A 228,145-nucleotide genomic window follows, 5' to 3' on the forward strand; every position below is an offset into this window, starting at 1 on the left:
CACCCGCAGCTCGGGATTGTCTTCCCGCCACTGCGCCACCCGGCGTTCGAACGCGCCGTCGGCATGCTCGGTGAGCTCCTCGGGGCGGCCGCCGAGCACCAGCAAGGGCGCTCGACGCAGCTTCGCCTCCGCGGCAGCATAATTCACGACGGTGTCGTTGCCGGGGGCGTCCGTCATCCGGACCACGATCCAATTGACATCCGGCGGTGGCTGGTCGGAGCCGGTCCGCACGACCGCGACCGGGCAATGCGCCTTCTCGGCGAGTTCCGTCGCCGTCGAACCCACGATGGAGCGTGCGTAGCGGCCGATGCCGACGCACCCGACGCAGATCATGTCGGCCGCCGTGGAGGCTTCCACCAGCAGCGACCCGGCGGGGCCCCGCGGCATGTCCGTTTCTACCGCGACCGACTTGCCCGTGGCCTCGACCGCGAGCCTTGCCTCGCGGAGCGACTTCTCGGCGTGCGCGACGTCGCGCTCGTAGTCTTCCGGGGACTCATGCGTCGGCTTGACAACGGAGACGAGACGCAACGGCACACCACGGGTGATCGCCTCGTCGACGCCCCACAGCGCGGCCGCGATCGCCGCCGACGAACCGTCGATTCCCACGAGGATGGATTTCATCGTCCGACCCGCCCCGTCACCTTGTCCCGGCGGACGAGCCGACCGGCCGTGTCAGGTCGAGGCGCTCCGCACCGCGCTTGACCGCGAGCAGAAGCGCACGCGTCCCCAGAGCTATCGCCGGCCTGGCCAATTCCAGGACGAACACCTCGCCCGGATAGCGCAAGCCGATTCGGGCGCGCGCGAGCAGTCGCACCCGGTCCTGCCAGTGCGGCTGCAGGTGAAAGGACAAGACCGCATTCCAGCGTGGGTCGGGCCGCGAGGCGTTGAGCACGACGTACTTTTCCGGCACGATCTCCGCGACACGTAACGTCACCCCGTCGGGCAACCCCAGCCATCCTTCGGGGGCCAGGCGCACCGCGTCCCCCACTCGGAGCCCCTCGGCACCTTGTCGCACAGGGCTTCTCAGCCCGTCGACGTCGTCGCGTTCGCTCCTGTCCTGGGCCATCTGCAGCAACCGGGACCAGACCGCGGGGGCGGACGCGTCGACGTCGGTCGCCTCGGTGGTCTGAATCGCCGGATCGCTCACCAGCGCGTCACCCGGAAATCGCATCTGCGACTCCGCCTTGGTCGCACCCCAGTTGCGGTAGTACCTGCGCGCACCGTACAGCACGGCGAGCAGTGCGGTGGTCTGGACGATCCGCTTCGTCATGTTGGCCATGACGCCAGTCTGCGCGGAACGCCGCCACACCTGCGAGGGTCCTTGGTCCCCGGTGAGCGCGCCGATGTGCTCTGCACACCGCGGCCCGTGCACCTAGCCCGCCGGGGTGATCAGGCCGTAATGCCCGTCGTAGCGCAGGTACAACACGCTGGCGCAGCCGTAGGCGGCGTGGATGAAAAACAGGAACGGCAGGCCGAGCACGGCCAGCCGGTCAGCCGCTCCTTCCTCGGTGAGACACGGCAGGGGTTGTCGGCTGATGGTCACGGGAAGCGCATGCTCACTCACCTGGCCGGCCAGGTCAGGCGCCGCCAGCGCCAGGCGGTAGCCCGTGGGTCCGGCGCGATACAGCACACCGGCAATGCCCGTGCCTTTCTCCGTGAACAAGTGGAAGTCGTAGTCGAGCAGGTCCATTTCGTACGCGGCATCGTCGAGGGTGCAGGGCGCCATCGTGAATGACTTGCGCCGGATGACGCGGCGCTGACCCGCCGGCCGGGGGAAATAGCTTGGCCGGTGCGCCGGCTGGGATTCGTGGCGCCATTCGCCGGGACCCGCCGGTCGCTCGCCACGGCGGGCCTCCCAGTGCGCGGCGGCGTGTTCGAGGCGGCGCCGCAACCGCGCCGCCAGGAGATCGACCGCTTCCCGCACCGTATCGGCCTGGACCTGGGCGCGCACCGGCCGGCCGTCGAGGTCGAGGTTGGCCTGCGCGACGACGGGGCGCTGCACCGCCGGATCGCGATGCCGGGTGAGCCTCACGCGGGCGTGCCGCACCGGCCGGCTCGCGTAGCGGGTGAGTTCACCGACCTTGCTGCGGGCGTATTCGGCTTCTGTGGGAAGCACGTCGCCGGTGGCGACCTGGACGTCGACATCGGGTGTTGGTATGCCGTGGCGCATAACTCAAGTGCTACGCCACTAAACCGGTTGCGGGACAGGGTCAAAGGTCACCGGAGCGCACCGGCAGGTCCACGTGGTCAGGCAATTGGGCCGCTTTCAGCCGCAGCGCCGGTTTCTCGATGACGAACCAGCTGGCCGCCGCGAGCGGCAGCGTGGCCGTGGTCGCCACCACCGCGAAGATGAGCGGATTGAGGTGTCGCAGACCGCTGATGACGAGAAGCTGCTGGGTGGGCCATGCGTAGATGTACACGCCGTACGAAAGATCGTTGTGGAGATGAAAATTGTGCAACATGATGCCGGATGCGATGATCCCGTAGGCCAGGGGCAGCGCGGCGATGATCCGGTAGTCGGGCAGCAGCAGGCCGGACACCGCGACGATCGCCAAACTCGCTGCGACCCAAGACCATCGAGCCGGTATCACATCGCGGAGCTGATAGAGCACCGCGCCGGCGGCGAACATGATCGTAAAGCGGGCAACACATTGCGGAATCGTCCACGACCATGGGTCGGCCATGGGTCCCAACAGCAACGCCGCGGTGACACCGCCGGCCAACATGGCCGAGGACATCCAGCGGTAGCGTGCCAGACCGGCAGCGCCGATGGCGAGTACCGCCAGGTAGCAAATCACCTCGTACACCAACGTCCACAGCGACGCATTCCACGTCCGGGGATGGGGGACGCCTTGTGGTGTGCCGCCCACGTCGAGTTTGAGCTGCGCGATCGCGCTGTTGAACAGAACGAACTTCACGGGTCCGCTGGTACGCAACAGGCCCAGCGCAGAACCACCTTGCAGCGCGACGCCGATCGGCGCGCAGACGAAGGCGGTGACGATCAAACAGGTGTAGAAGCCCGGGAGGATGCGCAGCGCCCGCGCTCGCAGATACTGCCTCGGTTGCGGTGTGTGCAACCAGCTCGCGGTGACCAGGAAACCGGACACCGCGAAAAAGCCGTCCACACCCACAGAGAACAAGAGTCGTTCCGCGACCGGTGACGAGACATGATGGCCCGTCACCGGAAACGAATGCCATACGATCACCTCGACGGCCAGGATCAGCCGCCACAGGTTGAGGGCGTTGTGGTGCCGGTCGAATGCCTGCCCAATCACAATTCCTCCCCTCCGCGGCGATCAGTGCAGGGCGGCCGCCCGCAGCGGGCTGTTTTCGGGTTGGTCGCCGCTGCTGGCCGCGCCGGTCTCACGCGCCAGGAAGGCGGTGAGTTCTCCGATCGCGGTCATCAGCGGAGCGGGGAACACGATGGTGGTGTTCTTCTCGACCCCCAGTTCGAGCAACGTCTGCAGGTTGCGCAACTGCAGGGCCAGCGGGTGCCTCATCATGGTGTCCGAGGCGTCACCGAGCGCGGCGGCCGCGCGCGCCTCCCCCTCGGCTGCAATGATTTTGGCCCGCTTCTCGCGCTCGGCCTCGGCCTCGCGGGCCATGGCGCGCTTCATGCTGTCCGGTAGCTGAATGTCCTTGAGTTCGACCAGGGTGACCTCCACACCCCATTCCACCGTGGTGGCGTCCAGGATCTGGCGGATGCTGCCGTTGATCTTCTCGGTCTGGGCCAGCACCTCGTCGAGGGAATGTTGTCCGACGACGTTGCGGAGGGTGGTCTGCGCGATCTGGTCGATGGCCGCGTTGACGTTTTCGATGACGACGACGGACTTGCGGGCGTCGACGACGCGGAAGTAGGCGACCGCGGCGATGTCGACGCTCACGTTGTCGCGGGTGATGATGCCCTGCGACTGGATGGGCATGGTCACGATGCGCATCGAAATCCGCCACAGGCGGTCGATGACCGGAACGATGAGCCGAAGACCGGGTTCGCGGACGCCGATCACCCGGCCGAGCCGGAAATGCACACCGCGCTGGTATTCCTGCACCACCCTGATCGACGCCAGGGCCAGCACCACCGCCACGACCACCGCGGAGATCACCACAGTGGCAGCAATATCGGTCATCAAGACCACCTCAACTCATTCGTTCGTCAGGAAGCGGCCTGAGCGCCCGCGGCGCGTTTGCGGACGCGGGCGGCGAACGCGGCGGCCCGATCGAGGTCATGCTCGTTGGGCCGCCCCCTGTTGATGCCACCGATGAATCCGAACGGCCCGACCGTGTCGAACCCCCGGCAGGAGAACGATCCGATCACGTCGAAGCCCTTCTGCTCGAGGGTCTCCCGGATCGGCCGGTGATAGCCCAACAGCGGAACCTCGCGCGCGCCGCTGGTGAAGAACGTGAACGCCGCGGTGTGGTGTTCGGCGGCGGGCAGCCGGCGGATCAGTTTCCGCAGCCGCGCATCCATCATCATGTAGTAGATCCCCGAACCAAAACCGACCAAATCGTAGTCGCCGACGGTCCCGGGATCGACGGACTCGGGCGTGACGACCTCGGCATCCAGCACCCCGGCCATCCGATCGGCGACCAGGCGGGTGTTGCCGTGGGACCTTGAAGCGCACACGATCAGCGACTTCATAGCCAACTCCTTTGCGACGGGCGGCTCGGACACTCCATGCTGGCGCAGATTGGGTCGCGGGGTAAGGGCGCAAAGGCACCACGGCCCGGGGCCTTGGTCACTTTGCGGAATCACCCCTGGTAAAGCCCGCGAACGGGGACGAACGGAGGTCCTTCGCGGTCGGGACTTCGGTCCCTATCCACTCGTCCGGCGAAGGGCTGGAATAGGGGTTGTGACTGTGACAGCTCCCGCAGCGGAGCGAACCACCGTGGCGTCGGCTACCGGCGCGCAAGTGATCATCCTCGAGTCGCACCCCGCCTGGATCTCGGCGCGACGACACGCCGCCGAGCTCGTCGCGGCGATGCACCGTCATCCGTCATCGGTGGGCCGCCCGGCCTGTGCGGCTCACGCCCCGCTGCTGCGGCCGCTGCCATGACCGGAGCAGTAGTGGGTGGGCCGGTCCGGAGGACGGTCGGACGGGCGCTGGCATTGTCGGCGGCCGCGCTCATGCTGTGGGCGGGTGCGCCGGGCATGGCCGCCGCCGACGGCGGCCGCCCCCAAGTCAAACCGGAGGAGCGGGCCGCGGCCCTGATCCGGCCGTCCATCATGTACCTCGCCGCCGAGGGCTACGGCCTGGTCCGGCTGCCCAACGGTGAGATCCTGTCCCAGTTCGGCCGGGGCTCCACCATGCCCTTCCTGGCCACCTGGAACTGCACGGCTTTCGTCGTCAACCCCGACGGCTGGGTCGCAACGGCGGGCCACTGCGTCGACCCGGCCAGCGCCAAGGAACTGATCTTCAAGCGCGCCGCCGAGGAATACCGGAGCGAGTTTCCCGACGCGCCCGAATCGAGCGATCCGGCAACCACTGTCGAGTGGCTGCAGAAGAACGCGAGGGTGGAAGGCGACACGCCCGGTCAGGGCCCCCACGTGGGCATCACGCTGATGTCCGGCACCGGAACGAAACTCCTCGACAAGGTGGTCGCCAACGTCGTCGATTTCCGGCCGCTCGGCAAGGGCGACGCCGCTCTACTCAAGGTGGCCAAGCGCAACCTCCCGTCGTCCGAACTCGACATCGACGCCGACGTCACCATCGGTACGCCCGTTCTCGCGGTGGGCTTTGCCGAGAGCACCCAAAACGTCACCGGCGCTTCGCTCGACCCGACCTACAAGAGCGGCAAGGTCAACAAGAAGACCATCGCGGGATCGAACCCCGCGTATGAGATCGACGCCGCGATGACCGAAGGCATGAGCGGCGGCCCGACGATCGGGCTGAACGGCAAGGTGATCGGCACGAACAGCTTCGCGCCCGCCGGCGAGACGCAGCCGTTCAACTTCGTCGCGCCGGCCGACGGCCTGGCGTCGATATTGGCGAGCAAGGGCGTCAAGCCGATGCTCGGACCCGCTGACCGGATCTATCGCAACGGGCTCGCCGACTTCTACGCGGGCCATTACACCGACGCGATCAATGAATTCGACCAGACGCTGGCCATGTCGCCCGGCTACCCCGGCCTTGACGACCTCAAGACCAACGCGGCCAACCTGCGCCAGCAGTACGGCGATTCCTCCTCGCTGAGCGGCCGGAATCTGTTGTGGTACATCGTCGTCAGCGTCGTGGCCGTGCTGGGACTCGGTGCCGGGCTGACCTACCTGGGACTCAAGACGCATCGCCGGATCCCCCCGGCACCCGACGTCCAACCCCTTCGCCTGATGCCCAGGCCCGAGCCGGCCGACGACGAACCCCACTTCTGCGCTCATTGTGGGGCCGAGCACCATCCGAACGAACGCTTCTGCCCGAACTGCGGCAAACACATCGACCTCCCCACGTCGGCGCGGGGAACCGGTCTCAGCTCTTGACCGACGCCCACATCGCGACGAACGCCGGATTGTCGACCAGACTGGCGGCCGGGTTCGACGACACGGTGGCACACACCCGGACCGCCCTGGCGCAGCACGGGTTCGGCGTACTGACCGAAGTCGACGTCAGGGCGGCGCTGCGCGATCAGCTCGGGGTGGAGATGGAGGACTACCGGATCCTCGGCGCGTGCAATGCGGCGGTGGCGCATCGAGCTATCAGCGTGGATCGGGAGATCGGGCTGCTGTTGCCGTGCAACGTGTTGGTGCGCGCCGACCCGCGGGCCGCGGGAACCGTGATCGTCGAGGCGATGGATCCCAGGCTCCTGGTCGAGGTCACCGGCGAGCCGGCCCTCATCACCCTCGCGGCCGAGCTCACCGTGCACCTGCGCGCTGCGATCGCCTCGTTGACCGAAAGCCGTTGATCTCGGCGGCCACCATGTCGACCAGTACCGGCACGGCCGCGGCGACTCGTGGGGTCAGCCCGGTGCCGGGGCCGGTGTCCGCCGCCTCGACGGCGAAGACCACAACCGCGTCGGGCACCCGTCCGAGCGCTCGAGCCAACGCGTGAGTGCGGCCGACGTCGACGCGGTGCGAGCTCAATCCCTCGGGCTGGTCGGGCACTTCGGTCAGGTCATAGCGATGGATGCGACCGGGGCTGGCCGGATCGGCGACCGCCGCGTCGATGACCACGGCCAGCGCCGCACCCGTCCACGCCTCGAGAAGACCGGTCGGCTCCGCGATGCCGGTCGTGACAACGACATTCGGCCAGGCCAGGCCGTCCAGCGCGGTGGCGGCGGCGACACCGACACCGTCGTCGCGCCGGAAGCAGTTGCCGAGTCCGATCACGGCAACCGGTCGGTCATCCTCGGTCACCGTCGCTGCACCGTCAGCGTCAGGAAGTGCGCCGAACAGGAGATGCAGGGATCGTAACTGCGAATCACCCGCTCGCACAGGGCCGTCAGCGCGGCATCATCCAGGGCGAGGTTGTCGGACACCACGCGGGCGAGGTCCGCTTCGATGGCGGCCTGGTTCTGCGACGTGGGCGGGATGATCGTCGCCGCGGAAACCAGCCCGCCGTGGTTGATGTCGTAGCGGTGATACAGCAGGCCGCGGGGCGCCTCGCTGACGCCGTGTCCGGTTGCGGGGCGCGCCGGGACGTCGACGAAGGGCCGCGGCGGCCGCTCGTATCCGTCGATGATGCGCAGCGCCTCCTCGATCGCGTAGACGACCTCGACGGCGCGAACGATGATGCTGCGAAAGGGGTTTCGGCATTGGCCCGAGAGCCCGGCCGCCGCGGCCGCCTGGGCCGCGACCGGTGAAAGCGCCGACGCGTTCAGGCTGTAGCGCGCCAAGGGGCCGGTGATGTAGAGGCCGCCGTCGAGCGTGGCGTGCAGGGCGGTGGAGTGGGGTACCTGCGACTCACGCACGTGCTCGGTGAAGTCGGCCACTGCGAACGCCTCCCCGGCGCTGCGCGCGATGGCGCCGTTCTCGATCGGATACTGGCCGTTCTGGGTCAGCGCCAGCATCTCATGGTCGAGCTCGAGGTCGGGGAAGTCGAAACCGGCCACCCACTCGACCGTCGCGACCGCGTCGTCCAGCGCGCGGCGCAGCTGCTCGGCCAGCGGCGCTAACGCCGACCGGGTGGGCACCGAGTAGAACCCGCCCAGGCGCACGTTGATCGGGTGGATCGAGCGCCCGCCGACGAAGTCCATCAGCGCGTTGCCCGCCTTCTTCAGGCGCAGCCCGCGTTCGACGATCTCGCGCTCGTCGCGGGCGAGCGCGATCGCGTCGGGGTAGCCGAGGAAGTCGGGTGCGTGCAGGAGATAGATGTGCAGCATGTGGCTGTGGATCCATTCGCCGCAGTACAGCAGCCGGCGCAGCGCGACGAGCTCTGGATCCACCTCGACGCCGCAGGCGGTTTCGATCGCGTTGCAGGCGCTCACCTGGTAGGCGACGGGGCAGATTCCGCATACCCGGGCGGTCAGATCCGGCGGCTCGGTGTGGGCGCGCCCCCGCAGGAATGCCTCGAAAAATCGTGGCGGCTCATAGATGTTCAGCTCGACGCTGTCCAGCGCGCCGTCCTTGAGCGTGACGTGCAGCGCCCCTTCACCTTCGACCCGTGTCAGCGTGCCGACGCTGAGCGTGCGGTTGTCGGGGTTCATTGCTTGCCCCGTTCGGCGGCGAACTTCGCGACGTTGAACGTCGAGAACACCCTGTCGACGTCACCGTCGGACATGCCGTCGCGGCGCAGCAGCGGAATCAGCGTCCCGATTTGCGGCGTCGCGGCCGGGCCGAAACAGCCGTAGCAGCCACGACGATGACTGGGGCACAACGCCCCACAGCCGGCGTGGGTGACCGGCCCCAGGCACGGGGTTCCGTCGGCGACCAGGACACACGTCACCCCGCGCATTTTGCATTCGGTGCACACCGTCTTGGCCGGCAGCCGCGGCTTGCGCCCGATCAGCAGCGCGGCAAGCGTGTCCAGCAGCTGGCCGCGGTCGATCGGGCAGCCCTGCACCTGGTAATCGACCTTGACGTGCGCGGCCGCCGGGGTGGACGTCGCCAGCGTGTCGATGTAGTCGGGCCGGGCGTAGACGACGGAGGCGAACTCGTCGACGTCGGCGAAGTTGCGCAAGGCCTGCACTCCCCCGGCCGTGGCGCACGCACCGATGGTGACCAAAACCTTGGACTGGTCCCGGATTTCGCGGATCCGTCGCTCGTCGTGGGGGGTGGTGATGGAGCCCTCGACGAGCGACACGTCGTAGGGCCCGCCCACCATCGAGCTGGACGCCTCGGCGAAGGTGGCGATCTGCACCTGGTCGGCGAGGGTCAGCAGCTCGTCCTCGCAGTCCAGCAGCGTCAGCTGGCAACCATCGCAGGACGCGAACTTCCACACGGCCAGGCTCGGACTCATCTACAGCTCCTTGACTGTCAGCAGCGGGCCCGCGACGTCGTAGCCGACGACCGGCCCGTCGCGGCACACCAGCAACGGGCCCAGCTGGCAGTGGCCGCACGTACCGATCCCGCATTGCATGTTGCGCTCCAGCGATACCCGGACATCAGGGGCGGCCACGCCTTTGGCCAACAACGCCTCGGCGGCGAACCGCAGCATCGGCTCCGGGCCGCACAGAAACGCGGTGGTGCGGTCGGGGTTCAGCGCGAGTCGCTTCAGCGGCTCGGTGACCAGGCCGACCTCGCCGTGCCAGCCGTGGACCGGGACGTCGACGGTCAGGTGCAGGTCGATCTGCGGGTCCTCGGCCCATTTCTCGAGTTGGGCGGCGAACACGAAGTCGTCGCGCGAGCGGGCGCCCGCGATCACCGTCAGCTTGCCGTACCGCGACCGCCCCGCCAGCGCGCCCAGCACCGCCGGGCGCAGCGGGCACAACCCGACGCCGCCGGCGACCATGACCAGATCCCGCCCGGCGGCTTCCTCGAGCCCCCAGGTGGTGCCGAAGGGTCCCCGCACCCCGATGACGGCGCCCGGCTGCGCGTCGTGCAGGGCGCGGCTCACCGCCCCGACCGCGCGGATGGTGTGCGTGATCGAGCCGTCGGTGACCGTGGGGTCGCCGCTGATCGAGATCGCCGCCTCGCCGACGCCGAAGGCGTAGAGCATCATGAACTCCCCGGGCTGCGGGGCGCGCAAGACTTCGCCGAGCGGTTCGAGGCACAGGGTAGCCGAATCGGGGCTTTCCACGTCGCGGCTGCGTACCCGGTAGGGGATGGGCGCCATCGACGACGGTGGTGTGCCCTCAGTCATCGCGGGCCATCTTGTTCATTTCTTCGGTGATGTCGATCCCGGTGGGGCACCAGGCGATGCAGCGCCCGCAGCCCACGCAGCCGGACATGTCGAACTGGTCGTGCCAGGTGCCCAGCTTGTGGCTGATCCAGTGCCGGTACCGCGATTCGGGCGACTGGCGCACGCTGCCGCCGCCGTGCACGTAGGTGAAATCGAACTCGTAGCAGGATGCCCAGTGCTGCCAGCGCTCGGCGTGCTCGCCGGTCAGGTCGCTGACGTCCTCGGTGCTGGTGCAGTAGCAGGTGGGGCACACCATCGTGCAGTTGCCGCACGTCAGGCAGCGGCTGGCGACCTCCTCCCACTGCGGGGATTCGCGGTGCTCGATCAGCAGGTTGCGCAGGTTGGCGTCGGGCATCGCGCGGCCCATCCGGTGCGACGCGGCCTCCACCGCGGCGTGCGCCGAACCGATCTCCGCATCGTCGGCAACCCGATGGGGAACGGCCGCAAGGACATCGGCACCCTCTTCGGTGCCCACCTCGACCACGTACGTCACGCCATCGCCGTCGGGCCGCTCCGTCAGGGACAGGTCGTAGCCCGGTCCAGCCGCGGGGCCGGTGCCCATCGAGGCGCAGAAGCACAGGCCGCCCGGCTCCGTGCAGTTCACCGCCACCACGAAGATCTGCCGATGCCGGCGGACGAAGGAGTTGTCGGGGAATTGGCCCCGGCCGAGGACCCGCTCGAGCGTCGCGATGGCGGCCAAGTCACACCCGCGCACCCCCAGGAAGGCGTACCGCGGAACCTCCTCGTCGGAATCGGCGGTGCTGGACCCGTTCCGGCTGCCGGACCACAACCGGCGCCGCGGCGGGTGCAGGAACTGCTTCCAGGACTGGGGCCCCGACGAATGCCCGAACGCCGCGCCGTCGTCGCGCGCGCGTACCCGGTAATGGCCCGGGGCCACGTCGACGCCCCACCCCCACGGCAGGTCCGCGGCGGAGTCCAGTTGGTCGAGGACGATGGCGTTGTCCCGCAACGTCGGGCCGACGACGCGGTATCCGCGCTCGATCAGGACCTCGACCAGGCGGTGCAACCCGACGGTGTCCAACGATGCGGCACCGGAATTGTCGCCGTCTCCGCTCATCGCCACATCATCCGCCAATTCGACTGTGCTGTGTAGGGGTTGACAACGGGGCGATCGGCTACCACGTCTCGGCGAACAACTCGAGTTCACGCTCCCAGAGGGCGTCACGAGTGCGATCCAGCCGCGACCGGACGACGGCGACGATCGTCGCCATCACCATGGTCGCCGCCAGCGCGGTCACCACCGCCACGCCGACCGCCTCGCCCGCGGCGAGCCAGGTCGGGGTGGGTGCGACTACCGGACTCCCGCCCCGGTCCACCCAGATTTCCACGGTTCCGCCGGCCTCGGCGCGCTGGGTGAGTTCCACTGTCCCGCTGCGCTCGCCACTCGGTCCGGGCCACTTCGCCTGCACGACGGTCAGACCGAAGTCCTCGACGCGGGCGTCGGTGACCCGTGCCGTCACGAGGTGGCGTTCGTGCGCCTCTCGGGTGTACACCCGATCCCGCGCCTCGTAGGTCACCGCGCCGACGACGCCGGCGACGGGGACGGCGATCAGGGTCACGATCAGCGCGACCAGGACGACCAGGGCTTCGATGCGGTCCGTGCGGCGCAGCAACGGGTTACGACCAACGAGGCGGGTGACCCGCCAGCGACGTGGGTCCAATGTGAACGTGTCCATGCTGTCCTTTGCGCCGCAACCGTTTTCAGTACGTTCGCCGTCTCAGTAGACGGGCTGGTGTTCGTGCTCGACGGCCCACTCGACGAAGTCCGAGAGCTCGCGCCGCGGTGTCGCCGGCAGGGGGTCGGCGTTGATGGGCGCCCAGCCCACCCGGAGCAGCATCTGCGGATAGTTGCTGTCGCCGAAGATGTCGGACTGGATCGCCGCACGGGTGCCCGGCGTCTCCAGCGGTTCGGTGACCGGGCAGCTGGCCAGCCCCAGCGACGTCGCGGTGAGGAGCACGACGCTGGTGGCCTCCCCGGCACGCAACTGGGCCAGGCGGTCGTCGTTGCGAGTGCCCAGCGCGAGGACGACGGCGTTGTCGTCGGCCGAGGAGGAGTCCGGGGGCATGGACAGCACCGGCCCGGCGAAGAACCGGCTCGGGATCTTCGCGGCGGGGTCCGGTGCGGGCGTATTGCGCGCGGGGACGCCGGCCAACGACGCGTAGCGGCCGCTCCAGGCCGTGAGTTCGGCGAGATAATCCTGGTTCAAGTGGTCTTGGACGGACTGCGCGACGATGTTGCGCAGGTTGTCCAAGTCCTCGACCTGGCACAGCGTCACCCCGCTGCGCGCCGCCCGCGCCGCCATCAGGGCGACATCGCCCACGGGCACCGGCCAGGAGCTGTAGTAGCGCCGGTCGGTTCTCCGCCGCGGTATCGCCGCGGCCAGCGCGATGTCGACGGTGTCGGCACGGTGCGGCGAAAGTTCGATCGCCGCAAGGTGGGTGGGGTCGGCGGGATTCGGCAGCCGCGTCACCTTGGACAGCCACCCGACCGCCGCGAGTGCGACGACGCAGTGGTGCAGCGCCGCACCACAACTCAACATGAGGTCCCGGCCGTCCGGGTCGGTGTTGGGCAGTTGCCGGCTCGAGTCCGAATAGAGATGCAGACTCGCCGCGTCCACGCGCCACCGCCACGGTTGGGTGTTGTGCACCGAAGGTGCCCGGGATGCCAAACTCAGGACCGTCCGGATCGTGCCGGCATCCGGAAAGCGCGTGTTCATGGCGGTCGTTCCCTTCGACATTTCTTCGTCTTCTTTACGATCGCCGATTGCCGCCTGTCCGACGAGAGCCTGACGGCTCTAGCTCGAAGGACTTTGGGCCAATCGCGCGATCACGCGGCCGCCGAAATCGCCACGTCCACCGACAGCTGGTCGCCGATGGCGTAGGCCATCGACCAGTCGCCCAGGCACGCCGCCCGGGCCAGCTCGTCGACCAGGGGGCTGTGGGCACCCAGCTCCGCCAGCCATGCGGACACGATGGATGCGATCTCGTGACCGGGCACCCGGACGGTGCGTCCGCCGTGCAGACGATCGGTAACGCGGAACATCGTTGCGGCCGGTATGTGTCGCAGGTGGTGGTGGCTTCGTGTGGTGAACCTCATCACGGCCTCCTCGATCGAGCTTGGAGTCCATCCGACCACTCCCCCGCTTCCGGCCACAGGGCCGAATGCAACGGGCGGCGAGTGCTTCAGTCGTGCTTTCGAGGATGCGGAGGTCCCGCGGCGGAAGGGCCTTTGGTCATTTGCTTGCGTGACGCGAGAGCCCCCGCAATCGAGGTGGCCGCGATGGTCAGCAAGGCGCCGAACATCAGGGCGGACGCTTCGCCGGCGACCAGCAGGTGTTCCTGGGTACCGATGGTGGCGGCGGCCACCGGCACGCCGAGCTGAGCCGCCGAGAGCACCGCCAGGGTGAACGGCTGGCCGAGCAGCCTGCCCGCGCAGTGCGCCAGCACGGCTCCCAGGCCCAGCCCGGCGCCGAGCAGGATGAGCTTCGGGTGCGAACCCAGCTCACGCACCTGCAGTGACGCGCCCAGCCAGACGAAGAACAGCGGGCTGAAAAACCCCTCGGTGATCCCGAACAGCTGGCGGGCCAGCCGTCGCGGTTCGCCGACCATGCCGACCACCAGGCCCACCGCGAAGCCGGCCAGCATGACCGACACGTGCGTGCTGACGGCGAGCGCCGCCAGGGCGAACAGCACGACGAGGTTGGTCCGCAACTCCAGCGCGAACCGGCGCCTCTCGGAGTAGACGTGCAGTCGGCGGCGCAGTCCCCTGGCGTCGGAGGCGCGCAGCAACACGAACAGCACCGTCGCGCAGCCGGCCACCGCCAGCGCGCCCAGTGCAGCCGTCGGCGCGCGTTTGAGGTCAATCACCAACGGCAGCAAAACGATAGAGGCCGCGTCGGCGACCGCGATCTGCGCCGTAACAGCGATCACCTGTGGGCCCTGCAATCGCAGTGAGTCGATCACCGGCAGTGCCAGCGCCGCCGACGACGAGGCCATGAGGACCGCGTACATCGCCGCATGGCCGGTTCCGAACACCGCCGCCAGTGCGGCACCGAGCGCCGCCGCGACGGCGCCGGCCAGCGCGGCCCGCGCCAGGGCCTGCGGTAGCGAGGAGCGCAGCGCGCCGGCGCCGACCGGAACATGGGTGCCCACCACGAACATGACCAGCGCGAAACCGACGTTGGCGAGCAGCTGCAGCGTCGGGTTGGTGACATCGAGGACACCCAGGCCGGTCCGGCCGACGACGAGGCCGGCGAGCAGTTCACCGATGATCACCGGTATCCGCAGGCCCGGCAGCGCGGCCAGCAGCGGACCGGCCAGGCCGATGGCCGTCAGCAGGGCCAGGGTGTGGAAGCCAAACCCCGCCACGTCAGCGGTCCCTGCGCGCCGGCACGAAGACATTCTGCATTCTCGGCGGCACCCTTCTAGGGATTGATCGTGTTATCCCCGACCTGTCGGCCCCAGACGTACTCGATCGCATACGGCGATCCGGTGTCGAGGTGGTTGTACGGCGCGATGCTGTTGCCGGTGTCCATCACCAATTCGGGTGCGGGCCACAGGTGACGGGTGATGGGCTGCCAGCAGCCCGGGGCGCCGCCCGGCCCGCCGTGCGCGTTCACCCGCGGCAGGTTCTCCGGGTAGGTGTACGGGTTCGGCGCGCCGCCGACGACCCCCGCCAGGCCACCGACCAGGCTGGCCAGGGTGGCCACCGCCGACACGGGGTTGGCCAGCAGGCCCAGCCCGGACAGCGCCTCGGTGTTCATGTTCAGCGAGTAGCCGTTGAAACCGCCTTCGGACGCTCCGGTGAGGGGCACGACGTCGTGGTAGTTGCGCAGCGTGCAATAGATGGCGGGGCTGTAGGCGTCCAGCAGCTGCGCGCTGGGCACCAGGTCTTGCGCGCCGCGCGCCAGGAACGGGCCACCGCGGTTGAAGATGTCGGCGCCGGTGTTGCCGAACCCGGCCGCCGACAACAGCGCCTGGTCCAGATCCTTCTGCTGGGCATTGACGGTGCGCGCGGTGATCACCGCGTTGTTCAGGAAGTCCAGCAGGTCGGGGGCGGCGTCGGCGTAGGTGTCACCCAGGCCCGCCAGCAGTTGAATGTCGCGACGCGCCTGCGGCATCTGCGGGTTGACGTCATCGAGGACCGCGTTGGCGTTGACCACCGACTGCCCGAATTTGTCGCCCAGCCCGGTCAGCGCCTGCGCGGCCGCGCTCAGCGTCAGGTTCAGCTTGACCGGATCCACCTTCTCCGCGATCGAGGTGACCGTCTGGAACAGCGTGTTGATCTCGGTGGTCACCGACCGCGCGTCGATCACGGTGTGCGGGTTGAGCCTCTGCGGGGAGGGGTGTTGCGGCGTCGTCAGGGACACGTACTTGCCGCCGAACACCGTGGTGGCCTTGATGTCGGCGTTCACGTTGGCCGGGATCAGCGACAGGTACCGCGGATAGACCTCCAGCGTGAACTTGGCGGCCGGCTTGCCGTCGCGCACGGTCTCGGAGATGTTGCCCACCCGGCCGATCTCCACCCCGTTGTAGGTGACCTTCGACCCCGGATCCATCACCAGCCCCGCCCGCGACGCCAGCATCGTCAGCTTGGTCTTCGGGGTGAAACCGCCGCGGAACTGCACGTAGACGAGCGTGAACACGATGGCCAGGGCCACCAGGACGGCGACGGCGATCCAGCGGTACGGGGGGACGCGCTGAGAGTTGACCTGTACCGGGGAAGACGTGGTCACCAGCGCCCCTCACCTCTGCGCCGCGTCCCGGTGCCGCGGCGGTGCCTTCCCCGTATCACGGGCTGTACACACACATGCAATAACGAAGCCCCCAGGAATGTACCTTGGCGGTCATTCACAGGCGAACCGCCGTTCGCACAAATCAATCCGGCCCGTCGCCCGAGCTTGCGTTAGCGTCATGAGCGTGACCCTCAAAGACATCGCCCTGACCACCCTCGACGGCCGGCCGACCACGCTGGCCGAATTGTCCGATGGCGCAACGCTGGTCGTGAACGTCGCCTCCAAATGCGGACTGACCCCGCAGTACACGGCGCTGGAGAAGCTGGCCGAGGACTATCGCGGTCGCGGCCTGACGGTCGTCGGCGTGCCCTGCAACCAGTTCATGGGCCAGGAACCGGGCACCGCCGAAGAGATCCGGGAGTTCTGCTCGACGACGTACGGGGTGACCTTCCCGCTGCTGGCGAAGACCGACGTCAACGGCGACGACCGCCACCCGCTCTACGCCGAGTTGACCAAGGCCGCCGACTCCGCCGGTGAGGCCGGAGACATCCAGTGGAACTTCGAGAAATTCCTCATCTCCCCCGCCGGTGAGGTGGTTCAGCGGTTTCGGCCCCGCACGGAGCCCGACGCCCCGGACGTCATCAGCGCCATCGAGGCCATGCTGCCGCGATAGGCGGCAGCAAACGGCTCGGCGGGCCGGAATCCACCCCGTTTCGCCCCCGCATATCGCGGCAGCGACGCTCACCATCAGGTTCAGCAACTGGCCCTACCGGCTTCGTCCATTTCCGGCGAGTGGCCGAAAGTCCTCCGGCGCGGAGTCCATCGCCACTTTTTGCCTCCGTCGCACCGGAGTTGAATGGTCACTGCCTGAGATCATCCGATATCGACCCTGGGAGGTCATCATGTCAGGAGGCACCGTCGCTCGCGTCACCGAGATCAGCGCGAGGTCCGACACCAGTTTCGAAGATGCTGTGAAGACTGGCCTCGCCCGGGCCGAGGAGACCTTGCGTGGTGTCAAGTCGGCCTGGATCAAGGAGCAGTCGGTGGATGTGAAGGACGGCGGGATCGTGGCCTACCGCGTCAACATGCTGGTCACATTCGTCCTCGACTAGAGCCGGAGGTAACCATGTCGACGAAAACCAAGGTCACGGCGCTCGATCACGCAATCGACTCCGCGCACACCTGGATCAACGATGTGGCCAGGGAGTTCGACACCGAGGATCGCGAGTTCGCCTACCGAGTCCTGAGGGCTTGGCTGCACACCCTGCGCGATCGGCTCACTGTCGAGGCGACCGCTCACTTCGCGGCCCAGCTTCCCGACCTGATCAGGGGCGTCTTCTACCAGGCATGGAATCCCACTGTCGTCCCCGACAAGTACGACGCCAAGGCCTACGCCGTCCGATTCGCGCGGGAGGCGAACATCGCGCTCGAAGACGTCGGCAAAGCCGCCGCCGCCACTACCGCGGCCGTCTCGCACCACCTGCCGGGTGCCCAGATCGACAAGGCGCTGGGTCAGCTCCCCATGGAAATTCGCAAGATGCTGCAGCCCCAGCAGTGAATCGATGCGCGTCACCTAATTCCTAGTCGCTTAACGAGAAAAGCAGGGGAACGACATGTCCGGGCACGAAACCCATCGTGGCATCTTGGTCGGCGTTGACGGATCAGCCTCGTCGCTGGCGGCGGTGGACTGGGCGGCGCGCGATGCGGCGATACGCAATGTTCCGCTGACGCTCATGCATGTCATCGCACCGGTCGTGCCGGCGGTTGCGCCGTGGCCGGCGATTCCGATTCCTGAAGACTATTTTGAGCGGCAGGACGACAAGGCACGGCGAATTCTCGAGGACGCGCGCAAGGTGGTCGCCGACAGCACCGGCGACCATGGCCCGCCGTTCGTGTACAGCGTGGTGGTACGTGGCCCGACCGTTTCCACGCTCGTCAACGAGTCCAAGATCGCGGACATCATGGTCGTGGGATGCCGGGGCGAAGGCGCGTTCAGCCGGGTCCCGTTCGGCTCGGCCAGCACCGGCCTGGTGAACTATGCGCATTGCCCGGTCGCGGTCGTCCATGATGAGGCCCCGCCGCGCCCGCAGGCACCGGTGCTGGTGGGAATCGATGGTTCGGCCGCATCAAAACAGGCGGCGGAGATCGCCTTTGACGAGGCCTCTCGCCGGGGCGTGGAGTTGGTGGCACTGCATGCGTGGTCGGACGTCAGCATGTCGGAAGTGCCAGGTCTGGATCTCGAGATGATGGAAGCGCAGGCGCAACAGGCGCTCGCCGAGTGGCTCGCCGGATTTCAGGAGCGGTACCCCGATGTCAGGGTGCGACCGGTGGTGGTGTGCGATCAGCCGGCTCGTCAACTCATCGAGCACTCGGAGTCCGCACAACTCGTCGTCGTCGGCAGTCACGGTCGCGGCGGATTCGCCGGCATGCTGCTGGGCTCGGTGAGCACAGCCGTCGCGCATGCGGCGCAATCGGTGGTGATCGTCTCTCGCGAGTCGTAGCGGCGAACGGGGGCACTTGCGCTGGGCTACCTCATCGCGATCGCCATGGCGGGAACCCAACTGTGGAAAACGGCCCCCGAAGAGATCTCCGGGGGCCGTTTCACTTGGTAGCGGGGACAGGATTCGAACCTGCGACCTCTGGGTTATGAGCCCAGCGAGCTACCGAGCTGCTCCACCCCGCGTTGGTGAATGACAGGTTACCGAACCGGAGCGAGCGCGACCAAATCGCGCGGTCACCGGGCCCGCGGCGGCGAGATTGCCGCCATGGTCGTGGGTTATGCGACGACCACAGCCATGACGGCAATCTCGGCGTAGAAGGCCGGGCCAGTCCGCTTATTCGGGCCAGCTGTTGTTGAGGATCGCGTCGACGAAGTCGACGCGCTCGAAGGCGGGATCGAAGTGGGCCAGCACGTCGGCGTTCATGGTGCCGGCGGTGGTCAGCGGGCGGTGCTTCATCCCGTCGTTGAAAGCCGCGAGGATCCGCTCCTTGAAATCGGGGCGCGGGTGGGCGGCCGTCACCGCCGCGAGGGCATCGGGGGCAAGGGACTCGCGGCAAACGCCGACCACGTCGACCTCGACACCGGCTTGCAGCAGAGCGACTTCGGGGCCGAGGAACTCCGGCACGCCGGGCGTCGTGTGCAACGCGATCCCGAGCCACACCTTGTCGGCGGCGGCTTTGTCGACACCGCGGGCGGTGAGGAAGTCGCGGGCCGCGTTTGCGCCGTCGACCTCGAAGCGGATCGTGGAGCTGCGGTAGCGCTCGGTGAGCCCGAGGTCGTGGAACATCGCGCCGACGTAGAGCAGTTCCAGGTCCGGCCGCAGCCCGCGGCGCATGCCCTGCAGCGCGCCGAACAGGAACACGCGCCGCGAATGGTTGAACAACAGGTCGTCCTCGACGTCGCGGATGAACTCGGTCGTCTCGCGCGCCAACGACGAGTCGGGGATGCGGACGCCGGCGATGGTGTCGATTGAGCTGGTGGTCATGGTGTTGTCTCCTTCGGGTCACCGTGACAGCCAGTGTGCGGCCGCGCACGCGAACCGACCGTGGGCGTTCGCGCCGTCCTGTCCACAGAAAGCGACAATGTCTTGCGTGGGTGAAGCGGCAGCGCGTTCGCGAACGGTGGTGATCGTCGTCTTCGACGACGTGACGCTGCTGGACGTCGCGGGGGCCGGCGAAGTGTTCGTCGAAGCCAACCGGTTCGGCGCCGACTACCGGCTCAAAATCGCGTCGGTGGATGGACGGGACGTGACGACATCGATCGGGACCCGACTGGGCGTCACCGACGACCTTTCGTCGATCCAGTCGGCCGATACGGTGCTGGTGGCCGGCAGTGACCACCTGCCCGCGCGGCCGATCGATCCCGCGCTCGTCGAGGCGGTCAGGTCGGTCGCGGCACGGTCGCGGCGGATGGGATCCATTTGCACGGGGTCGTTCATCCTCGCGCAGGCCGGGCTGCTCAGCGGCCGGCGGGCCACCACGCACTGGCACGACACCCGGGTGTTGTCCCGGGCCTTCCCTGACGTCACCGTCGAGCCCGACGCGATCTTCGTCCGCGACGGCGAGGTCTTCACCTCGGCCGGCATCTCGTCGGGCATCGACCTGGCGCTGGCGTTGGTCGAGATGGATTACGGGACCGAACTGGTTCGCAACGTAGCCCGCTGGCTGGTCGTCTACCTGAAACGCGCGGGGGGCCAGTCGCAATTCTCGGTGCTGGTCGAGGCCGACCCGCCGCCGCAGTCGCCGCTGCGGGCGGTCATCGATGCGGTCGCGGCCGACCCCGCCGCCAACCACAGCGTGAAATCCCTTGCCGCGCGGGCGTCGCTGAGCACCCGTCAGCTCACCCGGCTCTTCCAATCCGAGCTGGGGATGACCCCGGCCCGTTATGTCGAGCTGGTTCGGATCGACTTTGCCCGTGGCGCATTGGAATCCGGCCGGTCCGTCAGCGAGACCGCGGGCTTGGCCGGCTTCGGCAGCGGCGAAACGCTGAGACGGGTGTTCGTCAGCCACCTGGGCATCAGCCCGAAGGCGTACCGGGAGAGGTTCCGGACGGCCGGAATGGCCGGGGCCTGAGGGCTATTTGGTGTTGTTGTACTTGGTGATCGCGTCGTCCAACCGCTGCAGCGCGGCCCCGTAGGCGGCGAAGTCGCCCTTCTTCTGGGCGTCCTTGGCCGCCCCGAGCGCTGCCTGAATCTCTTGCAGCGCAGCGGATTTGGCCGGGGACAGTGCCACCGATCCGTCCGGTACCTGCGGCGCGGCGGCCGGCGGCGGCGCCCCCGGTGCCGCTCCCGGCGTACCGGCAGGCGGGAGTGGGCTCGCCGGCGGGGCCTGCGGGGCGCCGGCCTCGGTGGGCTGAATGCCCGTCGCGGCCGCGCCCGCGCCGGGACCGAACAGCCCGGTCAGGGCGTCGCGCACGGTGGGGCCGTAGCCGATCTTGTCGTTGTACATCATCGCCACCCGGATCAGCCGCGGGTACGACGAGGCGGCGTCGCTGGCCCCCGGGGAGGCGTACACCGGTTCGACGTACAGCAGACCGCCCTGGCCCACCGGCAGGGTGAGCAGGTTGCCCCAGCGGATGCGGTTCTGGTTGTCGCGCCCGATCACGCCGAGGTCCTGGGACACCGCCGGATCGGTGGTGATGGCGTTGTTGGCCAGCTTGGGCCCGTTGACCTGACCCGGGATGGTCAGCACGGTGATCTTGCCGTACGTCGCCGGGTCGGAGCTCGCGCTGATGTAGGCCGCCAGGTAGTCCCGCTTGAACCTGTTCATCGCGCTGGTCAGCTGATACGAAGACGAATTATCGTTCTTGGCAATGTTTTTCGCGACGATGTAATAGGGCGGCTGATAGCTGCTCGCGGTCGGGTTCGGGTCCAGCGGCACATCCCAGAAGTCCGAGGTGGAGAAGAACGTCACCGGATCGTTGACGTGATACTTGGCCAGCAGCATGCGCTGCACCTTGAACAGGTCTTCGGGGTAGCGCAGGTGCTCGGCGAGCTCGGGGGTGATGTCGCTCTTGGGCTTGACCGTGCCGGGGAAGACCCGCATCCATGCCTTGAGCACCGGGTCCTGCTCGTCCTGCTGATACAGCGTGACGGTGCCGTCATAGGCGTCCACCGTGGCCTTGACCGAGTTGCGGATGTAGGAGACCTGCTTGTCGGGGGCCAGCTTGTTGAACGCCACCTCGTTGGAGTCGGCGGTGGCCGATTCCAACGAGGTCAGTTCGGAGTACGGGTAGTTGTCCAACGTGGTGTAGCCGTCGATGATCCACACCAGTCGCTTGTTGACGATCGCCGGGTACACCGAGCTGTCGGTGGTCAGCCACGGCGCCACCGCCTCCACCCGCCGGGCCGGGTCGCGGTTGAACAGGATTCGACTGTTGGAGCCGATCACGTTGGAGAACAAGAAGTTTCGCTCCGCGAACTTGGCGGCGAACACGCTGCGCGACAGCCAGTCCCCGACGGGCACTCCCCCGAGCCCGGTGTAGGTGTAGTTCTTGGTGTCGGCGCTGGTCTCGTAGTCGTATTCGCGGTCGGCGCCGTTGCGGCCGACGATCGCGTAGTCGGCGGACGTGCTGGAGATGACCGGACCGTAGTAGATGCGCGGCTGGTCGAGCTGCGCCGGGCCGTCGGAGATCACGTTGCCGTTGGCGCCCACGACGTTGACCAGGAATTCGGGATAGCCACCGTTTTGGTTGGGGTCGTTGGCGATTCCGCGCACGGTGTTGGCCGGCGAGGCGATGAACCCATTGCCGTGGGTGTAGACGGTGTGCCGGTTGATCCAGTCCCGCTGGTTGTCGATCAACCGGTCGGGGTTGAGTTCGCGGGCGGCGACGACATAGTCGCGCAGCGAGCCGTTGCGGTCGACGTAGCGGTCGATGGACAGCTGGTCGGGGAAGTAGTAGAAGTTCTTGCCCTGCTGGAACTGGGTGAACGCCGGGCTGACGATCGTCGGGTCCAGCAGCCGGATGTTGGAGGTGGTCGCCCGGTCGTCGGCCACCTGCTGGGCGGTGGCCTGCGTGTCGCCGGCGTAGGTCCGATAGGTCACCACGTCCGAGGTCAGGCCGTACGCCTGCCGCGTCGCGGTGATGCTGCGGCCGATGTATTCGCTTTCCTTCTGGGCGGCATTGGGTTTGACGCTGATCTGCTCGACGATCAGCGGCCACCCGGCGCCCACGATCAACGACGACAGCAGCAACAACACCAGGCCGATCGCGGGGATCCGCAAGTCGCGCAGGACGATCGCGGAGAACACCGCGGCCGCGCAGATCAGCGCGATCGCCATCAGGATCAGCTTGGCCGGCAGCACCGCGTTGATGTCGGTGTACCCGGCGCCGGTGAAGGGCTTCCCGCCGCGGGTGTGTGACAGCAGCTCGTAGCGGTCCAGCCAGTAGGCGACGGCCTTGAGCACCACCAGCAGCCCGACCAGGCTGACCAGCTGGATCCGGGCCGAGCGGCTCAGCGCGCCGGTGCGGCCCGACAGCCGGATTCCGCCGAAGATGTAGTGCGTCAAGAGGTTGGCCACCAAGGCGAGGAACACCGCCACGAACAGGTAGCTGAGCAGCAGCCGGTAGAACGGCAGGTCGAACGCGTAGAAGCCGAGGTCCTTGCCGAACTGCGGATCCCGGATGCCGAAGTCCCCGCCGTGCATGAACAGCTGGATCCGCACCCAGTAGCTCTGCGCGATGATGCCGGCCAGCAGGCCGATCGCGACCGGGACCCCGATGCCCACCAGCCGTAACCGGGAGAGGACGACGGCGCGGTACCGGGCCACCGGATCGTTGTCGTTGCTGGGCACGAACACCGGGCGGGTGCGGTAGGCCACCGCGAGGCCGGCGAACACGATCCCGCCCACCAGCAGACCGGCGACCAGGAAGACCACGAACCGGGTGACCAGCACGGTCGTGAACACCGAGCGGTAGCCGAGCTCGCCGAACCACAGCCAGTCCACGTACGCGTCGATCAGCCGCGGACCGGCCAGCAGCAAAGCGATCACACCCAGTGCGATCAGAATCAGAATCCGGCTACGCCGAGTCAGCTTCGGCATCCGTGCGGTGGGCCGCATCCCCACTGGCTACGCTCCCTGCTCGATTGATCGACGGTGACAACTCTACGCATCGCGCGACCTGCGATCCCGGCCGTGCTTCAGCAGCTCGGCGGCTGGCCCCCGGACGTGATCGCGTGCAGCGCGTCGACCGCCTGGCTGAGGGTCTCGACCTTCACCAGGCGCAGGCCGGACGGATTGTCCGAGTTCGCCTCGTAGCAGTTTTTGGCCGGCACCAAGAACACCGTGGCGCCGGCGGCGTGGGCGGCGACCATCTTGTGCGTGATGCCGCCGATCTGGCCGACCTTCCCGTCGGCCGAGATGGTGCCGGTCCCGGCGATGAACTTGGAGCCGGCCAGGTCGCCGGTGGTCAGCTTGTCGACCACCGCCAGGCTGAACATCAAGCCGGCCGAGGGGCCGCCCACGTTGGCGAGGTTGAAGTTGACCACGAAGGGCGCCCAGGGCGCGGTGAGCACGGCGACACCGAGGAAGCCGTAGTCCCGATCCTTGTTCGCGCCCAGCGTAATTTGCGTGACGCCGGCCGGTTCGTTCTTGCGCCGGTAATCGATCGTCACCGTCTGACCGGGTTTGGTGCCCTTCAGCAGCCCCGTGAACTGGTCGACGTCGGCCACCGGGGTGCCGTTGACGGCGTCGATGGCGTCGCCGTCCTTGAGCTTGCCCGCCGAGGGACCCGGGTCGGTGACCCTCGCGACGGTCACCGCGGCCGGGTACTTGAGGTAGCCCAGGGCGGCGTACTCGGCGCTGTCCTCGGAATCCTTGAAGTCCGCGTTGTTGGCCTTGTCCACCTCGTCCCGCGACTTGCCCGGCGGGTAGATCAGATCGCGCGGTACCAGCTGCTCCTGGTCCGAAAGCCACAGCGTCAGCGCTTCGCCCAGGGTCAGCTCGTCGCGCTGAGACACCGTGGTCATGTTCAGGTGCCCGGTGGTCGGATGCGTCGCTGTGCCCTCGATCGCCACCACCTGCTTGCCGTCGACCTCGCCGAGCGTGTCGAAGGTGGGGCCGGGCCCCAGCGAGACGAACGGGACCGTCACCACCGCGAGCAACACGCCGAAGACCAGGATCGGGACCAGCGCGACCATCAGGGTCAGAATCCGCCTGTTCACGCCGATCACACTAGACGGCGCCCGCGGCGGCCGGTTCAGCCACAAGCTGACCCGAGAGCGCCCGCCCCGTTTCCGCGGTGAGTACCGTTGACGGTATGGCTGACCTGCCTTTCGGCTTCTCCCCCGGAGAAGACCCCGACAAACCCGGGAAGAAAGACCCCCACTCGGGCTCCGGCGGCTCCGATCCGTTCGGGGCGTTCGGGATGGGCGACCTGGGACAGATCTTCACCCAGCTCGGTCAGATGTTTTCCAGCGCCGGCACCGTGATGGCCGGCGGGGAAGCGTCGGGACCGGTCAACTACGAGTTGGCGCGCCGGGTGGCCACCAACTCGATCGGGTTCGTGGCGCCGATCCCGGCCACCACGCAGTCGGCGATCGCCGACGCGGTGCACCTCGCCGAAACCTGGCTGGACGGCGCCACCGCGTTGCCCGCCGGCACCAGCAAGGCCGCGGGCTGGACCCCGGCCGACTGGGTCGACAACAGCCTTCAGACGTGGAAGCGGTTGTGCGACCCGATGGCGGAGCAGATTTCGACGGTGTGGGCGTCGTCGCTGCCCGAGGAGGCCAAGAGCATGGCCGGCCCGCTGATGGCGGTGATGTCGCAAATGGGAGGCATGGCCTTCGGCTCCCAACTGGGGCAGGCGCTCGGCCGGTTGTCCCGCGAGGTGCTGACGTCGACCGACATCGGTCTGCCGTTGGGGCCCAAGGGTGTTGCCGCCATCCTGCCCGACGCCGTGGAGTCGTTCGCCGCCGGACTCGAGCAGCCCCGCAGCGAGATCTTGACGTTCCTGGCCGCGCGGGAGGCCGCCCACCACCGGCTGTTCAGCCACGTGCCCTGGTTGTCGAGCCAGCTGCTGGGCGCCGTCGAGGCCTACGCGCGTGGCATGCAGATCGACATGAGCGGGATCGAGGAGCTGGCCCGCGACTTCAACCCGGCGACGCTCTCCGACCCGGCTGCCATCGAAAACCTTTTGGGCCAAGGCGTTTTCGAGCCCAAGGCGACCCCGGCGCAGACACAGGCGCTGGAACGCCTCGAGACGCTGCTGGCGTTGATCGAGGGTTGGGTGCAGGTGGTCGTGACCGCGGCCCTGGGCGACCGGATTCCGGGGGCGGCCGCGCTCAGCGAGACGCTGCGCCGCCGCCGCGCCACCGGCGGTCCGGCCGAGCAGACGTTCGCGACGCTGGTGGGCCTGGAGCTGCGGCCCCGCAAGATGCGCGAAGCCGCCGCGCTGTGGGAGCGCCTCACCGAGGCCGCCGGCGTGGACGCCCGCGACGCCATCTGGCAGCACCCCGATCTGCTGCCCGACGCCGAGGACCTCGACGAGCCGGCCGGCTTCATCGACCGGGTGGTCGGCGGCGACACCAGCGGCATCGACGAGGCGATCGCCAAGCTCGAGGAGAACCCCGAGGATCCCGGCGCCGGTCCTGTGGACAACTGACCGGGGCGCCGGCCCGCGGCGTGGCACAGTGCACCGGTGTCACCGACCCCGCTTGCCACCTATGCCCTGGACCCGGCCATGCCGGTGCTGCTGCGGCCCGACGGCGCCGTCCAGGTCGGTTGGGATCCCCGCCGGGCCGTGCTGGTGCGCCCACCGGGTGACTTGGCCGCGGCCGAGCTGGCCGCGTTACTACGGTCCATGCGATCGCCGATGCCGCTCTCGGAGTTGCGCCGACGGGCCGCCGACCGCGGCCTGCCGGACGCCGAGGGGCTGAGCGACCTGGTCGCCCAGCTGGTGGGCGCGGGCGTCGCCACCGAATGCGCGAAGTCGCGCGGTCGCGCGCCGTCCATCCGGATCCACGGCCGCGGGCCGCTCTCGGAGCTGCTCGTCGAGGCGTTGCGCTGCTCGGGCGCGCGGATCGCCCACAGCAGGCAGCCGCACGCCGCCGTGTCGGTCTCCGCCGTCGACCTGGTGGTGCTGTCCGATTACCTGGTCGCCGACCCCCGGATGCTCCGCGAGCTGCACGCCCGGCGTGTCCCCCACCTGCCGGTCCGGGTCCGCGACGGTGTCGGGCTGGTCGGTCCGCTGGTCATCCCCGGTGCCACCAGCTGCCTGGGCTGCGCCGACCTGCATCGGCGCGACCGCGACGCGGCGTGGCCGGCGATCTCTGCGCAGCTGCGGGAAACCGTCGGCGTCGCCGACCGGGCCACGCTGCTGGCGACCGCGGCGCTGGCGTTGAGCCAGGTGAACCGGGTAATCGCGGCGGTCCGCAACCAAGAGGCCGTACCCGAGCCCCAGACGCTGAACGCCACACTGGAATTCGACCTCGACGCCGGCGCCATCGTCGTGCGGCAGTGGACCCGGCATCCGCTGTGCCCCTGCGGGAACTAACCCAGCCGCCCCTGCTCCGGGACGTTCGCCGACACCGACTCGTAGGCGGTCGCGAGCTGGTGCAGGATCTCCGCGGTCAGGGTGCGGTCGTTGCGGTGTTTGTCCAGTGTTTCGATGATCGCCCTGAACAGGGAGTCCGCGGCGTCGTGCTGCGATTGTTTGGCTGACATGGCCTGGCCGGTACCGCCTTTCGGATGAGCCCTTCGCGGGGCCGCCGGATGGGACCCGCAAGGACAACCTAGGGCCCGGAGCCGACGCCCGCGCGGGGACGAGTTGTTGTGAAGATCAAGCGCGAGCCACACCGGCCGTCGTGGATGATGGATACGTGGCAGACATCAAACGTGGCCGTGCGGCGCGGAACGCGAAGCTGGCCAGCATCCCGGTCGGCTTCGCCGGCCGGGCGGCGCTCGGCTTCGGCAAGCGGCTGACGGGCAAGTCGAGGGACGAAGTCCAGGCCGAGCTGATGGAGAAAGCCGCCAACCAGCTGTTCACCGTCCTGGGCGAGCTCAAGGGCGGAGCGATGAAGGTCGGTCAGGCCCTGTCGGTCATGGAGGCCGCGATCCCGGACGAGTACGGCGAGCCGTACCGCGAGGCGCTGACCAAGCTGCAGAAGGACGCCCCGCCGCTGCCGGCCAACAAGGTGCATCGGGTGCTCGACGGCCAGCTGGGCACCAAGTGGCGGGAGCGGTTCAGCTCGTTCGACGACAAGCCCGTCGCCTCGGCCAGCATCGGCCAGGTGCACAAGGCGGTGTGGGCCGACGGCCGCCCGGTGGCCGTCAAGATCCAGTACCCGGGCGCCGACGAGGCGCTGCGCGCCGACCTCAAGACCATGCAGCGGATGGTCGGCGTGGTGAAGCAGCTCGCCCCGGGCGCCGACGTCCAGGGCATCGTCGACGAGCTGGTCCAACGCACCGAGATGGAGCTCGACTACCGGCTGGAGGCCGACAACCAGCGCGCCTTCGCCAAGGCCTACGAGGGCCACCCGCACTTCGCGATCCCCCACGTCGTCGCGAGCGCGCCCAAGGTCGTGGTCCAGGAGTGGATCGACGGCCTGCCGCTGGCCGAGATCATCCGCAGCGGCACCCGCGAGCAGCGCGACCTCATCGGCACCCGGCTGCTCGAACTCACCTTCGACGCGCCGCGCCGGCTGGGGATGCTGCACGGCGACGCCCACCCGGGCAACTTCATGCTGCTTCCCGACGACCGGATGGGCGTCATCGACTTCGGCGCCGTCGCGCCGCTGCCCGGCGGCTACCCGATCGAGCTGGGGATGACGATCCGCCTGGCCCGCGACAAGAACTACGACCTGCTGTTGCCGACGATGGAGAAGGTCGGCTTCATCCAGAAGGGCCAGCAGGTGTCGGTCCGCGACATCGACGAGATGCTGCGCCAGTACGTCGAACCCATCGAGGTCGACGAATTCCACTACACGCGCAAGTGGCTGCAGCGCATGACCGTGGGCCAGATCGACCGGTCGGTGTCGCAGATCAAGACGGCCCGGCAGATGGACCTGCCGCCCAAGCTGGCCATCCCGATGCGCGTCATCGCGTCGGTGGCCGCGATCCTGTGCCAGCTGGACGCCCGGGTGCCGATCAAGGCGCTGTCCGAGGAGCTGATCCCCGGCTTCGCCGAGCCCGACAGCGCCGTCGTCTAGGCCGCGGCCTCGTCTTTGCGGGGCCGCCCGCGCGGTCGTTTGAAGCTCAGGATCGAGCCCCGGTCGAGAATCTCGCCGCCCCACACCCCCCAGGGCTCGGCCCGCTCCAGCGCCGATGTCAGGCACTGCCGCCGGATCGGGCAGCCCGCGCACAGGGCCTTGGCGCGCTCCAGGTCGGCCGGGGTCTCGGCGAACCAGAGGTCGGGGTCGCCGGCGTGACACGGCAACGCGGTTGACGGCTGTCCGGGGACTGTCAGTACCGCCATGTCCTGCTCACCTGCTTCCTGGTCGGGGCTTCCTTCTTCTTCCGAATCCGGGCCAGGTAGCGGGCTTGGAAACTGACGCCCTCAAAACTGTGGCCACGGATCCTATGACTTCGGGTCCGTGGCCATTTCGGTGAAAACCGGGCTGTCAGGCGGCCATTCGGCGGACCTCGAGTCGCGCGGACGCGTGCGGCGCGGCGGCGGCGCGATGCTTGAGCGCGGCCGCCGGCATAGCGGTGTGGGCGGCCTGGAGGGCGCGCGCGGACAGCGCCGCAGCGGCCACGCCGACACCGAACGCGTCGTTGATCATCGCGGCCACCCTCCTTTCCGTCAGCGCGCAGAACGCGGTTTCGAGGGTAGATGGTCGCCGGCGTTCCCCACAACCGATTTTCTGACCTGCGCCTTTAGCGGTCAGCGGCCGCGCACCAGCTCCAGCACGTCGGGCCCGTACTGTTCCAGCTTGCGCGCGCCGATGCCGGGGATGGCGATCAGCGCGTCCTCGTCGTCGGGTCGCAGCTCGGCGATCGCGATCAGGGTGTTGTCGGTGAAGACGACATACGCCGGCACCTTCTGCTCCTTGGCGATGTCCAGCCGCCACGCCTTGAGCCGCAGCAGCAGCTCCTCGTCGACGTCGGCCGCACACGTCTCGCAGCGCCGCAGCATGACCGCCGCCGGGGTGGTCAGGTCCTTGTTGCAGATACGGCAGCGCGCCGCGGCGCCCCGGTTGCGACGCGGTCGGCCCGGCGCGGTGTCCGCGCGCGCCTGCGGCGCGATGCCGTTGAGGAACCGCGACGGCTTGCGGCCCTGCCGCCCGCCGGGGCTGCGGGCCAGCGCCCAGCTGAGCGCCAGATGCGTTCGCGCCCTGGTGATCCCGACGTAGAGCAGCCGACGTTCCTCTTCGACGGCCTCGCTGTCGGGGCCGTGCGCCAGCGCGTGCGAGATGGGCATGGTGCCGTCGGCCAGCCCGACCAGGAACACCGCATCCCATTCCAGGCCCTTGGCGGCGTGCAGCGAGGCCAGCGTGACGCCCTGCACCACCGGTGGGTGCCGCGCGTCCGCGCGCAACCGGAGTTCGGCCAGCAGGCCGGTGAGCTCCAGCTGCGGCCGCTGGGCCACCTCGTCGTCGACCAACTCGGCCAGCGCGCTCAGCGCCTCCCAGCGCTCCCGGGCGCGGGTGCCGACCGGCGGCTCGGCCGTCAGCCCCAGGGGTTCCAGGACCGCCCGCACGACCTCGGGCAGCGGCCCCGCCAGACCATTCTCGGAGCCGCGCTCGGCGGCCCGCTGCAGCGCCAGCAGCGCCTGCTTGATCTCCTGGCGGGTGAAGAAGCCCTCGCCGCCGCGGACCTGATAGGGGATGCCCGCCTCGGTCAACGCCTCCTCGTAGGCCTCCGACTGCGCGTTGACGCGGTACAGCACGGCGATCTCCGACGGCGGGGTGCCCGATTCGATCAGCCGGGCGATCGCGGCCGCGACCGCGGCGGCCTCGGCCGGTTCGTCGGGATGCTGGTGAAACGACGGCGCCGGGCCCGGCGGGCGCTGCCCGACCAGGTGCAGCTTGCTGCCGGCGACCCGGCCGCGGGCCGCGGCGATCACCTGGTTGGCCAGCAACACCACCTGGGGGGTGGATCGGTAGTCACGTTCCAGGCGAACCACGGTGGCGTCGGGATACCGCCGCGAGAAGTCGAGCAGGAAGCGCGGTGAGGCCCCGGTGAACGAGTAGATGGTCTGGTTGGCGTCGCCGACGACGGTCAGGTCGTCCCGGTCACCGAGCCACGCCGTCAGCACCCGCTGCTGCAGGGGGGTGACGTCCTGGTATTCGTCGACGACGAAGCAGCGGTAGCGGCCCCGGAACTCGTCGGCCACGGCGGCGTCGTTTTCGATCGCGGCGGCGGTGTGCAGCAGCAGGTCGTCGAAGTCGAGCAGCGTGACCGATTCGTCGCGGACCTTCAGCGCCTCGTAGGCGGCGTACACCGTCGCGACCCGGGCGGCGTCCAAGGGGATGTCCCGTCCGGCCGCCGCCACCGCGGCCGGGTAGTCCTCAGGACCGATCAGCGACGCCTTGGCCCACTCGATCTCCCCCGCCAGGTCACGGACGTCCTCGGTGCTGGCGTTGATCCGGGAGCGGCTGGCCGCCCGGGCCACCACCGCGAACTTGGTGTCCAGCAGCTGCCAGCCGGTGTCACCGACCACCCGCGGCCAGAAGTACCGCAGCTGCCGGTGCGCCGCGGCGTGAAACGTCAGGGCCTGCACCCCGCCGACGCCGGTGTCCGTGCCCGCGGCGGCGTCCAGCGCGCGCAGCCGCGAACGCATCTCCCCCGCGGCCCGCTGGGTGAAGGTGACCGCCAGCACCTGCCCGGCGGCCACGTGACCCCCGGCCACCAGCTGGGCGATCCGGTGCGTGATGGTGCGGGTCTTGCCGGTTCCGGCGCCCGCGAGCACACAGACCGGGCCGCGCGGAGCCAGCACCGCCTCGCGCTGCTCGTCGTCCAGCCCGGCGGTCAGGGCATCGGCGACCGTCGGCATGGCGTCCATCTTGGCAGCGGCGGCCGACAAACCGTGGCGCCGCCCGGTGCGCGTCGGCGAGTTGTCCTGACACGCCGGGATGCGCGGGGCGGCCACCGTCCCCCAACTACCGGCGCCCGCGGCGCGGAACACAGTGCCGCCCGGCTACGTTATCGAGCTATGACCTCTGCCCCGATCACCGTCTACACGACCTCGTGGTGTGGCTACTGCCACCGCCTGATGACCGTGCTGAAGTCCAACGGAATCGCTTACCAGGCGGTCGACATCGAGCAGGACCCCGCGGCGGCCGAGTTCGTCGGTTCGGTCAACGGCGGCAACAGGACGGTTCCCACGGTGAAGTTCGCCGACGGGTCGACGCTGACCAACCCCAGCGCGGCCGAGGTCAAGGCCAAGCTCGCCGAAACCGGAGCCTGAGCGTCCCGGCGCGTCGACACGCGCCCGGCGTTGGTCAAGTACTCATCGGACTCGCTGCGGCGGCCCTAACATTGGTGACCATGCCGTCGAGTCCGCGGTCGAGCCGTTTTCTCCGGCGCCTGTCGGTGCTGGGCAGGGCGTCGGCCGTCGTCGCGTGCTGCGCCTTGGTCGTGTCGGCGTGCGCGCACGCGCCGAGCAAGACGGCGACGGCTCCCAAACCCAGCTACGCCGAATCATTGGTCATCAGCCTCGAAGAAGCGCGTCGCATCGCCAATTTCGAAGGGCTGCAACCATATTCGTACGCCGACCGGCACGATCCGCCGCGGGAGAACACCGGCAACCCGCCCGGCCCGTGCCGCGCGGTCGGGTCCACAGACCTCACGTTCGCGGAGGGCTGGAAGGAATATCGTTCGGTGGCCTACAGCGGCTCGACCGACGATTTGCGGCCCGGCGGCATCGCCCCGATCAACGAGATCACCAACACCGTCGCCGTCTACCCGGACGCGACCGCCGCGCGCGGGGCGCTCAACCAGCTGCACGCCACCCTGGACCAGTGCGTTTCGCTGCACCACTCGGCCTACGACTTCGTGCTGAACAAGCCGGACACGCAGACGCTCAAGCTCGGCTCCGACGGATGGATTCACCTGTACACGGTGAAGTCATCGGTGCTGGTGTCGGTCGGCGTGCTCGGGATCGAACCCACCGAGCAGGTCGCCAACACGGTCCTGCAGACGGTGACCGACCGCATCAAGTAGGGGTCAGCCGATCGCGGCCCAGGACTCGATGATCACACGCGCGATCGAGATCGACCCGGGCAGCAGAAATTTCGACTCCGCCGAACTGGACCAGTCGCCCGCGGCCAGCGCCGCGCGCACCTCGTCGCGGGTGAACCAGGCCGCCTCGACGATCTCGCCGTCGTTGAACGAGAAGTCCTCCGCCGGGTCGGCGACGGCGTGGAAGCCGACCATCAGTGAGCGCGGGAACGGCCACGGCTGGCTGCCCAGGTAACGCACGTCGCGGACGGACAGGCCGATCTCCTCGCGGATCTCGCGGGCGACGCAGACCTCGAACGATTCACCGGCCTCGACGAACCCGGCCAGCAGCGAGAACAGCCGCTCCGGCCACGCCGCCTGGCGGGCCAGCACCGCGCGGTCGCCGCCGTCGTGGACCAGGCAGATCACCGCCGGGTCGATGCGGGGGAACTCCTCGTGACCGGTGACCGGGTTGACCCGCGCCCAGCCCGCCCGCGCCGGCCTGGTCGGTGAGCCGTCCACCGAGCTGAACCGGGCGGAGTCATGCCAATTGAGCAGCGCGAGCGCCGACGACACCAGCTGACTGCTGGTGTCGTCGAGGATCGAGCCGAGTCCGCGCAGGTTCACCACCTCGGCGTGCACGTCGGGGTCCTCGGGCGCCTCCAGCGCGCCGCGGATCGCCCACACGTGGCGGCCGTTGTCGATGCGGCCCAGGAACACCGCTTCCGGTGGCGGCTTGTCGCCCAGCCTGGCCGCGGCGCCGAGCACCACCCGGCCGTCGGCGACCAGCACCTGGCTGCGCGAATCCACCCGCAGCAGCGCCGCGTCCGCCCACCCGGCGGCGGCCGCTTCGACGTCGGTGCGCAACTGGTCGGCGCGGTCGGCACCGACGCGCGACAGCAGCGGAACGTTGTGCAGCTGAAAGTCCGCAATACTCACGCGATCCGATTGATGGCGACCCGCTTCGCCCGGCTCCGCCGCGCTCGCGATCGCCATCAGTGCCCGGCCTGTCGGATGTAGAGCAGCCGGTCGTTGGCCTCGACGGCGTCCACCTCGGGGGCGCCGATGCGCAGCAGGTGGCCGTCGCGCACCACACCGAGCACGATGTCGCGCAGATGCCGCGGGGAGCCGCCGACCTCGGCCGGCTCGACCTCGCGTTCGGCGATCGCCAGCCCGACGTCGGGGGTCAGCAGGTCCTCGATCATCTGCACGACGCTGGGTGTGGTGGTGGCCAGGCCGAGCAGGCGACCGGCGGTGGCCGAGGACACCACCACCGAGTCCGCGCCCGATTGCTGCAGCAGGTGCTGGTTTTCGGCCTCCCGGATGGACGCCACGATCTTGGCGTTGGGCGCAATCTCCCGCGCGGTCAACGTCACCAGCACCGCGGTGTCGTCACGGCTGGTGGCGACGATGATCGAGGCCGCGTGCTGCGCCCCGGCCAGCCGCAGCACGTCGGCCTTGGTCGCGTCGCCGTGCACGGTGACCAGGCCGGCGCTGGCGGCGTGCTCGAGGGTGGTCCGATCCGTGTCGACGACGACAACGTCACCCTGGGCGGCCTCGTCACTGAGGATGGCGGCGACCGCCGTCTTGCCCTTGGTGCCGTAGCCGATCACGATCGTGTGGTTGCGCACTCTGCTCCTCCAACGCTGAATCTTCCACCCCTGCCGGGACCGCTCGGAGAGCACTTCGAGGGTCGTACCGACCAACACGGCCAGGAACGCGATCCGCAGCGCCGTGAAAATCAGCGTGTGCACCAGCCGCGCGGTTTCGGTGTAGGGGGTGATGTCGCCGTAGCCGGTCGTCGACAGTGACACCGCCGAGAAGTACACGCAGTCCAGGAAGGTCAGCGGCTGGCCCCGCACATCGCGGTACCCGTTGCGGTCCGCGTACACGATGACGGCAGCGGCGAACAACACCACCAACGCGATGGCCACCCGGCGGGTGATGACGCGGATGGGGCTGGCGTGCTCCTCGGGGATGCGCACCACGCCGACCAACTGGTGGCCGCGCTGGGCGGTCAGCGTTTCGTCCAGACCGCTCACTTGCCGGGACTTACCGTTGCGCACGGCGGCCCGTCATCGGCTCGACGCCAGCGCACAAGACACGCACGCCTCAATGAAACCATGATCGCGATCCCGCTGGTCGGGCAGCGCGGGTCACCCGGGACCGGCCAGCATCTCGGCCAGTTCGGCGGGCGCGGGCAGATCGTCGGGAGCGACCGTGGTGCGGGCGCGCACGTAGTAGAAGGCGGTCCGCACCGACGATTCCGCGACCCCCGACAGCGCGGCCCACGCCAACCGGTAGACGGCGAGCTGGACGGCGGCGTGCCGGATGGCCTCCGGACCGCGCGGCGGTTCGCCGGTCTTCCAGTCCACGACCGTGGCGCCGCCGTCGGGGTCGGCGAACACCGCGTCGATGCGGCCCCGCACCAGGGTGTCGCCGATCGGCATCTCGAACGGCACCTCGACGGCGATCGGGGTGCGCGCCGCCCACGGCGATTCGGCGAATGCGGCCTGCAGCGCGGCCAATTCCCGGGTATCGCCGACGCCGGAGTCCGCCGCACCCGGCAGGTCGGCGAGATCGAACAGGCACTCGGCGCCGTAGAACTGCTGGACCCAGGCGTGAAAAGCGTTGCCCAGCAAGGCATGCTGGTCCGGGCGGGTCGGCAGCCGATGCCTGAGGCGTTGCGCCGCGCCGTCGGGGTCTCGGGCCAGGTCCACCAGGCCGCTGACCGACAGCTGGCTGGGCAGTACCGCGGCGGGTGGCGCCGCCAACCGCGCGCGCTCGGCCAGCAACGCCTCGACGTCGGCGGCCCAGCCCTCGACGTCGGCGCCCTGCCCGCCAGCCTGCGCCGACATCGCGTGGGTGACCAACGCCGCACCGCGCTCGACGTCGACACGCCGGGCGGCCAGCGGATCGGCGGGCCAGACCGCTTCGATAGTGTTGTCGCGCAACGGGTTCCGGTCGCCTTCGGCCGGTGCGGGCGCCCACCGGTCCACCACCCCGCAGGGCTCGCCGGCCGCGGCCGAACGGTCGATGACCTCCTTGATCTCGCACAGGAAATCCGACGGTCCGCGCGGTTTGATCCCGGTGGCACCCCAGTGGTGGCCCGACACCAGCAGGGTGTCCTCGGCCCGGGTGATGGCGACATACAACAGCCGGCGCTCCTCGTCGACGCGCCGCTGGTCGAGTTGGCGACGATGCTCGGAGATCTTGTCGGACAGCTGCTTTCGATTGGTGACGTCCGAGACGTCCAGTACCGGGATGCCCAGTGCGCCCTCCGATGCGCGGTCGCCCCGCAGCAGCGGCGGCAGCTCGGCCGCGTCGGTCAGCCAGGAACTCCTGGATGCGCTCGACGGGAAGACGCCGCCCGACAGGTGCGCCACCGCCACCACCTGCCACTCCAGGCCCTTGGCGGAGTGCACCGTGAGCACCTGGACGCGGTCCCGCGCGGCCACCAACGGGGCCGGCGGCAATCCGTTCTCGACGGACTCCGCCACGTCGAGGAATGCCAGCAGCCCCGACACCGATGCGGTCGCGCAACGATCCGGTGCGCCGGCGGCGTCGGCCCGCTCGGCGTAGCCGGCGACGACGTCGGCGAACGCGTCGAGGTGTTCGGTGCCGGTCCAGCCCGCGTTCGCGCCCGCCGCCGCGCGCACCTCGCAGTCGACGCCCAGCGCGCGGCGCACCTCGGCGACCAGGTCTGGCAGTGAATGGCCCAGGTGGCCGCGCAGGGCGCGCAGCTCGGCGGCCAGCGCGGCGACGCGCTGGTATCCCGCGGCCGAATACGCTTCGGCCGGGCCGGGATCGGCGATGGCGTCCGCCAGGCACGGGGTGTCGGCGTCCGCGCCCGCGGCCTTCGCGATCGATTCCGGCGCGGCCGCCCCGCCCGCGGCGGGGCCGTCGGCGAGTTGGCGGGCGCGCCGCCAGAGCGCGGCGACGTCCCGGCCCCCGATGCGCCAGCGCGGCCCCGTGAGCACCCGCATCGCCGCCGCCCCCGCGGTCGGGTCCGCGACGAGCCGCAACATGGCCACGACGTCGGCGACCTCGGGGATGGACAGCAGTCCCGCCAATCCGACCACCTCGACCGGGACTCCCCGGGCGCGCAGGGCGTCGGCGATCGGGGCGGCGTCGGCGTTGCGGCGCACCAGGACCGCGGCGGTGGGCGGGCTCACGCCGTCGGCCCGGGCCGTCCGGTAGCGCGCGGCGACCTCGTCGGCGATCCACTCCCGTTCGGCCTGCACATCGGCGAGCAGGGCGCAGCGGACGGTGCCGGGCGGGGCGTCCGGGCGCGGGCGCAGCGCGTGCACGGCGACCGATCGGCGCCGCGCCTGCGCCGATATCGCGTTGGCCAGCCGCAGGGTCCGCGGCGGGTTACGCCAGCTGGTCCGCAGCTCCAGAACGGGCGCGGGAGTGCCGTCGGAGCGCGGGAAGTCGGTGCTGAAGCGCGGCAGGTTGGTGGCCGAGGCGCCGCGCCAGCCGTAGATCGACTGGATCGGGTCGCCGACGGCCGTCAGCGCCAGCCCGTCGTCGGCGCCGCCGCCGAACAACGCCGACAGCGCGACTCGCTGAGCGTGCCCGGTGTCCTGGTACTCGTCGAGCAGCACCACCCGGTAGCGGCCCCGCAGGTCCTCACCAACCTGCGGAAAGCTCGCCGCCAACCGGGCCGCGCAGGCCATCTGGACGCCGAAGTCCATGGTCTTCGCGGCGCGCATGCGCTCGTGCAGCGCGTCGAGCAGCGGTACCAGCTCGGCGCGCTGGGTCTGGGTGGACAACAGCCGCAGCAGCCACTGGCTGGGGCCGCGGTCCCGCTGATAGGGGCCGGCCGGCAGGGCGTGGATCAGCCGCTCGAGCTCCACATGGGTATCGCCGAGCTGCCGGGTGTCCACCAGGTGTTCGGCGAGCTGGCCCCACAACCGCAGCACCATCGACGTGACCGCCGCGGGTGTCTTGTCGGTGCGCAGCTCGCCGCGGTACCCGCTGACCACGTCGAAGGCCAGCTGCCACAGCTCGGTCTCGCCGAGCAGCCGGGTGTCGGGCTCGATGGGCAGCAACAGTCCGTAGTCGCGGATCAGCGAACCCGCGAACGCGTGGTAGGTGCTGACCGTCGGCACGCCCGCCGGCTCGGTGGCCGCCGCGCCGCCGGCACCCAAGCCGACGCCGGCCAACCGGGCCAGCCGCGACCGGACCCGGCGCAGCAGCTGGCCGGCGGCCTTGCGGGTGAACGTCAACCCCAGCACCTGGCCGGGCTCGGCGTAGCCGTTGGCGACCAGCCACACCACCCGCGCGGCCATGGTCTCGGTCTTTCCGGCGCCGGCGCCCGCGATGACGACCAGCGGCCCGGGCGGTGCCGCGATGACCGCGGCCTGCTCGTCGGTGGGCGGGAAAAGACCGAGGGCACAAGCCAATTCGGCGGGACTGTAGCGCGCGTTCACTGCGCCGCCCCGTCGGCGTGGGCCGGGCACGAGGGCCGTACCGGGCAGTGCGAGCACCCGTCGTTGCGCCGGGCGACGAACCGGGGCCCGGCGGTCGCCCCGGCCGCGCGCCGGACCAGCCGGCGCCATTCGTCGCGGGCGGCCGGCGTCAGCGGATCCTGCTCGCGTTCGGTGGCGCCCGAGGCTCCGGCCTTGCCGAGGTAGACCAGCCGCGCGCCACCCGGTTCGGAATCGGTCGGCTCCCCGGTCACCATTCCCTCGGCCACCGCCAGCTGATACATCGCCAGCTGGGCGTGTTGTTGGGCATCGTCCTTGCTGACCGGCGTCTTGCCGGTCTTGATGTCGACGATCACCAGCCGGCCGGCGGCATCGCGCTCCAGCCGATCGACCCGCCCGCGCAGCCGGACCTCGCCGCCGCCCTCCTCGGACGCGCCGAGGGTTCCGTCGATCTCGACTTCGACGCCGACCTCGGTCAGCTCGCCACGGGTCTGCGCCCGCCACTCGACGAAGGCCTCGATCATCGCGCGGTGCCGCGCCAACTCATTGGCCGAATGCCACTCGGCCTCGAACGGCAGGTGCCGCCACGCGCGGTCCAGCTCGGCCAGCAGCTCGGTAGCGCTCCGATGCGGCTCGGCGACCAGGGCGTGCAACACCGAACCGATGGTGGAGCGCAGATCACGCGGGCTGGTTCCACCATGCCGTTCGGCCAGCCAGCGCAGCGGGCAGTCGTCGAGCATCTGCAGGGTCGACGGGGTCAACGTGACGGCCTCGTCGTCGCCACGCAGCGGTTCGCTGGTGCTGACGGGGATCAGCCCGTGCCAGGAGGCCGGGTCGGCGCCCGGGACCCCGGCCCGGGCCAGTCGCGCCAGTTGCGTTGCCGCGCAAGCGCGCTCGGCGTCGTCGACAGCGCCGTCGGGTGCGCACACCACGCCGCGCAGCCGGCCCACCAGCGCGGGGGCCGACAGCACCCGGGGCGCCCAGACGGGTTGCGCGGCCGTGGCGTCGCCTCGGCCGTCGCTGGCCCACTGTGCGAGTTCGTCGCAGAAGGCGGACGGGAGCGCGGCCTCGCAGTCCGCTCCGCCCGTGTCGCTGTCCACGGCGGTCACCAGCACTCGGCGGCGGGCGCGGCCCAGGGCCGCGACCAGCAGCCGCCGTTCCTCGGCCAGCAGCGGCGCCCGCACCGACACGTCCCCGGAGACGCCGTCCAGCACGTCCAGCAACCGCTGGGTGCCCAGCACGCCGCCACGTGGAACGGTGTTGGGCCACAACCCCTCTTGCAGCCCGGCGATCACCACCAGGTCCCATTCGTGACCCAGGGCGGCGTGCGCGCTGAGCACCCGCACCTGATCCACGGCCGAGACCGGCTCCTCGTTCACGCCCGGCAGGTGCAGCGCGGAGACGTGCCCGACGAGGCCGCGCAGCGACGCGCCCGACGTCCGGGACACGTATTGGTCGGTGAGGTCGAACAACGCGGTCACCACCTCCAGGTCCCGGGTGGCCTGCGCGCCGGCGGGTCCGCCGCGGTCGGCCGCCGCCAGCCAGCGCCGCTGCAGGCCGGAGCGCTGCCAGGCGGCCCACAGGGTGTAGCGCGGGTCTTGGCCCGCACGATGGCAGCGCACGGCGGCGTCCAGCACGGCGCGGACGCGGTGCACCGGGCGAAACTGCGGGCCCGGCGGCGGCGCGTCACCGGTCAGCGCGTCGACCAGCAGGTCCGCGAGGTCGTCCGGTGCGCGATCGGGGTGGGCGCGCTGCAGTGTCCGGCGCAGCTGCCGCAGCGATACCGGGTCGACGCGACCGATGGGACCGGTCAACAGGGCGAGCGCGCGGTCGCCGTCGAGCCCGTCGGCGGTGGCCGACAGGACGGTGAGCAGCGCCCGGGCCGCGGGCTCGTCGGACAGCGGTCCGCTTGCCGCGGGCGCGGCCACCGGCACCCCGGCGGCGGCCAACGCGCGCGGCAATCGGGCGCCGGCCCGCGGCACCGACCGGACGATGACCGCCATCTGCGACCACGGCACGCCCTCGACAAGGTGCGCGCGCCGCAGCGCGTCGGCGATCATCGCCGCCTCCGCGTGCGCGGACGCGGCCAGGCGCACCGTGACCGAGCCCTCCTCGGCCCCGGTGCCCTCGATCCGTCGACCCGCACGTCCGCCGGGCAGCCGGCCCGCGACGCCGCTGACGGCCCGCGCCACCGCGGGCGCGCAGCGATGCGAGACCGTCAGCGTCACAGATGGTGAATCGCCCCCCAACAGCCCGGCGGATTCACCGCCGCGAAAGCCGAACACCGCCTGGTTGGGGTCGCCGGCGATCAGGGCCACGTCGGCGCCGGCCGCGAGCACCCCGACCAGCTGCGCCGCCTGCGGGTCGAGCTGCTGGGCGTCGTCGACCAACAGGACCCGCACCCGCGCCCGCTCGGCGGCCAGCAGGTCGGGATCGACGGCGAAGGCCTCCAACGCGGCGCCCACCAGCTCGGCGGCGCCCAGCGCGGGCGTCGTCGCCTGGGGGGCCGCCGTCCCCACCGCCGCCCGTAGCAGCATCACCTGCTCGTACTGCCGGGCGAACCGGCCGGCGGCCGTCCATTCCGGACGCCGGTGACGACGGCCCAGCCGCTCCAGCTCCTGCGGGTCGACGCCACGTTCGGCGCAGCGCGCCAACAGGTTTCGCAGTTCGGTGGCGAAGCCCGCGGTGGTCAGCGCGGGGTGCAGGTGGGCGGGCCACGCCGTGGCCCCGCGCGGGCCGTCCTCGAGGTCACCGGCCAGCAACTCCCTGATGATGGCGTCCTGTTCGGCGCTGGTGACCAGCCGCGGCGGCGCATCGCCGGCCCGCTCGGCGGCCCGCCGCAAAACCGCATACGCGTAGCCGTGCACCGTGCGTACCAACGGTTCCCGGACGGCGGTCCGGCAGGGGCCGGTGGCGCGGGGCCGCAGCAACGCCGTCGTCAACGTGCTGCGCGCCGTGGTCCCCAGCCGGCCGGAACCGGTAAGCAGCAGCACCGATTGCGGGTCCAGGCCGGCGTCGATGTGAGCGACCGCGGCATCGATCAGCAGGCTGCTCTTGCCGGTGCCGGGCCCGCCCAGCACCCGGACCGGCCCGCGTGCGCCGGGCAGCAGCAGAGCCCGCGCCTCGCTGTCCCAGGTGTACGACATGGCTGCATGCAATCACCAGGGTCTGACAAGTCGGCCCGACCCGAACCGGCGGCGACCCCTACGCTGGAGGCCGCGAACAGCCCGACCAACGGTGAGGAAGGTAGGTAGTCGTGACAGACGTCGAACGCGGCTTTCCCAGCGACGAAGCGCCCGAAGGCGACGCCGCCGAACAACTGCAGCCGGTCGACTTCGATGACGAGGCCGGCTTGGACACCGAATACGTGACCGCCGCGGACCGCGAGGCGAACGAGGCCGACGTGATCGAGCAGGCCTACGTCGTCCCCACCGACGACGAGTGGGAGGACGAACGCTGAGCCGCCCGCGAGCGGCCGTGGCGACGGTGCACCGGTGACCGCCGATCTCCACGTGCACCGCTACGGACCGCCCGGTCCGGTGCGGGTGCTGGCGCTGCACGGGTTGACCGGTCACGGGCAGCGCTGGCAGCTGCTGGCCGGGGTGTTGCCCGAAACCGCTTTCGCCGCACCGGATCTGATTGGCCACGGCAGGTCGTCGTGGGATGCGCCGTGGACCATCGACGCCAACGTCGCGGCGATGGCCGCGCTGCTCGACGACACGGCCGAGGCGCCGGTCCTGGTGGTGGGCCATTCCTTCGGCGGCGCCCTCGCCATGCAGCTGGCCGCGGCGCGGCCCGATCTGGTGGGGTCGCTGCTGCTCCTCGACCCGGCCGTCGGGCTGGACGGCGGGTGGATGCGCGAGATCGCCGACGCCATGCTGTCCGCGCCCGACTACCCCGACGCCGACGAGGCGCGGCTGGAAAAGCTGCACGGATCCTGGTCGGATGTCGACCCGGCCCTGCTCGACGCCGAGATCGACGAGCATCTGATCGGGCTGCCGGGCGGTCGGTACGGCTGGCGGGTCAGCCTGCCGGCGATGATGTCGTACTGGAGCGAGCTGGCCCGCGACATCGTGTACCCGCCGGCCGGGACGGCCACCGTGCTGGTGCGGGCCAAGCGGACTTCGCCGCCCTACGTCGGCGACCACTTGATCGCCGGGCTGCAGGACCGGTTGGGGTCGGACTTCCGGCTGCTGGATCTCGACTGCAACCACATGGTGCCCTACGCGGCGCCGGCGGACGTGGCGGAGCTGACGCGCGGGCTGCTGGGGGCCGGCTGATCGTGTCGCCGGTGACCGACGAGCAGGTCGAGCGGGTGCGCGCGCTGGTCGCGGCGATTCCCGCTGGCAGGGTCGCGACCTACGGCGACATCGCCGACGCCGCAGGGCTTTCCAGCCCGCGCATCGTCGGCTGGATCATGCGGACGGACTCCTCGGACTTGCCGTGGCACCGGGTGATCACCGCCTCAGGGCGGCCGGCGCGTCACCTGACCACCCGGCAGCTGGAGCTGCTGCGCGCCGAGGGGGTTCTGGCCACCGACGGCAGGGTCGCGTTGCGCGAGGTCCGTTACGGCTTTTCCCGCTAGAGCACCAGCCGGACCAGCGCCGCGGTGCGGGCCAGGCCGGGGAAGGCCTCGGCCGTCGACCGCGGGTGCAGCGCGTGGACCGCTAGCCGAAACATCAAGGCGCGCAACAACATCTGCGGCCACTCCGGTAATGCGTTCCAGCGTTCGATGAGTCCGTCGTCGGCCTCGCCCCAGGACAGGGCGTCGACGACGACCACACCGGCCGCCCACGACGCGGGCCGCCAGTACGGGGTGATGTCGGTGATGCCCGGGGCGGCGGTGCCCACGAAAAGCACTGTGCCGTAGAGGTCTCCGTGCACCACCTGGTTCGGGCTCTTGGTCGGTCGGCGCAAGGTGGCCAGCTGGTTGATCAGCTCCACCGACCGCTCGGCGTCGGCCGTCGGCGGAGCGGTCCGCGCACCCGGGGGCACCGAGGCCAGCGGCCGTTCCTCCCACGCGGCGCGGTCGGCGGCGATGAAGATGTCGACGTCGCCCCACGGCGCGGTGGGCCCCTGGGTCAGGAACCGGGGGCGTTCCAGTTTGCCGGTCGCCTCGTGCAGGCGCACCGCCGCCGAGACCACCTCGTCATGGCGGGGCTCGGGCGTTCCGGCGACGAAAGTGTCCGCCCGCCATCCCGAAACCACGTACCGACCGTCCGTCGAGCGGACCGGGCGGGCCAGCCGAACGCCGTCGACGAACAGCGTCTCCCGCACCCGGGCGGACCAGGCCGCCCGGGCGTGGTCAGCCACCAGCGACAGGACGACTTCGCCGCAGCGCCAGCCGCCCTCCCAGCTCGCGCCCAGATAGACGGGCTGCACACCCGTCAAGCCAAACGCCGCCAGCACATGCTCCGGCGGTGGCTCGACATTCACACGGGAAGCTTAAACGAGGCCAGCTGCGGCGATCGCGAGCGCGGCGAAGCCGGGCGCGGCGGGTCGCCGCGCACACACACGGCGATCGCGAGCGCGGCGAAGCCGGGCGCGGCGGGTCGCCGCGCACACACACGGCGATCGCGAGCGCGGCCAAGCCGGGCGCGGCGGGTCGGCTCAGTACATGACCATGTCGGGCTGCATCTGCTGCGCCCACGCCACGATGCCGCCCTGCAGGTGCACGGCGTCGGAGAATCCGGCCCTGCGCACCGCCACCAGCGCCGCGGCCGAACGCACGCCCGTCTTGCAATACAGCACCGGCATCCGGTCCTGCGGCAGCTTTGCCAGGCCCTCACCGGAGTCGATCGACGACTGCGGGATCAGCTGCGCCCCGTCGATGCGGTTGATCTCCCACTCGGCCGGCTCGCGAACGTCGATCAGCGCCAGCTTCCTGCCCGAGTCCAGCAGCTCCCGCAGCTCCCGCGGGGTGATCGTGGAGCCGGTGACGGCCGAGTCTGCGCCGTCGGCCGCCGCGCCGCAGTACTGGTCGTAGTCGATCAGCCCGGTGATCTTCGGCGACGCGGGATCCTTGCGGATCGCGATGGTGCGGTAGGACATTTCCAGCGCGTCGTAGAGCATCAACCGGCCCAGCAGGGACTCGCCGATGCCGGTGATGAGTTTGATCGCCTCGGTGCCCATTACCGACGCGATCGAGGCGCAGACGATGCCCAGCACGCCACCCTCGGCGCAGGACGGCACCGTGCCCGCGGGCGGGGGCTCCGGGTAGAGGTCGCGGTAGTTGAGGCCCCGCCCGCCGGGCGCGTCCTCCCAGAACACCGAGACCTGGCCCTCGAACCGGTAGATCGACCCCCACACGTACGGCTTGGCGGCCAGCACGGCGGCGTCGTTGACCAGATACCGGGTGGCGAAGTTGTCGGTGCCGTCCACGATCAGGTCGTACTGCTTGAACAGGTCGACGGCGTTGCTCGAGTCCAGCCGGGATTCGTGCAGGCGCACCCGGACCAGCGGGTTGATCGCGGCGATCGACTCGCGCGCGGACCGGGCCTTGGGCCGGCCGACGTCGGCGACGCCGTGGATGATCTGGCGTTGCAGGTTCGACTCGTCGACGACGTCGAAATCGACGATGCCGATCGTGCCGACGCCGGCCGCGGCCAGGTACAGCAGCGTCGGCGCGCCCAGCCCACCGGCGCCGATCACCAGCACCCGCGCGTTCTTGAGCCGCTTCTGCCCGTCCACGCCCAGGTCGGGAATGATCAGATGGCGGCTGTAGCGGGCCACCTCCTCGCGGGTCAGCTCCGTCGCCGGCTCCACGAGAGGCGGCAGCGCGGTCTGGGATGTCGACACGCCCGAACATCTCCTCGGTCTCGATTTGCGGTTCGTCGTACACCCATCACATCAGTCGCCGAACGGCACGGCAATGAATTCAACCGCGGGTCAGGCGATCGGGAACGGCCAGGGGTTGAATCGGCAGGTCTTCCCGTCGGCCTTGACGAAGTCCGGGTCGAACTGCGCGGCATCGTCATTCGACGTGGAGAACGTCTGCTGCATCATCACCGGCGCCAGAGCGCCCTGCTGCTCGCAGGGCTCATGGCGCACGTACCCGATGGCGTGGCCGACCTCGTGGTTGATCACGTACTGGCGATACGAACCGATGTCCCCCTCGAACGGGACGGCCCCGCGCACCCAGCGCGCCTCGTTGATGAAGACCCGCGGCTGCCGGTCCTTGCCGAACGACGGGTTGTAGCAGGACGTCTCGAGGCGAAACTCGTAGCCGCAGCCCTCGCGGACCGTCACCGGCGACACCAGGGAGATCCGGAAGTCGGGGCTTCCCCCAGTGGTTCCGTCGATCCGGATGAACGCGAACTGCGGGTTGTGGGTCCAGCCCTTCGGATTGGCCAGCGTCTGGTCCACCATCTGGGCGAAAGCGTCGTCGCCGCCGAACATCGTGGGGTCGATGCCGTTCTCCACCTCGACGGTGTACCGGAACACCTTGACGGTGCCCTGGCCGATCTGCGGCGTCGTGCCGGGCACCACATGCCAGGTCTTGTCGCCCGCCTCGGTGAACGGGCCGCCGTCGGGCAGCGTCCCGGCCGGCAGGTTGGCGTCGAACGCCGCCAGCCCGCGTGGCGGCGCGTCGATGATCGACGTGCCCACCGCGCCGATCGCCTGCGGGCTCTGGATGGGCTGATTGGCCGTCGCCTTTTTCGCGCTGGTGCCGGTCACCGTCTGGTAGATCACCATCACGGTGACCACCGCCAGAACGGGCAGCGCGTACGCGCGCCAGCCGTAGGTGGACACGAACCGCCCCAGCCAGGTCTGTTTGCGCCATTGCCGCGGCCGCTCCCGGTCGGCCCTGGCCCGTCCGGCGTCGCGGGCGATCGGGTCGCGCAGGGCGCGCAGCGGTTCCCGCCACTCGTCCCGCAGCACCGGAACGCGACCGGTGCCGCGCGAAGGCGGCTGGGACGTCATTTCCCCAGGATTACACAGGGACGCGGCGCGGTCGTCCTTGGCGCGCCCGAATGCCCCGCCCGGCACCGCTTTCTGCCTGCGACGACGGCGGCGACGACACCGGCGGGAATGGCACGGGTAGTAATGTCTGTCGCAACGATCCGCGCGCGGCCGGCCCAGTGGTGCCGGCGGCCGGTTGCCCACACATCAGATGAGGACTCGATGAGCGAACTCGCCAAACCCGCGGCGCGGCGTGCCGTCAAGTCGGCCGACCGCGGTCGGCCCGGGGACGGCATTGCGGCCTCGAACCGGCGCGGCAACCGGCTGCCCCGGGACGAGCGCCGCGGCCAGCTGCTCATCGTGGCCAGCGATGTGTTTGTCGATCGCGGCTACCACGCCGCCGGGATGGACGAGATCGCCGACCGCGCCGGGGTCAGCAAACCGGTTTTGTATCAACACTTTTCGAGCAAACTCGAGCTCTACCTGGCCGTGTTGGCCCGGCACGTCGAGAACCTCGTCTCGGGGGTGCAGCAGGCGCTGAGCACCACCACCGACAACCGCCGGCGGTTGCACGCGGCGGTCCAGGCGTTCTTCGACTTCATCGAGCACGACAGCCAGGGTTACCGGCTGATCTTCGAGAACGACTACGTCACCGAACCCGAGGTGGCCGCGCAGGTGCGGGTCGCCACCGAATCGTGCATCGACGCGGTGTTCGCGTTGATCAGCGCGGACTCGGGCCTGGACCCGCACCGCGCCCGGATGATCGCGGTGGGACTGGTCGGCATCAGCGTCGACTGTGCCCGCTACTGGCTGGACTCCGACCGCCCGATCTCCAAGGCGGACGCCGTCGAGGGCACCGTCCAGTTCGCCTGGGGCGGGCTGTCACACGTGCCGCTTACTCGCCTTTAGCGCCCTTCCCGGTGAGTTTGCCGACTTCGGCGCCGATACCGAAGCCGACCCGGCGCGCATCAGCGGGTCCGATCTCGACGTAGGCGATCTTGCTGGTGTGCACGAGGAAGCGGCGCCCCCGCTCGTCGTTCAGCCTCAGCAGCCCCGGTCCCTCGCTCAGCGCGGCGCTGACCAGCTCTTCGACTTCGGCCGGCGTCTGCGCGCTGGAGAGCATCAGTTCGCGCGGACTGTCCGTAATACCGATCTTGACCTCCACGGTCACCCCTTCCGTTGGTATTGAAGTCGACAGACCTGTCAGCAGCAGGCTAGTGGACGGGGGCGGGGCCGCACCCCCGACGGTCCCCGCCGCGCGGTTCGCGGCGAGCGAAACCCCGGTCGCGAGCGGATAACGATTCGCTTGCAGCTGTGTGCAGAGCGGGGTTCGACGACCGTTCTGTGCTTTCACATCGCTAACTTCGGCACCATGGGTACCACACTGGCCGATCTCGACAGGGTGCGGGACTACCCCGACGACGAGACCGATGAGCTCTACGAAGCCGACTCCTACCCCGAGGGCGACTACACCTGGACCGGCTGGCCGGCCGAGCTGCGCTGGCGCCCGGCCACGGCGATCCTGGGCGCCGTGGTGGCCGTCGGCGCGATCGCGACCGCGGTCATCATCAACAGCGGCGACAGCGCCTCGACCAAGGCCACCGTGGCGCCGGCACCCCAACCGGTGACGTCCGCACCGGCGACGACGAAGAGCTCGGCCGCGCCCAGCGCGCAGCCCGGCCCCTCGCGCACGGCCCAGCTGCCGGCCGAAACGTTCACCACGGTGACCCCGCCGCCCAGCGCATCGCCCACCCTGGCGCCCACGGGAACGCCGACCGCCGCTCCGCCGCTGACGCTGACGCCGCCGCCGTCGGCCGCGCTGAACCCGCGCACCGTCGTCTACAGCGTCACCGGCACCAAGCAGCTGCTGGACTTGGTCAACATCGTCTACACCGATGGGCAGGGCTACTCCCAGACCGAGTTCAACGTGTCGCTGCCGTGGACCAAGGCGGTGATCCTGAATCCCGGCGTGCAGAACCCCTCCGTGGTCGCGACCAGCTTCTACGGGCGGCTCAACTGCTCGATCGTCAACGCCTCCGGTCAACTGGTGGCCGCGTCGGCCAACAACTCGAGCCTGGCGACCTGCACGCGCTGAGGCCGATGGCCGTGACCCGTCCCCCAGCTCCGCGGGGGTGCCCCCAGCGCCCAGCTGCGCCGCGCTTGCGATCACGGCTGAGCCTCAGCTCAGGCCCAGTTCCCGCATCCGCCGGTCGTGCGTCTGCTGCAGCCGGTCGAAGAACGCGCTGAGCTGGCCCAGGCTGCCGGCGCCCGTCACCACCAGGTCGACCAGCTCGTCGTGGTCGGCCAGCAGGTACTGTGCCTGCGTGATCGCCTCGCCGAACAGGCGGCGCGACCACAGCGCCAGCCGGCTGCGCTGCTTGCCGCTGGCGGTCACCGCGGCGCGCACCTCGGCGACGACGAACTGCGAGTGCCCGGTCTCCGACAGCGCCGCGCGCACCACGCCGGCGATCTCGTCGGGCAGCCCGTCGGCGATCTCCAGGTACAGGTCGGCGGCCAGCGCGTCACCGACATAGGTCTTCACCAAGGCCTCCAGCCACGTGCTGGGCATCGTCAGCCGGTGGTAGTTCTCCAGCGCCGAGACGTACTTCGACATCGCCGACACCACGTCGACGCCGCGGGCCTCCAGGGCGTCGCGCAGCAGCTCGTAGTGCTGCATCTCGGCGGCCGCCATGCTCGCCATGGAGATCCGTCCGCGCAGGTCGGGGGCCATCCGGGCCTCGTCGGTGAGCCGATAGAACGCGGCGATCTCGCCGTATGCCAAGACCGCGAACAACTCGTTGACGCCCGGGTGGTCGGCGGGCAGACGAGGGCCGGGCGACCGGTCCCCCGGGTCGGCTTCCAGGTCGGCTTCAGAGGGCTGCCAAGAGGGCCGGGTCATGGCAACACTGTAGTCGGCGGGCCCGGCGCAAAATGGGGCCCAGCCGTCGACCGGCTATCATGTATGGAGATAGCTGCTGTCTTGCTCCAACTGATGCTGCTATCGGCGAAATGTGCGTGCACAGCTGGCCCGCTCAGAGCGGGGCCCGCGACTCGGCGACGTATTCGGAGTCGGAACTCGTGCGCGCGTGACCGCGACAGAGAAACACCGACACAAACCGATATGTCACCGAAAGGCTTACTACCCACGCATGAGCACACTGACCAGCACAACTGAATTGACCTTTGCCAGCCTGGGAGTCCGCGACGAGATCGTGCGCGCGCTCGCGGAGAAGGGCATCGAGAGCCCCTTCGCGATCCAGGAACTGACCCTGCCCATGGCGCTCGCCGGCGATGACCTGATCGGCCAGGCGCGCACCGGGATGGGCAAGACCTTCGCCTTCGGGGTTCCGCTGCTGCAGCGCATCACCGCCAGCACCGCCACCCGGCCGCTCAACGGCACGCCCCGCGCTCTGGTCGTGGTGCCCACCCGCGAGCTGTGTCTGCAGGTCACCGACGACCTGACGCTGGCGGCCAAGTATCTGATGGCCGACGGCGGCCGGCCCCTGTCGGTGGTCCCCATCTACGGCGGACGCCCCTACGAGCCGCAGATCGAGGCGCTGCGCGCCGGCGCCGACGTCGTGGTCGGCACACCGGGCCGGCTGCTCGACCTCAGCCAGCAGAACCACCTGCAGCTCGGCGGCCTGTCCGTGCTGGTGCTCGACGAGGCCGACGAGATGCTGGACCTGGGCTTCCTGCCCGACATCGAGCGCATCCTGCGGCAGATCCCGACCGACCGGCAGTCGATGCTGTTCTCGGCGACCATGCCGGACCCGATCATCACGCTGGCCCGCACGTTCATGAGCCAGCCCACCCACATCCGCGCGGAGGCACCGCACTCGGCGGCCACGCACGACACCACCGAGCAATTCGTCTACCGGGCCCACGCCCTGGACAAGGTGGAACTCGTGAGCCGGGTGCTGCAGGCGCAGGGCCGCGGCGCCACGATGATCTTCACCCGCACCAAGCGCACCGCGCAGAAGGTCGCCGACGAGCTGGCCGAGCGGGGCTTCAAGGTGGGCGCCGTGCACGGCGACCTGGGTCAGGTGGCCCGCGAGAAGGCGCTGAAGGCCTTCCGCTCCGGGGAGATCGACGTGCTGGTCGCCACCGACGTCGCCGCGCGCGGCATCGACATCGACGACGTCACCCACGTCATCAACTACCAGATCCCCGAGGACGAACAGGCCTACGTGCACCGCATCGGCCGCACCGGCCGCGCCGGCAAGACAGGTGTCGCGGTCACCCTGGTGGACTGGGACGAGCTGCCGCGCTGGTCGATGATCGACAAGGCCCTCGGTCTGAACTCCCCCGAGCCCGCCGAGACCTACTCGAGCTCGCCGCACCTGTACGAGGAACTGAGCATCCCCGCCGAGGCCGGCAGCACCGTCGGCACGCCGAAGAAGCCGCAGGGCCCACGCCGCACCACCGAGCGCGACGGCCAGAAGGCGGAACGGTCCGGGCGTGCGCGTTCCGGCGCGCCGCGGCGGCGCACCCGCGGCGGCCAGCCCGTCACCGGACATCCTGGCGGGAACGCCGCGGCCGGCGCCCCGGCCGGTGAAGCCGCCGCAGAGGCGTCCGGCAACACGGAGACCAGGCGGCGCCGGCGTCGGCGCCGCAAGCCCGCCGAAGCCGGCGCCCACACCAACTAGAGCCGCGCGCTCCACGGATGGTCAGACCGGAACGCCGCACCAAGGGCGACGTCTTGGCCGCCGCGGCGATCGCGGTCGTGGTCGCCGCCGTCGCCTCGCTGATCTGGTGGACTAGCGACGCCCGGGCCACCATCAGCCGCCCGGCCGCCGTTGCGGCGCCCAATCCCAACCCCGCCCGGCGGGTGCCGGCCACGCTGCGTGAGCTGTGGACCGCGCCCAGTCCGGCCACCACCGCACCGGTGGCGGTCGGCGGCACGGTCGTCACCGGCGACGGCCGCCGGGTCGACGGCCGCGACCCCGGCTCCGGGCAGTCCCGCTGGAGCTATCAGCGCGACAGCGACCTGTGCGGGGTCTCCTGGGTCTACCACTTCGCCGTCGCGGTCTACCGCGACGACCGCGGGTGCGGCCAGGTCAGCACGCTCGACGGGTCCACGGGCCGGCGCGGGCCCGCCCGCAGCGGCTACGCCGACCCGCGCGTGCGGCTGTCCTCCGACGGCACCACGGTGTTGGCGGCCGGCGACACCCGGGTGGAACTGTGGCGCTCGGACATGGTCCGGATGGTGGCCTACGGCGACACCGACGCACGCGTGAAGCCCTCGACTCGCGGGCTGCACTCCGGCTGCAGGCTGGTCTCGGCGGCGGCCAGCTCGTCGGCGGTGTCGGTGCTGGAGAGCTGCGTGAACCAGGCGGACCTCCGGCTGGTGTTGCTGCGGCCCGGCAAGGACGACGACGAACCCCAGCAACGCATGGTCGCCGAACCCGGGGTCAGGGCGGACTCGGGCGCCCGGGTGCTGGCGGTCTGGGAGAACAACACGGCGGTGTATCTGCCCGCTCCGCAGCCCCGGGTCGACGTCGTCGACGAGACGGGCACCACCGTGTCGAGCACCCTGCTGCCCGAGCGGCCGTCCGGCCCGGGGGCGGTTACGCACGCGGGCAGCCTGATCACCTGGTGGACCGGCGATTCGGTGATGGCTTTCGAGACGGGCAACCTGACGCTGCGCTACACCATCGCCGCCGGCCCGGCCACCGCGCCGTTGGGCCCGGGCGCGATGATGGCGGGCCGGCTGCTGGTCCCGGTCACCGGCGCGATCGGGGTCTACGACCCGATCAGCGGCGCCAACGAGCGCTACATCCCCGTGAACAGGGCGCCGGGCCCGCCCGGACGGGCGGTCGTCCCGGCCGTCGCGGGATCCCAGGTGTTCGAGCAGCGCGGCGACACCGTGGTGGCCCTGGGCTGATCCCGCGACCCGTGTGCGCTCAGGGCGTTACCTGTGCGCACGGGGCGGCGACGCGCCGATGCTCCGCAACCTGGGCACACACTCAAAGCCGTAGGCGCACAACCAAAGTCGCTACACCTCGACGGCGAACGTCGGCAGCGGCTTGCCGGTCTTCCAGTGTTTGAGCAACGCCTTCGCCAGATCGGCGTAGGCCGACGCGCCCTTGTTCTTGCGACCCGACATGACCGAGGAGCCCGAGGCGCTGGCCTCGGCGAAGCGCACCGTCCGCGGGATCGGCGGGGCCAGCACCGGCAGGTTGTAGCGGTCGGCGACGTCGAGCAACACATCGCGGGTGTGGGTGGTCCGCGAGTCGTACAGCGTCGGCAATGCGCCCAGCAGCCGCAGATCCGGGTTGGTGATCTGCTGGACGTCGGCGACCGTGCGCAGGAACTGGCCGACGCCGCGGTGCGCGAGCGTCTCGCACTGCAGCGGCACGATCACCTCGTCCGCGGCGGTCAGGCCGTTGAGGGTGAGCACGCCCAGCGACGGCGGGCAGTCGATGATGACGACGTCGAAGTCGTCGGCGAGCTTGGCCAGCGCCCGTTTGAGCGCGTATTCGCGGCCGGCGCGCATCAGCAGCATCGCCTCGGCGCCCGCCAGGTCGATGTTGGCCGGCAGCAGCGTCATTCCCTCCATCGTCGCGACCAGCGCGGCGTCGGGCTCGACCTCACCGAGCAGCACCTCGTGCACGGACACCGGGAGTTTGTCGGGATCCTGGCCGAGCGAGAACGTCAGGCAGCCCTGCGGATCGAGGTCGACCAGCAGCACCCGCTGACCCTCGTCGACCATCGCCGCGCCCAGCGAGGCAACCGTCGTCGTCTTGGCGACGCCGCCCTTCTGGTTGGCCACCGCCAACACCCGGGTCTTACTCACCAGCGCCCGCCCCTCTCGTCGCCTGGCACAAGCATCATTGCCGCCATGCGGTCAACAGTGCCCATCCTGGCACGTTCGCTCGCCGTGCGCTGCGACCAGTGACTCCAGCGGGGCCCCGGCATGTCGTCAGGCAGAATCGGTCGATATGGGCTTGCACAACCATCGACTGGTCCTGCTCCGCCACGGGGAGACCGAGTGGTCGAAATCGGGCCAGCACACGGGTCGGACCGACCTCGAGCTCACCGACACCGGCCGCGTCCAGGCCGAGCTCGCGGGCCGCGTCCTGCGCGAGCTGAACCTCACCGACCCGTTGGTGGTCAGCAGCCCGCGCATCCGCGCGCTGACCACCGCCAAGCTGGCCGGGCTGGCCGTCGACGAGGTCTCTCCGCTGCTCGCCGAATGGGATTACGGTTCCTACGAGGGCCTGACGACACCGCAGATCCACGAATCGGTCCCCGATTGGCTGGTCTGGACGCACGGGTGCCCCGGCGGGGAGAGCGTGGCGCAGGTCAGCGAACGCGCCGACCGGGCCGTCGCATTCGCGTTGGAGCACATGAGTTCGCGTGACGTGGTGTTCGTGGGGCACAGCCACTTCTCCCGTTCGGTCATCACGCGCTGGGTGGAGCTGCCGCTCGTCGAGGGGAGCCGCTTCTGGATGCTGGCCGGCTCGATCGCCGTGTGCGGCTTCGAGCACGGTGTGCGACAGCTCGCCGCGCTCGGCCTGACCGCCCAGCCGCAGGCGATCAAGCCCGGGTGAGCGCCGAAGACGGCGATGCGCGCCGCGCGGCCGCGCGAGGTGGGGGCACCCCCAGCCCCGCAGGGGCGAGGGGGCGAGTCGAGAATCTGAACCACGAACCGCCGTTCGCGCTGTGCGGACCGACGCAAACCCTCGTTGCCGACGGGGTGCGGCAGCGCTACCGCGACGTGGTGGCCGCGCAGGACGCGCTGCGCTCGGGGGCCGCACCGATCGTGTTGGGCGCGTTGCCGTTCGACGTGGATCGGCCCGCAGCGCTGCTGAGTCCCCACGCCGTGCACCGCACCGACGCCCCGCCGGACTGGCCGGACGGCCCGCTGCCGGCGGTGCGTGTCGCCGCCGCCGACCCGCCGCCGGCCGACTACCGCCGCCGCATCAGCCGCGCGCGTGACCGACTCACCGCACCCGGCAGCGAGCTCAGCAAGGTGGTGCTGTCCCGCGCGCTGCGACTGGTCGCCGACGCGCCCCTGGACGCCCGCGTCATCCTGCGCCGGCTCATCGCCGCCGACCCGGCCGCATACGGCTACCTCGCCGACCTGACCGGCGCCGGCGACGACTACGCGGGCGTGGCGCTGGTGGGGGCCAGCCCGGAGCTCCTGGTGGCGCGCTCCGGGGACCGCGTCACGTGCCGGCCGTTCGCCGGTTCCGCACCCCGCGCCGCCGATCCCGAAGCCGACGCCGCCCACGGCGCCGCGCTGGCCGGTTCGGCCAAGGACCGGCACGAGCACCAGCTGGTCATCGAGACCATCCGGGCCGCGTTGGAACCGCTGTGCGACGAGCTGACGATCGCCGCCGAGCCCGAGCTGAGCCGCACCGCGGCGGTATGGCACCTGTGCACACCGATCAGCGGGCGCCTCCGTCAAACATCTACCACGGCAATCGATTTGGCGCTGGCCCTGCACCCGACACCGGCCGTCGGCGGGGTGCCGACCAAGGCCGCGGTGGAACTCATCGCCGAGCTGGAGGGCGACCGCGGGTTCTACGCGGGGGCGGTGGGCTGGTGCGACGCGCGCGGCGACGGGCGCTGGGTGGTGTCCATCCGCTGCGCGCAGTTGTCCGCGGACCGCCGCACCGCAATCGCCCGCTCCGGTGGCGGCATCGTCGCCGAATCCGACCCCGACCAGGAAGTCGCGGAAACCACAACGAAATTCGCGACCATCCTCAACGCATTGGACGTCGAGCAATGACCATTCGCCGCGCCACGCCCGGCGACACCGGCGCGATCACCGCAATGATTCATGCGCTGGCCGAATTCGAAAACGCCGCGGATCATTGCACGGTGACCGAAAAGCAAATCGCGGCAGCGCTTTTCGGCGCCACCCCGGCGGTGCACGGGCACGTCGCGGAGGTCGACGGCGAGATCGCCGCGATGGCCCTGTGGTTTGTCAACTTCTCCACCTGGGACGGCGTGGCGGGCATCTACCTCGAAGACCTGTTCGTGCGGCCGGGGTTTCGCCGTCGCGGGCTGGCCCGCGCGCTGTTGGCCACCCTGGCGGCCGAATGCCTCGACAGGAGCTACACGCGGTTGTCCTGGGCGGTGCTGAACTGGAACGCCGATGCCATCACGCTGTACGACGGCGTGGGCGGCGAACCGCAGCGCGAGTGGACCACCTACCGGCTGTCGGGTCCGCGGTTGGCCGAGCTGGCCGAATCGCGCTGATCGCCGCCGGCGGCCCAGCGCAGGCCTCCCGGGCTGAAGAGCAGCCCCAACACGGCCAGCGCCACGACGCCCGCGGGAATCCCGACGGCGGGCCGGTGCGAGTCCACCGTCAGGTACCAGGCCACCGGCAGTAGCAGCAGCTGGGTGATCACGGCCAGCCCTCGGCCCCAGCGCTTCCCGAGCGTGAGCGCGCGACCGGCGGCCAGCACCACCGCCCCGACCACGACGAAAAACACGGCGGTGCCCAACCCGTTGACCACGTGCTGATCGGCCCCGGCGATGCCGCGCACCACCAGCACGACCGCCATGACCAGCGCGGCCACCCCCTGCACCGCCACCAGGAATCCCGCGGCGCGCACAGCGGACGGGGCGGCCCCCGGGTCGCGGCGCATACCTGTCACCCGCGTCAGCGTAGTCACCCCCGCCGGCGGCGGCGTTCCCCACAGCGTCGCCTTAAGGCGCCCGCATAAGCTCGTGCCTCATGCGCGCCGTGCTGATCGTCAACCCCACCGCCACGTCCACCACCCCGGCCGGGCGCGATCTGCTGGCGCACGCGCTCAAGAGCCGCCTGCAGCTCACCGTCGAACACACCAATCACCGCGGTCACGGCACCGAACTGGCCGAGAAGGCGGTCGCGGACGGGGTTGACCTGGTCGTGGTGCACGGCGGCGACGGCACCGTCAGCGGGGTGGTCAACGGCCTGCTCGGCCCTCCCGGGGCCGCTTCGGAACCGAGGGGCCCGGTGCCGGCCGTCGCGGTGGTGCCCGGCGGTTCGGCGAATGTGCTGGCGCGGTCGCTGGGCATCTCGCGGGATCCGGTGGCCGCCACCAACCAGCTCATCCAGCTGCTCGACGACTACTACCGCCACCACACCTGGCGCCGCATCGGGTTGATCGACTGCGGTGAGCGGTGGGCCGTGTTCAACACCGGGATGGGCGTCGACGCCGAAGTGGTCGCCGCGGTCGAGGCCGAACGCGACAAGGGCGGGAAGGTGACCCCCTGGCGCTACATCCGCGCGGCGATACCCGCCGTGTGGGCCTACACGCGCCGCGAACCGATGCTCACCCTCGAACTGCCCGGCCGCGAACCCATCACCGGGGTCAGCTTCGCGTTCGTGTCCAACTCCAGCCCCTGGACCTTCGCCAACGACCGGCCGGTCTGGACCAATCCCGGCTGCACCTTCGAGACGGGGCTGGGCGTGTTCGCACCGACCACCATGAAGACCTTCCCCACCCTGCGCATCGTGCGGCAGATGTTCGCCAAGCGGCCCAAGTTCGAGTTCGACCACCTCATCACCGCCGACGACGTCCCCTGCGTGCGCGTCACCTCGACCGGGGGGCCGGTCGCCTGCCAGTTCGACGGGGATTACCTCGGGGTGCGGGAGACCATGACGTACCGGGCGGTACCGGACGCGCTGGCGGTCGTCGCGCCGCCCCGGAAAAATCCGCTCTGAGCTGCGCCGACGAGGCGGCTGCGGGCGACGGGGCCAAACTTTTCCGCAAGAGTGGCCCGTCAGTGTAGTACAACTGTGTAAGGGCTCGGCTACGGAATGATCAAAGTGAGATAGCCCACGAGCTAACTCGGTGCTATTGACTTCTGTTGAGCCTGTGAAACGATCAAAAGGTTGCATGCAGAAATTTAGATAGGGGTACGGACCCTTTTCTTGTGCACGCATTAACAGCCGAAGAAAATTGGCCGTGCGCCTTGCTGCGCACTCAGTGAGGAGTAAGAACGTATGGATTGGCGCCACAAGGCGGTCTGTCGCGACGAGGACCCGGAGCTGTTCTTCCCGGTAGGGAACAGCGGCCCGGCGCTCGCGCAGATCGCTGACGCGAAACTGGTCTGCAATCGGTGCCCGGTGACCACGGATTGCCTGTCCTGGGCCCTGAACACCGGCCAGGACTCGGGCGTCTGGGGCGGCATGAGCGAAGACGAGCGGCGCGCACTCAAGCGTCGCAATGCCCGGACGAAGGCCCGTAGCGGAGTCTGACCCAGTCAGAGCAAACAGTGCGGCCTCGACGAAAGTCGGGGCCGCGCTGTTGTGCAGGGCCCGGCCATGACCGAAGGCGCGGGAGTGTCATGCCTACATCGCCAACCGGGTCCGCCGACCGATCGGCACCCGCAGCACCACGTCGGTGCCGCGGGACGGGGCTTGGCGCATGCCCAGCGTGCCGTCGAGTTCCGCCGACACCAACGTCCGCACGATCTGCAGGCCGAGGCTGTCGGACGTCTCCAGGCTGAAGCCCTCGGGCAGCCCGCGGCCGTCGTCGTGGACGACGACGTCGAGCCAGCGCGCCGACCGCTCGGCGCGGATGGTCACCGACCCCTCCTCGGCCGCCGGGTCGAATGCGTGCTCGATCGCGTTCTGCACCAGCTCGGTGATCACCATGATCAGGGCGGTCGCGCGGTCGGAGTCCAGCACGCCCAGGTCGCCGAGCCGATTGATCCGGATCGGCCGGTCCACCGACGCCACGTCGTTCATGATCGGCAGGATCCGGTCGATGACCTCGTCGAGGTTGACCTGCTCGTCGACCGACATCGACAGCGCGTCGTGCACCAAGGCGATCGACGAGACCCGGCGCACCGACTCCATCAGGGCTTCGCGCCCCTCGGCGTTGACCGTCCGGCGGGCCTGCAGCCGCAGCAGCGCCGCGACCGTTTGCAGGTTGTTCTTCACCCGGTGGTGGATTTCACGGATCGTGGCGTCCTTGGAGATCAGCGCCCGGTCGCGGCGCTTCACCTCGGTGACGTCCCGGATCAGCACCGCCGCCCCGGCGCCGGCGCCGTCGACCACCAACGGCAGCGTCCGTAGCAGCACCGTGGCGCCGCCGGCGTCGACCTCCATCCGCATGCTCTTCCCGCCGGCCAGCAGGTCGAGCACGTGCTCGGCGAGCTCCTGAGCCTCGAAGGGGTCGGAGATCAGCGGGCGCGTCACCTTGACCAGGTTGCGGCCCTCCAGCTCGGTCGTCAGGCCCATCCGGTGGTAGGCCGACACCGCGTTGGGGCTGGCGTAGGCGACGACGCCGTCGACGTCCAGCCGGATGAAGCCGTCCCCCGCCCGGGGGGTCGAGCGGGACATGACCACGTCCCCCACGTCGGGAAACGTGCCATCGGCGAGCATGTGCACGAGATCGCTCGCGCACTGCAGGTACGCGGTCTCCAGTTGGCCCGACGTCCGGTCGGCCGCGACCGCGGTCTGATGCCGGGTGAGCACGGCCACCACCCGGCCGCCGTACCGCACCGGGGAGGCCTCCACATGCGGGCCCGGCAGCAACGAATCCCCTTCGGCCGCACCGTAATCCCGTTGCGCGGTGCCGGATTCGAAGGCGTCGGCGACCAGCGGCAGCCGGTCGGCATCGACGACACTGCCCACCGAGTCGGTGAGCAGCACCGTGGGCGCGGTGTTCGGCCGGCACTGCGCCACACACACCAACGTGCCGTCGTCGCGGCGAACCCACATCAGGTAGTCGGCGAACGACAGGTCCGCCAGCAGCTGCCACTCCCCCACCACCGCGTGCAGGTGGTCCACCGCGCTACCCGGCAGCACGGTGTGTTCGGCGAGCAGATCACCGAGAGTCGACATCACTCACTCCCCGGGCATCCCCGGCAACGGACGGGTGCAAACTGATCCGGGGGCTAGCTGATCACGGCAATCAGGTCGCCGGCCTGGATGACATCGCCCACCGAGACGCTCACCTTGCTGATGGTGCCGTCGACCTCGGCGAGGACGGGGATCTCCATCTTCATGGACTCCAGCAACACCACGACGTCGCCTTTGCCGATCTGGTCACCCTCGCTCACCACGACTTCGAGCACGCTGGCCACGATCTCGGCGCGGACATCCTCGGCCATCTTCACCCCACTCGTTGCGGCCATTGCGCAGGCCGGCTGCTGGTCATCAAGCTTCCGTCAGGCTCGGGTATATCGAACCACAGGACCGCTTCCGGCCGCGGCGCCCGGGCCGTTATGGCCGCGGTCGACTTCCGTGAGAGACTGTGCGGCAGGCTCACGGGCGCCGCGCGCCCGGATCAAAGACCAATCAACGGAGGGTTCGACCAATGGCCAAACGGGGCCGTAAGAAGCGCGACCGCAAGCACAGCAAAGCCAACCACGGCAAGCGGCCCAACGCCTGAGGACCCGCTACTGCGTCTCGCGGATGATGGTGGTCCGCCGGATCTCCAGCCGCAGCCGCTCGCGCAGGCCTTCGGGGGCCTTGTCGCCGCTGCATTTGGTGCCGATCAACGCCTTGATCCGCTCCTCGAGGCCGTAATGCTTGAAGCAGCCGGGGCACGCTTCGAGGTGGCGACGCAGCTGGTCCCGCGATTCGGGCGTGCACTCCCCGTCGAGCAGGAGCCAGACCTGCCGGATCACCTCGGCACAGCCGACGGCGCCGTGCGCGTCATCGTTGGGGCACGTGTCGCTCGGGCTGGAGACGTCGCCCCATGCGCGCCGCTCTCCCCCGCTAGCGGGAGGTGCCCCCACAGCATCGCTTCGTTCTGCATCGTCGCCGGCGCGGCTCATGACGACACCTCCTCGTGTGCCTGGTGGCCGCGGTTGAAGCCCCGCTCCTTGGCCACGTCAGCCAGCAACCCACGCAGTTGACGGCGGCCGCGGTGCAGCCGTGACATTACCGTCCCGATGGGCGTGTCCATGATCTCGGCGATTTCCTTGTAGGGGAAGCCCTCGACGTCGGCGTAGTAGACGGCCATCCGGAACTCTTCCGGCAACGCCTGAAGCGCTTCCTTGATCTCGGTGTCGGGCAGCGCCTCGAGCGCCTCGACCTCGGCCGAGCGCAGCCCGGTGGACGAGTGCTCGGCGTTGGACGCCAGCTGCCAGTCGGTGATCTCCTCGGTCGGGTACTCGGCCGGCTGGCGCTGCCGTTTGCGGTAGCTGTTGATGTAGGTGTTGGTCAGGATCCGGTACAGCCACGCCTTGAGGTTGGTGCCGGCGCGGAACGAACGAAACCCCGCGTACGCCTTCACCATCGTCTCTTGTAGCAGGTCTTCCGCGTCGGCAGGATTACGCGTCATGCGCAGCGCGCCGCCGTAGAGCTGGTCCAAAAGGGGGATCGCGTCGCGCTCGAAACGCGCCAGCAGCTCCGCGTCCGTCTCCGGCGGGGCGGGATCGGGGATCTCGCGTGCTGTCGCGCCGTCAGTGTCGGCCATGTCGATAACCCCGGTCCCTTCTGCTGCGGTGTCGCCGGAGGGCGCCGAAAGCGCCACCGGGCTTGCAGGAAAGCAAGCCAACTGATCGGCACCCATTGGACGGTCCAACAGGCTCGTCGCCGCTGACACCAAACCGCTCCTCCCAATCTAGAGGCTGGCACCGACAGTGTCTGCCCGGGTGCGCTCCGCAACATCAGAGACCGCTTGCTTCAACAGCGGCGCCCGACGTGCTCATTCCCGCCGAAGCCGGCGCCGCCCGTCCCCCGGTCGGGGCGGGCGCGGCCGGACGTTAATGTGACGCCATGTCCCTGAATGGCAAGACCATGTTCATCTCCGGCGCCAGCCGCGGTATCGGCCTGGCGATCGCCAAACGCGCCGCACAAGACGGCGCCAACATCGCCTTGATCGCCAAGACCGCCGAGCCGCATCCCAAACTGCCGGGCACGGTGTACACCGCCGCCAAGGAGCTCGAGGAGGCGGGCGGACAGGCGCTGCCGATCGTCGGGGACGTCCGCGACCCGGAGTCCGTCGAATCCGCGGTGGCCAAGACCGTCGAGCAGTTCGGCGGCATCGACATCTGCGTCAACAATGCGTCGGCGATCAACCTGGGGTCCATCACCGAGGTGCCGATGAAGCGGTTCGACCTGATGAACGGCATCCAGGTGCGCGGCACTTACGCCGTGTCGCAGGCCTGCATCCCGCACCTCAAGGCCGCGCAGAACCCGCACATCCTGACGCTGTCCCCGCCCGTGCTGCTCGGCAAGGAATGGCTGAAGCCGACCGCGTACATGATGGCCAAGTTCGGCATGACGCTGTGCGCGCTGGGGATCGCCGAGGAGATGCGCGAGGCGGGCATCGCGTCCAACACGCTGTGGCCCCGCACCCTGGTGGCCACCGCCGCGGTGCAGAACCTGCTCGGCGGCGACGAGGCGATGGGACGCGCCCGCAAGCCCGAGGTGTACTCCGACGCGGCCTACGTCATCCTCAACAAGCCCGCCCGCGAGTACACCGGCAACACGTTGCTGTGCGAGGACGTGCTGGTGGAGTCCGGGGTCACCGACCTGTCGGTCTACAACTGCGTGCCGGGTGGCGAGCTCGGCGTCGACTTCTGGGTCGACGGCGTGAATCCGCCGGGATACACGGGTCCCTAGCGGGGCCTAGCGGTGGCCCGTGCCGCCACGCCGGCGCTGGCGGCGCTGACCAAAGCCGGTGTGCCACACCAGGTTGTCACCTTCGATCACGATCCGCGGCAACGGTCGTTCGGTGACGAGGCGGTGCACGCGCTGACCACGGAGCGCGGCATCGCGGCCGAGCAGATCTACAAGACCCTCGTCATCGCGATCCCCGGCGGCCTGGCGGTCGCGATCCTGCCGGTGCCGGCCCGGCTCTCGCTGAAGGCGGCCGCCGCGGCGCTGGGGGCGGCCAAGGCGAGCATGGCCGAGCCGGCCACCGCCGAGCGCGCGACCGGCTACGTGGTGGGCGCCGTGTCGCCGTTCGGGCAGCGCAGGACGCTGCCGACCGTCCTGGACGCGGGCGCGCTGGCCTGGGATCGGGTGTACTGCAGCGCCGGTCGCCGAGGCTGGGACGTGGGGGTGTCACCGCGGGACCTGGTCCGGTTGACCGGCGCGATCACCGCCGACATCCGCGCGTAGCGCGCGGGCGTAACGCCACGGTGAAAACCGGGCCGATTTCTCGCCATGGCGTTACGCTCGCGCCATGACGACGAAGCGATCCCGCGGCGCGACGATTGTCGCCGCCGGTGTGCTGGCTTTTTCCGGGTTGATCACCGCCGGTGTGGGCATCGCCAACGCCGACACGATTCAGACCGAGGGCAACTATCCGACCCGCCAGGCCTGCCAGGACGCCGGGCCGGGCGTGAAGGCCTCGACGCCGGGAAACTGGAACAACTTCTGGTGCGTTCCGGACCGCAACGTCAACGGCAACTGGAAGCTGGTCCTCAGCAACTAGAGCAACCTCGCCTGCTCGGGCTCCGGGCCGACCGGCTCGAGTAGCTGCGGCCCGTTGTTCCGGACGTTGTTGACCAGCGTCGAGATCTCGCGCATGCGGATGCCGCGCACGTCGGGCGGACGGCTGAGCAGCTCTTCGTCGGCTGCAGCGTCGGGGTCCAGCCAGCGGTCCCACTCCTTCTCGGGCACCACCAGCGGCATCCGGTCGTGGATCTCGGCCAGCTCCCCGGGCGCGTCGGTGGTGATGATGGTGCAACTCAGCAGCGGCGAACCCTCTTTGGCGAATTGCCCCTTTGGTTTCCATACCGACCACAGGCCCGCCATGAACAGCGGCTCGCCGTCCTCGCGGTACATGAAGAACGGCGTCTTGCGGGACTTCTTGCCGGCGGCGGCGTCATTGACCCGCCATTCGTAGTAGCCGTCCATCGGGATCAGGCACCGCTTCGACTTGGCGGCCGACCGGAACGCGGGCGAAGTCGTGACCTTGTCCGCGCGCGCGTTGATCAGCATCGGCCCCTTCGTGTCGGGCGCCCCGTCCGCGCCGGCCTTCGCCCACGGGGGTACCAGGCCCCAGCGCATCAGCCGCACCCGGCGGGTGGGCTCGTCGTCGGGGTCGGTGTGCCGGCTGACGACCGTCGCGATGGTCGAGGTGGGGGCGACGTTGTAGTTGGGCGCCCCGACGGTTTCGGAGGCCCCGGTGGCCTCGTCGATCGCCTTGATCTTCTGGGCCAACAGCGCCGGATCGGTGGTGACCGCGAACCGTCCGCACATACCTTCCATGGTGGCAGAGCCACCGACTCCCATTGGGGGCAGAGCCACCGACTCCCATTGGTGGCAGAGCCACGAACTCCCATTGGTGGCAGAGGACCCCGACACGCGATGATGGACCGGTGACTATGTGGACGGCCCCGACCGCGACCCAACCGGTGCACGCGACCGTGACCGTTCCGGGCTCGAAGTCGCAGACCAATCGGGCGCTGGTGCTGGCCGCCCTAGCCGCCGCGCAGGGAAACGGCGTCCCGACCCTCAGCGGGGCGCTGCGCAGCCGGGACACCGACCTGATGATCGGCGCCCTGCGCGCCCTGGGCCTGCGCGTCGAAGGCACCGGGTCCGAGCTGACCGTCAGTGGCCGCATCGCGCCCGGGCCCGACGCGCGCGTCGATTGCGGCCTGGCCGGCACGGTTCTGCGCTTCGTCCCGCCGCTGGCCGCGCTGGCCGAGGCGGTGGTGGAGTTCGACGGCGACGAGCAGGCCCGGGGGCGGCCCATCGCGCCGCTGCTCGACGCCCTGCGCGGCCTGGGCGTGCCGATCGAGGGCGCCGGCCTGCCCTTCCGGGTCCACGGCAGTGGATCGGTCACCGGGGGCACCGTGGCCATCGACGCCTCGGCCTCGTCGCAGTTCGTGTCGGGGCTGCTGTTGTGTGCGGCGTCGTTCGCCGAGGGGCTGACCGTGCGGCACACCGGCGCGACGCTGCCGTCGGCGCCGCACATCGCGATGACCGTGGTGATGCTGCGGCAGGCCGGGGTGGACGTCGACGACTCGGTGCCCAACCGCTGGCGGGTGCGGCCCGGCCCGGTGGCGGCCCGGCACTGGGAGGTCGAGCCCGATCTGACCAACGCCGTGCCGTTCCTGGCGGCGGCGGTGGTCAGCGGCGGGTCGGTGCGCATCACCGGCTGGCCGGCGGCCAGCGTGCAGCCCGCCGACCACATCCTGACCGTGCTGGGTAAGCTGAACGCCGTTGTCTCCCAGGGCGATTCGTTTCTCGAGGTGCAGGGCTCCACCGACTACGACGGCTTCGACGTCGACCTGCGCGCGGTCGGCGAACTGACCCCGACGGTGGCGGCGCTGGCCGCGCTGGCCAGGCCGGGATCGGTGTCGCGCCTCACCGGCATCGGCCACCTGCGCGGCCACGAGACCGACCGGCTCGCCGCGCTCCGCGCCGAGATCAACCGCCTGGGCGGGGACTGCACCGAAACGCCCGACGGCCTGGTGATCACCGCGACGCCGCTGCGGCCCGGCATGTGGCGCGCCTACGCCGACCACCGGATGGCGATGGCGGGCGCGATCGTCGGGCTGCGGGTATCCGGGGTCCAGGTGGACGACATCGGCTCCACCGCCAAGACGCTGCCGGAGTTCCCGCAGCTGTGGGCGCACATGTTGGAGTCCGATATTTGAGGCCCGGCGATTACGACGAGTCCGACGTCAAGGTCCGCTCCGGCAGGGGCTCGCGACCGCGCACCAAGACTCGTCCCGAGCACGCCGACGCCGAGGCCGCGATGGTGGTCAGCGTCGACCGCGGCCGCTGGGGATGCGTGCTCGGCGGTGACCCCGGCCGGCGGGTCACGGCCATGCGGGCCCGGGAACTGGGCCGGACCCCGATCGTGGTCGGCGACGACGTCGACGTCGTCGGCGACCTGTCCGGGCGGCTGGACACCCTGGCCCGCATCGTGCGGCGCGGGGAACGGCGAACGGTGTTGCGGCGCACGGCCGATGACACCGATCCCACCGAACGCGTGGTGGTCGCCAACGCCGACCAGTTGCTGATCGTGGTGGCGCTGGCCGACCCGCCGCCGCGCACCGGGCTGGTCGACCGGGCGCTGATCGCCGCCTACGCGGGCGGGCTGACGCCGATCCTGTGCCTGACCAAGACCGACCTCGCCCCGCCGGAACCGTTCGCCGCCCATTTTGTGGACCTGGACCTGACGGTGGTCGCCGCGGGCCGCGACGATCCGCTGCTCGCGGTCGCCGACCTGCTCGCGGGCAAGATCACCGTGCTGCTCGGGCATTCCGGCGTCGGGAAGTCCACGTTGGTGAATCGCCTTGTGCCCGAGGCGGAACGGGCCGTCGGCGAGGTCACCGACATCGGCAGGGGCAGGCACACCTCCACCCAATCGGTGGCCCTCCCCCTGGAAGGATCCGGCTGGGTCGTCGACACCCCGGGCATCCGCTCGTTCGGGCTGGCGCACATCGCGCCCGACGATGTGCTGATGGCCTTCTCGGATCTCGCCGGGGCGATCGAGGACTGCCCACGCGGCTGCGGACACATGGGTCCGCCGGCCGACCCCGAGTGCGCGCTCGACGCGCTGTCCGGCCCCGCCGCCCGCCGCGTGGCCGCCGCGCGCCGGCTGCTGGCCGCGCTCAATCAGACTTAGCCAGCCGCACACCCAGCTCGTCGGGTGGCACCAAATGTCCTTCGGTGCAGCGTATTTGGACCTCCGCGTCGGCACCGCAACCCAGATGGGTCAGGCGAAGGCGATGGCGGCCGGGCAAGTGGCGCCGGCCCCACTCGAACATCGCCCACACCACCGGCATGAACTCGATGCCGGCCTCGGTGAGCACGTATTCCTCGCGACGGCGCTGACCGGGCTCGTGGTACGGCTGGCGCTTCAACAACCCCAGCTCGACCAGCTCGGACAGCCGCGCGGACGTGGCGGCCTTGGTGATCCCCACCCGGCGGGCGAAGTCGTCGAAGCGCGTCGTGCCGTAGTAGGCCTCGCGCATGATCAGCATCGCGGACTTGGTGCCCACCACCGCCATGGTCTTCTCGATCGCGCATTCGCCCACGGCCGACCACGCGTCGCGGTCGGCCAGCGGACCCTGCAGCAGTGTCATAGATCACCTCCGCCTCTGGGTTGCTTTTAGTGTACCTAGGTGGTTACCTGGGTACAGCGGTCTATACCTAGATCCGTGGGACTCGAGGAGGAGCCATGAACCGCGACGCCGTCATCGTCGGAGCCGTCCGCACCCCCATCGGCAAGGGCAAACCCAGCGGCGCGCTGCATGACGTGTTGCCCGCCGACCTGCTCGCCCACAGCCTGCGCGAACTGCTCAGGCGCACCGGCGCGGACCCGGCGCAGGTCGACGACGTCATCGCCGGTGCGGTCGCGCAGGTCGGCGACCAGGCGGTCAACATCGCCCGCAATGCGTTGCTGGGCGCCGGATTCCCCGAGTCGGTCCCCGGTGTCACGATCGACCGGCAGTGCGGCAGCAGCCAGCAGGCCATCAGCTTCGCCGCCCAGGGCGTCATCTCCGGCGCCTACGACCTCGTCGTCGCCGCCGGCGTGGAGTCGATGGGCCGCGTCCCCATGGGCACCTCGGTGCTGCCGGGCAGCAACCCGTTCGGCGACGACATGACCCGGCGCTACCCCGAAGGCCTGGTGCCGCAGGGCATCAGCGCCGAGCTGATCGCGGCGAAGTGGGGATTCTCGCGCGCCCAGCTCGACGAGTTCTCCGCCACCAGCCACGACAAGGCCGCCCGCGCCACCAAGGACGGGCTCTTCGACAACGAGCTGATTCCGATCGCGGGGCTGGCCGCCGACGAATTCATCCGGCCCGGCACGACGGTCGAGACGCTGGCCGGGCTGCGGCCCGCCTTCTACAGCGAGGCGATGAGCGCCCGCTTCCCGCAGATCAATTGGGAGATCACCGCGGGCAACTCCTCGCCGCTGTCCGACGGCAGCGCCGCCGTCATGATCACCAGCAGCGAGGTCGCCGGCAGGCTGGGACTGCGCCCGCTGGCCCGCATCCACACCACCACGGTGGTCGGCTCCGATCCGCTCTACATGCTGACCGGGGTCATCCCGGCGACCGAAAGGGTGTTGCAGCGGGCCGGATTGACGCTGGCCGACATCGACCTGTTCGAGGTGAACGAGGCCTTCGCGCCCGTCGTGCTCGCCTGGGCGCACGACACCGGCGCCGATCTGGCCAAGACTAACGTCAACGGCGGTGCCATCGCGATCGGTCACCCGCTGGGCGCCAGCGGTGCCCGCATCATGACCACGCTCGTCAACGCGCTCGAGCAGCGCGGCGGCCGGTACGGGCTGCAGACGATGTGCGAGGGCGGCGGCATGGCCAACGCGACCATCATCGAGCGGTTGGGCTGACGACGATGGCGTCGCCCAGCATCTCGAAAGTCTTCGTCATCGGCGGCACGGGCGCCCAGGGCATGCCCATCGTCCGCGCCCTGGTCGCCGACAAGAAATACGCTGTTCGATTCCTCAGCCGCGACCCCGGCTCCCGGCGAGCGAAGGAACTGCTCGCCCTCGACAACGTGTCCGTATTGGAAGGCTCATTCGCCGACGAAGACGTCCTGCGGGAAGGGCTCCGCGGCTGCGACGGGGCGTACATCAACCTCGACGGGTTCAACGCCGGTGAGAAGACCGAGACCTATTGGGCCATCCGGTGCTACGAGATCGCCATCGAAGAAGGCATCCAATTCTTCGTCTACGGCAACCTGGACTATGGGCTGAAGAAATCGGGATACGACTCCCGATTCCGGACCGGCCACTACGACGGCAAGGGCCGGATGGGTGAGTGGATCCTGTCCCAGAATCAGGTGAATGGCGCTCGGATGGGGGCGGCGGTCTTCACGGCGGGTCCGTACATCGAGATGGTGATCTCACCCGGCACACCCATGACGCCTACCCTCGAGGACGGTGTCGTGACGTGGCGGGTCCCCCTCGGTGAGGGCGCGGTGCCGCATGTGGCTCTCGAGGACTGCGGGCATTACGTCCGCTGGCTCTTCGACCATCCCGAGCGCGCGAATGGCCTCGATCTCGGAGTCGCCGTCGACCACATCGGCTATGCGGATCTTGCCGCGGCGTTTGAGAAGGTGACCGGACACCCGGCGCGGTACGTCGACACCGATTTGGACACCTACTGGAGGGAGGGTCCGCTCAGCAGGATCGCAGATGCGCCCGCCGGGTACAACGCGGACCCAAATGACAAGAGCACCATGAACGTCCGCGACAACTTCACCGGATTCTGGAACCTCTGGAAATACGGAGTGATTGAACGTGATTACGGCCTGCTCGATGAGGTGCATCCGACCCGGATCAGGAGCGCCGAGGAGTGGTTCCGAAGAGAAGACGAGCGGGGAAGAGCGCTCGGAAAGGGCGGCCTTTGGGAGCGGGTCCAACCGGAGAACCGGACTCCGATCCTGAAGATCGGCGAGGATATGAGGACGGGGAAATTATGACCGAGATCCGCTTCACCGGCGTGCGGGTGCGCTACGACAGCACCAAGAGCTACGACGAGCTGTTGGCCGCCCTACTGGGCGACATCGGCGAGCAGCCTGTCCCCATCAACGACATCGCGACGAGCGCCGGCGACTGGGAGTCCTACCGGCAGCGGGTCGAACCCCACGTCGGGCCAAGCGGATTCATGCTTTTCGGTGTCGTCGACCACGGCGCGTGGATCACCAAGGCGGGCATCGACCGCAGGGCGGTCCGCGTCATCCTCGGCAACCCGTTGATCGCGATCACGATGCTGCGCCACGACGTGACCGCGGGCCTGTTCGCCCCCGTCGAGCTGCTGATTGCCGACGAGGGCGCCGGCAGCAGCCTGACCTACGTCAAGCCTTCGTCGCTGATGGTGGTCGCACCCAATCCCGAGTTGCTCGGCGCCGCAGAACAACTCGACGCCAAGCTGGCAACGCTGGCCGAGACGGTGACCGGCTAGAGCCAGCCGGTGCGGGCCGCGGCCACCGGCGCCGCGGGCATCGGGGCCAATGCCCCGTCGCGGACGCCGTCGAGCATCCGTTTGACCGCGGCGACGATCTCCGGGGCCGCGGCGGCGAGGCCGGCCTTGTCGGCCTCGCTGACCTCGTCGGGATCGACGCCCGCGCGGGCCAACACGGCGGCCGGGTCGGCCAGCTGCCCGGCCAGCCAGGACACGGGGTCGGCCGACAGCTCGGGGACGAAATGCCGGCGGCCGGGTTCCCAACCGTCGAACCGCGGATGGTGATGGGCCCGGTCGAGCGTGCCCGGCGGGCTCTCAGTGGACCCGAACAGGTCCACCCGCCACACCGGGCGGTTGAAGCAGATCGGAACCCCGGCGTAGATCGACCCCTGCGGCTCGTCCCGGTCGACGAGGCGCAGTTCCAGCCTGACTCCCCGCTCCGGGGTTTCCTGACCTTCGAGCGGGCGCGGGTCGACGAAGAACATGTCCCCGACGACGACACCCATGGTTTCGAATCCGAACGCTGCGAGCATGTTTTCGAGCGTAGTCCGGCCGTCGCGTCAGGCGCCGACCTTCTTGGCCGCGCGCTCGGGCACGACCACCTCGTAGTCCGCGAGCACCGCGGTCCGGGTGCGGCGCTGGTATTCGTGCACCAGGCCGGGCCAGTTGGTGGTAACGCGGCCGGAGGCCGTGCGGTACCAGGAGTCGCAGGTGGTCCACACGCCGGCATCCAGGCGGGACTGAACCTCCGCGTCGTAGGCCTGCTCCACCGCACGCCGGACCTCGAACGCGCGGGCCACACCCCCGCGGGCGAGCTCCTCGGTGAGCTGGCGGATGTAGCGGGCCTGCTGCTCCATCATCAGGATGATCGAGCTGCTGCCGAGGTTGGTGTTCGGGCCGTAGATCAAGAACATGTTCGGGAAACCGGGCACGGCCATGCCGAGGTGGGCGCGCGCCCCCTCGGCCCACTCGGCCTGCAGGTCACGCCCGGCGCGTCCGGTGATCGTCATGGGCGCAAGGAATTCGGTGGCCTTGAACCCGGTGCCGTAGATGATCACGTCGACGTCATGCAGCCGGCCGTCGCTGGTGCGCACACCGGTGGCGGTCACCTCGGCAATAGCGTCGGTCTCGACGTCGACGTTGTCGCTGGCCAGCGCCGGATACCAGTCGTTGCTGAACAGCACGCGCTTGCAGCCGACCGGGTAGTCGGGCGTGAGCTTGGCCCGCAGCACCGGATCCTTGATGTGGTGCTTGAGGTGCGCGGACGCGACGACGCCGATCAACCGGGCGAGCGGGGCCACCTTGGTCAGCGCGAGGCCGAAGAACTCCGAGATCTCCCAGATCAGCCCGCGCATCGCGGCGGCGAACCCCGGCACGCCGCGGAAGGCGGCGTGGTGCGCGCCGGTGTAGGCGCGGTCGGGCTTGGGGATGATGTAGGGGGCGGAGCGCTGGAAGACGGTGACGCGCGCGGCGGTTTCGCGGATCCGCGGGACGAACTGGATCGCCGATGCGCCGGTGCCGAGCACCGCGACGCGCTTGCCGGCCAGGTCGACGTCGTGGCGCCACTGCGCCGAGTGGAACGACGGTCCCTCGAACGCGTCGAGCCCCGGGATGTTCGGCAGCGCCGGCCGCGACAGCTGGCCGACCGCGGGCACCAGCACGTCGGCCTCGAACGCGTCGCCGGCCGACGTCTCCACTCGCCAGGTGGCGGTGCCGTCGTCATAGCGGGCCGAGGTCACCTCGACCCCGGTGCGCACCAGGTCGCGCAGGCCGAACCGGTCGGCGGTGTCGTGGATGTAGCGCAGGATGTCGGGCTGCTCGGCGTACCGGCGCCCCCAGTCGGTCTTAACGGAAAAGGAGTAGGAGTACAGGTTGGACGGGACGTCGCAGGCCGCCCCGGGGTAGGTGTTCTCCCGCCACACGCCGCCGATGTCGTCGGCCTTCTCCAGCACGGTCACATCGGCCAGGCCGTCCCGGGACAGCTCGTAGGCGGCGGCCAGGCCACCGAAGCCGGCGCCGATCACCAGCACGCGAGGCTTGCTCATGGTCGAAGTCATGAGGCCCACGTTAGGGGCGAACTGCACCCCGCCGGCAGCCGATTGCGGTCGGCAAATCCATCATTCCGGCCACGCCTCTCTCAGCCGGCGGCCAGCCGGGCCCGCGGCGCGACCGAACGCTGGTAGCGCGCCGGGGTGGTGCCCGTCCAGCGTTTGAACGCGGCGATGAAGCTCGTCGACTCGGCGTAGCCCAGCCGCAGCGCGACGTCCTCGACCGACAACGCGCCCGTCGCCAGCAGCTCCTCCGCGAGGACCCGGTGGACCTCCTCGGCCAGATCCCGGAACGTGGTGTTCTCCTCGGCCAGCCGCCGGCGCAGCGTCCGCTCGCTCATCGCCAACTGCCGCGCGACGGCCGCGATGGTGTGGGGTTCGCCGTCGATCGACGCCAGCCGCTCACGCACTCGGCGCGAGACACCGGTCCGCAGCCGGCGGCGCTCCAGCAGGGCGCGGCACTGCTGCTCGCACATGGCGACGCTGCTCGCGCTGGCCCGCGGGAGCGGGTTGTCGAGCAGCGCGGCCGGCCAGCGCGCCACGTTGGCCGGCGCGTCGTAATTCGGCATCACGCCGAATTCCTGGCAAGCCAGGGCATCCCCCGACGACGGCGCGGGGCCCGCGAACTCGATGGAGGTGAACGGGACGGGTCGGCCCAGCATCTCCGCCATGACCCGGGCGATCGCGACCAGGTCGCGCCGGACCAGGAATTGCGCGACCGGACCGGTCAGGTCGGGCAGGTCCAGCCGCATGGCCGCCACCGGCCCGTCGACCGTGACCGTGGGCAGGCCGAAGCCGTAGCTGAGTTCGTAGAACCGGGCCGCGAACCGGACGGCGTCGCCCAGCGTCGAACTGGTGAGGCAGGCGAAGCCGAAGATGCCCAACGAGCCGACGTGATAGCTGCCGCCCACCCGCACCCCGAGGTCGGCAGCGTCGCCCAGCAGGTTCACCAGGTTGGTCGCGGCGGCCAGCTCCTGGCGCCCGACGATCATCCGGTCGTGGTCGCGCAGGTCGGCCTCCGACAGCCCGGTCCCTGCGAGGACGTCCGCGAGGGCAAGCCCGTTGCGGGAACCGAAGTCGGCCATCAACGCGACGCTGGCCGTGCTCCGCGGGAAATCCCAGTGGGAAACCTGCGACCCGACGAAGACCTGCACGCATCCCAGTATGGCGAAGGACGGTGCGCCGGTTGGCGCGAAAACGCTAGGCCGCGAGGCCGTCGGCGCCGCCGGTGGCCCGGCGCGCATCGCGCTGCGCGCGCCTGGCCCGCCGCCACCCCCGCACGGTCTCGATGGCGGTCTTGAGCCCGCGCCGCCGGCCGGTCTCCGGGTCGGTGCCCAAGAAGCCGGGCTCCAACTCGGCGAACATGCGCTCGCTGCGCGTTTCCGGCGCATCGTCGGCGCTGTCGCGCAAATACCGGTTGGGCAGCGACAGCTTGGCCAGCGTGCGCCACGTCTTGGCGTACTGCACCAGGAACGAGCCCGTGGTGTAGGGCAGGTCGTACTTGTCGCACACCTCGCGCACCCGCACCGCGATCTCCTCGTACCGATTGCTGGGCAGATCCGGGAACAGGTGGTGCTCGATCTGGTGGGACAGGTTGCCGCTCATGAACCGCAGCACCGGCCCGGCCTCGAAGTTGGCGCTGCCCAGCATCTGGCGCAGGTACCACTGGCCCCTGGTCTCGCCGATCATGTCGGTCTTGGTGAATTTCTCCGCGCCGTCGGGGAAATGGCCGCAGAAGATGACGGCGTTGGCCCACACATTGCGGATCACGTTGGCCACCGCGTTGGCCTTCAGCGTCGAGGTGTACGTGGCCCCGGGTGACAACGCGGTCAGCGCCGGGAACGCGACGTAGTCCTTGAGCACCTGCCGGCCCGCCTTGGCCAGGAACTCGTCGACCCGCTGCCGGGCGTCGTCGTGGTCCATCCGCCTCTTGGCGATCTTGCCGAGTTCCACGTGCTGCAGGCCGACGCCCCACTCGAACAGGAGCATGAGCATGGTGTTGTAGACCAGGTTGAACAGGTTGAAGCGCTTCCAGCGCTGGTCCCGGGTGACGCGCAGCAGGCCGTAGCCGACGTCGTCGTCCATCCCGAGGATGTTCGTGTACTTGTGGTGCACGTAGTTGTGAGTGAAGCGCCAGTGCTTGGACGACCCGCTCATGTCCCATTCCCACGTCGAGGAGTGGATCTCGGGGTCGTTCATCCAGTCCCACTGGCCGTGCATGACGTTGTGGCCGATCTCCATGTTCTCGATGATCTTGGCCACGCCCAAGGTGACGGCCCCCGCCCACCACGCCGAGCGGCGGGAACTCGCGGTCAGCATCAGCCGACCCGATACCTCCAGCGCGCGCTGCGCTGCGATGGTGCGGCGAATGTAGCGGGCGTCCCGCTCGCCGCGAGAGTCTTCGATGTCCTGGCGGATGGCGTCCAGCTCAACGGCCAGGCTCTCGATGTCGGCGTCCGTCAGATGGGCGAATACGTCGACGTCGGTGATCGCCATCGTCTTCCTCCCTGCGGTCGATTTGTCGGTTCGAAAACCAGATCCAGACCTACGCTATCGTAACCTACGAATCCGTAGGTTACCTGTGAGTAGCAGTTAGATGTCGAGCACACAATCGCCCGAGGCGGCAGACACACAGGTCTGAATCCGCGTCCCCGGGTCGTGTTCCGCGCCGGTGCGCAGGTCACGAACGTGGCCCTCCACGAGGCCGACCACGCACGACTGACATATACCCATCCGGCAGCCGAAAGGCATCTGCACGCCGGCGCCCTCACCGGCGTCCATCAACGACGTCGCGGCGTCGGCGGCGACGGCGCGACCGCTCCGGGCGAAGGTGACCGTGCCGCCGGCGCCCGCGGGCGCGGCCTTGGACACGGCGAACCGTTCCAGGTGCAGCCGGTCGCCGATGCCCGCCGCCGACCAGAGCTTCTCCGCCTGGGCCAACATGCCCTCCGGCCCGCAGGCCCAGGTGTGGCGGTCGCGCCAGTCCGGCACCTCGCGGTCCAGCAGCGCAAGGTCGAGCCGGCCCTGCGAGCGGGTCTCCCGAATCCTCAGGCGATATCCCGGATGCTCGCCGGCCAGCGCCGCCAACTCCGCGCGGAACAGCACGTCGGACTCGGTGGGCGCGGAGTGCACGTGCGCGATGTCACCAATCTGGTTGCGGCGCACCAAGGTTCGCAGCATCGACATCACCGGCGTGATCCCCGATCCGGCGGTGAGGAACAGGATGGACGGCGGCGCCGGGTCGGGCAGCACGAAGTTGCCCTGCGGGGCGGCCAGCCGGACGATGGTTCCCCGCTCGACGCCCGCCACCAGGTGGGTGGACAGGAACCCCTCGGGCATCGCCTTCACGGTGATGGTCACCGTGCGCGCCGAGCCGGATCCGGACGTCTCGGCCGGGCTGGACGTGAGCGAATACGACCGCCAGCGCCAGCGTCCGTCGATCAGCAGGCCGATCCCGATGTACTGGCCGGGCTGGTAATCGAAGTTGAAGCCCCAGCCGGGCTTGATCACCAGGGTGGCGGAATCCTCTGTCTCGCGGCGCACCTCGAGGATGCGGCCCCGCAGCTCGCGCGCCGACCACAGCGGGTTGGCCAGATGCAGATAGTCGTCGGGCAGCAGCGGCGTGGTGATGCGTGCGACCAGCTTGCGCAGCGCGTGCCAGCCGGGGTGCCGCTCGGCGCCCGCGACCACCGGCCGCTTGGTGTCGACGACGTTGCCCGTGATCGATGGGTTACGTCTGCCCAGTGGAAGCTCCTGCTCACGATGCTGCGTCTTGCTTGCGCTCACCATTGTGGTCGACTCTGTGGGCTTCACGAAACCTACGGTACCGTAACCTACGGTTGCGTAGCCAGTGTTCGGTGGGCGCGATCACATGCCCCGCCGGCCGCGGCGTGCCCGATCACCGCGGTGCGCGCCGGCGCCTTGTGGGGACCGACCTAGCCGGCCGCACCGGCGGCGAGCGTCAACGCCCGGATCACGGCTTGGCGGGCGAGGTCGATCTTGAATGCGTTCTGGCTCAACGGTTGCGCACCGGACATGGCGGCCCGGGCGGCGGCCCGGAACGCCCGGGGACCGGGCGCCTTCCCGACCAGAGCGGCCTCCGATTCGACCAACCGCCACGGCTTGGGCGCCACCCCGCCGAGCGCCATGGCCGCCGACGCGATGACACCGTCGGACAGCACGACGCCGACCGCCACCGACACCAGCGCGAACGCATAACTGTGCCGGTCCCGCACCTTCAGGTACCAGGATTTCGCCGGGTACGGCGAGGGCGGGAGCTCGACGCCCACGATCAGTTCGGCGGGCTCGAGGGCATTGTCGATCTCCGGTGTCGCGCCGGGCAGGCGGAAGAACTCCCCGATCGGAATGCGGCGCGCGCCGCCGGGGCCCGCCACATGCACCACGGCATCGAGGATCGTCAAGGCCACCGCCATGTCGGAGGGATTCGTGGCCACGCACCCCTGCGCGGCGCCGAGAACGGCGTGCTCCCGGTTGAAGCCATTCAGTGCCGCACACCCCGAACCGGGTGCGCGTTTGTTGCACTGCACGAAGTCGGTGTCCATGAAGTACGGGCAACGGGTGCGCTGAAGCAAGTTGCCGCCCGCGGTCGCCATGTTGCGTATCTGGACGGTCGCGCCACTCAGAATGGCTTGGGACAGAACAGGATAGCGGGTTCGGATCAGCGTGTGGTTGGCCAGCGCACTGTTGGTGACGCCCGCCTCGATGTACACTCCACCCGCCTCGGTGGCCGTCACCGATGTCAGACCTAGCCGGCCGAGATCGATCAGCGCCGGCGGCTGGGCGACGCCGTACTTCATCAGGTCAACGAGATTGGTGCCGCCCGCGAGATAGGCGCCCCCTGTTTGGACCGCCGCGTCGATCGCGTCGCTCACCGAACTGGCGCGCCGATAGTCGAACGTCTTCACTGTGACCTCGCCTCCGCGACCGCCGCGATGGCGTCGACGATGTTGGCGTACGCCCCGCACCGGCAGATGTTTCCGGCGATGCGTTCCTTGATCTCGTTGTGCGTCAGCGGGATCGAGCCGTTCAATGCCGCCTGGCGGTCACCGTCGAAGGAGACCGCGGACAGGTCGCCGCGCGCGTGTTCGCGCAGCAGCGCGCGCGCCGACGAGATCTGGCCCGCGGTGCAGTAGCCGCATTGAAAACCGTCATGCTCGAGGAACGCCTCCTGAAGCGGATCCAGATCGTCGCCGTCGGCGATGCCCTCGATGGTCAGAACTTCCGCGCCGTCGATCGAGACGGCCAGCGTCAGGCAACTGAGCACCCGCTCCCCGCGCACGGTCACCGTGCACGCGCCACACAGCCCGTGATCGCAGCCCTTCTTGGTGCCGGTCAACCCCAGCCTCTCGCGCAGCAGGTCGAGCAGCGTGGTGCGGACGTCCACGAGGAGCCGGTGAGTCGTACCGTTGACGCACAGCGCGATCTCGCATTCGGCGGCTGCATCCGTCAACGGTTGCCCTCCGGCGCCTCGAACGGGGTCATGAGATGTTCGACGGTGATCGGCAGCTCGCGCAACCTGCGGCCGGTGGCGTGAAAGATGGCGTTGGCGATGGCCGCGGGCACACCGCAGACCCCGATCTCCCCGATCCCGCGAACGCCGAGCGGATCCAGCCCGAAATCCGGTGTGTCCACGAAGGAAATGTCGAAGTCGGGAAGGTCCGCGTGGGTGGGCACGTAGTACTCCCCGATCAACTGTGCGGTGGCGGCGTTGTAGGGGACCTGCTCCATCAGGGCCATGCCCAGGCCGAACGTGATGCCGCCCATCACCTGACTGCGCGCCAGTTTCGGGTTGAGGACGCGGCCGCAGTCCAGCACGGCGACCCAGCGTGTCACGGTCGCGCGGCCGATCTGCTCGTCGACTTCGACCTCACAGAAGTGCGCGCCGAAGGACTGCGAGATCGTGTCGCGTTGATCCCCCGCGCCGGAGGACATGTCGAAGCTCAGCTCCCTTCGGTACCGCTCGCCCCCGCGGTCGAGTAGCGCCGTGACCGGCATCCGGGGCGTGCCACCGGTGCCGACGACGTCGCCGTCGGCGACGTCGAGGCGGTCTGGCGCCACGCCGTGGAAAGGGGTCCCCTCGTCCCCGCTGACCAGCCCGAGCAGCCGTCGCTTCCATTCGGCCGCCGCCGCGAACACGGCCGAGCCGACCGTCGCGGTGGTCTGGGAGGCGCCGCTGTAGGGCGCATCGGGATAATCCGAGTCTCCTGATGCGAAGATCAACTGCGACAACGGTAGTCCGCATGCGTCGGCGGCAACCTGGCTCATCGCCGTGCGCACCCCGGTGCCGAGCTCGTGGGTCGCCGAGGCGAATCGCACCAGCCCGTCCGGTGTAGTGGCCACGCGGCAGGACGCCGGCATTCGCCGGCCAGGGTAGGTCGCGGTGGCCATTCCCCAACCGATCTGTATTCCCCGGTCCGACAACGAGCGGGGCGCCAATGGCCTTTTGTCCCAACCGAATCGTTCGGCGCCCAGGGTGTAGCAGTCCCGCAGGTGCTCACCGGACCAGCGCTTGCCGCTGGGCTGGTCGAAGCCCACGTGGTTGCGGATACGCAGCGACAGCGGGTCCACCCCCAGCTCGTAGGCCAGCTCGTCCATGGCCGACTCCAGGGCAAACAGGCCGGGCGCCTCGCCCGGTCCGCGCATGAAACACGGTGTGGGCGCGTTGATACGCGCGACTCGGTGCGAGACGACCAGGCGAGGCGAGTGATACAAGAACCTGCTCGACAGCCCCGTCGGCTCGCAGAAGTGGGCCACGGTGGAAGTCTCGGTGACGGTGTGATGTTCGGTGCTGCCCAGCAGTCCGCCGGCAGCGGCGGCGAGCGTCACGCGCTGCTCGGTGCGCGGCCGGTGCCCGGTCGAGGAGAACACCTGTTTGCGGGTCAGCACCAGCTTGACCGGTCTACCGACCGCGCGGGCTGCGACCGCGGCCAGCGCCACGTGCATCCACAGGAAGCTCTTCGACCCGAACGCCCCGCCGACCAGTGGGGCGATCACCCGGACATTCGCCTCGGGTATGCCGAGGTACCCGGCGAGCACGGACCGCTCCCCGGTGATCCACCGGGTGGTGTCGTGGACGGTGAGCCGGTCACCCTCCCAGGCGGCGATGGTCGACGACAATTCGATGGGATAGTGCGCATTGCGCGGGGTCGCGTAGTGGGAGTCGATCCGGTGCGGCAGGCGCGGCTCGTCGGGCTCACCGCGGCTGTCCTGCAGCTTCTCCTCCTCCAGCTTCACGAAGTGGTCGGGCAGGTAACTCCCGTAGCGAATCCGGCCGTCCTGTTCGTCGGGGGGCTGCGGCCCGGTCAGCGTCTCGGCGGCGCTCAGCGTCGCCGGACGCTGCTCGTATCGCAGATCGAAGAGCGACGCGGCGTATGTCGCGCGCTCCGGGGAGTCCGCGACCACGAGCGCGATGTGCTGCCCGACATGCTGGACCGTCAGATCCGACAGCGGTGGCCGCCGCTCGATGGGTAGGTCGAACGTGAGGTCGCTTGGAAGCGTTTGCAGTGCAGGGCAATTCAACGGCGTCAGCACGTGCAGGACGCCCGGTGCCGCCGCGGCGCGGTCGGCGCTCGCGAGCAGTGACTCGACGGTGACCGCCCCGCGGGGGATCTGCGACTGGACGAGGGCCGCATGCGCCACGGAATCGACGACCGTATCGGCGGTGTAGCGGGCACGGCCGGTGACCTTGGCACGACCCTCCACGCGGTCGACGGGCAGTCCGACCTGTCGCGCCGGCGGCCGGGTCATCGAGGCGATGCGGCGTCGGCGGGGCGGCCATCGTGTCGAATGCCCTGGCTCATTGCTGCATGTTAGGCCGAGAGCCGAGCCGCGGCCGTGCACACCTGTGGGCCCTACAGCAGCTCGAGCAGGAACGGCAGCTCCTGGTTGGCGTACCACGCCAGGTCGTGGTCCTGCGCGTCGCCGACGATCAACTCGGCATCCTCGTCGCCCAGATCGGCGGCGTCGATGGCCTCGATCGCCTTCGTCACCGCCGGCTCGGCGCCGGGGTTGTCGACGTACGCGGCGATCACGTCTGCGAGCGCGACCGGCCCGCCGAGCCGCACCACCGCGTCGTCGAGGTCGGGCCGGTAGCTGACGTCGCCGGCCTCGGCGGCCAGCACCGCGCGCCGCGGCGGCAGGGAGCCGGTGGCGCCGGCCCCTTCGGCTTCCGAGTCCGCCAACAGGCGCAGCGAGGCCAGCGCCGCCTCGCGCAGCGCGACCTCGGCGAGCTCGTCGTCGTCGCCCTCGGCGTACGCCTCGCGCAAGGTCGGGGTCACCGCGAACGCGGTGCCGTTGACGGGCCGCAACGAGCCGTCGGCGACCAGCCGCTCAAGCATGGCCAGCGTCGCCGGAATGTAGACGACCGTCATGTCACGAATTCCCGATCAGTGTGGCCGCGTAGTCGTCGACGTATTTGGACAGCTCGCGTGGCGGGCGCCGGTAGTTGCCGCTCACCACCGGGTTCTTGGGCAGTTTGACCCGAGGCCGTTCGACGTCGTGATACGGGATGGTCGACAGCAGGTGCGCCATCATGTTCAGCCGCGCGTGCTTTTTGATGTCCGATTCCACGACATACCACGGGCTGACCGGGGTATCGGTGTGCACCATCATCTCGTCCTTGGCGCGTGAGTAATCCTCCCGCTTGTACAGCGATTCGGTGTCCATCGGGCTCAGTTTCCATTGCCGCACAGGGTCGTTCAGCCGCGCCTTGAACCGGCGGAGCTGCTCGCCCTCCGAAACCGAAAACCAGTATTTGCGCAGCAGGATCCCGTCGTCGATGAGCATCTGCTCGAAGATCGGGGTCTGCCGCAAAAACAGCGCATGCTCCTGGGGCGTGCAGAATCCCATGACCTTCTCCACGCCGGCGCGGTTGTACCACGACCGGTCGAACAACACGATCTCCCCTTTGGCGGGCAGGTGGGCGATGTAGCGCTGGTAATACCACTGGCCCCGCTCCCGGTCGGTCGGCGAGGGCAGCGCCGCGATGCGGGCGACCCGCGGATTGAGGTATTCGGTGATCCGCTTGATGGTGCCGCCCTTGCCCGCCCCGTCGCGGCCTTCGAAAACGACCACCAGGCGCTGGCCGGTATGGCGCACCCATTCTTGCAGCCTCACCAATTCCGTTTGCAGCCGGAACAATTCAGCCTCGTATACCTCATCGGAAATCCTGGGCGCGTTTGCCGCAGTTGACTTCGCCTTGGCGCTCTTCGTCGCAGTGCTCACATCAACGCATGATAGAACCGGCCACCGATTTTCACCGTGACTAATTACCGGGAAGCTTCCAGCAATTCCTCGAGCGATTGGCTCAACAGGCCGGGCAGCAGCTCGACGTCGCTCATCGCTTCGCGGTCGGCGTTGATGCCGAAATACAGCATGCCGTTGTAGGACGTCACGCTGATGGCCAGCGCCTGGTTGTGCAGCAGGGGCGGGACGCCGTAGGTCTCCAGCAATTTGGTGCCGGCGATGTACATCTGCGACTGGGCCCCCGGCGCATTGGTGATCAGCAGGTTGAACGTCCGCCTGGAGAAGCTGGGGAAACTGGTGGCGACCCGGATGCCCATGGCGTGCAGCGTCGGCGGCGCGAATCCGGACAGGGTGACGATGGTCCTGGCGTCCACCAGGCGGGCGGCCGTCGGGTTCGACTCGCTGGCGTGCGCGATCTGCGACAGCCGCACCACCGCGTTCGGCTCCCCCACCGGCAGGTCGACCAGGAACGGCATCACCTGGCCGATGGCCTGGCCGGGGCCGGTCGCGTCGAGCTGGCTGTCGGCGTAAATGGACAGCGGCGCCATGGCGCGCACGGTCGCGGTCGGCGACACCGCCACCCCGCGTGACATCAGCCAGTTGCCCAGGGCGCCGGCGATCACCGCGAGCACGACATCGTTGACGTCGCAGTCGTAGCGCGCGCGCACGGTGCGGTAGTCGTCGAGGTTGCAGCTCGCGACCGTGAATCGCCGGTGTCGGGACACGTTGGCATTGAGCGGGCTGCTCGGCGCGGTGCCGCGCGCCACGGTCCGCGCGAAATCGACGACCCGGCGACCCGCGGCCAGGAGTTCGCCATGGTTGGTCACCAGGCCGCCGATCGTCGACCCGACGGCCTGCAGCTGGGTGGTCGGCCCCACGAACCAGTCGCCGATGGCCCCGAAGATCAGCCGCGCGTTGCCCGGGTCGCGTTCCGGGACCCAGATGTCCTCGACCAGGGCCGGCGGGCGCCTGGTGCGATCGGCGATGACGTGGTTGATCTCCAGTGCCGCCATGCCGTTGATCAGGGCTTGATGCGACTTGGTGTAGAGGGCGACCCGGTTCTTGGCCAGGCCCTCGACCAGATACATCTCCCATAGCGGCCGCGACTTGTCCAGCGGCCGGGCGGCCAGCCGGGCGATCAGCTCGTGCAGCTGTTCGTCGCTGCCCGGGGAGGGCAGCGCCGAGCGCCGCACGTGATAGGTGATGTCGAAGTCGGCGTCGTCGATCCACACAGGCCGGGCCGGGCCCACCCGCACCTCGCGCACCTTCTGCCGGTAGCGCGGGATTTGCGGCAACCGCCGTTCCACCGTGGACAGCAGCGTCTCGTAGCTCAATCCCGCGCGCGGACGGCGCAGGATCGACAGCGATCCGACGTACATCGGGGTGGCCGTGTTCTCCAGCCGGTAAAACGCCGCGTCCGATGGGGACAACCGGGTCACCATAGGGCGCTGTCCTCCTCGTCGAATCATCGCCGGCGTCGCTAAGGGAGATTTCCCGCCCACGGTAATCGCCGGGCCGGGGCCCGGCCGAGCGCGGGTACGCGCGGGCGCGAGTTGTGCCATGATGACCACTGCCTGCCACTCTCCAGCGGGCTCTGAGGTCCGGCCGTCGAGTTGGAGAGTGCGCGTTGAACACCAGTCCCGTCGTGCGTCCGCCCGACGCCTTCGCCGTCTCGCCCGTCGTCGACTACGAGCCTCCGGCGCAAGACGTACCGCGCAATGCCCCGGCCTGCCGGCGATCGCCCCGCGCGCCGTCGCTGCGGCGCAGCACCCACGCGCCGCGCCGGCCCCACCCGCCCGGAAGGCCGGCGGCCGAGGCCCGCGCCGCCGTGTCGGCGCCGATGCGGCAGGCCGCGGCGTTCGCCGACGCGGCGCTGCGCCGGGTCCTGGAAGTCATCGACCGCCGCCGGCCGGCCGCCCAGCTGCGGCCCCTGCTGGCGCCCAGCCTGGTGGATTCCGTGCTCGCGGCGGGCCATTCGGCCACCGGTCAGCGGGGCGCCGCGGTGCTGCGACGGATGCGGCTGCAGCCGGCCGGGCACCGGGACCCCGACTCCGCGGCGGAGGTCTGCGGCTCGTACAGCCGCGGGAACCGGATCCACGCCATCGCCTGCCGCGTCGAGCGGGTCCCCGCCGATTCCGGGACAAGGTGGCTCGTGGTGGCCCTGCACATCGGTTGACCCGTCGGGTCAGCGCACGGGACCGGCGCTGGGCGCCAGCGGGCCGCCCGTGTAGCGGGCCAGCACCGGCCCGGCGATCGCCATGACGAAGACGTACGACGTCGCCAGCGCGGCGACCGCGGGGATCGACGTGCCCGCCAACCCGATGATGATCAGCGAGAACTCGCCCCTGGCGATCAGCGCGGTGCCCGCGCGCAGCTGTCCGCGCCGCGCCACCCCGTCGCGCCGGGCGGCGAAGACCCCGGTGGCGACCTTGGTCGCCGCGGTCACCGCGGCCAGGATCAGCGCCGCCGGCAGCATCGGGATCAGCTCCTTGGGATCCACCGAAAAGCCGATCGCCAGAAAGAAGATGGCGGCGAACAGGTCCCGCAGCGGACCCAGCACCTGGCGCGCCCGGTTCGCCGTCTCCCCGGTGAGCGTCAGGCCCACCAGGAAGGCGCCCACCGCGGCCGACGCGTGCAGGGATTCCGCCACGGCCGCCACGATCAAGGTGATGCCCAGCACCCTCAGCAGGAGCTGTTCGGACTCGGGGTGTTCGACCAACCGGCCCACGTGGTGGCCCCAGCGGTAGGACGCGGCGAACGCCGCCAACAGCGCGGCCACCGCCGCCACCATGCCCACGACGGCGTGCGGCCAGCCGCCGCCCGAGGCCAGGACGGCGAACAGCGGCAGGTAGGCCGCCATCGCGAAGTCCTCGAGGACCAAAACGGAGAGCACGGCCGGGGTCTCCCGGTTACCGAGCCGGCGCAGGTCCTCCAGCAGGCGCGCGATGACGCCCGACGAGGAGATGTAGGTGACCCCGGCCAGGCACAGGATCGCCACCCCGTCCAGTCCCAGCAGCCAGCCGGCGATCGCGCCGGGCGTGGCATTGAGGACGACGTCGACGCCCGCGGAGGGTAGGTGGTGGCGCAGGCTGGCGGCGAATTCCGCCGCGGAGAACTCCAGGCCCAGGGTCAGCAGCAGCAGCACCACGCCGATGGGCGCGCTGGTCGTGATGAACTGGCCCCCGGCGTCGAGCGGAAGGATCCCGCCCTTTCCCAGCGACAGGCCCGCCAGCAGGTAGACCGGGATCGGGGACAACGCGAACCGGCGCGCGACGCCGCCCAAGACGGCCAGCGTGGCCAGGAGGGCGCCGAGCTCGAGCAGCAGCGCCCACGAAACCTGCACCGGCTCAGCCCTTGTCGATGATCTGTTCGACGCCGGCGATGCCGTCATGGGTGCCGATGACGATCAAAACGTCTCGGGCGTGCAGCGTTTCGGCCGGGCCGGGCGAGGCGAGCACCTCCTCGTTGCGCACGATCGCGACGATGGAGGCGCCGGTGCGGGTGCGGGCGCGGGTGTCGCCCAGGGGGTGGCCGACGAACGGGCTGCCGGCCAGGATGTGAACCTGACCCGTCTCGAGTCCGGGTATTTCGCGGGCCAGCTCGGTGAACCGCTCGGCGATCCGGGGCGCCCCCAGGATCTGGGCCACCGCCTCGGCCTCTTCGTCACTGAGTTGCAGGAGCGGCCGGGCCTCGTCCGGGTCCTCCCGGGCATAGACGACGACCTCGAAGTCGCCGCTTCGCCGCGCGATGATGCCGATGCGATCGCCCTTGTGGTCGGTGAATTCGTAGCGAAGGCCGACGCCCGGCAGCAGCACCTCCTTGACATCCATGCGGTCAATCCTGACAGGTCGGCCGGTGGCGCGGTCGCCGGATCGCGGGGCTCCTAGAGAACTGCTGTGAATCAGCCCTGCCGGGGCACGCCGGTGGGCTGCCGGCGCGGAATCGGCAGCAGCATCGACACCTCGCGGCGGTAGTCGCGGTACTGGGGACCGAGCGTCGCGACCAGGTCACGCTCCTCCAGCTGCGTGGCGACGAGGACGTAGATCGTCATGCCCGTCGAGAACAGCAGGTGCCCGGCCGTCATGACGGGCGCGGCCCAGAAGGCGATGACCATGCCGAGCATCAGGGGGTGGCGCACCACGCGGTAGAGCAGGCGGACGCGGAATTCGACGCTGGTATAGGGCTCTTGGCGCGAAGCCAGATACACCTGCCGGAGCCCGAACAGGTCGAAATGGTTGATCAGGAACGTCGAGAGCAGCGCTATGGCCCAGCCGAGCCAGAACAGCGCCCACAACACCGCGCGGACGGCCGGCTGCCGCACGTCCCAGATGACCGTCGGCATCGTTCGCCATTGCCAGTACAGCAGGGCCAGCACCGCGCTGGACAGCAGCACGTAGGTGCTGCGTTCGATCGGTGACGGCACGACGCGCACCCACCATCGCTTGAATGCGGGGCGGGCCATCACGCTGTGCTGCACCCCGAACGCGGCCAGCAACGCCGCGTTGATCAGTACGGCCGTGGCGAGGGGCGCGGCCAACCCATGATCGACGCTTCGTGGCACCGCGAAGTTTCCCAGGAAGCCGATGAGATACAAGAAGGCCGCGAGGAAGAGCAGGTACGCCGCGGCGCCGTAGCCAAGCGTCAGATATCGCTTCATGGGCTAAGTGTCCGCCGGGCGGGCGCGCTCGCCTATAGGTCGATTGCCTCATCTTCGCGAAGGCGGGCGCTAGGCAATTTTGACCAGTCCGAGCGTGAAGCTACCTTCACGCTCGGCGCCGAGTGTGAAGGTGGCTTCACGCTCGGCGGAAAGCCCTAGCGGCGCTTGACCGATTTGGGCGGCTTGGCGCCGCGGCCCTGCTGCCTGGCGGCGGCACGGCGCTCGCGCCGGGAACCTCCCCCCGCCACGCCGGCCGGCGTCTTCTGGCCGTCGCCGCCGTTGCGCTGCACCTGCGCCGAGCCGTCCTCCGACGGGCCGGAGTAAGTCATGGCCGGCGCGGCGTTGTCAATCCCCTTGGCACGCAACTGCGGCGGGGCCTCCTCGCGGGCAGCCGCGGGTGTGGCGGGCTGCTCTTCGGCGGCCCCGAGCTCCGCCAGCCCCTCCGGCGTTTCCATCGGCGCGATCTGCGGGGACGGCACCGCCTCGACGGTGACGTTGAACAGGAACCCGACCGACTCCTCCTTCATGCCGTCGAGCATCGCCATGAACATGTCGTAGCCCTCGCGCTGGTATTCCACCAGCGGGTCGCGCTGCGCCATGGCGCGCAGCCCGATGCCCTCCTTGAGGTAATCCATCTCGTAGAGGTGCTCGCGCCACTTGCGGTCGATGACGTTGAGCAGCACGTTGCGCTCCAGCTGCCGCATCGCGCCCTCGCCGGCGATCTCCTCGAGCTCGGCTTCCCTTGCGGCATAAGCGTTTTCGGCGTCTTTGAGCAGCTCGTCGAGCAACTCCTCGCGGGTGAGATCATCGCGCTCGGACTCGGCGTCCAGGCGCATCAGCGTCTCGTGGTCGATGCCGACCGGGTACAGCGTCTTGAGCGCCGTCCACAACGCCTCCAGGTCCCAGTCCTCGGCGTAGCCGTCGGACGTCGCGCCGTTGACGTAGGCGGTGACCACGTCGCGGACCATGTCCAGCGCCTGCTCCTTGAGGTTCTCGCCCTCCAGGATGCGGCGGCGCTCGGCGTAGATCACCTTGCGCTGCTGGTTCATCACCTCGTCGTACTTGAGGACGTTCTTTCTGACCTCGAAGTTCTGCTGCTCGACCTGGGTCTGGGCGCTCTTGATCGCCCGGGTGACCATCTTGGCCTCGATCGGCACGTCGTCGGGCAGGTTCAGCCGGTTGAGCATCGCCTCCAGCGCGGCGCCGTTGAACCGGCGCATGAGCTCGTCGCCCAGCGACAGGTAGAAGCGGGACTCGCCCGGGTCGCCCTGCCGGCCGGAGCGGCCGCGCAGCTGGTTGTCGATGCGCCGCGACTCGTGCCGCTCGGTGCCCAGCACGTATAGGCCGCCGGCCTCGATCACCTCGGCGGCCTCCTTGCCGGCCTCCTCCTTGACCTTGGGCAGCTCCTCGTGCCAGGCGGTCTCGTACTCGTCGGGCGTCTCCACCGGATCGAGGCCGCGCTCGCGCAGCCGCTGGTCGGTGAGGAAGTCGACGTTGCCGCCCAGCACGATGTCGGTGCCGCGGCCGGCCATGTTGGTGGCCACCGTCACGCCGCCCCGGCGGCCGGCCACCGCGACGATCCCGGCCTCCTGCTCGTGGTACTTGGCGTTGAGCACGTTGTGCGGGATGCGGCGCTTCTGGAATTGCCGCGACAGGTACTCCGAGCGCTCGACGCTGGTGGTGCCGATCAGCACCGGCTGGCCCTTCTCGTAGCGCTCGGCGACGTCGTCGACCACCGCGATGTACTTGGCCTCCTCGGTCTTGTAGATGAGGTCGGAGCAGTCGGTGCGGATCATCGGCTTGTTCGTCGGGATGGGGACCACGCCCAGCTTGTAGATCTCGTGCAGCTCGGCCGCCTCGGTCTGGGCGGTACCGGTCATGCCGGCCAGCTTGTCGTAGAGCCGGAAGTAGTTCTGCAGCGTGATGGTGGCCAGCGTCTGGTTCTCGGCCTTGATCTCGACGTGCTCCTTGGCCTCGATGGCCTGGTGCATGCCCTCGTTGTAGCGGCGGCCGTAGAGCACGCGGCCGGTGAACTCGTCGACGATGAGCACCTCGCCGTCGCGGACGATGTAGTCCTTGTCGCGGTTGAACAGCTCCTTGGCCTTCAGCGCGTTGTTGAGGTAGCTGACCAGCGGCGAGTTGGCGGCCTCGTACAGATTGTCGATGCCGAGCTGGTCCTCGACGAACTCGACGCCGAGCTCGTGCACGCCGACGGTGCGTTTGCGCAGGTCCACCTCGTAGTGGACGTCCTTCTCCATCAGCGGCGCCAGCCGGGCGAACTCGAGGTACCAGTTGGAGGCGCCGTCGGCGGGCCCGGAGATGATCAGCGGGGTGCGGGCCTCGTCGATCAGGATGGAGTCGACCTCGTCGACGATGGCGAAATTGTGCCCGCGCTGCACCAGGTCGTCGAGCGAATGCGCCATGTTGTCGCGCAGGTAGTCGAAGCCGAACTCGTTGTTGGTGCCGTAGGTGATGTCGGCGTGGTAGGCCACCCGGCGCTCGTCGGGCGTCATCTGGGCCAGGATCACCCCGACGTCCAGGCCGAGGAAGCGGTGCACGCGGCCCATCCACTCGCTGTCGCGTTTGGCCAGGTAATCGTTGACGGTGACGATGTGCACGCCCTTGCCGCCGATGCCGTTGAGGTAGGCGGGCAACACCGAGGTCAGGGTCTTGCCCTCACCGGTCTTCATCTCGGCGACGTTGCCGAAGTGCAGCGCCGCGCCGCCCATCAGCTGCACGTCGAAGGGGCGCTGGTCGAGCACCCGCCAGGCCGCCTCGCGGGCCACCGCGAACGCCTCGGGAAGCAGGTCGTCGAGGCTCTCGCCGTCGGCGTGCCGCTTCTTGAACTCGTCGGTCTTGGCGCGCAGCTCCGCGTCGGTCAGCTTCTCGACCTCGTCGGACAAGGTGTTGACGTAGTCCGACACCCGCTTCAGACGCTTGAGCATGCGACCTTCGCCGAGGCGCAGCAACTTCGACAGCACAGCTATGTCCCCTGTTGGTAGGAGTCTCTATAAGGCGACTCCCATGGTAGGTGACAACCCCGCGGGGGCCGTCCAACCTCAGGAGGGCCTGCTCAGGCGAGCCTGATCAGCCCGTAGTCGTAGCCGTGGCGGCGGTAGACCACGCAGGGCCGTTCGGTCTGCTTGTCGTGGAACAGGAAGAAGTCGTGCCCGACGAGCTCCATCTCGTAGAGCGCGTCGTCGACCGTCATCGGCGTGGCCGGGTGCTCCTTGGTGCGCACGATGCGCCCGGGCTCGTGGTCGGTCTCGGCGCCGTCATGGTCGAGGGGCGGCTCCGGCAGGGGTTCGGCCGGCGGCGCCGGCACCACCGCGGTGGCGGCGGCCAGCGACACCGGCGTCTTGTCGCCGTAGTGGACCTTGCGGCGGTCCTTGGCGCGGCGCAGCCGGTTCTCCAGCTTGTCGACCGCGGACTCGAACGCCGCGTAGAAGCTGTCGGCGCAGGCCTCGGCCCGGCTCACCGGCCCGCGGCCGCGCGCGGTGATCTCGACGCGTTGACACGATTTGCGCTGGCGCCGGTTCGGCGCGTGTTTGAGCTCGACATCAAAGAGGTAGATGGAGCGATCGAACCGCTCGAGGCGGGCGAGTTTCTGGGAGACGTAGAGGCGGTAGTGATCGGGGACTTCTACATTGCGGCCCTTGAAGACCACGTCGGCGCTGGTCGTCGGTTGAGCTTGGCCGTCGGTGTGCGTCGGCGGTTGGTCGAGAATCTGACCGGAATCCACGGATAGCCTTGACATACGTGACAACTCGTTTCTCTTTCACGTCGCACGCGCCCTGCGTGCCCGGCTTACTACGACGCGCCGACGAGGTGGGAGAGCGGTCCTTTCAACAGGTAACCGCCGCAGGCTGCTCGCCGATGCAAGGTGTCGAATACTCACCCCTTCCCGCGAGTGGGGTCTCAACCTGGGAACGTCGCGACCAGTGAAGTCAGCCCAGTGAGTCGATTGATGTTGTCCTCGACGTTAGCTCTTGTTCGCCTCGCCATGCCACTGATTTCGCGGAGGTGTTGCGAGTTCTTCACATACTCTTGGCGGCCGCACAGCCTCACGCGACCGCGACCGTCAGCACGGCCGCGACCCGCACGCCGGCGGCGCTCAACACCCGCACCGACTCGCGCGCCGTCGCCCCGGTGGTGACGATGTCGTCGACGATCAAGGCCTCGCTGACCGGCCGTGTTCCCCGCAGCAGCACCCGGCCCGCGACGTTGCGCTCGCGGGCGGCCGTCCCCAGGCCCACCGAGTCGCGAACCAGCGCCCTCATCCGCAGCGCCGGGACGACGCTGATGGCCGGGTGGCCGGCCACCGCGGCGCGCGCCAGCCGGGTGACCGGATCGCCCCCGCGCCGGCGCGCCGCCGAACGGCGCGTCGGAGCCGGCACGACCGTCAGCGGCGTTTCGACGATCCCCCACGACAGCAACCGGTGCACCCCGGTGGCCAGCGCGGCCGCCAACGGCCCGACGAGGTCGGCGCGGCCGTGCTCCTTGAGCTCCAGGATCGCCTGCCGGCGCGCGCCGGCGTAGCGGCCGAGCGCGAACACCGGCACCCCCGGGTCGACCCGCGGGTTCACCACGTGCGGCTGGTCGGGCGCCACCGACAGCTCCCGGGCGCAGACGTCACACCAGCGGGTCGACGGCGCCCCGCAGCCGCCGCACTGCAGCGGCAGGATGAGGTCGAGCACGGGCGCCAGTCTGGTGCGCGGGACCGACAACGCCGGTGGGGTCAGCCCGGCAGCACGGGGGCCGCCCCGAACACCGCTAACCCCGGCACCTCCGACCAGCCCTGCTGGCTTTCGGCCGCCGACGCCGAATACTGCAGCACCCCCTGCGGGGCCCCGACGTAGATCGTCGACGGGTTGGCCGCGACGGTCAGCACCGGCATCTGCAGGCCGCGGGCGGGCGCGTCGGAGTTCACCCCGTCGAGGTTGACGTAGGACACGGGATGGCTGGCATCGGTACGCGTCACCACGATGTCGTCGCCGGTGCGCCAGGACAACGAGACCACCGAGTTGCCCAGCCCGAAGCCGAGCCGCCGCGGGTAGGTCAGGGCGAACTGGCCGGCCTGGGTCTGCTCCACGCTGGCCAGGATCACCTGGCCGCCGATCACCATCGCGGCGCGCGTGCTGTCGCGGGACAGCTGCAGGTCGGTGATCGGCCCCGGGAAGCGGCTGGCCACGGCGACGGAATCGACCGGGATGCGGGCGGGTTGCCCCGACGCCGGCTCCTGGATCGCGCGCAGCACGTTGTTGCCGTCCACCACCGTCCAGACCGCGTCGTCCAGCGACCAGCTGGGCCGCGTCAGGCTGTGCCCGTCGGCGGACTGGACCGCCTCGCCGCCGAGGTCGCCGATCCACAGCGACGCCGCCTCGTCGGGCGCGCCCCGGTGCAGCGTGACGACGGACGCCACCTGCCGCCCGCTGCGGGACAGCGCGGCGCCGGTCTGGTCGCCCATGCGGCCGAAGGCGCCGGGCACGTTGCCGAAGCGCTGGCCGTCCAGCGACACCAGCGAGCCGTTCACCAGCGCGTGCAGCCCGGCGCCCGCGCCGTCGGCCACACCCGGGTCGGTGGCCGCCACATCGGAGGTCGTCCAGCCCTCGGCGAACCGGTCGTCCAGCGGCGCGCCGTCGGCGTTGATCACATACGGGCCCCGGATGTCGGCCCTGGCCAGCGTCCAGATGATCTGCGCGGCGAGCAATTGCCTGCTGTGCGGATCGGTGGTGGACAGCTTCTCCAGGTCGACGCGCGCCCCGCCGTAGCCGCGCCCGGTCCCGTTCTTGCCGCCATCGGCCCGGGTCACCGGCCCGCGCAGCCGCAGCGGCGGGGCGAGCAGGTTGCGGACGGTGTGCGCCATCTCGGGCCGCGGGCCGGCGATCAGCTTGGAGACCAATTCGGTGGCCAGCTGGTCGTGGTCGGCGACCGCGACGTAGCGCGGATCGGGAACCACCGTCTTGCCGGTGGGGTCGGCGAAGTACAGCGTGTTGCGCTTGTAGGTCGCCTGAAACTGCTGCCAGTCCAGGAACACCCCATTGGGCAGCCGGTCGATGCGCCACCCGCCCGACGTCTTGACCAACTCGATCGGGCCCGGGTCGGGCAGCACCCCCTCCGCGGTCTCGAACACCCCCATGTCCGACAGCGACCCGAGGATGTCCGCCCGCATGTTCGCCGAAACACGTTCGGCCGCACGGGTTTCCACGAACACCACGTGGTCGATCAGCAGGGCGCTACCGGCGTCGTCCCAGGCGTTGGACGCCGACTGGGTGAGGAACTGCCGGGCCGCCAGATGCCGGTTCGCGGGATCGGCTGTGGCCTTGAGGAATTCGCGCAGCAGCACATCGGGATCCATGCCCGGCGTCGGCTTGGGCAGGTTCGACGGGGCCGGCCGTTCGACGGTGCCGATGGCCTGCGGGGCCGACGAGCTGGGCACCCCCGCGCAACCGGCCAGCACCACCGCGAGAAACGCCAACCCGAGCAGGCGCCGCATCACCCGCTCCTCTCGGCGTGTTCCCGTTGCCGCGACCGGTCTTTGGTCGGTTGCGGCCCCGTGTTTGTCGTCGCGGTGGGCGGAATGGGCTTCATGGGCAGCGGGCTGGTGGTCACCTTGTGGCCGCGGACCAGCGGAAGCGTCAGCCGGAAGCAGGATCCCTCACCGGGTTCGCCCCACGCCTCCAGCCGGCCCTGGTGCAGGCGGGCGTCCTCCACGCTGATCGCCAGGCCGAGCCCGGTGCCGCCGGACCGGCGCACCCGCGACGGGTCGGCCCGCCAGAACCGGCTGAACACCAGCTTCTCCTCGCCGGGCCGCAACCCCACCCCGTAGTCGCGGACGGTGACGGCCACGGTGTCCTCGTCGGCCCCCATCCGGATCTGCACCGGCTTGTGTTCGGCGTGGTCGATCGCGTTGGCGATCAGGTTGCGCAGGATCCGCTCCACCCGCCGGGTGTCGACCTCGGCGATCACCTCCTCGTCCGGCAGGTCGACGAGCAGCTCGATGCCGGCGTCCTCGGCCAGGTGGCCGACGTTGCTCAGCGCGCTGCGCACGGTGGTGCGCAGGTCCACCGCCTCGACGGACAACTCGGCCACCCCGGCGTCGTGCCGGGAGATCTCCAGCAGGTCGTTGAGCAGCGACTCGAACCGGTCCAGCTCGTTGACCATCAGCTCGGTGGAGCGCGCCAGCGTGGGATCCAGGTCGGCACTGTGGTCATAGATGAGGTCGGCGGCCATCCGCACGGTGGTCAGCGGGGTGCGCAGCTCGTGGCTGACGTCCGAGGTGAACCGGCGCTGCAGGTTGCCGAACTCCTCGAGCTGGGTGATCTGGCGGGACAGGCTTTCGGCCATGTCGTTGAACGACACCGCCAACCGGGCCATGTCGTCCTCGCCGCGCACCGGCATCCGTTCGGACAGGTGTCCCTCGGCGAACCGCTCGGCGATCCGCGACGCCGACCGCACCGGCACCACCACCTGCCGGGATACCAGCAGCGCGATCCCGGCGAGCAGCACCAGCAGCACCGCGCCACCGGTGATCATGGTGCCGCGGACCAGCGCAATGGTGGACTGCTCGTTCTTCAGCGGGAAGATCAGGTACAGCTCCAGGTTGGCCACCTGCGACGACGCCGGCGTGCCCATCACCAGCGCCGGGCCGGAAAAACCGTCGGTGTGCACGGTGGCGTACTGGTACGCCGCCTGCCCGGCCTTGACGAAGCCGCGCAGCGCATTGGGCACCTGGTCGACCGGTCCGGCCGTGGTCGCCGCGCGGGGCCCGTCGCCCGGCACGATCAGCACCGCGTCGAACGCACCGGCCAGCCCGGCGCCCGACGCGGAGTCAGTCTTCGACGTCAGCGTGTTGCGGGCCAGCTGCAGACTGCTGTCCAGCGAGCGCGTCTCCTCGCCGCTGACGATCCCGCCGACGGTCGTGCGCGCGCGCTCGATCTGCTCGATGCCCGCCTTGACCTTGACGTCGAGCACACGATTGGTGACCTGAGAGGTCAACACGAAGCCGAGCGCGAGGATCACCGCCAACGACATCCCGAGCGTCAGCGCGACGACCCGCAGCTGCAACGACCGGCGCCAGGCAACAGCAACGGCGCGACTCACCGCACCCATGCCGCGGGTCATGGGACCGGAGCGCCCCCAACGGCTCCGAGTGCGTCGCCGAGAGCCCCAGATCAATGGCGCCCCCGGATCACGGAGGTCCGGCCTTGTATCCCACTCCTCGAACGGTCAGCACCACGGTCGGGTTCTCCGGGTCCTTCTCAACCTTGGCCCGCAGACGCTGGACGTGCACGTTCACCAGGCGGGTGTCCGCCGGGTGCCGGTAGCCCCACACCTGTTCGAGCAGCACATCACGAGTAAACACCTGCCGCGGTTTGCGCGCCAACGCGACCAGCAGGTCGAACTCCAGCGGAGTCAGGGAGATCTGCTCGCCGTTGCGCGTCACCTTGTGCGCCGGCACGTCGATCTCGACGTCGGCGATCGACAGCATCTCGGCGGGCTCGTCGTCGTTGCGCCGCAGCCGCGCCCGCACCCTCGCCACCAGCTCCTTGGGCTTGAACGGCTTCATGATGTAGTCGTCGGCGCCGGACTCGAGGCCCAACACCACGTCCACGGTGTCGGTCTTGGCGGTCAGCATCACGATCGGCACACCGGAATCGGCGCGCAGCACGCGGCACACGTCGATGCCGTTCATCCCCGGCAGCATCAGGTCCAGGAGTACCAAGTCGGGGCGCAGTTCGCGCACCGCAGTCAGGGCCTGGGTACCGTCACCGATGACCGCGGTGTCGAAACCCTCCCCACGCAACACGATGGTGAGCATCTCGGCCAGCGAAGCGTCGTCATCGACGACTAAGATCCTTTGCCTCATGGCATCCATGGTGTCACCAGATCGGGACAAAACTGGCGCGCCACACGGGCGTTTCTTGGGCCTGGCCGCAAATATAGCGGCAATTCGGGTCAAAAACCCCTGCCCGGCGCCCCCGGTGTGCCCTCCCGGACGGTCGGGGGCACCTCCTTGGCGCCGATGAGGGTGGCGGCCAGCCGGGCCGGATCGACGTCGGCGTCGGCGACCAGCCAGGGCCCGCCCCAGCCCGCCGCGGCCAGCTCGGCGTAGACCGCGCCGGTGCGCAGCTGCAGTTCGTCGTCGCGTTCGTAGCTGTCGCGCGCCCGCCCCGGATCGGACTGCGCCCGGCTGCGCGCGCGCTGCCCGGCCAGCTCCGCCGGCACCGCGAGCAGCAGCTGCCAGTCGGGTGCGGGCAGCCGCAGCCGCCGGTACTCCAGCTCGAGCACCCAGGCGGCGGCCGCCCCGCCCGCGCCCTCGTGCAGGCGCGCGGCGCTGTAGGCGGCGTTGGACGCGACGTAACGATCCAGGATCACCACGTCGTGGTCAGCGCACAGCGCCTCGATGTCGTCAACGGCCCCCGCCCGGTCGAGCGCGAACAGCATCGCCATCGCGTAGACCGACGACGCCAGGTCGCCGTGCTCGCCGTGCAGGGCCTCGGCCGCGACGTCGGCGGTCACCGACTTGCCGTAGCGCGGGAAGGCCAGGATCGCCACGGACTTCCCGGCCGCCTCGAAGGCCTTGCGCAGGCCCTCGGACAGCGTCCGCTTGCCCGCCCCGTCGACCCCTTCGATCGCGATCAGCACCGCGCGAGCCTATCCCGCGCACGAATGTGCGGCTGGCCGCACACTCGGCATGAGGACCGAGGACTCAGTAGCGGTAGTGGTCGGCCTTGTAGGGACCGTCGACGTCGACGCCGATGTACTCGGCCTGCTCCTTGGTCAGCTTGGTCAGCTTGCCGCCGAGCGCCTCGACGTGGATGCGGGCCACCTTCTCGTCGAGGTGCTTGGGCAGCCGATACACCTCGTTGTCGTACTCGTCGTTCTTGGTCCACAGCTCGATCTGGGCGATCACCTGGTTGGAGAAGCTGTTGCTCATCACGAACGACGGGTGCCCGGTGGCGTTGCCGAGGTTCAGCAGCCGGCCCTCGGAGAGCAGGATGATCGACTTGCCGCTGTCGGGGAACGTCCACACGTCGACCTGCGGCCGGATGTTGGTCTTGGTGGCGCCCGAGCGCTCCAGCGCGGCGACCTGGATCTCGTTGTCGAAGTGCCCGATGTTGCCCAGCACCGCGTAGTCCTTCATCGCCTTCATGTGCGCCAGCGTGATGATGTCCTTGTTGCCGGTCGCGGTGATGACGATGTCGGCGGCGCCGATCGCGTCCTCGACCGTCTCGACGTCGTAGCCCTCCATCAGCGCCTGCAGCGCGTTGATCGGGTCGATCTCGGTGACGACGACGCGCGCGCCCTGCCCCTTGACCGACTCGGCGCAACCCTTGCCCACGTCGCCGTAGCCGCAGACCAGCACCTTCTTGCCGCCGATCAGCACGTCGGTGCCGCGGTTGATCCCGTCGATCAGCGAGTGCCGGCAGCCGTACTTGTTGTCGAACTTGGACTTCGTCACCGAGTCGTTGACGTTGATCGCCGGGAAGGCGAGGTCGCCGGCCGCGGCGAACTGGTAGAGGCGCAGCACGCCGGTGGTGGTCTCCTCGGTGACGCCCTTGACCGACTCGGAGATCTTCGTCCACTTGTCCTTGTCGGTCTCGAAGCGCTTGCGCAGCAAGTCCAGGAAGACCTTCCACTCGGTGGGGTCGTCCTCCTCAGCGGGCGGCACCACGCCGGCCTTCTCGTACTGCGCGCCGCGCAGCACCAGCATGGTGGCGTCGCCGCCGTCGTCGAGGATCATGTTGGCCGGCTCGTCGGGCCACGTCAGCATCTGCTCGGCGGCCCACCAGTACTCCTCCAGCGTCTCGCCCTTCCAGGCGAACACCGGGACGCCCTTGGGCTCCTCGGGCGTGCCGTGCGGGCCGACGACCACGGCGGCGGCGGCGTGGTCCTGGGTGGAGAAGATGTTGCAGGACGCCCAACGGACTTGCGCGCCCAGCGAAACCAGGGTCTCGATGAGCACGGCGGTCTGCACCGTCATGTGCAGCGAGCCCGAGATCCGCGCCCCCTTCAGGGGCTGCACCTCGGCGTACTCGCGGCGCAGCGACATCAGACCCGGCATCTCCTGCTCGGACAGCTCGATGTCCCGGCGACCGTATTCAGCCAACGACAGGTCGGCGACCTTGAAATCGATGCCGTTGCGGACGTCGGCGGTCAACGAACTTTCGGTCGTCGTCATAAAAGTCTCATTCCTTCTGCGGCTTAGGTTCCAAGCGGATTACTTAGCTTAGGTATACGCTCTTGCGCCACTGTAGTCGGCGGCCGCGGGAGGGCGTCAGGGGACGTTGACGACGCCGTGGCGCTCCGCGAACGGCGTCATCAGCCGCGCCAGGTCGGCCGCCACGTCGTGGTCGGCCTCCGGCGGCATCGACACGTAGCTCATCGCCAGCCGGACGATCGCCCGGGCCAGGACGCCGGCGTCGGAGTCACTGGTGGCCACCCAGCTCTGGGTGAAGGCCGCGCTCAGCCGATCCGACGCCCGGGTGATGATGGGGCCGCTGTCGGTGGTGATGATCTGCAGCAGATCCGGCTTGGCGACGCCGGTCAGCAACGAGATCACCAGCGGGTCCGCCGCCGACTCGGCGAAGAAGGCGCGAAAGCCCTGCAGGAACGCCTCATAGATGTTGCCGACGTTGGCGTCGATGGCGGCCTGCACGGCGTCGACCAGCCGGTCGGCCAGGCGCAGGGCGTAACCCTGCGCCAGGCCTTGCCGCGAGCCGAACTCGTTGTAGATGGTCTGCCGGCTGATGCCCGCGGCGCGGGCCACGTCCGACAGCGTGACGGCGGACCAGTCGCGGGTCAGCAGCAACTCCCGCATCGCGTCCAGCACCGAGTCGCGCAGCAGCGCGCGCGACGCCTCGGGGAACGGCATCCGCTTCACAGGCGCGACAATAGCCGCTTTCGAGCCGCTTTCGCGCCGATCACGAACGAGCAATCTCCACCATCTCGAAGTCGGATTTCGCCGCGCCGCAGTCCGGGCAGCTCCAGTCCTCGGGGATGTCGTCCCAGCGGGTCCCGGGCGCGATGCCGTCCTCCGGCCAGCCCTTGGCCTCGTCGTATTCGAATCCGCACTGCACGCAGACGAAGAGTCTGTAGTCGCTCACCGGTTCACTCCTAAACACTCGAAATCGGCCTTCTCCCGCACCGCACAGTCCGGGCAGCACCAGTCGGCGGGGATGTCACCGAACGGCGTGCCCGCGGGAAATCCTTCCCGCGGAGCACCTTTCGCCTCATCGTAGGTGTAGCCGCAGCCCGGGCACCGGTAGGCGGTCACGCCCGCGCCCCGTAGCGCGCCAGCACCCGCTCCCGCACCCGCGGGTGGATGTTGACCTTGGTGATGTCGCCGTCGTAGTGCTCGAGCACCCGGTGGTCCATCACCTTGCGCCACAGCGGCGGGAGGTAGGTCAGCGAGATCATCGACGCGTACCCGCTCGGCAGGTTGGGCGCGCCCTCCATGCTGCGCAGGGTCTGGTACCGGCGGGTCGGGTTGGCGTGGTGGTCGCTGTGCCGCTGCAGGTGGTACAGGAACAGGTTGGTGACGACGTGGTCGGAGTTCCAGCTGTGCACCGGGGTGCAGCGCTCGTAACGGCCGTTGGCCTGCTTCTGCCGCAACAGCCCGTAGTGCTCGAGGTAGTTGACGGACTCGAGCAGGCTGAAGCCGAAGACGGCCTGGATGACCACGAACGGGATCAGCGCCGGGCCGAAGACCGCGATCAGCACCCCCCACAACACGATCGACAGCAGCCAGGCGTTGAGCACGTCGTTGGACAGGTACGTCCGGGGGTCCCACGGGCTCCGCCCCTGCCGGCGCAGCCGCTCGGCCTCCAGCCGCAACGACGAGCGCAGGCTGCCGAAGACGCTGCGCGGCAAGAACTCCCAGAACGTCTCGCCGAAGCGCGCCGACGCCGGGTCCTCAGGGGTGGACACCCGCACGTGGTGGCCGCGGTTGTGCTCGATGTAGAAGTGGCCGTAGCAGGTCTGGGCCAGGGTGATCTTGGACAGCCACCGCTCCAGGGAGTCCTTCTTGTGGCCCATCTCGTGGGCGGTGTTGATGCCCACGCCGCCGAGCACGCCCACCGACAGCGCCACCCCGAGCTTGCCCGCCCAGCCCAGCGCGCCGTCATAGCCGAGCCAGCTCAGGTTCGAGGCGGTGAACAGGTAGGCGCCGAAGACCACGCTCAGGTACTGGAACGGGATGAAGATGTAGGTGCAGTAGCGGTAGTACTTGTCGTTCTCCAGCTGCTCCATCACCTCGTCGGGCGGGTTCTGGCCGTCGGGCCCGAAGCGCAGGTCCAGGATCGGCAGCAGGACGTAGACCAGGATCGGCCCGATCCACAGCAGCGCCTGCGAGCCGGTCTGCCAGCCGAGTGAGTTCATCGCCCAGACCAGCGGCAGCACCACGAACAACGCCGTCGGCGCGATCAGCCCCATCAGCCATAGGTGCCGCTTCTTGTCCCGCCAGACCGGCGGCTCGGACGCCTCCGGGTGTACCTGCCGTTCCAGTGTGGTCATATGCCAAACCTCCTTGTGAGTCACACCACGCTTGAGTTTGACAATATCGCCTACTGCGTCTCGTGTCTAGACACGAGACGTACTTTTGTAAACCGGCCGCTACGGAACGGTGTCGGGTTCCGCGCGCGCGGGCGCCTCGATCCCGTGGGCCTCGCGCCGGCCCTGCACCGAGTGCCGGTATCCGTAGCCGACGTAGATCGCGGTCCCCACCGCCAGCCAGACGGCGAACCGCACCCAGGTCAGCGCGGTGAGGTTGACCATCAGCCACACGCACGCGGTGATCGAGGCGATCGGCAGGACCGGCACCCACGGCGCCCGGAAGCCGCGCTCCAGGTCCGGGCGGGTGCGCCGCAGCACCATGACGCCGGCCGAGACCAGTACGAACGCGAACAGGGTTCCGACGTTGACCATCTCCTCGAGCTTGTCGATGGGGAACACCGATGCCGTCGCGGCCACCACGACCGCGACCAGCACGGTGATCCGGACCGGGGTGCCGCGCGTGCCGGTCTTGGCCAGTTGCCGCGGCAAGAGGCCGTCGCGCGCCATCGCGAACAGGATGCGGCACTGGCCGAGCATCAGGACCATCACCACGGTGGTCAGTCCGGCCAGCGCGCCGATGGCGATGATCTTGCTGGCCCAGTGGATCCCGTTGGCCGTGAACGCCGTGGCCAGGTTCGCCGGCCGGTGGCCCGGGGCCGTCTTGAGCTGGGTGTAGGAGACCATGCCCGACAACACCACCGAGACGGCCACGTAGAGCACGGTCACGATGGCCAGCGACGCGAGGATGCCCCGCGGGACGTCGCGCTGGGGCCGCTTGGTCTCCTCGGCCATGGTGGCGACGATGTCGAAACCGATGAACGCGAAGAACACGATCGACGCGCCCGCCAGCACGCCGTACCACCCGTAGTGGCTGCTGTGCGCCCCGGTCAGCAGCGACAGCACCGACTGGTTGACGCCGGAGGCCTCATGCCCGGCTTCGGGCTTGGGAATGAACGGCGAATAGTTGGAGCCCTTGATGTAGAAGGCGCCGACCACGACCACCAACAGCACCACCGACACCTTGATACCGGTGACCACCGCGGAGAACCGCGACGACAGCTTGGTGCCCAGCGCGATCAGGGTCGCCACCCCGGCGACGATCACCAGCGCACCCCAGTCCAGGCTGATTGACCCGAATTCGGTTGTGCCACCGGCGAACCCGAACACGTTGCCCAGGTAGCTCGACCAACCCTTGGCCACGACCGCGGCGCCGATCGCGAGCTCCAGCAGCAGGTTCCACCCGATGATCCAGGCCAGGAACTCCCCGAAGGTGGCATAGGAGAAGGTGTAGGCGCTGCCGGCGACCGGGAGCATCGAGGCGAACTCGGCGTAACACAACGCCGCCAGCGCACAGGTGATCGCCGCGATGACGAACGAGATCCCGATGGCCGGGCCGGTGATGTCGCCGGTCGTGGACGCTGTCACCGTGAAGATCCCGGCGCCGATCACCACCGCGACGCCGAAGACGACCAGGTCCAACCAGGTCAGGTCCTTGCGTAGCCGGGTGTCGGGCTCGTCGGTGTCGGCGATCGATTGTTCGACCGACTTCGTCCGCCATCGGTTGGCCATCCGTCGCCCTTCGGAATCAACTGGGACCCATTGGTCCGCCACAGTACTGGGTACTCTGCCGAGATGCCGGACACCAAAGCAAACACCCGGGAGCATGCGGCGGTCATCGGGGGCAGCATCGCAGGCCTGTGCGCCGCGCGGGTGCTCGCGGATTCGTATGCCCGCGTCACCGTCTACGAACGCGACGACTTGCCGGCCACACCGTCGAACCGGGCGACGGTCCCGCAGGACAGGCACCTGCACATGCTGATGGCCCGCGGCGCAATGGAGTTCGAGAGTTTGTTCCCCGGACTGCTGGACGACATGGTGGCCGCCGGCGTGCCCATGCTGGAGAACCGGCCCGACTGCATTCACCTCGGCGCGGCCGGCCACGTGCTCGGGACCGGGCACACGCTGCGCGACGAATTCACCGCGTACGTGCCCAGCCGCCCGCACCTGGAGTGGCAGTTGCGCAAACGCGTCCGCGACACCGACAACGTCGCGATCGTGCGCCGCTCGGTGGCCGAACCGCGGTACGACCCGGCCCGCCGGCGGGTGACCGGGGTGCTGTTGGACGCCGCCGGCAGCGACGGCGGGGAGCCGGAATTCGTGGCCGCGGACCTCGTCGTCGACGCGGCCGGGCGGGGCACCCGGCTGCCGGTCTGGCTGGAGCAGTGGGGGTACGAACGCCCCAGGGAAGACGCCCTGGACATCGGCATCCACTACGCCACCCAGCAGTTCCGCATCGCGGACGGACTGATCACCGAGAAGGTGGTGGTCGCGGGCGCCTCGCACGACAAGTCACTCGGGCTGGGCATGCTGTGCTACGAGGACGGCACCTGGGTGCTGACCACGTTCGGCGTGGCCAACGTCAAACCCCCCCGGACCTTTCCCGAGATGCTGGCGCTGGCCGACGAACTGCTCCCGGCCCACTTCAGCACCGCCCTGACGCACGCCGAACCCCTGGGGGAACCGGCTTTCCACGCCTTTCCGGCCAGCCGTTGGCGCCGCTACGACAAGCTGGACCGCTTCCCCGCCGGGATCGTCCCGTTCGGCGACGCCGTCGCCAGCTTCAACCCGACCTTCGGGCAGGGGATGACGATGACCTCGCTGCAGGCCGGTCACCTGCGGCGCGCGCTGTCCTCCCCCGACGAGCAGCTGGCGGCGGAACTGAGCCGGGCCACCGCCAAGACCACCTTCCCCGTCTGGATCATGAACGCCATCGGCGACGTCACCTTCCACCACGCCGGCGCCAAGGGGCCGATCCCCCGGTGGTGGCGGCCGTCCGGTGCGCTCTTCGACCAATTCCTGGGGGCCGCCGAGACCGATCCCGTTCTGGCCGAATGGTTTTTGCGCCGGTTCTCGCTGCTCGACAGCCTGTACATGATCCCGCCGCCGCGCATCATCGGGCGGGCGATGGCCCACAACCTGCGGCTGTGGCTGGGCGAACGCCGTCAGGCCGCCAGGGACCGGCATGCCGCCGTTACAGCCCTACGGTCGCCCTGAACAGCTTGGTGGGTTCGCGCGCGACCAGCCGGATCGGGGCGTCGTCGGCCGCCACCCAGGCGGCCATCCCCCGCTGCAGGGTCAGCGACCCGGACTTGCCGTGCACGGTCGTGCAGCCCTCGGTGCACAGCAGGATCTGCGGGCCCTCGTGGCTGCAGGTGGCGTCGACCTCGTGGCCCAGGTAATCGCCGTCGAGCTCGAGCAGCGCCACCGCGAACTCCTCGGCCGGGGTCTCGTAGATCAGGCCGAAGCCCTCGCGGTGGACGCGGGGCCGCACCTCCGCCTCGGTGGTCGGGGTGAAGTCGAGCACCCGCAGCAGCTCGGGCACGTCCACGTGCTTGGGGGTCAGGCCGCCCCGCAACACGTTGTCGGAGTTGGCCATCACCTCCACCGCGAACCCGCGCAGGTAGGTGTGCAGGCTGCCGGCCGACACGAAGATCGCCTCGCCCGGGGCCAGCGTGATGCGGTTCAGCAACAGCGCCGCCAGCACGCCGGCGTCGCCGGGATAGCGTTCCCCGAGTTCCAGCACCGTCTTGACCTCGCCGGCGAATTCGGTTGCCCCGGAGCTGATGTACTGGATGGCGCCGTCGAGCACCGCGGGCACCAGCACGTCGATGTCGGGCTGGGGTGCGGTGATCCAGGTGGTGAACAGCGCGCGCAGGCCGTCGGCGTCGGACTGGTCGTTGAGCAGCTCGATGTACGGGTCGAGGTCGGAGACGGCCAGGGCCCGCAGCAGCTCGACGGTGCGGGCGACCTGACGGAAGCCGGCGAGCGCCTCGAACGGCTGCAGCGCCACCAGCACCTCGGGCTTGTGCGAGGTGTCGCGGTAGTTGCGCACCGGGGAGTTCAGCGGGATGCCCAGCCGCTCCTCGCGCAGGTAGCCCTCGGCCGCCTGCGCCGCGCTCGGGTGGGCCTGCAGGGACAGCGGCTCGTCGGCCGCGAGCACCTTGACCAGGAACGGCAGCATGTCTCCGAAGCGGGCGCGCGCCCCGGGGCCGAGCTGGCCCTCCGGGTCTTCGACGAGCGCGTCGAGCAGCGTGATCTCGCCATGGTCGGTCTCCAGCCAGGCGGGGTCGCCGGGGTGGGCGCCGAACCAGAGCTCGGCCTCGGGGTGGGCGGCCGGGACCGTCCGCCCGGTGAATTCCGCGATGGCGGTGCGTGATCCCCAGGCGTACGTCCGCAAGGCTCCGCGAAGCAATTCCACTGTTCTATCTATCCCCGCACCAGTCGCGCATAAACCGCGGCCATCTCCAGCCGGACGGCCAATACTGCCAGTTGCTGCTCGGCGCTGATGGCCCCGCCCAACGCCGGCGCGACGGTGGAGCCGGCCGAGCCGCCGGGTCCGTCGGGCACGTCCTCGGCGGCCAGCAGGTACACGTCGTCGAGCCCCGCGGTGCGGGCCGCCACCACCGGCTGTTCGGCGGACAGGGTCAGCACCAGCACCAGCAGCCGCCGGGGCAGCGGGCCGTCGATCTGTTCGTCGTGGAACAGCGCCTCGGCGGGATCCACGAACCCGGCGGACGCGCCTGCGCGCAGCGCGACGACGGCGTCGGACAATCCGGCGGCGGCAACCGCCTGATGAGCGATCCGCAGCAGCACCGAACTGCCGTGCCGGGCCAGCGCCAGCGTCGCGGCGCAATCGCCGGCCAGCGCCACCTGACGGTCGGCCAGGCGCGCGGCGATCGTCTTGGCCGGGTTGGTGAACAGCTCGCGACCCGCGCTGTTGCGCAGCGCCTCGGCGTCCAACTCGTCGGCCAGCGCCCGCAGGTCGATGCCCGGTCGCCGGTCCACGGTTTGCAGGACGGCCACGCCCGCGGCCAGGTACCGGCACAACCCGAACTCGTCGGGGACGGCAAGGCGCGGCGCCAGCACCGCCGCCCGCCCGGCCGTGGAATCCCGCATCGGCCCCTCGTACGGCGCGGCGACCACGACCCGCGCCCCGCGCCGCGCCCCGGTCGCCGCCGCGCTGACCAGCGCGGGGTCGCCCGGGTCGTCGCCCGCGACGATCAGCACGTCGAGGGGGCCGATCCACGGCGGAACCTCCGCGGTCAGCGCGATCGGCTGGGAGGCCGCACCGCCCACCGTCGCGGCGAGCATGGCACCGGCGGAGTCGGCGGCCCCGCGGCCGGCGACCCAGATCAGGCTGCGCGGCCGGTCGTCGGTCCGCAGCGAATCCAGCGCGCCCTCGTCGACCGCCGCGGCGATCGCGCGCACCTGCGCGCCGGCCGACGACGCCGACCGCAGCAGGCCGTCCCGGTCGGCGGCCAGCAGACCGTCGGTGTCCTCGAGATCGATCGCCCGCACGGCGCTCACGGGGCGGCCCCGGCGGGCGCCGACTGCGCCTCGATCTCCGCGCGGACCTGGGCCACCACCGCGCCGACGTCCTCGGTGGTGCGCCCCTCCACGTTGAGCCGCAGCAACGGCTCGGTGTTGGAGCTGCGCAGGTTGAACCAGCTGCCGTCGCCCAGGTCGACGGTCACCCCGTCCACGTGGTCGATGGAGTGGATCCGGCTGCCGAAGGACTTCAGCACGGCCTCCGTGCACAGCGCCGCGTCGGCGACGGTGAAGTTGATCTCGCCGGACGACTCGTACCGCTGGTAATCGGCGGTCAGCTCCGACAACGGCCGGTCCTGTTCGCCGAGGGCGGCCAGCACGTACAGCGCCGCCAGCATCCCGGAGTCGGCGCCCCAGAAGTCGCGGAAGTAATAGTGCGCCGAGTGCTCCCCGCCGAAGATGGCGCCGGTGTCGGCCATCATCGCCTTGATATAGGAGTGTCCGACGCGGGAGCGCAGCGGCGTGCCGCCGCGCTCGGCGACCAACTCCGGCACCGCCCGGGAGGTGATCACGTTGTGGATGATGGTCGCGCCGATCTCCCGGCCCAGCTCGCGGGCGGCCACCAGGCTGGTCACCGTCGAGGGCGACACCGGCCGGCCGCGTTCGTCGACGACGAAGCAGCGGTCGGCGTCCCCGTCGAAGGCCAGCCCGATGTCGGCACCCGTCTCGCGCACGTAGGCCTGCAGGTCGACCAGGTTGGCCGGGTCCAGCGGGTTGGCCTCGTGGTTGGGGAACGAGCCGTCGAGCTCGAAGTACAACGGCAGCAAGGTGATCGAATCGATCGCCCCGAGCACCGCGGGCGCGGTGAGACCGGCCATGCCGTTGCCGGCGTCCACGGCCACCCGCAAGGGCCGCAGGCCCGACGTGCTCACCAGCGAACGCAGGAACACCCCGTAGTCGTCGAGCACGTCGCGGTCGGTGACGGTTCCCGGCTGCCCGGCATACGCCGGCACCCCGGCGATCACGTCCTCGCTGATGGTGCGCAGGCCACTCTCCGCGCCGACCGGCTTGGCGGCCGCCCGGCACAGCTTGATCCCGTTGTAGGCGGCGGGGTTGTGGCTCGCGGTGAACATCGCGCCGGGGCAGTCCAGCGACCCGGAGGCGAAGTAGAGCTGATCGGTGGAGGACAGGCCGATCCGCACCACGTCCAGGCCCTGGCTCAGCACCCCGGAGGCGAAGGCCTCGGCCAGCGCGGGCGAACTGTCGCGCATGTCGTGGCCGATCACCACCTGCCGCGCACCCTCGCCGCGCATCAGCCTGGCGAATGCCGCCCCCAGGGCGGTGACCAGCGGCTCGTCGAGCTCTTCACCGACCAGCCCTCGCACGTCGTAAGCCTTGACGACACGGTGTACGGTCGCGGCGAGCCGAGACATGCGGGGGCCTCCTGACGCCTTGAACGGGTTCGCGTTCCTTCGCCTCTTGGCCGTCAGCCTATCGGCCCGCGGGAAACACCGACCGCAGCGGTGGGCGCGGATCGCGGTCGCCTAGTCACTGGGGTCGGGCAACACCCGCAGATGCCCGCGGCGCCGGCCGGACCGATGCTCGGGCGGCGCGAGCACGCTGCTGCTCGGCGCGGTGGCCTGCGACCCGCCGTGATGAAGGTGCGGGTCGGCGAAGCCGTTCACCGGGGTTGCGGCGTACGGCACGCCCCGATCGCCACCTTCGCGCACCGCGTCGGCCAGGGCGACCAGGTCGTCCTCATCGGGATGCGTGGGCTCGGACAAGAGGGGCCCGGCGTGGCGCACGAGGTCCCACCCGCGGGGCGCGGTGATCCGGCCGGCATGGCCGACGCACAGGTCCCACGAATGCGGCTCCCGCGCGGTCGCGAGTGGCCCGACGACCGCCGTGGAGTCCGAGTAGACGAACGTCAGGGTCGCTACGGCGTAGTGCGGACACCCGGGCCGGCAACAGCGACGGGGAACGTTCACGCCGAAAGGCTATCGTGCGCAAACGCTCGTGAAGCGCCGGACACGCGCAACCGGCGGACCGCCGATGTTCAACCGTTACCATCGGCGCGTGGGCGATTCGCGCAGCTCCCCGCGGAGGGGTCGGTCCCCGGGCCGATTCGCTTCCCACCGGTCCAGCCGGCGGGGCCGCGACGTGCGCGGCCCGCTGCTGCCGCCGACGGTGCCCGGGTGGCGCAGCCGGGCCGAGCGGTTCGACATGGCGGTGCTGGAGGCCTACGAGCCCATCGAGCGGCACTGGCAGGCCCGCCTCGCCGAGCTCGACGTGGCGGTCGATGAGATCCCCCGCATCGCGGCCAAGGATCCCGACAGCGTGCAGTGGCCGCCGGAGGTCGTCGCTGACGGGCCGATCCCGCTGGCGCGGCTGATCCCGGCCGGCGTCGACGTCCGCGGCAACGCCACGCGGGCGCGAATTGTCCTGTTCCGCAAGCCTATTGAGCGACGGGCCAAAGACACCGTCGAACTCGGTGATTTGCTGCACGAGATACTGGTGGCCCAGGTGGCCATCTACCTCGATGTCGAGCCGTCGGTCATCGACCCGACGATCGACGACGAATAACCCTGGCGCGTCGGCGCCTTCGGCGCCTTAGATGATGCCGCGCTTGAGGCGACGACGCTCCCGTTCGGAGAGGCCGCCCCAGATGCCGAAGCGCTCGTCGTGCTCCAGGGCGTACTCCAGGCACTCATGACGTACCTCGCACCCCAGGCAGATCTTCTTGGCCTCGCGGGTGGACCCGCCCTTCTCCGGGAAGAAGGCCTCGGGGTCGGTCTGGGCGCACAGCGCCCGGTCCTGCCATTGGTCCGCAACTGGCGCCGGCAACGGCTCGGGCTCGAATGCGACTGGCGCATCAGGAACCACGGTCAGGTGCGGCCGAACGGGTCGGACCGGCGCCGAGCCGATAGGGGTGTGCGGCGTGCTCGCCATGACTCCTCGAAGATGTTCGTAAGACATACGGTCGTCCGCCTCCTCAGATCGATTGAGAGAGTGAGTGGTTCCCACTTTTCTGATGTGTACAGACAATTCGAACAAGTGATCGAATCTCGGTCTGCGACACCGGAACCGGCCGGCCAACCGGGAAATGACACTGTTGTGATTAGACACGGGTTGATCTGCCGGGTCAAGCATTACGGCGCATTTCCATACCATCTCGTGACCGAATTACGGCGTTTCCGTTGTTTTGCGCATTCGGCGTGTCGATCACACTGTCCGCGACTACGCTTAAGGGCCGCGTAACGGGGCGGCCATCACACGGTCGTCGGGCAGTACTGTCGTGCACGTGAAGGTCACCGTTCTGGTCGGTGGGGTTGGCGGCGCCCGCTTCCTGCTGGGGATTCAACAGTTGCTCGGGCTGGGTCAGTTCGCAACGCAACAGCACCCAGACGCGGGAGCCGACAACCACGAACTTAATGCAATCGTCAACATCGGCGACGACGCCTGGATTCATGGACTGCGGGTCTGCCCGGACTTGGACACCTGCATGTACACCTTAGGTGGAGGCGTAGACCCCGAGCGCGGGTGGGGTCACCGCGACGAAACCTGGCACGCCAAAGAGGAATTGGCGCGCTACGGCGTGCAGCCGGACTGGTTCGGCCTCGGCGACCGGGATATCGCCACCCACCTGGTGCGCACCCAGATGCTCAACGCCGGCTACCCGCTGTCGCAGATCACCACCGCGCTGTGTGATCGCTGGCAACCCGGTGCCCGGTTGCTGCCGGCCAGTGACGACCGCTGCGAGACGCACGTGGTGATCACCGATCCGGACGACGGCACCCGGCGCGCGATCCACTTCCAGGAGTGGTGGGTCCGCTATCGGGCCGGCGTGCCCACGCACAGCTTCGCCTTCATCGGCGCCGAAAAGGCCACCGCCACAAGTGAAGCTGTCGCGGCCATCGCCGACGCCGACGTCATCCTGCTGGCGCCGTCCAACCCGGTGGTGAGCGTCGGCGCCATCCTGGCCGTGCCCGGCATCCGCGCGGCGTTGCGCTCGGCGGCCGCTCCGGTCGTCGGCTACTCCCCGATCATCGGCGGAAAACCCTTGCGAGGCATGGCCGATGCGTGCCTGTCGGTGATCGGGGTGGACTCCACCGCGGAGGCGGTCGGCCGGCATTACGGGTCGCGCGGCGGCACCGGGATCCTGGACTGCTGGCTGGTGCACGAGGGCGACCACGCAGACATCGACGGCGTGGCGGTGCGCGCCGTGCCGCTGCTGATGACCGACCCCAAGGCGACGGCCGAGATGGTCCGCGCCGGGCTCGACCTCGCGGGTGTGAGCCCGTGACTGAGCACGGCACCGGCGCGGCGGTCGAGATCCTGCCCGTCGTCGGGCTTCCCGAGTTCCGCCCCGGCGACGACCTGAGCGCGGTGCTGGCCGCGGCCGCACCCTGGCTGCGCGACGGCGACGTCGTGGTGGTGACCAGCAAGGTGGTGTCCAAGTGCGAGGGCCGGCTGGTGCCGGCGCCGCGGGACGCCGAGGAGCGGGACCAGCTCCGGCGCAAGCTCGTCGAGGAGGAGGCGGTGCGGGTGCTGGCGCGCAAGGGCCGGACCCTGATCACCGAGAACCGGATCGGTCTGATCCAGGCCGCCGCGGGCGTGGACGGATCCAACGTGGGCCGCGACGAACTCGCGCTGCTGCCGGTCGACCCCGACGGCAGCGCCGCGGCCCTGCGCGCCGGCCTGGCCGACCGGCTCGGTGTCGACGTCGCGGTGGTCATCACCGACACGATGGGCCGCGCCTGGCGCAACGGCCAGATCGACGCGGCGGTCGGGTCGGCCGGTATGGCTGTGCTGCACGGCTATTCGGGGACCGTCGACCGCCACGGCAACGAACTGGTGGTCACCGAGATCGCGGTCGCCGACGAGGTCGCGGCGGCGGCCGATCTGGTGAAGGGCAAATTGACCGCGATGCCGGTCGCGGTGGTGCGCGGCCTTGCCGTGTCCGACGACGGCTCGACGGCGCGGCAACTGCTGCGGCCCGGCGAGGAAGACCTGTTCTGGCTCGGCACCGCCGAGGCCCTCGACATGGGGCGCCGCCAGGCGCAGTTGCTGCGCCGATCGGTGCGCCGGTTCACCGCCGAGCCGGTGGCGCCGGAGCTGATCGAAGCCGCCGTCGCCGAGGCCCTCACCGCGCCGGCCCCGCACCACACGCGACCGGTCCGGTTCGTCTGGCTGCAAACACCTGGCGTCCGCACCCGGCTGCTGGACCGGATGAAAGACAAGTGGCGCGCCGACCTCGCCGGCGACGGCAGGCCGGCCGACTCGGTGCAACGCCGGGTGGCGCGCGGCCAGATCCTCTACGACGCACCCGAGGTCGTCATCCCGATGCTGGTGCCCGAAGGCGCGCACTCGTATCCCGACGCCGCCCGCACCGACGCCGAGCACACCATGTTCACCGTGGCGGTCGGGGCGGCCGTGCAGGCCCTGCTGGTCGCGCTGGCCGTGCGCGGGGTGGGCAGCTGCTGGATCGGCTCGACGATCTTCGCCGCCGACCTGGTGCGCGCGGAGCTGGAGTTGCCTGCCGACTGGGAGCCGCTGGGCGCCGTGGCGATCGGTTATCCGGAGGACCCCGCCGGGGCACGCGACCCGGCGGACGCCGGGGACTTGTTGATCCGCAAGTGATACTGGGCTGATGAAGTTCGCGGGCAAGGCGGCGGCGTCCGCCGAGAAGGCCCGCGGCGGCTACTACACGCCGGCGCCGGTGGCCCGGTTCCTCGCCCGGTGGGTGCGCGAAGCCGGGCCCCGCGTCCTGGAGCCCTCCTGCGGCGACGGGGCGATCCTGCGCGAGCTGGCCGCCCTCGGCGGTGGGGCCCGCGGCGTCGAGCTCGTCGCCGAAGAGGCGGCCAGGGCACGCGAATTCGCTCCCGTCGACACCGCCAACCTGTTCACCTGGCTCGCCACCGCCGAGCCCGGCGGCTGGGACGGGGTCGCGGGCAATCCGCCCTACATCCGGTTCGGCAACTGGGCGGCCGAGCAGCGCGCCCCCGCGCTGGAGCTGATGCGGCGCGCGGGCCTGCGACCCACCCGGCTGACCAACGCCTGGGTTCCCTTCGTGGTGGCCGGCTCGATGCTGGTGCGCGACGGCGGCCGGGTGGGGCTGGTGCTGCCCGCCGAATTGCTACAGGTCACCTATGCCGCGCAGCTGCGCGAGTTCCTGCTGAGCCGCTTCAGTGACATCACGCTGGTGACGTTTGAGCGGTTGGTGTTCGACGGCATCCTGCAGGAGGTCGTGTTGTTCTGCGGGGTCGCCGGCCCCGGCCCCGCCCGGGTCCGCACGGTCCAGCTGGCCGACACCGACGGCCTCGCGGGGGCGGACCTCGGCGTCGAAGCGGCGCCGGCGCTGCTGCACGAGAACGAGAAGTGGACCACCTACTTCCTGGACCCGGCCGCGATCCGGCTGCTGCGCACGCTCAAGGCGTCGGCGGCGATCACCCGCCTGGGGTCGGTCGCCGAGGTGGATGTGGGCATCGTGACGGGGCGCAACAGCTTCTTCACGTTCACCGATGCGCAGGCCCGCGCTCTGGGGCTGCTGCCCCACTGCGTCCCGCTGGTCTCGCGCAGCGCGCAGTTGTCCGGCCTGGTCTACGACACCGATTGCCGGGCAGGCGATATCGCCGCCGGGCACCGCGGCTGGCTGCTCAACGCGCCGCGCGACCCGGCCGACCCCGCCCTGGCCGCGCACATCGACGCCGGTGCGGCCGCCGGGGTGGACCGCGGCTACAAGTGCTCGATCCGCAAGCCGTGGTGGAGCACGCCCTCGCTGTGGGTTCCCGACCTGTTCCTGTTGCGCCAGATCCACCTGACGCCGCGGCTGACCGTCAACGCCGCCGCGGCGACGAGCACCGACACGGTGCACCGGGTCCGGCTCGCCGCCGGGGTGGACCCCCAGACCGACCCCGCCGCGCTGGCCGCGGTGTTCCACAACAGCGCGACGTTCGCCTTCGCCGAGATCCTCGGCCGCAGTTACGGCGGGGGCATCTTGGAGCTGGAGCCCCGCGAAGCCGAGCAGCTGCCCATTCCCCCACCGGCGCTCGCCGGCCCCGAGCTCGCCGGTGACGTCGACCTGCTGTTGAAGGCCAACGAGATCGACAAGGCGCTCGACCTCGTCGACCGCCACGTCCTGATCGACGGGCTGGGGCTCGCGCCGGAGGCGGTGGCGCGGTGCCGCGCGGCGTGGGTCTCGCTGCGGGACCGCCGCAAGCGACGGGGTTGCCGATGAGCGTGCGGGAGTCGGCGATCGCGTTGCTGTCCGACTGGCAGGCCCCGGATCCGGCGCAGGACGCGTTGCGGCACGCGGTCCTGGCGTTCGTGCTCGCCCGTCCCGACGCCTGTCGCCGCGAATGCGTGCCGGGCCATGTCACCGCCTCGACGCTGGTGCTCGACCACACCGGCGACCGGGTGCTGCTCACCCTGCACCCCCGCCTGGGCCGCTGGGTGCAACTCGGCGGCCATTGCGACGACGACGACGGCGACCTCCTCGCCGCGGCGCTGCGCGAGGCCACCGAGGAGTCCGGCGTCGAGGGCCTGCGCATCGAGCCACGGCTGGCGGCCATCCACGTCCACCCGGTCACCTGCTCGTTGGGCGTGCCCACCCGCCACCTGGATCTGCAGTTCGTCGCGCACGCGCCCGCCGGCGCGCGGATCGCGATCAGCGACGAGTCGGAGGACTTGCGGTGGTGGCCGGCCGACGCGCTGCCCGACGACGCCGACCACGCGCTGGCGTATTTGGTCTCGCGGGCCCGCGTTTAGCCGCCGAGCGTGAAACTAATTTCACGCCGGACGTCGAGCGTGAGATTAGTTTCACGCTCGGGCGCCACAACACGCCGAGTGCGCCTAGACGTCGCTGGAATACCGGATGCCGCCATCGGGGATCGAGACGCCGGGCCAGACCCGGGCGCCGCGCAGCAGCTCGCAGCGCGCGCCGATGTCGGCGCCGTCGCCGATCACGCCGTCGCGGATCAGCGCCCGCGGGCCGATGCGGGCACCGAAGCCGATGATGGAGCGCTCGATCACGCTGCCCGCCTCGACCTTGACGCCGTCGAAGATCACGGCGCCGTCCAGCCGAACGCCGGGTCCGATCTCGGCGCCCCGCCCGACGACGGTTCCGCCCACCAGCACCGCGCCCGGCGACACCGCCGCGCCGTCGTGCACCAGCTGCTCGCCGCGGTGACCGTGCAGGGCCGGCGACGGCGCGATGCCGCGCACCAGGTCCGCCGAACCGCGCACGAAGTCTTCCGGTGTGCCCATGTCCCGCCAGTAGGTGGCGTCGACGTAGCCGCACACCTTGACGTCCGGGTCGGAGAGCAACGCGGGGAACACCTCGCGCTCGACCGACACCTCGCGCCCGCGCGGGATGCGGTCGATGATGTCGCGCGCGAACACGTAGGTGCCGGCGTTGATCTGATCGGTGGGCGGGTCCTGCGTCTTCTCCAAAAAGGCCGTGACGCGGCCGTTTTCGTCGGTGGTCACGCAGCCGAAGGCCCGCGGGTCGCCCACCCGGACCAGGTGCAGCGTGACGTCGGCCCGGTTGCTGCGATGAAAGTCGAGCATCTGGCCCAGGTCGGCACCCGAGAGGACGTCGCCGTTGAACACCATCACGGTGTCGTGGCGCAGGTGGTCGGCGACGTTGGCGATGCCCCCGCCGGTCCCCAGCGGCCGGTCCTCGGTGACGTATTCGATCTGCAGGCCCAGCTTGGACCCGTCGCCGAACTCCGCCTCGAACACTGCGGCCTGATACGAGGTGCTCAGGATGACGTGCTCGATGCCCGCCGCGGCGACCCTCGACAGCAAGTGCGTCAGGAAGGGCAGCCCCGCGGTGGGCAGCATGGGCTTGGGCGCAGACAGCGTCAGCGGCCGCAGCCGGGTCCCCTTGCCGCCGACCAGGATCACGGCATCGACTTGCGGGTTAGCCATCTCAGCGCCGCCCTTCCGCCAGTTTCCGTCTCCGACTGCGCAGCGCCCCGCGCACCATCAGGCGGGAACGCAGCGCCAGCGCGGCCCGCAGCACCCAGCGCAGCGGCGCCCGCCACCAACCCGAATGCCGGTCCGCCAGGAACATATAGGTGCTCTCGTGATGCGCCGCCAGGTGGCTCGCCGGGTCGTCCCCGGTGGAGTGCCCCTTGTGGTGCAGCACCTCGGCCGACGGCACGTAGACGCTCAGCCAGCCGGCCCGGCCGAGCCGGTCCCCGAGGTCGACGTCTTCCATGTACATGAAGTAGCGCTCGTCGAATCCGCCGACCTGGGCGAACGCGGACCGGCGGACCAGCAGGCAGGACCCGGACAGCCAGCCGACCGCGCGTTCGGTGGGCTCCAGCCGCTCCTGGCGGTAGGCCGCCGTCCACGGGTTGCGCTTCCAGATCGGGCCGACCACCGCGTGCATGCTGCCGCGGACCAGGCTCGGCAGGTGGCGCGCCGACGGGTACACCGAGCCGTCGGGATCGCGGATGAGCGGGCCCAGCGCCCCGGCGCGCGGCCACCGGGTGGCGGCCTCCAGCAGGGCGTCGATGCTGCCGGGGCCCCACTGCACGTCCGGGTTGGCCACGATCACCCAGTCGTCGTCCACGTCCGGCGTCTCGGCGAGCTGCGCGACCGCGCGGTTGACCGCGGTCCCGTAGCCGAGGTTGGCCCCGGTGTGGAACAGCCGCACGTTGGGGTAACGCTCGATCGCGGCCTGCGGGGTCCCGTCGGTGGAGCCGTTGTCGGCCATCACCACGCACACGGGCCGCTCGGTGGCCAGCGACAACGACGCCAGGAAACGCTCGAGGTGCGGGCCCGGCGAGTAGGTCACCGTCACGACCGGCAGGACGTCAGTCACGCGTAGAGGGTAACGGTCGATCGGCGGCGAGCGTGGTTGCCGCGTTGGTGTTCGGCGCGGCCAGCGCCGCGACAAGTGCGGCGCGCCACGGCCTTAGCGGCCGCAGTCCCGCCGCGGCGGACTCCCGTCCCGACAGCGCGGAGTAGCTGGGCCGCGGCGCGGGGCGGGGGAACTCCGCGGTGCTGACCGGCTGCACCCGCTCCGGGTCGGCGCCGCATTCGGAGAAGATCGCCCGGGTCTGCTCGAAGCGGGACACCGCGCCCTCGTTGGCGGCGTGCAGGATGGGGCCGGGCACGCGGTCGTCGGCGACCTGCAGCAGGGCGGCCGCCAGGTCGCCCACGTAGGTCGGCGACCCGACCTGGTCGTGCACCACCCGCACCGGGTCGTCGCCCGCGGCCAGCCGGCGCATGACGGCGACGAAGTCCTTGCCGTCACCGCCGGTGTAGACCCAGGCGGTGCGGACGACGACAGCCTCCGGCAGCGCCTCCAGCACGGCCTGCTCGCCGGCGAGCTTGCTCCGGCCGTACACGCCCGCGGGGGCGGTCGGGTCGCTGGGCTCGTAGGGGCGCGGGTCGGCGCCGCCGAAGTCCCCGTTGAAGACGTAGTCGGTGGAGACGTGGATGAACCGGGCGCCGGCGCGGGCGCAGGCCTTGGCGATGTTCTCGGGTCCGGTGGCGTTGACCGCGTAGGCGCCGGCCTCGTCGCTCTCGGCGGCGTCGACGTTGGTGTAGGCCGCGCAGTTGATCACCACGTCGCCGCGCCGGACGATCCGCTCGGCCGCGGCGGGGTCGGTGATGTCCCACTGCGACGACGTCAGCGCCAGGACGTCGCGGCCCTCACCGGTCGCCAGCGAGCTCAAAAAGCCACCCAGCTGCCCTCCGGCACCGGCGATCACGATCCTGCTCGACATGGTCTGAGTCTGGCATGCCCGGGAGAGCACGGGCGAACGCCCGGGGCACGCGGGGCTTCGCTACCCGCGAAGCGCGTGGGTCGCAAGTAATCTAGTGGGATGCCTGTGCATCGTGTGATTCGTGTGATTGCGACCGTGCTCACGCTCGCGGTCGTCCTCGGCACCGGGCTGGCGTGGAGCAACGTGCGGTCCTTCGAGGACGGCATCTTTCACATGTCCGCACCCTCGCTCGGCAAGGGCGGCGACGACGGCGCCATCGACATCCTGCTGGTCGGCCTCGACAGCCGCACCGACGCCCACGGCAACCCGCTGTCGCAGGAGGAGCTGGCGACCTTGCGGGCCGGCGACGAGGAAGCCACCAACACCGACACGATCATCCTGATCCGCATCCCCAACAACGGGAAGTCGGCGACCGCCATCTCGATCCCCCGCGACTCCTATGTCACGGCCCCCGGGCTGGGCAAGACGAAGATCAACGGGGTCTACGGCCAGACCCGCGAGGCCAAGCGCGCCAACCTGGTCAAGGCCGGCGACTCGGCCGAGGACGCGGCGGCGCAGGGCACCGAGGCCGGGCGCGAGGCCCTGATCAAGACCGTCGCCGACCTCACCGGCGTCACCGTCGACCACTACGCCGAGATCGGCCTACTCGGCTTCTCCCTGATCACCGACGCGCTCGGCGGCGTGGACGTCTGCCTCAAAGAGCCGGTGTTCGAGCCCCTTTCGGGCGCCGACTTCCCGGCCGGCCCCCAGCGGCTCGACGGGCCGGAGGCGCTCAGCTTCGTCCGCCAGCGCCACGAGTTGCCGCGCGGCGACCTCGACCGGGTGGTGCGCCAGCAGGTGGTGATGGCCTCGCTGGCCCACCGCGTCATCTCCGGCAAGACGCTGTCCAGCCCCACCACGGTCAAACGGCTGGAGGCGGCCGTGCAGCGCTCGGTGGTGATCTCCTCGGGTTGGGACGTCATGGATTTCGTCCAGCAGATGCAGAAGTTGGCCGGCGGCAACGTCGCGTTCGCCACCATTCCGGTGCTGGACGGGGCCGGCTGGAGCGACGACGGCATGCAGAGCGTGGTGCGCGTGGACCCGCGCCAGGTCCAGGACTGGGTCAACGGGCTGCTGCACGACCAGGAGCAGGGCAAGACCGAGGAGATCGCCTACACCCCGGCGAAGACGACCGCCAGCGTGGTCAACGACACCGACATCAACGGCCTGGCATCGGCCGTCTCGGAGGTGCTGAGCGCCAAGGGGTTCGGCGCGGGGACCGTCGGCAACAACGACGGCGGCCACGTCAAGGGCAGCCAGGTGCGGGCCGCCAAGAGCGACGACCTGGGCGCCCAGGAGGTGGCCAAGGAGCTGGGCGGGCTGCCGGTGGTCGCCGATCCGTCCGTCGCGGCGGGCTCGGTCCGGGTGGTGCTGGCCAACGACTACACCGGCCCCGGCTCGGGCCTGTCCGGCACCGGGTCGGTGATGCCCGCCAAGGTGTCCAACGTCGGTGCGGTGGCGCCCGACCCGAACGTGCCCGCGCCCTCGCCGATCCTGACCGCCGGTTCCGACAAGCCCGAGTGCATCAACTGAGCACGCTGTCCGGCGCGATCCTCGACCCGATGCTGCGGGCCGACCCGGTCGGCCCGCGGATCACCTACTACGACGACGCGACCGGCGAGCGGATCGAGTTGTCCGCGGCGACGCTGGCCAACTGGGCGGCCAAGACCGGCAACCTGCTGCGCGACGAGCTGGGCGCCGGGCCGGGCGGCAGGGTCGCGATCCTGCTGCCGGCGCACTGGCAGACCGCGGCCGCGTTGTTCGGGGTGTGGTGGATCGGCGCCGAGGCGGTGTTCGCCGGCGAGGCGGAGATCGCGCTGTGCACCGCCGAACGGCTCGACGAGGCGGACTCCGCCGTGGCGGCGTCGGGGGGTGAGGTGGCGGTGCTCTCGCTGGACCCGTTCGGCCGCCCGGTCCCCGACCTGCCGATCGGGGTCACCGACTACGCCACGGCCGTGCGGGTGCACGGCGACCAGATCCTCGCCGAACGCCATCCCGGTCCCGCGCTGGCCGGCCGATCCGTCGACGAGGTGCTGGCCGATTGCCAGACCTCAGCGGCGGCAAGGGATTTGACGGCCGCCGACCGGGTCCTTTCCACCGCCGCCTGGTCCGGGCCCGCGGAGTTGGTGGACGGCCTGCTGGCGGTCCTGGCCGTCGGCGCGTCGCTGGTGCAGGTGGCCCACCCCGACCCGTCGGCGCTGCCGCGCCGGATCGAGACCGAAAAGGTCACCCGGGTGCTGTAGCCCCAGACCGGGCCCGATTCATATTGATATCGCAATATTTCGATGTTAACGTCGAGCGAGCATGAGCTGACGCTGCGACGACGAGGAGGTCCGGGCAATGGCGGGATACGCGCTCTTGGCGAAGGCGGCATCGACGGTGCTGACCGGCCTTGTCGGCGTGACGGCCTACGAGGTGGTGCGCAAGGCCGTGGCCAAGGCCCCGCTGCACGAGACCGCGGTGTCGGCCGCCGAACTCGGGCTGCGCGGGACCCGCAAGGCCGAGGAGGCCGCCGAGTCGGCCCGGTTGAAGATCGCCGACGTGATGGCCGAGGCCCGGGAACGCATCGGCGAGGAAGCCCCCACGCCCGCGGTGACCGACGTCCACCAGCACGACCACTGATCGCCGCGCAGATGGCGCTCGCCCCCGCCCTGGAGCCGGTCTCCTCGAAAGACCCTGCGCTGCAGATCGTTTCCGATGCCGCCGGACGGATGCGGGTGTCCGTCGAATGGGTCCGGGGCAGCTCCCGGCGCGCGGTCGCCGTCGAGGAGGCCGTCGCCCAGCAGGACGGCGTGCGGGTGGTGCACGCCTACCCGCGCACCGGATCGGTCGTCGTCTGGTATTCGCCGCGGCGCTGCGACCGCGCCGCGGTGCTGGCGGCGATCGGCTCCGCCGCCCACGTCGCCGCCGAGCTGATCCCCGCACGCGCGCCGCATTCGTCGGAGATCCGCAACACCGACGTGTTGCGGATGGTCGTCGGCGGCGCGGCGCTCGCGCTGCTCGGCGTGCGCCGCTACGTCTTCGCCCGGCCGCCCCTGCTCGGCCCCAACGGGCGGGCACTGGCCACCGGGGTCACGGTCTTCACCGGCTACCCGTTCCTGAGCGGCGCGCTGCGCTCGCTGCGCGCCGGCCGGGCCGGCACCGACGCCCTGGTTTCGGCGGCGACGGTGGCCAGCCTGGTGCTGCGCGAGAACGTGGTGGCGCTCACCGTGCTGTGGCTGCTCAACATCGGCGAGTACCTGCAAGACCTCACCCTGCGCCGGACCCGGCGGGCCATCTCGGAACTGCTGCGCGGCAACCAGGACACGGCCTGGATCCGGCTGGCCGACGGAGCCGAGGTGCAGGTCCCCATCGACGGCGTGCAGATCGGCGACGAGGTGGTCATCCACGACCACGTCGCGATACCGGTGGACGGCGAGGTGGTCGACGGCGAGGCGATCGTCAACCAGTCCGCGATCACCGGTGAGAACCTGCCGGTGTCGGTCATGGTCGGCGCGCACGTGCACGCCGGGTCGGTCGTGGTGCGCGGACGCCTGGTGGTGCGCGCCCAGGCCGTCGGCAACCAGACCGCGATCGGGCGCATCATCACCCGGGTCGAGGAGGCCCAACACGACCGCGCGCCCATCCAGACGGTCGGCGAAACCTTCTCCCGCCGTTTCGTTCCCACCTCGTTCATCGTGTCCGCTCTCACCCTGGCGGTGACCGGCGACGTACGCCGCGCGATGACCATGCTGTTGATCGCCTGCCCCTGCGCGGTGGGCCTGTCCACCCCGACGGCGATCAGCGCCGCGATCGGCAACGGCGCGCGCCGCGGCATCCTGATCAAGGGCGGCTCGCACCTCGAGCGGGCCGGCCGGGTGGACGCGATCGTGTTCGACAAGACCGGGACACTGACCGTCGGCCGCCCGGTGGTCACCAACATCGTTGCCCTGCACAAGGATTGGGAACCCGAGCAGGTGCTGGCGTACGCGGCCAGCTCGGAGATCCACTCGCGGCACCCGCTCGCCGAGGCGGTGATCCGCTCGACCGAGGAACGCCAGATCACCATCCCGCCGCACGAGGAGTGCGAGGTGCTGGTGGGCCTGGGCATGCGGACCTGGGCCGACGGCCGCACCCTGCTGCTCGGCAGTCCCGGGCTGCTGCGCGCCGAACAGGTCAGCGTGTCCAAGAAGGCGTCGGAGTGGGTGGACCGGCTGCGCCGCCAGGCCGAGACGCCGCTGTTGCTTGCGGTCGACGGCAAGCTGGTCGGGTTGATCAGCCTGCGCGACGAGGTGCGGTCCGAGGCGGTCGAGGTGCTGAAGAAGCTGCGGGACAACGGCGTTCGACGCATCGTCATGCTCACCGGCGATCACCCCGACATCGCCCGGGTAGTGGCCGAGGAGTTGGGCATCGACGAGTGGCGCGCCGAGGTGATGCCGGAGGACAAGCTCGAGGTGGTGCGCGGGCTACAGGACGACGGCTACGTGGTCGGCATGGTCGGTGACGGCATCAACGACGCACCGGCGCTCGCGGCGGCCGACATCGGGATCGCCATGGGCCTGGCCGGAACCGACGTCGCCGTCGAGACCGCCGACGTGGCGCTGGCCAACGACGACCTGCACCGCCTGCTCGACGTGCGCGATCTCGGCGCCCGCGCCGTCGACGTCATCCGGGAGAACTACGGCATGTCCATCGCGGTCAACGCGGCGGGTCTGATCATCGGCGCCGGCGGGGCCCTGTCCCCCGTGCTGGCCGCGATCCTGCACAACGCGTCGTCGGTCGCGGTGGTGGCCAACAGCTCACGGCTGATCAGGTATCGCCTTTAACCGCCGCGAAACTGCAACTGGCGACGGCATTACTCGGCGAACGCGTCGCGGAATGCAGTTTCGCGGCGAAAACCGGTGGTAACACCACCGTGTCAAGCCTGGCTGTTCAGCACCCGCTTGAGCACCTTGCCGCCCGCGTTGCGCGGCAGCGCGTCGACGAACAGCACATCGCGCGGGATTTTGAAGCGCGCCAACCGCTCTCGGACGTAATCCTGGACGTCGCGCTCGGTCAGCGCCGCGCCCGGCCGGACCACGACATAGGCGCGCAACCGCTGGCCGAACTCCTCGTCGTCGACGCCGACGACCGCGACGTCGACGATGTCGGGATGATGCGCAAGCGCGTCCTCGACCTCGCCGGGGTACACGTTCTCCCCGCCCGAGACGATCATCTCGTCGTCACGGCCGTCGATGAAAAGCCTGCCAGCGGAATCGAAATGGCCGACGTCGCCGGTCGACATCAGCCCCCGGATCGATTCCTTGGTGCCGCCGCCAGTGTATCCCTCGAAGGCCAGCACATTGCCGACGAAGATCCGCCCCGGCGTCCCCGGCGCCAGCTCGCCGCCGTCGTCGCCGAGGATCTTGACGACCGATCCGGGCACCACCGCGCCCACGCATCCGGGCGCGACGGCCAGGTCGGCGGGCGTGGCGATGGTGGCGTAGGCGACCTCGGTGGACCCGTACATGTTGTAGACCACGGGGCCCAGCGCCTCGAGCGCCCGGGTGGCCAGCGCGGCACCGAGCTGGGAACCGCCGACGAACACGATGCGCAGCGAGGAGAGGTCGGGCCCGGAAAGGGCCGCCGGCCCCAGGTCGAGGATGCGCCGCAACATGATCGGGACGACGATCATGGCGCTGGCCCGGTGCGCGGCCACGCTCGCCAGCGCCTGCCGAGGGTCGAAGTGGCGGCGGACCACCAGGGTCGAGCCCAGCACCATCGCGTACATCGCGTGGCTGAAGCCCATCGAATGAAACAGCGGCACACAGCATTCGGTGACTTCCCGGCCGCGGAACGGCACCTTGCCGAGCAGGCCGCCGACCGGTATCAGCGAACTGGGTTCCGAACGCGCGGCGCCCTTCGGGGTGCCGGTCGTCCCGCTGGTCGAGATGACGATCCTGGGCCGCCCACCCGACGGCGGCGGCGGGCCGGGATCGCCGCGCTCGATCAGCGCGTCGAGGCTGTCGGGGTCGGGCGTCTGGGTCCAGGCCCGGATCCGGCCCAGCCTCGGGTGCACGTCGGCGACGACGGCGTCGTACTCCTCGTCGTAGACGAGCAGGTCGGCGCGTTCCCGGGACAGCATCCCGGCGAGCTGCGCGGCGCCGAACCCGGTGTTGAGCAGCAGGACGCCGGCGCCGCACTTGGCGGCGGCGTACACCGCCTCCAGGAAGCCGCGGTGGTTGCCCACCAGGATGGCCACGGCGTGGCCCGGGCCCAGGCCGCGCCGCCGCCACTCGTTGGCCAGGGCGTTGGTCCGCGCGTCCAGCTCACCGAACGTCAGGGGGCCGCGCTCGTCGATCAGCGCCACGCCATCGGGGTCTCGTCCGGCGGCGATCGCCGTCGCCGCCCCCAGCAGGCCGTAGCGCCGCAGGGCGCGCAGGACCGAGAAGACTTGTCCGGGCGCGACCAACCGCAGGCTCCCGGAGCGGGCATAGAGCAGGAGCGACCGGGCCTCCAAGCCCGCACGCCCGAAAAGTCGCAGGGTCTGCACACGTCGATGCTGCCGCCCGCCGCGGTCCCGGATAAGGGCGCAACGCCACTACCGGGTGGGGCCTTTGGTCACCATCGTTATTCTGGCTAACGACTCGCCAGAAAGGGGCAATGCCGATGACGCGCACTGACAACGACACCTGGGATCTGGCCACCAGCGTGGGGGCCACCGCCACCATGGTGGCGGCCGGACGGGCCCGGGCCACCCGGGACGGGCTGATCGACGACCCGTTCGCCGAGCCACTGGTGCGCGCCGTCGGCGTCGACTTCATGACGCGATGGGCCGCCGGTGAGTTGAGCTCCGCCGACGTCGACGAGCCCGGCGCCCCGTGGGGCATGCAGCGCATGACCGACATGCTGGCCGCGCGCACGCGCTACATCGACGCGTTCTTCGCCGAGGCCGGCGCCGCCGGCATCCGCCAGGTGGTCATCCTGGCCTCGGGTCTGGACGCGCGGGCCTACCGGCTGCCGTGGGCGTCGGGCACCACGGTGTTCGAGATCGACCAGCCGCAGGTCATCGAATTCAAGACCGCCACCATCGCCGAGCTCGGCGCCGAGCCCACCGCCACGGTCCGGGCCGTCCCGATCGACCTGCGCCACGACTGGCCCTCGGCGCTGCGCCAGGCCGGCTTCGACGCGGGGCGGCCCGCCGCCTGGGCCGCCGAGGGCCTGCTCGGCTTCCTGCCGCCCGAGGCGCAGGACCGGCTGCTCGACGACATCACCGCGCTCAGCGCCGATGGCAGCCGCCTGGTCGCCGAGGTCTTCATCAACTCCGGCACCAACGGTGACGCCCTGAACGCCGCCAGCCAGAAGTGGCGGGACAATGGCCTGGACATCGCGCTGGGCGACCTGGGCTTCCCGGGCGAGCGCACCGACGCCGCGACACACCTGGAGCGGCACGGCTGGCGCACCGTCCGCACACCCCTGAATCAGCTGTTGGCCGACAACGGGTTACCTTTGCAGCGCACCGACCCCGGTGCGCCGTTCGCCCAGAACTACTACTGCACTGGGGTCTTGACCAAGGCCGAATGACAGGAAGGCCACCCATGGCAGACAGCACCCCCGCCAAGCCCCTTGACGGATTCCGGGTACTCGACTTCACCCAGAACATCGCCGGGCCGCTGGCCGGGCAGGTGCTGGCGGACCTGGGCGCCGAGGTCATCAAGGTCGAGGCACCCCACGGCGAGGCCGCCCGGCAGATCACCGCGGTCCTGCCCGGTCGCCCGCCGCTGCCCACCCTGTTCCTGCCGCACAACCGCGGCAAGAAATCAGTGGCGGTGGACCTCACCGACGAGGAGGCCAAGCAGCAGATCCTGCGGCTGGTCGACACCGCCGACGTGGTGCTGGAGGGCTTTCGTCCCGGCGTGATGGAACGCATGGGCCTGGGCCCCGACGACCTGCGCGCCCGCAACCCCCGGCTCATCTACGCGCGGCTGTCGGCCTACGGCGGCAACGGCCCGCACGGCAGCAGGCCGGGCGTGGACCTGATGGTCGCGGCCGAGTCGGGGATGACCACCGGGATGCCGACGCCGAGCGGCAAACCGCAGATCATCCCGTTCCAGCTCGTCGACGCCGCCAGCGGGCACGTGCTGGCCCAGGCGGTGCTGGCCGCGCTGCTCAACCGGGAGCGCCACGGGGTGGCCGACGTGGTGCGCGTCGCCATGTACGACGTCGCGGTCAACCTGCAGGCCGGCCAGCTCACGATCCACCTGAACAAGCCGGCCCAGGCGCCCGGGCCGAAGCCGGACTCGGAGCCGAAAGCCAAGAAGCGCAAGGGTGTTGGCTTCGCGACCCAGCCGTCGGACGCGTTCAAGGCCGCCGACGGGTACCTGGTGATCAGCGCGTACGTGCCCAAGCACTGGGCCAAGCTGTGCCAGATCATCGGCCGGCCCGACCTGCTGACCGACGAGCGGTTCATCGACCAGCGTTCGCGCGCAATGAATTACCCCGAGCTGACCGAGGAACTCGAGGCGGCGCTGGCCGCCAGGACCGCGGCCGAATGGGTCGAGCTGCTGCAGGAAGGCGGCCTGATGGCCTGCCTGGCCAATACCTGGAAACAGGTGGTGGACACCCCGCTGTTCGCGGAGAACGAGCTCGCCCTGCGGGTGGGCAGCGGCGACGAAGGCGTCACGGTGGTGCGCATGCCCGCGCGCTACTCGAGTTTCGACGCCGCGGCCATGGATGCCCCGCCCGCCGTCGGGGAGCACAACGAGGAGTTCCTCACCCCGCAGACCACCTCGTCACCTGTCACTGGCTAGGCAGCCGCACCACCTGGACGAAGAACTCGTCGATCTGTCGGACCGCCTTCATGAACTGGTCCAGGTCGACCGGCTTGGTCACGTAGGCGTTGGCGTGCAGCTTGTAGCTGCGCAGGATGTCCTCCTCCGCCGAGGAGGTGGTGAGCACCACGACCGGGATGCGGGCCAGGTCCGGGTCGGACTTGATCTTCTCCAGCAGCTGGCGGCCGTCGTATTTCGGCAGGTTCAGGTCCAGCAGGATGAGGTCGGGCCGCGGCGCATCCTCGAACCTGCCGCGCTGGTAGAGGTAGTCGAGGCCCTCCTCCCCGTCGTGCGCGACGTGCAGCCGGTTTTGGAGTTTGTTGTGCTCGAACGCTTCTCGCGTGATGAGCTCGTCTCCCGGGTCGTCTTCGACGAGCAGGATGTCGATCGCTCTACCGGCCGATGTCATTCATGCGCTCCTTCCAAAGCGGCTGGGCGGTCCGCGTCCGCGTCGGGCTCGGGCTGCGGCTCGGGCTCGGGCATGGGCAGGGTGAATTCGAATCGCGTTCCCTCGGTGCGGGACGTGTCGATGCGAATGGTGCCGCCATGGTGCTCGACGATCTTCTTGACCAGGGCCAGCCCGACGCCGGTCCCGGCGTACACGTCGCGGCCGTGCAGGCGCTGGAAGATGACGAAGACCTTGTCGGCGAACTCCGCCGGGATGCCGATGCCGTTGTCCGACACGGTGATCACCCATTCGCCGTCGTGATCGCCGGTGCCCGGCGCGCACTCGATCACGACGCGGGGCCGGCGATCCTTGTGCCGGAACTTCACGGCGTTGCCGATGAGGTTCTGCCAGAGCATGGTCAGCAGCGTCGGGTCGCCCTTGATCCGCGGAAGCGCGTCCGGGCGCACGATGTCGGCCTGCGACTCCTCGATCGCGACGGCCAGGTTGGCCAGGCCGGAATCCAGCGCCGAATCGAGGTCCACGTCGGTTTCGGTGGTGCCGAGCCGGCCGACGCGGGAGAAGGTGAGCAGGTCGTTGATCAGCGCCTGCATCCGCTTGGCCCCGTCAACCGCGAAGCCGATGTATTCGATGCCGCGCTCGTCGAGCTTGTCACCGTAGCGGCGCTCCAGCAGCTGACAGAACGAGGCGACCTTGCGCAGCGGCTCCTGCAGGTCGTGGGAGGCGACGTAGGCGAACTGCTCGAGTTCGGTGTTGGACCGGCGCAATTCGGCGGCCTGCTCGTCCAGCTGCGTCTGCGCCGAGCGCGATATCTCGAGTTCCTCGACCATCCGTTTGCGCATGTTCTCCACGTCGATCGCCATGTCGCGAACGTCCTTGGGCCGCCTCGGCGGTGTGATGCTCTCCTCGAAGTTGCCCTGAGTGATCCGCCGGCACGCCCCGGCCAGCGCCGCGAGCGGGCGGGCGACCGTGTCCCGGATCAGGAACCCCAGCAGCCCGGCCGTGGCGAAGAACAGCAACACCATCGCGCCGAACACCCGGTCACGCCAGGCGTCCGTGCGCTTGAGTTCGGCCGCACCGGTCGCCGCCGCTGCCGACAGGTTCGCGTTCTGCCTCTCGAAAAGTGTTCGGAGATGGTCGAATTCGGCTTTTCCGCGCTCAGCCGACGGCTTGCTCGCGACGTTCTTGCCGGTGGGCATCACCGTGGCGATGACCGGCTCGGCGTAGTTCGCCCGCCAGTTCGCCGCGGCATCCTCGATGGCGGCGAGGTCGGTGCTGAGGTCCGGGCGCTGGCTCAGCCGCCGCCGGATCTCTTGCGCCGCGGCCTGTTCGGCGTGTTGCCCGTCGTAGTACGGCATGAGGAATTGCCGGTCCCCGACCAACAGGTAGCCGCGGATCCCCGTTTCCTGGTCACGCAACGCGGACTGCAGCTGGAAGGCCGCCACGCGTGCCGGCTGAATGCTGTCGACGAGCTGGTGGGTCATCTCGTCCGTGCGGTTCAGCAGCAGCGCGCCGACCACCGCGCCGGCCAGCACCATCACGCCCATGCTGACCAGGACCAGGGCCTGCCATCCGCGCACGGTGAGCTCCGACAGCCGCAAGCGGCGCACGCTGGGGGTCACTCGGCGGTCCTCTCGACCCGCAGCACGGCGATGTCGTCGGTCAGTCCGCCCCGGGGGCGAGCGAGTCGCTGCGCGCCGTCGATGAGCGCGTCGACGAACTCCGGACCCGGCCGATTCGCGTGCGACCGGGCCAGCTCGAGCAGGCCCTCCTCGCCCAGGCGCCGGGTGCCCTCACCCGAATACCCCTCGAACAGCCCGTCGGTGAGCAGCAGCAGGCCGTGCCCCGGCGGCAGGTCCAACTCGTGCCGCGGCCAGTCGTCGTCGGCGCGCAGACCCAGTGCGGGGCCACCGGGCGGCTCCAACCACTCGACGGTGCCGTCGCGCTGCAACAGCATCCCGGGATGGCCGGCCCGGATCGCGGTGATGCGGGAGCCGCCGGGCGGGATCTCGAGGCTCAGCACGGTCGCGAAAACCCCTGTGCCCGTTCGTTCCGAGTGCAGCACCCGCTCGAGTTGCCGCATCAGCTCCACGCCCCGCACGCCGGCGAAGGTGAGCGCGCGGAAGGCGATCCGCAGCGCAGCGCCCAGGGCGGCCTCGTGCGGCCCGTGCCCGGCGACGTCGCCGATCAGGACGTGGATCACCCGGTCGGGCGTCTGCACCACGTCGTAGAAGTCCCCGCACAGCAGCGCGTCCTCGCGGCTCGGCCGGTACCGGGCGACGATGTCGACGCCCGGGTTATCCAGCAGCAGGGGGGACGGCAGCAGCCCGCGCTCCAGCAGCGCGTTCTCGCGGGCCCGCAGCCGGGTCGCGTGCAGGTCGGCGGCGATCAGCTCGGCGCGCTTGCGCTCGATCGCGTACAGCAGCGCGCGCCGCAGCATCTCCGGCTCGACGCGGCCCTTGACCAGGTAGTCCTGGGCGCCGGCAGCGACCGCGGAAGCCCCGAAGTACTCGTCGTTCAGCCCGGTCAGCACGACGATCGGAACGGTGGCGTCGCGCTCGGCGATGCGGTTCAGCGCGTCGATGCCGCTGGCGTCGGGCAGGTGCAGGTCCAGCAGCACGCAGTCGGGCCGGGCCGAGGCCAGTTCGCGCTCGGCGTGGGCCATCGACTGCGCCCAGACCACCCGGATATCGGCGACCGCGTCGGCGATCAGCTCCTCCACCAGCACCGCATCGGCGCGGTCGTCCTCCACCAACAGCAAAGACAAGGACTGCCAATTCGCCGCCGGGATCACGGGAGCGCGCGCTGGCATCAATTCCGGGTCATCCCCGGATGCGCGGAGGTAGCCACGCTGTTCACTCCAGCCCCCCTCCGCCGGTAAGACCCATTCGCACGACTCTACGTCCGGCCCGACACCGCAGAGTGGTTAACCGTCGGAGATCCTATCGGTCAGCGCAGCAGTGCCCGTGACATCACCACGCGCTGAATCTGGTTGGTGCCCTCGTAGATCTGGGTGATCTTGGCGTCGCGCATCATCCGCTCCACCGGGAAGTCCTGCGTGTAGCCGTAGCCGCCGAAGAGTTGCACCGCGTCGGTGGTCACCTCCATCGCGACGTCGGACGCCAGGCACTTGGACGCCGCGGAGATGAAACCCAGGTTGGCTTCGCCGCGCTCGGCGCGGGCGGCCGCGTGGTAGACCATCAGCCGCGCCGCTTCCACCTTCATCGCCATGTCGGCGAGCATGAACTGCACACCCTGGTTGTCGCTGACCGGACGGCCGAACTGCTTGCGGTCCTTGGTGTAGGCGATCGCCGCGTCCAGCGCCCCCTGCGCGATGCCGACCGCCTGGGCGCCGATGGTGGGCCGGGTGTGGTCCAGGGTCGCCAGCGCGGTCTTGAAGCCGGTGCCCGGCTCGCCGATGATCCGATCCCCCGGGATGCGGCAGTTCTCGAAGTACAGCTCGGTGGTCGGGGAGCCCTTGATGCCGAGCTTCTTCTCCTTCGGACCCACCGTGAAGCCCTCGTCGTCCTTGTGGACCATGAACGACGAGATGCCGTTTGAGCCCTTGTCCGGGTCGGTGACCGCCATGACCGTGTACCAGCTCGACTTGCCGCCGTTGGTGATCCAGCACTTGGCCCCGTTGAGGATCCAGTCGTCGCCGTCGGCCTTGGCGCGGGTGCGCATCGAGGCCGCATCACTGCCGGCCTCCCGCTCGGAAAGCGCGTAGGACGCCATCGCGGTGCCGTCGGCGATCTGCGGCAGCACCTGCTTCTTGAGCTCGTCGGACCCGCGCAGGATCAGCCCCATGGTGCCCAGCTTGTTCACCGCCGGGATCAGCGACGCCGACGCGTCGACGCGGGCGACCTCCTCGATCACGATGCACGCCGCGACGGAATCGGCGCCCTGCCCGCCGTACTCCTCGGGCACATGCACGGCGTTGAAACCCGACGCGTTCAACGCCTCGAGCGCCTCGTCCGGGAACCGCGAGTTCTCGTCGACGTCGGCGGCGTGCGGGGCGATCTCCTTCTCCGCCAACGCGCGGATCGCCGCCCGCAACTCCTGGTGTTCCTCGGGCAACTGAAACAAATCGAACGTGGGGTCTCCGGCCCAACCAGCCATCACGAGCCTCCTCTAGCGCTTGGGCGAACTGCCCGGCTCCTCTTCCGGCCGCTGCGCGGCCGCATCGTCGCCAGGCTACTCGCCGGTAACTTTACCTTGACGCTGTTGCAGCGCCTCATCCTTGGCCCGCACGCTCTCGGCCAGCTGGTCGGAGAACTCGACGATGCGGGCGCGCAGCGCCGGGTCCGACGAGCCGAGCATGCGCACGGCGAGCAGGCCCGCGTTGCGGGCACCCCCGATCGACACCGTGGCCACCGGGACGCCCGCCGGCATCTGCACGATGGACAGCAACGAGTCCAGGCCGTCCAGCCGCGCCAGCGGCACCGGCACCCCGATCACCGGCAGCGGCGTCGCGGACGCGACCATCCCGGGCAGGTGGGCGGCCCCGCCGGCCCCGGCGATGATGACCTCGATGCCGCGGTCGGCCGCCCCGCGCGCGTAGTCGAACATCACCTGAGGCGTGCGATGCGCCGACACCACCCGGACCTCGGCCGGTATGTCGAACTCGGCCAGCGCGGCCGCGGCGTCGGCCATCACCGACCAGTCGCTGTCGCTGCCCATGATCACGCCGACCCTGGGGTTGCTAGTCATGGCCATTGATGCCGCTTCTCCCGCCTTTTCCTATCGCACTGCTCTGTTTATCGTCGCCGGCATGCGGATCCCATCCGTCCGTCCACTGCGCGTGTGACAACCAGTGTGCCGCCAGCTGGGCGCGTTCCCGCAGCGCGGCCACCTCCGCCATGTCGGTCCCGAGGAAGTTGACGTGGCCGACCTTGCGGCCGGGCCGCTCCTCCTTGCCGTACAGGTGCACCCGGGCGTCGGGCATGCGCGCGAACAGGTGGTGCAGCCGCTCGTCCACCGTCATGGCGGGCCGCTCCGGCGCGCCGAGCACGTTCGCCATCACCGTCACCGGCGCGACGGCGTCGGTGTCGCCGAGCGGATAGTCCAGCACCGCGCGCACGTGCTGCTCGAACTGGCCGGTGCGCGCGCCGTCCATGGTCCAGTGCCCGGAGTTGTGCGGCCGCATCGCGAGCTCGTTGACCAGCACGCCCCCGTCGGCGGTCTCGAACAGCTCGACGGCGAGCACCCCGACCACGCCCAGCTCGGCGGCCAGCCGCAACGCCAGCTGTTGGGCGGCGGCGGCCACGTCGTCGGGCAGCCCGGGCGCGGGGGCGATCACCTGCACGCAGATGCCGTCCCGTTGCACGGTCTCCACCACGGGCCAGGCCGCGCCCTGGCCGAACGGGGAGCGGGCGACCAGCGCCGACAATTCGCGGCGCAGGTTCACCTGCTCCTCGGCCATCACCGGCACGCCGTCGGCCAGGAAGGCGGTCGCGATGTCGCGGGCATGCGAAGGGTCACGGGCCATCCGCACTCCCCGCCCGTCGTAACCGCCGCGCACCGCCTTCACGACCACGGGGCCGGCTATCCGCCGCGCGAAGGCATCGAGGTCGTCGATGGTTCCGATCTCGGCATAGCGGGGCACCGGAACCCCGAGTGCCTCCAGCCGCCGGCGCATGACCAGCTTGTCCTGGGCGTGCACCAGCGCCTCCGGTGGCGGCGCGACGTTGACGCCCTCGGCGACCAGCTTCTCCAGCAGCTCGGTCGGCACGTGCTCGTGGTCGAACGTCAGCACGTGGGCCCCGGCCGCCACCCGGCGCAGGTCCTCCAGCTCGGTGTGCGAGCCGATCACCACGTCGGGGGTGACCTGCGCGGCAGGCTCGCCGGGGGCGGTGGCCAGCACCCGCAGGGTCTGCCCCAGCGCGATCGCGGCCTGGTGGGTCATCCGGGCCAGCTGACCGCCGCCGACCATGGCGACCAACGGCGGGACGGCGGGGACGGCTCCGGGCGGGGGTGTACTCGGCACGGCCATCATGGTGTCACGGCGCCGGCGGCGTGTTGACCGGCGGTGACGCCGAAATGTTATGTACGATTTTGCGTCGATTTTGTGTGCGTCCGTACACTGACGACTTGTGCCCTTCGCCGAAGCCGCAATCGAGCGCCTACCCGGGTTTATTCAGCCCTATTTGTTGCGCCACCACGAACTGATCAAATTCGCCATCGTCGGCGGAACGACGTTTGTGATCGACTCGGCGATTTTCTACACCCTCAAGCTGACAATTCTGGACTACAAGCCGGTCACCGCGAAGGTCATCGCCGGCATCGTCGCGGTCATCGCGTCCTACGTGTTGAACCGCGAATGGAGCTTCCGCGATCGCGGCGGCCGCGAGCGTCACCACGAGGCGCTGCTGTTCTTCGCGTTCAGCGGGGTGGGCGTGCTGCTGTCCATGGCGCCGCTGTGGTTCTCCAGCTACATCCTGCAGCTGCGGGAGCCGATGGTGTCGCTGACCGTGGAGAACATCGCCGACTTCATCTCGGCCTACATCATCGGCAACCTGCTGCAGATGGCGTTCCGCTTCTGGGCGTTCCGGCGCTGGGTCTTCCCGGACGAGTTCGCCCGCAACCCCGACAAGGCGCTGGAGTCCGCGCTGACCGCCGGCGGCATCGCCGAGATGCTCGAGGACGAGATCGAGGGCGGAAACGTCACGCTGTTGCGGGCCTGGCGCAACCGCGCCGGCCGGCCGACTCAGCCGGGCGACTCCTCCGAGCCGAGGGTGTCGAAAACTTCGTGATAGAGCAGCGCGTGCACCTCGCGCAGCCGCGGAATGTCGTAAAACTCCAACGGATCCTGTGACGCCGATTCGATAATCAGCGTCCCGGTCCGAAACATCCGCTCGGTAATGCGGTCACGGAATTCCACGCTGTTGATCCGCGCCAGCGGGATATCGATCCCGGTGCGGGTCAGCACCCCGTGCCGGAACATCACCCGCCGGTTCGTGACCACGAAATGTGTGGTCAGCCAGCTCAGGAACGGCCACAGCGTCAGCCAGCCGACGATCACCAGCCAGATGGCCCAGATGACGGCGTAGATGATGTTCTTGGCCGGCTGGCCCCAGTGCGTCGAGTTGAGGTATCCGGACCCGAACGACGCCAGCGCGGTCGCCAGCAGCAGGGCCACGACCGGCCAGATCAGCCGCTTCCAGTGCGGGTGGCGGTGGACGATCACCTGCTCGCCGGCGGCCAGGACGTTATCCGGGTAGCTCATGCTCGCCGAAGCTACCGCAAATGCACCACGTCACCAGCGGAGACGACGACGGTTTCCGACCCGGTCTCGATGCACAGCCTGCCCTGGTCGTCGATGGCGCTCGCGGTCCCGACGACTTCCTTGCCGCCGGGCACCTGCGCGCGCACGCGGTTGCCGATGGTCAGGCTGCGCGCCCGGTAGTCGGCCGCCAGCGCCCAGTCCGCCCCGCGGGCGGCCCGCCACGCGACGATGCGCCGCCCGAGCTCGGCCAGCAGCGCGCACACCAGCCGGGTGCGGTCGGGCTCCCGCACGCCGAGGTCGCGCAGCGAGGTGGCCCCCTCGACGCCGCCGGGGGCCTCGAAGACGTTGAGCCCCACGCCGATCACCACGACCGGCTTCGCCACCTCGGCCAGGATGCCCGCGAGCTTGCCCGGCGACTCGGAGGGGCCGGCCAGGACGTCGTTGGGCCACTTGAGGCCCACCACCCGAACCCCGTCGAGCAGCGGGGCAACCGCATCGACCACCGCCACCCCGGTGGCCAGCGGCAGCCAGCCCCACCCGGCGGTCGGCACGTCGACGATGCTGACGCCGACCGACATCGTGATCTGGGTTCGCGGGGTGGCCGACCAGCCGCGGCCGTGCCGCCCGCGGCCGGCGGTCTGGTGCTCGGCGATCAGCACGGCCCCGGCCACGTCAGCCCCCGAGGCGGCCTGCGCGAGCAGGTCGGCGTTCGTGGAGCCGGTCTGTTCGACGACGTCGAGCCGGCGCCAGCCGAGCCCCGTCCCGATCAGTTCGGCGCGCAATGCGGTCGCGTCCAGCGGTGGCCTGAGCTCATCGGTGTCCATCACCGCCCAGCCTAAAACTGCGCCGCAGCGGCGGCCGATACCATCGGATCCCATGACAAGCGTTACGGACCACACCGCGGAGCCGGCCGCCGAGCACACCATCGACATCCACACCACCGCAGGCAAGCTGGCCGAGCTGCACAAGCGGCGGGAAGAGTCGCTGCACCCGGTGGGCGAAGAGGCCGTCGACAAGGTGCACGCCAAGGGCAAGCTGACCGCCCGCGAGCGCATCCTGGCCCTGCTGGACGAGGACTCGTTCGTCGAGCTCGACGCCCTGGCGCGGCACCGCAGCAAGAACTTCGGCATGGAGAACAACCGCCCGCTCGGCGACGGCGTGATCACCGGCTACGGCACCATTGACGGCCGCGAGGTGTGCATCTTCAGCCAGGACGCCACGGTGTTCGGCGGCAGCCTCGGCGAGGTGTACGGCGAGAAGATCGTCAAGGTGCAGGAGCTGGCGCTCAAGACCGGCCGCCCGCTGATCGGCATCAACGACGGCGCCGGCGCGCGGATCCAGGAGGGCGTCGTCTCCCTGGGCCTGTACAGCAAGATCTTCCGGAACAACATCCTGGCCTCGGGCGTGATCCCGCAGATCTCGTTGATCATGGGCGCCGCCGCCGGTGGGCACGTCTACTCCCCCGCGCTGACCGACTTCGTGGTGATGGTCGACCAGACCAGCCAGATGTTCATCACCGGGCCGGACGTCATCAAGACCGTCACCGGCGAGGACGTCACGATGGAGGAGCTCGGCGGCGCCCACACCCACATGGCCAAGTCGGGCACCCTGCACTACGTCGCCTCCGGCGAGCAGGACGCCTTCGACTGGGTGCGCGACCTGCTGAGCTACCTGCCGCCCAACAACGCCACCGACGCGCCCCGCTACCAAGCGGAGGCGCCAGCGGTGCCAATTGAAGACAACCTCACCGAGGAGGACCTCGAGCTGGACACGCTGATCCCCGACTCGGCGAACCAGCCCTACGACATGCACGAGGTGATTACCCGCATCCTCGACGACGACGAGTTCCTGGAGATCCAGAACGGCTACGCCACCAACATCATCGTCGGATTCGGCCGCATCGAGGGCCGGCCGGTGGGCATCGTGGCCAACCAGCCCACGCAGTTCGCCGGCTGCCTGGACATCAACGCCTCGGAGAAGGCGGCGCGGTTCGTGCGGACCTGCGACTGCTTCAACATCCCGATCATCATGCTGGTGGACGTCCCGGGCTTCCTGCCGGGCACCGGCCAGGAGTACAACGGCATCATCCGCCGCGGCGCCAAGCTGCTGTTCGCCTACGGCGAGGCCACCGTCCCCAAGATCACCGTGATCACCCGCAAGGCCTACGGCGGCGCGTACTGCGTCATGGGCTCCAAGGACATGGGCTGTGACGTCAACATCGCCTGGCCGACCGCGCAGATCGCCGTGATGGGCGCCTCCGGCGCCGTCGGGTTCGTCTACCGCAAGCAGCTCGCGGAGGCGGCCAAGGAGGGCAAGGACGTCGACGCGCTGCGGCTGGAGCTGCAGCAGGAGTACGAGGACACGTTGGTCAACCCGTACGTCGCCGCCGAGCGCGGCTACGTCGACGCGGTGATCCCGCCGTCGCACACCCGCGGCTACATCGGCACGGCGCTGCGGCTGCTGGAACGCAAGATCTCGCACCTGCCCCCCAAGAAGCACGGGAACATCCCGCTGTGAGCGACGAGATGAACGACGAAAACGGTTCCGAGGCAACCGAAACCGCCCACGAGCCGCACATCCACATCCTCAAGGGCCACCCCACCGACGAGGAGGTGGCCGCGTTGGTCACCGCGCTGGGCCTGGTCGGCGGGGGCGTCCCCGAGCCCACCGAGCCCGAGGCCACCCGCTGGGGCCTGCCGGTGGACCGGCTGCGGTTCGCCATGTCCAACTACCAGCGGCTCACCATGCAGCAGATGACACACATGAAGCGTTGACCCGCCTGGTCCTCGGGTCGGCCTCGTCGGGCCGCCTGAAGGTGCTGCGCCAGGCCGGCGTCGATCCGCTGGTGGCGGTGTCCGGTGTGGACGAGGACGCCATTGTGGCCGAGCTGGGGCCCGGCGCCCCGCCGGCGGAGGTGGTGTGCGCGCTGGCGGCCGCCAAGGCCGAACGCGTGGCGGGCGAACTGGACGGCTCCGTCGCCGCGGATTGCCTTGTCCTGGGCTGCGATTCGATGCTGCACCTGGACGGCGAACTGTGCGGCAAGCCCGGCTCGGCCGACGCCGCGATGGCCCAGTGGCGCGGGATGGCCGGCCGGGCGGGCCGGCTGCACACCGGGCACTGCCTGCTGCGGCTGAGCGACGGCGTGATCACCGGCCGCGAAGCCGAATCCGCCTGTACCACAGTGCGTTTCGCCTCGCCGACGGACGCGGATCTGCGGGCCTACGTCGCCAGCGGCGAGCCCCTGCGGGTGGCCGGCGGGTTCACCCTCGACGGGCTGGGCGGCTGGTTCATCGACGGGGTCGACGGCGACCCGTCGAACGTGATCGGCGTGAGCCTGCCGCTGCTGCGGTCGATGCTGGGCCGCCTCGGCCTGTCGGTCGCCGCCCTGTGGGCGGGCTAGCGCCGGGCCGCTCCACGAGACATCAACCGCTGCGACCCGCGGCGTGTCGTCGCAACGGTTTATGTGCCGCGGGCAGGGCAACGGCGCTGGGTGACCGGTTACCCCTGGCGGTAGGCTCGGTCGCGTGGCATTACCCCCCGATCCGAGCCCGACACTGACCGATTACGCCCACCCCGAACGGCTGGTCACCGCCGACTGGCTCTCCGCCCACCTGGGCAGCCCCGGCCTGGTCATCGTCGAATCCGACGAGGACGTCCTGCTCTACGACGTCGGCCATATCCCGGGCGCCGTGAAGATCGACTGGCACACCGACCTCAACGATCCCCGGGTCCGCGACTACATCAACGGCGAGCAGTTCGCCGAGCTGATGGACCGCAAGGGCATCGCCCGCGACGACACCGTGGTCATCTACGGGGACAAGAGCAACTGGTGGGCCGCCTACGCGCTGTGGGTCTTCACGTTGTTCGGCCACCCCGACGTGCGCCTGCTCAACGGCGGCCGCGACCTGTGGCTCCGGGAAGGGCGGGAGGTGACGCTGGACGTGCCGACCAAGACCTCCACCGGCTACCCCGTCGTCGCGCGCAACGACGAACCCATCCGGGCCTTCAAGGACGACGTGCTGGCCGCCCTGGGCAGCCAGCCGCTGATCGACGTGCGCTCGCCCGACGAGTACACCGGCAAGCGCACCCACATGCCCGACTACCCCGAGGAAGGTGTGCTGCGCGGCGGCCACATCCCGACCGCCCGCTCCATCCCGTGGGCCAGCGCGGTCGACGAGAGCGGGCGATTCCGCAGCCGCGAGGAACTCGAGGAGCTCTACGACTTCATCACCCCGGACGACAAGACCGTCGTGTACTGCCGCATCGGCGAGCGGTCCAGCCACACCTGGTTCGTGCTCACCTACCTGCTGGGCAAGCCCGGCGTGCGCAACTACGACGGGTCGTGGACGGAATGGGGCAACACCGTGCGCACCCCGATCGTCGGCGGCACCGAACCGGGGGACGTTCCCGCCCGATGACCCTGCCCGCCCCGCTGGCTGAGGTGGTGTCCGACTTCGCCGAGGTCGAGGGCCAGGACAAGCTGGCCCTGCTGCTGGAATTCGCCAACGAACTGCCCGCCCTGCCCGCCGAGCTGGAAGAGCGGGCCATGGAGCCGGTGCCGGAGTGCCAGACCCCGCTGTTCCTCCACGTCGACGCCAGCGACCCGGAGCGGGTGCGGTTGCACTTCAGCGCGCCGGCCGAGGCGCCGACCACCCGGGGGTTCGCCGCGATCCTGGCCGCCGGCCTCGACCAGCAGCCCGCGGCCGACATTCTGGCGGTGCCCGAGGACTTCTACACCGACCTGGGATTGGCCGCGCTGATCAGCCCATTACGGTTGCGCGGCATGTCGGCGATGCTCGCCCGCATCAAACGGCGGCTGCGCGAGTCGGGTCGAAATACCGGCACCGCCTCATCGGCCTGACGGCGCGGCGCTTAGACTTCCCAGGAGTTGTAAGAAACTCTCTTAAAGAAGCCCACGGCGGAAACACGTCCGCTTCAGATCTGCCAAACAGGAGGCGCAGTGGCTAGTCACGCCAGCTCGAGGATCTCCAAAGTGCTTGTCGCCAACCGCGGCGAGATCGCTGTCCGGGTGATCCGGGCGGCCCGCGACGCGGGCCTGCCCAGCGTGGCGGTGTACGCCGAGCCCGACGCCGACGCGCCGCACGTGCGCCTCGCCGACGAGGCCTTCGCCCTGGGGGGCCAGACCTCCGCGGAGTCCTACCTGGACTTCGGCAAGCTGCTCGACGCGGCGGCCAAGTCGGGCGCCAACGCCGTCCACCCCGGCTACGGCTTCCTCTCGGAGAACGCCGATTTCGCGCAGGCGGTCATCGACGCCGGGCTGATCTGGATCGGCCCCAGCCCCCAGTCGATCCGCGACCTCGGTGACAAGGTCACCGCCCGCCACATCGCCGCCCGCGCCCAGGCCCCCCTGGTGCCGGGCACCCCGGACCCCGTCAAGGACGCCGACGAGGTGGTCGCCTTCGCCAAGGAGTACGGCGTGCCGATCGCCATCAAGGCGGCCTTCGGCGGCGGCGGCCGCGGCATGAAGGTCGCACGCACCATCGAAGAGATCCCGCACCTGTACGAGTCGGCGGTCCGCGAAGCCGTCGCCGCCTTCGGCCGCGGCGAGTGCTTCGTCGAGCGCTACCTGGACAAGCCCCGCCACGTCGAGGCGCAGGTGATCGCCGACCAGCACGGCAACGTGATCGTCGCCGGCACCCGGGACTGCTCGCTGCAGCGCCGCTTCCAGAAGCTGGTCGAGGAGGCGCCCGCGCCGTTCCTCACCGACGCGCAGCGCAAGGAGATCCACGAGTCGGCCAAGCGCATCTGCAAGGAAGCGCACTACTACGGCGCCGGGACCGTCGAGTACCTGGTCGGCCAGGACGGCCTGATCTCGTTCCTGGAGGTCAACACCCGCCTGCAGGTCGAGCACCCGGTCACCGAGGAGACCGCGGGCATCGACTTGGTGTTGCAGCAGTTCAAGATCGCCAACGGCGAGAAGCTGGACCTGACCGAGGATCCGACGCCGCGCGGCCACGCCATCGAGTTCCGGATCAACGGCGAGGACGCCGGACGCGGCTTCCTGCCGGCCCCCGGTCCCGTCACCCGATACGACACCCCCAGCGGCCCGGGCGTACGGCTGGATTCCGGCGTCGAGGCCGGCTCGGTGATCGGCGGCCAGTTCGACTCGATGCTGGCCAAGCTCATCGTCTACGGCGCTGACCGAGATGAAGCACTGCGCCGCGCCCGCCGGGCTCTTGATGAATTCCACGTCGAAGGGCTGGCCACCGTCATCCCGTTCCACCGCGCCGTGGTGTCGGACCCGGCGTTCATCGGCGACGGTGAGGGCTTCTCGGTGCACACCCGCTGGATCGAGACCGAGTGGAACAACACCATCGAGCCCTTCACCGGGGGCGAGCCCCTCGACGAGGAGGACACCCGGCCCCGCCAGAAGGTGGTTGTGGAGGTCGGCGGCCGCCGGCTCGAGGTGTCGCTGCCCGGTGACCTGGCGCTGGGGAACGGTTCGGCCGCCGACCCGGCCGGTGTCATCCGCAAGAAGCCCAAGCCGCGCAAGCGCGGGGCGCACGGCGGCGCCGCCGCCTCCGGTGACGCGGTGACCGCGCCCATGCAGGGCACCGTGGTCAAGGTCGCGGTCGAGGAGGGGCAGCAAGTCGTGGTCGGCGAGCTGGTGGTGGTCCTGGAGGCGATGAAGATGGAGAACCCGGTCACCGCGCACAAGGACGGCGTGATCACCGGACTCGCGGTCGAGGCCGGCGTCGCCATCACCCAGGGCACGGTCCTCGCCGAGATCAAATAGCCCGCGGAAACCCTATTCGTGGGAAACAGTTGTCGGCCCGGTCCGGCGGGGGTAGCGTTCGGGTCAGGTTGAGTTCACAGCCGTGCGGATCAGATGAACGGGCGCGGGAAGACGAACTCTCTGTACTTTTCGGTTCAGTACACGCCTGGCACCTTCCGCAGCACATCCTCCTCTACGGATGGAGTCAGTAATGTCTGTGGCCCAATCTTGGCAACACAGCCGCGCGGCACAGTTCACCGCGCGCTGGGACTCGTCGGGCACGCTGATCACGGTGGACGGTGAGCTCGACGCCGCCAACGCCGACCAGCTTGCGGCCTACGTCCGACAGGTCACCGGTCGTTCGCCGCGCATGATCCTGGACCTTCGCGGGCTGAAATTCATTGGCACGGCCGGCTTTTCGGCCCTGCACCGGATCAACGTCGGGTGCTCGGGCGCCCAGGTGGACTGGGCCATGGCGCCCAGCCCGGCGGTGTCGCGGCTGCTACGCATCTGCGACCCCGACGGCACCCTGCCCGTGACGACGCCGTCGGCCGAGCCGCTCCTGGAACCGCTGCGCGCGGAAGGCGAACAGCCCCTGTCCCTACTGCAATTGGTCGCGCAGCCGCGTTAGCGACTTCGCCAGCAGCCGGGAGACGTGCATCTGGGAGATGCCGACCCGTTCGGCGATCTGTGTCTGCGTCATCGACTCGAAGAACCTGAGCACCAACACCGTTCGTTCCCGTTCGGGCAGCGCCTCGAGCAGCGGGCGCAGCGACTCCTGGTCCTCGATCCGGTCCAGGCCGGTGTCCACGTCGCCCAGCGTGTCGGCGATGGCGCGGGCTTCGTCCTCGTCGCTGCCGCCTCCGCTGTCGATGGACAGGGTGTTGTACGAGCTGCCCGCCACCAGGCCCTCCACCACCTCCTCGCGGTCCATGCCGAGTTCGGCGGCGAGTTCGGTCGCGGTGGGCGCCCGGCCGAGCCGCTGCGACAGATCGGCGGTGGCGGTGCCCAGGCGCAGATGCAGTTCCTTGAGGCGCCGTGGCACCTTGACCGACCAGCTGTTGTCGCGGAAGTGCCGGCGAACCTCGCCCATGATCGTGGGCACCGCGAACGACACGAAGTCGGAGCCGGTCTCCACGTCGAAGCGGACCACCGCGTTCACCAGTCCCACCCGCGCCACCTGGACGAGGTCGTCGCGCGGTTCGCCGCGTCCCTCGAACCGGCGGGCGATGTGGTCTGCCAGGGGCAGGCAACGCTCGACGATCTTGTCCCGTTGACGCTGGAATTCCATCGAGTCGGCGGGCACGGTCGCCAACTCACGGAACATGTCCGGGACATCGGCGTACTCGTTCGGGCGCGAGACCGAACCGCCGGCAGCTGGTGGTGTCACCTGCTGGAGGCCGCCCGTCGCGCCGTCAGCGTGATACCGAAGACACTGCCGGTTTGGTTGGGTTCGCGACCATCGTGGAAGGTCTGGACGTCGTCGGCCAGCGACGTCAGCACGTGCCAGCTGAAGCTGCCGGGCGCCACCACGTCATGGGTGTCGCACGCCGCCGACGCCTCCACCACCAGTTGGTCGTCCTGCGGGTCGACCACCACCACCAGGACGGCGTCGGGGGTGGCGCAGCGGATCAACCGGGTGCACACCTCGTCGACCGCGAGCCGCAGATCCGCCACGGCATCGAAGTCCAGATCCTCGAAGGTGCCGATCGCACCGACCAGCGTCCGCAGCATCGCGAGGTTCTCCAGGCGCGCCGCGACGTGCAGTTCGACGGCGCGATGGCCGCGCTGACGCTTGCTGGTGCGCAATCCCGCATCGTTCATCTGGTCTCCCGGCAACGTTTGACTGACATTACTACCGCCCCGCACACCGCCGTGGACCGTACGTTCGAGTCGATTAGTCACGTTTGCCGCCGGGTATTGGGCCCAGTATGGAGGGTCCAAAGGCCAGCGAAGCGGTTCGGGCGCGACCGCTCGAGCGCGCGGCGGTAGCAGCCGGGATCGCGCTGGCCGTGTTCGTGATTCTGGCGGTAAGCATCTACGTCGGCGTCCTCGTGATCGTGTCCCCCATGATGGGATGACCACGCTGACGCAACCTTTCCGGCACTCATCATGGTGCACACCTGATACCCACTCGACGGGGCCGGTAACCCCCCACACCCGCTTCCCCGAAAAATGATTCGCCGCTTGCCGGAGCGCGGCGTGCGTGCCCCTAGCTGGCGGGCCGCTGGCGGTGTGCCTCGGGGTGTTCGGCGTACCAGCGATCCGCGAGCCGGCGGATCCGCCAGTGTTCTATCGCCACCCACACCAGTCCCAGAACCGCGGCGATGATGGCGAGCACGCCGGCGGTCATGCCCTCGTGATGATGTCCGGTGCCGAAGGCCGCCAGGCTCCCGCTGGCCCCGATCACGCCCCCCATCACCAGCAAATAGCCGGGCCAGTGCAACACGTCGATCAACGATTCGCCGGCAAGCGGCCGCGTGGTCCTCAGGTGGTCGACGGGGTCATGAAAGGTGTCTCCCATGGCTGCTCCTAGTGGAAACTTCGTGACTTGTGCGCAGCTCAATACGGGTTGCACCTTCAACGGTAGATCCCCCGGAAGGGTTTTGGCGAGACCCTCCTCAGAGGGCCAGCGACTGGCCGGCGATCGGGGCCACGCCGAGGGCCCCCATGAACACCATCAGCGTGAACAGGAACCAGCCCGCGCCGTGCCATCCCCACCAGGTGCCCTGCGCCTTCCACACGCGGTAGGTGCGCAGGAATGCCCAGAGCCCGCCCGCCAGCAGGATCAGCGGCCCACCCAGCGCCAGCAAAGTGCGCTGCGGAGCGCCGCAGGCCACGGTGTCCACGCTGTTGCCCGGGCAGGTGCTGACCCACAACGCGGCCATGACCAGGAAGCCGACCGCCGCGGCCGCGACCAACACCGCGAACCGGACGGCCGCGCGCACCTCGCCGTCCTCCTGCCCCAAGCGATCACCACCCGACCGCTCATCCGCTTTGTGCATCCGCGCCCCTCATGTCCCCCACGTGGTTGTGCCCCACCCGATCATTGTCTTGTTCATCGTTTGCCGCGTCGCAATGGTTACCGCGCGACGGCTAATGGCCGACGATCTTCGGACCCCGATCGCGCCGGCACCAGCGGTGTGCGCACGGGAACACATACCCAACGGAAAAACCGGTAAACCGCCCGGGTCGCGCGGTGGGCCGGAATCCGGGGCGACGGGCGGGCGGCTCCGGGTGCCGCGCCACTGACAACACCGTCAATTACACCTATGAATCACCGCTGGCACGGGGCGTGAACGCCGGATAGACACAAACTCATTGGTGTCTCAGCACCGATGAGTACTATCTCTCACATGCCGACAGCCCGAAGGCGGTTATCCCCCGAGGATCGACGCGCTGAGCTGCTCGCTTTGGGGGCAGAAGTCTTCGGAAAGCGACCCTACGACGAGGTGCGGATCGACGAGATCGCCGAGCGCGCCGGAGTGTCCCGGGCGCTGATGTATCACTACTTCCCCGACAAGCGCGCCTTCTTCGCCGCGGTGGTCAAGGACGAGGCCGACCGGCTCTACGAGACCACCAACATGGACGACGCCAGCGGCCTGACCATGTACGAAGAGGTGCGGATGGGGGTCATGGCGTACATGGCCTACCACGAGCAGAACCCGGAGGCCGCGTGGGCCGCCTACGTCGGCCTGGGCCGGTCCGACCCGGTTCTGCTGGGCGTCGACGACGAAGCCAAGAACCGCCAGCTCGAGCACATCATGAGCCGGATCCACGACCTGGTGGCCAACATCTCGGGCGCCAAGCTGGAGGCCGACGTCGAGCGGGACCTACGGGTGATCTGCCACGGCTGGCTGGCGTTCACCTTCGAGCTGTGCCGCCAGCGCATCATCGACCCCACGATCAACGCCGAGCGCCTCGCCGACGCCTGCGCGCACTCGCTGTTCGACGCCATCGCACGGGTGCCCGAGATACCCGCGGAACTGTCCCACGCGATGGCCACGGCCCGCATCGAACCGCGCTAGCCCGCACGCATGTCGGTGCGACTTGGCACCATGGTCAGGTGAGCACCCGTGACCCGTTAGGCCGGTTCAGCGCGACCGCCCGCGAATGGTTCACCAGCACGTTCGCCGGTCCCACCACCGCGCAGGCCCAGGCCTGGGACGCCATCGCCGACGGCGACAACACGCTGGTGATCGCGCCGACCGGATCCGGCAAGACGCTCGCGGCGTTCCTGTGGGCCCTTGACTCCCTGGCCGCCCTCGCCGGTTCGGCGGAACGGCCGGCCGGCACCCGAGTGCTCTACGTGTCGCCGCTCAAGGCGCTGGCGGTCGACGTCGAGCGCAACCTGCGCACCCCGCTGGCGGGCCTCACCCGCATCGCCGAGCGCCACGGCCTGCCGCCACCGGACATCAGCGTCGGCGTCCGCTCCGGCGACACGCCGCCCGCCGAACGCCGCCAGCTCATCGCGCGGCCGCCCGACGTCCTGATCACCACGCCGGAGTCGCTGTTCTTGATGCTGACGTCGGCGGCGCGCGAGACGCTGGCCGGGGTTCAGACGGTGATCGTCGACGAGATCCACGCCATCGCCGCGGGCAAGCGGGGCGCGCACCTGGCGCTGTCGCTGGAGCGGCTCCAGGACTTGTCACAAGACCTGCGGGAGGGCCGGCCCGCGCAGCGCATCGGGCTGTCGGCGACCGTGCGCCCACCCGAAGAGCTCGCCCGGTTCCTGTCGGGAGGAGGCCCCGCGACTCGGACAAGGGTGGTCGCCCCGCGGGCGGCCAAGACCGTCGAGCTGACGGTGCAGGTGCCGGTGCCCGACATGGCCAACCTGGCCAACAACAGCATCTGGCCCGACGTCGAGGCGCGGCTGGTCGACCTGATCGAGGCGCACCGGTCGACCATTGTGTTCGCCAATTCGCGGCGGCTCGCCGAGCGGCTGACCGCGCGGCTCAACGAGATCCACGCCGAACGCTGCGGCATCGCGCTGACGCCGGACGCCAACCGCGGGGTGCCCGGCGGCGCGCCCGCACACATCATGGGCAGCGGCCAGACCTACGGCGCCGAGCCGCTGCTGGCGCGCGCGCACCACGGTTCGGTCAGCAAGGAGCAGCGCGCCCTGGTCGAGGAGGACCTCAAGCGCGGGCTGCTCAAGGCGGTGGTGGCCACGTCGAGCCTGGAGCTGGGCATCGACATGGGCGCGGTCGACCTGGTGATCCAGGTCGAGGCGCCGCCCTCGGTGGCCAGCGGCCTACAGCGCATCGGGCGGGCCGGCCACCAGGTCGGCGAGGTGTCGCAGGGCGTGCTGTTCCCCAAGCACCGCACCGACCTGATCGGCTGCGCGGTGACCGTGCAGCGCATGCTCGCCGGCGAGATCGAGACGATGCGGGTGCCCACCAACCCGCTGGACATCCTGGCGCAGCAGACGGTGGCGGCCGCCGCGCTGGAGCCGTTGGACGCCGACCGCTGGTTCGACACGGTGCGCCGGGCCGCCCCGTTCGCGACGCTGCCGCGCAGCGTGTACGAGGCCACCCTCGACCTGCTGTCGGGCAAGTACCCGTCCACCGAGTTCGCCGAGTTGCGTCCGCGGCTGGTCTACGACCGCGACTCCGGCACGCTGACCGCGCGGCCCGGCGCGCAGCGGCTGGCCGTGACCTCCGGGGGCGCCATCCCCGACCGTGGGCTGTTCGCCGTGTACCTCGCGTCGGAGGCCGAAAAGCCCACCCGGGTGGGCGAACTCGAAGAAGAGATGGTGTACGAATCCCGGCCCGGGGACGTGATCTCGCTGGGCGCCACCAGCTGGCGGATCACCGAGATCACCCACGACCGGGTGCTGGTGATCCCCGCGCCCGGGCAGCCGGCCCGGTTGCCGTTCTGGCGCGGCGACGGCGTGGGGCGGCCGGCCGAGCTGGGCGCGGCGCTCGGCGCGTTCACCGGCGAGCTGGCCGGGCTGGACCGCGAGGCGTTCGACGCCCGGTGCGCCGGCCTGGGCTTCGACGCCTACGCGACCGACAACATGTGGGCGCTGCTGGACGAGCAGCGCACCGCGGCCGGGGTGGTCCCCACCGACACCACCCTGCTGGTCGAGCGGTTCCGCGACGAGCTGGGCGACTGGCGGGTGATCCTGCACTCGCCGTACGGGCTGCGGGTGAACGGGCCGCTGGCGCTGGCGGTGGGCCGGCGCCTGCGCGAGCGCTACGGCCTGGACGAGAAGCCCACCGCCTCCGACGACGGCATCGTGGTGCGCCTGCCGGACACCTTTTCCGATTTCGCGTCCGACACCGTCGAGAACCCGCCCGGCGCCGACCTTTTCGTCTTCGACGCCGAGGAGATCGACCCGATCGTCACCGCCGAGGTGGGCGGCTCGGCGCTGTTCGCGTCGCGGTTCCGCGAGTGCGCGGCCCGCGCCCTGCTGTTGCCCCGCCGGCACCCCGGCCGCCGCTCGCCGCTGTGGCAGCAGCGCCAGCGGGCCGCCCAGCTGCTGGAGGTGGCGCGCAAATACCCCGACTTCCCGGTGGTGCTGGAGACCGTCCGCGAATGCCTGCAGGACGTCTACGACGTCCCGGCCCTGACCGCGCTGATGGCCGGCATCGCCCAGCGCAGGGTGCGGGTGCTCGAGGTCGAGACGCCGCGGCCGTCACCGTTCGCGGCGTCGCTGCTGTTCGGCTACGTCGGCGCGTTCATGTACGAGGGCGACTCGCCGCTGGCCGAGCGCCGGGCCGCCGCGCTGTCGCTGGACAGCACCCTGCTGGCCGAGCTGCTGGGCCGGGTCGAACTCCGTGAATTACTCGATGTCGAGGTGATCGCCGCGACGGGCCGCCAGTTGCAGCACCTGACGCAGGACCGGGCCGCGCGCGACGCCGAAGGGGTGGCGGACCTGCTGCGGCTGCTGGGCCCGATGACCGAGGACGAGATCGCCGCCCGGGCCGGCGGGGCCGGGGTGGGCGGCTGGCTCGAGGGCCTGCTCGCGGCCCGGCGGGTGCTGACCGTGTCGTTCGCCGGCCGCAGCTGGTGGGTGGCCGTCGAGGACATCGGGCGGCTGCGCGACGGGGTGGGCGCGCCGGTTCCGCTGGGTGTGCCGGCCGCGTTCACCGAGGCGGTGGCCGACCCGCTGGGCGAGCTGCTGGGCCGCTACGCGCGCACCCACACGCCGTTCACCACGGCCGAGGCCGCCGCCCGGTTCGGGCTGGGGCTGCGGGTGACGGCCGACGTGCTGGGCCGGCTGGCCGACCCGTCCAGTTCTCAAGGCCGGCTGGTGCGCGGTGATTTCGTCGCCGCGGCGGCATCCGGGGTCTCCGGCGCGACCGGCGGCGAACAATGGTGCGACGCCGACGTGTTGCGCGTCTTGCGGCGGCGCTCGCTGGCGGCGCTGCGGGCGCAGGTCGAACCGGTGAGCATCGCCGCGTACGGGCGGTTTCTGCCGGCCTGGCACGGGGTGGCCTCCCCCGGTTCGCCCGCCCACTCGGGGCTGGACGGGCTGATGTCGGTGGTCGACCAGCTGGCCGGTGTCCGCTTGCCGGCGTCGGCGCTCGAACCGCTGATCCTGGGCCCCCGGGTCCGGGACTACTCCCCCGCCATGCTCGACGAGCTGCTCGCCACCGGAGAGGTGACCTGGTCGGGCGCGGGGTCGATTTCGGCCGGCGACGGCTGGGTCGCACTGCACGTGGGCGATTCCGCGCCGTTGACGCTGGCCGGCCTGACCGCGCCCGCCGAGATCGACGAAACCGACGCCCATCGCGCGATTCTGGACACCCTGGCCGGCGGCGGCGCGTACTTCTTCCGTCAGCTGGCCCAGAGCGGAATCCCCGAGGGGGAGCTGAAAGCCGCGCTCTGGGAACTGATCTGGGCCGGCCGCGTCACCGGTGACACGTTCGCGCCGGTGCGCGCCGTGCTCGGCGGCGCGGGCAGCCGCAAACGCTCCGCCCCGGCGCACCGGTCGCACCGGCCGCCGCGCCTGAGCCGCTACAGCGTCGCGCACGCGCAAACGCGCCCCGCCGACCCGACCGTGGCCGGCCGCTGGTCGGCCCTGCCGGCCCCCGAGCCCGATTCCACGGTGCGCTCCCACTACCAGGCGGAGTTGCTGTTGGGCCGCCACGGCGTGCTCACCCGCGGCGCGGTGGCGGCCGAGGGCGTCACCGGCGGGTTCGCCACGCTCTACAAGGTGCTGAGCGGCTTCGAGGAAGCCGGCCGGTGCCAACGCGGGTACTTCGTCGAGTCGCTGGGCGGCGCCCAGTTCGCCGTCGCGTCGACCGTCGACCGGCTGCGCAGCTACAGCGACGGCATCGATCCCGAGCGCCCGCAATACCGGGCCGTGGCGCTGGCCGCCGCCGACCCGGCCAACCCGTACGGCGCCGCGCTACCGTGGCCCGCCTCCGGCGCCGAGGCCGCCGGGGCGCGGCCGGGCCGCAAGGCCGGCGCGCTCGTCGTCCTGGTGGACGGCCACCTGGCCTGGTTCCTGGAGCGCGGCGGGCGGTCGCTGCTCACCTTCGGCGACGACCCGGCGTCCCACCACGCGGCGGCCGCGGCGCTGGCCGACCTGGTCGCCTCCCGGCGCGTCGCGTCGATCCTGGTGGAACGCATCGACGGGGTGCCGGCGCTGCAGCCCCAGGATGGGCCGACCCGGGTGGCGAACGCGTTGCAGGAGGCCGGGTTCGCCCGCACACCGCGCGGACTGCGGCTGCGGTGAGGCGGCGAGCACCATGCCCGAAGGGGACACCGTCTGGCACACCGCGGCCGTCTTGCGCGAGCACCTGGCCGGCCGCACCCTGACGCGCTGTGACGTTCGCGTCCCGCGGTACGCCACCGTCGACCTGACCGGGCAGGCGGTCGACGAGGTGCTCAGCCGGGGCAAGCACCTGTTCATCCGGGTCGGCCGGGCCAGCATCCACTCGCACCTGAAGATGGACGGCAGCTGGCGGGTCGGCGACCGGCCGGTCCGGGTCGACCACCGGGCCCGCATCGTCCTGGAAGCCGGCTCCGTCCGCGCCGTCGGCGTGGACCTCGGCGTCCTGGAGATCCTCGACCGCGACCGCGACGGCGACGCCGTCGCCCACCTGGGGCCGGACCTGCTGGGCCCAGACTGGGACCCCGCGCTGGCCGCCGCAAACCTGGCGGCCCAGCCGGACCGGCCCCTGGGCCAGGCGCTGCTCGACCAGCGGGTGCTGGCCGGCATCGGCAATGTCTACTGCAACGAGCTGTGTTTCGTCAGCGGGCATCTGCCCACCGCGCCGGTGAGCGCGGTCTCCGACCCGCACCGGCTGGTGTCCCTCGCACGAGACATGTTGTGGCAGAACCGATTCCGTTGGAACCGATGCACCACGGGCGACACCCGGACGGGGCGGCAGCTGTGGGTCTACGGGCGGGCCGGGCAGAGTTGCCGGCGTTGCGGCACCCGCATCTGCTACGACGGCACCGGCGAACGGGTCGCCTACTGGTGCCCGTCGTGTCAGCGCTGACGCGGCCAGTCCCACGGCGGCAACCCGCAGCGCCCGGTCCCCCGCAAGCGGGAGGTGCCCCCAACGCCCTCGCGATCGCCACTAGTCGCGGGCGTGCGCCAGGAAGAACTCCGCGATCGCCTCCGACCCGTCGAGCGAGCGGGTGGTGGGGCCGATGATCGCCTTGGGCAGGTATTGCCTCCCGCCCGGCCAGGTGTGCCCGCCGCTGTCGATCCGGTAGAAGGTCACCTCGGTGGACGCCGCACACGCCGGGGAGTCGAAGCGGTGCACGACGGTGCCGTCCCCGACGTTGGGCAGCGCCTGCACCGCAGGATCGCCCTGGCAACCGTCGGCGACGCGCCACTTGTTCACCATGGCGTCGGCGGAGATGGAGTGGCTCACCCCGCCGCGGCCGCGCACGACACCGCCGTTGAACGGCACCAGCGGGTCGGCGGTGCCGTGCGCCTCCCACACCGACACGGGCCGCGACGGATTGCACGCCACGCCCACGCCCAGGGTGCCCGCCACCGGCGCCGCCGCCGCGAACACGTCGGCGCGGTCACACGCCAGCCGGTTGGACATGAAGCCGCCGTTGGACATTCCCGTGACGAAGACATGTCCGGGGGCGATGCCGTAATCATTCTGCAGCTTGCCCACCAACCCCACCAGGAAGCCGACATCGTCGACATGCCGGCGATCCGCCGGCGACGCGCCCCGCCCGTCGGCCCAGCTCTTGTCGTAACCATCGGGATAAACCACCAGCAGGTCGTGGGCATCGGCCACCTTGTCGAACGCCGTGAGGCCCCGCTGCCCCTTCCCGGTGCCGCCGCCGCCGTGCAGGCTCAGCACCAGGCCCACCGGGCTACCCGGCGGCAGGTGCAGCAGGTAGGTTCGGTCCATGCCGGCGGAACGGAACGTCCCGGAGGCATCCCGAGCACTGGCCGCCGACACATGCCGCACACCACAGGCCGCCAAGGACACCGCCACGACGGCCAGCGCCAACCAACGCACGTACGGCATCCCGTCAGTGCACCGACGGGATCGGGGCCGCAGCAAAACGGGGTGTGGCGATGGTCGCAATATGATTGATCCTGCACCGTGCGACACCGCAACGTGCAACTATTCCGGCAGCCCCCGCTGTCAACGAGCAATGGCACTTCGATGTCACGGGAGTATCAGAAATGACGAGGACCCAGATCCGCAACCCCAGCCTGGCGCTGTTGTTGTCGGCTGCCGTTGTCGTCCCGGCGGTCGGGCTGCTGGGGCTCCTGGGACCGACCGCGACCGCCCACGCCACCGCCACCGATGACGCTTTCCTGGCGGCGCTGACGGCCAAGGGCATCAACTACGAATCTCCCGAGACGGCGATCCGATCCGGTCACTTGGTGTGCCAGGAACTCGACTCCGGCGAACCGCCGGAACAGGTGGCAAACGACGTCATGAACAACAGCCACCTCGATGGCTACCACGCCGGCTACTTCGTCGGGGTCAGCATCCGCGCGTACTGCCCGAAGTACGGCAACCACGGCTGAAAGTTAACAGCTAGTTGACAGGCTCGTGACACGCGCGCCGGTAAAATTGATGGCGATCCAATTTCGAGAACTCGAAGGCCAAATGATTCCTAGACTTTTGGTCGGCGTTGCACTCATTCTCGGCGCTGCAAGTTGGTCGGCAGCATCGGCGAACGCCGACCCAAGCCCCTTCAGCACCCTCAGCTGCGCATGTCATGAAACGGCGCCGGCGGGCAGCAGCTCCGTGATCGACAACGTCGACTGGGGAATCCAGCAAGGTCTTTCCGATCTGCCGACCCTCCAGGTCGAGCGCTAAGCCGCGTTCCGCCTCCGCATCCGCCGCTCGATGTAGTGGTAGCGCGCGGCCCGGCGCCGGATGCGGAACGCGCTTCCGCGGACGCGATGCGGCTGCCCGTTGAGGTGAATGGGCTCGCTGTAGAAGACCAGCTTGGCCAGCTCCACCAGAATCAGGTAACTGACGACGAAGGCGCCCAGCGCGGCGAAGAACTGCCACGGCAACGGCGTGAAGCCCAGGGTGCGGGCCAGCGGTGACACCGTCAGCCCGGCGCCGACGGCGACCACGGTGAGACTGGTGGCGGTGAGCAACACGCTGGGCCGGCTGCGCAGGAACGGTACCTTGCGGGTGCGAATGACGAAGATGATCAGCGTCTGCGTCGCCAGCGATTCCACGAACCACCCGGTGCGGAACTCGATCGCCCCGGCGTGCAGCACGCCCAGCATAAGCCCGAACGTCAGGAAGTCGAACAGCGAACTGATCGGGCCGAAGATCAGCATGAACCGGCGGATGAACGCGACGTTCCAGTGCGACGGTGCGTGCAGCTGCTCGGCGTCGACCCGGTCGGTCGGGATCGCCAGCTGGGAGGTGTCGTAGAGCAGGTTGTTCAGCAGGATCTGGCTCGGCAGCATCGGCAGGAACGGCAACAGCGCGGATGCGGCCGCGGCGCTGAACATGTTCCCGAAATTGCTCGACGTGCCCATCAGCACGTACTTGATGGTGTTGGCGAAGATGCGCCGGCCCTCGGCCACCCCGGTGGCCAGCACGCCGAGGTCCTTTTCCAGCAGCACCACGTCGGCCGCGTCCTTGGCTACGTCGGTGGCGCTGTCGACCGAGATGCCCACATCGGCGGCGTGCAACGCCAACGCGTCGTTGACGCCGTCACCCAGAAACCCCACCGATCGCCCCTTGCGTCGCAGCGCGGTGATCAGCCGGGCCTTCTGCTCGGGGGAGATGCGGGCAAAGATGGTGTGGTTTTGCGCGATGTCGGCGAAATCGGCGTCGTCCACCGCGTCGAGCTGTGCGCCGGTGATGGTGCCCTTCGAAGCCAAACCCAGTTCGTCACAGACCTTTTCGGCCACTCGCGGGTTGTCCCCGGTGGCGATCTTCAGCTCGATGCCCAGGTCGGCCAGGTCGGACAGCGATTGGCGTGCGGCGGACTTGGGCTCGTCGGCGAACACCAGGAACCCCGCGAGCGAAAGCTCGCATTCGTCCGCTCGGGTGAGCGTCGTCATCCCCGGCGCGGGTTTGGTGGCCACGGCCACCACCCGGCGCCCGGCGGCGAACAACGCCGCGAGGGTGTCCTCCGCCGCCGGCGGGACGGCTCGGCACTGCGCCAGCACCTGCTCGGGCGCCCCCTTGACCACCAGCACCCGGTTGCCGTCGTCGTCGACCAGTGCCGACGTCGCCCGGCGTTCATGGTCGAACGGCAGCAGCGCGACCCGGCGCGCCGCGCCGTCCATCAACTCGCGCGCCTGCGGGGACTCCCAGAGCGCGGCGTCGAGCGCATTGCCGCTCGCCCCACCGGTTTCGGGGTCCACATCGGTGGCCAGCAGTCCCAGCCGGCAAACCGCGCCGGTGTGCGCACCGCCGGGATCGCACGACTCCACCAGCCGGATCCGGCCTTCGGTCAGGGTTCCGGTCTTGTCGGTGATCAGGATGTCGATGTCGCCGAGGTCTTCGATGCACACCAGCCGCTTGACGAGCACCTTCGCCTTGGCCAGCTGCCGCGACCCGGTCGCCAGGCCGGTGCTGACGACGGCGGGCAGCAGCTGCGGCGTGATGCCGACCGCGATCGCCAGCGAGAACAGCACGGAGTCGATGATCGGCTTCGCCAGCAGCAGGTTGCTCAGCAAGATGATCACCATCAGCGCGACGGCGACCTGCAGCAGCAGGTAGGAGAACTGCCGCAGCCCCACCTGGAAGGTGGTTTCGGGCTGACGTTCGTCCAAACCCGAAGCGATGCGCCCGAATTCGGCGTTTCGTCCGGTCGCGAACACCACCCCGGTGCCCTCGCCGGCGCTGACGATGGTGCCCATGAAGGCCAGGTCGGCCGCGTCGGCCAGCCCGGTCCCGGGCGGCACCGGATCGGGCGACTTCTCCGAACCGGTCGATTCCCCGGTCAGGATGCTCTCGTTGCATTCCAGACCCGTGACGTCGATGAGCCGGACATCGGCGGGCACGGCCTCCCCCAGCGACAGCCGAATCACGTCGCCCGGCACGAGCGCGGTCACGGCGAGCGAGACGAATTCGCCGTCGCGGCGCACCACCGCGTTGTGGTGCACGCTGGCATGCAGGTCGGCGGCGGCCCGCTCGGCGCGGTATTCGTTGATGAAGCCCAGGCCGATGCTGGCCGCCAAAATGACGCCGATGATGACGGCCTGCATGCTGTCGCCCAGAAAGTACGAGACCACCGCCGTGCCGGCCAGCAGGATGAGCACCGCATTGCGCAGCTGCCGACCCAGCACCGCGAAAGCATTGACGTGGTGGGTCCGCACCGCGTTGGGTCCGTAGCGCGTCAGCCGGGCGGCGGCCTCCGCGCCGGACAACCCGGCGGCCGAGCTGTCGAGCCGGCGCAGCACCTCCTCGACGGGGGCGGCGGCGACCAGCGCCGCGTTCGGGGCCTCGGCGCCGGCCAACAGGTCAACGGTCATAGCCAGTCCCGTCGTTTGAACATCACGTAGATCACCACCATCAGGACGCAGATCAGGGTGGTGCTGGCGAGGAAGCCGGCGACGTGACCGAAGCCCGGGTAGGGGACGTTCTGGCCGTAGAAGCCCGTGATCGCGGTGGGGACGGCGATGATGGCCGCCCACCCGGTCAGCTTCTTCATGATGGTGTTCAGCCGGGCGTCCTGCAGCGACAGGTTGGTCTCGAAAATGGTGGTGACCATGTCCCGCAACGACTCCGTCCACTCCGACACGCGAAGCACGTGGTCATACAGGTCGGCGTACAGCGGGTCGAGTTCGGCGGCGGTACCCACCTCGTAGCGGTGGTGCTGGATCGAGTTGACGACCTCGCGCATCGGCAGCGCCACCCGTCGCAGCGCCACCAGGTCCCGCCTCATCTGGAACGTCCGGCGCTGAAAGCTCGCCTGGCGCGGCGTGCCGTCGAACAGCTCGTCCTCGATGTCCTCGACGCAGTTGTCCAGGGCCTCCACCGCGGCGAAGTGGCTGTCCACCACGACGTCGAGCAACCCGTGCACCAGGGCGCCCACGCCGTACTGCTGGGCGCCGATCTCGTCCCAGCGCCGGGTGAACCGGGTAACGTCGAAGTCCGGTGTCAGGCGCACCGTGATCAGTCCGCGGGGCAGCACGAACGCCGAGATCCGGTGCATGGACAGCATGCGCCGCGGCTCGTCGGTCGCCTCCGCCGCGACCTGAACGGCGTAGACGGTGAAGAAGGTGTGCGTCTCGTACGCGGTGGCCTTCACCCGTTCGGCCGCCCCCACGGCGTCCTCCACCGCCCACGTGTTGAGCCCGAGTTCGGCCGCCAGGCCGCACAACGCGTCGTGGTCCGGGGCGCACAGGTCCACCCAGACCAGGGTGTCGGGCTCGCACAGGTATGTCGAGATGCGGTCGAACGCGAAGTCTTCCTGCGGCTTACCGTGGCGCCAGACGCGGCCCTGGATGTCCGATGTGCCCTGCACGACGTCATCTTCCCAGCCCGGCCCCACCGGCGCCGCTCAGTAGGTCGAGATCTCGTCCGGCGTGGGCAGATCGCCGCTGACAATGAAGACGACGCGGCGGCCGACCTCCACGGCATGGTCGGCGAAGCGCTCGTAGAAGCGGCCCAGCAACGCGCAGTCCACGGCGATGGGAATGTTGTCGCGCCAGTCCTCGTCCAGCAGCGCGCTGAACAGGTTCCGGTACAGCTCGTCCATCGCGTCGTCCTGCTCGCGAAGCCGGGCGGCCTGCTCGGGGTCGCGGGAGATCAGCACCTGTTTTGCGCTGTCGCCCAACGTGATTGCCACCCTGGCCATGTCGGCGAAGCACGCGCGGAGGTCGTCGGGAAGTATCCGGTTCGGGTGCTCGCGCCGGGCGATCTTGGCGATGTGCACCGCCAGCGCGCCCATGCGTTCGATGTCGGCGATGATCTGGATGGCGCTGAAAATCGCCCGCAACTCACCGGCGACCGGTTGTTGCAGCGCGAGCAGGGCGAACGCCTCCCGTTCGGTGTGCGCCCGCATCGCCACCATCCGGTCGTGCCCACGGATCACCTGCTCGGCGGCGTCTAGGTCGGCCTGCAACAGGGCGTCGGTGGCGCGCCTCATCGCGTCGTTGGCCAGGCCGCACATCTCGCCGAGCTGGACGGTCAGCTCCGCCAGCTGGCGGTGGTAAGCGCTTCGCATAGCGCAACGGTGGCGAATGCGGGGGCTTTCCACAAGTGACCAAAGCCACCCCGATAAGAGCCTGAATGACTTTTCCCGCGCGCGTTACCGCCCGTTAAGCTGCCGCTGTAACCCTTGCGGAACCGGGGACATTTAGACACTCGGCCCGAGCCCGGAGAACACGGTGAGCACACGACGCGGCCTGCCCGGACTGGACTTGCTGACGGCACCGTTGCGCCTCGCGGCGGTGGGCACCGAACTCGCGGCCGGCACCGCCCTGTTGGGCGGGCATGTCGCGGTGAGCGTGGGCCGGTCCCTGGTGCAGGCCACCCCGGATGTTCCCGCACTGACCCGTGCCGCGGCGGGCGCGGTGATCGAGGCGGTGGGTGGCCCGCCGGCCCGGCGCGTCAGCGGCAACGGGCCGAGGCGCTGGATCGAGGTGCGCGGCCTGGACGGCGCACATGGCCCGGCGATCGCCACCGACGTGTTGGCGGCCGTCCGGGCGCTGCCCGGGGTGCGCCAGGCCTACCTCAACCGCACGCTGGCGCGGGTGGTGGTGACCGTGGCCGACGACGGGCCGTCGCCGGCCGCGCTGTGCCGGAGCGTCGCCGACGCGGAACGGCGCGGCGGAAGGCGCGCGGGCCGCGCCCTGCCCGCCAGCCTGCCGGGCGACGACGCGGTGCTGATGGGCCGGATGGTGGCGGCCACCGCCGCCTCTGTGGGCTTCGGCCTTTCGTTGACCGGCAGCCTGCTGCGGCTGCCCCGGCTCCCCGACCTGGTGGCCGTGCCGCCGACCGTGGCCGACCATCTGCCGCGGGTGCGCCGCGAATTGGAGCGGCGCCTCGGGCCCGAGGGCACCGATGTGTTGTTCGGCATCGTCAACGCCACCTCTGCCGCCCTGACGCTATCGCCGACGGCGGCGGCCGCCGAGGCCGCCACCCGCACCATGCTGGCGGCCGAGGCGTGGAACGGCAGGCTGGCGTGGATGCGGCACGAGCCCGTGTTGGCCGACCGGCCGGTGCGCGACGACGCCGGCTCGGCCCCCGTCGGCAACCCGGCCCCGCCGGACGGGCCCGCGGAGCGCTACGCCAACCGCGCCGGCCTGGCCGGCGTCGGCGCCGCCGCCGCGGTCGGCCTGCTCACCCGCAACCCCGACGCGGCCGGCGCCGCCGCGCTGGCCGCCGTCCCCAAACCGTTGCGGACCGTCCGGGAAGCGTTCGGCTGCACGATGAACCGCGGCCTTTCCAGCCGCCACGACGCGCTGGTGCTGCGCCCCCGGGTGTTGCGGGCCCTCGACCGGATCGACGCGATCATGATCGACCCACGGGCGCTCTACACCGACCAACTGACGGTCAGCCGGGTGCTCGGGGTGGAGAATTCCGCCCGCGCCCACGCCTGGGAGGCGGTTCGGGCCGCGCTCGACACCGACGGCCTGCAGCCGGGATGGCACCCGCTGGCCGACATCCCCGGCGCCGGCAGCGTCGGCGAGGCGCTCATCAGCCCGGTCCGCGACCCGCTCGCCGCGGCGGTGCTCACCGAGGCGCGGCGGTCGCAACCGCGCGTCTACTCCCTCGACGACGACGGATTACGTTCGCTGGCACAGGGTTTCGACCAGCTCTATCCGGCGGACGGGTCGGTCGACCACGCGGTGGCGGCGGCCGTGGCGGAGCTGAAGGCCGCGGGGAACACCGTGGCGCTGCTGACCACGTCGGACATGCGGGCCGCGCACCGGTCCGACGTGACGATCGGCCTGCTGCGGCCCGGGCAGTCCCCGCCGTGGGCCGCCGACGTGATCGCGAACGACCTGACCGGGGCATGGCGCCTGTTGCACGCGCTGCCCGCCGCGCGCGCGGCCACCGCCGGTGCCGTCCGGCTGTCGGCCTCCGCGTCGGCGATCGGCGCGCTGATGCTGATTCCCGGTGTGCCCGGCCGCAGTTCGGCCTCGGTCAACGTCGGCATGGTGGCCAGCCTGTGGTTCGGGTACCGGGCGGCCGTCAAGACGCTCCGTGATCCGCTGCCGGAGCCCGAGACCAGCCACGACTGGCACGCGTTGCCGGTCGCCGAGGTGCAGCGGCTGCTGCCCCGCCCCACCGGGGATGCCCCCAAGGAGGCGGCCGCCGCGTGGTGGCAGCAGGTGCCGCCGCTTCGCGCGCTGCACGACGCGGGCGCGGCGTCGTGGGGGAACGTCCGCGACTTCGCCGACGAGATGCGCGGCGACCTGGCCGACCCGATCACCCCTCTGCTGGCCACCGGTGCGGCGGCCAGCGCGCTGCTCGGCTCCGCACTGGATGCGGTGCTGGTCGGCAGCGTGCTGCTGGTCAACGCCGCCTTGTCGGCCGAGCAGCAGCTGCACGCCGAACGCACCCTGGATCGCCTGCTGGCCGTCCAGGATCCGCCGGCGCGCCGGCGGGTGGGCCCGCTGGACGCGCAGCGCCGCGAGAAGGTGCCGACCAAGCGGCTGCGCCCGGGCGACATCATCGAAGTTCACGCCGACGAGGTGGTGCCCGCGGACGCCCGGTTGCTGCACGCCTCGAACGTCGAGGTCGATGAGTCGACGCTGACCGGCGAATCCCTGCCGGTGGCCAAGCAGACCGAACCCACGCCGGGAGCCCCGCTGGCCGAACGGACCTGCATGCTCTACGCCGGTACGACGGTGGTCGCGGGCACGGCGGTGGCCGTGGTGACCGCCGTGGGTTCGCGGTCGGAGATGCGCCGGGCGCTGGCGATGGCTCCCAGGAAGCTGCAGGAGATCGGCCTGCAGCGGCAGTTGCGGCATATCACCCGCCGGGCCTTGCCGTTCAGCGTGGCCAGCGGCGCCCTGGTGGGACTGCTCAGCGTGGCGCGGGGCACCGGGTTGCGCGAGGCGGTGTCCAGCGCGGTCACCCTCGTCGTCGCCGCGATCCCCGAGGGCCTGCCGCTGGTGGCGACGCTGGCCCAGCTGGCCGCCGCGCGCCGGCTCACCGGCGAATCGGTGCTGATCCGCAACCCGCACTCGGTGGAGGCGCTGGCCCGGCTGGACGTGGTGTGCTTCGACAAGACCGGGACGCTGAGCGAAAACCGGCTGAAGGTCAAGGCGGTGCGCCCGATGCCGGGCCATACCCCGGCCGCGGTGCTCGATGCGGCGTTGGGCACCAGTTACGCCAGGCACACCCACCGCGTCGACCACGCCACCGACGATGCGATACACCGGGCCGCCGACGATCCGGCGCTTCGCGGTGACGGCTCCGAGCCGCAGCGGCTGACCCGCGACGCGTTCCTGCCGTTCCAGTCCGGCCGCCCGTTCGCGGCCGCACTGGTCGGGACCCGGCTGACCATCAAGGGTTCACCCGAGGTGCTCGCGTCGGCGCTGCTGCACGACGACCACCCGTTGACTCAGCAGGTCGATGAGATGGCGGCCAAGGGGTTGCGGGTGCTGGCGGTGGCCGAGCGCGAACTGAGCGCAGACGAGGCGGCGGCCGCGGCGGCCGACCCCGACCGGCTGGAAGCCCTGTGCACCTCCGGGCTCACCCCGATCGGGCTGCTCGGGCTCGCCGACACCCCGCGGGCCGAGGCCCCCGGGCTGCTGAAGGAACTCGGCGAGCGCGGCATCGGCGTCCGGTTGATCACCGGTGACCACCCGGCGACCGCGGCCGTCATCGCCCAGGAGATGGGCCTCGACGTCACCGCCGACCAGGTGATGACCGGCAGCGAGTGGGAGGCGCTGTCCGCCGACGAGCGGGCCGCCGCGGCGGCGTCGCGGGTGGTCTTCGCGCGGATGACGCCCGAACACAAGATCGACGTGGTGCAAACGCTCGAGCGGGCCGGGCTGGTGACCGCCATGGTCGGCGACGGCGTCAACGACGCCGCCGCGATCCGGGCGGCCAGCGTGGGCATCGGCGTGGCGGCCCGGGGCAGCGACGCGGCCCGCACGGCCGCCGACGTGGTGCTGCTCGACGAACGGATCGAGGCGCTGCTGGACGCCCTCGACGAGGGCGAGCAGCTGTGGCGGCGCGTGCAGTCGGCGGTGTCGATGCTGCTGGGCGGCAACCTCGGGGAGGTGTGCTTCGCCCTGATCACCACGATCCTGACCGGGCGTTCGGTGCTCAACGCCCGCCAGATGTTGTTGGTCAACATGCTGACCGACGCGCTGCCCGCCGCCGCGCTCGCCGTCAGCCGCCAGACCGGCACCGACGACGTCGACCGCGGAGAGGCGGCGATGTGGCGGGCGATCGGCATCCGCGGCGCCGCGACCACGATCGGCGCCACGGCCGGGTGGGCGATGGCCAGCGTGACCGGCCCGCCGCGCCGCGCGGCGACGGTCGCCCTGGTCGCGCTGGTGGGCGCCCAACTCACCCAGACCCTGGTCGACTCGCGCGCGCCGCTGGTCGTGCTGACATCGGTCGGCTCGATGGGCGCGCTCGCGGTGGTGATCAGCACCCCGGGGCTCAGCCAGCTGTTCGGATGCACGCCGCTGGACCCGTTGGCGTGGGGCCAGGGCCTGCTCGCCGCGGGGGCGGCCAGCTCCCTGTCCGCCGTCGCGCCCGACCTGCTGCTGCGCGCGTCACACAGCGTGCAGAGGCGCTGGCTCGGCATCGAGCCGGGGAGCGGTCCAGAAAGGGCACAAAGTCCCGGCCCCTCGGTGCGACAGACCCTGTCGGGTCCCGACCACGCCGACCACGATTGAGAGCGTGCACATGGAAAATCGCTTACAGCTCAAGCCCTATCGGTCCGTGGCGGAGCACGTCGACGGCGCCTGGTGGCCGCGGACGACGAACCTGGTCGACGAGTTGCCGGCCCTGCTGACGTCGGTGGCCGAGCGGCTCGGGCCGGTCGTGATGGTGGGCTACCGCCGCAATGGCTGGGAAGAGACGCCGCCGCTGCTGGAGATCGGCGGCCACACGGTCGAGCTGCTGGGTTTTACCAGCGACGAGCCGTCCACCGTCATCCTGATCGGTGCGGACGGCCACCACCTCACGCTGCACGTCATCCGCCCGGACGCCGGCGAAGAGGTCGCCCGGCAGGCGCTGGAGCAGGTGCGGGCGCCCGCCGAAGACACGGCGCCGCAGCAGCCCCGCTCGACGGTGGCGCGGTCGGTGGCCGACGTCGCCGAGAAGCTGGCCCTCCACGAGGGGCTCGACGACGAGGAACGGACCGCCCAGATCAAGCGCTGGTCCGAGGAGGCCGCCGAGCAGTTCGTCGACGCGCCGGTCCAGACCTTCGTGCCGGTCCTCGTCGAACACATCGTCCGCAACCGCATGATCGAATCCCGCAGGGAAGCCGCCTCGCCGCTCCCGGCGAACCACGGCTGAACGGCTGAGCGCGCTCGGTGGACGCCGCACTGCTCGACCCCGACCCCGCGCTCCTCGACGCCGCAGCCGTCGTCGAAAAGCTGTGCACCGACCCCCAAGCGGGATTGACCGCGACGGAAGCCGCCCGGCGGCTCGTCATCGTGGGCGCCAACGACATCGAGAGCGTCCCCCCGCCGCCGGCCTACCGGAGACTGCTGGTGCAGTTCCGCAGCCCGCTGATCTACCTGCTGCTGGCCGCGCTGGTCGCCTCGCTCGCGGTCTGGGCGGTCGAGGGGGCCGGCGGCTGGCCCGTCGACGCGGTGGTGATCGCGGTCATCCTCGTCCTCAATGCGCTGCTGGGGTACGCACAGGAAGCCCGCGCCGAGCGCGCGGTCAGCGCGTTGGCGCGGATGGCCGCGACCTCGGCGACCGTCATCCGCGGCGGGGCGCGGGACACCGTTCCGGCGAGCGAAGTGGTGCCCGGCGACGTGCTGCTGCTGGCCGAGGGCGACGCGGTCGCGGCCGATGCCAGGCTGCTCTCGTCGGCGGGGCTGGAGGTGTCCGAGGCAGCGCTGACCGGCCTGAGCGAACCGGTGCTCAAAGATGCCCGGACGCTGCCCGAACCGGCGGCGCTCGGGGACCGGGCGGACATGGTGTTCAAGGGCACCGCGGTGACCCGGGGCGCCGGGCGGGCGGTGGTCACCGCGACCGGGATGGCCACCCAGACCGGTCAGATCGCCGGCCTGGTCCGCACGGTCGACCACGAACCGACACCGTTGCAGCGAGAGGTGGCCCGGGCCAGCCGGCTGCTGGGGATCGCCGTGCTGGTGATCGCGGCGGTGGTGATCGCGACCATCGTCGTGGTGTTCGGCATCCACGACGCGCACGACGCGGTGACGGCGGCGCTGCTGGGTGTCTCGCTGGCCGTGGCGGCGGTACCCGAAGGCCTGCCCGCCATCATGTCGGTGGTGCTCGCCCTGGGCATGCGGCGGATGGCCGGCCAGAACGCCGTCGTCAAGGAGCTGTCGTCGGCCGAGACCCTGGGGTCGGCGTCGGTGGTGTGCTCGGGCAAGACGGGGACGCTCACCACCGGGGAGTTGACGATCGTGCGGGTCGTCACCCCGCTGGGCGAGGTGAAGGTCACCGGCGCCGGGTACCGGCCCGAGGGCCGACTCGAGCGCGGCGGGGCGGCGCTGGACGAGGGCGACCCCATGTGGCGGCAGGCGGCGCTGGTGCTCGACGCGGGCGCCGCCGCCGGCGGCGATGCCGCCCTCGAGGAGCGCGACGGTCGGTGGAGCGTCGGGGGCGATCCCGTGCAGGCCGCGTTCCTGGTGGCCCGCCGAAAGCTCGGCGACGGGGTGCGCCAAGCCCTGGCCGGCGTGACGACGGGCGACCCCGACGAGGTGCTCGGCCGCTGCGCGTACCTGCGGGCCGGCGATCGGCTGGCGCCGCTCGACGACGCGGCGCGGGCCGCGATCCGAAACGAAGCCGAGCGGCTGGCGCTCGACGCCCTGCACCCCGTGGCGGTCGCCTACCGGTCCGACGGGCACCTGGTTTACCTGGGCATGGTGGGGATCACCGACCCGCCCCGCCCTGAGGTGGCGGCGGCCATCGCCGAGGCCCGCCGCGCGGGCGTCCGGGTCGTGATGATCACCGGCGACCATCCGCGGGCGGCCGCGCGCATCGCGCGGAAGCTGGGCATCGAAGACAGCGAGTCCGCCGTGTCCGGCGCCCAACTGGCCACCCTGGACGACGAGCAGCTGCGGGAGACGGTGCGCCTGCACTCGCAATACACCCAGGTCGGTCCGGCGGACAAACAGCGCATCATCGACGCGCTGCACGCCGACCATGAAATCGTGGCCGTGACCGGCGAGGGCATCAACGACGCGCCGGCGCTGAAATCGGCCGACATCGGCATCGCCATGGGCCGCACGGGCACCGACGTCGCCAGGGAAGCGGCGAACATGATCCTCGCCGACGACAACTTCGCGACCATCGTCCAGGCGATCCGCGAGGGCCGCGGCATCTTCTCGAACATCAAGAAGTCGCTGCGCTACCTGCTGTCGTCGAACATGGGCGAAATCTTCACGGTCTTCTTCGGGGTGGTGCTGGCCGGGGCGGTCGGCCTCGCCCAGGGCGACACCGTCGCGCTGCCGCTGCTGGCCACGCAGATCCTGTGGATCAACCTGCTGACCGACGGCGCGCCGGCGCTGGCGCTGGGCGTCGACCCCCAGACCGAAGAGGTGATGAGCCGCCCGCCGCGCGCTCTCTCGGACCGGGTGATCGACGCGCGGATGTGGAACAACATCATCGTGATCGGCGCGGCGGTGGCGGCCGCCACGCTCGTCACGATCCGCCTCTACGCGCCCGGCGGCCCGCTGCCGTCGTCGCTGGACACCGCGCGCACGGCGGGCTTCACCGTGCTGGTGATCGCGCAGCTGATCAACGCCATCAACGCCCGCTCGGAGACCCGGTCCGCGTTCCACCGCTTCTTCGCCAACCGGTGGTTGTGGGCGGCGATCGGGCTGTCGGCGCTGCTGCAGGTCGCCGTCGTTCAGCTGCCCGTGCTCAACACGGCCTTCACCACCAAACCCCTGTCGCTGAGCCAGTGGCTGGTCTGCATCGCCGTGGCCAGCACGGTCCTGTGGGTCAGCGAGATCCGCAAACTCATCCTGCGCCGGTGGACATCGCGGCCGTGATCGCCTCGCTGTCGGCCGGGCCGGGCAGGCCCCAGCCGGGTCGGTAGCCCAGCAACTCGTCGACCGGCACCGTCTTCATGTCGATGTCGAGAAGTTCGATGGCGTCCAGCGGCACCAGCGCCGGATGGACGTAGCCGCAGGTGCGGGCCAACTGCAGCAGTTCGAACCGCAAGGTGGCCAGGTAGTTGGCGCAGCGCACCGCCTTCAGGCCCGGGTCGAGGCCGCGCTGCAGCCAGGGCGACTGGGTGGCCACGCCCGACGGGCAGCGGCCGGTGTGGCACCGCTGCGCCTGGATGCAGCCGATGGAGAACATGGCGGTCCGGCCGACGTTGACCATGTCGCAGCCGGCGGCCAGGGCCAGCAGCGCGTTCTCCGGGATGCCCAGCTTGCCCGAGCCGACGAAGACCACGTCGTGGTGCAATCCCCGTTCGGCGAAGGCCCGGTAGACCCGGGGGAAGGCCCACTTGAAGGGCAGGGCGACGTGGTCGCTGAAGACGAGCGGGGCCGCGCCGGTGCCGCCCTCCCCGCCGTCGACGGTCACGAAGTCGACGCCCGTGCCGGTGGCGGCCATCCGCGCGGCGAGGTCGAGCCAGAACCGCCCCTCCCCCACCGCCGACTTGATGCCGACCGGCAAGCCCGTCTCGGCGGCGATGGTCTCCACGAGTTCCAGCAGCCCGTCGACATCGCCGAACGCGGAGTGTCCCGCGGGGCTCCGGCAGTCCACCCCGGCCGGTACGCCGCGGATCGCGGCGATCTCGGGGGTGACCTTGACGCCCGGCAGCACCCCGCCCAGGCCGGGCTTGGCGCCCTGGCTGAGCTTGATCTCGACGGCGCGGATAGACGGCGTGGCCGCCACCCGGTCCGCCAGCCGGGGCAGGCTGAACCGGCCGTCGTCGTCGCGGCAGCCGAAGTAGCCGGTGCCGATCTGCCAGACCAGGTCGCCGCCGTTCAGGTGATACGGCGACACCCCGCCCTCGCCGGTGGTGTGCAGCGCGCCGGCCAGCGCCGCGCCCTTGTTCAGGGCGGTTACGGCCGCGCCGCCGAGGGCGCCGAAGCTCATCCCGGAGATGTTGACCAGCGACGACGGGCGGAAGGCCTTGGCGCGGCCCCGCGCGGCGCCGAGCACCTTGGCCGCCGGCAACGGCACCGCCGGGTCCGGATGCTCGGCCTCGCCGGTGGGCGCCGCGACGGGGAACGCGGCGTGCTTGACGATGGGGTAGTTGTGCACCCGCTCCAGGTCGTTGTCGGTGCCGAAGCCGAAGTACCGGTTGGCCAGCTTCGACGAGGTGTACACCCAGCGGCGCTGGTCGCGGCTGAACGGGCGCTCGGCGTCGTTGTCGGTGACGATGTACTGGCGCAGCTCGGGGCCCACCGCTTCCAGCAGGAACCGCAGGTGTCCGACGATCGGGTAGTTGCGCAGGATGGCGTGGCGGCGCTGCAGCAGGTCCCACCCCGTCAGGCCGGCCAGGCCGCCGCCGACCAGCGCGGCAACCGCTCGCCGTCTCAAGAATCGAAGTCCGCGTAGACGCCCAGCAGGTCGCGGGCCGAGACGATGCCGACGAGCGCGCCGTCGCGCTCGACCAGCACGTGCCGGATGTAGCGGTCCATCATCCGGGCGGCGACCTGGTCCACCGAGGCTTCGGCGTCGCACCACACCAATTTGGTGCTGGCCACCTCGGAGACCGGGGCGGTCGCGGGGTTGCGCCCGGCCGCCACGGCCCGCACGATGTCGCGCTCGCTCACCAGCGCGGCCGGTCGCGGGTCGTCTCCGACCGCGATCGCTCCCACGTCGCAGGTCACCATGGCCCTGGCCACGTCGGCGATCGTGGCGTCGGCGGGAACCCGGGCGACCGGGTCGCCGGTGATGGTGTGGATGGGCAGGGAACCGGCGGAGAGACTCTCAGTCACGTCATCATGTTGACCGGGGCGAGCCGCCCCCTGCTAGTGACCTGAGTCCCCAATCCGCGTCCATCCGGCCCTAGCCATCGCCCCGATGTCGGGGAAGGCTGACAGGCATGGATGCGGGGGCGCGCGAGCGGCGGATACGGCCCGTCCAATGGGTTGAGCCGACCCTGGCCGCGGTGACCGCCCTGGCACTGGCGGCCGGCGGGACCGCCTGGCTGGCTGGTGCGCGCCGGCTGGCCGACGGCTGCTGGATCGCGGGCACGGTGGTGGCAGTCATCCCCGCGGTGGCGTGGGTGCTCGCCGCGCTGCGCCGGGGCCGGTTCGGGGTCGATCTGATCGCGGTGCTGTCGCTGGTCGGCACCCTGCTGGTGGGCGAATATCTCGCCGGGGCGTTGATCGCGGTGATGCTGGCCGGCGGGCGTGCCCTGGAGTCCGCGGCCGAACGCCGCGCGTCCCACGACCTGCGGGCGCTGCTGGAACATGCGCCCCGGTTCGCCCGTCGCCGCGTCGACTCGGCGGTGGAGGTCATCGCGCTGGAGGACGTGGCGATCCACGATCTGCTGGTGGTCGGCCCGGGCGAGGTGGTGCCCGTCGACGGGCGCATTTCCAGTCCGGTCGCGGTCCTGGACGAGTCGGTCCTGACCGGCGAACCGCTGCAGGTGGAGCGCAGCGCCGGCGAATCCGTGCGCAGCGGGGTGGTCAACGCGGGCAGCGCGTTCGAGATGCAGGCCGCGGCCACCGCGGCCGACAGCACGTACGCCCAGATCGTGCGCCTGGCCGCGGAAGCCGGGGCGGAGAACGCGCCGGTGGTGCGGCTGGCCGACCGGTATGCGGCGTGGTTCCTGCCGTTGACGCTCCTGGTGGCCGGTGCGGCATGGCTGGCCACCGGCTCACCGGTGCGGGCGGTGGCCGTGCTGGTGGTGGCGACGCCGTGCCCGCTGTTGCTGGCCGCACCGGTCGCCATCGTGTCGGGGCTGTCGCGGGCGTCGCGGCGCGGGGTGGTGATCCGCGGCGGCGGCGCTCTGGAAAACCTCGGCCACGCAACCACTTTGGTGATGGACAAGACCGGCACCCTGACCATGGGGCGCCCGGTGGTCATCGACGTCGCCGCCGCCCCCGGGCGCGACGCGATCGCGATCCTGCGGATGGCGGCCTCGGTGGACCAGATGTCCCCGCATGTGCTGGCCGAGGCGATCGTCACCGCCGCGCGGGACCGCGATCTGCAGCTGTCGCTTCCCACCGGGGTGGTCGAGGAACCCGGTCGCGGCGTCACCGCCACCCTGGACGGTCACCGGGTGCACGTCGGCAAACTCGCGCACGACATTGCGAACACCGAATGGGCCAGGACGGTGGTCAATCGCGCCCTGCTCGACGGCGCCGCCGTCGCCTGGGTCTGCGTCGACGGGCGGCCGACGGGCGCGGTGCTGCTGCGCGACCCGCTGCGTCGCCACGCCCCGCGCACCCTGCGCCGGTTACGCGAGGCGGGGCTGAACCGATTGGTCATGCTCACCGGGGACCGCACCGAGCCGGCCCGCGAGGTCGCGGCCGTCCTGGGATTGGACGACGTGTACGCCGAACAAAGCCCGGCCGACAAGGTGGCCGCCGTCCGCGCCGAGAAAGACCGCGCGGTGACCGTGATGGTGGGCGACGGGGTCAACGACGCCCCCGCGCTGGCGGCGGCCAGCGTCGGCGTGGCGATGGGCGCGCGCGGCGCCACCGCATCCTCGGAGGCGGCCGCCATCGTGTTGACCACCGACCGACTGGAGCGGCTCGCCGATGCGATGGACATCGCCCGGTGGTCACGGCGCATCGCCGTGCAGAGCGCGGTCGTCGGCATGACCCTGTCGCTGGCCGCGATGGCCGTCGCCGCCGTGGGGTGGCTGCCACCGGCCGTCGGTGCGCTGGTGCAGGAGGGCATCGACGTCGCCGTGATCCTCAACGCGCTGCGCGCCCTGCGCGGCAATCCCGACCTCGAGGTCGATCTGCCCGCGACCACCGAGCAGCTGCTGCGGCGCTTCGACGCCGAACACGACGAGCTGCGCGACGCCGTGGATCTGTTGCGCGGCGCCGCCGACCGGCTGGCCGACGGGGCCGATCAGCCGGCGATGGAAGCGGTCCGCCACGCCCACACCGTGCTCACCGAGCGGATCATCCCGCACGAACGCGCCGAAGAGTCGGAGCTCTATCCGGCGCTGGCGCACCCGCTGGGCACCAGCGAAGCGACCGCGCCGATGAGCCGGACCCATGCCGAGATCCAGCGACTCTCCGACCGGATCGGCGCGCACCTGGCGTTGGCCCAAAGCGGCGGAGGGATCGGCCCCGACCAGGTCGACGACCTGCTCGCGTGCCTATACGGGCTGCACGCCCTGCTGCGCCTGCATTTCCTGCAGGAGGAGGAGAGCTACTTCGCCCTGGCCGAGGAAGAGCCCGCTCCGGCACGGCCGGAGAGCCGTCAGGCCTTGGGGCACAAGCTATCCCGCTGACGGCGGTCGCTTCATGACCGTGCCGGGAAGCTCCGCGCCGATCTCGATGTCGTCGTAATCCCGGCCTTCGCCGCGGCCACCTTTGGCACCCAGCGGCGGCCGCATCGGGGCCACCGGGATCGCGGGCGGCTGCGCTGCGCCCGGCGGAAGCGGGGACACCGCCGAGACCAGCTGCACCGGCGGCTGGACACCGGGCAGCATGCCCACCGTCGCGGGCGGCATGCTCAGCTTGCCGACCAAGACGGAGACCCCCAGCGCGCCGCGCGGGGCCAGCAACGAATTGGCGGAGCCGAGGGCGCTCACGAATCTGGCCTCCGCGGAGGCCAACGCGGCCGAGCCCTCCGCCAGGCCCTGCCCGATGTCGGTGCTGACCCCCTGAAGCGCCTGGGCGGCCGTGACCTGCGCGATGTAGCTGAGCAGGTTGACGGGGAGACCTCCCGCGATGGTCTGGTTGCCCCACGTGCTGAAATACCCGAACCAGCCCTTGTTGGGGTCGAACGGGGTGACGCCGAGCGCGTCGAGCACCGACCCGGTGCCGGTGGTCGACGAGCTGGTCAGCGCGTTCGCGGTGGGTGCGATCGGGGCCTGCACGGACACCGCCGAGGGGTTGGCCACCTGCGGCGGTGACGAGAGCTGGGACAGCTTGACGGCGTTCAGCGACGTCGCGCCGTACCGGTACATCGCGGTGGAGTTGTTCACCCACATCGCGTTGTACTCCGCCTCGGTCTCCGCGATCGCCGGAGCGTTGACGCCGAAGAAGTTGGTGGCCAGCAGCAGCGCCAACCGCGCCCGGTTGGCCGCCACGACGGAGGGATGCACCACCGTCCAATGCGTCAATTCGAATGCGGCGGTGACGATCTCGACCGATGTGGCGATTTCCTGGCATTGCACCGCGGTGGCGCGCAGCCAGGCGAGGTAGGGCTCGAACGCCTGGGCCATGGCCAGCGCGGACGGGCCGCGCCAGGTCGCCGTCGTCGACGCCAACTCCGAGGCATAGCTGCTGGCGGCCGCCTCCAGCGCGGCGCCGAGCTCTTGCCACGCGCCGGCGGCGTCGATCATCGACCAGGCGCCGGGTCCGGCGTGGATCAGCGCCGAGGTGATCTCGGGCGGCAGCAGCCCGAAATCGATCACGGGTCACCCGACCCGACAGGGCGCGCGGGTGGTGTCGCGCGAGCGCGATACAGGGCTCGCGCCGCCATTGACCTATCCGGCGGCGAAATGCGGCTTCCGGAGTGGTGAGGAACCATCGTCGCCCCTCATCCGCCACTGGGGGGTCGGTGAATCACCTTCTTCGGGAGTTCCGCCCCGTATTCCTGATCCTCGAACTTCTGCTGTTTACGCTTGCGCCAGCCGCTGCCCGCCGAGTTCGTAGCCGGCGCCATCATCGGCATCAGCGGCATTCCGGTCAGCCCGGCGTCGGCCGGCAGGGGCGACACCGACGAGGCCAGCTGCACCGGCGTCTGCGTCGCCGGGAGCAGCCCCACCACCGCGGGCGGCGCGGTCAGCTTGCCCAGCGAAACCCCGACCCCCATCGCGGCCGCGGGTGCGCCGCCCGGAGCGGCCGAGATCGCGCCGGCCAGCCGGGTCATCGACGCCGCCAGCGCCCCCTCGCCCTCCGAGAGCCCGAGGCCGATGTCGCTGCCCACGCCCTGCAGAGCCTGGGCGGACGTGTTCTGCGCCAGGTAGCTGAGCAGGTTGACGGGAAAGCCGGACGAGATGAACTGGTTGCCCCAGGTGCTGACATAGCTGAACCAACCCGCGTTCGGGTCGAACGGGGTGACGCCGAGCTGGTCGATGGCGTTCCCGGTGGTGCCCGCCGTGGTCAGCAACGAATTGGACACTGCGGCATTTTGGTTGACCGCGGCCGTCGGGCTGCTGATGGTCAGCGGCGAATTGAATTGAGACAGCTGGCCCGTCGCCTGTGAGGAGGTGGCCTGGTACCGGGTCATGGCCGCCGAGTTGTTCGCCCACATGGTCTGGTATTCGTCTTGGGTCGCGGCGATCGCCGCGGTGTTCTGCCCGAAGCGGTTGGTGGCCAGCAGCTGCGCGAGCCGCGTCCGGTTGGCGGCCACCACCGCCGGATGGACTACCGCCGCGCGGACGGCGGTGAAGGCCACCGCGGCGGATTCCGCCGAGGCGGCCGTTTGCTGGGCCTGCTGGGCGGTCTCGCGCAGCCAGATGAGGTAGGGCTGGACGGCCTGGAGCATCGCCATCGAGGAGGGGCCGTTCCACGACTCGATCAACGACGAAAGAGCGGACGCATACACGGCAACCGAGTTCTCCAGCTCGACGGCCAAGTTCTGCCACGCGCCGGCGGCCTCGATCAGCGAACCCGCTCCCGGCCCGGAGTGGATGAGCGTCGAGGTGACCTCAGGCGGCGCGAATAAGTCCATCACATCTCACATTGTCTACGTCGAGTACGCGGCCGGAAAATTATGCTTACCAGGTTGCAAACTGCCCGGAAATAATAGGCGTTCACCCCCCAGGGTGGCCCCCAGATCCTTCCGCGTCGAGTCCCGGACGGGACGAACGATATACCCCTGCCGTTAGGGTAACCAAAGCATTAACCGGGTGGGCCCGTTCCAGGCAGCCGATCAGCCCCCGCGACGGCTCTTTCAGACGGTCACCGCGGTGCCGCGGGCCGGCCGGCGGCCGGGTCCCGCCCAGGTGCGGCACGCCGACGTCGATGGGGTCGAACCGCGGCGGGATCTCGTTGAGTTCCTCGACGAGCAGGGTGTCGCCGGAGATGTAGAGCCGGCGCCCCGGCGCGTGCCTTCCCGGCAGCGACGTCAGGGTGAGGGTCGTGCCGCCCGGGGTGATCTTGTGCTGTCCCCACGTCAGCCGGCGATGACCTCCCGGCCATCGCTACCGATCCAAAAGCCGGCAGGAAAGCGGTAGCGTCACTGGTTGCTGGCTGGGTTGTCGACGGCACTGCCACCGCAAGCACTCGGCACCGCCCAGCCGTGGGGTGACGGGAGGCAAGCATGAAGCTCGGCATCGTCGGAGCATTGGCCGCCCTGCTGATGGCCGCGGGGCTGATCGCCGCCGCGCCGCCGGCCGGCGCCGGCTGCCAGTACGGCGGACCCGTCCTCAGCAAGTGCGATGGACCCGTCCAGCCGGACGGCACGTGGCAGCGGTGCGTCGCGGTGGCCCGATTGATTCCCAACGGCGCCAGTTCCTACCTGGTGCCCGACGGGCACTGCGACACGATGGGTCCCGACCATCCCCCTTCGGATTTCACCTTCGCCGACCCGCCGACGCACATCGACGGCTGAGGCCGGCAACGACTCCACACCCGTGGCTCACGCGGGCCCGGCCGTCAAAACGGTGGTGGGTCATCGGGGTCGATGGGTGGGGCGGGTCTGAAGTAGTTGGGGGTGGCGGCTTTTCGGGCGGCGCGGGCTTGGCAGTTGTGTGTGCGTTCGGTGGCGATGCGGGTGGCGCGGTCTTGGGCGCGAGTGCGGCGGCGTCGGGGCATCATGACGGTGCGTTCGGCGCAGTAGTCCTGCGCGGCTGGGTCGGCTGCGGCGGCGGGCAGCGCCGCCGTGGGTGCGCACAGGCTGGGGAACAGCAGGGCGCTGCCCGGGGTGGTGACGTAGCTGTGCCCGGTGGGTAGCCGCCAGATCACACTGCCGTCGGGCAGTTGTTCTTCGCGCCAGCCCCAGAAGGTCTTGAGCAAACGATGTTATCGAAAGCCGAAAGAACCTTTCGAATCCCTAAAAACGGATGGCGGGTCTTCCAGTACCTTCTCGATGGCGTCGTCCACTGCCTGCCGCCTGGCATGAATGGTCGGTCCATCATCGAGGTCCTGCATGACTGCTCCGACTTCGATTTCGAGCCGAGACACGGCTTCCGCCGGGGCGGTTAGCCCATGCATCTTCAAGTTCTCCATGACCAGCGGTAGGCGGTCCGGGACGTTCAGCTCCCGGAACTCTCGAAAGGCCGCGTTTAAGCGGTCCTCCTCGTCGGGATCGACGCCCTCGCGCATTGCGTATGTGTGTCCGATGCTTTCTAGTCTTCGAGCGATATTCCCCGCTTCTAGGACCAGGTCCAGCACTTCTCGCCGTCGCATCTTGGCCCAGTCCGCCGCACGGTTCTTTTGCTGTTCGGCCGCTGTGGCGTCGATCTGCTTCTGCACGTTCTCGGCGTTCGCCTTGATCTGACGCGTGACTGCGCGGTAGGCGATGGCCGCCGCCATGACGGCCAGGGCGCCCGCGATGACGGTGGCTAACGGTTGAAGCCAGACATCGGCGGCGACGAAGACGGCGTTGACCGCGTCAGCCATGTCGTCTCCTACGTCAATTGGATCTGGGATCACGACGACGATTGTGACCGAAGGCGCTCGGCGGGCGGGGTAAACGGCCCAGACACGGCGCCGCTCCACCGTATTACGGTATGTAATACACTAGTGGTGTGGCGGATTGGACCCACCGACGCGACTACATCGCCGCCAAACACAGCGTGACCGCAGAGCAAGCCGACGAAGCACTAGACGACCCCAATGCGGTCACGTTCGACCCCGACTACAACAGCACCAGCGGCGAGTCAGTTCGCACCATCGGCTACTCCACCAGCGCCCGCGCCGTCCTGGCGGTCATCACCGTCGAAGACGACGGCATCGTCTACGGCGCTAACGCGTGGAAAGCCAACAGCCGTGACCGCAGCTACTACTACCCAGGAGGCCAATAGTGAGCAAGAAGACAGAGCGGCTCTCTGACCGACTTGCCCGCATCGGCGACGAGGCCGAAGCCGGTGAAGCCGACCAAACTCCGCACCCAATCGGCGAGCACACCAAGGTAAGTCGCGGCAACCCACGAAACAAGGTGCTGCAAGTGCGGCTCAATCCCGACGAATACGCGGCCATCGAACGCATTGCGGAAGCCCGCGGCCTGCCATCGTCGACAGTCGCGCGTGAGGCACTGATGAAACTGATCGCCGATGAAGCGCGAGACCCCCTCGTGGGGTTGCTCGCGCTGGTAACCCAAATGCTGACAGCCGTCGAAGCTATTGCCGCACAGGAGGATCTGAAACGGGTTGGTCGCGGTGAGCCCTCCCGGGCTGACTCGGCGGAAGACCGGCGAAACTAAGGGCCCGGTCGTCGGCTGACGAAAACGCGTCGCTCGCCCGTCATCGGATCGTCGAACTCGATGCGCTGCGCCAATAGCCGCAGCGGCGTGCTGAAGTCGCCAGGCGGCACGTCAATGATGTTGGGATACAGGGGATCCCCGTCGATCGGCAGGCCGAGGGAGGCCATGTGCACGCGCAGCTGGTGGGTCCGCCCGGTGCGCGGGGTCAGCCGGTACAAACCGTCCGGGGAAACGAGCTCGACGAGGGTCTCCGCGTTGGCCGCGCCGGGTTCGCTGACGGCCTGTAAAACCCCGCGCCGCTTGATGATCCGGCTGCGCACCACGCGCGGCAACACCACGGCGGGATCCACGGCCGCGCGCGCCAGATAGGTCTTGCGGACCAGGCCACGCGAGAACAGCGTCTGGTACGCGCCGCGCACCTCGCGGCGCGCCGTGAACAGCAGCACCCCGGCGGTCAGCCGGTCCAGCCGATGGGCCGGGCTCAGCTCCGGCAGACCCAGGTCCCGGCGCAGCCGCACCAGCGCCGTCTGGGCCACGTGCCGTCCGCGGGGCATGGTGGCCAGAAAGTGTGGCTTGTCGACCACCACGATGTCCGCGTCGCGATGCAGCACCGGGATGTCGAACGGCACCGGAACCTCATCGGGCAGCTCCCGGTACAGAAACACGTGTGATCCGGCGGGCAACACCGTGGCTTCGTCGACCACCGCACCGGCCGCGTCGACCACCTCGCCGGCCAGCACCTTCGACCGCGCCGGCGCACCGAACCGGTCGGTCAGCTCGGCCATCACCGGGCCCCCGCGCAGGCGCACGCGCGCCGGGCCGAGCCCGTCCCGCACCGGAAGGGGTGCGGGCCTCACCACGCCCTCAATTCAAAGGCACCGGCTCGAGGATCTCCGCGCGGGCCTCCGGGGCGCTGGCGCGCAGCTCGTCGGCCGACACGTCGTCGGGCTGGGCCTGCGACAGGATCTCGGCCTCCACCCGCGCGGAGTAGTTCGACACCTCGCGCTCCACGTCCGCCACGCTCCAGCCGAGCACCGGGGCGACCACGTCGGCCACCTCGCGCGCGCAGTCGACGCCGCGGTGCGAGTATTCGATGGAGATGCGCATCCGGCGGGCCAGGATGTCCTCGAGATGCAGTGCGCCCTCGGCGGTGACGGCGTAGAGCGCCTCCACCTTGAGGTAGCCGGGCGCCTCCTTGATCGGGCTGAGCAGGTCGGCGTTTCCGGCCGCCAGCGCCAGCACGTCGCCGATCATCGAGCCGTAGCGGTCCAGCAGGTGGCGGACCCGGTACGGGTGCAAACCCTGCAGCGCCGCAACGTGTTCGGCCTGATTGACCAGCGCGAAGTAACCATCGGCGCCCAGCAGGCTGACCTTCTCGGTGATCGAGGGCGCCACCCGGGCCGGGACGAACTGCGCCGCGGCGTCGATCGCGTCGGCCGCCATCACGCGGTAGGTGGTGTACTTGCCGCCGGCGATGGCCACCAGGCCCGGCGCGGGCACGGCCACGGCGTGCTCGCGGGACAGCTTGGAGGTCTCCTCGCTCTCCCCGGCCAGCAACGGGCGCAGCCCGGCGTACACGCCGTCGATGTCGGCATGGGTCAGCGGGATGGCCAGCACCGTGTTAACGGTCCGCAGGATGTAGTCGATGTCGGCCTTGGTCGCCGCGGGGTGGGCCAGGTCCAGGTTCCAGTCGGTGTCGGTGGTGCCGATGATCCAGTGGCTGCCCCAGGGGATGACGAACATCACCGACTTCTCGGTGCGCAGGATGATGGCGACGTCGCTGACGATGCGGTCGCGCGGCACCACCACATGCACGCCCTTGGAGGCGCGCACCTGAAATCGCCCGCGCTGCTTGGACAATGCCTGAATCTCGTCGGTCCACACCCCGGTCGCATTGACCACGACGTGGCCGCGGACTTCGGTGGTCGACCCGTCCTCGGAATCGCGGACCCGCACGCCGGTCACCCGGTCGCCCTCGCGCAGCATCGCCACCACCTGGGTGGAGGAGCGCACCACCGCGCCGTAGTGGGCGGCCGTGCGCGCGACGGTCATGGTGTGCCGCGCGTCGTCGACGACGGTGTCGTAGTAGCGGATTCCCCCGACCAGGGATGTCCGCTTCAAGCCGGGACTCAAGCGTAATGCGCCGGCGCGGGTCAGATGCTTTTGCGCCGGAACGGATTTCGCGCCGCCCATCCGGTCGTAGAGGAAGATGCCCGCCGCCACGTAGGGCCGCTCCCACACGCGGTTGGTGAGCGGGAACAGGAACGGCATGGGCTTGACCAGATGCGGCGCCAACGTGGTCAGCGACAGCTCCCGCTCGTAGAGCGCCTCGCGTACCAGGCCGAACTCGAGCTGTTCGAGATAGCGCAAGCCGCCGTGGAACATCTTCGACGAGCGGCTCGAGGTGCCGGACGCGAAATCGCGCGCCTCGACCAGCGCCACCTTGAGCCCGCGGGTGGCGGCGTCCAGCGCGCAGCCGGAGCCCACGACGCCGCCGCCGATGACGACGACGTCGAACTGCTCGGTGCCGAGCCGCTCCCAGGCCACCTTGCGGTGCTGCGGTCCCAGCACGGACGCCGGCGAGCCGAGCTCGCTGGGCGCGTGAATCGGATCGATCACAGCCGAGCACTCCTCACCGGAAACTCCTGTCGGTTACTCGCCAGTAGGACGGTGTCGAACCAAGGCTAGTCCAGATCGTCGTGCGCCATCAGCCGACGAGCGGCCTCGGTGATCGACCCGGACAACGACGGGTAAACGGCGAGCGTCTGCGCCAGCTCGGTGACGGTGATCCGGTTCTGGACGGCCACCGCGATCGGCAGGATCAGTTCGGAGGCGATCGGGGCCACCACCACGCCACCGATCACCACGCCGGTGGATTTGCGGCAGAACATCTTCACGAAGCCCTGCTGCAGCCCCGACATCTTGGCCCGCGCGTTGGTGCGCAACGGGAGCATGATCGTGCGGGCCGACACCGAACCGTCGTCGATCATCGTTTGCGGCACGCCGACGGCCGCGATCTCGGGCCTGGTGAACACCGTCGCCGCCACCGTGCGCAGCCGGATCGGGCTGACGCCCTCGCCCAGCGCGTGATACATCGCGATCCGGCCCTGCATGGCGGCGACCGACGCCAGCGGCAGCAGGCCGGTGCAGTCGCCGGCGGCGTAGATGCCGGCCACCGAGGTCCGCGACACCCGGTCCACGGTCAGGTAGCCGCCGCGGCCCAGCTCGATCCCGACCCGGTCCAGGCCCAGGCCGCCGGTGTTGGGGACCGACCCGATGGTCATCAGGGCGTGGCTGCCCTCGACGGTGCGCCCGTCGGCCAGGGTGACCAGCACGCCGTCGGCGGTGCGGGTGACCGACTGGGCGCGGGCGTTCTTGACCAACTGAACGCCGCGCTCGGAGAAGGCCTCCTCCAAGACCAGGGCGGCGTCGGCGTCCTCGTAGGGCAGCACCCGGTCCCGGCTGGCGACCACCGTCACCGGGACGCCCAGCTCGGTGTAGGCGTGCACGAACTCGGCGCCGGTGACGCCGGACCCGACGACGACGAGGTGCTCGGGCAGCGCCTCGAGGTTGTAGAGCTGCCGCCAGGTCAGGATCCGCTCGCCGTCGGGCTGGGCCGACGGCAGGATCCGGGGACTGGCGCCGGTCGCGATCAGCACGACGTCGGCCTCGAACTCGCTGGTGACGGGGCCGTCGGGCCCCGGATCGGAATGGGTGGCCTTGACGCGGTGGCAGGCCAGCCCGGGTGTGGGGTCGATCAGCTCGCCGCGCCCGGTGACCACGTGCACGCCCATGGTGAGCAGCTGATCGGTGATATCGGCCGACTGCTCGGTGGCCAGTTGCTTCACCCGGGCGTGGATCTGCGGCAGGGAGATCTTCGCGTCGTCGATTTCGATCTCCAACCCCAGCCGCGGCGCCCGGCGCAGCTCGGTGCGCAGCCAGGTGGAGGCGATGAAGGTCTTGGACGGCACGCAGTCGTCGAGCACGGCCGCGCCGCCGATGCCGTCGGAGTCGATGACGGTGACGTGGGTGCTGTCGGGGTGGGAGGTGGCGGCCACCAGGGCGGCTTCGTAACCGGCCGGGCCTCCACCGAGGATCACGATGCGGGTCGCCACAGCCCCAACCTAGCGGGGCGACCCGCCACCCCGCAGCGCGGCGACGATGCACGCCGCGCCGCGGCGTGACGAGAAGCCGCGCCATCGGACACCGCGGCGACGATGCACGCCGCGCCGCGGCGTGACGAGAAGCCGCGCCATCGGACAGCGCGGTGACGATGCACGCGGGAGAAGACCGCCCGGGCATGCGACGTCTAAGCTTTCCCCGTGCCGCTCTACGCCGCCTACGGGTCGAACATGGATCCTGAGCAGATGCTCAAGCGCGCACCCCATTCGCCGATGGCCGGGACGGGCTGGCTGCACGGCTGGCGCTTGACGTTCGGGGGCGAGGACATCGGCTGGGAGGGCGCGCTGGCCACCGTGGTCGAAGACCCGGATTCCAAGGTGTTCGTCGTGCTCTACGACATGACCCCGGCGGACGAGAAGAACCTCGATCGGTGGGAGGGCTCGGAGTTCGGCGTGCACAAGAAGATCCGGTGCCGGGTGGAGCGCATCTCGTCGGACACCAGCACCGACCCGGTGCTGGCCTGGCTGTACGTGCTCGACGCCTGGGAGGGCGGCCTGCCCTCGGCGCGGTATCTGGGCGTGATGGCCGATGCGGCCGAAATCGCCGGCGCCCCAGCCGATTACGTGCACAACCTGCGGACCCGGCCGGCCCACAACGTCGGCCCGGGAACCAGCGCCTAGGGCCCACCGCGAGTGTCGATCCTGTCCGCGCCGGTGGTCGCCGACGCCCTGGCGCGTGCGTTCGCCGCCGTCGTCAACCCCGCCCCCAAGCCCGGTGTGCGCTTCCCGGAAATTTCCAGCCGAACCTCTGCGGCCACCATCCCCACCCGGCACGGCCCGGTATCGGCGACCGTTTACCACCCGCCGGCGGACCGCACGAGTCCGCCCGTGTACGTCAACGTGCACGGCGGCGGCTTCGTGGTGGGGCACCCTGAGCAAGATGACCCGTGGTGCCGGTACCTGGCCGTCAACGCGGGGGTGGTGGTAGTCAACCCGGACTATGTGCTGGCACCGCGTCACCGCTTTCCGGCGGCACCCCTTCAGGTCTACGACATAGTGCGCTGGGCGGCCGGCCCCGACCGTGACTGGGACGGCAGCCGCCTCTGTGTCGGCGGCCAGAGCGCGGGCGGCAACCTCAGCGCCGCGGCGGCCCGGCTGGCGTTGGAGAACGGCGGCCCCGACATCGCCCTGCAAGTGCTGCACTACGCGCCCCTCGACCTGGTCACACCCGCCCGCGACAAGCCATCCACGGTGGGCGACCGGGCGGTGATGAAGCCGTGGATGGGCGAGGTTTTCGACACCGCCTACGTGCCCGACCCGGCGCAGCGCAGGGACCGTTTGGCGTCTCCCGCCTGGGCCGGCAACGCCGACCGGCTCGCCGGCATCGCGCCCGCGCTGGTCGTGACGGCCGAACAGGACCGGCTTCGCGACGAAGCCCGCCGATACGCCGAGAAACTCGACGCCGTCGGGGCGTTGGCCGAGTACTACGAGGTGGCCGGCGTCGATCACGGCTACAACATCATGAGCGACGCCACCGACGTCACGTTGCGAAGTTATGCCCACATCGCCGAGCACGTGGTGCGGGCGACGCGCTAGGGCGAGGAGAACGCGGCCGACTGCTCGACGATGTTGACCATCACGCGCAGCCCGATCGCCAGGGCGCGCTCGTCGAGGTCGAACGTCGGCTGGTGCAGGTCCAGCTGCGGGCCCTGACCCGACCACACTCCCAGGCGCGCCATCGCGCCGGGGATCTCCTCGAGGTACCAGGAGAAGTCCTCGCCACCGCCGGACTGGCGGGTGTCGGCCAGCGCGTCGGGGCCGATGGCCTCGATCGCGTGGGTGAGGATGCGCGTCGAGACGTCCTCGTTGACCACCGGCGGCACGCCGCGCCGGTACTGCAGCGTGTGTTCGATGCCCAGCGGCGCCAGCAGCGCCGACACCGTCTCCCGGATGATCTCCTCGAGCCCCACCCAGGTCTGCCGGCTGGCGGTGCGGACCGTCCCGCCCAGCACCCCGCTCTGCGGGATGGCGTTGGCGGCCACCCCCGCGTTGACCGCGCCCCACACCAACACGGTGCCGTTGCGCGGGTCGATGCGCCGCGAGAGCACCCCGGGCAGCCCGGTGATCAGCGTGCCGAGCCCGTAGACCAGGTCGGCGGTCAGGTGTGGGCGCGACGTGTGCCCGCCCGGGGAATGCAGCGTGATCTCGATCTGGTCGGCCGCCGATGTGATGGGGCCGTGCCGGACCGCGACCTGCCCGACCTCGAGCCGCGGGTCGCAGTGCAGGGCGAAGATCCGCGACACCCCCGAGATCGCGCCCGCGGCGATGGCGTCGATCGCGCCGCCGGGCATCAGCTCCTCGGCGGCCTGGAAGATCAGCCGCACCCCCACCGGCAGCTGCGGCACCGAGGCGAGGGCGAGCGCGGTGCCGAGCAGGACCGCGGTGTGGGCGTCATGGCCGCAGGCGTGCGCGACGTTGGGCATGGTGGAGGTGTAGGGCGCGCCGGTCCGTTCGGCCATGGGCAGCGCGTCCATGTCGGCCCGCAGCGCGATCCTGGGCTCGTGTTCGGGGCCCAGGTCGCAGACCAGCCCGGTGCCGCCGGGCAGCACCTTGGGGTTGAGCCCCGCATCGGCCAACCGCTCGGCGACGAACTGGGTGGTGGCGTACTCCTGGCGGCCCAGTTCGGGATAGCGGTGGATGTGCCGGCGCCATTCGACCAGGTCGTCGTGGTGGGCGGCCAGCCAGGCGGTGGCGGCATCGGCGAGGCTCATGCGCGCGCCCGCCGTTCCAGCGCCGCCAGCACCCGGTCGCGTTCGGCGGGCGTCTGGGCCAGTTGAACGACCGTGCGGGCCAGCATGATCGCACCCTCGACGACGGCGCGGTCGGCGCTGGGGCTGGCGGCGGCGGTGGTGAACGCGCGCTGGTGAACCATGGCGCCGCCGGCGTCGACCCCGACCACCGGATGGATGCCCGGCAGCACCTGGGTCACGTTGCCCATGTCGGTGCTGCCCATGGGCAGCGCCGCCTCGAACTCGCGGGCCACCGGCTCCCGTCCCAGCCGGCGCATCTCCTCGCGGAAGGTGTCGGCCAGCCATTCGTCGGGGGTGAGCTCGTCGTAAGCGGGTGCCGGGTTGTCGATTTCGTATTCGCAGCCGGTGGCCAGCGCACCCGCGGCGAAGCACGCGTACATCCTGCCCTCCAGCTGTCTCAGCGACTCCGACTCGACGGCCCGCATCGCGTACTGCAGCGTCGCGTGCCCGGGGATGACGTTGACCGCCTGCCCGCCGTCGGTGACGATCCCGTGCACCAGTTGGCCCGGGGCCAGCTGCTGGCGCAACAGCCCGATGGCAACCTGCGCGACGGTCACCGCGTCGGCGGCATTGATCCCCTGATGCGGCGCGACGGCAGCGTGGGATTCCTTGCCACGGTAGTGCACGGTCGCCTCCGACAGTGCCAGCGAGCGGGCGGCCGCGATGTCGGCGGGCCCCGGATGCAGCATCACCGCCGCGGCGATGTCGTCGAACACCCCGGCCGCCAGCAGCAGCGCCTTGCCGCCGCCCGCCTCCTCGGCGGGGGTACCGATCAGCGCCACCCGCAGGCCCAGGTCGTCGGCCACTTCGGCCAGCGCCAGCGCGGTACCCACCGCGGACGCCGCGATGATGTTGTGGCCGCAGGCGTGCCCGATCTCGGGCAGCGCGTCGTATTCGGCGCAGACCCCGACGGTCAGCGGGCCGCTGCCGAAGTCGGCGCGAAACGCGGTGTCCAGGCCACCGGCGGACGCGGTGACCTCGAAGCCGCGCTCGGAGACCAGCGCCTGGGCCTTGGCGCAGCTGCGATGCTCGGCGAACGCCAGCTCGGGCTCGGCGTGGATGGCGTGGGACAGCTCAACCAGGTCGGAGCCACGTCGCCGCACGACAGCCTCGACCCTGTCTGACGGGTTGTCCAATGCGGAGGTGGGCATTCTCGCAGTATCCCACCGCGATGTCGGGGCCCGGGCTATACCAGTCCGGCGATGAATCCCGCCGCCTGCCCGGGGTAGGGCGCCACCCCGTAATCGTGGTGGGCCTCCCGGTCGCGGCCACCGACGACGCACACCGGATCACCGGGGCTGCAGATGTCGATGGCGCGGCCGGCGAACAGACCGGTCGTCGACAGGGGAGTGTTGAAGCGGTTGCCGGGATTGCCGAACACCGCAACCGCCCTGACCTTGTTCGCCAGGCCGGGATCCAGCTCGGGCGCCGATCCGAAGTTGCCGACGGTGTTGCCCAGCGGCGGCACCCCGGCCAGCATCGAGACCGCGGCGGCGCCCTGAGAGAAGCCACCGAGCACCAGCTTCGTCGCCGGGCACTGGTCGACCATCTGCGCGATGTGGTCGCGCGCGTCGTTGGCTCCGTCGGCGGTCTGCAGGAAGTTGTAGCTGGCCGGGTAGTCCACCGCGTACGCGTCGACGTTGCGCGAGCCCAGGTCGTGCTGCAGCGCGGCCAGCAGCGCGTCCCCGGCGACGCCCAGGCCGGGCGGCTCGGCGGTGCCGCGGGCGAAGATCAGCTGCACGTTGGGGCACCCGTCGGCGCGCGCCGATGGCAGCGCGCCGCTTGTGATCGAAAACACTGACACCGCAACGGCGACGGCCAGGCCGACGATCGGCCACCTACGAAGACTCATGCGGCAGATTTTCACACATTCCGGCGGTCACCATCACGGCGCTAACCCAAGGTGACCCGCACTATGCTCGCCGACTGTGAGCGACGTCGCATCCGACCCCGCCGAACTGGCCCGGCGGGCGGCGCACTTCATCGCCGAACGCACCGGCGTGCCCCGGCACGACGTCGCGGTCGTCCTCGGATCGGGGTGGCGCCCCGCGGCGGACGCCCTCGGCACCCCGACCGCCGTGCTGCCCCAGGCCGACGTGCCCGGCTTCGCGCCCCCCACCGCCGTGGGGCACACCGGCGAGCTGATGTCGGCGCGCGTCGGCGAGCGCCGCGTGCTGGTGCTGGTCGGTCGCGTGCACGCCTACGAGGGCCACGACCTGTGTCACGTGGTGCACCCGGTGCGGGCGGCCTGCGCGGCCGGCGCGCGCATCGTCGTGCTCACCAACGCGGCCGGCGGCCTGCGGCCCGACATGGCGGTCGGCCAGCCGGTGCTGATCAGCGACCACCTCAACCTGACCGCGCGTTCGCCGCTGGTCGGCCCGCAGTTCGTGGACCTGACCGACGCCTACGCGCCGCGACTGCGCGAGCTCGCCCGCGTTGTCGACCCCGGGCTGACCGAGGGCGTCTACGCGGGGCTGGCGGGGCCGCACTACGAGACGCCCGCCGAGGTGCGGATGCTGCGGACGCTGGGCGCCGACCTGGTCGGCATGTCGACCGTGCACGAGACGATCGCGGCCCGGGCGGCCGGCGCCGAGGTGCTGGGGGTGTCGCTGGTGACCAACCTGGCCGCGGGGATCGGCGGCCAGCCGCTCAGCCACGCCGAGGTGCTCGCCGCCGGCGCCGCGTCGGCAAGCCGGATGGGCGCCCTGCTGGCCGACGTCGTGGCCCGGTTCTAGGCCATGACGCCCGAGGAGTGGCGGCGACCCGCGGCCCCCGGCGACGCCGGGCTTGCGATCGCCGCGCAGGAGTGGATCGCGCACGATCCCGACCCGGCGACGGCCGCCGAGCTCGCCGCCTGCGGCCCCGACGAACTGGCCGCACGCTTCGCCCACCCGCTGAGGTTCGGCACCGCGGGGCTGCGCGGCCCGGTGCGCGGCGGACCCGACGCCATGAACGTGGCGGTGGTGTCGCGCGCCACCTGGGCGGTGGCCCGGGTGCTGGGCGGGCGCGGCCTGGCCGGCTCGAACGTGATCGTCGGGCGCGACTCCCGGCACGGCTCCGCCGTCTTCGCCACCGTCACCGCCGAAATCCTTGCTGCCCAGGGATTTTCGGTGACGCTGCTACCCGGTCCGGTTCCCACGCCGGTGGTGGCGTTCGCCGTGCGCCGCACCGGCGCCGCCGCCGGGATACAGATCACCGCGTCACACAACCCGCCGACCGACAACGGCTACAAGGTCTACACCGACGGCGGCATCCAGATCGTCTCCCCCACCGACCGCGAAATCGAGGCCGCGATGGCCGCGGCTCCCCCGGCCGACGAAATCGACCGGGCGCCCGTGCAACCCGCCGCCGGCGACCTGGTCGAGCAGTACATCGGGCGGGCGGCCGGCGTGCGGCGCGGCACCGGCTCGGTGCGGGTGGCCCTGACCCCGCTGCACGGGGTCGGCGGCGTGGTGGCCGTGGAGGCGTTGCAGCGCGCCGGCTTCGAGCAGGTGCACACCGTGGGAGCGCAGTTCGCGCCCGACCCCGACTTCCCCACCGTCGCCTTCCCCAATCCCGAGGAGCCCGGCGCCGCCGACGCGCTGCTCGCCCTCGCGGCCGACGTCACCGCCGACGTCGCGATCGCGCTGGATCCCGACGCCGACCGCTGCGCGGTCGGCATCCCCACCGAATCGGGATGGCGAATGCTGTCCGGGGACGAAACCGGTTGGCTGCTGGGCGATTACATCTTGTCGCATATCCCCGATCCGCGGACGGCGGTGGTGGCCAGCACCGTGGTGTCGTCGCGGATGCTGGCGGCGATCGCGGGCCACCACGGGGCCACCCACGTCGAAACCCTCACCGGCTTCAAGTGGCTGGCCCGCGCCGACGCGAACGTGCCCGCCGGCACCCTGGTGTATGCCTACGAGGAGGCCATCGGGCACTGCGTCGACCCGGAGGCCGTGCGCGACAAGGACGGCATCAGCGCCGCGGTGCTGGTGTGCGACCTGGTGGCCGCGCTGAAGGACCAGGGGCATGCGGTGACCGACGCGCTCGACGACCTCGCCCGGCGACACGGCGTGTACGACGTCGCCGCGGTGTCGCGCCGCGTCGCCGACCCCGCCGAGGCCGCCGGACTGATGCGGCGGCTGCGGGCGACACCACCGCAGACGCTGGCCGGCTTCGGCGCGACCCTCACCGATATCACCGACGCGCTGATCTTCACCGGCGCCGACGGGGACACGTCGGTCAGGCTGGTGGTGCGCCCTTCGGGGACCGAGCCGAAGCTGAAGTGCTACATCGAGGTTCGCTGCGCGGTGACCGGGGACCTGCGCGAGGCGCGGGGGCGCGCCCGCGCGTTGCGCGACGAGCTGGTGTCGGCGGCGCGGCAGCTCTAGGGGCTAGCGTGGCCCGTACTGGCGGTCGCCCGCGTCGCCGAGACCCGGCACGATATAGGCGTTCTCGTTGAGCCCGTCGTCGACCGCCACGGTGAACAGCCGCGCGTCGGGCGCCGCTTTCTCAAGCGCGGCAATGCCTTCCGGGGCGGCCAGCGCACACAACACCGTGATGTCGGTGGCGCCGCGGGCAAGCAGCAGCCCGACGGTGTGCTTCAGCGACCCGCCCGTGGCCAGCATCGGATCCAGCACCAGCACCGGCAGGCCGGAAAGCTGGTCGGGCAGCGACTCGAAATATCCACTCGCCTGATGGGTTTCCTCGTTGCGGGCGACGCCGACGAATCCGACCCGGGCGTGCGGCAGCAGCGCAAGCGCCTGATCGACCATGCCCAACCCGGCCCGCAACACCGCGACCAGCAGGGGCGGCTTGGCCAGCCGCTCACCGAGAGCTTCGGCCAGCGGCGTGTGCACCGGGAAGGTCTCTCGGGGCGCGTCGCGGGTGGCCTCGTAGAGCAACATCGCGGTCAAATCACGCAACGCAGCCCGGAATCCGTCGTTGTCGGTGCGCTTGTCGCGCATCGTCGTCAGCCGGGCGACCGCCAGCGGGTGATCGACAATGCGCACCTCCACGAGGTTCGACCCTATATAACGATCCGGCCGCGATTCGTTAACGCCCCGCCGAAACGGCCCGCGTCGGGGTCTCCGGCGCGCGGGGCCTACCCGTATGCTCCCGTGGTGCTGAGCGGAATCGCGGGGGCAACCCGCTTGGTCGGCAGGGTATTTCGGGCACTCGCGCTCCTCGGCGCGGCGGCCGTGCTGGGGCTGGCGGCCAGCCCGCCGGCCCCCCAGATAATTTTTGCGACCGGGGCGCTTCCGCAGCCGGCGCACATCGTGATCGTGGTGGAGGAGAACCGCTCGGCGGCCAACATCATCGGCAACAGGTCGGCGCCCTTCATCACCGCGCTGGCCGCGGCCGGCGCGAACATGACCCAGTCGTACGCCGAAACACACCCGAGCGAACCGAATTACCTGGCGCTGTTCGCCGGCGACACCTTCGGGGTGACCAGCGACCGGTGCCCGGTCAACGCCGGCGCCGCGCCCAACCTGGGTTCGGAACTGCTGGCCGCGGGTTACACGTTCGCCGGCTTCGCCGAAGGCCTGCCCGCGGTCGGCTCCCCGGCGTGCACCGCCGGCAAGTACGCGCGCAAGCACGTGCCGTGGGCCAACTTCACCAACGTCCCGGCGGGGAATTCCCTGCCGTTCTCGGCCTTCCCGATGGGCAACTACGCCGCCCTGCCCACCGTGTCGTTCGTCATCCCGAACAACGACGACAACATGCACGACGGCTCCATCGCGCAGGCCGACGCCTGGCTGAACCGCGAGCTGTCCGGCTACGCCAACTGGGCCGCGGCCAACAACAGCCTGCTGATCCTGACGTTCGACGAGGACGACGGCGGCAGCCGCAACCAGATCCCGACGATCTTCTACGGGGCCCACGTGCGCCCCGGCAGCTACAGCGAGCAGATCAACCACTACAACGTGCTTTCCACGATCGAGCAGATGTACGGGCTGCCCAAGACCGGCCACGCGGCCGGCGCGCCGCCGATCACGGATATCTGGGGCTAGTTCGCGGCCACATCCGATCGCCCGATTCCTTACTCGCGCCGTCCCAGCGCTCGCCGTCACCGGGCCACATCCGATCGCCCTGTTCCTTACTCGCGCCGTCCCGGCGCTCGCCGTCACCGGGCCAGCCGGGCCAGCCGCGCCGGGCGCCTTCCCCGGTCGTCGCTATTGTGTGCCGCATGGCTGCTGACCTCGTGCCCATCCGCCTGAGCCTGTCCGACGGTGACCGCTACACGGTGTGGGCACCCCGCTGGCGCGACGCCGGCGACGAGTGGGAGGCGTTCCTGGGCAAAGACGAGGACCTGTACGTGTTCTCCTCCGTCGCCGACCTGGTCGCCTTCGTGCGCTCCGACACCGACAACGACCTGGTCGACCACCCGGCGTGGAAGGACCTGACCGCCGCGCACGCGCACAAGTTCGCACCGGCCGAGGACCAACAGTTCGACCTGGTCGCGGTGGAGGAGCTGGTATCGGAGAAGCCGACCGAGGAGTCGGTGGCCGGGCTGGCCCGCACGCTGGCGGTGGTCTCGTCCATCGGATCGGTGTGCGAGCTGGCGGCGGTGCTGAAGTTCTTCAACGGCAACCCGACGCTGGGCACGGTGTCGGGGGGGATCGACCACTTCACCGGCAAGGCCGGCCTCAAGCGCTGGAACGCGATCGGCGAGATCATCGGGCGCGGCTGGGACGACGTGCTCAGCGCGATCGAGGGCATCGTCGCCACGCCCGAGGTCGACGAGAAGCTGTCGACCAAGGCCGCCGACGAACTCGCCGAGGAGCCCGACGAGGAAGACGCCGAGGGCGTCGAGGGGACCGAAGCCGCCGCCGAGGACACCGAAGACGTCGAGGAGGCGGACGAGTCCGAAGAGGGCGCCGACGAGGAGGACGGCGACGAGCCGCGCGCGGCCGGTGACACCGTGATCCTGGGCAGCGACGAGGATTTCTGGCTGCAGGTGGGCATCGACCCGATTCGGATCATGACAAGCTCGGGCACCTTCTTCACGCTGCGCTGCTACCTGGACGACCGCCCGATCTTCCTGGGCCGCAACGGGCGCATCAGCGTGTTCGGCTCGGAGCGGGCGCTGGCCCGCTACCTCGCCGACGAGCACGACCACGACCTGGCCGACCTGAGCACCTACGACGACATCCGCACCGCCGCCACCGACGGTTCGCTGGAAGTCAGGGTCACCGAGGACAACATCTACGTGCTCAGCGGGCTCGCCGACGACATCGCCGACGGTCCCGACGCCGTGGACCGCGACCAGCTGGAGCTGGCCGTCGAGCTGCTCCGCGACATCGGCGACTACTCGGAGGAGAGCACGGTCGACAAGGCGCTCGAGCCGGGCCGCCCGCTGGGCAAGCTGGTGGCCTACGTGCTCGAGCCCGGGTCGGTCGGCAAGCCCGCCGCGCCGTACGCCCCGGCGGTACGGGAGTGGGAGAACCTGGAGCAGTTCGTCGACGGGCGGCTCCGCAGAGAATAGGCCCGCGTTTGACGGGCCGGTGAGTCTCCTCTTTACTGGCGGGTGTCGCTTCCCGGGATAGGCCCGTTACCGCTGTACGGCTTTCAACGCCCGGGCATGCTGTTGTTCGGTTTGCTCCCGCTGGCTCTGCTCGCGGTGTACGTCCTGGTGCAGTCCCGCCGCCGGCGCAGGCTGCGCCGGTTCACCGAGGCGGACGTGCCGCAGTCGCCGACGCGGCACATCCCGATCGCCGTCTCGCTGCTCAGCCTGATCCTGCTGACGATCGCGCTGGCCACACCCACCCACGACATGCGCATCCCGCGCAACCGGGCGGTGGTCGTGCTGGTCATCGACATGTCGCAGTCCATGCGGGCGACCGATGTCCCGCCCAACCGGCTCAAGGCCGCCGAGGAGGCGGCCACCCAGTTCGCCACCCAGCTGACGCCGGGCATCAACCTCGGGCTGGTCGGCTTCGCGGGGACGCCGTACCTGCTGGTGCCGCCCACCCCGCAGCACCAGGCGACCATCGATGCGCTCAAGAAGCTCGACTTCGCCGACAGCACCGCCACCGGCGAGGCCATCTTCACCGCCCTGCACGCCGTCAGCGCCACCGCCATCACGGGGGGCGACACCCCGCCGCCGGCCCGCATCGTGCTGCTGTCCGACGGCAAGGAGAACAAGCCGACCAACCCCAGCGACCCGCATGACGGGGCCTACACCGCGGCGCGGCTGGCCCGCGACGAGGGGGTGCCGATCTCGACCATCTCGTTCGGCACCAAGACCGGGGAGATCGAGATGGACGGGCAGCGGGTCGCCGTCCCGGTCGCGACGGACCAGATGAAGATGATCGCCAAACTCTCCGGCGGGCAGTCCTACACCGCCGGCAACCTCGCCGAGCTCTCCAAGAGCTACAACGCCATCGAGAAGGACATCGGCTACCGCACCGTGCCCGGCCCGGGCAGCGCCGGCTGGTTGCGCCTGGGGGTCCTCACCGCCCTGATCGCGACGGCGCTGGCGCTGCTGATCAACCGGCGGCTGCCGGTCTGACCGCTCAGGAGGGCAGCCGGCGGTTCAGGACCAGGCCGGCCAGGATGGCGCCCGCCATGGCCGCGGCGCCCAGCAGCATCCAGGCCAGGCTGGCGTCGCCCTTGACGGTCTCGTAGCCGATCTGGCGCTGCAGGGTCGAGTAGACGTTCTTCAGCGACTCCAGGCTGTCCGCGTGGAACGACTCGCCGCCGGTGATATCGCAGATCTTCTGCAGCGTCTGATCGTCGACGGGGACCGGAATGGTCGCGCCCTCGTACTCGACGGTGCCGTACGGCGTCCCGAACGAGATCGTCGAGATCTGCACGCCCTCGGCCTTGGCGGCGCGGGCGGCGGTGAAGGCGCCCTGCGGGGCGTTGGGGTCCAGCGGCACGTTCTCGGCGCCGTCGGACTCAAGCACGATACGCGCCGGCGGTGGGCCCTCGCCGCCACCCATCACCGAGCCCACCGTCGCGATCGCCTGCAGCGCCGTGAAGAGCCCTTCACCGGTCGCGGTCTTGGGGGCCGGTTTGAGGCTGTCGATCGCCGCCTTCACCGCCTGCCGGTTGGTCGTCGGCGAGACCAGCAGCGAGGCGTTGGCCGCGAACTCCACCAGCCCCAGGTTGATCGCGGGGGTGAGCTCGTCGGCGAATTGCTTGCCCGCCACCTTGGCCGCGGTCAGCCGGTCGGGCGCGACGTCGTTGGAGGCCATGGATTCCGACACGTCGATCACCAACACGACGACCGCCCGGTTCAGCGGGATCCGGACATCGGAGGTCGGCCCGGCCATCGCGGTGGTCAGCAGGACCAGCGAGGTGGCCAGCAGGATCGTCGGTAGGTGCCGCCACCGGCTGGGATGCGCCGGCGCGACCCGCTCCAGCACCTCCATGTTGGCGAAGCGCAGCACCCGCCGGCGGCGGGCGAACTGCAGCACGACGTAGATGCCCAGGACCAGCAGGACGGCCAGCAGGAACAGGAAGAACCACGCGTTCTGGAAGCCGGTGACCGACACGGGGCCCAGCAGGGGCAACTTCATGTCCAGCCACACTATGCGCCCGGTGTGGAAGGCGCACGGCCCGCCGGATCAGCCGGCGACGAGGTCGCGGCGCTGCGTGAACTTGATGTCGAGGCTGCGCAGGTGGGTCTGCAGCCCGGCGTCCTGGATGGGGATTAGGTGCGCGGGGTGGTCGGTCTCGTTGTAGTGGGCGTGCCACATGCCCGGCGGGGTGGTGAAGGCGCAGCCGGCCCGCCAGTCCACCCGGGTCGGATCGACGATGTCGCCGCGCTCGTCGAGCCGGGTGCCCAGCAGCGTGTAGCAGCCGTCGGCCGGCGCGTCGAGGATCAGGTCGAGGGCGACCGACTGGTGCCGGTGCGGGCGCTGCACCTGGTTGGGGGGCAGCACGCCGAACATGGCCCACAACACGTGGGTGATGGTCAGGGTCTGTTCCTGGTTGGCGTTGGCCAGCAGCACGCTGACCCGGCTTTTCTCGTTGGCGCCCGGCCGGGAGGCGATCTCCTCCAACTTGGCGACGGCATCCGTTCGGCGGAACTTGGTCGCACGGAACCGCGGCCGGGTGGCGTCGGCACCCAGGTAGCGCATGAGCGGCTCGTCGTGCACCCAGTACATGGCCGTGTCGGCGGCCGCGTAGAACACCGAGTGGGTGCCCGCGGGCAGGGTCAGGAAGTCACCCTTCTCCCACTCGACGAGGTGGCCGTCGACCGCGGCGAAGCCCCGGCCGTAGAGCACGTAGTACAGCTGCGAGGTGGCGTTGGGGCTGGTGTCGATCTGTTCGCCCGGACGGATGCGCAGGAAGTTGGCCAGCAGCGCGGGGCTCGTCGCCGCACCGGTCTCGATGCGCAGCTCCTTGGACAGGTCGAGCGGGATCACGCCGGTCGGCTGGCCGGTGTAGACATCCGGATCGAAGCGGGTAATCGGCACCTGCGGGACATGTCCCGAGCCGATGGGGTTGGCGGCTTTGGAGTACTCGAAGTACTCCGCGTCCTCGGCCCAGTCCTGGAAGCGGCCTTCGAACCCGTACTCGGCCACGTTGATCATCGGGGCGGGAATCGTCGGATCGAGGTTCGGGGTCAGGGCTTGTTCCGTGCCGGGCATTTCGCGTCTCCTTCGCACTGCTCGAGCGCTTCCTGAGTGCATCTCATGTCTTTCTCGTATCTATCTTGTATCTCAGTTGGCCCGGTTGTCAATGCCACCACGGAAGATGTCCCGATATCCGCCGGCCGAGGCCGCGGCACGGGTACCGTCACCACACTGCTGGGATACGACTGAGCTACAGGAAGGGCTGCGGTGGCAACGGGTGAGCCCCGGGCGGGCACAGCAAAGGACCGCGCGCTGGATTACGTCAAGACGCGGGTGCTCACCGGCGCGTTCCCCGGCGGGGAGTTGATCAGCGAGGGCGACGTCGCCACGGCGCTGGGGATGTCGCGCACACCGGTGCGGGAGGCGTTCCTGCGACTGGAGGCCGAGGGACTGCTGCGGCTGTACCCCCAGCGCGGCGCCCTGGTCGTCCCCGTGTCGCCCGACGAGGTCCGGTCGGTGATGGAGGCGCGCCTGGTGCTGGAGCAGTTCGCCGCGACCAAGGTGGTGCGCCGCGGAGCTGCCGCATGCGCCGCCGTTTTCGAGCGGTTGTCGGGCGAGCTGGAGCGGCAGCGGACCGCCGTCGACCGCACCGATTGGCCCGAGTTCCTCGATGCCGACCGCGCCTTCCACGCCATCACGCTGGCCGAGTCGGGGAACGCCATCTTGTCGGGTTTCTATGCCTCGCTACGCGATCGGCAGATGCGGATGATCGGCGAGTCGTCGCTGCGCGACCCCGACCGGGTCACGACGATCCTGGCGGAACACCGCGCCATCGCCGAGGCGCTGCGTGACGGCGACGGCCCGCGGGCGCTGGAGGCGGTGCAAACCCACTTGCTCAGCACGGTGCGCGCCATCGGACTCGCCGCCGACGCGATCTGACGTCCGCGCGAATTGTGTTAGAAGTCGGTCTCTTAGGGGAAATCCCTGTCGAAGATGGCGCCCACCCCGGGAGCCGCTATGACAGGAGCTGAAATGGTCGGATCCATCATCCTCGCCATCATCGTGGGCGCGATAATCGGTGTCGTCGCCCGTCTGGTGATGCCGGGCAAGCAGAACGTCGGCATGATCATGACCGTCGTGATCGGCGCCGTAGGCGGCTTGATCGGCTCGGCGGTGGCCAGCCAGTTCGGATATCACAATGCCAACGGTGGCATCGCGTGGATTCCGTTTTTCATCGGAGTCGCCGCAGCTGTCGTCCTCATCGCCCTCTACGAGGCGCTGACGGGTCGCCGCACCGGCACGCGGCTCACCCGCTGAGCCGAAAGCTGCGCCGCTCGCCTGCTTTTCGGGTGAGCGGCGTCAGCCTGCGATCAGCACCGCGTAGCGCGGCTTGATGACGTCGTCGATAATGGCCAGCCGCTCGTCGAACGGCAGGAACGCCGACTTCATCGCGTTGATGGTGAACCGCTCCAGGTCGCTCCACCCGTAGCCGAAAGCCTGCACCAGCCGGTGCATTTCGCGGCTCATCGAGGTATCGCTCATCAGCCTGTTGTCCGTGTTGACGGTGACCCGGAACCGCGTTCGGGCCAGCAGGTCGAACGGATGGTCCGCGATGCTTTTCACCGCACCGGTTTGCACGTTGGAGCTGGGACACAGCTCCAACGGAATTCGCTTGTCCCGCAAGATGGACGCCAGCCTGCCCAACCTGACCTCTCCGTCGGCGAGGACGTCGATGTCGTCGACGATGCGCACCCCATGGCCCAGGCGGTCGGCACCGCAGAACGCGATCGCCTCGTGGATGGAGGGCAGCCCGAACGCCTCACCCGCGTGAATGGTGAAGCGCGCGTTGTGGTCTCGCATGTACTCGAAGGCGTCCAGGTGCCGCGTCGGCGGGTTGCCCGCCTCCGCGCCGGCGATGTCAAAACCCACAACTCCTTTGTCCCGGAACCGAATCGCCAGCGCGGCGATCTCCCGGGACACCGCGGCGTGGCGCATGGCGGTGACCAGCAGCCGCACCACGATCGGCCGGCCCGCGGCGGCGCAGGCCTTCTCACCGTCGGCGAAACCGGCCAGCACGGCGTCGACGATCGCGTCGAAGGACAGCCCACGGTCGATGTGCAACTCGGGCGCGAACCGGACCTCGGCGTAGACGACGGAGTCGGCGGCCAGGTCCTCGACGCACTCGTAGGCGACCCGGTGCAGCGCGTCGGCCGTCTGCATCACCGCCACGGTGTGCGAGAACGGCTCCAGGTAGCGCTCCAGCGAGCCGCTGTGCGACTGGGTGCGAAACCAGGTGGCCAGCTCGTCGACGTCGCTGGTGGGCAGCCCGTCGTAACCGGTCTGTTCGGCGATCTCCACCACGGTCGACGGGCGCAGCCCCCCGTCCAGGTGGTCGTGCAACAGCGCCTTGGGCGCCTTGGCGATCTGCTCGAGGCCCAGTGGCGTGGTCACGTGACGATCCGATCGATGATCAGCGGCCGCGAGGCCGGCGGTGTGTCGCCCACGCTGTAGCCGCCGTCCAGCTCGGCCAGTGCGGCGCCGAAGCGCTCCGGGGTGTCGGTGTACAGGGTGAACAGCGGCGCACCGGCCGAGACCGGCTCGCCGGGGCGGCGGTGGATCCGGATGCCGGCGCCGGCCTGCACCCCTTCGCCCGGACGGGACCTGCCCGCGCCGAGCCGCCATGCCGCCAGCCCCACTGCCATCGCGTCGATATCGCCCATTGTGCCGCCCCGGGCCGCGGTCACGGTCTCGGAATGCGCACCGATCGGCAACGGAACCGACAAATCGCCGCCCTGGGCGGCGATCAGCCGGCGGAATCGGTCCATCGCGGTGCCGTCGCACAGCGTGTCGGCGGGGTCGCGGGCGTCGACCCCGGCCAGCTCGAGCATCTCGGACGCCAGCCGCAGCGTCAGCGCCACCACGTCAGGCGGCCCGCCGCCGGCCAGCACCTCCAGCGACTCGGCGACCTCGAGGGCGTTGCCGACCGTCGCGCCGAGCGGGCCGTTCATGTCGGTCAGCAGCGCGTGGGTGGGCACCCCGTGCGCGACGCCCAGCTCCACCATGGTGTGGGCCAGCTCGCGACACCGCTGCGGTGAGCGCAGCAGCGCCCCGGAGCCGACCTTCACATCGAGCACCAGCGCGCCCGCCCCCTCGGCCAGCTTCTTGCTCATCACCGAGCTGGCGATCAGCGGTAACGACTCGACGGTGGCGGTGACGTCGCGCAGCGCGTACAGCTTGGCGTCGGCCGGCGCCAACTCCCCGGCGGCGAAGATGGCCGCGCCGACGTCGCGAAGTTGGTCGCGCACCCGCCGGTTGGACAGCGTGGCGGAAAACCCGGCGATGGACTCCAGCTTGTCCAGCGTGCCGCCGGTGTGCCCGAGCCCGCGCCCCGACGCCTGCGGCACCGCGGCGCCGCAGGCGGCGACGACGGCCACCAGCGGCAGGGTGATCTTGTCCCCCACTCCCCCCGTGGAGTGCTTGTCCACGGTGGGCGTGCCCAGATCGCTGAAGTCGAGCCGGTCCCCGGACGCCAGCATCGCCGCCGTCCAGCTGGCGGTCTCGCCGCGGTCCATGCCGCGCAGGAAGATCGCCATCAGCAGCGCCGACATCTGTTCCTCGGCGACCCGGCCGTGGGTGTAGGCGTCGACGACCCACTCGATGGCGGCGTCGGACAGCCGGCCGCCGTCACGCTTGGTGCGGATCACCGTCGGCGCGTCGAAGCCCAAGTCGGTCAACGGGGTTCCCGCGGCAGGTCGGCGGTGAACGCGTCGGGCAGCAGGTCGCCGAGGCGGCGCGGGCCGTCCGGATGGTCGATCAGCAGCTCGGGGCCGCCGTGCTCGAGGAGCAACTGGCGGCAGCGCCCGCACGGCATCAGCGGCGATCCCCGCCCGTCGACACAGGCCAGCGCGATCAGCCGGCCACCGCCGGTCGTGTGTAGGGCGCACACCACACCGCATTCGGCACAGAGACCAAGGCCATATGAGACGTTCTCCACATTGCAGCCGGTGATCACCCGCCCGTCGTCGACCAGTGCGGCCGCTCCCACCGGGAACCGGGAGTAGGGCGCGTAGGCCCCCGCCGCAGCACCGATCGCCTTGTGGCGCAGCGCGTTCCAGTCGACATCAGGCATACCCAACCCCGTTCAAAACCCGGCTCACCGACGGGCTCGTGCGACTGCCACCCTAACTCTGGCACGACGCTTCGCCTCGCGGACTGTTCGGCACGGGCCGTCCTTCGGCCGGGTTAGGCTGAACTGCCCTAACGATGTCAGAAGGCGGTGAGGACTGGGTGACCACACAGGCGACAACCGCGGATCCGGCAAGAGAATCTGCGCCCGCGCGTAAGCGGCGACCGCCCCGGACGCTGTATCGGGGCGACCCGGGCATGTGGTCGTGGGTGTTGCATCGCATCAGCGGCGCGACGATCTTCTTCTTCCTGTTCGTCCACGTGCTGGACGCCGCGATGCTGCGGGTCAGCCCGCAGACCTACAACGCGGTGATCCACGACTACCAGACCCCGGTCGTCGGCCTGATGGAGTACGGGCTGGTGGCCGCGGTGGTATTCCACGGGCTGAACGGGGTCCGCGTCATCCTCATCGACTTCTGGTCCGAGGGCCCCCGCTACCAGCGGTTGATGTTCTGGATCGTCGGCGTCGTCTTTTTGCTGCTCATGGTTCCGGCCGGCGTGGTGACCGGGATCCACATCGCCGAGCACCTGCGATGAGCTCCCCCGACCTGCAGCTCGGCCGGGGCCAGGTGGCACCGGTGCTTCAGCGCAGCCACGACCGGCCGCCCAGCCTGGACAACCCGCGCTCGCCGCGGCGCCGGGCCGGCATCCCCAACTTCGAGAAGTTCGCGTGGCTGTTCATGCGGTTCTCCGGCGTCGCGCTCATCGTCCTGGCCGTCGGCCACCTGTTCATCATGCTGATGTGGGACGACGGCGTGTACCGCATCGACTTCAACTACGTGGCGCAGCGCTGGGCTTCGCCGTTCTGGCAGTTCTGGGATCTGGCGTTGCTGTGGCTGGCGCAGCTGCACGGGGGCAACGGGCTGCGCACCATCATCGACGACTACAGCCGCAAGGACAGCACCCGGTTCTGGCTCAACAGCCTGCTGCTGTTGTCGATGGGGTTCACGTTGGTGCTCGGCACCTACGTGCTGGTGACATTCGACCCGAACATCGGAGGCTGACCAGGTGATCTCCCACCACCGATACGACGTCGTCATCGTCGGCGCCGGCGGTGCCGGCATGCGCGCGGCGGTGGAGGCCGGTCCGCGGGTCCGGACCGCGGTGTTGACCAAGCTGTACCCGACCCGCAGCCACACCGGCGCCGCCCAGGGCGGGATGTGCGCGGCGCTGGCCAACGTCGAGGACGACAACTGGGAATGGCACACGTTCGACACCGTCAAGGGCGGCGACTACCTCGCCGATCAGGACGCGGTGGAGATCATGTGCAAGGAAGCCATCGACGCGGTGCTCGACCTGGAGAAGATGGGGATGCCGTTCAACCGCACCCCCGAGGGCCGCATCGACCAGCGCCGGTTCGGCGGGCACACCCGCGAACACGGCAAGGCCCCGGTGCGCCGGGCGTGCTACGCCGCCGACCGCACCGGCCACATGATCCTGCAGACCCTCTACCAGAACTGCGTCAAGCACGACGTGCAGTTCTTCAACGAGTTCTACGCGCTGGACCTGGTGCTCACCGAGACGCCGAGCGGGCCGGTGGCCACCGGCGTGGTGGCCTACGAGCTGGCCACCGGCGAGATCCACGTCTTCCACGCCAAGGCCGTGGTGATCGCCACCGGCGGTTCGGGCCGGATGTACAAGACCACCTCCAACGCCCACACCCTCACCGGCGACGGCATCGGCATCGTCTTTCGCAAGGGACTTCCGTTGGAGGACATGGAGTTTCACCAGTTCCACCCGACCGGCCTGGCCGGCCTGGGCATCCTGATCTCCGAGGCCGTCCGCGGCGAGGGTGGCCGGCTGCTCAACGGCGAGGGCGAGCGTTTCATGGAGCGCTACGCCCCGACCATCGTCGACCTGGCGCCCCGGGACATCGTCGCCCGCTCGATGGTGCTCGAGGTCCTGGAGGGCCGCGGCGCCGGCCCGCACAAGGACTACGTCTACATCGACGTGCGCCACCTGGGCGAGGACGTGCTGGAGGCCAAGCTGCCCGACATCACCGAGTTCGCCCGCACCTACCTCGGTGTGGACCCGGTGCACGAGCTCGTCCCGGTGTACCCGACGTGTCACTACGTGATGGGCGGCATCCCGACCACCGTGACCGGACAGGTGTTGCGGGACAACACCTCCACGGTGCCGGGCCTGTACGCGGCGGGCGAGTGCGCGTGTGTGTCGGTGCACGGCGCCAACCGGCTGGGCACCAACTCGCTGCTGGACATCAACGTCTTCGGCCGCCGGGCCGGCATCGCCGCCGCCAACTACGCGCGCGGGCACGACTTCGTCGCCATGCCACCGAATCCGGAGGCGATGGTCGTCGGCTGGGTGGGCGATATCTTGAGCGAGCACGGCAACGAGCGGGTGGCCGACATCCGCAGCGCGCTGCAGCAGTCGATGGACAACAACGCCGCGGTGTTCCGCACGGAGGAGACGCTCAAGCAGGCGCTGACCGACATCCACGCGCTCAAGGAGCGGTACTCCCGAATCACCGTGCACGACAAGGGGAAACGCTTCAACAGCGACCTGCTGGAGGCCATCGAGCTGGGCTTCCTGCTGGAGCTGGCCGAGGTCACGGTGGTGGGCGCGCTGAACCGCAAGGAGTCCCGCGGCGGGCACGCCCGGGAGGACTACCCCAACCGCGACGACGTCAACTACATGCGTCACACGATGGCCTACAAGGAAATTGGGGCCGACAAGCAGGGCCCCGACCTGCTGAGCGACATCGCGCTGGACTTCAAGCCCGTCGTGCAGACCCGCTACGAGCCCAAGGAACGGAAGTACTGATGTCTGCAGGCGAAGCTGTCGAACCCCGCGTCGAGCCGCCGTCCCCCGCAAGCGGGAGGGACCCCCACCCGCCCGTCCCCGAGGGCGCGGTGCTGGTGACCCTCAAGATCGCCCGCTTCAACCCCGACCAGCCCGACGCCTTCGCGGAAACCGGCGGCTGGCAGAGCTTTCGGGTGCCCTGCCTGCCCAGCGACCGACTGCTCAACCTGCTGATCTACATCAAGAGCTACCTGGACGGGACGCTCACCTTCCGGCGCTCGTGCGCCCACGGAGTGTGCGGTTCGGACGCCATGCGCATCAACGGCGTCAACCGGCTGGCCTGCAAGGTGCTGATGCGCGACCTGCTGCCCCAGAAGAAGGGCAAGCAACTCACCATCACGGTGGAACCGATCCGTGGCCTGCCGGTCGAGAAGGACCTGGTGGTGAACATGGAGCCGTTCTTCGACGCCTACCGCGCGGTGAAGCCCTACCTGGTCACCAGCGGCAATCCGCCCACGCGGGAACGCATCCAGAGCCCCACCGACCGCGCCCGCTACGACGACACCACCAAGTGCATCCTGTGCGCGGCCTGCACCACCAGTTGCCCGGTGTTCTGGCACGAGGGCAGCTATTACGGCCCGGCGGCGATCGTCAACGCGCACCGGTTCATCTTCGACAGCCGCGACGAGGCCGCCGCCGAGCGCCTCGACATCCTCAACGAGGTGGACGGCGTGTGGCGGTGCCGCACCACGTTCAACTGCACCGAGTGCTGCCCGCGCGGCATCCAGATCACCAAGGCCATCCAGGAGGTCAAGCGCGCGCTGATGTTCACGCGCTGACCGGGCGCGGGGTCAACCCCGTCGCCACCATGAAACGATCCGCGAAGTTGATATCGCGGGTGATATCGAGTTCGAAACTCGCCTATTCGTCCGGGAAGCCCGTCACACTTTGCCGCCCCGTCTCGTCTTCAGGGGTATGACACAGAAAACCCGCATCGAGCCCCTGCCCCCCGAGCGCGCCGGGCTGCTGACCCGCGCCATGTACCGGATCGCCAAGCGGCGCTACGGCCAGGTTCCCGAACCCTTCACCGTGGCCGCCCACCACCGCAAGCTGATGGTGGCGAGCGCCGTGCACGAGACGATGATCGACCGCGCGTCCACGCGGCTGCCAGTCGGCGTGCGCGAGCTCGCGGTGCTGTGGACCGCGCGCAGCATCGGCTGCTCCTGGTGTGTGGACTTCGGGTCCATGCTGCAGCGCCTCGACGGCCTCGACGTCGAGCGACTGAAAGAGATCGACAACTACGCCGCCTCAACGGCGTTCACCGACGACGAGCGCGCCGCCATCCGCTACGCCGACGCGATGACCACCGATCCGCACACCGTCACCGACGAGCAGGTCGCCGACCTGCGGGCGCGCTTCGGTGACGCCGGGGTGATCGAGCTGACCTACCAGATCGGCGTGGAGAACATGCGGGCCCGGATGAACACGGCGCTGGGCATCACCGAGCAGGGCTTCAGCTCCGGCGACGCCTGCCGCGTGCCGTGGGCCGGCGAGGCCGCAGCGGAGAGCCGGTGAACTTGTCCGGGTTGGCGATATCCCAAAGGGCGCAGACCTTTCCGTCGCGCACCGTCAGCGCCGTGATCCGCGGCAACATCTCGCGATAGCCGTCGGAGGCGGGACAGCCGGCCGTGTAGATGCCGAGTTCGCCGTTGACCAGCCCCAGCTGGTACGAGGTGAACATCGCCGGTCCGTAGCGCTGCGCCAGGCCCAGCATGAACCGCACCACTTTGTCCGGGCCGTGGATGACCTGAACGGCCGTGGGCGCCTTGCCATTCGAATCGCCGGTGAACGTGACGTCGGGATGCAGCAGCGAGACCACCGTGTCCAGGTCGCCGGCGGCCATGGCGGCCATCAGCCGGCCGACCACCTCGTCGTGCGACGGGTCGGGCTTGGGGGGCGGTTGGGCCGCAACCGCCTTGCGGGCCCGCGAGGCCAGCTGACGGGCGCCGGCCGCACTGGTGCCCAGCACGCCCGCCACTTCGGCGAAGGGCACCGCGAACCCGTCGTGCAGGACGAACGCGACCCGCTGATCCGGCGACAGACGTTCCAGCACCACCATCGCCGCGAACCGGGCGTCCTCGCGGGAAACCACGGCCGACAACGGATCGGCGCCGTCGAGGCGGGTGACCACCGGCTCGGGCAACCAGTTGCCGGTGTAGGTCTCGCGCCGGTGCGCGGCCGAGCGCAACTTGTCCAGCGCCAGCCGGCTCACCACGGTGGTCAGCCAGGCCCGCAGGTCGGTGATGTCGGCGTCCTGTCCGTCCCAGCGCAGCCAGGCGTCCTGCACGATGTCCTCGGCGTCGGCCACCGTGCCGGTGAGCCGGTAGGCGACCGCCATGAGGTGCGGCCGCAGGGCTTCGAATTGTGAGACCTGTTCGGTCCCGGTCATATCGCGAGCCTAGCGCGGCTAGGCTCACGGTCGAGATGACAGATCACCTGTGGCTGCACTTCGCCCGACACGGCGCCGGCATCACGCCGCCCGTCATCGTCCGCGGCGACGGCGTGCGGATCTTCGACGACCGCGGCAGGAGCTACCTCGACGCGCTGTCCGGGCTGTTCACGGTGCAGGTTGGCCACGGCCGCGCGGAACTCGCCGAGGTCGCCGCGCGGCAGGCCGGCACGCTCGCGTACTTCCCGCTGTGGGGGTACGCGCACCCGACGGCGGTCGAGCTCGCCGAGCGCCTCGCGCAGTACGCCCCGGGGGACCTGAACCGGGTGTTCTTCACCACCGGCGGCACCGAGGCGGTCGAGACGGCCTGGAAGCTGGCCAAGCAGTACTTCAAGCTGACCGGCAAACCCGGTAAGCACAAGGTGATTTCACGTTCGATCGCTTACCACGGCACCACGCAGGGCGCCCTGGCGATCACCGGCCTGCCGTCCTACAAGGCGCCCTTCGAACCGGTGACGCCGGGCGGCTTCCGGGTGCCCAACACGAACTTCTACCGCGCACCCGACCCGTTCGGCAACGACCCCAAGGCATTCGGGCAATGGGCCGCCGACCGGATCGCCGAGGCGATCGAGTTCGAGGGGCCGGCGACCGTCGCCGCGGTGTTCCTGGAACCGGTGCAGAACGCGGGCGGCGCCATCCCGCCTCCCCCCGGCTATTTCGAACGGGTCCGCCAGATCTGCGACTCCTACGACGTGCTGCTGGTCTCCGACGAGGTGATCTGCGCGTTCGGCCGGATCGGGTCGATGTTCGCCTGTGACGACTTCGGCTACGTGCCCGACATCATCACCTGCGCCAAGGGCCTGACGTCGGGCTATTCGCCGCTGGGCGCGATGATCGCCAGCGAGCGATTGTTCGAGCCGTTCAACGACGGCGTCACCGTCTTCCCGCACGGCTATACCTTTGGCGGGCACCCGGTTTCGACGGCCGTGGGGCTGGCCAACCTCGATATCTTCGAGCGCGAGGGCCTCAACGACCGGGTCAGGCAACACGCGCCCGCCTTCCGCGCCACGCTGGAGAGGCTCTACGACCTGCCCATCGTCGGCGACGTCCGCGGCGAGGGCTACTTCTACGGCATAGAACTGGTCAAGGACAAGGCGACCAAGGAAACGTTCAGCGATGCCGAGTGCGAGCGGCTGTTGCACGGCTACGTCTCACCCGCACTCTTCGAGGCGGGCCTGTACTGCCGCGCCGACGACCGCGGCGATCCCGTCGTGCAGGTGGCGCCGCCGCTGATCAGCGGCCAGGACGAGTTCGACACCATCGAATCCGTCTTGCGGGACGTGCTCGGGGAAGCGTCCCGGCGGCTCTAGGCGCGCTTCACCGCGTCGGCCGCGACCAAAACCTCCCGGGAATGCGCGGCGGTGGGGCTGGCGACCATCCGCGAAACCGAGTTGCACAGCCATGTGAGCGCTTCGCGCAGGCCGGCGTCGGAGGCGGCGTCACGATGCTGCCGCAACTCGGCGAGCACGCCCTCGAGGCCGGAGCGGCGCACCTGCGTCGCCTTCTCGACCTCCTTGAGCAGCTGTGGCAGCGATCGCGGAGCGTCGCGGGTCCGCCGTAGGCGGGACAGGAACCGGTTGTCGGGAATGGCAGGCCCTCGCGGTTGGGCGGGAAGATTCGGCGCCGTCACGGCGACGGCATGCTCAGCGTAGTGGCCCGGCCGCATTCCCGCCGTCCCGCGGCTTAGCAACTTCCGTCTCACCAGTCACAGCGCGGCTCCCCCGAATCGGTCCCGCGATCGCCTAGTCTGCACAAGCAATGAACTTCCTACGCCCCGCATCGTGCCTGGCAGCGGCCGTTTTCCTGGTCGCCGCCCCGGTGACGCTGGCCGCCCCCGCGGCGCTGCCGGTCGGACGGGCCGAGCCCGGCGCCGCCGAGCCCAACGCCGCGCCCGCGAACTGCCCGTTCAGGGTGAACACGCCGCCCGCGGTGGATTCGTCGGAGGTTCCCCAGGCCGGCGACCCGCCGATCCCGCTGGCGGTGCCCGCCAAGCCGGTCGGCGGCGAGGCGCTGGGCGGATGCGGCATCGTCACCGCCCCCGACACACCGCCGCTGCCCACCGACGTCTCCGCCGACGCATGGCTGGTGGCCGACCTGGACAGCGGCGCGGTGATCGCCGCCAAGGACCCGCACGGCCGCCACCGCCCCGCCAGCATCATCAAGGTCTTGGTCGCGATGGCGTCCATCAACGCGCTCAACCTGAACAAGTCGGTGCCCGGCACCGCCGAGGACGCGGCCGCCGAGGGCACCAAGGTCGGCGTCGAAGAGGGCGGGGTGTTCACCGTCAACCAGCTGCTGCACGGCCTGCTGATGCACTCCGGCAACGACGCCGCGCACGCGCTGGCCATGCAACTCGGCGGGATGCAGCAGGCGGTGGAGAAGATCAACGTGCTGGCCGCCAAGCTCGGCGGCAAGGACACCCGGGTGGCGACGCCGTCCGGGCTGGACGGGCCGGGCATGAGCACGTCGGCCTACGACATCGGCCTGTTCTATCGGTACGCCTGGCAGAACCCGACCTTCGCCGACATCGTCGCCACGCGGACGTTCGACTTCCCCGGCCACGGCGACCACCCCGGCTACGAGCTGGAGAACGACAACCAGCTGCTCTACAAATATCCGGGCGCCCTGGGCGGCAAGACCGGTTACACCGACGACGCCGGCCAGACGTTCGTCGGCGCGGCCAACCACAACGGCCGGCGCCTGATGGCGGTGCTGCTGCACGGGACCCGGCAGCCGATCGCCCCCTGGGAGCAGGCGGCGCACCTGCTGGACTACGGATTCAGCACGCCGCAGGGCACCCAGGTCGGCAACCTGATCGAACCCGACCCGTCGCTGGCGCCCGCCAAACGCGACAGCGCCGCCGACCGGCAGGCCAACGGCGCCCAGGCCGCGGGCCTGCTCCCGGCGGCGGACGCGCTGCCGATCAGGGTGGGCGTCGCCGTCATCGGGGCCATCGTGGTGTTCAGTTTGATCATGGTCGCGCGCTCGATGAACCGCCGACCGCAGCACTGAACCACGGCGCGGTGCCGCGCCCGCATAACGATTGACTGAAACCCAGGATGCATTTGTCCGTCGGCGGTAGCGTCTACGTCGCCAACGCACGAGGCATGAGACTGCTACGCACGCCGAAGATTGGGAGATCGAGCGACAACATTGCGACACGGGGGCAAAGCACGAGGGTAAAAGATGACTTCGGTTACCAGGGTCGCGAAGCGAATGTGGTTGCTGCTGGCCGTCATCATCATCGGCAGTGTCGCGGGGCTCGGTATTTATCGTCTCCACAGCATGTTCGGCGTTCACGGACACCCCGTTGTCAGGGTCAAGGCCGATCTCGATGATCCCTTGTTCGACCCGAAGCGGGTGACCTATGAGGTCTTCGGCCCCGCGGCGACCGCACGGATCGCCTATTTGGATCCCGACGCGCGCGTGCAACGCCTGGAAAACATTCCGCTGCCCTGGTCGGAGACGGTAACGACGACCCTGACGTCGGTCACCGTCAACCTGCTGGCGCAAAGCAACGGCAGCGAGATCGGCTGCCGCATCAGGGTGAACGACGCAACCAAGGACGAGAGGTCCGAGACGGGACCGAAAGCCCTGACGTTCTGCCAAGTGAACGCCGGATGAGCGAAACCGCCGCCACACCGGCCTCTGGCCCACCGTTCTTGCCACAAATGATCCGCCGGTTTGCGGTGCCGATCGTCCTGTTATGGATCGGGATCACCGCCGTTCTCAACGTCGCGATCCCGCAGTTGGAAGTGGTCGGCAAAGCGCACTCGGTTTCGATGAGTCCCGCGGGCGGCGCCTCGATTCAAGCGCTGAGACGCATCGGCAAGGTGTTCGGGGAGACCGGCTCCGACAACGCGGCCACGATAGTGCTGGAAAACGACAAACCACTCGGCGATGACGCTCACCGGTTCTATAAGGAACTGTTGCAACGACTTTCGGCTGATACCAACCACGTCGCGCACATTCAGGACTTCTGGAGCGATCCGCTGACCGCGGGGGGATCGCAAAGCCCCGACGACAGGGCCGCGTACGCCGTGGTCTACCTCGCCGGCAAAAGCGAAACGGCGGCGTACAACTCGGTGTACGCCGTGCGGCATATCGTGGACACCACGCCGAAACCGCGCGGGCTCAAGGCATATGTGACCGGCTCGACGGCGCTGATCGCCGACCAATCCGAGGCCGGCGACAAAAGCATCGCAAGGGTCACGCTGATCACCGGGGCCGTGATCGCGGTGATGTTGCTCTTCATCTACCGCTCGGTCGTCACCATGCTCCTTGTCCTCGTCACGGTCGGCATCGAGCTGGGGGCAATCCGGGGAGTCGTCAGTTTTCTGGCCGACCACAACGTCTTCGGCCTTTCGACGTTCGCGGTCAATTTGCTCACGCTGTTGGCCATCGCCGCCAGCACCGACTACGCGATCTTCATGCTGGGCCGTTACCACGAGGCCCGCTACGCGGGTAGGGACCGGGAAAGCGCGTTCTTCGCAATGTTTCACGGGACCGCCCACGTGATTCTGGGCTCCGGATTGACCATTGCCGCCGCCATGTACTGCCTCAGCTTTGCCCGACTGCCGTACTTCAAGTCGCTCGGCCCGCCCTGCGCGGTCGGCATGGTGGTCGCGGTCCTCGCCGCGCTCACCCTTGGACCGGCGGTGCTGACCGTCGGCAGCTTCTTCAAGTTCTTCGAGCCCAGGCGGAGGATGGCCACCCGGCGGTGGCGCCGGGTGGGGACCGCAATCGTCCGCTGGCCCGGCCCGGTGCTCGCGGCGACGTGCGCGGTGGCGTCCATCGGACTGCTGGCGTTGCCGAGTTATAGGACGACTTACGATCTACGCAAATTCGTGCCGGCCGGCATGCCGGCGGTCGTCGGCGATACGGCCGCGGGCCGTCACTTCTCGCAGGCGTTGCTGAACCCCGATGTGCTGTTGATCGAGACCGATCACGACATGCGCACGCCGGTTGACATGCTGGTCCTGGACAAGATCGCCAAAGCCATTTTTCACACGCCTGGAATCGCACAGGTAAAAGCGATCACCCGCCCGCTGGGAACGTCCATCAAGCACACTTCGATTCCATTTATCATCAGCATGCAAGGCGTCTCGAACGCCGAAAACATGGGATTCATGAAAGACCGCTTGGACGACATGCTCGTGCAGGTCCAGGCCATGGATGTGTCCATCGCAACGATGAAGCACATGTATGACCTGATGGGTCAAATCGTCGACAATACCGTCGACATGGACCACCTCACGCATGACATGTCGAATACCACGGACACCATAAGGGATCACCTTGCGGATTTATCGGATTTCCTTCGACCCATCGGCAGCTATTTCTATTGGGAAAAACATTGCTTCGACATTCCGGCCTGCTGGGCGATAAGGTCGGTATTCGACACCTTCGACAATGTCGATCAGCTGAGCGCGAAATTAGAGGGTCTGGTCAAGGATTTGGATGTCCTCACCCGGCTCCTGCCGGAGATGCGCGCACAAATGCTGCCGATGATCTCGACGATGACCATCATGCGCGACATGCTGGTCGTCTGGCACGGCACGCTCGTGTCCTTCTACAAAGAACAGGACATGAACAGCAAGGATCCCGGCGCGATGGGCCGGGTCTTTGACGCCGCTCAAGTCGACGATTCGTTCTATCTGCCGCAGTCGGCGTTCGACAACCCGGATTTCCAGCGCGGTCTGAAAATGTTCTTGTCCCCCGATGGCAGAGCGGCCCGCTTCATCATTGCCCTGGACGGTGACCCGTCGACGCCGCAGGGCATCTCGCGCGTCGAGCCGATCCAGCAGGCGGCGAGGGAGGCCATAAAGGGGACTCCACTGCAGGGCGCTGCGATCTCCATGGGCGGTATCGCTTCGACGTATCGGGATATCGAGGAGGGCGCCTTTTACGATCTGCTCATTGTCGGAGTGGCGGCCATCAGTCTCATTCTCATCATCATGATGATTGTCACCCGAAGCCTGATCGCCGCCGCGGTCATCGTCGGGACGGTGCTGCTTTCCCTGGGCTCCTCCTTCGGCCTGTCCGTGCTCCTGTGGCAAGACATTCTCGGCATCGATTTGTATTGGCTGGTGCTGGCAATGTCGGTGATCCTGCTCTTGGCGGTGGGATCGGATTACAACCTACTGCTGATCTCTCGACTCAAAGAGGAAATAGGCGCCGGTTTGAATACGGGAATCATCCGCGCGATGGCCGGCACGGGAGGCGTGGTGACGGCTGCCGGCATGGTGTTCGCCGTGACGATGTCTCTGTTCGTGTTCAGCGACTTGCGGATCATCGGCCAGATCGGCACCACCATCGCCCTGGGACTGCTTTTCGACACCATGATCGTGCGCTCGTTCATGACGCCGTCCATTGCCGCGTTGCTCGGACGCTGGTTCTGGTGGCCGCAGCGGGTGCGCCCGCGCCCGGCCAGTCAAATGCTCAGGCCCTCCGGGCCCCGCCGGTTGGTGCGTGCCCTGCTGCTGACGCCCGCGGAGAAGTCGCCAGCGCTCGATCGACACCCTTGAGGCGTCACCGAGTACGCCCCCGCGCCGGCGACAACGACCGCTCGCGGTGTCCCCGGGGCGCGCCCAATGACGCGAGGGCGGCGGCGACGGACAGAATCAGCACGATGACAACCGGCCAGATCATGGTGTGCTTCTGGGCAATTCCGCCGAGCACGCCGCCCAGCACCGTGGACGCAACGGCAACGAGTGTCGAGGAGAATCCGATCAGTGTCCCGCGGTGTTCTTCGGCGGCGACGACGCTGATCCACGAGATCCCGGCGGCCACAACTGCCGCGGTGGCTATCGTCGCCAGCAAGAACACCGTGCCGTACGCCCATACGTGAGACCACAGGTCGCACGACTCGGCCGCGATGCACAGTGCGGCGGCGAAGGCGCTGAGCAGGGCGCTGCCCACCAGCATGCCGCGCACTCCGAACAAGCCGTACACCTTCCCCCACAGCGGCGAACCCAGAACGAATCCGATGCTGGACACAATCACCAGCACGTGCAGACCGCCACCCTGATGGGCGGTGCGCAACGCATAAAACGTGGTGCCCATGCTGACCGGCGCGAACAACAGCGATGTGATCACGTACCGGCGAAACCATGGCTCCGACCGGGCAACCGCGAAACCCTGCCGGTAGGTGTCTCGCATAGACATTCGCGTGCGGACCGAAATGGAGCGCACCGGGCCGATGAACAGCGCCGCGACCCCGGAGGCGGCCAGTCCGGCAGCGCCGAGCCACAGCAGGTCACGGTGATACGCCAGCTTGCTGCCGTGTTCCAGCACAGGCACGAGAAGCAGCGCGACCACGGTGGCCATCACCGACCCGATGGCACCCTTGACCAGCAGCAGCTCGCCCCGCCGTGCCGCGGATAGCCGGCTGGAAATCAGGTCGAGGTAGGCGACCCGAGAGACCGCGACGACGACGCCGCCGCCCGCGGACACCAGCACGAACACCAACGCGGCGAAAACGCCGGTCCAGGGCACCACCGCATCACACACGATCAGTGCGGCCGAGATCGCCGCCGACAGCGCCAGCAGCAGGTGCTGCATTTCGCCGGCGCGCTGCAGGGCCGCCGGCGACATCGAGTGTCCTGCGATCGAGCCAATGCTGTACGCGGGGAACAGCATCGCGGCAGCCCAGGTGAGACCGTGGTGCGCGGCGATGAACGGCAACACCACCGCACCGTTGCTCAGCTGCATCGCGGCGGTGTGAATGGTGCCCTGCGAAAGAAGGCGCCAGAACGGGTTCGTCTGTGCCGAGACGCCGTGCGCCAACGATGTGCGCATGGCTGGTGACGGTACCGGCCGCTGAGCTGGAAGAACCGTGTTTCGATCGGATACGTTCGGCGAAGGTGCCAACCGCCGGATCCCGGGGGCCCGAAGCCCGGCCCTAGGCGGCCTGCAGGCAGGACGATGGCGACATCGCTGAGACGGACCGGTCCGAACGTGCAAGACGACGACGGATTGCGCGCCGCGCCTCCGGCGCAGGTGCGCCGAGCGCCGCGACGGCGGCGGCGACGGTCAGCGTCAGCAGGATGACGTCGGGCCAGACCGTGCCGCGCATCTGCGCGAGTGCGCCGAGGGCGGCCCCCAACACCGCGGACGCAACATTGAACAGCGCCGAGGCGAAACCTATCAGCGTCCCGCGGTGCTGTTCGGCGGCGACCACGCTGATCCACGAGATCGCCGAGGCGAAGATGGCCTGGCCGGCCACTGTCGCCAGGAAGAACGCCGTGCCGTACGCCCACGTGTTTGACCACTGGCCGCTGGACTCGGCCAGGGTGCACAGCACGACGGCGGCGACGCTGAGCAGGCCGCTGCCCAGGAGCATGCCGCGCACCCCGAACACGCGGTACACCTTGCGCCACAGCGTCGAACCGAGAACCAGGCCGATGCTGGAAAGGATGATCAGCACGTGCAAGCTGCCGCGGTGGTGGGCTGCGCGCAGGGTGTAGAAGAAGGTGCCGAGGTTGACCGGAGCGAACAGCAGGTACGTGATCACATAGCGACGGAACCACGGCTGGGTCCGGGCGACCGCTAACCCCTGCCGGTAGGTGTCTCGCACCGACATGCGCGCGGTGATCGACGTGCCCTGCATCGGCCCGACGAACAGCGCCGCGATGCCGGACGCGGCCAGTCCCGCGGCGCCCAGCCAGAGCAGGTCGCGGCGGAACGCCATCTGGTCGCCGTGGGCCAGCATCGGCACTACCAGCAGCGTGACGACGGTGGCCAGCACTGACCCGATGGCCCCTTGGGCCAGCAGCAGTTCGCCGCGCCGCGCTGCCGATAGCTTGTTGGAGACCAGGTCGGGGTAGGCGACGCAGGAAACCCCGACGACGATTCCGGCGCCCACGCAGGTCAACAGGAACACGGCGGCGGTCAACGTGCCCGTCCAGGGAATCAGCGCGTCGAGCAAGACCAGGGCGGCCGCGGTTGCCCCGATCACCGCCATCAGCAGGTGGCGCATGCGGCCTGAGCGCTGCAGGACCGCCGGCGCCATCGAGTTCCCCGCGATCGCGCCCATGCCGTACGCCGGGAAGATCAACCCGGCCGCCCAGCTGATGCCCTGGTGCGCGCAGATGATCGGCAACACCACGGCGCAATTGCTCAGTTGCATCCCCGCCGTGTAGAGCGAGCCCTGGGAGAGCAGTCGCCCGAAGACGTTGGTCTGTGCCGAGGCGGTGGGCACCAGCGTGAGGGTCATGAAGGGAATTTATGGGCGCTGAGCAGCCGGAAGTATCCCCCGATCGGGCGGAGTGGGGGGAATTGCGTGTCCTCCGATCGGGGGACACGGCGCCGGGGCGCGACACTAGACTCACCCAGATGACTGACGCCCGCCGGGGCCTGCTGGTCGGGCTGACCGCTGCGAGCATCGGCATCATCTACGGCTACGACCTGTCCATCATCGCCGGCGCGCAGCTCTACGCCACCGAGGACTTCGGCCTGTCCACGCGGCAACAGGAACTGCTGACGACGATGGTGGTGCTCGGCCAGATCGCCGGGGCGCTCGGTGCGGGCGTGCTGGCCAACGCGATCGGGCGCAAGAGGTCGGTGGTGCTGCTCCTGGTCGCCTACGCCGCGTTCGCCCTGCTGGGCGCGCTCTCGGTCTCGTTGCCGATGCTGTTGACGGCCCGGTTCCTGCTGGGCCTGACCCTCGGCGTGGCGGTGGTGGTGGTCCCGGTGTACGTGGCGGAGTCGGCCCCGACGGCGGTGCGCGGCTCGCTGTTGACCGCCTACCAGCTGGCCATCGTCAGCGGACTCATCGTGGGCTACCTGACCGGATATCTGCTGGCCGGCACCCACAGCTGGCGGTGGATGCTGGGGCTGGCCACCGTGCCGGCAATGCTGTTGCTGCCGTTGCTGCTTCGGGCGCCGGATACGGCGCGGTGGTACGTGTTCAAGGGCCGGCTCGACGACGCCCGGCGGGCGCTGCTGCGGGTGGAGCCCACCGCCCGGGTCGACGAGGAGCTCGCCGAGATCGGCCGCGCGCTCGGCGAAGGCCGGGGCGGCTGGTCGGAGATGCTGCGCCCGCCGTATTCGCGGGCCACCGCCTTCGTGGTCACGCTCGGCTTTCTGATCCAGATCACCGGCATCAACGCGATCATCTACTACAGCCCAAGGATTTTCGCGGCCATGGGCTTCACCGGCAATTTCGCGTTGCTGGCGCTGCCCGCCCTGGTCCAGGTCGCCGGGCTGGCGGCCGTGGGCGCGTCGCTCCTGCTCGTCGACCGGCTGGGACGGCGCCCGATCCTGCTGTCCGGCATCGCGATGATGATCGCCGCCGACGTCGTGCTGATGGCCGTGTTCGGCAGCGGCGTCGGGGGCGCATTCCTCGGCTTCGCCGGCATACTGCTGTTCATCGTCGGCTACACCATGGGGTTCGGCTCGCTGGGCTGGGTGTACGCCAGCGAGAGCTTCCCGTCCCGGCTGCGGTCCATCGGGTCGAGCACCATGCTCACCTCGAACCTGGTGGCCAACGCGATCATCGCCGCCGTGTTTCTCACCATGCTGCATTCCCTCGGCGGCGCGGGGACTTTCGCGGTGTTCGCGTTTCTCGCGGTGATCGCGTTCGGCGTCGTCTACCGGTATGCGCCGGAAACCAAGGGCCGCCAGCTGGAGGAGATCCGGCACTTCTGGGAGAACGGCGGCCGATGGTAGTCATCGCCGCGGGCGCCATGGTGCTCGACGGGCAGGTCGCCCGGCCGGGCTGGCTGGAGACCGACGGCGAGCGGATCCTGGCCTGTGGCGCGGGCGCCCCGCCCCGCGCGGCCGACGCGGACTTCGGTGATCACACCGTGGTGCCCGGCTTCGTCGACATGCACGTGCACGGCGGCGGCGGGGCGTCCTACACCGACGGTCCCACCGACAGCGGGGGCATTGCCGGGGCGGCGGATTTCCACCTGCGGCACGGCACCACGACCACGCTCGCCAGCCTGGTGACCGCCTCGCCGGCGGAGTTGCTCTCCGGGGTGCGCGCGCTCGCCGAAGCCACCCGGCACGGCACCGTCGCCGGCATCCACCTGGAGGGGCCGTGGCTGAGCCGGGCCCGCTGCGGGGCGCACGACCCCGCCCAGTTGCGCGACCCGGACCCGGCCGAGATCGACGCCGTACTCGACGCCGGCGCCGGCGCGATCCGGATGGTCACGCTGGCCCCCGAGCTGCCCGGGGCCGAGGCGGCGATCCGGCAGCTCGTCGACGCCGGAGTCGTTGTGGCCGTGGGACATACGGACGCCGGCTACGAGCAGACCGAGCGGGCCATCGCGCTGGGCGCCACGGTCGGCACCCACCTGTTCAACGCGATGCCGCCGCTGCACCATCGCGACCCGGGGCCGGCGCTCGCCCTGCTGCGGCATCCGGGGGTCACCGTGGAACTGATCGCCGACGGCGTGCACGTGCACCCGGCCGTCGTGCACGCGGTGATCGGGGCCGCCGGGCCCCACCGGGTCGCGGTGATCACCGACGCCACCGCCGCGGCGGGCCGCGGCGACGGCACGTTTCGCCTCGGCGCGGTGACCGTCGACGTCGTGTCCGGTGTGGCACGGGTGCGCGGGACGTCGACGATCGCGGGCAGCACCGCCACCATGGACCAGATCTTTCGCACCGTGCACGCCGGTGCGGGGCTGGCCGTCGCGGCGCAGACCACCTCGGCGACGCCGGCGCGGGTGCTCGGCCTCGAGCGGGTGGGCAGCCTGCGCGCCGGCTATGAGGCCAACCTCGTTGTGCTGGATGGGGATCTGCGGGTGGCCGCGGTGATGACGGCCGGCCGTTGGCGGCTGGGCGGCTAGCGCAGCCACCGGGTGACACGGGAAAGCGCCAGCGCCCCAACGGCTCCCATCGCCATCGCGGTCAGCGTCTGGCGCGTGCTGATGCCCTCGTCCGCTTGCACGCGCGGGGCGATGATCACCGGCGCGGGCGGGGCGACGTGGCGGGCCCGCGGGTGACCGGATGCCGTCGCCGCCCACGCCGTGCAGAAGAGCACGAGATACGCGGTGATGTAAGCGAACACCATCAGGCCCAGTACCGGGCCGAAGGTGGCGCCCGCGGGGCTGCGCAGCACCACCCGCAGATAGATCGAGCCCACCTGTTTGAACGCTTCGAATCCGACCGCCGCCATCAGCGCGCCCCGGGCCGAGTCGGCCACGCTGACCTTCTCGCGTGGCAGCCGGGCGATCATCCAGGCGAACAGCAACCACGACACCGCCGTCGAGACGACGATCGACAGCACGGCGAAGAGCCAGTCGAGCACCAGAAGCTGCGGTATGCCAAGCCATTTCAGCAGTGCGGACATCGGCGCCTGATGGCTTAGGGTGGTCAGGCCGATGGTGGCCACGGTCACCGCGAACGTCCCCAGCATGGCCAACAGATCGGAGATCTTGTTGTGCACGAAGCCCGGCGACTCGATGGAGTCGTCCCACCACATCTGGGTCAACGCCTGGCGCAGATGCGATATCCAGCCCAGGCCGGCCCACACTGCCGTGGCCAGGCCGATGACGCCCACCGACGCCCGCGCGTCGATCGCCGAGTTCATCAGGTCCAGCAGCTGATCCCCCAGGGCGCCGGTCACCTGGGACCGGATGTGGTCGTCGATCGTTCTCAGCAGCTCCGGCCGCCGGACCAGGATGAACCCGAAGACCGCGAAACCGACCATCAGCAAGGGGAATAGCGCAAAGATCGTGTAATAGGTGAGCCCGGCCGCGAAGAAGCCGCCGTTGCGATCGTCGAAACGCCGGTAGGCGCGGATGGCGTGGTCGAGCCAGCCGTACCGGGCCCGCAGCCGATCGAGGACGCCCGCCTTCGCCGGCTCGCTCATGGTGAATTCATCCTCGCTGCGGAAGGAACCCTAGGCGATCGTAGACCCGCCGAACGGTTTTGCCGGCGACATCCTCGGCCCGCTGCGCTCCGGCCGCGAGCACCGACTCCAATTCGGCCGGGTCGGCCAGCAATTCGTCGACGCGGGCCTTGATCGGGCCGACGAACGCGACGACCGCCTCGGCGGTTTCCTTCTTCAGGTCGCCGTAACCCCGTCCGGCGTAGCCTTCGACGAGCTTGTCGATGCCGACGCCGGTGACCGCCGACTGGATGGTCAGCAGATTCGACACACCCGGCTTGGCGTCGGCGTCGAAACGGATTTCGCGTTCGCTGTCGGTGACCGCCGAGCGGATCTTCTTGGCCGACGCGGCGGGCTCGTCGAGCAGGTTGATCAACCCGGCGTCGGTGGCCGCGGATTTGCTCATCTTCGACGTGGGGTCCTGCAGGTCGTAGATCTTGGCGGTGACCTTCGGGATGAGCAGGTCGGGAACCACGAACGTGTCGGGGAACCGGCTGTTGAACCGCTGCGCCACGTCGCGCGCGAGCTCGAGGTGCTGGCGCTGGTCCTCGCCCACCGGCACCAGCTCGGCGTCGTAGGCCAGGACGTCGGCGGCCTGCAGCACCGGATAGGTGAACAGGCCCACGGTGGTCGAGTCGCCGCCCTGGCGGGCGGACTTGTCCTTGAACTGCGTCATCCGCGAGGCCTGCCCGAAGCCGGTGAAGCAGCCCAGCACCCAGGCGAGTTGGGAGTGCGCGGGCACGTGGCTCTGCACGAAGATCGTGCTGCGGGCGGGGTCGACGCCCAGCGCCAGGTATTGGGCGGCCGTGACCAGGGTCCGGCGGCGCAGCGCCTCGGGGTCCTGCGGGATGGTGATGGCGTGCAGGTCGACCACGCAGAAGAAGGGGTCGTGATCGTCCTGCAGCGCGACCCACTGGGTGATGGCACCCAACGCGTTCCCCAGGTGGAGCGAGTCGGAGGTGGGCTGCACGCCGGAGAAAATCCGGCGGGATCCGGTAGCGGTGCTCATGATGCACCGATCTTTTCACGCGGTTCTTTCCGGTAACCCGCCGAGTGTGCGGCCAGCTGCACAGTCGCCGCCGAGTGCGCGGCCAGCTGCACACTCGCGAGCGGCCGGCCGCGCGCCCGCGCCGCACCTCGCTTGCGGTACCGGCGGTACCGCCTTTAATGTCGGCGGTATGGGGAGCAAGAGGACCAACAGCAACACGGGGACGCGGCCACCGATCCACCTCGGCTCGGGAGAGCCGGTGCTGTTGCTGCACCCGTTCCTGCTGTCGCAGGCGGTATGGGAGGACGTCGCCCGGCGGTTGGCCGACACCGGGCGGTACGAGGTCTTCGCCCCGACGATGGCCGGCCACAACGGCGGGCCGCCCGCGGGCACCTGGTTCCTGTCCTCAGGGGTGCTGGCCGACCACGTGGAGCACCAACTCGACGAGCTGGGCTGGGACACCGCGCACATCGTGGGCAACTCGCTGGGCGGCTGGGTCGCGTTCGAACTCGAGCGGCGCGGACGGGCGCGCAGCGTGATGGGCATCGCCCCGGCCGGCGGGTGGACGCGTTGGAGCCCGGCCAAGTTCGAGGTGATCGCCAAGTTCATCCTGGGCATCCCGCTGCTGATGCTGGCCTGGCTGTTCGGCCCGAAGGTGATGCGCCTGCCGTTCAGCCACCGGCTGGCCACCTACGCGATCAGCGCGACGCCGGACGGGGTCACCGACGAGCAACTGCTCGGCTGCATCGACGACGTCGCGCACTGCCCGGCCTACTTCCAGCTGCTGGTCAAGTCGCTGCTGCTGCACGGCCTGCGGGAGCTGGCCGACAACGCCGTCCCCGCACACCTGGTGATCTGCGAGAAGGACCGGATCGTGCCCGCACCCCGGTTCAGCCGGCATTTCACCACGCACCTGCCCGACGACCACCAGGTCACCAAGCTCGACGGCGTGGGGCACATCCCGATGTTCGAGGCGCCGGAGCGCGTCGCCGAACTCGTCACCGAGTTCCTCGACGAGTGCACCCACGCGCGCCGGGGCGCCAACCCCTCGGCTAGTTAGCCAGCTTCTTTTCCAGGTTCTCGGCGATCGAGTTGAGAAACTCCTCGCTCTGCTGCCATTCCTGGTCGGGGCCGATGAGGATGGCCAGGTCCTTCGTCATCTTGCCGCTCTCGACAGTCTCGACGACCACGTCCTCCAGCGTCTGCGCGAACTCGACCACGTCGGGGGTGTCGTCGAGCTTCCCCCGGTGCTGCAGGCCCCGCGTCCAGGCGAAGATCGAGGCGATCGGGTTGGTCGAGGTCGGCTTGCCGGCCTGGTACTGGCGGAAGTGCCGGGTGACGGTGCCGTGCGCGGCCTCGGCCTCGACGGTCTTGCCGTCGGCCGTCATCAGCACCGACGTCATCAGTCCCAGCGAGCCGTAGCCCTGCGCGACGAGGTCGGACTGGACGTCGCCGTCGTAGTTCTTGCAGGCCCACACGTAGCCGCCCTCCCACTTCAGGCAGGCCGCCACCATGTCGTCGATCAGCCGGTGCTCGTAGGTCAGCCCCTCGGCCTCGAACTTGTCCTTGAACTCCTCGTCGTAGATGCGCTGGAACTCGTCTTTGAACATGCCGTCGTAGGCCTTGAGGATGGTGTTCTTGGTGGACAGGTACACCGGCCACTTGGCGTTGAGGCCGTAGGCCAGCGAGGCGCGCGCGAAGTCGCGGACGGATTCCTTGAAGTTGTACATCCCCATCACGACGCCGCCGTCGTCGGGAATGGACACCACCTCGTGCACCATCGGCTCGCTGCCGTCCGCGGGCGTGAACGTAATCGAGACGGTGCCCGGCTTGTCGACCTTGAAGTTCGTCGCCCGGTACTGGTCGCCGAACGCGTGCCGGCCGATGACGATCGGCTTGGTCCAGCCCGGCACCAGGCGCGGCACGTTGGAGATCACGATCGGCTCGCGGAAGATGGTGCCGCCCAGGATGTTCCGGATCGTGCCGTTGGGCGAAAGCCACATCTTCTTGAGGTTGAATTCGGAGACCCGCGCCTCGTCGGGGGTGATGGTGGCGCACTTGACGCCCACCCCGTGCTTCTTGATGGCGTACGCGGCGTCGATGGTCACCTGGTCGTTGGTGCGGTCGCGGTTCTCGATGCCGAGGTCGTAGTAGTCGAGGTTGATGTCCAGATGCGGCAGGATCAGCAGGTCCTTGATGAACTTCCAGATGACCCGGGTCATCTCGTCACCGTCGAGCTCGACGATGGGCCCTTTGACCTTGATCTTGCGTTCGGCTGCCATCTCGAGTTCGACTTTCTCTCCGCGACTCTTCGAGCCTACGAGCCCTGCGAAGCGGCCAGCGCTTCATTGAACGTCTTGCTCGGCCGCATCACCGCAGTCGTCTTCTCGTTGTCGGGGTAGTAGTAGCCGCCGATGTCGACCGGCTCGCCCTGCGCCTCGGCGAGCTCGGCCACGATGGTGTCCTCGTTCTGGCCCAGCGAGTCGGCGAGAGCAGCGAAGTGCTTGCGCAGCTCCTCGTCGTCGGACTGCGCGGCAAGCTCGGAAGCCCAGTACAGCGCCAGGTAGAACTGGCTGCCGCGGTTGTCGAGTTCACCGGCCTTGCGCGACGGGCTCTTGTTGTTCTCCAGCAGCTTGCCGATCGCCGCGTCCAGCGTCTTGCCCAGCAGTTTGGCGCGCTCGTTGCCGGTCTTGATGCCGATGTCCTCGAAACACGCTCCCAGGGCGAGGAACTCGCCGAGGGAATCCCAGCGCAGGTGATTCTCCTCGAGGAGTTGGTGCACGTGCTTGGGCGCCGAACCGCCCGCCCCCGTTTCGTACATTCCCCCGCCGGACATCAGCGGCACGATGGACAGCATCTTGGCGCTGGTGCCGAGCTCGAGGATGGGGAACAGGTCGGTGAGGTAGTCGCGCAGGATGTTTCCGGTCGCGGCGATGGTGTCCTGCCCGCGCACCGCGCGCTCGATCGTGTACCTCATGGCCCACACCTGCGGCATGATCTGGATCTCCAGGCCCTCGGTGTCGTGCTCCTTCAGGTACTTCTTCACCTTGTTGCGCAGCTCGACCTCGTGCGGCCGCTCGGTGTCCAGCCAGAACACCACCGTCATGCCCGAGTTGCGAGCCCGGGTGACGGCGAGCTTGACCCAGTCGCGGATCGCTTCGTCGGTGACGATGGGCATCCGCCAGATGTCGCCTTCTTCCACGTTCTGGGTCAGCAGGACTTCGCCGGTATCGATGTCGACGATGTCGGCGACGCCTTCCTCGGGGATCTCGAACGTCTTGTCGTGCGAGCCGTACTCCTCGGCCTGCTGCGCCATCAGCCCGACGTTGGGCACGGTGCCCATCGTGGTCGGGTCGAACTGCCCGTTGGTTTTGCAGAAGTTGATGATCTCCTGATAGATGCGGGAGAACGTCGACTCGGGGTTGACGGCCTTGGTGTCCTTCTGGCGCCCGTCCGCGCCGTACATCTTGCCGCCCGCGCGGATCATCGCCGGCATCGACGCGTCCACGATCACGTCGCTGGGCGAATGAAAGTTGGTGATGCCCTTGGCCGAATCGACCATCGCCAGCTCGGGCCGGTGCTCGTGGCAGGCGTGCAGGTCGCGGATGATCTCCTCGTGCAGCGACGCGGGCAGCGACTCGATCTTGCTGTACAGGTCGACCAATCCGTTGTTGACGTCGACGCCGAGTTCGTCGAAGAGCTCCTGGTGCTTGGCGAAGGCGTCCTTGTAGAAGACCTTGACGGCGTGGCCGAAGACGATGGGGTGGGAGACCTTCATCATGGTCGCCTTGACGTGCAGCGAGAACATCACGCCGGTCTCGTAGGCGTCCTGCATCTGTTCCTCGTAGAACTCGACCAGGGCCTTCTTGCTCATGAACATGCTGTCGATGACGTCGCCTGCGCGCAGCTCGACCTCGGGCTTGAGCTCGAGGGTCTTGCCGCTGTGGGTCTTGAGCACCATCTTCACGTTGCGCGCGCGGTCCAGCGTCATCGACTTCTCGCCGTGGTAGAAGTCGCCGTGGCGCATGGTCGCGACGTGTGTGCGCGACGCCGGCGACCACTTGCCCATGCTGTGCGGGTGCCTGCGCGCGTATTCCTTGACGGCCTTGGGCGCGCGACGATCCGAATTGCCTTGCCGAAGTACCGGGTTGACCGCACTCCCCAGGCATTTGCCGTAGCGGGCGCGGATTTCCTTCTCCTCGTCGGTCTTCGGGCTCTGCGGAAAGTCCGGGATCTTGAAGCCCTTGCCCTGCAGCTCCTTGACGGCGGCGACCAGCTGGGGCACCGAGGCGCTGATGTTGGGCAGCTTGATGATGTTGGTGTCCGCCAGCTTGGTCAGCCGGCCCAGCTCCCCCAGGTTGTCCGGGACCCGCTGTTCTTCGGTCAGGTAGTCGCCGAACTCGGCGAGGATCCGTGCCGCCACGGAGATGTCACTGGCCTGGATCTCGATGCCCGCCGGCTCGGCGAAGGCGCGCACGATCGGAAGGAACGCATAGGTCGCCAGCAACGGCGCCTCGTCGGTCAGTGTGTAGATGACGGTCGGCTGTTCGGCGCTCACGGTCCCTCTCCCGGCATGGAAAACCTCGAATATTCGGTCAGAATTGTGGGGGGCTCAGCGTTCTGCCTGCCACGTTATCAAGGGCGTTTGGGCAGGTGTCGACCTGCCATTGGCATCCAGTCGGCACAGTAAGATAGTCTCCATATTGGTCATGAGCGCCAGCATCAAGCCCCGGCTTGCTGGCCGGCAACCCTCCAACCGCGGTGGGGTGCCCCGGGTGATGACCAGGTCTAGTAGCCACAGGCTGCGCGGCAAGCGCGGGTCCGCCATAACGGACCCCTGACTAGAGGGGAACACGTGATGTGCACATCTTCAGCTCCTTGCGATCGGCTCATGTGTCGAAGCGCGTGTCGCTGTTAACCCCCGGCCACCCGGCCACCGGCTAACCCGATACCCGATTCGTCAATCCCGAACCAGAAAGCAAACTCACGTGAGCCCCGACAACAGCACCACCAGCAGCGACGACGCCGACCCGACCGCGCGCTGGTCATTCGAGACCAAGCAGGTACACGCCGGCCAGCAACCGGACCCGGTGACCCACGCCCGCGCCCTGCCGATCTACCAGACCACCTCCTACACCTTCGACGACACCTCGCACGCCGCGGCCCTGTTCGGGCTGGAAGTTCCCGGCAACATCTACACCCGGATCGGCAACCCGACCACCGATGTCGTCGAGCAGCGCGTGGCCGCGCTCGAGGGCGGGGTGGCCGCGCTGTTCTTGAGCTCGGGCCAGGCCGCTGCGACATTCGCCATATTGAACCTCGCGTGTGCCGGGGATCACATCGTGTCCAGCCCGCGGCTCTACGGCGGTACCTACAACCTGTTCCACTACTCGCTGGCCAAGCTCGGCATCGAGGTGAGCTTCGTCGACGATCCCGACGATTTGGACGCGTGGCGGGCCGCGGTGCGGCCGAACACCAAGGCGTTCTTCGGCGAGACCATCTCCAACCCGAAGATCGATGTGCTCGACATTCCCGGGGTCGCCGAGGTCGCCCACGCCAACGGCATCCCGCTGATCGTCGACAACACCGTCGCCACGCCGTACCTGATCCAGCCGTTCTCCCACGGGGCCGACGTCGTCGTGCATTCGGCCACCAAGTACCTGGGTGGGCACGGCTCCGCGATCGCCGGGGTGATCGTCGACGGCGGCACCTTCGACTGGACGCAGGGCCGCTTCCCCGGTTTCACCACGCCCGACCCGAGCTACCACGGCGTGGTGTTCGCGGAGCTCGGACCGCCGGCGTTCGCGCTCAAGGCGCGCGTGCAGCTGCTGCGCGACCTCGGTTCGGCCGCTTCGCCGTTCAACGCTTTCCTGGTGGCCCAGGGCATCGAAACGCTGAGCCTGCGGATGGAACGCCACGTCGCCAACGCGCAACGGGTCGCCGAATACCTCGAGGGACATGAGGGCGTGCTGTCGGTCAACTACGCCGGGCTGCCCGGCTCGCCCTGGCATGAGCGGGCAAAGAAGCTGGCGCCCAAGGGAACCGGCGCGGTGCTGTCGTTCGAGCTGGCCGGTGGCATCGAGGCCGGCAAGGCGTTCGTGAACGCGCTGAAGCTGCACAGTCACGTGGCCAACATCGGCGACGTGCGCTCGCTGGTGATCCACCCGGCGTCGACCACGCACGCCCAACTGAGCCCCGCCGAGCAGCTGAGCACCGGCGTCAGCCCGGGCCTGGTGCGGCTGGCCGTCGGCATCGAGGGCATCGACGACATCCTGGCCGACCTGGAGCTCGGGTTCTCCGCGGCGCGCAAGTACGGCGCGGGCGCGCAGGCTTCCAGCTCGGACCCGCAAGCAGTGGCGGCGTTCTAAGGGCCGGCGATGACGATCTCCGACGTCCCCACCCAGACGCTGCCGGCCGAGGGCGAGATCGGCCTGGTGCACATCGGCTCGCTGACCACCGAGAGCGGCGCCGTGATCGACGACGTCTGCATCGCCGTTCAGCGCTGGGGTGAGCTGTCGCCGACCCGCGACAACGTCGTGGTGGTGCTGCACGCCCTGACCGGTGATTCGCACATCACCGGGCCCGCCGGCCCCGGCCATCCCACCGGCGGCTGGTGGGACGGGGTCGCCGGACCCGGCGCGCCGATCGACACCGACCGCTGGTGCGCGGTGGCCACCAACGTGCTGGGCGGTTGCCGCGGCTCCACCGGGCCCAGCTCGCTGGCCCGCGACGGAAAGCCTTGGGGCTCAAGGTTCCCGAAGATCTCGATCCGCGACCAGGTGGAGGCCGATATCGCCGCGCTTGCCGCGCTCGGCATCGACGAGGTGGCCGCCGTGGTCGGCGGATCCATGGGCGGCGCAAGGGCGTTGGAGTGGATGGTGGGCCATCCCGGCCGGGTCCGGGCCGGGCTGCTGCTGGCGGTCGGCGCGCGGGCGACCGCGGATCAGATCGGCACGCAGACCACGCAGATCGCGGCCATCCAGGCCGACCCGAACTGGCAGGGCGGCGACTACCACGACACCGGCCGCACACCGGACACCGGGCTGACGATCGCCCGCCGGTTCGCCCACCTGACCTACCGCGGGGAGGCGGAGCTCGACACCCGGTTCGGCAACGACGCACAGGGCGGCGAGGACCCGACCAATGGCGGCCGCTACGCGGTGCAAAGCTACCTGGAACACCAGGGCGACAAACTGTTGGCCCGCTTCGACGCGGGCAGCTACGTGACCCTGACCGAGGCGCTGAACAGCCACGACGTCGGCCGCGGCCGCGGCGGCGTGCGCAAGGCCCTCAGCGGTTGCCCCGTTCCGGCCGTGGTCGGCGGCATCACCTCCGACCGGCTCTACCCGTTGCGGCTACAGGCGGAGCTCGCCGAACTGCTGCCGGGCTGCGGCGGCCTGCAGGTCGTCGACTCCATCTGCGGGCACGACGGCTTCCTGGTGGAGTCGGAGGCGGTCGGCGACCTGATCCGCATGACGTTGGACTTGGCCACTACCGAAGGCACGTGCCGGCGGTGACCCGCTCTCACCACGATCGCTCGCTGTCGTTCGGGTCAGCGGCGGCGGCCTACGAGCGGGGGCGTCCGTCCTACCCGCCGGAGGCCATCGACTGGCTGTTGCCGCGCGGCGCACGCCAGGTGCTGGACCTGGGTGCGGGCACGGGCAAGCTGACCACCCGGCTGGTGGAACGCGGCCTGGACGTGGTGGCCGTCGACCCGATTCCCGACATGCTCGAGGTGTTGCGCGCCTCCCTGCCGGAGACCCGGGCGCTGCTGGGCACGGCGGAAGGCATTCCGTTGCCCGACAACAGCGTCGACGTCGTGCTGGTTGCGCAGGCGTGGCATTGGGTGGATCCCGAGCGCGCGATTCCCGAGGTGGCCCGGGTGCTGCGGCCGGGCGGGCGGCTGGGCCTGGTGTGGAACACCCGCGACGAACGGCTGGGCTGGGTGCGGGAGCTGGGCGACATCATCGGCTCCGACGGCGACCGGGGTCGCTTCGACGTCACGCTGTCCGAGGCGTTCACCCAGCCGGAGCGCCACCAGGTCGAGTGGACGAACTACCTGACGCCGCAAGCCCTGATCGACCTGGTCGCGTCGCGCAGCTACTGCATCACCTCGCCCACCGAGGTCCGCACCAGAACCCTGGACCAGGTGCGTGAGTTGCTGGCCACCCACCCGGCGCTGGCGAATTCGGCCGGGCTGGCGTTGCCCTACGTCACCGTGTGCATCAGGGCGACCCTCGCCGGGTAGACCGGGTCGTTTTACGACACGACCCGGATGGCAACCCGGTGACCATGGGTGAAATGGTTCAGATGAGCGAAGAATGCCTGTTAACCGATGTCGAGCGGCGACTGGTCGACGAATTTCCCCGCTTCTCGGCCGACGAGGTGGGCAACCTGGTGCGGCACGAGCACGCCCGGTTCCGCGGCAGCCGGATCCGCGACTTCGTCACGCTCCTGGCGGAGAAACGCGCCCGCGATCAACTCAAGCGCAGACTCAACTGAGGTCTTCGACGAGGATGTCGTTGACCGTCTTGAGGTCGTCGATCGCCCGCTGGGTGAACGCGTCCGCCTGGTCCAGATCGGCCGGGGTGCTGTTCGGCCCCAGTGACATGCAGATGTGCGTCGCCGTGTTGAAGTCGTTGATCTCCGCCTGCAGGGCCCTGGTCAGCGCGGGGTCCGGCGTGGGCAGGTGGGCCTGGAGGCCGACGGTTTGTTCGTCGTGGACGTTCGAACAGGCCGCGTGCAGAGCGACGAGGTCGTTGGCTTTGATCGCGTCCACGACCGCCTGCATGTAGTTCGCCGTGTTGGCCAAATGCCCTTGGGCCTGCGCGTACCACTCCGCGACGCCGACGTAGTCGGCGCCGGCCGTTCCCGCTGTGCCCACGGTGAGAAGACTCGCCGCGGCGACGGCGGCACCCCCCCAGCGCTTGAGTAACTGCATGAACATGCCTGACCTGCCTTAGGTGCGGAGCCGTGATATGCACAGTCTGAGCACCGGGCACCATGGTCGATAGGGCCTTCGGGCCCGTCCCGTGGGCCAAAGGACCCGCGCTGGGGACGCGGATCGTCAGAAGTTCAACCCGGAGAACATGATCCGGTTCGGGTCGTACTTTTGCCGCACGGTCGTCAGCCTCGACAGATTCGGGCCGAAGTAGCGCGCGGGCGCGGCGTTGGCCTCCAGGTAGTTGACGTATCCGCCGACCGAAATCTGTTGCACCGCTTGGTGGGCGGAGCTCAGCCAGCTGTTCGCGGCGGAGACCTGGTTGCCGGCCGGTTCGACGTACCACTGCAGGACGGCGGACTGGGTGCGCCAGGGGAACGCGGTGTCGCCCGCCGCCACGTCCGCGACCGCGCCGCCGAGTGGGTCGACGAGGACCGACGCCTGCCCGGCGCCCGAGGGCCACTGCCCGATCGCGGTGGCGATGGCGCGGGCCGCGGTGGCGTCGACGGGGCCGATGACGTCCGACCCGGCGACGAACGAACGCGCCGGTGGCGTGGAAGTGCCACCGGCCAGGAACATCAGCAGATCCGTGCGGCTCATCGTCTTGTTGGAGACCGACGTGGGCGCCACCCCGACGGCGGACTTGATCGCGTCGACCACTCCGGACCCGGCCCCCGCCGGGCAGGTCGCCAGCACGTGGCAATTCGGCGCCGAGCCGACCATGAGATCGACGATGCCCCAAGTGTTTCGGTCCGCGGCGCTGAGCCAGGACTGCCAGCCGACGAGCACCTGCGTGGCCGACGCGGGCGGGAAGTCCAGGCGCACGACGTCGCTGTCGGCCGTCGCGAACGTGGCGAACGTCATCGACGTCGTCACCCCGAAGTTGCCGCCGCCACCGCCGCGAAGCGCCCAGAACAGATCCGGATTGTCGTTGGCGGACGCGGTGACCACGTCGCCGCTGGGCAACACCACCGTGGCCGACCGCAGCGCGTCGCACGTCAGGCCGGCGTGGCGGCTGTCGGGGCCTATCCCACCGCCGAGCGCGAGCCCGGCGACGCCGACGGTCGGACAGGTGCCGCCGGGTATCGCCCGGCCGGCGCCGGTCAACGCCTGATGGATCGCGTACAGGGTGGTCGCCGGGGTCACCGTGACGCTGTTGCCGTCGAAGTTGGCACCGCCCGGGAGCCCGCGCAGGTCCAGCACCAACGTGCCGTTCGCGCTGGACGCACCGACGTAGGAATGCCCGCCCCCGCGCGGGGCGACCTTGAGGTTGTTGGCCGTCGCGAAAGCGACCGCCTTCTGCACGTCGGCCTGGGAGGAAGCCGTCACCACCGCGGCCGGACTGGAGCTGTCGTAAAACGAGTTGAAAACCTTTTTGCTGGTGGAGAATTGGGCGCTGTTGGCCGGCAGCACAACGGTGCCGCCGATGGCGGACGCCAGCCCGCCCCAGCCGACGGCGGGGTCGGCGGCGGCCCGCGCGGTGCCCAAAACCGCGCCGGTGGCCAACATCCCGACGGCGCCGCGAAGGAATGCCTGGCGCGAGATGCCGCCCTCCACGGAGGGGCCCGGCGGACGGCTGCGATTCGTCGTCATGTGCGGAGATTCTCGAACATTTCTCACGCAAAAGCCCGGCCCGGGCGCTCGTGTCAGATCACAGTGTGGCTTCGATCACCAAGCGCGACGCCACGTCACGAGGGCTCCCAATAACCGAGGCCCGCGCCGCGGCGAACCCACAAAACGGTTATTGTGCGAACCTTTACCCCACCGTGTCGTGAACGTGACGGTGATAGATCAGAGTTCCTAACGTGATTCGAGTGCCCCGCGCGCACTCCACGACCAAGGCGGAGGCTGCATGAAGGCGCTGGCACGAACGCATCACTGGGTCTGGGTGTTTCGCAATCAGCCCCTGACTGTTCGGCTGCTGGCCGTGGCCGCCGGCCTGCTCACCGCCGCGTCGGCGTTCGCCGCGCCGGTGCGGGCGGACAATCCCGACGACAACTTCATCGACGCGCTCAACCACGCCGGCATCGACTTCGGTGAACCCGGCAACGCGATGTCGGTGGGCCAGTCCATCTGCCCGATGCTCGCCGAGCCGGGCGGCAATTTCGCCGCGGCCGCATCCAGCGTGTCCGGCCGGGGCATGTCGCCGATGATGGCGCGCATGTTCACCACCATCGCGATCCAGACGTACTGCCCCGAGCAGATGGCAAACCTGGCCAGCGGTAATCTCTCCGGCGCGGTGCCGCAACTGCCCGGAATGCCGGGCCAGATACCGGGCATGGCGGGGCAGATACCGGGCATGGCGGGCCAGATGCCGGGGATGGCCGGCCAGATCCCCGGAGTGACGGGCCAGATCCCCGGCATGGCGGGCCAGATCCCGGGCATGGCGAGGCAGATACCGGCGGTGCCCGCTACCTAACCGGTGCCCAGCGGATCGATGGTCCACGCGATGTAGACCATCGCGGTCGCGACCGTGGCGGTGGTGACGAAGTCAATTCCCTTGCTGCGCACCATCAAAAGGCCGGACCGCTCGTCGGGCAGCACCAGCCGCAGCACCGCGGCCAGCCCGACGCCGATGCCGATCAGCAGCGAACCGCGCCGCCAGAAGTTCGCGCCCACCAGCGCGAGCGCCGTGGCGAAGGTCAACCCGACCAGCAGGATTGGCCACTGCGCCCGGACGACGGACCGCGCGCTCATTCCCGCTCGGCCAGCTCGACGACGTTGCTCAGCAGGAACGCGCGGGTCAACGGGCCGACGCCACCGGGATTCGGCGACACGTGGCCGGCCACCTCCCACACGTCGGGATGCACGTCGCCGACCAGCCCGTTCTCGGTCCGGCTGACGCCCACGTCGACGACGGCCGCGCCGGGACGCACCATGTCGGCGGTCAGCATGTGCGGCACCCCGACCGCGGCCACGACGATGTCGGCCTGCCTGGTGTAGGCCGCCAGATCGCGAGTTCCGGTGTGGCACAACGTCACCGTGGCGTTCTCGGAACGGCGGGTCAGCAGTAGGCCCAGCGGCCGGCCGACCGTCACTCCCCGGCCGATGATGACCACGTGCGCCCCCGCGATCTCGACGCCGTAGCGCCGCAGCAGGTGCACGATCCCGCGCGCGGTGCACGGCAGCGGGGCGGGAACGCTGAGCACCAGCCGGCCCAGGTTCGTCGGGTGCAGCCCGTCGGCGTCCTTGTTCGGGTCGACGCGCTCGAGCGCCGCGTTCTCATCCAGGTGCCGGGGCAGCGGCAGTTGCACGATGTAACCGGTGCAGTCGGGGTTGGCGTTCAGCTCGTCGATGGTGTCCAGCAGCGTGGCGGCGCCGATGTCGGCGGGCAGGTCGCGGCGGATCGACGTGATGCCGACCTTGGCGCAGTCCGCGTGCTTGCCCCGGACGTAGGCCTGCGACCCGGGATCGTCGCCGACCAGGATGGTGCCCAGCCCGGGGGTGCGACCCGACGCGGTCAGGGCGGCGACGCGTTGTTTGAGGTCGACGAAGATCTCGTCACGGGTGGCCTTGCCGTCCAGTGTGATTGCGCCCACGCCTGACAGTCTGGCAGATATCGATGGTGCGACCCGCCACGCCCGGCTTCGCCGCGCTTGCGATCGCCGCGGTGCCCGACGATGGCGACCCGCCACGCCCGGCTTCGCCGCGCTTGCGATCGCCGCGGTGCCCGATGATGGCGACCCGCCACGCCCGGCTTCGCCGCGCTTGCGATCGCCGCGGTGCCCGATGATGGCGACCCGCCACGCCCGGCTTCGCCGCGCTTGCGATCGCCATTAGGCTCCCGGTATGTCTACCCCTCCGGACGTGTTCAGCCCGGCCAAGCTCGGCCCGATCACGCTGCGCAACCGCACCATCAAGTCGGCCACCTTCGAGGCCCGCACGCCCGACACCCTGGTGACCGACGACCTCATCGAATACCACCGGCAACCCGCCGCGGGCGGCGTCGGCATGACGACCGTCGCCTACTGCGCGGTCTCCCCCGGCGGCCGCACCGAGGGCAACGGGATCTGGATGCGCCCGGAGGCGGTGCCCGGTTTCCGCCGGCTCACCGACGCGATCCACGCCGAGGGCGCCGCGGTCAGCGCGCAGATCGGCCACGCCGGTCCGGTCGCCAACGCCAAGTCCAACGGGGCCAAAGCGCTGGCGCCGGTGCGGTTCTTCAACCCGATCGGGATGCGCTTCGCCAAGAAGGCGACCCGCGACGACATCAACGACGTCATCGAGGGGCACGCCAACGCCGCCCGCCTGGCCATCGAAGCCGGCTTCGACGCGGTCGAAATCCATTTGGGCCACAACTACTTTGCGAGCTCGTTTCTGTCCCCGCTGATCAACCGCCGCGACGACGAGTTCGGCGGCTCACTGGAGAACCGGGCCAAGGTGGCCCGCGGCATGGTGATGGCCGTCCGCCGTGCGGTGGAGAAGGAGGGCACCCCCATCGCGGTCACCGCGAAGCTCAACATGGCCGACGGCGTGCGCGGTGGCATCAGCACCGAGGAGTCGCTGATCACCGCCAAGTGGCTGCAGGACGACGGCGGCCTGGACGCGATCGAGCTCACGGCGGGCAGCTCGCTGGTCAACCCGATGTATCTGTTCCGCGGGGACGCTCCCCTCAAGGAGTTCGCCGGTGCGTTCAAGCCGCCGCTGAGCTGGGGCATGCGCATGACGGGCAAGAAATTCCTGCGCGAGTACCCCTACCGCGAGGCCTATCTCCTGCGCGACGCCAAGCTGTTCCGGGCCGAGCTGACGATGCCGCTGATCCTGCTGGGCGGTATCACCAACCGGGAAACGATGGACCTGGCGATGGCAGAGGGATTCGAGTTCGTCGCGATGGCCCGGGCGCTGCTGGCCGAGCCGGACCTGATCAATCGGATCGCCGCCGACGGCGCCCAGCACAGCGTGCGTTCGGCGTGCACGCACTGCAATCAGTGCATGCCCACGATCTACACCCGCACGCGCTGCGTGGTCACCGGGGCCCCGGACGTGTTGGCGGGCAATCGGGCCTAGCCGCCGGGCGATCGGGCGTCGCCGAACGCACATTTGGGCCTCAGGGTTGCCTTGGCTTCACGAGATACAGTTGGTCCGATGAGTGCAGCAGCCCCGCCCGTCTTAACGGTTCGTTATGACGGGTCAGAACGCACGTTTGCCGCCGGTCACGACGTGGTTGTGGGGCGCGATCTGCGCGCCGACATGCGCATCACGCACCCGCTGATCTCGCGCGCACATCTGTTGCTGCGCTTCGACCAGGGCCGGTGGCTGGCGATCGACAACGGTTCGCTCAACGGCACATTCGTGAACGGCCGGCGGGTGCCGGTGGTCGAGATCCACGACGGCCAGTGCCTCAACATCGGGAATCCGGACGGGCCGCAGCTGATGTTCGAGGTCGGGCGCCACCTGGGAATGGCGGGGCGTCCACCGCAAACCGAATCGATGGGCATCCCGGTCGCGGCTCACCAGGCCGGGCCGGCGTGGTCCGCCGCACCGGCGGGGCCCCCTCCGCTCGCCGCCCCACCCGGCCCCCCGCCGGGACCGGGTGGCCGCCCGCCGAGCTGGGCGTCACCGCCGCGGCGACCGCACCCGGGTGCGCCCGGGTCCCGCCTCGCCCCGCCGGCGCAATCGATGTACGCCGGCGCCCGCCCGCCCGCCGCCCCGCCGCCGCCGCCGCTGAGTTTCCAGCCGCCCGCGCAGGCATCCCCGCACACCGAGATGTCGCCCAGCGCCGCCAGGGGCCCCGAGGTGGCGAACCTGGCGACCAAGATGTTCCAGGCGCTCAGGCCGTCGCGGTCCGGGGCGCTGCACAAGCCCTCCGGCGCGCTGACGATCGGCCGCGCCACCGACAACGACGTCGTCATCCAGGACGTCCTCGCCTCCCGCCATCACGCGTTCTTGATCCAGACGCCGCTGGGCACCGAGATCCGCGACGCCCACAGCGTCAACGGCACCTTCGTCAACGGCGTGCGGGTGGGGTCCGCGGTGCTGACCGAGGGCGACCTGGTCACCATCGGCAACGTCGACCTGGTGTTCACCCGCGGCGAGCTGCTCCGCCGCACCGAGGCGGCGACGCGCACCGGCGGCCTGGAAGTCAACTCCGTCTGCTTCACGGTGGACCACGGAAAGCAGCTGATCGACCACATCTCGCTGACCGCCCGGCCCGGCACGCTGACGGCCATCATCGGCGGTTCGGGCGCCGGTAAGACCACGCTGTCGCGGCTGATCGTGGGCTACACCAGCCCCACGTCGGGCTCGGTGACGTTCGAGGGCCACGACATCCACGCCGAATACGCGTCGATGCGCAGCCGGATCGGGATGGTCCCGCAGGACGACGTCGTGCACCGCCAGCTGACCGTCAACCAGGCCCTGAACTACGCCGCCGAGCTGCGGCTGCCGCCCGACACCAGCAAAGCCGAGCGGGCTCAGATCGTCGCCCAGGTGCTCGAAGAACTGGACATGACCAAGCACGCCGAGACCCGGGTGGACAAGCTGTCGGGCGGGCAGCGCAAGCGCGCCTCGGTGGCCCTGGAGCTGCTCACCCAGCCGTCGCTGCTGCTGCTCGACGAGCCGACCTCCGGCCTGGACCCGGCGCTGGACCGTCAGGTCATGCTGATGCTGCGCCAGCTCGCCGACGCCGGCCGTGTGGTGCTGGTGGTGACGCACTCGGTGTCCTACCTGGACGTCTGCGACCAGATCCTGCTGGTCGCGCCCGGCGGCAAGACCGCGTTCTGCGGGCCACCCGACCAGGTCGAGGCGGCCATGGGCACCCGCAACTGGGCCGACATCTTCGCCAAGGTGGGCGCCGATCCCGACGAGGCCAACCGCCGCTTCCAGGAGCGCAACCAGCAAGCGTCCAAGCCGCCGTCGCCGCAAAGCCCGGCCGACCTGGGCGAGCCCCCGAGGACCGACATCTGGAAGCAGCTGTCCACGATCGCGCGCCGCCAGGTTCGCCTGGTCGTGTCCGACCGGGGCTACACGGTCTTCCTCGCAGTCCTGCCGTTCCTCATCGGCGCGTTGTCGCTGACCGTGAAGGGTCCCCACCCCGGCCTCGGCCCGGCCGACCCGCTCGGTCCCGCGCCTACGCAGCCGCAGTACATCATGGTGCTGTTGAACATCGGCGCCGTCTTCATGGGGACCGCGCTGACCATCCGGGACCTGATCGGCGAGCGCCCGATCTTCCGGCGCGAGCAGGCCGTCGGCCTGTCCACCACCGCCTATCTGCTGGCCAAGATCGCGGTGTTCTGCGTCTTCGCCACGGGTCAGGCGGCGGTGGCGACCATCATCGTGCGGCTGGGCAAGGGTGCGCCGACGGCACACCCCCCGTTCTTCGACAACTCCACGTTCTCGCTGTTCGTCACCGTCGCCGGAACCTGTGTGGCGTCGGCGATGCTGGGCCTGTTGCTGTCGGCCCTGGCGCAGTCCAACGAGCAGATCATGCCGTTGCTCGTGGTGTCGATCATGTCGCAGCTGGTGTTCTCCAGCGGCATGATCCCGGTCTATCAGCGCTTCGGCCTCGAGGAGCTCGCCTGGCTGACGCCCGCCCGCTGGGGTTACGCCGCGGGCGCCTCCTCGATCGACTTTCCGTCGCTGGTGAAGGTGAAACAGATCCCGACCAACGACCCGATCTGGCAGCACTCGAAGCACATCTTCGTGTTCGACATGGCCATGCTGGCGTTCCTGTCCGCCGCCTATACCGGCTTCGTCCGGTGGCACATCCGGCTGAAGCGCTGAACTCGCGGGCCGGTCCGATGACACAAGCCGCCGAGCCCGTGCTGACCGTTCGATCGGACCGATCGAAGGGCAGCTTCGCGGCCGGCCGCGACGTGGTGGTCGGGAGCGACCTGCGCGCGGACCTGCGGGTGGCGCACCCGCTGATCGGGCGCGCACACCTGCTGCTGAGGTTCGACCGCGGCAAGTGGGTCG

The 228,145-nt window shown here is 70.0% G+C and carries 217 protein-coding genes, 1 tRNA gene, 3 pseudogenes and 1 riboswitch (2 of these 222 running past the window's edge); of the genes and pseudogenes, 97 read left to right on the forward strand and 124 right to left on the reverse strand.

Going from position 1 to position 228,145, the window contains the following annotated elements:
* The 6 genes from U8D42_RS15835 to U8D42_RS15860 form a co-directional block, all read right to left on the reverse strand.
* A protein-coding gene (locus U8D42_RS15835) for a universal stress protein (protein ID WP_085243372.1) crosses the window boundary here: on the reverse strand, window positions 1-621 show its 5' portion. It extends 171 nt beyond the left edge of the window; only the first 621 of its 792 coding nucleotides appear in the window; the start codon lies at window positions 619-621; the stop codon falls past the left edge of the window.
* Window positions 622-637: 16 nt separating this feature from the next.
* Window positions 638-1,279 carry an SRPBCC family protein gene (locus U8D42_RS15840; protein ID WP_322859718.1) on the reverse strand — a complete coding sequence of 214 codons (642 nt, stop codon included), beginning with the start codon at window positions 1,277-1,279 and terminating at the stop codon, window positions 638-640.
* 93 nt (window positions 1,280-1,372) lie between these two features.
* The gene (locus tag U8D42_RS15845) at window positions 1,373-2,170 is read right to left on the reverse strand and encodes an HPF/RaiA family ribosome-associated protein (RefSeq protein WP_322859717.1); all 798 of its coding nucleotides are present in this window, start codon (window positions 2,168-2,170) and stop codon (window positions 1,373-1,375) included.
* A gap of 40 nt (window positions 2,171-2,210) precedes the next feature.
* Window positions 2,211-3,275: an acyltransferase family protein gene (locus U8D42_RS15850; protein WP_431523777.1), complete on the reverse strand. Its 1,065-nt coding sequence runs from the start codon at window positions 3,273-3,275 to the stop codon at window positions 2,211-2,213.
* Between the two features lie 21 nt (window positions 3,276-3,296).
* Window positions 3,297-4,127 (reverse strand): slipin family protein, encoded by an 831-nt coding sequence (locus U8D42_RS15855; RefSeq protein ID WP_322859716.1) that lies wholly within the window; start codon window positions 4,125-4,127, stop codon window positions 3,297-3,299.
* A 26-nt stretch (window positions 4,128-4,153) separates the two neighbouring features.
* Window positions 4,154-4,639 carry a flavodoxin family protein gene (locus tag U8D42_RS15860; RefSeq protein ID WP_322859715.1) on the reverse strand — a complete coding sequence of 162 codons (486 nt, stop codon included), beginning with the start codon at window positions 4,637-4,639 and terminating at the stop codon, window positions 4,154-4,156.
* A 217-nt stretch (window positions 4,640-4,856) separates the two neighbouring features.
* Here U8D42_RS15860 and U8D42_RS15865 point away from each other — a divergent pair, with 217 nt between their 5' ends.
* Genes U8D42_RS15865 through U8D42_RS15875 form a run of 3 tightly spaced genes read left to right on the forward strand, consistent with a single transcriptional unit; the run spans window position 4,857 to window position 6,894 of the window.
* On the forward strand, window positions 4,857-5,054 hold the full coding sequence (locus tag U8D42_RS15865; protein ID WP_322859714.1) for a hypothetical protein: 198 nt from the start codon (window positions 4,857-4,859) through the stop codon (window positions 5,052-5,054).
* Entirely contained in the window at window positions 5,051-6,472 is a 1,422-nt protein-coding gene (locus U8D42_RS15870; RefSeq protein ID WP_322859713.1) for a trypsin-like peptidase domain-containing protein, read from the forward strand. Before U8D42_RS15865 ends, U8D42_RS15870 begins: the two co-directional genes overlap by 4 nt.
* Window positions 6,469-6,894 carry a DUF302 domain-containing protein gene (locus tag U8D42_RS15875; protein WP_322859712.1) on the forward strand — a complete coding sequence of 142 codons (426 nt, stop codon included), beginning with the start codon at window positions 6,469-6,471 and terminating at the stop codon, window positions 6,892-6,894. Before U8D42_RS15870 ends, U8D42_RS15875 begins: the two co-directional genes overlap by 4 nt.
* Here U8D42_RS15875 and U8D42_RS15880 read toward each other — a convergent pair.
* The 10 genes from U8D42_RS15880 to U8D42_RS15925 all read right to left on the reverse strand — a co-directional run bounded on the left by U8D42_RS15880 (window position 6,845) and on the right by U8D42_RS15925 (window position 16,024).
* Window positions 6,845-7,345 (reverse strand): hydrogenase maturation protease, encoded by a 501-nt coding sequence (locus U8D42_RS15880; RefSeq protein WP_322859711.1) that lies wholly within the window; start codon window positions 7,343-7,345, stop codon window positions 6,845-6,847. The two genes, U8D42_RS15875 and U8D42_RS15880, sit on opposite strands and share 50 nt — an antisense overlap.
* Window positions 7,342-8,634 carry a Ni/Fe hydrogenase subunit alpha gene (locus U8D42_RS15885; protein ID WP_322859710.1) on the reverse strand — a complete coding sequence of 431 codons (1,293 nt, stop codon included), beginning with the start codon at window positions 8,632-8,634 and terminating at the stop codon, window positions 7,342-7,344. Before U8D42_RS15885 ends, U8D42_RS15880 begins: the two co-directional genes overlap by 4 nt.
* On the reverse strand, window positions 8,631-9,386 hold the full coding sequence (locus U8D42_RS15890) for an oxidoreductase (RefSeq protein ID WP_322859709.1): 756 nt from the start codon (window positions 9,384-9,386) through the stop codon (window positions 8,631-8,633). The genes U8D42_RS15885 and U8D42_RS15890 overlap by 4 nt, the downstream gene beginning before the upstream one ends.
* Entirely contained in the window at window positions 9,387-10,202 is an 816-nt protein-coding gene (locus tag U8D42_RS15895) for an FAD/NAD(P)-binding protein (protein ID WP_090423413.1), read from the reverse strand. It abuts the gene before it with no gap.
* A 19-nt stretch (window positions 10,203-10,221) separates the two neighbouring features.
* Complete coding sequence (locus tag U8D42_RS15900; RefSeq protein WP_322859708.1) at window positions 10,222-11,346, reverse strand: 4Fe-4S dicluster domain-containing protein; 1,125 nt, start codon at window positions 11,344-11,346, stop codon at window positions 10,222-10,224.
* Window positions 11,347-11,404: 58 nt separating this feature from the next.
* On the reverse strand, window positions 11,405-11,965 hold the full coding sequence (locus tag U8D42_RS15905; RefSeq protein WP_322859707.1) for an Rv1733c family protein: 561 nt from the start codon (window positions 11,963-11,965) through the stop codon (window positions 11,405-11,407).
* A 42-nt stretch (window positions 11,966-12,007) separates the two neighbouring features.
* Window positions 12,008-13,006: an Acg family FMN-binding oxidoreductase gene (locus U8D42_RS15910; RefSeq protein WP_322859706.1), complete on the reverse strand. Its 999-nt coding sequence runs from the start codon at window positions 13,004-13,006 to the stop codon at window positions 12,008-12,010.
* 110 nt (window positions 13,007-13,116) lie between these two features.
* Window positions 13,117-13,386: a hypothetical protein gene (locus tag U8D42_RS15915; protein ID WP_322859705.1), complete on the reverse strand. Its 270-nt coding sequence runs from the start codon at window positions 13,384-13,386 to the stop codon at window positions 13,117-13,119.
* Window positions 13,387-13,472: 86 nt separating this feature from the next.
* Window positions 13,473-14,657 (reverse strand): cation:proton antiporter, encoded by a 1,185-nt coding sequence (locus tag U8D42_RS15920; protein WP_322859704.1) that lies wholly within the window; start codon window positions 14,655-14,657, stop codon window positions 13,473-13,475.
* A gap of 56 nt (window positions 14,658-14,713) precedes the next feature.
* A complete protein-coding gene (locus tag U8D42_RS15925; RefSeq protein WP_322859703.1) occupies window positions 14,714-16,024 on the reverse strand; it encodes an MCE family protein in 1,311 nt (436 codons plus the stop codon).
* Between the two features lie 184 nt (window positions 16,025-16,208).
* Between U8D42_RS15925 and U8D42_RS15930 the strand changes: the two genes are divergently transcribed.
* The 4 genes from U8D42_RS15930 to U8D42_RS15945 all read left to right on the forward strand — a co-directional run bounded on the left by U8D42_RS15930 (window position 16,209) and on the right by U8D42_RS15945 (window position 18,525).
* A complete protein-coding gene (locus tag U8D42_RS15930) occupies window positions 16,209-16,697 on the forward strand; it encodes a glutathione peroxidase (protein ID WP_322859702.1) in 489 nt (162 codons plus the stop codon).
* 229 nt (window positions 16,698-16,926) lie between these two features.
* Window positions 16,927-17,136 (forward strand): dodecin family protein, encoded by a 210-nt coding sequence (locus tag U8D42_RS15935; protein WP_085241596.1) that lies wholly within the window; start codon window positions 16,927-16,929, stop codon window positions 17,134-17,136.
* A gap of 14 nt (window positions 17,137-17,150) precedes the next feature.
* Window positions 17,151-17,582 (forward strand): DUF2267 domain-containing protein, encoded by a 432-nt coding sequence (locus U8D42_RS15940; RefSeq protein ID WP_322859701.1) that lies wholly within the window; start codon window positions 17,151-17,153, stop codon window positions 17,580-17,582.
* 55 nt (window positions 17,583-17,637) lie between these two features.
* Complete coding sequence (locus U8D42_RS15945; protein ID WP_322859700.1) at window positions 17,638-18,525, forward strand: universal stress protein; 888 nt, start codon at window positions 17,638-17,640, stop codon at window positions 18,523-18,525.
* A gap of 105 nt (window positions 18,526-18,630) precedes the next feature.
* On the opposite strand, the gene U8D42_RS15950 is transcribed toward U8D42_RS15945, so the two are convergent.
* Together U8D42_RS15950 and U8D42_RS15955 are read right to left on the reverse strand one after the other, a co-directional pair.
* Window positions 18,631-18,707, reverse strand: a tRNA-Met gene (locus U8D42_RS15950).
* A 151-nt stretch (window positions 18,708-18,858) separates the two neighbouring features.
* A complete protein-coding gene (locus tag U8D42_RS15955) occupies window positions 18,859-19,509 on the reverse strand; it encodes an HD domain-containing protein (protein WP_322859699.1) in 651 nt (216 codons plus the stop codon).
* A gap of 106 nt (window positions 19,510-19,615) precedes the next feature.
* Between U8D42_RS15955 and U8D42_RS15960 the strand changes: the two genes are divergently transcribed.
* Window positions 19,616-20,596 (forward strand): GlxA family transcriptional regulator, encoded by a 981-nt coding sequence (locus tag U8D42_RS15960; protein ID WP_431523778.1) that lies wholly within the window; start codon window positions 19,616-19,618, stop codon window positions 20,594-20,596.
* 3 nt (window positions 20,597-20,599) lie between these two features.
* Here the strand turns inward: U8D42_RS15960 and U8D42_RS15965 are convergent, their stop codons facing one another.
* Window positions 20,600-23,590: a UPF0182 family protein gene (locus U8D42_RS15965; RefSeq protein WP_322859697.1), complete on the reverse strand. Its 2,991-nt coding sequence runs from the start codon at window positions 23,588-23,590 to the stop codon at window positions 20,600-20,602.
* Between the two features lie 74 nt (window positions 23,591-23,664).
* Window positions 23,665-24,687 (reverse strand): YlbL family protein, encoded by a 1,023-nt coding sequence (locus U8D42_RS15970; protein ID WP_085241760.1) that lies wholly within the window; start codon window positions 24,685-24,687, stop codon window positions 23,665-23,667.
* A 77-nt stretch (window positions 24,688-24,764) separates the two neighbouring features.
* On the opposite strand from U8D42_RS15970, the gene U8D42_RS15975 reads away from it, so the two are divergent.
* Together U8D42_RS15975 and U8D42_RS15980 are read left to right on the forward strand one after the other, a co-directional pair.
* Window positions 24,765-26,126, forward strand: coding sequence for a zinc-dependent metalloprotease (locus U8D42_RS15975; protein ID WP_322859696.1), 1,362 nt, complete (start codon window positions 24,765-24,767; stop codon window positions 26,124-26,126).
* A gap of 78 nt (window positions 26,127-26,204) precedes the next feature.
* The gene (locus tag U8D42_RS15980) at window positions 26,205-27,017 is read left to right on the forward strand and encodes a TOMM precursor leader peptide-binding protein (protein ID WP_322860146.1); all 813 of its coding nucleotides are present in this window, start codon (window positions 26,205-26,207) and stop codon (window positions 27,015-27,017) included.
* Here the strand turns inward: U8D42_RS15980 and U8D42_RS15985 are convergent.
* Window positions 27,014-27,187 (reverse strand): hypothetical protein, encoded by a 174-nt coding sequence (locus tag U8D42_RS15985; RefSeq protein ID WP_090422838.1) that lies wholly within the window; start codon window positions 27,185-27,187, stop codon window positions 27,014-27,016. The genes U8D42_RS15980 and U8D42_RS15985 overlap by 4 nt on opposite strands.
* Before the next feature lie 140 nt (window positions 27,188-27,327).
* Here U8D42_RS15985 and U8D42_RS15990 point away from each other — a divergent pair, with 140 nt between their 5' ends.
* The gene (locus U8D42_RS15990) at window positions 27,328-28,671 is read left to right on the forward strand and encodes a macrolide-binding ATPase MABP-1 (RefSeq protein ID WP_085241605.1); all 1,344 of its coding nucleotides are present in this window, start codon (window positions 27,328-27,330) and stop codon (window positions 28,669-28,671) included.
* Here the strand turns inward: U8D42_RS15990 and U8D42_RS15995 are convergent.
* From U8D42_RS15995 to U8D42_RS16005, 3 genes are all read right to left on the reverse strand, one after another.
* Window positions 28,668-28,937 (reverse strand): WhiB family transcriptional regulator, encoded by a 270-nt coding sequence (locus tag U8D42_RS15995; protein WP_085241606.1) that lies wholly within the window; start codon window positions 28,935-28,937, stop codon window positions 28,668-28,670. The genes U8D42_RS15990 and U8D42_RS15995 overlap by 4 nt on opposite strands.
* A 145-nt stretch (window positions 28,938-29,082) precedes the next feature.
* A complete protein-coding gene (locus U8D42_RS16000; protein WP_167542711.1) occupies window positions 29,083-29,244 on the reverse strand; it encodes a hypothetical protein in 162 nt (53 codons plus the stop codon).
* Between the two features lie 101 nt (window positions 29,245-29,345).
* A complete protein-coding gene (locus U8D42_RS16005) occupies window positions 29,346-31,457 on the reverse strand; it encodes an ATP-dependent DNA helicase UvrD2 (RefSeq protein WP_322860145.1) in 2,112 nt (703 codons plus the stop codon).
* A gap of 159 nt (window positions 31,458-31,616) precedes the next feature.
* Here U8D42_RS16005 and mrx1 point away from each other — a divergent pair, with 159 nt between their 5' ends.
* Window positions 31,617-31,871: a mycoredoxin Mrx1 gene (gene mrx1, locus U8D42_RS16010; protein WP_090422836.1), complete on the forward strand. Its 255-nt coding sequence runs from the start codon at window positions 31,617-31,619 to the stop codon at window positions 31,869-31,871.
* Window positions 31,872-31,951: 80 nt separating this feature from the next.
* Complete coding sequence (locus U8D42_RS16015; RefSeq protein WP_085241609.1) at window positions 31,952-32,626, forward strand: sensor domain-containing protein; 675 nt, start codon at window positions 31,952-31,954, stop codon at window positions 32,624-32,626.
* A gap of 3 nt (window positions 32,627-32,629) precedes the next feature.
* Here the strand turns inward: U8D42_RS16015 and nudC are convergent, their stop codons facing one another.
* The 4 genes from nudC to U8D42_RS16035 form a co-directional block, all read right to left on the reverse strand.
* Window positions 32,630-33,562 (reverse strand): NAD(+) diphosphatase, encoded by a 933-nt coding sequence (gene nudC, locus U8D42_RS16020; protein ID WP_322859695.1) that lies wholly within the window; start codon window positions 33,560-33,562, stop codon window positions 32,630-32,632.
* A 56-nt stretch (window positions 33,563-33,618) separates the two neighbouring features.
* Window positions 33,619-34,689 carry a potassium channel family protein gene (locus U8D42_RS16025; protein ID WP_085241610.1) on the reverse strand — a complete coding sequence of 357 codons (1,071 nt, stop codon included), beginning with the start codon at window positions 34,687-34,689 and terminating at the stop codon, window positions 33,619-33,621.
* A gap of 90 nt (window positions 34,690-34,779) precedes the next feature.
* A complete protein-coding gene (locus U8D42_RS16030) occupies window positions 34,780-38,088 on the reverse strand; it encodes an ATP-dependent helicase (RefSeq protein ID WP_431523880.1) in 3,309 nt (1,102 codons plus the stop codon).
* Window positions 38,055-41,201, reverse strand: a complete 3,147-nt coding sequence (locus U8D42_RS16035; protein WP_322859693.1) for an ATP-dependent helicase — start codon at window positions 41,199-41,201, stop codon at window positions 38,055-38,057. Before U8D42_RS16035 ends, U8D42_RS16030 begins: the two co-directional genes overlap by 34 nt.
* A 110-nt stretch (window positions 41,202-41,311) precedes the next feature.
* On the opposite strand from U8D42_RS16035, the gene U8D42_RS16040 reads away from it, so the two are divergent.
* Genes U8D42_RS16040 through U8D42_RS16050 form a run of 3 tightly spaced genes read left to right on the forward strand, consistent with a single transcriptional unit; the run spans window position 41,312 to window position 42,640 of the window.
* Complete coding sequence (locus tag U8D42_RS16040) at window positions 41,312-41,515, forward strand: hypothetical protein (RefSeq protein WP_085241612.1); 204 nt, start codon at window positions 41,312-41,314, stop codon at window positions 41,513-41,515.
* Window positions 41,516-41,549: 34 nt separating this feature from the next.
* The gene (locus tag U8D42_RS16045) at window positions 41,550-42,335 is read left to right on the forward strand and encodes an alpha/beta fold hydrolase (RefSeq protein ID WP_322859692.1); all 786 of its coding nucleotides are present in this window, start codon (window positions 41,550-41,552) and stop codon (window positions 42,333-42,335) included.
* A gap of 2 nt (window positions 42,336-42,337) precedes the next feature.
* Window positions 42,338-42,640: an MGMT family protein gene (locus tag U8D42_RS16050; protein ID WP_322859691.1), complete on the forward strand. Its 303-nt coding sequence runs from the start codon at window positions 42,338-42,340 to the stop codon at window positions 42,638-42,640.
* On the opposite strand, the gene U8D42_RS16055 is transcribed toward U8D42_RS16050, so the two are convergent.
* From U8D42_RS16055 to U8D42_RS16065, 3 genes are all read right to left on the reverse strand, one after another.
* Entirely contained in the window at window positions 42,637-43,491 is an 855-nt protein-coding gene (locus tag U8D42_RS16055) for a TIGR02569 family protein (RefSeq protein WP_085241615.1), read from the reverse strand. The two genes, U8D42_RS16050 and U8D42_RS16055, sit on opposite strands and share 4 nt — an antisense overlap.
* Before the next feature lie 174 nt (window positions 43,492-43,665).
* On the reverse strand, window positions 43,666-44,853 hold the full coding sequence (moeZ, locus tag U8D42_RS16060) for an adenylyltransferase/sulfurtransferase MoeZ (RefSeq protein WP_085241616.1): 1,188 nt from the start codon (window positions 44,851-44,853) through the stop codon (window positions 43,666-43,668).
* A gap of 90 nt (window positions 44,854-44,943) precedes the next feature.
* Entirely contained in the window at window positions 44,944-45,978 is a 1,035-nt protein-coding gene (locus tag U8D42_RS16065; protein WP_244275371.1) for a DUF3152 domain-containing protein, read from the reverse strand.
* A 201-nt stretch (window positions 45,979-46,179) separates the two neighbouring features.
* Between U8D42_RS16065 and U8D42_RS16070 the strand changes: the two genes are divergently transcribed.
* Window positions 46,180-46,866 (forward strand): TetR/AcrR family transcriptional regulator, encoded by a 687-nt coding sequence (locus U8D42_RS16070; protein ID WP_322859690.1) that lies wholly within the window; start codon window positions 46,180-46,182, stop codon window positions 46,864-46,866.
* Here the strand turns inward: U8D42_RS16070 and U8D42_RS16075 are convergent.
* Complete coding sequence (locus U8D42_RS16075; protein ID WP_085241763.1) at window positions 46,853-47,122, reverse strand: DUF3107 domain-containing protein; 270 nt, start codon at window positions 47,120-47,122, stop codon at window positions 46,853-46,855. The two genes, U8D42_RS16070 and U8D42_RS16075, sit on opposite strands and share 14 nt — an antisense overlap.
* 207 nt (window positions 47,123-47,329) lie before the next feature.
* Here U8D42_RS16075 and U8D42_RS16080 point away from each other — a divergent pair, with 207 nt between their 5' ends.
* Complete coding sequence (locus tag U8D42_RS16080) at window positions 47,330-48,052, forward strand: MmpS family transport accessory protein (RefSeq protein WP_322859689.1); 723 nt, start codon at window positions 47,330-47,332, stop codon at window positions 48,050-48,052.
* Between the two features lie 84 nt (window positions 48,053-48,136).
* Here the strand turns inward: U8D42_RS16080 and U8D42_RS16085 are convergent, their stop codons facing one another.
* The gene (locus U8D42_RS16085) at window positions 48,137-48,856 is read right to left on the reverse strand and encodes a ferritin-like fold-containing protein (protein ID WP_085241620.1); all 720 of its coding nucleotides are present in this window, start codon (window positions 48,854-48,856) and stop codon (window positions 48,137-48,139) included.
* Window positions 48,857-49,106: 250 nt separating this feature from the next.
* On the opposite strand from U8D42_RS16085, the gene U8D42_RS16090 reads away from it, so the two are divergent.
* Window positions 49,107-50,603, forward strand: coding sequence for a DEAD/DEAH box helicase (locus U8D42_RS16090; protein WP_322859688.1), 1,497 nt, complete (start codon window positions 49,107-49,109; stop codon window positions 50,601-50,603).
* 17 nt (window positions 50,604-50,620) lie between these two features.
* Window positions 50,621-51,841 carry an Rv3212 family protein gene (locus U8D42_RS16095; RefSeq protein WP_322859687.1) on the forward strand — a complete coding sequence of 407 codons (1,221 nt, stop codon included), beginning with the start codon at window positions 50,621-50,623 and terminating at the stop codon, window positions 51,839-51,841.
* A gap of 111 nt (window positions 51,842-51,952) precedes the next feature.
* Here the strand turns inward: U8D42_RS16095 and U8D42_RS16100 are convergent, their stop codons facing one another.
* Window positions 51,953-52,753 (reverse strand): ParA family protein, encoded by an 801-nt coding sequence (locus U8D42_RS16100; RefSeq protein WP_322859686.1) that lies wholly within the window; start codon window positions 52,751-52,753, stop codon window positions 51,953-51,955.
* 145 nt (window positions 52,754-52,898) lie between these two features.
* Between U8D42_RS16100 and U8D42_RS16105 the strand changes: the two genes are divergently transcribed.
* The 3 genes from U8D42_RS16105 (at window position 52,899) to U8D42_RS16115 (ending at window position 55,167) form a co-directional block, all read left to right on the forward strand.
* Entirely contained in the window at window positions 52,899-53,510 is a 612-nt protein-coding gene (locus tag U8D42_RS16105; protein WP_085241624.1) for an acid phosphatase, read from the forward strand.
* Between the two features lie 86 nt (window positions 53,511-53,596).
* Complete coding sequence (locus U8D42_RS16110; protein WP_322860144.1) at window positions 53,597-54,694, forward strand: isochorismate synthase; 1,098 nt, start codon at window positions 53,597-53,599, stop codon at window positions 54,692-54,694.
* Entirely contained in the window at window positions 54,691-55,167 is a 477-nt protein-coding gene (locus tag U8D42_RS16115; RefSeq protein WP_322859685.1) for a GNAT family N-acetyltransferase, read from the forward strand. Before U8D42_RS16110 ends, U8D42_RS16115 begins: the two co-directional genes overlap by 4 nt.
* Here U8D42_RS16115 and U8D42_RS16120 read toward each other — a convergent pair.
* Window positions 55,119-55,559, reverse strand: coding sequence for a hypothetical protein (locus U8D42_RS16120; protein WP_322860143.1), 441 nt, complete (start codon window positions 55,557-55,559; stop codon window positions 55,119-55,121). The two genes, U8D42_RS16115 and U8D42_RS16120, sit on opposite strands and share 49 nt — an antisense overlap.
* Window positions 55,560-55,648: 89 nt before the next feature.
* Between U8D42_RS16120 and U8D42_RS16125 the strand changes: the two genes are divergently transcribed.
* Complete coding sequence (locus tag U8D42_RS16125; RefSeq protein WP_322859684.1) at window positions 55,649-56,620, forward strand: diacylglycerol/lipid kinase family protein; 972 nt, start codon at window positions 55,649-55,651, stop codon at window positions 56,618-56,620.
* Window positions 56,621-56,902: 282 nt separating this feature from the next.
* Entirely contained in the window at window positions 56,903-57,157 is a 255-nt protein-coding gene (gene whiB1 / locus U8D42_RS16130) for a transcriptional regulator WhiB1 (protein WP_007168139.1), read from the forward strand.
* A gap of 93 nt (window positions 57,158-57,250) precedes the next feature.
* On the opposite strand, the gene U8D42_RS16135 is transcribed toward whiB1, so the two are convergent.
* Window positions 57,251-58,750 (reverse strand): sensor histidine kinase, encoded by a 1,500-nt coding sequence (locus U8D42_RS16135; protein ID WP_322859683.1) that lies wholly within the window; start codon window positions 58,748-58,750, stop codon window positions 57,251-57,253.
* Between the two features lie 53 nt (window positions 58,751-58,803).
* On the reverse strand, window positions 58,804-59,019 hold the full coding sequence (locus U8D42_RS16140) for a biotin/lipoyl-binding carrier protein (RefSeq protein ID WP_067926821.1): 216 nt from the start codon (window positions 59,017-59,019) through the stop codon (window positions 58,804-58,806).
* A 206-nt stretch (window positions 59,020-59,225) separates the two neighbouring features.
* Here U8D42_RS16140 and U8D42_RS29375 point away from each other — a divergent pair, with 206 nt between their 5' ends.
* Complete coding sequence (locus tag U8D42_RS29375; RefSeq protein WP_011728008.1) at window positions 59,226-59,300, forward strand: 50S ribosomal protein bL37; 75 nt, start codon at window positions 59,226-59,228, stop codon at window positions 59,298-59,300.
* Window positions 59,301-59,307: 7 nt separating this feature from the next.
* Here U8D42_RS29375 and rsrA read toward each other — a convergent pair whose 3' ends face one another.
* Both rsrA and U8D42_RS16150 read right to left on the reverse strand, forming a co-directional pair.
* Window positions 59,308-59,538 (reverse strand): mycothiol system anti-sigma-R factor, encoded by a 231-nt coding sequence (rsrA, locus tag U8D42_RS16145; RefSeq protein WP_322860142.1) that lies wholly within the window; start codon window positions 59,536-59,538, stop codon window positions 59,308-59,310.
* 146 nt (window positions 59,539-59,684) lie between these two features.
* Window positions 59,685-60,332 (reverse strand): sigma-70 family RNA polymerase sigma factor, encoded by a 648-nt coding sequence (locus tag U8D42_RS16150; protein ID WP_167542796.1) that lies wholly within the window; start codon window positions 60,330-60,332, stop codon window positions 59,685-59,687.
* A gap of 302 nt (window positions 60,333-60,634) precedes the next feature.
* Here U8D42_RS16150 and U8D42_RS16155 point away from each other — a divergent pair, with 302 nt between their 5' ends.
* The 3 genes from U8D42_RS16155 to U8D42_RS16165 all read left to right on the forward strand — a co-directional run bounded on the left by U8D42_RS16155 (window position 60,635) and on the right by U8D42_RS16165 (window position 62,300).
* A complete protein-coding gene (locus U8D42_RS16155) occupies window positions 60,635-61,483 on the forward strand; it encodes an SDR family oxidoreductase (protein WP_085241629.1) in 849 nt (282 codons plus the stop codon).
* A 12-nt stretch (window positions 61,484-61,495) separates the two neighbouring features.
* A complete protein-coding gene (locus tag U8D42_RS16160; protein ID WP_322859682.1) occupies window positions 61,496-61,984 on the forward strand; it encodes a YbaK/EbsC family protein in 489 nt (162 codons plus the stop codon).
* A gap of 64 nt (window positions 61,985-62,048) precedes the next feature.
* Window positions 62,049-62,300, forward strand: a complete 252-nt coding sequence (locus U8D42_RS16165) for a hypothetical protein (RefSeq protein ID WP_085241631.1) — start codon at window positions 62,049-62,051, stop codon at window positions 62,298-62,300.
* Here U8D42_RS16165 and U8D42_RS16170 read toward each other — a convergent pair.
* The gene (locus tag U8D42_RS16170; protein WP_322859681.1) at window positions 62,297-63,070 is read right to left on the reverse strand and encodes an SOS response-associated peptidase; all 774 of its coding nucleotides are present in this window, start codon (window positions 63,068-63,070) and stop codon (window positions 62,297-62,299) included. The genes U8D42_RS16165 and U8D42_RS16170 overlap by 4 nt on opposite strands.
* 119 nt (window positions 63,071-63,189) lie before the next feature.
* Here U8D42_RS16170 and aroA point away from each other — a divergent pair, with 119 nt between their 5' ends.
* Both aroA and rsgA read left to right on the forward strand, forming a co-directional pair.
* Window positions 63,190-64,473 carry a 3-phosphoshikimate 1-carboxyvinyltransferase gene (gene aroA, locus U8D42_RS16175; RefSeq protein ID WP_322859680.1) on the forward strand — a complete coding sequence of 428 codons (1,284 nt, stop codon included), beginning with the start codon at window positions 63,190-63,192 and terminating at the stop codon, window positions 64,471-64,473.
* Complete coding sequence (gene rsgA, locus U8D42_RS16180; RefSeq protein ID WP_322859679.1) at window positions 64,470-65,450, forward strand: ribosome small subunit-dependent GTPase A; 981 nt, start codon at window positions 64,470-64,472, stop codon at window positions 65,448-65,450. Before aroA ends, rsgA begins: the two co-directional genes overlap by 4 nt.
* On the opposite strand, the gene U8D42_RS16185 is transcribed toward rsgA, so the two are convergent.
* Window positions 65,437-65,910: a winged helix-turn-helix transcriptional regulator gene (locus U8D42_RS16185; protein WP_322859678.1), complete on the reverse strand. Its 474-nt coding sequence runs from the start codon at window positions 65,908-65,910 to the stop codon at window positions 65,437-65,439. The genes rsgA and U8D42_RS16185 overlap by 14 nt on opposite strands.
* A gap of 95 nt (window positions 65,911-66,005) precedes the next feature.
* Here U8D42_RS16185 and U8D42_RS16190 point away from each other — a divergent pair, with 95 nt between their 5' ends.
* The 3 genes from U8D42_RS16190 to U8D42_RS16200 are packed head-to-tail and all read left to right on the forward strand — an operon-like array spanning window position 66,006 to window position 68,757.
* Window positions 66,006-67,181, forward strand: coding sequence for a thiolase family protein (locus U8D42_RS16190; RefSeq protein WP_322859677.1), 1,176 nt, complete (start codon window positions 66,006-66,008; stop codon window positions 67,179-67,181).
* A 5-nt stretch (window positions 67,182-67,186) separates the two neighbouring features.
* The gene (locus U8D42_RS16195) at window positions 67,187-68,275 is read left to right on the forward strand and encodes an NmrA family NAD(P)-binding protein (RefSeq protein ID WP_322859676.1); all 1,089 of its coding nucleotides are present in this window, start codon (window positions 67,187-67,189) and stop codon (window positions 68,273-68,275) included.
* On the forward strand, window positions 68,272-68,757 hold the full coding sequence (locus U8D42_RS16200) for a DUF302 domain-containing protein (RefSeq protein ID WP_322859675.1): 486 nt from the start codon (window positions 68,272-68,274) through the stop codon (window positions 68,755-68,757). Before U8D42_RS16195 ends, U8D42_RS16200 begins: the two co-directional genes overlap by 4 nt.
* Here U8D42_RS16200 and U8D42_RS16205 read toward each other — a convergent pair.
* The 11 genes from U8D42_RS16205 to U8D42_RS16255 form a co-directional block, all read right to left on the reverse strand.
* Window positions 68,754-69,290 carry a hypothetical protein gene (locus tag U8D42_RS16205; protein ID WP_322859674.1) on the reverse strand — a complete coding sequence of 179 codons (537 nt, stop codon included), beginning with the start codon at window positions 69,288-69,290 and terminating at the stop codon, window positions 68,754-68,756. The genes U8D42_RS16200 and U8D42_RS16205 overlap by 4 nt on opposite strands.
* 27 nt (window positions 69,291-69,317) lie before the next feature.
* Window positions 69,318-70,814 (reverse strand): flavin-containing monooxygenase, encoded by a 1,497-nt coding sequence (locus U8D42_RS16210; protein WP_322859673.1) that lies wholly within the window; start codon window positions 70,812-70,814, stop codon window positions 69,318-69,320.
* Window positions 70,815-70,894: 80 nt separating this feature from the next.
* Window positions 70,895-71,959, reverse strand: coding sequence for an AraC family transcriptional regulator (locus tag U8D42_RS16215; RefSeq protein WP_322859672.1), 1,065 nt, complete (start codon window positions 71,957-71,959; stop codon window positions 70,895-70,897).
* A 46-nt stretch (window positions 71,960-72,005) separates the two neighbouring features.
* Window positions 72,006-73,301: a fatty acid desaturase family protein gene (locus tag U8D42_RS16220; protein ID WP_322859671.1), complete on the reverse strand. Its 1,296-nt coding sequence runs from the start codon at window positions 73,299-73,301 to the stop codon at window positions 72,006-72,008.
* Between the two features lie 96 nt (window positions 73,302-73,397).
* A complete protein-coding gene (locus U8D42_RS16225; RefSeq protein WP_431523881.1) occupies window positions 73,398-74,591 on the reverse strand; it encodes a ferredoxin reductase in 1,194 nt (397 codons plus the stop codon).
* 149 nt (window positions 74,592-74,740) lie between these two features.
* Window positions 74,741-75,730 (reverse strand): FAD binding domain-containing protein, encoded by a 990-nt coding sequence (locus U8D42_RS16230; RefSeq protein WP_322859670.1) that lies wholly within the window; start codon window positions 75,728-75,730, stop codon window positions 74,741-74,743.
* The gene (locus U8D42_RS16235; protein ID WP_322859669.1) at window positions 75,727-76,275 is read right to left on the reverse strand and encodes a (2Fe-2S)-binding protein; all 549 of its coding nucleotides are present in this window, start codon (window positions 76,273-76,275) and stop codon (window positions 75,727-75,729) included. Before U8D42_RS16235 ends, U8D42_RS16230 begins: the two co-directional genes overlap by 4 nt.
* Entirely contained in the window at window positions 76,272-78,572 is a 2,301-nt protein-coding gene (locus U8D42_RS16240) for a xanthine dehydrogenase family protein molybdopterin-binding subunit (protein ID WP_322859668.1), read from the reverse strand. The genes U8D42_RS16235 and U8D42_RS16240 overlap by 4 nt, the downstream gene beginning before the upstream one ends.
* A gap of 104 nt (window positions 78,573-78,676) precedes the next feature.
* Entirely contained in the window at window positions 78,677-79,195 is a 519-nt protein-coding gene (locus U8D42_RS16245; RefSeq protein WP_085241642.1) for a DUF6912 family protein, read from the reverse strand.
* A gap of 1 nt (window position 79,196) precedes the next feature.
* The gene (gene ppk2 / locus U8D42_RS16250; RefSeq protein WP_322859667.1) at window positions 79,197-80,048 is read right to left on the reverse strand and encodes a polyphosphate kinase 2; all 852 of its coding nucleotides are present in this window, start codon (window positions 80,046-80,048) and stop codon (window positions 79,197-79,199) included.
* Window positions 80,049-80,092: 44 nt separating this feature from the next.
* A complete protein-coding gene (locus tag U8D42_RS16255) occupies window positions 80,093-81,511 on the reverse strand; it encodes a WS/DGAT/MGAT family O-acyltransferase (RefSeq protein ID WP_322859666.1) in 1,419 nt (472 codons plus the stop codon).
* A gap of 185 nt (window positions 81,512-81,696) precedes the next feature.
* Here U8D42_RS16255 and U8D42_RS16260 point away from each other — a divergent pair, with 185 nt between their 5' ends.
* Complete coding sequence (locus U8D42_RS16260) at window positions 81,697-82,245, forward strand: Rv3235 family protein (RefSeq protein ID WP_085241645.1); 549 nt, start codon at window positions 81,697-81,699, stop codon at window positions 82,243-82,245.
* 9 nt (window positions 82,246-82,254) lie between these two features.
* Here the strand turns inward: U8D42_RS16260 and U8D42_RS16265 are convergent, their stop codons facing one another.
* The 16 genes from U8D42_RS16265 to U8D42_RS16340 form a co-directional block, all read right to left on the reverse strand.
* Window positions 82,255-83,412 (reverse strand): cation:proton antiporter, encoded by a 1,158-nt coding sequence (locus U8D42_RS16265; protein ID WP_085241646.1) that lies wholly within the window; start codon window positions 83,410-83,412, stop codon window positions 82,255-82,257.
* A gap of 4 nt (window positions 83,413-83,416) precedes the next feature.
* Window positions 83,417-83,899 carry a cation:proton antiporter regulatory subunit gene (locus U8D42_RS16270; protein ID WP_322859665.1) on the reverse strand — a complete coding sequence of 161 codons (483 nt, stop codon included), beginning with the start codon at window positions 83,897-83,899 and terminating at the stop codon, window positions 83,417-83,419.
* 71 nt (window positions 83,900-83,970) lie between these two features.
* Window positions 83,971-84,726, reverse strand: coding sequence for a methanethiol S-methyltransferase (mddA, locus tag U8D42_RS16275; protein ID WP_322859664.1), 756 nt, complete (start codon window positions 84,724-84,726; stop codon window positions 83,971-83,973).
* 155 nt (window positions 84,727-84,881) lie between these two features.
* Window positions 84,882-87,707: a preprotein translocase subunit SecA gene (gene secA / locus U8D42_RS16280; protein ID WP_322859663.1), complete on the reverse strand. Its 2,826-nt coding sequence runs from the start codon at window positions 87,705-87,707 to the stop codon at window positions 84,882-84,884.
* A gap of 92 nt (window positions 87,708-87,799) precedes the next feature.
* Window positions 87,800-88,468, reverse strand: coding sequence for a ribosome hibernation-promoting factor, HPF/YfiA family (hpf, locus tag U8D42_RS16285; RefSeq protein ID WP_085241650.1), 669 nt, complete (start codon window positions 88,466-88,468; stop codon window positions 87,800-87,802).
* A 322-nt stretch (window positions 88,469-88,790) separates the two neighbouring features.
* Window positions 88,791-89,423 (reverse strand): ComF family protein, encoded by a 633-nt coding sequence (locus tag U8D42_RS16290; protein WP_322859662.1) that lies wholly within the window; start codon window positions 89,421-89,423, stop codon window positions 88,791-88,793.
* Between the two features lie 41 nt (window positions 89,424-89,464).
* Window positions 89,465-91,222, reverse strand: a complete 1,758-nt coding sequence (gene lpqB / locus U8D42_RS16295; protein WP_322859661.1) for an MtrAB system accessory lipoprotein LpqB — start codon at window positions 91,220-91,222, stop codon at window positions 89,465-89,467.
* Entirely contained in the window at window positions 91,222-92,904 is a 1,683-nt protein-coding gene (mtrB, locus tag U8D42_RS16300) for an MtrAB system histidine kinase MtrB (protein ID WP_085241653.1), read from the reverse strand. Before mtrB ends, lpqB begins: the two co-directional genes overlap by 1 nt.
* Before the next feature lie 13 nt (window positions 92,905-92,917).
* Window positions 92,918-93,604, reverse strand: a complete 687-nt coding sequence (mtrA, locus tag U8D42_RS16305) for a two-component system response regulator MtrA (RefSeq protein WP_067925378.1) — start codon at window positions 93,602-93,604, stop codon at window positions 92,918-92,920.
* An 80-nt stretch (window positions 93,605-93,684) separates the two neighbouring features.
* A complete protein-coding gene (locus U8D42_RS16310; protein ID WP_322859660.1) occupies window positions 93,685-94,374 on the reverse strand; it encodes a dTMP kinase in 690 nt (229 codons plus the stop codon).
* Between the two features lie 64 nt (window positions 94,375-94,438).
* Complete coding sequence (ahcY, locus tag U8D42_RS16315; protein ID WP_322859659.1) at window positions 94,439-95,911, reverse strand: adenosylhomocysteinase; 1,473 nt, start codon at window positions 95,909-95,911, stop codon at window positions 94,439-94,441.
* Window positions 95,912-96,007: 96 nt separating this feature from the next.
* A complete protein-coding gene (gene alkX / locus U8D42_RS16320; protein WP_322860140.1) occupies window positions 96,008-96,604 on the reverse strand; it encodes a TetR family transcriptional regulator AlkX in 597 nt (198 codons plus the stop codon).
* A gap of 49 nt (window positions 96,605-96,653) precedes the next feature.
* Complete coding sequence (locus U8D42_RS16325) at window positions 96,654-96,836, reverse strand: rubredoxin (RefSeq protein ID WP_085241657.1); 183 nt, start codon at window positions 96,834-96,836, stop codon at window positions 96,654-96,656.
* Entirely contained in the window at window positions 96,833-97,006 is a 174-nt protein-coding gene (locus tag U8D42_RS16330) for a rubredoxin (protein ID WP_322859658.1), read from the reverse strand. Before U8D42_RS16330 ends, U8D42_RS16325 begins: the two co-directional genes overlap by 4 nt.
* Window positions 97,003-98,244 (reverse strand): alkane 1-monooxygenase, encoded by a 1,242-nt coding sequence (locus tag U8D42_RS16335; RefSeq protein ID WP_322859657.1) that lies wholly within the window; start codon window positions 98,242-98,244, stop codon window positions 97,003-97,005. Before U8D42_RS16335 ends, U8D42_RS16330 begins: the two co-directional genes overlap by 4 nt.
* A 99-nt stretch (window positions 98,245-98,343) precedes the next feature.
* Window positions 98,344-99,852 carry an APC family permease gene (locus tag U8D42_RS16340; RefSeq protein ID WP_322859656.1) on the reverse strand — a complete coding sequence of 503 codons (1,509 nt, stop codon included), beginning with the start codon at window positions 99,850-99,852 and terminating at the stop codon, window positions 98,344-98,346.
* Between the two features lie 63 nt (window positions 99,853-99,915).
* On the opposite strand from U8D42_RS16340, the gene U8D42_RS16345 reads away from it, so the two are divergent.
* Window positions 99,916-101,337: an FAD-dependent oxidoreductase gene (locus U8D42_RS16345; RefSeq protein ID WP_322859655.1), complete on the forward strand. Its 1,422-nt coding sequence runs from the start codon at window positions 99,916-99,918 to the stop codon at window positions 101,335-101,337.
* On the opposite strand, the gene manA is transcribed toward U8D42_RS16345, so the two are convergent.
* From manA to U8D42_RS16365, 4 genes are all read right to left on the reverse strand, one after another.
* Window positions 101,315-102,541: a mannose-6-phosphate isomerase, class I gene (manA, locus tag U8D42_RS16350; protein WP_322859654.1), complete on the reverse strand. Its 1,227-nt coding sequence runs from the start codon at window positions 102,539-102,541 to the stop codon at window positions 101,315-101,317. The two genes, U8D42_RS16345 and manA, sit on opposite strands and share 23 nt — an antisense overlap.
* 8 nt (window positions 102,542-102,549) lie before the next feature.
* Entirely contained in the window at window positions 102,550-103,650 is a 1,101-nt protein-coding gene (locus tag U8D42_RS16355) for a TobH protein (protein WP_322859653.1), read from the reverse strand.
* The gene (locus tag U8D42_RS16360) at window positions 103,647-105,044 is read right to left on the reverse strand and encodes a phosphomannomutase/phosphoglucomutase (protein WP_322859652.1); all 1,398 of its coding nucleotides are present in this window, start codon (window positions 105,042-105,044) and stop codon (window positions 103,647-103,649) included. The genes U8D42_RS16355 and U8D42_RS16360 overlap by 4 nt, the downstream gene beginning before the upstream one ends.
* 111 nt (window positions 105,045-105,155) lie before the next feature.
* On the reverse strand, window positions 105,156-105,599 hold the full coding sequence (locus tag U8D42_RS16365) for a DUF3499 domain-containing protein (protein ID WP_085241665.1): 444 nt from the start codon (window positions 105,597-105,599) through the stop codon (window positions 105,156-105,158).
* A gap of 172 nt (window positions 105,600-105,771) precedes the next feature.
* Here U8D42_RS16365 and U8D42_RS16370 point away from each other — a divergent pair, with 172 nt between their 5' ends.
* The gene (locus U8D42_RS16370) at window positions 105,772-106,194 is read left to right on the forward strand and encodes a metallopeptidase family protein (RefSeq protein ID WP_085241666.1); all 423 of its coding nucleotides are present in this window, start codon (window positions 105,772-105,774) and stop codon (window positions 106,192-106,194) included.
* A gap of 27 nt (window positions 106,195-106,221) precedes the next feature.
* Here the strand turns inward: U8D42_RS16370 and U8D42_RS16375 are convergent, their stop codons facing one another.
* A complete protein-coding gene (locus U8D42_RS16375) occupies window positions 106,222-106,560 on the reverse strand; it encodes a WhiB family transcriptional regulator (protein WP_322860139.1) in 339 nt (112 codons plus the stop codon).
* A gap of 352 nt (window positions 106,561-106,912) precedes the next feature.
* Here U8D42_RS16375 and cofD point away from each other — a divergent pair, with 352 nt between their 5' ends.
* From cofD to U8D42_RS16395, 4 genes are read left to right on the forward strand one after another with little or no spacing between them, the layout of a single operon-like run.
* Window positions 106,913-107,914, forward strand: a complete 1,002-nt coding sequence (cofD, locus tag U8D42_RS16380) for a 2-phospho-L-lactate transferase (RefSeq protein ID WP_322859651.1) — start codon at window positions 106,913-106,915, stop codon at window positions 107,912-107,914.
* Window positions 107,911-109,251: a coenzyme F420-0:L-glutamate ligase gene (locus tag U8D42_RS16385; RefSeq protein ID WP_322859650.1), complete on the forward strand. Its 1,341-nt coding sequence runs from the start codon at window positions 107,911-107,913 to the stop codon at window positions 109,249-109,251. The genes cofD and U8D42_RS16385 overlap by 4 nt, the downstream gene beginning before the upstream one ends.
* A gap of 10 nt (window positions 109,252-109,261) precedes the next feature.
* Complete coding sequence (locus U8D42_RS16390) at window positions 109,262-110,848, forward strand: class I SAM-dependent methyltransferase (RefSeq protein ID WP_322859649.1); 1,587 nt, start codon at window positions 109,262-109,264, stop codon at window positions 110,846-110,848.
* On the forward strand, window positions 110,845-111,378 hold the full coding sequence (locus U8D42_RS16395) for an NUDIX hydrolase (protein ID WP_322859648.1): 534 nt from the start codon (window positions 110,845-110,847) through the stop codon (window positions 111,376-111,378). Before U8D42_RS16390 ends, U8D42_RS16395 begins: the two co-directional genes overlap by 4 nt.
* An 84-nt stretch (window positions 111,379-111,462) precedes the next feature.
* Here the strand turns inward: U8D42_RS16395 and U8D42_RS16400 are convergent, their stop codons facing one another.
* Genes U8D42_RS16400 through rfbD form a run of 3 tightly spaced genes read right to left on the reverse strand, consistent with a single transcriptional unit; the run spans window position 111,463 to window position 114,353 of the window.
* On the reverse strand, window positions 111,463-112,542 hold the full coding sequence (locus tag U8D42_RS16400; protein ID WP_322859647.1) for an NDP-sugar synthase: 1,080 nt from the start codon (window positions 112,540-112,542) through the stop codon (window positions 111,463-111,465).
* A 1-nt stretch (window position 112,543) separates the two neighbouring features.
* Window positions 112,544-113,443 carry a glycosyltransferase family 2 protein gene (locus U8D42_RS16405; RefSeq protein ID WP_322859646.1) on the reverse strand — a complete coding sequence of 300 codons (900 nt, stop codon included), beginning with the start codon at window positions 113,441-113,443 and terminating at the stop codon, window positions 112,544-112,546.
* A complete protein-coding gene (gene rfbD / locus U8D42_RS16410) occupies window positions 113,436-114,353 on the reverse strand; it encodes a dTDP-4-dehydrorhamnose reductase (protein ID WP_322859645.1) in 918 nt (305 codons plus the stop codon). The genes U8D42_RS16405 and rfbD overlap by 8 nt, the downstream gene beginning before the upstream one ends.
* A 99-nt stretch (window positions 114,354-114,452) precedes the next feature.
* Here rfbD and U8D42_RS16415 point away from each other — a divergent pair, with 99 nt between their 5' ends.
* The 4 genes from U8D42_RS16415 (at window position 114,453) to ctpC (ending at window position 119,197) form a co-directional block, all read left to right on the forward strand.
* Window positions 114,453-115,925, forward strand: a complete 1,473-nt coding sequence (locus U8D42_RS16415) for an LCP family protein (RefSeq protein WP_322859644.1) — start codon at window positions 114,453-114,455, stop codon at window positions 115,923-115,925.
* Window positions 115,913-116,635, forward strand: a complete 723-nt coding sequence (locus U8D42_RS16420; RefSeq protein WP_322859643.1) for a TIGR03089 family protein — start codon at window positions 115,913-115,915, stop codon at window positions 116,633-116,635. Before U8D42_RS16415 ends, U8D42_RS16420 begins: the two co-directional genes overlap by 13 nt.
* A gap of 97 nt (window positions 116,636-116,732) precedes the next feature.
* Window positions 116,733-117,014, forward strand: a complete 282-nt coding sequence (locus U8D42_RS16425; RefSeq protein ID WP_085241675.1) for a DUF1490 family protein — start codon at window positions 116,733-116,735, stop codon at window positions 117,012-117,014.
* Window positions 117,015-117,025: 11 nt separating this feature from the next.
* On the forward strand, window positions 117,026-119,197 hold the full coding sequence (ctpC, locus tag U8D42_RS16430; protein ID WP_322859642.1) for a manganese-exporting P-type ATPase CtpC: 2,172 nt from the start codon (window positions 117,026-117,028) through the stop codon (window positions 119,195-119,197).
* A gap of 92 nt (window positions 119,198-119,289) precedes the next feature.
* On the opposite strand, the gene U8D42_RS16435 is transcribed toward ctpC, so the two are convergent.
* Window positions 119,290-120,903 (reverse strand): AMP-binding protein, encoded by a 1,614-nt coding sequence (locus U8D42_RS16435; protein WP_322859641.1) that lies wholly within the window; start codon window positions 120,901-120,903, stop codon window positions 119,290-119,292.
* Window positions 120,904-121,019: 116 nt separating this feature from the next.
* On the opposite strand from U8D42_RS16435, the gene U8D42_RS16440 reads away from it, so the two are divergent.
* Both U8D42_RS16440 and U8D42_RS16445 read left to right on the forward strand, forming a co-directional pair.
* Window positions 121,020-121,934: a class I SAM-dependent methyltransferase gene (locus U8D42_RS16440; RefSeq protein WP_090423400.1), complete on the forward strand. Its 915-nt coding sequence runs from the start codon at window positions 121,020-121,022 to the stop codon at window positions 121,932-121,934.
* A gap of 14 nt (window positions 121,935-121,948) precedes the next feature.
* Window positions 121,949-123,160 carry a CoA transferase gene (locus U8D42_RS16445; RefSeq protein ID WP_322859640.1) on the forward strand — a complete coding sequence of 404 codons (1,212 nt, stop codon included), beginning with the start codon at window positions 121,949-121,951 and terminating at the stop codon, window positions 123,158-123,160.
* Here U8D42_RS16445 and U8D42_RS16450 read toward each other — a convergent pair.
* From U8D42_RS16450 to U8D42_RS16475, 6 genes are all read right to left on the reverse strand, one after another.
* Window positions 123,150-123,590 (reverse strand): response regulator, encoded by a 441-nt coding sequence (locus tag U8D42_RS16450; protein WP_322859639.1) that lies wholly within the window; start codon window positions 123,588-123,590, stop codon window positions 123,150-123,152. The genes U8D42_RS16445 and U8D42_RS16450 overlap by 11 nt on opposite strands.
* Window positions 123,587-125,134: a sensor histidine kinase gene (locus U8D42_RS16455; protein ID WP_322860138.1), complete on the reverse strand. Its 1,548-nt coding sequence runs from the start codon at window positions 125,132-125,134 to the stop codon at window positions 123,587-123,589. The genes U8D42_RS16450 and U8D42_RS16455 overlap by 4 nt, the downstream gene beginning before the upstream one ends.
* 71 nt (window positions 125,135-125,205) lie before the next feature.
* Window positions 125,206-126,399, reverse strand: a complete 1,194-nt coding sequence (locus U8D42_RS16460) for a PP2C family protein-serine/threonine phosphatase (RefSeq protein WP_431523779.1) — start codon at window positions 126,397-126,399, stop codon at window positions 125,206-125,208.
* Between the two features lie 137 nt (window positions 126,400-126,536).
* Window positions 126,537-127,706 (reverse strand): acyl-CoA dehydrogenase, encoded by a 1,170-nt coding sequence (locus tag U8D42_RS16465; RefSeq protein ID WP_322859638.1) that lies wholly within the window; start codon window positions 127,704-127,706, stop codon window positions 126,537-126,539.
* A gap of 75 nt (window positions 127,707-127,781) precedes the next feature.
* The gene (gene purE / locus U8D42_RS16470) at window positions 127,782-128,303 is read right to left on the reverse strand and encodes a 5-(carboxyamino)imidazole ribonucleotide mutase (protein ID WP_322859637.1); all 522 of its coding nucleotides are present in this window, start codon (window positions 128,301-128,303) and stop codon (window positions 127,782-127,784) included.
* A complete protein-coding gene (locus tag U8D42_RS16475) occupies window positions 128,290-129,582 on the reverse strand; it encodes a 5-(carboxyamino)imidazole ribonucleotide synthase (RefSeq protein WP_322859636.1) in 1,293 nt (430 codons plus the stop codon). The genes purE and U8D42_RS16475 overlap by 14 nt, the downstream gene beginning before the upstream one ends.
* Window positions 129,583-129,679: 97 nt before the next feature.
* Here U8D42_RS16475 and U8D42_RS16480 point away from each other — a divergent pair, with 97 nt between their 5' ends.
* Window positions 129,680-130,339 carry a GtrA family protein gene (locus U8D42_RS16480; protein ID WP_322859635.1) on the forward strand — a complete coding sequence of 220 codons (660 nt, stop codon included), beginning with the start codon at window positions 129,680-129,682 and terminating at the stop codon, window positions 130,337-130,339.
* On the opposite strand, the gene U8D42_RS16485 is transcribed toward U8D42_RS16480, so the two are convergent.
* Window positions 130,294-130,812, reverse strand: a complete 519-nt coding sequence (locus U8D42_RS16485; RefSeq protein ID WP_322859634.1) for a PH domain-containing protein — start codon at window positions 130,810-130,812, stop codon at window positions 130,294-130,296. The two genes, U8D42_RS16480 and U8D42_RS16485, sit on opposite strands and share 46 nt — an antisense overlap.
* 11 nt (window positions 130,813-130,823) lie before the next feature.
* Entirely contained in the window at window positions 130,824-131,639 is an 816-nt protein-coding gene (locus U8D42_RS16490) for a biotin--[acetyl-CoA-carboxylase] ligase (protein WP_085241686.1), read from the reverse strand.
* Between the two features lie 49 nt (window positions 131,640-131,688).
* On the opposite strand from U8D42_RS16490, the gene U8D42_RS16495 reads away from it, so the two are divergent.
* The 7 genes from U8D42_RS16495 to U8D42_RS16525 all read left to right on the forward strand — a co-directional run bounded on the left by U8D42_RS16495 (window position 131,689) and on the right by U8D42_RS16525 (window position 138,179).
* A complete protein-coding gene (locus U8D42_RS16495) occupies window positions 131,689-133,329 on the forward strand; it encodes an acyl-CoA carboxylase subunit beta (RefSeq protein ID WP_322859633.1) in 1,641 nt (546 codons plus the stop codon).
* An 8-nt stretch (window positions 133,330-133,337) separates the two neighbouring features.
* Complete coding sequence (locus tag U8D42_RS16500) at window positions 133,338-133,586, forward strand: acyl-CoA carboxylase subunit epsilon (protein ID WP_085241775.1); 249 nt, start codon at window positions 133,338-133,340, stop codon at window positions 133,584-133,586.
* Entirely contained in the window at window positions 133,583-134,212 is a 630-nt protein-coding gene (locus U8D42_RS16505) for a Maf family protein (protein WP_085241688.1), read from the forward strand. The genes U8D42_RS16500 and U8D42_RS16505 overlap by 4 nt, the downstream gene beginning before the upstream one ends.
* Window positions 134,213-134,336: 124 nt before the next feature.
* Window positions 134,337-135,230: a sulfurtransferase gene (locus U8D42_RS16510; protein ID WP_322859632.1), complete on the forward strand. Its 894-nt coding sequence runs from the start codon at window positions 134,337-134,339 to the stop codon at window positions 135,228-135,230.
* Entirely contained in the window at window positions 135,227-135,673 is a 447-nt protein-coding gene (locus U8D42_RS16515; RefSeq protein WP_085241690.1) for a cysteine desulfuration protein SufE, read from the forward strand. The genes U8D42_RS16510 and U8D42_RS16515 overlap by 4 nt, the downstream gene beginning before the upstream one ends.
* Before the next feature lie 99 nt (window positions 135,674-135,772).
* Entirely contained in the window at window positions 135,773-137,569 is a 1,797-nt protein-coding gene (locus U8D42_RS16520) for an acetyl/propionyl/methylcrotonyl-CoA carboxylase subunit alpha (RefSeq protein ID WP_085241691.1), read from the forward strand.
* A 178-nt stretch (window positions 137,570-137,747) separates the two neighbouring features.
* Window positions 137,748-138,179 (forward strand): STAS domain-containing protein, encoded by a 432-nt coding sequence (locus tag U8D42_RS16525; RefSeq protein WP_090422798.1) that lies wholly within the window; start codon window positions 137,748-137,750, stop codon window positions 138,177-138,179.
* On the opposite strand, the gene U8D42_RS16530 is transcribed toward U8D42_RS16525, so the two are convergent.
* Window positions 138,150-138,938, reverse strand: coding sequence for an RNA polymerase sigma factor SigF (locus tag U8D42_RS16530; RefSeq protein WP_067918163.1), 789 nt, complete (start codon window positions 138,936-138,938; stop codon window positions 138,150-138,152). The two genes, U8D42_RS16525 and U8D42_RS16530, sit on opposite strands and share 30 nt — an antisense overlap.
* Window positions 138,935-139,372 carry an ATP-binding protein gene (locus tag U8D42_RS16535; RefSeq protein WP_068059208.1) on the reverse strand — a complete coding sequence of 146 codons (438 nt, stop codon included), beginning with the start codon at window positions 139,370-139,372 and terminating at the stop codon, window positions 138,935-138,937. Before U8D42_RS16535 ends, U8D42_RS16530 begins: the two co-directional genes overlap by 4 nt.
* 107 nt (window positions 139,373-139,479) lie before the next feature.
* On the opposite strand from U8D42_RS16535, the gene U8D42_RS16540 reads away from it, so the two are divergent.
* Complete coding sequence (locus U8D42_RS16540) at window positions 139,480-139,629, forward strand: hypothetical protein (RefSeq protein WP_167542750.1); 150 nt, start codon at window positions 139,480-139,482, stop codon at window positions 139,627-139,629.
* A gap of 131 nt (window positions 139,630-139,760) precedes the next feature.
* Here the strand turns inward: U8D42_RS16540 and usfY are convergent, their stop codons facing one another.
* Both usfY and U8D42_RS16550 read right to left on the reverse strand, forming a co-directional pair.
* Entirely contained in the window at window positions 139,761-140,072 is a 312-nt protein-coding gene (usfY, locus tag U8D42_RS16545) for a protein UsfY (protein ID WP_085241693.1), read from the reverse strand.
* 97 nt (window positions 140,073-140,169) lie between these two features.
* Window positions 140,170-140,553, reverse strand: coding sequence for a hypothetical protein (locus U8D42_RS16550; RefSeq protein ID WP_085241694.1), 384 nt, complete (start codon window positions 140,551-140,553; stop codon window positions 140,170-140,172).
* A 351-nt stretch (window positions 140,554-140,904) separates the two neighbouring features.
* Between U8D42_RS16550 and U8D42_RS16555 the strand changes: the two genes are divergently transcribed.
* From U8D42_RS16555 to nei2, 3 genes are read left to right on the forward strand one after another with little or no spacing between them, the layout of a single operon-like run.
* Window positions 140,905-141,576, forward strand: a complete 672-nt coding sequence (locus U8D42_RS16555) for a TetR/AcrR family transcriptional regulator (protein WP_085241695.1) — start codon at window positions 140,905-140,907, stop codon at window positions 141,574-141,576.
* Window positions 141,577-141,614: 38 nt separating this feature from the next.
* A complete protein-coding gene (locus U8D42_RS16560) occupies window positions 141,615-146,237 on the forward strand; it encodes an ATP-dependent helicase (protein ID WP_322859631.1) in 4,623 nt (1,540 codons plus the stop codon).
* Window positions 146,238-146,250: 13 nt separating this feature from the next.
* A complete protein-coding gene (gene nei2 / locus U8D42_RS16565) occupies window positions 146,251-147,006 on the forward strand; it encodes an endonuclease VIII Nei2 (protein ID WP_322859630.1) in 756 nt (251 codons plus the stop codon).
* Between the two features lie 81 nt (window positions 147,007-147,087).
* On the opposite strand, the gene U8D42_RS16570 is transcribed toward nei2, so the two are convergent.
* Entirely contained in the window at window positions 147,088-148,005 is a 918-nt protein-coding gene (locus tag U8D42_RS16570) for an extracellular catalytic domain type 1 short-chain-length polyhydroxyalkanoate depolymerase (protein ID WP_322859629.1), read from the reverse strand.
* A gap of 161 nt (window positions 148,006-148,166) precedes the next feature.
* Between U8D42_RS16570 and U8D42_RS16575 the strand changes: the two genes are divergently transcribed.
* Both U8D42_RS16575 and U8D42_RS16580 read left to right on the forward strand, forming a co-directional pair.
* Window positions 148,167-148,517, forward strand: coding sequence for a DUF732 domain-containing protein (locus U8D42_RS16575; RefSeq protein ID WP_322859628.1), 351 nt, complete (start codon window positions 148,167-148,169; stop codon window positions 148,515-148,517).
* A gap of 25 nt (window positions 148,518-148,542) precedes the next feature.
* Window positions 148,543-148,812, forward strand: coding sequence for a hypothetical protein (locus U8D42_RS16580; RefSeq protein WP_322859627.1), 270 nt, complete (start codon window positions 148,543-148,545; stop codon window positions 148,810-148,812).
* Here the strand turns inward: U8D42_RS16580 and mgtA are convergent.
* The 3 genes from mgtA to phoU are packed head-to-tail and all read right to left on the reverse strand — an operon-like array spanning window position 148,809 to window position 153,142.
* Window positions 148,809-151,445, reverse strand: a complete 2,637-nt coding sequence (gene mgtA / locus U8D42_RS16585) for a magnesium-translocating P-type ATPase (RefSeq protein ID WP_322859626.1) — start codon at window positions 151,443-151,445, stop codon at window positions 148,809-148,811. The two genes, U8D42_RS16580 and mgtA, sit on opposite strands and share 4 nt — an antisense overlap.
* On the reverse strand, window positions 151,442-152,440 hold the full coding sequence (locus U8D42_RS16590; protein ID WP_322859625.1) for a magnesium transporter CorA family protein: 999 nt from the start codon (window positions 152,438-152,440) through the stop codon (window positions 151,442-151,444). The genes mgtA and U8D42_RS16590 overlap by 4 nt, the downstream gene beginning before the upstream one ends.
* 36 nt (window positions 152,441-152,476) lie before the next feature.
* Complete coding sequence (gene phoU, locus U8D42_RS16595) at window positions 152,477-153,142, reverse strand: phosphate signaling complex protein PhoU (protein WP_322859624.1); 666 nt, start codon at window positions 153,140-153,142, stop codon at window positions 152,477-152,479.
* Window positions 153,143-153,305: 163 nt separating this feature from the next.
* On the opposite strand from phoU, the gene U8D42_RS16600 reads away from it, so the two are divergent.
* From U8D42_RS16600 to U8D42_RS16610, 3 genes are read left to right on the forward strand one after another with little or no spacing between them, the layout of a single operon-like run.
* Window positions 153,306-157,784 (forward strand): cation-translocating P-type ATPase, encoded by a 4,479-nt coding sequence (locus U8D42_RS16600; RefSeq protein WP_322859623.1) that lies wholly within the window; start codon window positions 153,306-153,308, stop codon window positions 157,782-157,784.
* Between the two features lie 10 nt (window positions 157,785-157,794).
* Window positions 157,795-158,409, forward strand: coding sequence for a DUF5994 family protein (locus tag U8D42_RS16605; protein ID WP_322859622.1), 615 nt, complete (start codon window positions 157,795-157,797; stop codon window positions 158,407-158,409).
* 17 nt (window positions 158,410-158,426) lie between these two features.
* Window positions 158,427-161,087 carry a cation-translocating P-type ATPase gene (locus U8D42_RS16610; protein ID WP_322859621.1) on the forward strand — a complete coding sequence of 887 codons (2,661 nt, stop codon included), beginning with the start codon at window positions 158,427-158,429 and terminating at the stop codon, window positions 161,085-161,087.
* On the opposite strand, the gene U8D42_RS16615 is transcribed toward U8D42_RS16610, so the two are convergent.
* Both U8D42_RS16615 and U8D42_RS16620 read right to left on the reverse strand, forming a co-directional pair.
* Window positions 161,056-162,594, reverse strand: a complete 1,539-nt coding sequence (locus tag U8D42_RS16615) for an FMN-binding glutamate synthase family protein (RefSeq protein ID WP_322859620.1) — start codon at window positions 162,592-162,594, stop codon at window positions 161,056-161,058. The genes U8D42_RS16610 and U8D42_RS16615 overlap by 32 nt on opposite strands.
* Window positions 162,591-162,995, reverse strand: coding sequence for a CBS domain-containing protein (locus tag U8D42_RS16620; RefSeq protein ID WP_322859619.1), 405 nt, complete (start codon window positions 162,993-162,995; stop codon window positions 162,591-162,593). Before U8D42_RS16620 ends, U8D42_RS16615 begins: the two co-directional genes overlap by 4 nt.
* 107 nt (window positions 162,996-163,102) lie before the next feature.
* On the opposite strand from U8D42_RS16620, the gene U8D42_RS16625 reads away from it, so the two are divergent.
* The gene (locus U8D42_RS16625) at window positions 163,103-165,475 is read left to right on the forward strand and encodes a heavy metal translocating P-type ATPase (protein ID WP_322859618.1); all 2,373 of its coding nucleotides are present in this window, start codon (window positions 163,103-163,105) and stop codon (window positions 165,473-165,475) included.
* Here the strand turns inward: U8D42_RS16625 and U8D42_RS16630 are convergent.
* From U8D42_RS16630 to U8D42_RS16640, 3 genes and pseudogenes are all read right to left on the reverse strand, one after another.
* Window positions 165,464-166,603 (reverse strand): PPE family protein, encoded by a 1,140-nt coding sequence (locus tag U8D42_RS16630; protein ID WP_322860136.1) that lies wholly within the window; start codon window positions 166,601-166,603, stop codon window positions 165,464-165,466. The genes U8D42_RS16625 and U8D42_RS16630 overlap by 12 nt on opposite strands.
* Window positions 166,604-166,731: 128 nt before the next feature.
* Window positions 166,732-167,868 carry a PPE family protein gene (locus tag U8D42_RS16635; RefSeq protein ID WP_322859617.1) on the reverse strand — a complete coding sequence of 379 codons (1,137 nt, stop codon included), beginning with the start codon at window positions 167,866-167,868 and terminating at the stop codon, window positions 166,732-166,734.
* Between the two features lie 241 nt (window positions 167,869-168,109).
* Window positions 168,110-168,313: pseudogene (locus tag U8D42_RS16640) on the reverse strand (MBL fold metallo-hydrolase); the annotation flags it as partial.
* Between the two features lie 146 nt (window positions 168,314-168,459).
* Between U8D42_RS16640 and U8D42_RS16645 the strand changes: the two are divergent.
* Window positions 168,460-168,750, forward strand: a complete 291-nt coding sequence (locus U8D42_RS16645; RefSeq protein ID WP_322859616.1) for a CDGP domain-containing protein — start codon at window positions 168,460-168,462, stop codon at window positions 168,748-168,750.
* 44 nt (window positions 168,751-168,794) lie between these two features.
* Here the strand turns inward: U8D42_RS16645 and U8D42_RS16650 are convergent.
* Together U8D42_RS16650 and U8D42_RS16655 are read right to left on the reverse strand one after the other, a co-directional pair.
* Window positions 168,795-169,160: pseudogene (locus U8D42_RS16650) on the reverse strand (hypothetical protein); the annotation flags it as partial.
* A complete protein-coding gene (locus U8D42_RS16655) occupies window positions 169,161-169,760 on the reverse strand; it encodes a hypothetical protein (RefSeq protein ID WP_322860193.1) in 600 nt (199 codons plus the stop codon).
* Between the two features lie 128 nt (window positions 169,761-169,888).
* Here U8D42_RS16655 and U8D42_RS16660 point away from each other — a divergent pair, with 128 nt between their 5' ends.
* Window positions 169,889-170,164 (forward strand): transposase, encoded by a 276-nt coding sequence (locus U8D42_RS16660; RefSeq protein WP_322859615.1) that lies wholly within the window; start codon window positions 169,889-169,891, stop codon window positions 170,162-170,164.
* Window positions 170,164-170,562, forward strand: a complete 399-nt coding sequence (locus U8D42_RS16665) for a ribbon-helix-helix protein, CopG family (protein ID WP_322859614.1) — start codon at window positions 170,164-170,166, stop codon at window positions 170,560-170,562. The genes U8D42_RS16660 and U8D42_RS16665 overlap by 1 nt, the downstream gene beginning before the upstream one ends.
* On the opposite strand, the gene U8D42_RS16670 is transcribed toward U8D42_RS16665, so the two are convergent.
* From U8D42_RS16670 to U8D42_RS16680, 3 genes are all read right to left on the reverse strand, one after another.
* Window positions 170,559-171,347, reverse strand: a complete 789-nt coding sequence (locus tag U8D42_RS16670; RefSeq protein WP_322860135.1) for a pseudouridine synthase — start codon at window positions 171,345-171,347, stop codon at window positions 170,559-170,561. The two genes, U8D42_RS16665 and U8D42_RS16670, sit on opposite strands and share 4 nt — an antisense overlap.
* A gap of 79 nt (window positions 171,348-171,426) precedes the next feature.
* On the reverse strand, window positions 171,427-173,181 hold the full coding sequence (locus U8D42_RS16675) for a glycerol-3-phosphate dehydrogenase/oxidase (RefSeq protein ID WP_090422784.1): 1,755 nt from the start codon (window positions 173,179-173,181) through the stop codon (window positions 171,427-171,429).
* A gap of 65 nt (window positions 173,182-173,246) precedes the next feature.
* Window positions 173,247-174,677 carry an NAD(P)H-quinone dehydrogenase gene (locus U8D42_RS16680; protein WP_322859613.1) on the reverse strand — a complete coding sequence of 477 codons (1,431 nt, stop codon included), beginning with the start codon at window positions 174,675-174,677 and terminating at the stop codon, window positions 173,247-173,249.
* A gap of 207 nt (window positions 174,678-174,884) precedes the next feature.
* On the opposite strand from U8D42_RS16680, the gene U8D42_RS16685 reads away from it, so the two are divergent.
* Together U8D42_RS16685 and U8D42_RS16690 are read left to right on the forward strand one after the other, a co-directional pair.
* The gene (locus tag U8D42_RS16685; RefSeq protein WP_322859612.1) at window positions 174,885-175,364 is read left to right on the forward strand and encodes a gamma-glutamylcyclotransferase; all 480 of its coding nucleotides are present in this window, start codon (window positions 174,885-174,887) and stop codon (window positions 175,362-175,364) included.
* Window positions 175,365-175,460: 96 nt separating this feature from the next.
* Window positions 175,461-176,279, forward strand: a complete 819-nt coding sequence (locus tag U8D42_RS16690) for an alpha/beta hydrolase (protein WP_322860134.1) — start codon at window positions 175,461-175,463, stop codon at window positions 176,277-176,279.
* Here U8D42_RS16690 and U8D42_RS16695 read toward each other — a convergent pair.
* From U8D42_RS16695 to U8D42_RS16705, 3 genes are read right to left on the reverse strand one after another with little or no spacing between them, the layout of a single operon-like run.
* Window positions 176,276-177,454 (reverse strand): M20 family metallopeptidase, encoded by a 1,179-nt coding sequence (locus U8D42_RS16695; protein WP_090422782.1) that lies wholly within the window; start codon window positions 177,452-177,454, stop codon window positions 176,276-176,278. The genes U8D42_RS16690 and U8D42_RS16695 overlap by 4 nt on opposite strands.
* Complete coding sequence (locus U8D42_RS16700) at window positions 177,451-178,644, reverse strand: M20 family metallopeptidase (RefSeq protein WP_322859611.1); 1,194 nt, start codon at window positions 178,642-178,644, stop codon at window positions 177,451-177,453. The genes U8D42_RS16695 and U8D42_RS16700 overlap by 4 nt, the downstream gene beginning before the upstream one ends.
* A gap of 35 nt (window positions 178,645-178,679) precedes the next feature.
* Entirely contained in the window at window positions 178,680-179,345 is a 666-nt protein-coding gene (locus tag U8D42_RS16705) for a cutinase family protein (protein WP_085241718.1), read from the reverse strand.
* Between the two features lie 76 nt (window positions 179,346-179,421).
* Here U8D42_RS16705 and U8D42_RS16710 point away from each other — a divergent pair, with 76 nt between their 5' ends.
* On the forward strand, window positions 179,422-180,228 hold the full coding sequence (locus U8D42_RS16710) for a purine-nucleoside phosphorylase (protein ID WP_085241719.1): 807 nt from the start codon (window positions 179,422-179,424) through the stop codon (window positions 180,226-180,228).
* 57 nt (window positions 180,229-180,285) lie between these two features.
* Window positions 180,286-181,869, forward strand: a complete 1,584-nt coding sequence (locus U8D42_RS16715; protein WP_322860133.1) for a phospho-sugar mutase — start codon at window positions 180,286-180,288, stop codon at window positions 181,867-181,869.
* A 3-nt stretch (window positions 181,870-181,872) separates the two neighbouring features.
* On the opposite strand, the gene upp is transcribed toward U8D42_RS16715, so the two are convergent.
* Window positions 181,873-182,496 carry a uracil phosphoribosyltransferase gene (gene upp, locus U8D42_RS16720; protein ID WP_085241721.1) on the reverse strand — a complete coding sequence of 208 codons (624 nt, stop codon included), beginning with the start codon at window positions 182,494-182,496 and terminating at the stop codon, window positions 181,873-181,875.
* 105 nt (window positions 182,497-182,601) lie between these two features.
* On the opposite strand from upp, the gene U8D42_RS16725 reads away from it, so the two are divergent.
* From U8D42_RS16725 to U8D42_RS16735, 3 genes are all read left to right on the forward strand, one after another.
* Entirely contained in the window at window positions 182,602-183,492 is an 891-nt protein-coding gene (locus U8D42_RS16725) for an alkaline phosphatase family protein (protein ID WP_322859610.1), read from the forward strand.
* Between the two features lie 176 nt (window positions 183,493-183,668).
* Complete coding sequence (gene satS, locus U8D42_RS16730) at window positions 183,669-184,967, forward strand: protein export chaperone SatS (protein WP_322859609.1); 1,299 nt, start codon at window positions 183,669-183,671, stop codon at window positions 184,965-184,967.
* A gap of 42 nt (window positions 184,968-185,009) precedes the next feature.
* Entirely contained in the window at window positions 185,010-185,993 is a 984-nt protein-coding gene (locus U8D42_RS16735) for a VWA domain-containing protein (protein WP_085241723.1), read from the forward strand.
* A gap of 4 nt (window positions 185,994-185,997) precedes the next feature.
* On the opposite strand, the gene U8D42_RS16740 is transcribed toward U8D42_RS16735, so the two are convergent.
* Window positions 185,998-187,005, reverse strand: coding sequence for a VWA domain-containing protein (locus U8D42_RS16740; RefSeq protein WP_322859608.1), 1,008 nt, complete (start codon window positions 187,003-187,005; stop codon window positions 185,998-186,000).
* A gap of 48 nt (window positions 187,006-187,053) precedes the next feature.
* Complete coding sequence (locus U8D42_RS16745) at window positions 187,054-188,082, reverse strand: cupin (RefSeq protein ID WP_085241724.1); 1,029 nt, start codon at window positions 188,080-188,082, stop codon at window positions 187,054-187,056.
* Window positions 188,083-188,274: 192 nt separating this feature from the next.
* On the opposite strand from U8D42_RS16745, the gene U8D42_RS16750 reads away from it, so the two are divergent.
* Both U8D42_RS16750 and U8D42_RS16755 read left to right on the forward strand, forming a co-directional pair.
* Window positions 188,275-188,946 carry a GntR family transcriptional regulator gene (locus U8D42_RS16750; protein WP_085241725.1) on the forward strand — a complete coding sequence of 224 codons (672 nt, stop codon included), beginning with the start codon at window positions 188,275-188,277 and terminating at the stop codon, window positions 188,944-188,946.
* 93 nt (window positions 188,947-189,039) lie between these two features.
* Window positions 189,040-189,324, forward strand: a complete 285-nt coding sequence (locus tag U8D42_RS16755; protein ID WP_085241726.1) for a GlsB/YeaQ/YmgE family stress response membrane protein — start codon at window positions 189,040-189,042, stop codon at window positions 189,322-189,324.
* A 42-nt stretch (window positions 189,325-189,366) separates the two neighbouring features.
* On the opposite strand, the gene U8D42_RS16760 is transcribed toward U8D42_RS16755, so the two are convergent.
* Genes U8D42_RS16760 through U8D42_RS16770 form a run of 3 tightly spaced genes read right to left on the reverse strand, consistent with a single transcriptional unit; the run spans window position 189,367 to window position 192,136 of the window.
* A complete protein-coding gene (locus tag U8D42_RS16760) occupies window positions 189,367-190,458 on the reverse strand; it encodes an adenosine deaminase (protein ID WP_085241727.1) in 1,092 nt (363 codons plus the stop codon).
* Window positions 190,455-191,741 carry a thymidine phosphorylase gene (locus U8D42_RS16765; protein ID WP_322859607.1) on the reverse strand — a complete coding sequence of 429 codons (1,287 nt, stop codon included), beginning with the start codon at window positions 191,739-191,741 and terminating at the stop codon, window positions 190,455-190,457. Before U8D42_RS16765 ends, U8D42_RS16760 begins: the two co-directional genes overlap by 4 nt.
* Complete coding sequence (locus U8D42_RS16770) at window positions 191,738-192,136, reverse strand: cytidine deaminase (RefSeq protein ID WP_085241729.1); 399 nt, start codon at window positions 192,134-192,136, stop codon at window positions 191,738-191,740. The genes U8D42_RS16765 and U8D42_RS16770 overlap by 4 nt, the downstream gene beginning before the upstream one ends.
* 254 nt (window positions 192,137-192,390) lie before the next feature.
* Here U8D42_RS16770 and sdhC point away from each other — a divergent pair, with 254 nt between their 5' ends.
* From sdhC to U8D42_RS16795, 5 genes and pseudogenes are all read left to right on the forward strand, one after another.
* A complete protein-coding gene (sdhC, locus tag U8D42_RS16775) occupies window positions 192,391-192,729 on the forward strand; it encodes a succinate dehydrogenase, cytochrome b556 subunit (protein ID WP_322860132.1) in 339 nt (112 codons plus the stop codon).
* Window positions 192,726-193,196, forward strand: a complete 471-nt coding sequence (locus tag U8D42_RS16780; protein WP_085241731.1) for a succinate dehydrogenase hydrophobic membrane anchor subunit — start codon at window positions 192,726-192,728, stop codon at window positions 193,194-193,196. The genes sdhC and U8D42_RS16780 overlap by 4 nt, the downstream gene beginning before the upstream one ends.
* A 4-nt stretch (window positions 193,197-193,200) precedes the next feature.
* Window positions 193,201-194,973, forward strand: coding sequence for a succinate dehydrogenase flavoprotein subunit (sdhA, locus tag U8D42_RS16785; protein ID WP_322859606.1), 1,773 nt, complete (start codon window positions 193,201-193,203; stop codon window positions 194,971-194,973).
* Window positions 194,973-195,791: a succinate dehydrogenase iron-sulfur subunit gene (locus U8D42_RS16790; protein WP_322859605.1), complete on the forward strand. Its 819-nt coding sequence runs from the start codon at window positions 194,973-194,975 to the stop codon at window positions 195,789-195,791. Before sdhA ends, U8D42_RS16790 begins: the two co-directional genes overlap by 1 nt.
* A 112-nt stretch (window positions 195,792-195,903) precedes the next feature.
* Window positions 195,904-196,527 (forward strand): annotated as a pseudogene (locus U8D42_RS16795) (carboxymuconolactone decarboxylase family protein); the annotation flags it as partial.
* Here U8D42_RS16795 and U8D42_RS16800 read toward each other — a convergent pair.
* On the reverse strand, window positions 196,466-197,401 hold the full coding sequence (locus U8D42_RS16800; RefSeq protein ID WP_322859604.1) for a sigma-70 family RNA polymerase sigma factor: 936 nt from the start codon (window positions 197,399-197,401) through the stop codon (window positions 196,466-196,468). The pseudogene U8D42_RS16795 and the gene U8D42_RS16800 sit on opposite strands and share 62 nt — an antisense overlap.
* Window positions 197,402-197,436: 35 nt before the next feature.
* Here U8D42_RS16800 and U8D42_RS16805 point away from each other — a divergent pair, with 35 nt between their 5' ends.
* Entirely contained in the window at window positions 197,437-198,771 is a 1,335-nt protein-coding gene (locus U8D42_RS16805; RefSeq protein WP_208859433.1) for an aspartate aminotransferase family protein, read from the forward strand.
* On the opposite strand, the gene U8D42_RS16810 is transcribed toward U8D42_RS16805, so the two are convergent.
* Window positions 198,768-198,992 (reverse strand): hypothetical protein, encoded by a 225-nt coding sequence (locus tag U8D42_RS16810; RefSeq protein ID WP_322860131.1) that lies wholly within the window; start codon window positions 198,990-198,992, stop codon window positions 198,768-198,770. The genes U8D42_RS16805 and U8D42_RS16810 overlap by 4 nt on opposite strands.
* A gap of 227 nt (window positions 198,993-199,219) precedes the next feature.
* Between U8D42_RS16810 and U8D42_RS16815 the strand changes: the two genes are divergently transcribed.
* From U8D42_RS16815 to U8D42_RS16825, 3 genes are all read left to right on the forward strand, one after another.
* Complete coding sequence (locus U8D42_RS16815) at window positions 199,220-200,473, forward strand: D-alanyl-D-alanine carboxypeptidase family protein (protein WP_085241738.1); 1,254 nt, start codon at window positions 199,220-199,222, stop codon at window positions 200,471-200,473.
* 174 nt (window positions 200,474-200,647) lie between these two features.
* A complete protein-coding gene (locus U8D42_RS16820) occupies window positions 200,648-201,085 on the forward strand; it encodes an MmpS family transport accessory protein (protein WP_085241739.1) in 438 nt (145 codons plus the stop codon).
* The gene (locus U8D42_RS16825; RefSeq protein WP_322859603.1) at window positions 201,082-203,988 is read left to right on the forward strand and encodes an RND family transporter; all 2,907 of its coding nucleotides are present in this window, start codon (window positions 201,082-201,084) and stop codon (window positions 203,986-203,988) included. Before U8D42_RS16820 ends, U8D42_RS16825 begins: the two co-directional genes overlap by 4 nt.
* 4 nt (window positions 203,989-203,992) lie before the next feature.
* Here the strand turns inward: U8D42_RS16825 and U8D42_RS16830 are convergent, their stop codons facing one another.
* Both U8D42_RS16830 and U8D42_RS16835 read right to left on the reverse strand, forming a co-directional pair.
* The gene (locus tag U8D42_RS16830; protein ID WP_322859602.1) at window positions 203,993-205,261 is read right to left on the reverse strand and encodes an MFS transporter; all 1,269 of its coding nucleotides are present in this window, start codon (window positions 205,259-205,261) and stop codon (window positions 203,993-203,995) included.
* A gap of 103 nt (window positions 205,262-205,364) precedes the next feature.
* A complete protein-coding gene (locus tag U8D42_RS16835) occupies window positions 205,365-206,678 on the reverse strand; it encodes an MFS transporter (protein WP_322859601.1) in 1,314 nt (437 codons plus the stop codon).
* Between the two features lie 119 nt (window positions 206,679-206,797).
* Here U8D42_RS16835 and U8D42_RS16840 point away from each other — a divergent pair, with 119 nt between their 5' ends.
* Both U8D42_RS16840 and nagA read left to right on the forward strand, forming a co-directional pair.
* On the forward strand, window positions 206,798-208,132 hold the full coding sequence (locus U8D42_RS16840) for a sugar porter family MFS transporter (protein WP_322859600.1): 1,335 nt from the start codon (window positions 206,798-206,800) through the stop codon (window positions 208,130-208,132).
* Window positions 208,126-209,259, forward strand: a complete 1,134-nt coding sequence (gene nagA / locus U8D42_RS16845) for an N-acetylglucosamine-6-phosphate deacetylase (RefSeq protein WP_322859599.1) — start codon at window positions 208,126-208,128, stop codon at window positions 209,257-209,259. Before U8D42_RS16840 ends, nagA begins: the two co-directional genes overlap by 7 nt.
* Here nagA and yhjD read toward each other — a convergent pair.
* Window positions 209,256-210,284, reverse strand: a complete 1,029-nt coding sequence (yhjD, locus tag U8D42_RS16850; RefSeq protein WP_322859598.1) for an inner membrane protein YhjD — start codon at window positions 210,282-210,284, stop codon at window positions 209,256-209,258. The two genes, nagA and yhjD, sit on opposite strands and share 4 nt — an antisense overlap.
* A gap of 7 nt (window positions 210,285-210,291) precedes the next feature.
* The gene (trpS, locus tag U8D42_RS16855) at window positions 210,292-211,311 is read right to left on the reverse strand and encodes a tryptophan--tRNA ligase (protein ID WP_322859597.1); all 1,020 of its coding nucleotides are present in this window, start codon (window positions 211,309-211,311) and stop codon (window positions 210,292-210,294) included.
* A 241-nt stretch (window positions 211,312-211,552) separates the two neighbouring features.
* Here trpS and U8D42_RS16860 point away from each other — a divergent pair, with 241 nt between their 5' ends.
* The gene (locus U8D42_RS16860) at window positions 211,553-212,350 is read left to right on the forward strand and encodes an alpha/beta fold hydrolase (RefSeq protein ID WP_169716531.1); all 798 of its coding nucleotides are present in this window, start codon (window positions 211,553-211,555) and stop codon (window positions 212,348-212,350) included.
* Here U8D42_RS16860 and U8D42_RS16865 read toward each other — a convergent pair.
* Window positions 212,343-213,572, reverse strand: coding sequence for an NADP-dependent isocitrate dehydrogenase (locus U8D42_RS16865; protein WP_085241748.1), 1,230 nt, complete (start codon window positions 213,570-213,572; stop codon window positions 212,343-212,345). The two genes, U8D42_RS16860 and U8D42_RS16865, sit on opposite strands and share 8 nt — an antisense overlap.
* A 35-nt stretch (window positions 213,573-213,607) precedes the next feature.
* A complete protein-coding gene (locus tag U8D42_RS16870) occupies window positions 213,608-215,848 on the reverse strand; it encodes an NADP-dependent isocitrate dehydrogenase (RefSeq protein ID WP_322859596.1) in 2,241 nt (746 codons plus the stop codon).
* A 147-nt stretch (window positions 215,849-215,995) separates the two neighbouring features.
* Window positions 215,996-216,112, forward strand: a riboswitch (SAM riboswitch).
* A 166-nt stretch (window positions 216,113-216,278) separates the two neighbouring features.
* Here U8D42_RS16870 and U8D42_RS16875 point away from each other — a divergent pair.
* From U8D42_RS16875 to U8D42_RS16890, 4 genes are all read left to right on the forward strand, one after another.
* Entirely contained in the window at window positions 216,279-217,658 is a 1,380-nt protein-coding gene (locus U8D42_RS16875; RefSeq protein ID WP_322859595.1) for a bifunctional o-acetylhomoserine/o-acetylserine sulfhydrylase, read from the forward strand.
* Between the two features lie 9 nt (window positions 217,659-217,667).
* Entirely contained in the window at window positions 217,668-218,807 is a 1,140-nt protein-coding gene (gene metX, locus U8D42_RS16880) for a homoserine O-acetyltransferase MetX (protein WP_085241751.1), read from the forward strand.
* Window positions 218,804-219,538 carry a class I SAM-dependent methyltransferase gene (locus U8D42_RS16885; RefSeq protein ID WP_085241781.1) on the forward strand — a complete coding sequence of 245 codons (735 nt, stop codon included), beginning with the start codon at window positions 218,804-218,806 and terminating at the stop codon, window positions 219,536-219,538. Before metX ends, U8D42_RS16885 begins: the two co-directional genes overlap by 4 nt.
* Window positions 219,539-219,600: 62 nt before the next feature.
* Window positions 219,601-219,792, forward strand: coding sequence for a three-helix bundle dimerization domain-containing protein (locus U8D42_RS16890; RefSeq protein ID WP_322859594.1), 192 nt, complete (start codon window positions 219,601-219,603; stop codon window positions 219,790-219,792).
* Here the strand turns inward: U8D42_RS16890 and U8D42_RS16895 are convergent.
* Together U8D42_RS16895 and U8D42_RS16900 are read right to left on the reverse strand one after the other, a co-directional pair.
* Window positions 219,785-220,237 carry a hypothetical protein gene (locus U8D42_RS16895; protein ID WP_322859593.1) on the reverse strand — a complete coding sequence of 151 codons (453 nt, stop codon included), beginning with the start codon at window positions 220,235-220,237 and terminating at the stop codon, window positions 219,785-219,787. The genes U8D42_RS16890 and U8D42_RS16895 overlap by 8 nt on opposite strands.
* 120 nt (window positions 220,238-220,357) lie before the next feature.
* Window positions 220,358-221,788 (reverse strand): FAD-dependent oxidoreductase, encoded by a 1,431-nt coding sequence (locus tag U8D42_RS16900; RefSeq protein ID WP_322860130.1) that lies wholly within the window; start codon window positions 221,786-221,788, stop codon window positions 220,358-220,360.
* A gap of 295 nt (window positions 221,789-222,083) precedes the next feature.
* Here U8D42_RS16900 and U8D42_RS16905 point away from each other — a divergent pair, with 295 nt between their 5' ends.
* Window positions 222,084-222,650, forward strand: a complete 567-nt coding sequence (locus tag U8D42_RS16905) for a DUF732 domain-containing protein (RefSeq protein ID WP_090422763.1) — start codon at window positions 222,084-222,086, stop codon at window positions 222,648-222,650.
* On the opposite strand, the gene U8D42_RS16910 is transcribed toward U8D42_RS16905, so the two are convergent.
* On the reverse strand, window positions 222,647-222,928 hold the full coding sequence (locus U8D42_RS16910; RefSeq protein ID WP_090422762.1) for a DUF3017 domain-containing protein: 282 nt from the start codon (window positions 222,926-222,928) through the stop codon (window positions 222,647-222,649). The genes U8D42_RS16905 and U8D42_RS16910 overlap by 4 nt on opposite strands.
* Window positions 222,925-223,770: a bifunctional methylenetetrahydrofolate dehydrogenase/methenyltetrahydrofolate cyclohydrolase gene (locus U8D42_RS16915; protein ID WP_085241757.1), complete on the reverse strand. Its 846-nt coding sequence runs from the start codon at window positions 223,768-223,770 to the stop codon at window positions 222,925-222,927. The genes U8D42_RS16910 and U8D42_RS16915 overlap by 4 nt, the downstream gene beginning before the upstream one ends.
* Window positions 223,771-224,020: 250 nt before the next feature.
* Here U8D42_RS16915 and U8D42_RS16920 point away from each other — a divergent pair, with 250 nt between their 5' ends.
* The 3 genes from U8D42_RS16920 to U8D42_RS16930 form a co-directional block, all read left to right on the forward strand.
* Window positions 224,021-225,238: an NADH:flavin oxidoreductase gene (locus U8D42_RS16920; RefSeq protein WP_322859592.1), complete on the forward strand. Its 1,218-nt coding sequence runs from the start codon at window positions 224,021-224,023 to the stop codon at window positions 225,236-225,238.
* Between the two features lie 78 nt (window positions 225,239-225,316).
* Window positions 225,317-227,953, forward strand: coding sequence for an ATP-binding cassette domain-containing protein (locus U8D42_RS16925; protein ID WP_322859591.1), 2,637 nt, complete (start codon window positions 225,317-225,319; stop codon window positions 227,951-227,953).
* Window positions 227,954-227,970: 17 nt separating this feature from the next.
* Window positions 227,971-228,145 carry the start of an ATP-binding cassette domain-containing protein gene (locus U8D42_RS16930; protein WP_322859590.1) on the forward strand. It continues 2,354 nt past the right edge of the window, so only the first 175 of its 2,529 coding nucleotides appear in the window; it begins with the start codon at window positions 227,971-227,973; the stop codon falls past the right edge of the window.

Origin of the sequence: Mycobacterium europaeum (genome assembly GCF_034555895.2) — a bacterium.
GTDB lineage: Bacteria > Actinomycetota > Actinomycetes > Mycobacteriales > Mycobacteriaceae > Mycobacterium > Mycobacterium europaeum.

Bases quoted from the DNA above. Each gene is read 5' to 3' on its own strand.
- yhjD (WP_322859598.1), bottom strand. From the start codon at position 210,284: ATGAGCGAGCCGGCGAAGGCGGGCGTCCTCGATCGGCTGCGGGCCCGG.
- mrx1 (WP_090422836.1), top strand. From the start codon at position 31,617: ATGACCTCTGCCCCGATCACCGTCTACACGACCTCGTGGTGTGGCTAC.
- U8D42_RS15885 (WP_322859710.1), bottom strand. From the start codon at position 8,634: ATGAACCCCGACAACCGCACGCTCAGCGTCGGCACGCTGACACGGGTC.
- U8D42_RS15905 (WP_322859707.1), bottom strand. From the start codon at position 11,965: ATGGACACGTTCACATTGGACCCACGTCGCTGGCGGGTCACCCGCCTC.
- mddA (WP_322859664.1), bottom strand. From the start codon at position 84,726: ATGAAGCGATATCTGACGCTTGGCTACGGCGCCGCGGCGTACCTGCTC.
- U8D42_RS16395 (WP_322859648.1), top strand. From the start codon at position 110,845: ATGAGCGTGCGGGAGTCGGCGATCGCGTTGCTGTCCGACTGGCAGGCC.
- satS (WP_322859609.1), top strand. From the start codon at position 183,669: ATGGCTGCTGACCTCGTGCCCATCCGCCTGAGCCTGTCCGACGGTGAC.
- U8D42_RS16925 (WP_322859591.1), top strand. From the start codon at position 225,317: ATGAGTGCAGCAGCCCCGCCCGTCTTAACGGTTCGTTATGACGGGTCA.
- U8D42_RS16815 (WP_085241738.1), top strand. From the start codon at position 199,220: ATGAACTTCCTACGCCCCGCATCGTGCCTGGCAGCGGCCGTTTTCCTG.
- U8D42_RS15915 (WP_322859705.1), bottom strand. From the start codon at position 13,386: ATGAGGTTCACCACACGAAGCCACCACCACCTGCGACACATACCGGCC.
- U8D42_RS16085 (WP_085241620.1), bottom strand. From the start codon at position 48,856: ATGACCCGGCCCTCTTGGCAGCCCTCTGAAGCCGACCTGGAAGCCGAC.
- U8D42_RS16625 (WP_322859618.1), top strand. From the start codon at position 163,103: ATGGATGCGGGGGCGCGCGAGCGGCGGATACGGCCCGTCCAATGGGTT.
- U8D42_RS16200 (WP_322859675.1), top strand. From the start codon at position 68,272: ATGACCGAGATCCGCTTCACCGGCGTGCGGGTGCGCTACGACAGCACC.
- U8D42_RS16220 (WP_322859671.1), bottom strand. From the start codon at position 73,301: ATGGCGATCACCGACGTCGACGTATTCGCCCATCTGACGGACGCCGAC.
- U8D42_RS16195 (WP_322859676.1), top strand. From the start codon at position 67,187: ATGGCGTCGCCCAGCATCTCGAAAGTCTTCGTCATCGGCGGCACGGGC.
- U8D42_RS16335 (WP_322859657.1), bottom strand. From the start codon at position 98,244: ATGACCACACTGGAACGGCAGGTACACCCGGAGGCGTCCGAGCCGCCG.
- U8D42_RS16345 (WP_322859655.1), top strand. From the start codon at position 99,916: ATGCCGGACACCAAAGCAAACACCCGGGAGCATGCGGCGGTCATCGGG.
- U8D42_RS16440 (WP_090423400.1), top strand. From the start codon at position 121,020: ATGACGCGCACTGACAACGACACCTGGGATCTGGCCACCAGCGTGGGG.
- U8D42_RS16895 (WP_322859593.1), bottom strand. From the start codon at position 220,237: ATGTTCATGCAGTTACTCAAGCGCTGGGGGGGTGCCGCCGTCGCCGCG.
- mtrA (WP_067925378.1), bottom strand. From the start codon at position 93,604: ATGGATGCCATGAGGCAAAGGATCTTAGTCGTCGATGACGACGCTTCG.
- U8D42_RS16015 (WP_085241609.1), top strand. From the start codon at position 31,952: ATGCCGTCGAGTCCGCGGTCGAGCCGTTTTCTCCGGCGCCTGTCGGTG.
- U8D42_RS16065 (WP_244275371.1), bottom strand. From the start codon at position 45,978: ATGACGTCCCAGCCGCCTTCGCGCGGCACCGGTCGCGTTCCGGTGCTG.
- U8D42_RS16820 (WP_085241739.1), top strand. From the start codon at position 200,648: ATGACTTCGGTTACCAGGGTCGCGAAGCGAATGTGGTTGCTGCTGGCC.
- U8D42_RS16255 (WP_322859666.1), bottom strand. From the start codon at position 81,511: ATGGTGACCCGGTTGTCCCCATCGGACGCGGCGTTTTACCGGCTGGAG.
- ahcY (WP_322859659.1), bottom strand. From the start codon at position 95,911: ATGACGACGACCGAAAGTTCGTTGACCGCCGACGTCCGCAACGGCATC.
- U8D42_RS16135 (WP_322859683.1), bottom strand. From the start codon at position 58,750: ATGTCGACTCTCGGTGATCTGCTCGCCGAACACACCGTGCTGCCGGGT.
- U8D42_RS16570 (WP_322859629.1), bottom strand. From the start codon at position 148,005: ATGCCGTACGTGCGTTGGTTGGCGCTGGCCGTCGTGGCGGTGTCCTTG.
- U8D42_RS15945 (WP_322859700.1), top strand. From the start codon at position 17,638: ATGTCCGGGCACGAAACCCATCGTGGCATCTTGGTCGGCGTTGACGGA.
- U8D42_RS16780 (WP_085241731.1), top strand. From the start codon at position 192,726: ATGAGCTCCCCCGACCTGCAGCTCGGCCGGGGCCAGGTGGCACCGGTG.
- U8D42_RS16090 (WP_322859688.1), top strand. From the start codon at position 49,107: ATGAGCACACTGACCAGCACAACTGAATTGACCTTTGCCAGCCTGGGA.
- U8D42_RS16635 (WP_322859617.1), bottom strand. From the start codon at position 167,868: ATGGACTTATTCGCGCCGCCTGAGGTCACCTCGACGCTCATCCACTCC.
- U8D42_RS15890 (WP_322859709.1), bottom strand. From the start codon at position 9,386: ATGAGTCCGAGCCTGGCCGTGTGGAAGTTCGCGTCCTGCGATGGTTGC.
- U8D42_RS16790 (WP_322859605.1), top strand. From the start codon at position 194,973: ATGTCTGCAGGCGAAGCTGTCGAACCCCGCGTCGAGCCGCCGTCCCCC.
- U8D42_RS16525 (WP_090422798.1), top strand. From the start codon at position 137,748: ATGGAGTCAGTAATGTCTGTGGCCCAATCTTGGCAACACAGCCGCGCG.
- U8D42_RS16800 (WP_322859604.1), bottom strand. From the start codon at position 197,401: ATGACCGGGACCGAACAGGTCTCACAATTCGAAGCCCTGCGGCCGCAC.
- U8D42_RS16605 (WP_322859622.1), top strand. From the start codon at position 157,795: ATGGAAAATCGCTTACAGCTCAAGCCCTATCGGTCCGTGGCGGAGCAC.
- U8D42_RS16695 (WP_090422782.1), bottom strand. From the start codon at position 177,454: ATGAGCCTCGCCGATGCCGCCACCGCCTGGCTGGCCGCCCACCACGAC.
- U8D42_RS16140 (WP_067926821.1), bottom strand. From the start codon at position 59,019: ATGGCCGAGGATGTCCGCGCCGAGATCGTGGCCAGCGTGCTCGAAGTC.
- alkX (WP_322860140.1), bottom strand. From the start codon at position 96,604: ATGCCGTTCCCCGAGGCGTCGCGCGCGCTGCTGCGCGACTCGGTGCTG.
- U8D42_RS16465 (WP_322859638.1), bottom strand. From the start codon at position 127,706: ATGGCTGGTTGGGCCGGAGACCCCACGTTCGATTTGTTTCAGTTGCCC.
- mgtA (WP_322859626.1), bottom strand. From the start codon at position 151,445: ATGACCGTTGACCTGTTGGCCGGCGCCGAGGCCCCGAACGCGGCGCTG.
- U8D42_RS16240 (WP_322859668.1), bottom strand. From the start codon at position 78,572: ATGACCCGGCCGCCGGCGCGACAGGTCGGACTGCCCGTCGACCGCGTG.
- U8D42_RS16740 (WP_322859608.1), bottom strand. From the start codon at position 187,005: ATGAAGTTGCCCCTGCTGGGCCCCGTGTCGGTCACCGGCTTCCAGAAC.
- U8D42_RS16645 (WP_322859616.1), top strand. From the start codon at position 168,460: ATGAAGCTCGGCATCGTCGGAGCATTGGCCGCCCTGCTGATGGCCGCG.
- U8D42_RS15910 (WP_322859706.1), bottom strand. From the start codon at position 13,006: ATGAACACGCGCTTTCCGGATGCCGGCACGATCCGGACGGTCCTGAGT.
- U8D42_RS16080 (WP_322859689.1), top strand. From the start codon at position 47,330: ATGGGTACCACACTGGCCGATCTCGACAGGGTGCGGGACTACCCCGAC.
- U8D42_RS16450 (WP_322859639.1), bottom strand. From the start codon at position 123,590: ATGACATCGGCCGGTAGAGCGATCGACATCCTGCTCGTCGAAGACGAC.
- U8D42_RS16705 (WP_085241718.1), bottom strand. From the start codon at position 179,345: ATGAGTCTTCGTAGGTGGCCGATCGTCGGCCTGGCCGTCGCCGTTGCG.
- U8D42_RS16905 (WP_090422763.1), top strand. From the start codon at position 222,084: ATGAAGGCGCTGGCACGAACGCATCACTGGGTCTGGGTGTTTCGCAAT.
- U8D42_RS16000 (WP_167542711.1), bottom strand. From the start codon at position 29,244: ATGATCAACGACGCGTTCGGTGTCGGCGTGGCCGCTGCGGCGCTGTCC.
- U8D42_RS16035 (WP_322859693.1), bottom strand. From the start codon at position 41,201: ATGTCGTACACCTGGGACAGCGAGGCGCGGGCTCTGCTGCTGCCCGGC.
- U8D42_RS16830 (WP_322859602.1), bottom strand. From the start codon at position 205,261: ATGCGCACATCGTTGGCGCACGGCGTCTCGGCACAGACGAACCCGTTC.
- U8D42_RS16495 (WP_322859633.1), top strand. From the start codon at position 131,689: ATGACAAGCGTTACGGACCACACCGCGGAGCCGGCCGCCGAGCACACC.
- U8D42_RS16165 (WP_085241631.1), top strand. From the start codon at position 62,049: ATGACGACGAAGCGATCCCGCGGCGCGACGATTGTCGCCGCCGGTGTG.
- U8D42_RS16700 (WP_322859611.1), bottom strand. From the start codon at position 178,644: ATGCCCACCTCCGCATTGGACAACCCGTCAGACAGGGTCGAGGCTGTC.
- sdhC (WP_322860132.1), top strand. From the start codon at position 192,391: ATGTGGTCGTGGGTGTTGCATCGCATCAGCGGCGCGACGATCTTCTTC.
- U8D42_RS15840 (WP_322859718.1), bottom strand. From the start codon at position 1,279: ATGGCCAACATGACGAAGCGGATCGTCCAGACCACCGCACTGCTCGCC.
- U8D42_RS16005 (WP_322860145.1), bottom strand. From the start codon at position 31,457: ATGCCGACGGTCGCCGATGCCCTGACCGCCGGGCTGGACGACGAGCAG.
- U8D42_RS16515 (WP_085241690.1), top strand. From the start codon at position 135,227: ATGACCCTGCCCGCCCCGCTGGCTGAGGTGGTGTCCGACTTCGCCGAG.
- U8D42_RS16375 (WP_322860139.1), bottom strand. From the start codon at position 106,560: ATGGCGAGCACGCCGCACACCCCTATCGGCTCGGCGCCGGTCCGACCC.
- U8D42_RS16390 (WP_322859649.1), top strand. From the start codon at position 109,262: ATGAAGTTCGCGGGCAAGGCGGCGGCGTCCGCCGAGAAGGCCCGCGGC.
- phoU (WP_322859624.1), bottom strand. From the start codon at position 153,142: ATGCGAAGCGCTTACCACCGCCAGCTGGCGGAGCTGACCGTCCAGCTC.
- U8D42_RS16425 (WP_085241675.1), top strand. From the start codon at position 116,733: ATGGCGGGATACGCGCTCTTGGCGAAGGCGGCATCGACGGTGCTGACC.
- U8D42_RS16185 (WP_322859678.1), bottom strand. From the start codon at position 65,910: ATGACACTGCTGCAGGGTCCGCTGGCCGACCGCGACGCGTGGTCGGCC.
- U8D42_RS16070 (WP_322859690.1), top strand. From the start codon at position 46,180: ATGAGCGAACTCGCCAAACCCGCGGCGCGGCGTGCCGTCAAGTCGGCC.
- U8D42_RS16865 (WP_085241748.1), bottom strand. From the start codon at position 213,572: ATGGCAGCCGAACGCAAGATCAAGGTCAAAGGGCCCATCGTCGAGCTC.
- U8D42_RS16840 (WP_322859600.1), top strand. From the start codon at position 206,798: ATGACTGACGCCCGCCGGGGCCTGCTGGTCGGGCTGACCGCTGCGAGC.
- U8D42_RS16745 (WP_085241724.1), bottom strand. From the start codon at position 188,082: ATGCCCGGCACGGAACAAGCCCTGACCCCGAACCTCGATCCGACGATT.
- usfY (WP_085241693.1), bottom strand. From the start codon at position 140,072: ATGGGAGACACCTTTCATGACCCCGTCGACCACCTGAGGACCACGCGG.
- U8D42_RS16805 (WP_208859433.1), top strand. From the start codon at position 197,437: ATGACAGATCACCTGTGGCTGCACTTCGCCCGACACGGCGCCGGCATC.
- U8D42_RS16170 (WP_322859681.1), bottom strand. From the start codon at position 63,070: ATGTGCGGACGGTTCGCGGTCACCACCGATCCGGCGCTGTTGGCCCAG.
- U8D42_RS16910 (WP_090422762.1), bottom strand. From the start codon at position 222,928: ATGAGCGCGCGGTCCGTCGTCCGGGCGCAGTGGCCAATCCTGCTGGTC.
- U8D42_RS16415 (WP_322859644.1), top strand. From the start codon at position 114,453: ATGCCTGTGCATCGTGTGATTCGTGTGATTGCGACCGTGCTCACGCTC.
- U8D42_RS16125 (WP_322859684.1), top strand. From the start codon at position 55,649: ATGCGCGCCGTGCTGATCGTCAACCCCACCGCCACGTCCACCACCCCG.
- U8D42_RS16550 (WP_085241694.1), bottom strand. From the start codon at position 140,553: ATGCACAAAGCGGATGAGCGGTCGGGTGGTGATCGCTTGGGGCAGGAG.
- U8D42_RS15895 (WP_090423413.1), bottom strand. From the start codon at position 10,202: ATGGCGCCCATCCCCTACCGGGTACGCAGCCGCGACGTGGAAAGCCCC.
- U8D42_RS16115 (WP_322859685.1), top strand. From the start codon at position 54,691: ATGACCATTCGCCGCGCCACGCCCGGCGACACCGGCGCGATCACCGCA.
- lpqB (WP_322859661.1), bottom strand. From the start codon at position 91,222: ATGCGGCGCCTGCTCGGGTTGGCGTTTCTCGCGGTGGTGCTGGCCGGT.
- U8D42_RS16340 (WP_322859656.1), bottom strand. From the start codon at position 99,852: ATGGCCAACCGATGGCGGACGAAGTCGGTCGAACAATCGATCGCCGAC.
- nagA (WP_322859599.1), top strand. From the start codon at position 208,126: ATGGTAGTCATCGCCGCGGGCGCCATGGTGCTCGACGGGCAGGTCGCC.
- whiB1 (WP_007168139.1), top strand. From the start codon at position 56,903: ATGGATTGGCGCCACAAGGCGGTCTGTCGCGACGAGGACCCGGAGCTG.
- U8D42_RS16535 (WP_068059208.1), bottom strand. From the start codon at position 139,372: ATGAACGATGCGGGATTGCGCACCAGCAAGCGTCAGCGCGGCCATCGC.
- U8D42_RS16475 (WP_322859636.1), bottom strand. From the start codon at position 129,582: ATGATGGCCGTGCCGAGTACACCCCCGCCCGGAGCCGTCCCCGCCGTC.
- U8D42_RS15870 (WP_322859713.1), top strand. From the start codon at position 5,051: ATGACCGGAGCAGTAGTGGGTGGGCCGGTCCGGAGGACGGTCGGACGG.
- U8D42_RS16155 (WP_085241629.1), top strand. From the start codon at position 60,635: ATGTCCCTGAATGGCAAGACCATGTTCATCTCCGGCGCCAGCCGCGGT.
- U8D42_RS16245 (WP_085241642.1), bottom strand. From the start codon at position 79,195: ATGACGGTCGTCTACATTCCGGCGACGCTGGCCATGCTTGAGCGGCTG.
- U8D42_RS16445 (WP_322859640.1), top strand. From the start codon at position 121,949: ATGGCAGACAGCACCCCCGCCAAGCCCCTTGACGGATTCCGGGTACTC.
- U8D42_RS16670 (WP_322860135.1), bottom strand. From the start codon at position 171,347: ATGGCCGAGCTGACCGACCGGTTCGGTGCGCCGGCGCGGTCGAAGGTG.
- U8D42_RS16095 (WP_322859687.1), top strand. From the start codon at position 50,621: ATGGTCAGACCGGAACGCCGCACCAAGGGCGACGTCTTGGCCGCCGCG.
- U8D42_RS15855 (WP_322859716.1), bottom strand. From the start codon at position 4,127: ATGACCGATATTGCTGCCACTGTGGTGATCTCCGCGGTGGTCGTGGCG.
- U8D42_RS16825 (WP_322859603.1), top strand. From the start codon at position 201,082: ATGAGCGAAACCGCCGCCACACCGGCCTCTGGCCCACCGTTCTTGCCA.
- U8D42_RS16210 (WP_322859673.1), bottom strand. From the start codon at position 70,814: ATGACTTCGACCATGAGCAAGCCTCGCGTGCTGGTGATCGGCGCCGGC.
- ctpC (WP_322859642.1), top strand. From the start codon at position 117,026: ATGGCGCTCGCCCCCGCCCTGGAGCCGGTCTCCTCGAAAGACCCTGCG.
- U8D42_RS16655 (WP_322860193.1), bottom strand. From the start codon at position 169,760: ATGGCTGACGCGGTCAACGCCGTCTTCGTCGCCGCCGATGTCTGGCTT.
- U8D42_RS16540 (WP_167542750.1), top strand. From the start codon at position 139,480: ATGGAGGGTCCAAAGGCCAGCGAAGCGGTTCGGGCGCGACCGCTCGAG.
- U8D42_RS15900 (WP_322859708.1), bottom strand. From the start codon at position 11,346: ATGAGCGGAGACGGCGACAATTCCGGTGCCGCATCGTTGGACACCGTC.
- U8D42_RS16835 (WP_322859601.1), bottom strand. From the start codon at position 206,678: ATGACCCTCACGCTGGTGCCCACCGCCTCGGCACAGACCAACGTCTTC.
- U8D42_RS15845 (WP_322859717.1), bottom strand. From the start codon at position 2,170: ATGCGCCACGGCATACCAACACCCGATGTCGACGTCCAGGTCGCCACC.
- U8D42_RS16205 (WP_322859674.1), bottom strand. From the start codon at position 69,290: ATGCTCGCAGCGTTCGGATTCGAAACCATGGGTGTCGTCGTCGGGGAC.
- U8D42_RS16555 (WP_085241695.1), top strand. From the start codon at position 140,905: ATGCCGACAGCCCGAAGGCGGTTATCCCCCGAGGATCGACGCGCTGAG.
- U8D42_RS16890 (WP_322859594.1), top strand. From the start codon at position 219,601: ATGAGCGAAGAATGCCTGTTAACCGATGTCGAGCGGCGACTGGTCGAC.
- U8D42_RS16105 (WP_085241624.1), top strand. From the start codon at position 52,899: ATGGGCTTGCACAACCATCGACTGGTCCTGCTCCGCCACGGGGAGACC.
- U8D42_RS16190 (WP_322859677.1), top strand. From the start codon at position 66,006: ATGAACCGCGACGCCGTCATCGTCGGAGCCGTCCGCACCCCCATCGGC.
- U8D42_RS15985 (WP_090422838.1), bottom strand. From the start codon at position 27,187: ATGTCAGCCAAACAATCGCAGCACGACGCCGCGGACTCCCTGTTCAGG.
- U8D42_RS16270 (WP_322859665.1), bottom strand. From the start codon at position 83,899: ATGGATGTCAAGGAGGTGCTGCTGCCGGGCGTCGGCCTTCGCTACGAA.
- U8D42_RS16150 (WP_167542796.1), bottom strand. From the start codon at position 60,332: ATGGCCGACACTGACGGCGCGACAGCACGCGAGATCCCCGATCCCGCC.
- U8D42_RS16400 (WP_322859647.1), bottom strand. From the start codon at position 112,542: ATGGCTAACCCGCAAGTCGATGCCGTGATCCTGGTCGGCGGCAAGGGG.
- purE (WP_322859637.1), bottom strand. From the start codon at position 128,303: ATGGCCATGACTAGCAACCCCAGGGTCGGCGTGATCATGGGCAGCGAC.
- rfbD (WP_322859645.1), bottom strand. From the start codon at position 114,353: ATGTCGAGCAGGATCGTGATCGCCGGTGCCGGAGGGCAGCTGGGTGGC.
- U8D42_RS15995 (WP_085241606.1), bottom strand. From the start codon at position 28,937: ATGGCGGTACTGACAGTCCCCGGACAGCCGTCAACCGCGTTGCCGTGT.
- metX (WP_085241751.1), top strand. From the start codon at position 217,668: ATGACGATCTCCGACGTCCCCACCCAGACGCTGCCGGCCGAGGGCGAG.
- U8D42_RS16575 (WP_322859628.1), top strand. From the start codon at position 148,167: ATGACGAGGACCCAGATCCGCAACCCCAGCCTGGCGCTGTTGTTGTCG.
- U8D42_RS16460 (WP_431523779.1), bottom strand. From the start codon at position 126,399: ATGCCAGCGCGCGCTCCCGTGATCCCGGCGGCGAATTGGCAGTCCTTG.
- U8D42_RS16360 (WP_322859652.1), bottom strand. From the start codon at position 105,044: ATGTCTCGGCTCGCCGCGACCGTACACCGTGTCGTCAAGGCTTACGAC.
- U8D42_RS16500 (WP_085241775.1), top strand. From the start codon at position 133,338: ATGAACGACGAAAACGGTTCCGAGGCAACCGAAACCGCCCACGAGCCG.
- U8D42_RS15980 (WP_322860146.1), top strand. From the start codon at position 26,205: ATGCCGGTGCTGCTGCGGCCCGACGGCGCCGTCCAGGTCGGTTGGGAT.
- U8D42_RS16755 (WP_085241726.1), top strand. From the start codon at position 189,040: ATGGTCGGATCCATCATCCTCGCCATCATCGTGGGCGCGATAATCGGT.
- U8D42_RS15955 (WP_322859699.1), bottom strand. From the start codon at position 19,509: ATGACCACCAGCTCAATCGACACCATCGCCGGCGTCCGCATCCCCGAC.
- U8D42_RS16770 (WP_085241729.1), bottom strand. From the start codon at position 192,136: ATGCCTGATGTCGACTGGAACGCGCTGCGCCACAAGGCGATCGGTGCT.
- U8D42_RS16120 (WP_322860143.1), bottom strand. From the start codon at position 55,559: ATGCGCCGCGACCCGGGGGCCGCCCCGTCCGCTGTGCGCGCCGCGGGA.
- nei2 (WP_322859630.1), top strand. From the start codon at position 146,251: ATGCCCGAAGGGGACACCGTCTGGCACACCGCGGCCGTCTTGCGCGAG.
- U8D42_RS16485 (WP_322859634.1), bottom strand. From the start codon at position 130,812: ATGAGCTACCCGGATAACGTCCTGGCCGCCGGCGAGCAGGTGATCGTC.
- U8D42_RS15860 (WP_322859715.1), bottom strand. From the start codon at position 4,639: ATGAAGTCGCTGATCGTGTGCGCTTCAAGGTCCCACGGCAACACCCGC.
- U8D42_RS16455 (WP_322860138.1), bottom strand. From the start codon at position 125,134: ATGGGCGTGATGGTGCTGGCCGGCGCGGTGGTCGGCGCGCTGCTGCTG.
- U8D42_RS15940 (WP_322859701.1), top strand. From the start codon at position 17,151: ATGTCGACGAAAACCAAGGTCACGGCGCTCGATCACGCAATCGACTCC.
- U8D42_RS16920 (WP_322859592.1), top strand. From the start codon at position 224,021: ATGTCTACCCCTCCGGACGTGTTCAGCCCGGCCAAGCTCGGCCCGATC.
- U8D42_RS15935 (WP_085241596.1), top strand. From the start codon at position 16,927: ATGTCAGGAGGCACCGTCGCTCGCGTCACCGAGATCAGCGCGAGGTCC.
- trpS (WP_322859597.1), bottom strand. From the start codon at position 211,311: ATGAGCACCGCTACCGGATCCCGCCGGATTTTCTCCGGCGTGCAGCCC.